Below are 226,503 nucleotides of genomic sequence, written 5' to 3' on the forward strand. Positions count from 1 at the left end.
AGTCCTCCCGCGCCCGTTCGGTCAGCCCCGCATGCCCCTCCGCCACGTACACGGGTTGCAGGCGTTCCGCCGCGGCGTCCACGTCCGCGGCCAGGCGGCGCCCCGCCGCGCCCTGTTCCGCGACGAACTGCCGGAGCGCGTCCCGCAGTTCGTCCACGCCCTCCCCGGTGGCCGCGGACAGCGCGAGTACCGTGGCGCCCGGCTCGTCGTGTTCGCTGAGCGCCAGCCCGTCCTCGTCGAGCAGCCGCCGCAGATCGTCGACCACCTGGTCGGCGGCGTCACCGGGCAGCCGGTCCACCTGATTGAGCACGACGAAGGTCACCTCGGCGTAGCCCGCCAAGGGGCGCAGGTACCGCTCGTGCAGTACCGCGTCCGCGTACTTCTCCGGGTCCACGACCCAGATGACGGCGTCGACGGCCTTCAGCACTCGGTCCACCTGGGCGCGGTGGCCGGCCGCCGCCGAATCGTGGTCCGGCAGGTCGAGCAGCACGAGACCGCTCAGATCCTCGTCGCCCGCAGGCCCCGGAGCGGGTACGAAGCGCTGCGCTACGGGGATGCGCAGTCGGTGCAGCAGCCCCTCGGCGCCCGCCCGGTCGCCCGGCCACACGCACGCCACGGGCTGTGAGGTGGTCGGGCGACGCGCCGCCACCTCCGAGCACGGCGCTCCGGCGAGCGCGTTGAAGAGCGACGACTTGCCGCTGCCGGTCGCTCCGGCGACCGCCACGACCGTGTGCTCGCCCGACAGCCGGTATCGCTCGTCCGCCGCGTTCAGTACCTGTCCGGCCTCTTCCAGCGTCGGCCCGTCCAGTCGCGTCCGGGACAGCCCGATCAGCTCGCGCAACGCGTCGATCCTGGGCTGCAGTTCGTCCTCCACGGTGCGCCGCCCCCGCGGTACGCCTCCGTAGTCGGCCGCGTCCTCGCACTCACCGCTCACCATGAAAGCCCTCTCCGCACGTACCACTCACATTCCGACGGCAACGCCGCTGCCACGGGCATCCCGACCAGCGCCGTCCCGGCCACCGGCAGTTCCGTCACTGGCATCTCGCCCACCGGCATCTCCGTCACCGCGCCATCGCCCCCTCCGGGGCGGGCCCCGACGCCGGCCCCGGTACCGGCACCCTCCGCAGCGCCGACAGGGCGGCGATCAGCCCGGCCTGCTGCTCAGGGGGCACGGTCAGCTCGTCCAGTGGGGCGAGTCTGCGTTCCCGCTCGCCCGCGAGCGCCCGGTCCAGGTAGGTGTCCAGCAGTGCGCCGCCCCGGTCCCGCAGCCGCAGCGCTCCGTGCGCGCCGAGCAGTTCGGCGAGGTTCTCACCCGCCGTACGTGCCCGGCGGCCGCCGAGCAACATGGTGGCGAGCAGCGCCGCGGCCTCCTCCGGTACGGCGGCCCCCGACCGCTCCGGTCCGCGCGCTTCCCCCGGGACGCCGCGCACCTCGCGCGTCAGCGCCCGTACGCCACCGAACACGCCCCGTACGTCCCCGGACGCCTCCCGCGTCGCGCGTACCTCGCGCACCTCGTCCTCCGCGAGCTCCTCCAGGCAGCGCCGCCAGCGCCGCACAAGAATGCCGAGCCGTCCGGCGGCGGTGCCGGCCTCCCCGTGTGCGGCGATACCGGCTTCCCCGTATGCAGCGCTTCCGGCCTCCCCTGGCGCAGCAATAGCGGCCTCCTCTGGCGCAGCGATACCGACTTCCTGGGAGACCGCGGTACCCGTACCCGTACCCGTACCGGCCGCGCCCGCATCCCCCAGTGGGCCGAGCCCGCCCGCCGCTGGCTCCCGCCGCCACGCCTCGGCCGTCCGCTCGTCCGCCTCCTCCACCGCGCAGCACAAGAGGGAGGTGAGCCCGCGGGTGAGGGCGTCCAGCAGTTCGTCGGGGCGGCCCCCGAGTGCGTGGTCGCGCCAGTGGGCGCGCGCGTCCCCCGAGAGGACCTCGCCGGCGGCCACGCCGCTCCGTACCCGTACGGCCGCCTTCTCGTACGCGTCGTCGACTCGGTCCGCCAGCCGGACCGCGGCGGCGTGCTGGGCGGCGGACGCCCCGGCCAGCGCCGGCAGCCGGCTGCGCAACGAGGCGATCGCCCCGCCCACGGAACGGGCCGCGGCCGCCTCGCGCGCCGCGGGCTCCTCGGCGTGCCGCTCCAGCCAGGCGCGGAGCGCGGCGACCGCGGTGGCGGGCAGCAGGCCGCTGCCACCGCCCGCCGATTCCGGCAGTTCGGGGATGGTGAAGCGCGGCACGTCCCCGAGGCCGGCGCGGTTCAGCAGGGCCGCGTACCGGCCCGCGATGTCGGGCGCGATCTGGTGCGGCACCCGGTCGAGCACGGTGACGAGCGTGACGTCGTACTCCTTGGCGGTGCGCAGCAGGTGCCAGGGCACGGCGTCGGCGTACCGCGCGGCCGTGGTGACCAGCACCCACACGTCCGCCGCGCAGATCAGCTCGGCAGCGAGCTCCCGGTTGCGCGCCACGAGGGAGTCGATGTCCGGAGCGTCCAGGAGGGCGAGCCCCCTGGTGACTCCCCGGTCCGTCTCGATTCGCAACGGCGCGGGCCCGTCGCCCTCGTCATCGCCCTCGTACGCATCCGCGCCCTCTTCGCCCCCGTCCTCGTCCCCGCCCCCGTAAAAGCCACTCCCATAGGCCCCCGCCCCCTCCCCATACGGGTGGCTCCCCCCGCTCCCCTGCTCGGGCATCCACACGCGCACGAGGTCGGGGAGGACGCGGGGCCCGGTGAACCAGTGCCGGTCGTCCGGGTGGCACACCAGCACGGGCGTACGGGTCGTGGGCCGCAGCACGCCCGCCTCGGTGACGTGCCGCCCCACGAGGGAATTGACCAGCGTGGACTTGCCGGCGCCGGTGGACCCGCCGACGACGGCGAGCAGCGGTGCCTGAGGAGCGCGCAAACGGGGCATCACATAGTCGTCGAGGTGAGCGAGCAACTCGGCCCGGTCGCGGCGGGCGCGCGCGACTCCTGGGAGCGGGAGCGGGAAGCGTGCGGCGGCGACGCGGTCACGCAGCACGGAGAGCGCGTCGATGATCCGGGGTCCTACGTCCAAGGTCGCCACATGTGAAGAATGCCCAATTTCGATGGCTTTTTGAAGCGTATACCCCTATGTGCGCGCCGTACGAACCCACGCAAACCGGCACGTGTGACGCGTGGGGCGCCCGCGACAGGAGAGGCTCAGGCATAACGAGTGCACAACACCCGTCCCGTGAGGCGCCAAAACCGATGCAGAATTCGTACCTGCCTGCGATTATCGGGACCGCTTCACCGAACCTCCACAACGTGCCACGGAGGTGAAGCAACCGGGACGAGGCACGCGGCCCCCTATCCTGGTCCGCGGTCCGTGATCCACGTCCACACCCGGCCCCCGTAGCTCAGTGGATAGAGCAGGTGCCTTCTAAGCACTTGGCCGCAGGTTCGAGTCCTGCCGGGGGCGCTCTCCAAGGCCCTCCCCAGGGAGGGCCTTTTTGCTGGTCAGAGTACCTGCGACTCCCTGTACGGAGGCGTCGGCCACTCCCCCGGCGGCCATTGGGAGGGGCCGACGCCATCCGACTGTCACCGCGTTTCTGCAGGTGGCGGCGCCATGACCCATGGCGATGAGGGGCTGCATCGAATCCCCAAGAGCCCCCAAGAGTCTCGGGCCAAGTGCCTTGGCGAACGCGGTGACAGGCCCGCATCAGTGCCTGGGGCTGGATCTCATACCCAGAGGCCGCATGTAACGCGTGGCTCCGTCCGGAAGCGTGAGAGCACTGGTGCCGCCGATCGCGGTCCGGTGGCCGCCCGCCGGGGAACGGAATCGCTGAGCGCCGGGAGCTGTCCGGTGTCGCCTGTAGCTCCTGCACGCCGGTCATCGCTGGTCCCTCCGTCTGCCGGGTCGGCGCCAGGTCCGCGGAGGCATGGGAGGGCCTTTTTGCTGGTCGGGGTGGGGCGATAGGCTGATCTTCCATGGAGCTCTGGGGTGCGGGTCTGTATGGGAATCCTTGTCGGGACTGTGGGTTCGACTGGTCCTTGAGCGCTGTCGCTGCGGTGGCGCAGGTCGGGGAGGTGCCGGGGCGGTACGCGGCGCTGGTGGAGGGGCGCAGTGGGGGTGAGCGGCATCCGGAGTTGGTGTGGACGTCGGGGGCCTACGTCAGTCATGTGGCGGACAACCTGCGGAACTGGGCCGAGCGGCTCGCGGGGGCGCGGCTTGCCGGGGCCCTGGAGGTGCCCGGGTACGACCAGGATCTTCTTGCCGAGGCCCGCTGTTACCAGGACATTCCGCTCGCGGCGGCGTTGTGGTCGTTGCGGGGGTCGGTGAGCCTCTGGGTGGAGTCCGTGTCGGCCGCGCTGGAGGCGGGCGTGGTGCTTCAGCACTCGGCCCGTGGTGCGCAGCGGGCCGAGGACGTCGCCCGGAACAATGCGCATGACGCCGCTCACCATGCTTGGGATATTCAGCGGATTCTGACTCATGAGGATGAGGAGCAGGCCGCAGCAGCAGCCAGGTGAGCGAACGGCAGGAAGGCCCTCCGCCTCGGAGGGCCTTTTTGTTGTTCTGTAGGTGCGTCGCGGCAGACGGGGGACGGGGTGCGTCCGTGGGTGGGGTCCGGTGGGGGGCAGCGGCGTGTGGGGGTGACGGCGGGCGCGGTGTGGGGGTGAATGGGGGGTCGGGCGGGCGCTTCGAGGGCCGTCGGTCTGGAGCGGGGGGTCGCGGGTACTCGCCGTGACCGGCCGGTGGTGGCGAGACGGCTACCAGCCCGACGGTGATAGACGGCTACCAGCCCGACGGTGGCGGGGCGGCTACCAGCCCGACGGTGGTAGACGACTACCAGCCCGGTGGTGGCGAGACGGCTACCAGCCCTGACGGTGGCGGGGCGGCCGCCGGCCCGGTGGTGACGGAGCGACGAGAGGCTTGTGAGAGTGAGCATGCGTGCGCTGACCATCCGGCCGTTGCAGCCGGGTTCGCTGGAGGTGCGGGAGGTGCCCCGTCCGGTGGCCGGGGAGGGCGAGTTGCTGGTGGACGGGCTCGCCGTCGGGGTGTGCGGTACGGACAAGGAGATCGTGTCCGGCGAGTACGGGGCGGCGCCCCCGGGCCGGGACCGGCTCGTGCTCGGGCACGAGTCGCTCGGGCGCGTGCGCGAGGCGCCGCCCGGGAGCGGGTTCAGCCGCGGCGACCTGGTGGTGGGCGTGGTCCGGCGGCCCGATCCGGAGCCGTGCGGGGCGTGTGCGCGGGGCGAGTTCGACATGTGCCGGAACGGCCGCTACACCGAGCGCGGCATCAAGGAGCGCGACGGTTACGCGAGCCAGGCGTGGACGGTGGAGCCCGAGTACGCGGTCCGGCTCGACGCGGGGCTGCGCCGGGTGGGAGTACTCATGGAGCCCACCACCGTGGTGGCCAAGGCGTGGGAACAGGTGGAACGGGTCGGGGGCCGGGCGTGGTTCGAGCCCCGGCGGGTGCTGGTGACCGGCGCGGGTCCGATCGGTCTGCTGGCCGCGCTCCTCGGAGTACAGCGAGGGCTCGACGTGCATGTACTGGACCGGGTCACCGGCGGCCCGAAGCCCGGGCTGGTGCGCGACCTGGGCGCGACGTACCACAGTGAGGACATCGACCGGGTCACGGAGGCGATCCGGCCGGATGTCGTCATCGAGGCGACCGGGGCCGGGCGGCTGGTCTTCGACGCGATGGCCGGGACCGCCGCGTACGGGATCGTGTGTCTGACGGGTGTCTCGCCGACCGGGCGGCAGCTCACCATCGACGCGGGCACCGTCAACCGGGACCTGGTGCTGGAGAACGACGCGGTGGTGGGCTCGGTCAACGCCAATCTGCGGCATTATCAGCAGGCCGCGGAGGCGCTGGCCCGCGCCGACCTCGGCTGGCTGGAGCGCCTGATCACCCGGCGGGTGCCGCTGTCGCGCGCGCAGGAGGCGTTCACCGCGCGGGACGACGACATCAAGGTCGTCATCACGATGGACGAGTGAGAGCCTCATCACGATGGACGACTGAGAGCCTGCGCTCGGGGCCCGGTCGGTGACATGGCGATCGAGCCCGGCGCCCCGAAGACCAGGACCTGTGGACGAGTGGATCGAGGGCTGTATGACGTCGGGAACGAGGTCTGTATGACGTCGGTTCCTCCGCCGTCGGAGCGGGGCGCCGCGCCCGTGCGGCGGCGCCGCCATCCGGTGCGCCGGCTGCGGAGCCGGCTGCGGGTGCGGCGGTTCCGGCAGCGCGGCGCCGAGCTGGAGCTGCTGCACCGCTCGATGGGGTTCGGGGCGCTGGGACTGGTCACGCTCGTACCGCTGCTGATCGTCGTGGCGGCGGCCGACCCGTTCAAGCACCGCGGCTTCGCCCTGTGGCTGGTCGACGGCATGGCGCTGTCGGGGCGTTCGGCGGACGCCGTGGAGAGCGTCTTCACCGCGCCCCGGACGGCGGTCGCGACGACCAGCGCGTTCAGCCTCGTCGCGCTCGCCGTCTTCGGCCTGACCTTCGCCGGCAGCGTGCAGACCGGGTACGAGAAGACCTGGAGCCTGTCGGTCGGCCCGTGGCACCGGGCCTGGCGGCAGACCGTGTGGCTGGCCGTCCTGATGGCCTACCTCTACGCCGAGGTGCAGTCCCGGGGCTCCATGCCGGAACCGCTGCGGATCGGGCTGAATCTGCTGGCCGGCGTGGTCTTCTTCTGGTGGGGACAGCGGTTCCTGCTCGGCGAGCAGGTCGCGTGGCGGGCGCTGCTGCCGGGTGCCGTCGCCACGATGGCCGGCCTGGTCGGGCTGCGCGCCTTCTCGTACCTGGTCTTCGCGCCCCTCATCGTCACCAACGCGGTCAGTTACGGGGCGGTGGGCACCGTACTGATCGTGGAGTGCTGGCTGGTCGGGGTCGGCTTCGTGGTCTTCGGCGGCGCCCTGCTGGGCAGGCACTTCCACGACCACCCGGAGCGCCACGTGATCCACTACGTCCACCACCGCGCGCCGCGGCACACACGGGGCGGGGACCCGCCCCCCGACGAGCCCCCGCACATTCCGTGAGTACACCTTCCGTCAGCGCACCTTCCACGAGTACACCTTCGGTCAGCACGCCTTCCGTTAGCGCACCTTCCGTGAGTACACCTTCGGTGAGCACGCCCTCCGTCAGCGCACCTTCCGTCAGCACGCCCTCCGTCAGCGGCTGCGCGCCGCGTCACCTGCTCGGCGCCGCCTTGATGTCCGTGATCTGGCGGGTCTCCAGGGAGCTGCGGACGGCCAGCCGGGACGTGCTCGGGTGGCTGCCCGAGTCCCAGGTGAGGGTGACGATCGTGTACGCGCTGCCGGTGCCGGAACCGTCGTAGCCGACGGACCACTTGACCGGCACGTTCTGGGCGCGCAGGACGCCGTCGGCGTGGTTCTTCGCCTCCCAGTCGGCGAGGCGCTTGCGCAGGTCGCTGCGGAGGTAGTGGTTCCGCAGCTCGCGGGCGAGCCGGCCGTCCTCGTCGTAGACGGCGTCGATGTACGCCCCGTAGAAGTCCGCGACCCGGTCCACGGTCGACTCGGGACTGCCGGCGCGGGCCGGCTGGGCCGCCGCCTGGACCGCGTGCGCGGGCGGCGGTGCGGTGGTGGTGGCGCCGAAGGCCGGGATGGCCGCGGAGGCGGCGAGGAGCGCGGCGGCGGCCGTACCGATGACGGTGGTGCGGCGACGCGCGGGACGGGTGCTTCGCATGGTGAGTCCTTCCCCCAGGATGAACGGTGGGCCCTGAGTCCGCGGGTCCACGAGATAAGACACTCATATGCCTGGGAAGGGTTGTATTCGACCCGGTGTGTCATGTCCCGGTTCCCCGGGACGGCGTCTCCACCGGGCCGGTTCGGGCGAGTTGCGGCCGGTGTGCCGCGGGTGGCAGCGGTGCGTTGCGGCGTACGTATCCCGCACGCATCCCGTACGCCATCAGTACGCATCCCTGGGGACCCTCACGCATCCCTGAGGACCCTCGGTACCGGGCCGGGCGCCGGACGACCGGCGTCAGGCGTCCGCCTCCGGAGCCGGAGCCGGAACCGGAGCCGTGGTCCCCCGCGGAATCAGCTGCGTCGGCAGTACGACATGCCGCGCCGGGTCCGTGGCCGGGTCGTCGATGAGGGTGTGGGCGAGGGTGCCGGCCGCGCGGCCGACCTCGGCGGCGGGCTGGGCGATGGTGGTGAGGTCCAGCCACTCGGCGTGGTCGTGGTCGTCGAAGCCGAGGACGGAGATCCGGCCGGGCACGTCGATGCCGGCGGAGCGCAGGACCCAGAGCACCTCCATGGCGATCTCGTCGGTCTCGGCGAAGACCGCGGTGGGCGGGTCGGCCAGGCAGAGCAGCCGTCCGACCGCCTCCGAGGTGTCGCGCCGACCGCGCGAGGTGGCGACCACCAAGTCCTCGTCGTACGGGATGTCCGCCTCGGCCAGCGCCTCGCGGTAGCCGAAGAGGCGGGTGCGCGAGCTGCAGGTGAAGCCGGTGTCGGGCGACGCGCGGACGAAGGCGATCCGGCGGTGGCCCAGGCCCCGCAGATAGCGGGTGCCGGCGCGCGCCGCGGCGACGTCCTCGACGTACACGCTCGCCCGGCCCGGCGCGTGCTGGCTGACGTACACCACCGGCACGCCCAGGCCGTCCAGCCGGGCGAACTCCTCCTCCGTCAGGTCGAAGGAGATGACCAGGAGCGCGTCGGCGTTCCGGCGGGCCGGGAGCCGGTCGAAGAAGGCGGCGCGCTCGGCGAGGTCGGCGACGCTGTACACCATCAGGTCCAGGCCCGCGTCGCGCAGTACCTCGCTGAGGCCGCGCAGCACCTGGCCGACGAACCACGAGCCGAGGGTGGGCGCGAGCACGGCGACCGTTCCCGTCTTGCCGGTGACCAGGCTGGACGCCTGCCGGGATATCACGAAGGACAGCTCGCGGGCCGCCGCCTCCACTCGCACCCTGGCCTCGTCCGAGACGGTGGACAGCCCGCGCAGGGTCCGCGAGACCGTGGAGACCGAGACCCCCGCCCGTTCGGCCACGTCGGCCATGGTGGGGTGGCGCTGCGCTGGAGGCATGGTCCGGAACGTAGCACAGGTGTAGGGGACATGGACCCGGTCGGTGACAGCGTTACCATCGGGAGATGTCCGGCAATGCGCGCCAACGCCGCCATCCCGCCCGGTTTTTCATGCAGGAGAGCGGCCATTTCGTTGCTGCGCGCTCCATTGACAGTCCCTGGGGCCACTCCTAGCGTGCAAGCGTTGTCAGGCAGCAGCGATCCCACCCCTCCATCAGGAGCGCATCGTCATGCCGTTGAGCCGCAGATCCCTCCTTCGGACCACCACCGGGGCCGCCGCCGCGCTGGCCGCCGCCACCGGCTGCGGCCGGGCCGTCGCACGCGGCCCCGACCTCTCGGGCGCCGCCGGGATACCGCGTGGCCCGGTCACCATCCGCTGGTGGGCCGGGCGGGTGGCGGCCCGCGACGGCAGCGACCTCAGGCCCGTGCTGGTCAGGGCGTTCCGCCGGAAGTACCGCAACATCACCGTGCAGTTGATCGCCGCGCCACCGACCACGGACGTGGCCCGCGCGACCCTCACCACGCAGGTGACGAGCGGCAGCCCGTCCCCCGACGTCTACATGGGCGACATCGCCTGGCCGGCCCAGTTCGCGTACAACTCGCTGGCGCTGCCGCTCGATCCGCTGCTGCCGAAGGGGTACTGGCAGCGCTATCCCGAGGAGCTGGTGCGGGCGCTGACGTACCAGGGCTCGGTGTACGCCTTCCCGCTCTACCTGGACGAGGCGTTCCTTTACTACCGGAAGGACCTGCTGCACAAACACGGGCTGCGGCCGCCCGGTTCGTGGGAGGAGCTGGCGTCCACCGCCGCGAAGATCCAGCGAACGGGCGACGCCGACCTCGGGTTCGTCTGGCAGGGCACGGTGTACGAGGGGCTCACCGCGAACGTCGCGGAGCTGGTCGCCGACGCGGGCGGCAGCATCCTCTCCCCCGACGCCCGCACGGTCACCTTCGACGGCCCGGCGGGCGTGCGGGCCGTGTCCTACCTCCGGGACCTGATCACGCGCGGCGTCTCCCCGTCCTCGGTGACCACGTTCGTGGAGCAGGACAGCCTGGACGCCTTCACCAGCGGCCGGTCGGTGTTCCTGCGCAACTGGCTGTACGCCTGGGGCGTCGCGGACAACCCGGCGTCCTCGCGGGTGGCGGGGAGGATCGGGGTGATGCGCCGGCCCGGCTTCGAGGGCGGCACGGGCGGCCGCAGCTGTCTGGGCGGCTGGTGCAACTACCTCAATCCGCACTCCCGGCACCTCGGCGCGGCGCTGGCGTTCGCCCGCTTCCTCGCCGAGGAGGAGGGGCAGTCGATCCTGGCCCGCGAGGCCGCCGTGCTGCCGCCGCTGCTGTCCCAGCTGCACGGCAAGGCCGTGGCGAGGTCGTCCAATCCGGCGTTCGCGCTGGCCCGTGAGGTGCGGCTGGTCGCCCGGCCGACCCGGACCCCGGAGTACCCGATGGTCAGCAAGGCGGTGTTCACCCCGGTCAACGAGGTGCTCAGCGGGGGCACGAGCGTACGGCGGGGGCTCGCCGGCTCCCGCCGTGATCTGCAGGCGGCGCTCCGAGGGGAGGCGCTGTGACGGTCTCCCCGACGGCCGCCCCGGAGGCCCGGCCCGCGCCCCTGCCCCCTTCCCCCGCCGCTCGCAAGCCCGCCGGCATCGCGCGCCGCCGGGCCCGCACCGGCTGGCTCTACACCGCCCCGGCGCTCACCGTGATCGCCCTGGTGACGCTCTTCCCGGTGGTCTACTCGATCGTCCTCAGCTTCAGTGACGTGCGCTTCACCTTCGACGGCGTCCGCGTCGAGGAGTGGACGCTCGGCAACTACACGACGATGCTGGCGAGTCCGGTGTGGCTGGAGGCGCTGGCCTTCACGGTCGGGTACACGCTGGTGACGGTGGCCGTGGAGATCGCGCTCGGTATCGCGGCCGCGGTGCTGCTGGACCGGCTGGAGGCCGGGCGGGGCTGGATCCTCGCGCTGCTGCTGATCCCCTGGTCGCTGATCACGGTGGTCTCGGCGCAGCTGTGGGACTTCCTGTACGACGCCACGTTCGGCGCGGTGACCTGGCTGTTCGGGCTGGTCCTGGACCAGCCGCCGGTGATCCTCGGTACGCCCGTGCCCGCGATCACCGGCATGGCGGTCGCGGACATCTGGAAGACCACCCCGTTCGTCGCGGTGATCATCCTGGCGGGGCTGGTCCGCATCCCGCAGGAGCGGTACGAGGCGGCCGAGATGGACGGCGCCGGGTCCTGGGCCACCTTCTGGAACGTCGTACTGCCCGCGCTGCGCCCCGTGGTCTCGGTCGCGGTCCTCTTCCGGGTGCTCCAGGCGTTCGGGATCTTCGACCTGCCGTTCGTACTGACGCAGGGCGGTCCCGGCACGGCCACCCAGTCGCTCGCCGTGCTCGGCTACAAGACGCTGTTCCAGAACCTCGACATCGGGATGGGCGCGGCGATCGCCACCAGTACGGGCGTGCTGGTCATCGCGGGCTGTCTGCTGTTCCTGCGGATGTTCCGCGGCCAGGTCGACGAAGGGGGCGCGGCATGAGGCGCGGCCGCGGGCGTACGGGAGTGCGCCGCTATGTGAACGTGGTGAACCTCGGCGCGCTGGTGCTGGTCGCCGTGACCGCGCTGCCGCTGCTGTGGATGGCGGTCACGTCCTTCAAGACGGCGCGCGAGAACGGCACACTGCCGCCGACGCCGATCCCCCTCCACCCCACCCTCGCCAACTACCGGCTGGCGCTGGGCTTCGCGGGCTTCGACCGCTATCTGCTCAACAGCGCGGTGGTGGCCGTCAGCGCCACCGCGATCGTCCTGGGGCTCGGGCTGTTCGCCGGATACGCGCTGGCCCGCACGCCGATGCGCGGCCGCGGCCCGGTGATGACGGGGCTGCTGATGATCTCCGTCTTCCCGACGATCGCCGTGGTCACCCCGCTGTACCTGGTCGAACGCGAGCTGGGCCTGCTCAACGGCTACTGGGGCCTGATCATCCCGTACACCGCCTTCCACCTGCCGTTCGCGATCTGGATCCTGCGCAACTCGCTGCAGTCCATCCCGTACGAGCTGGAGGAGGCGGCGACGGTGGACGGCGCGGGGCCGACCCGGACGCTGCTGTCGGTGATCCTGCCGCAGGCCCGGCCCGCGCTGTTCACCGCCGGGGTGTTCACCTTCACCGCGACCTGGACGGAGTTCCTGATGGCGCTCACGTTCAACAGCGAGGACGCCTACCGGACCGTGCCGGTGGGCATCGCACTCTTCAGCAGCCAGTACGAGATCCCGTACGGAACGATCTTCGCCGGGGCGATGGCGGCGACCGTGCCGATCGCCCTGCTCGTCCTGGTCTTCCGGCGCGCCGTGCTCTCCGGCCTGACCGACGGCGCGGTCAAGGGATGACGCCGGGTGAACCCACCTCTCACGAAGGAGCCGCTGTGACCGTCCCCGCCTCCCCCGACCTGTCCCCGCAGGACCCCGACTGGTGGCGGCAGGCCGTCGTCTACCAGGTCTATCCGCGCAGCTTCGCCGACAGCGACGGCGACGGCATCGGCGACCTGCCCGGCATCACGAGCCGGCTGACCCACCTGGCCTCGCTCGGCGTGGACGCGCTGTGGCTGAGCCCCTTCTACCCTTCGGAGCTGGCCGACGGCGGGTACGACGTGGCCGACTTCCGGGACGTCGACCCGCGCCTCGGCACGCTCGCCGACTTCGACGCGATGGTCGCCGAGGCGCACCGGCTGGGCCTGAAGATCCTGGTGGACCTGGTGCCCAACCACACCTCCGACCAGCACGCCTGGTTCCAGGAGGCGCTGGCGTCGCCGCCCGGCTCGGCGGCCCGCGCGCGCTACGTCTTCCGCGACGGGCGCGGCGAACACGGCGAGCTGCCGCCCTCGGACTGGGTCTCCCGGTTCGGCGGCAGCGCCTGGCAGCGGGTGCCGGACGGCCAGTGGTACCTCCATCTCTTCGCGCCCGAGCAGCCGGACCTGGACTGGAGCAACGAGGAGGTGCGCGAGGACTTCCGGCACACGCTGCGCTTCTGGTCCGACCGCGGGGTGGACGGCTTCCGCATCGACGTGGCGCACGGGCTGGCCAAGGACCTCACAGAGCCGCTGCGGGACATGGGTCCCGACCAGTTCAAGGGCGACCAGGACCTGATGCCGGACGGCACCCACCCGCACTGGGACCGGGACGAGGTGCACGAGATCTACCGGGACTGGCGGATCGTGATGGACTCCTACACGCCGCCGCGGATGGCGGTCGCCGAGGCGTGGGTGAAGAACTCCCGGCGGGTGCTGTACACCCGGCCCGACGAGCTGGGCCAGGCGTTCAACTTCGAGTATCTGCAGGCCGAGTGGTCGGCCGCCGGGCTGCGCAAGGTGATCACCGAGTCGCTGGCCACCGCGGCCGCCGCGGGTGCCTCGGCGACCTGGGTGCTCTCCAACCACGACGTGATCCGGCACGCCTCCCGGCTCGCGCTGCCGCCGGGCACCGACACCGACGCCTGGCTGCTGTCCGGCGGCACCCGGCCCGCCGAGGACCGGGCGCTGGGGCTGCGCCGGGCCCGCGCCGCGACACTGCTGATGCTGGCGCTGCCCGGGTCCTCGTACATCTACCAGGGCGAGGAGCTGGGCCTGCCGGAGGTCGCCGACCTGCCCGTGGAGGCGCTCCAGGACCCGGTGTGGGAGCAGACGGGCCACACCCGCAAGGGACGGGACGGCTGCCGGGTGCCGCTGCCGTGGACCCGGGAGGGCACCTCGTACGGCTTCGGCCCCGGCGCCGCCTGGCTCCCGCAGCCCGCCTCCTTCGGCGAACTCTCGGTGGCGGCACAGGACGGCGAGAAGGACTCGACACTGGAGCTGTACCGCTCGGCGCTACGTCTCCGCCGGGAGCTGCAGGGCGACGAGTCGCTGGAGTGGCTGTCGGCCCCGGACGAGGCCACGGAGGACGGCGCCGCGGGGATCGTGCATTTCGGACGATCGACGGGCTGGCGCTGCCTGGCGAACCTGTCGGACCGGCCGGTGCCGCTGCCCGCTGGCGAAGTACTGCTGTCCAGCGGGGCGTTGGCGGGCGGGCAGCTGCCGCCGGACACCACGGTGTGGCTGCGGCGGGGCGTCTGAGGGAGGGCGGACGAACGGGTCGGGCGGCGCATCGAAGGCCCCCGGCCCGTCCGTGCGCGCGGGCAAGTGTGGGAGGGCGGAGCGTCAAACTGGGCTGCGCCGCGCGGCTGTTAGCCTGACGCAGTGGATCACGCCTGGTACGCCGATGACGCAGGCTCCGGTCACCTGGATGTGAGCGAAGTCCGGCCAGGTCACGCGCACGCGCCACTCAGGGGACGCCGGTTTCCGGGGGACGACGGTCTGCCGTGCAAGATGCCGCTCCCCTCATCCCGTTCGCCCATCATCACGCCGGAGAGACCGTGACCATCCCGATCCCCGAACACGTCCGCGCCCGCTTCGAGCTGAAGGCACACGTGGGCCGGCCCCTGAGCGAGACGGACCCGGGCGGACTGCTCCGGCTGCACGGCCCGGAGGCCGCGGACCCGACGGCGCTGTATGCGCGGCTCCGCGCCACGTACGGTCAGGTGGCTCCGGTGCTGCTGCCGGGTGACCTGCCGGTCTGGCTGGTGCTGGGGTACCAGGCCAACCTCGATGTCGCCCGCACGCCGTACCCGTACACCCGTGACTCACGGCTGTGGAACCTCGACGACCAGGTACCCGACGCCTGGCCGCTGGGCCCCACGGTCGACTGGGAGCCGACGTGCGTGTTCACCGACGGTACGGCGCACGCACGGACACGGACAGCCGTCACCGACAGCCTGGAGGACCTCGACCGGCACGGGATACGCCGCTACGTGGTCCGGTACACCAAGATGCTCGTCAACGAGTTCATCCAGACCGGCGAGGCCGACCTGGTCGGCCAGTACGCCGAGCGGCTGCCGATGCTCGTGATGACCCGACTGCTGGGCATGGACGAGGCGGACGGCCCACGGCTGGCGGACGCCGCCCGCGACCTCATGACCGGCAGCGACACGGCCGCCGCCAGCAACGAGGTCATCAAGACCGCACTGGTCTCGCTGCAGAAGGCCAAGCAGGACCGGCCGGGCAACGACCTGGCCAGCTGGCTGAGCACGCACGAGTCCGGGCTCTCCCACGACGAGGTCCTCGGGCACCTGCGGCTGCTGGTGATCGCCGCGTACGAGACCACGGCGAATCTCATCGCGAACACCCTGCACATGAATCTGACCGACCGGCGGTTCCGCGCGAATCTGTCGGGCGGTCACATGACGCTGACCGACGCGCTGGACGGCATGCTCTGGGACGAGCCGCCGCTCTCCGTGCTCCCCGGCCGCTGGACGACCGCCGGCACCACGCTCGACGGCTGGCGGATCGAGGCCGGCGACATGCTGCTGCTCAGCCCCGGCGCCGCGAACGTCGACCCGGAGATCCGACCGGACCTGTCCGTCCCGGTGCACGGCAACCGCTCGCATCTCGCCTTCAGCGCGGGTCCTCACCGATGCCCCGGTGAGGACATCGGGCGGGCCATCGCCGACACCGGCATCGACACCTTGCTGACGCTGCTGCCCGACATGCAACTCGCCGTGTCCGAGGACGAGGTGCAGTGGCAGTACGTACTGCTCTCCAAGCGCCTGTCGGCACTGCCCGTACGCTTCCGGCCGCGCCCCGAGGTGGCGCTCAGCTCCGGTACGCTCTCCGGTCACAGCCGGCGCGCGGCCGGCGGCTGCCCGGTCACGAGCGCCGCGTCGGCCACTGTGTAGACCTCATGAGGCCCGCGGCGCACGGCAGTTCGCCGCCGCGGGCCATTCCGTTTGTCCCGGAAACCGTTGGTCGACCACTGGTTGGGGCATCTGGGCTGTCTCCCCCTTCCCTTCCGTTCGCACACGTGATGTTGGCCCTATTGATCATTTTTGGGCCATGCGTACCATGCGGGCTGTTGATCACGGTGGGTGCGCGCTATGTAGCGCATCCGACAGGAAGGCGGCCGGAGTGAGTACCGCGCTCATAGTTCCCCCGACCTACGCCCCTATACCACCGGCCATTCACCCGCTCCATGCGGACATCGACGCACGGACCGCCGCCTGGGCGCACGCGTTCGACATCGGCTCCGCGGGGCTGCGCAAGCGGCTGGTGACGCAGGAGATCGGCTCCTTCGCCTCACGCATCCTGCCCTCGGGCCGCACGGAAGTCGTCCAGGTCCTCGGTGACTTCGTCCTGTGGCTGTTCGGAGTGGACGACGGCCTGTGCGAGGAGGGCGACCTGGGCCTTGCGCCGGGCGCGCTCAACGCCGCCCTGCAGCGCCTTCTGTGGGTCGCCGAGCATCCCGAGGCGGCCATCCTCACCGACGATCCCCTCGCGCGCGGACTGCGGGACCTGCGGGCCAGAGTGGCGGAGTACGGCACCGCCGGGCAGACGAAGGCGTGGATCGACGCGCTGCGCGAGTACTTCCTGTCAGTGATCTGGGAGGCGTCCCACCGCACCGCCGGCAGCGTGCCCGAGCTCGACGACTACACGCTGATGCGCCTCTACGACGGCGCGACCACGGTCGTCCTGCCGATGCTGGAAATGGCCCACGGCTATGAACTCCGGCCGGAGGAGCGCGCACTGCCGGGCGTACGGGCCGCGGCCCAGGCGGCATCCTTCGTGATCTGCTGGGACAACGACCTGTTCTCGTACCACAAGGAGGTCAAGGAGCGGAGCCGGACGGGCGGCTACTACCTCAACGTCATCCGTGTGCTGGAGCACCACCGGGGTCTGCCCACCGGCCGGGCCGTGACCGAGGCCATCGGCCAGCGGGACCGTGTAATGGTCCTCTTCCAGCAGCTGTGCGCGGCGCTCGCGGAGCAGGGGAGCCCGCAGCTGCGGCAGTACCTCGCCGACCTGGGCCACTTCGTACGCGGCTCGATGGACTGGGGCATCACCTCCGTGCGCTACACCACGCCCGACGATCCGGCGGCGCTGCCCGCACGCTTCAGCGCGACGCCCACCGGCACGGGGCCGGTGGACATTCCGTCCATCGCTTGGTGGTGGGAGGTGCTGGACCAGCTCACCGGCACCGCACCGCACCGGGCGCCCCTGGGCGCCGGTCTCTCCTTGGCCGGCGCGCGCGCCGGCGTGGCGGAAGGATTCTCCTGGTGATCGTCGACGCGCACGGCATCCCCCGTGCTCCGGGTCGGATACCGCTCCTCGGGCACGCCGTGAAAATGGGGCGCCGGCCGCTGGACTTCCTTCAGTCGCTGCCGGAGACCGGTCCGCTGGTGCGAGTGGATCTGGGCACGATGCCCGTCTACGTACCGACCGACGCCGACCTGATCCGCCAGGTGCTGGTCACGCACGCCCCCAAGTTCGTCAAGGGACGCCTGTACACCCGCGTCGAGCCGCTGGTGGGCAAGGGGCTTGCGACCTCCAGCGGCCCGGTGCACCGCCGCAATCGGCGGCTGATGCAGCCGATGTTCCACAAGGAGCGCATCGCCGGTTACGCGGCCACGATGAGCGAACGCGCCCAGGATCTGGTCGACTCCTGGCAGCCGGGGCAGCAACTCGCCCTGGAACAGGAAATGGGCGAGTACACCATCCGCACGCTCGCGGAGGTGATGTTCTCCGCCGACCTCGGTCAGCCGGCCGTGGAGTCGGTCCGCAAGAACCTGCCGATCATCCTCAAGTACATGCTGCTCCGGGCCGCGTTCCCGACGTTCCTGGACGGGCTGCCGATCCCGGCGAACCGGAAGTTCGACGCGGCGGCGCGGGACATGCGCGCGGTGATCGACAAGGTGGTCGCAGACACCCGGCTGTCGGCGAGGAGCGACCGGGACGACCTGGTGGCCCTGCTGTTGTCCGCACGGGACGCGGACACCGACGAGGCGCTGACGGACGAGGAGGTCAGGGACGAGCTGGTGACCATCCTGTTCGCCGGCACCGAGACCACCGCCTCGACGCTGAGCTGGTTCTTCCACGAGATGGGGCGCCACCCGGAGGTCGAGCGGCAACTGCTGGAAGAGATCGACGAGGTGGTGGGCGACGGCCCGGTCACCATCGACCACGTTCCGCGGCTCGGCACGGTCAAGCGGGTACTGGACGAGGTGATCCGCCTCTACGGTGTCACGATGCTGATGCGGCGTACCACCGAGCCGGTGGAGCTGACGGACAGCAGGCCCGACGGCCGGGAGGTCACGTACCGGATCCCCGCGGACACCGAGGTCGCCTTCAGCCTCTATGCCGTGCACCGGCACCCGGAGCTGTACAAGAACCCCGACGACTTCGACCCCGACCGGTGGCTGCGCGACGACATCCCGCGCCAGTCCTTCTTCCCCTTCGGCGCTGGCAACCGGATGTGCATCGGCGACGCCTTCAGCTGGACGGAGGCGACCATCGCCGTGGCGACCATCCTCCAGCGGTACACCCTGCGTCCGGTCCCCGGGCACACACCCCGGAAGGCCACCTCCGCCATGGTCCACCCCGACCATGTCCCCATGACGGTGGTACCCAGAGCGAGCTGAACGCCGCCGGGGCGGTCAGGCAGCCGGATACGGCCGGGACGGCGCCGGAATGCGCCGTCCCGGCCGTATCACGACGCCTCAGCGCTGACAGCGAGCTGGTGCAGGTAGTGCATCAGCGTCATCAGGACGTCCCGACTCGACGTGCGCAGCCGTGCGTCGCAGTCCACGATCGGGACCTCCGGTGGCAGGTCGAGGGCCTCGCGGAGTTCCTCGACGTCGTGCTTCGGGGCTTCCGGGAAGGAGTTGATGGCGACGACGAAGGGCACGCCGCGCTCCTCCAGGCGGCCGATGACGTCGAAGCTGACCTCCAGGCGGCGGGTGTCGACCAGTACGACCGCGCCCAGCGCGCCGTCGAACAGGCCGTTCCACAGGAACCAGAAGCGCTGCTGGCCGGGCGTGCCGAAGAGGTAGAGCACCAGCTCCTCGTTGAGGCTGATGCGCCCGAAGTCCATCGCGACGGTCGTGGAGGTCTTGCGCTCGATGCCCAGGGTGTCGTCGACGCCGACGCCGGCCTGGGTCATCGTCTCCTCGGTGGTCAGCGGGCGGATCTCGCTGACCGCGCCCACCAGGGTCGTCTTGCCGACCCCGAAACCGCCCACGATCACCACCTTGACCGCGGCGGTGGCCGAGTCCGGCAGCGCGTCCTCGCTCCGCGGCCCGGCGACCGGTTCCGCGGCGAGCGCCTGCCCTGCCACGGGCTGCTCGGCGAGCGCCTGCCCGGCGGCCGGGTCAGAGCTGTTGAAGTCCATGGATCACCGCCTCGATAAGGGAACGGTCCGGAAGTTCTGCGGGCGGTACGGGCGCGCGCGCCACGACCCGCCCGTCGGCCAGCAGGTCGCCCAGGAGCACGGTGACCACGCTGACCGGTAGCTTCAGGTAGGCGGAGAGCTCCGCCACCGACAGCGGGGAGTGGCACAGCCGCATGATCGCGGCGTGCTCGGGCTGGATGCCCGGTCGCGGGGCCGCCTTGGCCACGATCAGCGTGACCAGGTCGAGGGAGAACGTCTGCGCGGCGGCGCCGGAGCGCCCGCCGGTGATCACGTAGAGCCGTTCGGGGCTCTCGTCCTCCCAATCCTGGCCCGCTCCGCTCACGCGGCCGATCCCTCGCCGCGCGGCGGGCTGCTGAGGTGCTCGCCGATCCGGGCCACCAGGTCGCGCATCTTCATGCCGATGAGCCCGGCGTCCACACCCTCGTCGGCCAGCACCGCGAGGTAGGCGCCCGCGCCCGCCGCCATCAAGTAGAAGAAGCCGCCGTCCAGTTCGATGACGACCATGCGCATCTTGCCGTCGCTGTGCGGGAATTCGGCGGACACCGCGCCGGCCAGGGACTGCAGCCCCGCGCAGGCGGCGGCCAGCCGGTCGGCGGTGTCGGTGTCCGTGCCGTACTGGGCCATCCGCAGGCCGTCCGAGGACAGCACGACGACGTTGCGGGTCTGCGGGACGCTCTCCGCCAGGTCCTTGAGCATCCAGTCCATGTTGGCCCGGTGCTGAATCATGGCAACTCACTCTTTTCCGACGACTCGTCACTCTTCGGCCCGGCGGCCCCGCCCGGATCTCCGGAGAGACCGCTCTGGAAGGCCGCCAGCCACATGCCGGGCTGCACCTCGGGGGCGGCCTCCGACGCGGAGGACCGGTGGTCTGCGGTGTCGGGGGCGGTGGACGCCTGGGGCGCGGGCTGGGCCGGCGCGGTGGCGCGGGACTTGCGGCGGCGCTGCGGCAGCCCGTTGGCGGTCCGTCCGGTCACCACCGGGACGTCCTCCTGGGTGTCCTCGGGCCGGGGCAGCGCCGCGGGGGCGGCGGGCGCGGGACCGGTGGCCGCGGGCGCGGAAGGCACGGGGCCGGTGGCCGCGCGCGGGACCGCCCTGGGCTCGGTGCGCGCGCTCAGCGGCCCGGAGGAGGCGCCGATGCCGTGCGCCCGGCCGGTGGCGGGAGCGGTGGTGATCAGATCCTGCGGCACGATGAGAACGGCACGCACACCGCCGTACGCCGAAGTACGCAGCGACACCTGGAAGTTGTACGCCTGGGCCAGCCGGCCGACGACCGCGAGGCCGAGCCGCGGGGTCTCCCCCAGGTCGTTGACGTCGATGCCCTCCTGGGCCTGCTGGAGCATCCGCTCGGCCCGCTTGCGGGCCTCCTCGCTCATGCTGACGCCGCCGTCCTCGATCTCGACGGCGATGCCGGACTGCACCTCGACCGCGGTGAGGTGGACGCGGGTCTGCGGCGGGGAGTAGCGGGTGGCGTTGTCCAGCAGCTCGGCGAGCGCGTGGATGAGCGGCTCGACGGCCGTGCCGACGACCGCGACCTCCGAGACGGAGTGCAGCTCGACGCGCTGGTAGTCGATGATCCGGGACATCGCGCCGCGCAGCACGCTGAACAGCGGGACGGCGCGGCTCCACTGGCGGCCGGGGCGGGCGCCGCCCAGTACGGCGATGGAGTCGGCGAGGCGGCCGATCAGCGCGGTGCCGTGGTCCAGCCGGAGCAGGTCGCCGAAGACCTCGTGGTTCTGGCCGTGCCGGTCCTCCATGCCGCGCAGTTCCTGCGCCTGCTGGTGGACGATGGCCTGGACGCGGCGGGCGATGTTCACGAACGCGCGCTGGGCGGACTCGCGCAGGTCCTCCTCGGCGACGACCGCCTCCAGGACGGAGCGCAGCACTGCCTGGTGGGCCGCGGCGAACTCGGGGGTCAGGCCGGACTCGCGGGCCTCCTGGGCCAGCCGCTCCGTCATCGAGGCGAGCACGTCCTCGGGGAACTCGTCCTGGCCGAGCCGGGTGACGACCTCGGGCAGCAGCCCTTCGGCGAGCCGTACGGTCGCGGCCTCCTGGCGGGCCAGCACCGCGGCCTGCGCGTCGGAGCTCCGGCGCAGGGCCGTCAGCGCGCGGCCGCGGCGGGCGACCTCGGCGGAGAGGAGCGCCACCGCGACGGTGGCGACGCCGCCCGTCCACAGGACCGGCGTCAGCGCGGCGGAGGGGACCAGTACGGCGGCGACGACGGCGGCGATCACGGTGAGCGCCGCCGGAAGTATCCACGCCAACGCCGAAGCGGGTCGCAGGCCCCCGGGCGACGATCCATCTCGAACCATCAGCACCCTCAACCAATCAAAAAGATACGGGGAAGTCCTCGGGCGCAGCTGCGAGGGCAGCGTCGACACGGAGGTCACCCGTGGTAACTGCCAGTACGCTGAGCCGTCTTCAGCATAACCGGACTTGATCACTCCTTGACGGCGGGTCATGTCGCCGCAGGTGAACGGCTGTCGGCCCGCTGAACGGACATCGCTGTCCGCCTGGCGCACATCTCGCGGGGGCCGCGATGTCACCTTCCGGACGGCGGCCGCGCACGCCAGATCACCGCATGGCCAAGGGAGTTGGCCATGCGGTGCCTCGGTGGAACGTCGGCTCACAGGCGTACGGTCCGCCGCGGCTGCGTCCTGGCGTCCGCCAACAGGCCGTGCATGGTGGCGAATTCCTCGACGCACTTGCCGGTGCCCGCCACGACGCAGTGCAGCGGGTCGTCGGCGACCACGACGGGCACGCCGGTCTCGTCGCGCAGCAGCCGGTCCAGGCCGCGCAGCAGCGCCCCGCCTCCGGTGAGCGCGATGCCGTGCTCAATGACGTCGCCGGACAGCTCGGGCGGGCACGCGTCCAGGGTGCGCCGGACGGCCTGGACGATCGCGTCGACGGGCTCGGCGAGCGCCTGCCGGATCTCCTCGGCGGTGATCTCCTGGGTCCGCGGCAGGCCGTTGACCTGGTCGCGGCCGCGGACGGTGTACGCGTCGATGCGCAGCGGCACGGTGTCCTCCGCGTCCGCGCCGTCGGCGGGCGGCTCCGGCAGATGGACCTCCTCCGGCGTCCACAGCGCCGAGCCGATCGCGATCTTGATGTCCTCGGCGGTGCGCTCCCCGATGGCCAGCGCGTGCTTCTTCTTGACGTACGCCGTGATCGCCGCGTCCATCGCGTCGCCCCCGACCCGCACGGACTGCGCGGTGACGAGGCCGCCCATCGAGACCACGGCGACCTCGGTCGTGCCGCCGCCGATGTCCACCACCATGCAGCCCACCGGCTCGGCGACCGGCAGCCCGGCCCCGATCGCGGCCGCCATCGGCTCCTCGATCAGCTGCACCTCGCGGGCGCCCGCGCGCTTGGCGGAGTCGATGACCGCGCGCCGCTCGACGCCGGTGATGCCCGACGGTACGCAGACCACCACCCGCGGCCGGGACAGCCGGCGGCCCGGCAGCGCCTTCTTCATCAGCCCCCGCAGCATCCGCTCGGCGGCGTCGAAGTCGGCGATCACGCCTTCCTGGAGCGGCCGCATCGCGGTGATGCCGGACGGGGTGCGGCCGATCGTGCGCTTGGCCTCCGTGCCGACCGCGATGACGTCGCCCGCCGCGTTCACCGCGACCACGGACGGCTCGTTGAGCACCACGCCCTTGCCGCGGGCGTAGACCAGGGTGTTGGCCGTCCCGAGGTCGATGCCTATGTCGTACGTACCGCCGGAGGAAGTGCTGGACGCCATGAGGAGTTCGCTCGCTCGCTTTCGGCTCGGACTGCGGACACACCCGCGGCGCGGCGCACGGACCCCCCGACATCGCGCCCCAGACGACAGCAATGACGTCAATAACGGGCAATTACCTACCCTACCGGCATCGCATAGTTGCACGCCGTCCGGCCCGGGCCCGAACGGACCGGCGCTCAGCGCCCGGTGCGGTTCAGCGCCTGCGCGAGGTCGTCCAGCGCGTCCACCAGCAGGCCCGCCGCGCGCAGCGCCACGCCCTGGCCCTCCGTCTCCGCGTCCCAGACGGCCAGCCACCTGTGCAGCCCCGACCAGTCCAGGTCCCCGCCCTCCCTGATGGCCCGGGCCGCGCGCTCGACCGAGGGCTTCAGCTCGGCGGCGAACGCGTCGGCGCCCGGGGACGGTTCCGCGTCCGGGCCCGGCAGGTGAGCCTCCATCAGCATCGTGACGCGGCCCATCGCGTTGAGGGCCGCCTCCGCCGCCTGCGTGGCGCCCTGCGAGAGCCCGCGGTGCCGCACCGGTTCCTGCCCGGCGCGCTCCCCGCTCTTCACCCACGCGACGCGCGCGGCGCGCAGGTCGAGCAGGGCCTCGCGGACCCGGCGCGGCCGGCGCTCGGCGGGTCGCGCGTAGATCTCCAGGACGGCGACGGCGTACCGGCCGCCCGCCTCCAGCCACTCCGCCAGCCGCTCGCGCAGCCGGGACGTCTCCCAGGCCGGGAAGAGCGCGTACGAGAGTGTCGCCAGCACGCCGCCGAGGAGGGTGAGCACCACCCGCTCCTGCACGGTCTGTTCCCAGCCGGCGCCCGCGATGCCGAGCAGGAAGACGACGTACGCGGCGACGCAGGCCGAGGTGACCGCGACGCCGGTGCGCAGCAGCAGGTACATCAGGAAGGCGCACACGATGGCCAGGCCCGCGTCGACGTACTGCCCGGGGTGGAACAGGGCGATCACCCCGCCGCCGACCGCGACGCCGAAGAGGGTGCCGGTGAAGCGGGCGATGCCGCGCTGGTACGTCTGCGCGAAGTCGGGACGCATGATCATCACGGAGGCGAGCGGCGCCCAGTAACCGTGCCCGAAGGGCAGCGCGGTGCCCATGAGGTAGCCGACCGCGGCCACCGCGGCGACCCGCAGCGCGTGCCGCAGGACGAACGAGGACCAGCGCAGCTCCCGACGGACGGCCCGCAGCACGACCGGGACCTGGCGGTGGACGGCGGGCCGCAGCAGGTGCGGCCGGTCGCCGTCGGAGACGGGGCCGGTGGGCTCGACGGGCTCGTCGGCGACCTCCACGGCGTCGGCGAGCAGGCTCAGCAGCCGGGCCGCCGAGCGGCGCGCCGGACCGGTCAGCATGTCGCCGGACTCCGGTACCTCCAGGGTGTCCATGGCGTCGGCGGGCAGCCGGACCGGCCGGGCGTGACGGATAGCGGAGGCCACCGCGTCCAGTACGGTCGCGGCGGCGCCGAGCAGTTCGCGGGCGCGGTCCCGCTCGGGGCCCTCCAGCGGGGCGCCGACGACGGGGTCGGCGAGCGAGGCGAGGGCGGGGCGCACCTGTTCGGCGAGGGTGCGGGGGCCGTGCAGCTGGGCGGGGCGGCGCCGGGCCTGGCGGGGCGTCACCCGGGAGGCGAGCCGCGCGTCCATCAGGGGCTGCGGGTCGAAGGGCGCCACCGGGTCGTGGCGCAGCCGGCGCGCGTAGTCGGCCTCGGCGGCGAGCGCGTCGGCCAGCGCGTCCCGCTGCCGCCCCCACCGGCGGATGGGGAAGAGCACGATGAGCGCGGCCTGTACGCAGCCGCCGACCGCGATCAGCGCGGCGTGCTCCAGCGCGCCCAGTACGGAGGTCGGCAGGGTGACCGTCACCAGCATCACCGCGACCGTCTGCGTGCCGATCAGCCCGGAGACCGGCCCGACGGCCCAGCACAGCCCCGCGAGCAGGGTCCAGGCGCCGAGCAGCAGCACGAACAGCACGGTGTGGGACGCGGCCAGATAGCCGAGGAAGGTGGAGACCGACAGGCCGCCCGCGACGGCCAGCGCCAGCAGCGGGCGCGGCCGCCAGCTGCGCTGGAAGGTGGCGATGGCGGCGGAGAAGGCACCGAAGGCGGCGGAGACGGCGAGCACCGGGGAGCCCAGCCACAGACAGCCCCCGACGACGAGCGCGACGCCCGCGGCGCCGCGTACCGCGATGAGCGGCGTCAGCTTGGCCCGTTCGACGCTCAGCCCGGAGCGGGCGGTCTGCTTCAGCGCGCTCGTCCAGGTCATACCGAGAGAATACGTGCCGGATGCCGTGAAATCGGGCGGCTGCGCACGCGCGGCACCCCCGTACCGGCCGCCCCTCGGATGGCGGCCGGTACGGGAACCGCGGGCGTCAGGGGCGCTCTGGGCTGCAGTCGATCTGGGTGAGCTTGATCGGCTTCTTCGCGTCGAGGTCGACGTACGCGGTGAAGTGCTGGTTCGGGCCGTGCGCCCACTTGGTGGTCACCGTCGCCCAGCCGACGCCCGCGGACTGCGCGGTGGTCACCCACCCGATGGCGATGTCCCGCGGGTTGTTCTGCGCGCACAGCAGGACGTCGTACTTCTTGTTCTTCTCGGCGCGCTTCTTCAGCGCGTCGCCGACCATGTTGTCCCGCTCCCACTGACGGGGGCCGTGATTGCCGTAGAAACCCTGCAGGAAGTGGTGGACCTGCTCGGCGTTGTAGCGGGCCGGGGCCTTCTCGGGGGACGCGGTCACGGCGGGCGCCGATGCGGCGAGGGTCAGTCCACCACCGAGCAGCGCGGCACAGAGGGCGGAGACGGTGACAGCGCGCGAAGCCTTACGGATCATCGGATGTCCTCTTCTTCCGGAATTCATCCGCATTATGCGGACCTCTTACGAGCAGACACGCCGCGCCGCGCGAGGGTTGCACGACCCGCGGCGCATGCACCCGCCCGGCCCAACAGCGAGCCGCCCCGACAGCCGTGGCGCGCGGGCTCCATTAATAGAGTGCGTGCTCTACTATTACGCCGATGCGTACCGTCGACCCCGAACAGCACGCCCGCAAGCGGGCCCGGATCCTCGTCGCCGCCGCCGAGGAGTTCGCCGCCCATGGCGTGGACGGCACCTCGACCGCGGCCATCTGCCGCCGCGCCGGCATCGGCTCGGGCACGCTCTTCCACTACTTCCCGGCCAAGCGCGACATCTTCCACGCGGTGTTCGCCGACGACCTGCCGCGCAACGCCGCGGCCTGCGACCGGGCGCTCGCCGCCGAGCGGCCCGACGACGGCCTCGACGGGCTCATGGACCACCTGCTCGCCGACCTCGCCGACCCGCTCGTCCCGGGCCTCGCCGCCGCGGCCGTCTTCCAGGCCAACCGGGACGAGGAGTTCGCCGGGATGGTCGCCGCCGACGAGGCCCGCATCCGCGCCACCCTCGTCGCCCTGCTGGAACGGCTGGCGGACGCGGGCCGGCCGCTCGCCTTCGCCGCCGAGCGCACCGCCGGATGGATCCAGCGGCTGATCGACTCCGGCTACCTGAGCGCCGGCGAGGACGACTTCGACCCGCGGGCACACGCCGCGGAGCTGCGCCGCATCATCGACTGGCTGGTAGGCCGCGACCCGGCCCCGGCCCGAGAGAAGGGCACGACCGATGCCTGCTGAGAACGCGCTCGCAAAGGACGAGACGAAGGACGAGACGCGGGTGGCGCCGACCACCGGCGCCCGCGCCCTCGTATGGGCCGGCTTCCCGCTCCTCGGCGCGGGCCTCGGATGGCTGCTCGACGCGGTGGCCGACTGGGTCGCGTCACTGCCCTGGGCGCCCCTGCAGGGCCCGTTCGAGCTGGTCGCCTCGCTCCCCGAGCCGCAGGCCACGATCGGCGCGGTCCTCCTCGGCGCCGTCGCCGGACTGGCGCTCGCGCTGCTCGCCGAACACGACTACGTGTACGCCACCGTCGGCCCCGACCGGGCCACCGTCACCCGCGGCGGCCGGCACCGCCCCCTGCGCCGCGCCGACCTCGACGCGCTCTTCGTGGACGGCAAGCAGCTCGTCGCCCTCGGCCACCGCACCGAAGAACTCCTGCGCCTCAAGGGCGACTTCGACGCCGAGCGCTTCGCCGCCGCCTTCCGGGACCACGGGTACCCCTGGCACGCGACCGGCGACCCGCACGCCAAGGCGTACCGCCGCTGGGTGGACGGCCTCCCCGACCTCGAAGCAGGCGCGCACGCCCTCCTCAAGGCCCGCGCACACGCCCTCCAGAAGAGCCGCGCGGCCGACGCGGCCCAACTCCGCGAGGAACTGGCAGCCCTCGGCATCGTCGTCCGGGAGGAGAAGAAACAGCAGTACTGGCGCCGCGCCCCGGACCTCCCGGCCCGCGAGACCTGATCCCGTCCCGCGCCTACGACACCACGTCCTTCGTCCGGAAACCGCGGAAGGCAAGGGCGAAGAGGATCAGCGCGTAGGAGACCGAGACCGCGGCGCCCTGGGCCATTCCGGTCCAGTCCAGCCGTGGCTGGAGGGCGTCGACCCAGGCGAACTGCCAGTGGGCCGGCAGCACGTCGCGCCAGTTGCCGAGCGCGGTGACCTGGTCCAGGACATTGCCGACGATGGTGAGGCCGACCGCGCCGCCGACCGCGCCCAGCGGCGCGTCCGTCACCGTCGACAGCCAGAACGCCAGCGCCGCGGTCACCAGCTGCGAGACGAAGAGGTACGCGACGACCAGCGCCAGCCGCGGCACCGCGTCCCCGGCCGGCAGCACCCCGCCACCGGGCAGCCGCAGCGCGTCCCAGCCGTACGCGTACGTGCCCACGGCCAGCGCCACCAGCGGCAGCAGCACCATCGCCGCCGCGCTGAACACCAGCGCCACGGTCAGCTTGCTCAGCAGCAGCCGGGTGCGCGGCACCGGCGCGGCCAGCAGATACCGCAGCGAGGACCAGCTCGCCTCCGAGGCGACCGTGTCGCCGCAGAACAGCGCGACCGGCACCACCAACAGGAAGCCGGCCGAGACGAACAGCGCGGTGGCCGCGAAGTTCGCGCCGGAGGCGGTCGCGGTGTCCATCAGGGTGATCCGGTTGTTCCGTCCGGCCGGGTCGCCGCCCAGGGCGAAGGCTGCGACCAGTACGAACGGCAGCGCGGCCAGCACCACGCCGACCACCAGCGTGCGGCGCCGCTTCAGCTGGCGCAGCGCCTCGACGCGCAGCGGCAGGGTGTGTCCCGCGCGGTAGCCGGCCGCGGGCCCGGCCGGGCGTGCTGCGGTACTCATCGGTCCCCTCCGATCAGGGTGAGGAAGGCGTCCTCCAGGCGGCGGTGCGGCCCGATGCGCTCCACCGGTACTTCGAGGCGGAGGAGTTCGGCGAGGAGCGTCGGCGTGCCGGTGCTGCCGTCGAGGCGGACCAGCAGCCCGTCGTCGGCGCGGACGGCGGAGACGACGAACGGCAGCGCGGCGACCTCCTCCACCACATCGTCCGGCACCGGCTTCGCCGTGCCGACCAGCAGCGTGTCCCCGGACCCGACGATCTCGGCGACCGGCCCCGCCTGCACCAGCAGGCCGTGGTCCATGACGACCAGATGCGTACAGGTCTGCTCGACCTCGGCCAGCAAGTGGCTGGAGACGATGACGGTCCGCCCCTCGGCCGCGTAACGGATCATCACGTCCCGCATCTCGCGGATCTGCGGCGGGTCCAGGCCGTTGGTCGGCTCGTCCAGAATGAGCAGGTCCGGCAGGCCGAGCATGGCCTGCGCGATGGCGAGGCGCTGCCGCATCCCCTGGGAGTACGTACGGACGGCGCGCTGCAGCGCCTCCCCCAGGCCCGCGATCTCCAGTGCCTCGTCGAGGTGCGCGTCCTCGGCCGGGCGGCCGGTCGCCCGCCAGTACAGGTCCAGGTTCTCCCGGCCCGTCAGGTGCGGCAGGAAGCCCGCGCCCTCGACGAACGCGCCGACCCGCGAGAGCACCGGCGCGCCCGGCCGCACCGCGTGCCCGAAGACCCGGATCTCGCCGTCGTCCGGCGTGATCAGGCCCATCAGCATCCGCAGCGAGGTGGTCTTGCCCGCGCCGTTGGGCCCGAGCAGACCGAGCACCTGTCCGCGGTCGACGCCGAAGGTCAGGTCCCGGACGGCGTACCGGTCCACGGCACCCTTGTACTTCTTCGTCAGGCCGGTGATCCGCAGCGGTACGTCGGCCAGGTCCGGGTCCGGCGCGGGCGGCGTGGTGCGGCGCCGCCCGGTGAGCAGCAGCGCGGCGGCGATCAGCAGGGCGGCGAGCGGCAGACCCCACACCCACCAGGGCAGCGGGGTGGCGGCGGTGTGCACGCCGGGCGCGGTCGGCACGCTCAGCGCGTGCTTCCCGGCGAGCGCGACCTTGTAGACGGCGGGCTGCGCGGGCGAGGCGTACGCCATGTCGGTGGCGGCCACCACCAGCCGCATCCGGTGCCCGGCGGCGAACTCGTGGTCGATGGCCGGCAGCCGGACGGAGAGCGTACGGCCGTCCTTCGCGTCCGCCACCCGCAGCGGCGTCACCAGCTGGTGCGGCAGCAACTGACTGCGCCCGTCCGGCCCGACGTCGTAGACCTTGGCGAACAGCACGGCGTCGGGGCGGTCGCTGCTCACCCGCAGCTTCGCCGTCGGCGAGCCGGTGACCTGTACGGGGCTCTTCAGCGCCGCGGACTCGAACCGGGCGTACTGGCCGGGGAAGTCCAGCGACGGGCCGTTGCCCAGCGCGCTCAGGCCGCCGAGCGCGCTGCCGATGCCGGGCACTGAGGAGATCGCGGGCGGGTCGCCGCCCGCGGGGTTGGCGAGCGTCTGCTCGCGGCCGGCGAGCGGCACGGACCGCGGGTCGCCGCGCAGGCCCGGGTAGCGGTCGCCGCTCGCGCCGCGCAGCCGCGAGGCGCCGTCGGCGGCGTCCACGCCCCCGGTCCGGCTGATCCGGAACGCCGGGCCGGTGTCGGTGCCGCGCTCGCCCTTCAGATAGCGGGCGAACCACGCCTCCGTACGGGCCAGGACGCGGGCCTCCTCGCGGTCGCCGCCGTCGTGGCCGCCCTCGATCCAGTCCACCTTGACCGGCGCGCCGTTCTTCTTCAGCGCCTTCGCCATCGCGTCGGCCTGGCCGAGCGGGAAAAGCGAGTCGGACTGGCCCTGGCTGATCAGGGTGGGGACCTTGATGCGGTCGGCGACGGCCTGGGGACTGCGGCTCTCCAGCATCTTCCGGGCTGCCTCGTCCGGCTTCCCGGAGACCGCCACCCGCTCGTACATCCGGCACAGCGCCGGCTCGAAGCGGTGGCAGGCGACGCCGCGCGCGGGGTTGGGCACGGAGGTGGTGACGGGAGCCGAGCCGGTGGTGAAGAAGTAACCGGCCCACAGTTTCTTGAACACGCCGTCGGGGAACAGCGCGTCGGCGAGGTTCCAGTACGTGATCTGCGGCGCGATGGCGTCCACCCGGCGGTCGTGGCCCGCCGTGAGCAGCGCGATGGCGCCGCCGTACGAGGCGCCCGTCATGCCGACGCGCGGGTCGCCGGGCTTGTCCAACTGCACGTCGGGACGTTTCGCCAGCCAGTCGATGAGGTGGCTGACGTCGGCGACCTCGCCCTTCGGGTCGTTCAGCCCGATCTTGCCGGTGGAGCGCCCGAAACCGCGTGCCGACCAGGTCAGTACGGCGTATCCGGCCCGCGCCAGCTGCTGGGCCTGGTCCTTGGCCGCCGCCTTGCTGGCGCCGAAGCCGTGGCCGAGCAGCACGGCGGGACGGCGGCCGTGCACCGCCGTGCTGGTGAAGTAGGAGGTGTCGATCCGGACGGTGGCCTTGCTGCCGGGCTTCTCGGGCAGCGCCAGGACCTGGTCCTGACGGTGCACGGCGGCGGACGAGCCGTCGGAAGCGGCCACCGCCGCCCACGACCCGCCGCCGAGCAGGACGGCCAGCACGGCCACGAGCGCGACCAGTAGCCGGCCACGCGGCCGGGGAACCTTTACAGCCATGCGATCACCCTACGGGGGTGCCCCGTGAACTCCCGGTCAAGCCCTGAGGCACGGACACCGTCAGGCTGCGGCTCAGCCCTGCGGCGGCGGCCCGAAGCCGCCACCGGGCGGGGTGGGCGGTACCGGGGGTGCGCCGTAGGGCATCGGCGGGGCCTGCGGGGGCATGGCGGGCGGGGCGTATCCGGGCTGGGGCTGCGGCTGTACCGGCGGCGCGTAGCCAGGCTGCGGCTGGTACCCCGGCTGCGGTCCGGCCACCGGGTGGCCCGGCGCTCCGTACGCCGGGGCACCCGGCATCCCGTACGGCTGCGTCCCGGGCATCGGCACCACGCCCAGCTGCGCCGGCGGGTACCACTCCGCCGCGACCGGCGTGCCCCGGCGGCCCATCAGGACCAGCACGGCGATCGAGCCGACGAGCTGGATCAGGAGCTGGCTGTGCGCCAGGTACACCGGGAAGGCGGGCCCCTGCTGCGCGGTGAAGAAGACCCCGTACCTGATCAGGGCGGCGAGCGTCATCAGCGAGAGCGGCAGCAGGACGAGCGCCAGCCCCAGCGCGAAGCCCCGCGCGGACACCGCACGCGCGAGGCAGAGCACCGCGCCGATCGCGGCCAGCAGGAGGCAGACGACGGATTCCCAGCCGGACGCCACGCTCATCAGCGCGGGCAGGTTGCCGTGGCCGAGGTAGATGACCTCCAGCAGGGCGGGCCGGTACTGCGTGAGCGTATAGACGTTCGAGAACGCCTGGCACAGCGCGACAACGCCCAGCACCACGGCGCCGGCCACGGCCGCCGCCTTCGCCGGACGCATCGGCGGATCGCTCGGCCGCCGGGTGGGCCAGCTCCGCATCCCCGCGAGGAGCACCAGGCCGCAGGCGAAGGCGAGCAAGATGATCAATCCGCTCGTCACGAAGACGCCCTCGAAGATGCTGCTCGAGCTGTCGACCTCTCCCAGGAACCAGCGGTTGTCGCTGGTGTGCTGGCCGGTGCTGACGAAGTTCTGCAGCCCGGTGGTGAACGTCAGCGTCGTCGCCACGGCGAGCAGGCCGCCGGCCGCCCGCGCCCCGGTGAACGCCGCCCAGACCGCGGCGATCTGCACGAGTGCGAGCGCGACCGTGAACAGGTCGGTCACCATGCCCCGGCCCCCGACGCCCGACCAGGAGTCCCACAGCGCCCCGAACCCGTGCTCCCCCACGTCGATCGCCATCCACGTGGCGCTGTTCAGCAGGAAGAGCGTGCAGAACACCCCAGCGGTGATCCGCGCCCCTTTGCTGAGGACCGTACTGTTCGGCATGTCGCCCCCGTCTTTCTCTTGTGTGCTGCTGTGCGTACCGCGTTGAACTGCGGCCTCGTGTGCGCGCGACAGCGCCCGCACCGTAACGGATCTGTACACCGCGCGCGCCCCGCAAGTACAACTGAAGGAGGGCCCGGCGCCGCACCCGGGCCGCAGGGGGGGAGGCGGCATGCGTGCCATCGCGATCGTCGGGGCAGGGCAGGCCGGACTGCAGCTGGCCCACGGGCTGCTCGCCGAGGGGTACGACGTCACCGTGGTCTCGGACCGTACGCCGGAGCAGATCCGCGCCGGGCGGGTGATGTCCACCCAGATCATGTTCGGCCCGGCGCTCGGCCTCGAACGCGCGGCGGGCCTGAACGCCTGGGACGGCAAGGCCCCCGGCATCACCGCGCTGCAGGCCACGGTCTGGGACCCGCCGGGCACGCCCACGCTGCGGTTCACCGGCCGCTTCGACGAGGAGGCGCAATCCGTCGACCAGCGGGTGAAGATGGCCGACTGGCTCGACCTGTACGAGGCGCGGGGCGGCCGGGTGGAGTACGGCGCCGCCGACGCCAGACGGCTGGCCGCGCTGGCCGCCTCGCACGACCTGACCCTGGTGGCCGCGGGCCGCGGCGACCTCGCCCGGCTCTTCCCCCGGGACCGCGCGCGCTCCCCGTACGACCGGCCGCAGCGCGCCCTGGCCTGCATCTACCTGCACGGCGTCGGGCACCGCCCGGAGTACCCGGCGCCGCACGCCCGCTCCAACCTCTCGCCCGAGGCCGGGGAGATGTTCGTGATCCCCGCGCTCACCACGGGCGGCCTGTGCGACATCGTGTTCTTCGAAGGGGTGCCGGGCGGCCCGTACGACTGCTGGCAGGACCGGCCGGGACCGGCCGCCTGCCTCGCGCGCACGCTGGAACTGCTGCGGCGGTACGCGCCGGCGGAGTACGAGCTGTGCCGGAGCGCGGAGCCGACGGACGCGCGCTGCACGCTCTACGGCGCGGTCACGCCGACCGTACGGCGCCCGGTGGCCAAGGTATCGACCGGCCGGTACGTCCTGGGCATGGCGGACACCGTCGTCGTCAACGACCCGGTCACCGGCCAGGGTTCGAACAACGCGGCCCGCTGCGCCGCGCGCTATCTCCGCGCCATCAAGGAGCGCGGCACGGCCCCCTTCGACCGGGCCTGGATGGAGCGCACCTTCGACACGTTCTGGGACCACGCGCAGTACGCGACGGAGTTCACCAACGCGATGCTGCAGCCGCCCCCGGAGCACATGCAACGACTGCTGGCAACCGCCGCCCGATGCCCGGCGGTCGCCCACCGCTTCGTCAACGGCTACGCAGACCCGGCCGACTTCCGCCACTGGCTCACCGACCCGGAGGCAGCGGCCGCGTACTTGGCGGAGATCCGCGAGGGGTGACGCCCAGCCACAGCTGAGGGGCTGGGCGTCAGCCCTCCCGGGGCCCTCAGCTGTTGCTCGGGAAGCCCAGGTTGATACCGCCGTCGGAGGGGTCCGGCCAACGGGTGGTGACGACCTTGCCGCGGGTGTAGAAGTGCACGCCGTCGTTGCCGTAGATGTGGTGGTCGCCGAAGAGCGAGTCCTTCCAGCCGCCGAAGGAGTGGTAGCCCACCGGGACCGGGATCGGGACGTTGACGCCGACCATGCCGGCCTCGACCTCCAGCTGGAAGCGGCGGGCCGCGCCGCCGTCGCGGGTGAAGATGGCCGTGCCGTTGCCCCACGGGGAGTTGTTCATCAGGGCGATGGCCTCGTCGTACGTCTCGACGCGGACGACGGAGAGCACCGGGCCGAAGATCTCGTCGCGGTAGCAGTCCATCTCGGGCGTGACGTTGTCCAGCAGCGAGACGCCGATCCAGTGGCCGTCCTCGTGGCCCTCGACCGTGAAGCCGGTGCCGTCGATCGCGACGGTCGCGCCCTGGGCGGCGGCGCCGGTCACGTACGAGGCGACCTTGTCGCGGTGCACCTTGGTGATCAGCGGGCCCATCTCGGAGGCCGGGTCGTCGCCGGGGCCGATGGTGAGCGCGGCGGCCCGCTGCTTGATCTTCTCGATCAGCGGGTCGGCGGTGTCGCCGACGGCGACCACGACGGAGATCGCCATGCAGCGCTCGCCGGCCGAGCCGTACGCCGCGTTGATCGCGGAGTCCGCGGCCAGCTCCAGGTCGGCGTCCGGCAGGACCAGCATGTGGTTCTTCGCGCCGCCGAGCGCCTGCACGCGCTTGCCGTTGGCGGTGCCGGTGGTGTGGATGTACTTGGCGATCGGGGTCGAGCCGACGAAGGAGACCGCGGCGATGTCCGGGTGGGAGAGGATCCGGTCGACGGCGGTCTTGTCGCCGTTGACGACGTTGAGGACGCCGTCGGGGAGGCCCGCCTCGGCGGCCAGCTCGGCCAGCTTGAAGGCGGCCGAGGGCACCTTCTCGCTGGGCTTGAGCACGAAGGTGTTGCCGCAGGCGATGGCGAGGGGGAACATCCACATCGGCACCATGGCCGGGAAGTTGAACGGCGTGATGCCCGCGACCACGCCGAGCGACTGGCGGATGGAGGAGACGTCCACGCGGGTGGAGACCTGGGTGGACAGCTCGCCCTTGAGCTTCTCGGAGATGCCGCAGGCCAGCTCCACGATCTCCAGGCCGCGGGCCACCTCGCCGAGCGCGTCGGAGTGCACCTTGCCGTGCTCGGCGGTGATCAGCCGCGCGATCTCCTCGCGGTGCGCGTCGACCAGCTCGCGGTACTTGAAGAGGACCGCCGTGCGCTTGGCGAGCGAGCTGGTGCCCCAGGTGCGGAACGCCTCCTTGGCGGCGGCGACCGCGGTGTCGACCTCGTCGACGGAGGCGAACGGGACCTGCTTCTCCTGGGCGCCGGTGGCGGGGTTGTAGACCGGACCGAAGTTGCCGGAGGTGCCCTCGACGGGCTTGCCGCCGATCCAGTGGCTGAGGGTCTTCATGTGCGGGGCCTTTCTGGGGACGAAAGCAGGGAGGGTCAGAGGTGGCGGCGGCGTCCGGCCGCCTGGCGGTCGTACTCCTCGCGGGCGAGCAGCGCCGCCTCACGCGTCGCGGTCTCGGCAACGGGAACATCCCACCAGGCTTGGGCCGCGGGCGCGCCCGGCACAGTGTCGGCCGTTTCGGTCTCGACATAGACACATGTGGGGCGGTCCGAGGCGCGGGCCGCGGCGAGCGCGGAGCGCAGCTCGGCGACGGTCGCGGCGCGGATCACGTCCATGCCCAGCGAGGCCGCGTTCGCCGCCAGGTCCACCGGCAGCGGCTCGCCGGTGTACGTGCCGTCCTTGGCGCGGAAGCGGTAGGCCGTGCCGAAGCGCTCGGCGCCGGTCTCCTCGGAGAGGCCGCCGATGGAGGCGTAGCCGTGGTTCTGGATGAGGACCACGTTGATGTTGATGCCTTCCTGGACCGCCGTGACGATCTCGGTGGGCATCATCAGATACGTGCCGTCGCCGACCAACGCCCACACCGGGCGGTCGGGGGCGGCCATCCGGACGCCGATCGCGGCCGGGATCTCGTACCCCATGCAGGAGTAGCCGTACTCCAGGTGGTACTGGCGGCGGGACCGGGCGCGCCACAGTTTGTGCAGGTCACCGGGGAGCGAGCCGGCCGCGTTGATGATCACGTCGTCGTCGCCGACAGTCGCGTCCAGCAGTCCGAGCAGCTGCGTCTGGCTGGGCCGCGCGTCCTCGCCGCCGGTCTCGTACGCGGCGTCGACCAGCCGCTCCCACTCGGCCTTCGCCGCGCCGTACGCCTCTTCGTACGCCGTCGTCACCCGGTGCCCGCCGAGCTCGCGGGTCAGCGCCTCCAGGCCCGCGCGGGCGTCGGCGATCAGGGAGAGCGCGCCGAGCTTGTGGGAGTCGAACGAGGCGATGTTGAGGTTGACGAAGCGCACGCCGGGGCGGGCGAAGAGGGTCGCGGAGGCGGTGGTGAAGTCGGTGTAGCGGGTGCCGACGCCGATGATCAGGTCCGCCTCGCGGGCCAGCGCGTCCGCGGTCGCGGTGCCGGTGTGGCCGATGCCGCCCACGTCGGCGGGGTGGTCGTACCGCAGCGAGCCCTTGCCGGCCTGGGTGGAGGCGACCGGGATGCCGGTGGCCTCGGCGAAGGCGCGCAGCGCCGCCTCGGCCTCGGAGTGGTGGACGCCGCCGCCCGCGACGAGCAGCGGGGTCTCGGCGGAGCGGATGGCGCGCACGGCCTCGGCGAGCGCGCCGGCGTCCGGCTGCGGCCGGGTGACGTGCCAGACCCGGTCGGCGAAGAACTCCTCGGGCCAGTCGAACGCCTCGGCCTGCACGTCCTGCGGCAGCGCGAGGGTGACGGCGCCGGTCTCGACCGGGTCGGCCAGCACCCGCATGGCCTGCAGGGCCGCCGGGATCAGCGCCTCGGGACGGGTGACCCGGTCGAAGTAGCGGGAGACCGGACGCAGCGCGTCGTTGACCGAGACATCGCCCGCGTACGGGACTTCGAGCTGCTGGAGCACCGGCTCGGCCGGGCGGGTGGCGAAGGTGTCGCCGGGCAGCAGCAGGACCGGGAGGCGGTTGACCGTGGCCAGGGCGGCGCCGGTGACGAGGTTGGTGGCGCCGGGGCCGATGGAGGTTGTGACGGCCTGCGCGGAGAGCCGGTCGGACTGGCGGGCGTATCCGACGGCGGCGTGCACCATGGCCTGCTCGTTACGGCCCTGGAGGTAGGGCATCCCCGGCGACTCGGGGGCGGCCCCCCGCTCGTATGCCGCGGGCTGCGACTCCAGCAGCGCCTGGCCGAGCCCCGCGACGTTGCCGTGGCCGAAGATGCCCCAGGTCGCGGCGATGAGACGGTGCCGTACGCCGTCCCGCTCGGTGTACTGGTGCGCGAGGAATTCGACCAGGGCCTGCGCGACCGTCAGGCGGCGCGTCGTGGGGGCGGTCATCGGGCTTCTCCTGCCGGTGCGCTGTAGAGGGGGAGGCGGGGGTCGACGGGCTGCTCCGGCCACGTACCGCGGATCCAGCCGTGGTCCGGGTGGTCGCAGATCAGCCATTCACGGGCCTCGCCGGGGCCCGCCATGACGTTGAGGTAGTACATGTCGTGGCCGGGCGCGGCGATGGACGGGCCGTGCCAGCCGTCGGGGATGAGGACGACGTCGCCGCTGCGGACCTCGGCCAGCACGTCGGTGTTCTGACCGTGGCCGGAGGGGCTCACGCGCTGGTACCCCAGGCCGGGCTTGCCGTTCGCGTCGGCGATCTCGAAGTAGTAGATCTCCTCCAGCTCGGACTCCTCGCCGGGGCGGCACTCGTCGTGCTTGTGCGGCGGATACGAGGACCAGTTGCCGCCCGGGGTGAGCACCTCGACGGCGATGAGCTTGTCGCAGTCGAAGACGCCCGCCGCGCCGAAGTTGTTGACCTGGCGCGAGCAGTTGCCCGTGCCGCGCAGCTCGACGGGGACGGACGAGGCCGGGCCGTAACGGGCGGGGAGGCGCTGCGAACAGCGGGCGCCGGTGAGCGCGAAGCGGCCGCCGGACTCGCTGGCGATGCTCACGTGCGCGTCGCGCGGGACGTACGCGAAGTCCGTGACGCCGCTGAACACGCTGTCCCGGCCGGTCAGTATGAACTCCTCGCCGGAGTCGGCCGCCACCGTGCAACCGCCGTTCAGCGGCAGCACGATCCACTCGCTCTCGCCGGTGGCGAAGGACTGGTGACCGCCGGGCGGCAGCTCCAGGACGCGGAGGGAGGAGTGGCCCCAGCCGGCGTTCTTGGGGTGGATGTCGAGGGCGTACGGGCCGTCGGCGGCGGTGCCGGCCGGGCGGTGGAAGGTGGATTCGGCGTTCATGACGTCAAGTCTCCTACTGATCACTGACAGCGACGGCTGCCTGTGGACAACTTCGGCTACAGAAGGCTGACGGCGGTATCCACAGCCCCCGCCACATCCCCGTCCACGGGGTAGAGCAGCGAGCGCCCGGCGACCAGCCCCTGCACGGTCGGCAGGTGCAGGGCCTTGCGCCACTTCTCGTACGTCGCGTCCTGGTCGGTGGCCGAGATGTCGCCGCCGAGCAGCACCGTCGGCAGCGTGGAGGTCTCGCAGACCTGCGCCATGTCGTCGGGGTCCTCGGTGACCGGCAGCTTGAGCCAGGTGTACGCGGAAGTGCCGCCGAGCCCGGAGGCGATGGCGACGGACTTGGTCACCGCCTCGGCGCTCAGGTCGTTCCGCACCTTGCCGTCGACCCGGCGGGAGATGAACGGCTCGACGAAGAGGGGAAGTTCCCGCTCGGCCATGGCGTCGATGGCGCGCGCCGTGGACTCCATGGTGTCCAGCGACCCGGCGTCGTCGTAGTCGATGCGCAGCAGCAGCTTGCCGCAGTCGAAGCGGAGCCGGGCGATGTCCTGCGGGCGGTGGCCGGTGAAGCGGTCGTCCATCTCGAAGGACGCGCCGGCGATGCCGCCGCGGTTCATCGAACCCATCACGACCTTGTTCTCCAGCGCCCCCATGAGGAGCAGGTCCTCCAGGATGTCGGCGGTGGCGAGCACGCCGTCGACGCCGGGCCGTGACAGCGCGAGCGAGAGCCGTTGCAGCAGGTCGAAGCGGTCCGCCATGGCCAGCTTGTGGTCGCCGACGGCCAGCGCGCCGCGCGCGGGGTGGTCGGCGGCGACGATCATCAGCCGGCCGCTGTCGCCGATGAGGGGGCGGCGGGTGCGGCGGGCCGCGGCTTCCGCGACGGCTTCGGGGTGCCGGGCTCGCAGCCGCACGAGGTCGGAGAGCGGTGTGGTCAAGGCGTAACTCACCTTCTTGAGCGCCCGCGATGTCCACGCGGGCGGTGTGCGGCGGTGGTCTCAGCGCTCCGCGAGGAACGCTCTCAGCGCTCCGTAAGGAACGCTCTCAGCGCTCCGCGAGGAACGCTTCGACCTCGGTGGCGGTCGGCATGGCCGAGGAGCAGGCCAGGCGGCCGGCGACGATGGCGCCGGCCGCGTTGGCGTACCGCATCATCGGCTCCAGCTCCCAGCCGGAGAGCAGGCCGTGCACGAGGGCGCCGCCGAACGAGTCACCCGCACCGAGGCCGTTGACGACCTCGACCGGGGTGGGCGGGACCTCGGCCGTGCGGCCGTCGCGGTGCACGGCGAGCACGCCCTTGGGGCCCTGCTTGATGACGGCCAGCTCGACGCCCCTGTCCAGCAGCGCCTGGGCGCACGCCTTCGGGTCGCGCAGGCCGGTGGCGACCTCGGCCTCGTCGACGTTGCCGACCGCGACGGTGGCGTGCGCCAGCGCCGCTTCGTAGTACGGACGTGCGTTGGCCATCGCCTGCGGGCCGGTCGCGCCGCCGTCCCCGGAGGCGCCGCCCTGGCCGCCCCAGAACATCGGCCGCCAGTCCAGGTCGAAGACGGTGGTGCCGGACTTGCCGCGCGCCTCCAGGGCCGCCAGCGTCGCGGAGCGGCTGGGCTCCTCGCACAGGCCGGTGCCGGTGATCCAGAAGACCTTGGCGGCCCGGATCGCGTCCTGGTCCAGCTCCTCGGGGCGGATGACCAGGTCAGGGGCCTTGGGACGGCGGTAGAAGTACAGCGGGAAGTCGTCCGGCGGGAAGATCTCGCAGAAGGTGACCGGGGTCGGGTACTGCGCGACGGGGGTCACCCAGCGGTCGTCCACGCCGAAGTCGCGGAGCGCGTTGTGGATGTACGTGCCGAAGGGGTCGGCACCGGTGCGGCTGATCACCGCGGTGCGGCGGCCCTGCCGGGCGGCGGCGACCGCCACGTTGGTGGCCGAGCCGCCCAGGAACTTGCCGAACGTCTCCACGTCGGCCAGCGAAACGCCGGTCTGCAGCGGGTAGATGTCCACCCCGATGCGGCCCATGGTGATCAGGTCAAAGCGGCCGGTGTCGATCGGCTCGGTCATGTGCGCCCCTTCGGTTCGGCCGGTGCCGGCGGTGTGGCCCCGGCCAGGTCGGCTACGACCACAGGTCTAACGGGGCGGCTCACACCCTGTCAACAGTTTGTCCTTACATTCTGACGTCGACGATGCGATGATGGCCGAGTCATGGCCGAGTCGCCGCGGGTTACAAAGTCCTTAAGTCCTTATGTCAGGACGAAGTCTTGACAGGCCCGGCAGGCCGATGAAGGCTGAGCGCACCACCACCCCACCCCGTCCCTTCCCGGTCACCGCCGACCGGTGAGAGGAGAGCCGCACCATGCCCGTACCCAGCGCAGACGTGCCCCGTCTGGACCGGCTCCGCGTCGGATCGGCACCCGATTCCTGGGGCGTCTGGTTCCCCGAGGACGACCAGCAGGTCCCTTGGGAACGCTTCCTGGACGAGGTCAGCGAGGCCGGTTACGAGTGGATCGAACTGGGACCTTACGGATACCTCCCCACCGACCCTGCCGTACTGCACGGCGAGATCGCCAAGCGTGACCTGAAGGTGTCGGCCGGCACGATCTTCACCTCGATGCACCGCGGCCCCGAGAACTGGGACGCGACCTGGCAACACGTCAGCGAGGTCGCCACGCTGACCAAGGCGATGGACGCCGGACACCTTGTCGTCATCCCGTCCTTCTGGCGCGACGACAAGACCGCCGAGCTCATCGAGCCGAGCGAGCTGACCACCGAGCAGTGGAAGCACCTCACCGGCGGCATGGAGCGGCTGGCGAAGCAGGTACGCGACGAGTTCGGCCTGGACATCGTCGTGCACCCGCACGCCGACACCCACATCGACACCGAGGAGCACGTCGAGCGCTTCCTCGACGGCACCGACTCCTCGCTGGTCAACCTCTGCCTGGACACCGGCCACTACGCCTACTGCGGCGGCGACAGCGTCAAGCTGATCAAGACCTACGGCGAGCGGATCGGCTACCTCCACCTCAAGCAGGTCGACCCCGACATCCTCGCCGACGTGCAGAGCAACGGCACCCCCTTCGGGCCCGCCGTCAAGCAGGGCGTGATGTGCGAGCCGCCGCTCGGCGTGCCGGCCCTGCCGCCGGTCCTGGAGGCCGCGCAGGCCCTGGACGTGGACCTCTTCGCCATCGTCGAGCAGGACATGTACCCCTGCCCGCCCACCCGGCCGTACCCGATCGCCGAGCGCACCCGCCGCTTCCTGCGCTCCTGCGGCGCGTAACCCCCCACTCCCCCACCCCGTACCGAAACGAGGAGCACGAACCATGACGCAGCACGGAACGCTCGGGGTCGCGGTCATCGGCACCGGCCGGATGGGCTCGGACCACGTACGCCGCCTCGAGCACATCATCAGCGGCGCGCGGGTCGCCGCCGTGGTGGACATCGACGCCGACCGCGTGAAGACCATCGCCGACGGCATCGAAGGCTGTACCCCCTACACCGACCCGGCCGCCGCGATGGACGACCCGGCGGTCGACGCCGTACTGATCGCCTCCCCCGGCCCGGCCCACGAGGCCACGCTGCTCGCCGCCTTCGAGCGGGACCTGCCGGTGCTGTGCGAGAAGCCGCTCACCCCGGACGCGGCCTCCGCGCTGCGCGTCCTGGAAGCCGAGCAGAAGCTGGGCCACCGCCGCGTACAGGTCGGCTTCATGCGCCGCTACGACGCCGACTACATGAAGCTCAAGGCCCAGCTGGACCAGGGCGCCTTCGGCCGTCCCCTGATGCTGCACAACAAGCACCGCAACCCCGCCTGCCCGCCCGGCTTCACCAACGCGATGATGATCAACGACTCGGCCGTGCACGAGATCGACGTCACCCGCTGGCTGCTGGACGAGGAGATCACCTCCGTACGCGTGCTGTTCCCGAACGCCACCGGGAAGGCCCCCGAAGGCCTGAACGACCCGCAGCTGATCCTCTTCGAGACCGCTTCCGGCCAGATCGTGGACACCGAACTGTTCGTCAACTGCGGCTTCGGCTACCAGGTCCAGTGCGAGGCGGTCTGCACCGACGGCACCGCCCGCATCGGGGACGACCGCGGCGTGTTCACCAACACCACGAACGGCTGGGGCGGCGCCATCGACCCCGGCTTCGAGGACCGCTTCGCCGACGCCTACGACCGCCAGGTGCAGCGCTGGGTGGACGCCACCCGCCGCGGCGAGGTCGAGGGCCCGAGCGTCTGGGACGGCTATGCCGCGGCCGCGGTCTGCGAGGCCGGCGTGCGCGCCCAGGAGACCGGCGAGCGGGTCGCGGTCGAGCTGGCCGAGCGCCCCGCCCTGTACCGCTGAGCGCTCCGGGCCCGGACTCTCCCCGGACTCCTCCCTGTACTTCGAAAGGCTCACCCTCCCGTGAAGATCGCCCTTGACCCGTACATGTTCCGGAACGTCCCGCTGCTCGAACTGCCCGCGCTCGTCGCCGAGCTGGGCTTCGAGTGGATCGAGCTGTCGCCGCGCGCGGACTTCAACCCGTTCTTCCTGCACCCGCGCGTGGACGACGGCACCGTGCAGAAGTTCCGCAAGGAGCTGACCGCGGCGGGCGTCGGCATCTCCTCCGTCCTCCCGCTGTACAAGTGGTCCTCGCCGGACGAGGACGAGCGGCAGGCCGCCGTACGGTACTGGAAGCGGGCCATCCAGATCACCGCCGACCTCGGGGTCTCCGCGATGAACTCGGAGTTCAACGGCCGTCCGGAGAAGGCCGACCGCAGCGAGGGACAGTTCTGGCGCTCCCTGGAGGAGCTGCTGCCGGTCTTCGAGCGGGAGGGCATCACGCTCGCGCTGGAGCCGCACCCGGACGACTTCATCGAGGACGGCCACGCCGCCGTCGACATGATCCGCGGCATCAACAACCCGCTGGTGTCCTTCTTGTACTGCGCGCCGCACACCTTCCACCAGGGCAACGACGCGCCGGGCATCCTGAAGCACGCGGGCGACCTGACCACCGCCGTCCATCTGGCCGACTCCTTCGACCACACCGGCTCCTCCGGGCTGCGCTACATCGTCAACCCGCCCGGCTCGGCCGTACGCATCCACCAGCACCTGGACATCGGCCAGGGCGAGGTCGACTTCGACGAGCTCTTCCGGGAGCTGGCCGCGAACGGCTTCGACGGCACGCTGGTCTCCTCGGTCTTCGCCTGGGAGGAGCGGGCGAAGGAGTCCTCCCGCTTCATGCGGGAGACGATCGGCGAGTACGTCACCCGGTACTGGAGCTGACCTCATGGCCACACCGACCAGACCGGGCACCGCCGTGCGCGAGGAGACCCCGCCCGCGGCCGGCAAGAAGGCCCAGCGCTTCATCGTCGGCATCGCTGCCATCGCCGCCATCGGCGGCGCCCTGTTCGGCTACGACACCGGAGTCGTCTCCGGCGCCCTCCCCTTCATGGAGGAGCACTTCGGCCTCACCTCCCTCGGGGAAGGCGTCATCACCAGCGCCCTGCTGATCGGCGCGGCGTTCGGCTCGCTGGCCGGCGGCCGCATGTCGGACCGGCTCGGCCGCCGCAACTCCCTGCTGTGGGCGGGCGCGGTGTTCATCGGGGGCGCGGTCGCCGTCGCGCTCGCGCCCTCGGTCGCCTTCATGGTGGTGGCGCGGTTCGTCCTCGGCCTCGCCGTGGGCAGCGCGTCCGTCATCACCCCGCTGTACCTCTCGGAGATCGCCCCGCCGCACATCCGCGGCCGGCTGGTGTCCTTCAACTCCCTGATGATCGTCAGCGGACAGCTGCTGGCGTACCTCATCAACGCGGTGCTCGCGCACTGGGAGGCGTGGCGCTGGATGCTCGGCCTGGCCGCGCTGCCCGCCGTCGCCCTCTTCATCGGCCTGTTCTTCCTGCCGGACACCCCCCGCTGGTACATGAGCAAGGGGCGTACGGAAGAAGCGGGCGCCGTCCTGCGGCGCACCCTGCCGGCCGGTGAAGTGGACGACGAGCTGGCCCGCATCGAGCAGGCCCGCGCCCTGGAGGCGGACGCCCGGCGCGGCGCCTGGGAGGAGCTGCGTACCCCTTGGGTGCGCCGCCTCCTCCTGATCGGCATCGGCCTGTCGATCGTCCAGCAGATCACCGGCGTCAACGCGGTCATCTACTTCGCGCCGAAGATCCTGCTGACCACGGGGCTGGGCACGAATGCCGCGATCACCGCGACCATCGCGGTCGGCGCGATCTCCGTGCTCGCCACGGCGATCGGCATGTCACTGATCGACAAGGTCGGCCGCCGCCCGATGCTGATCTGGGGCCTCACGGGGATGACCGTCTCCCTGGCCCTGCTCGGCGCGTCCTTCCACCTCCCGCGGTCCGCGGGCGTCAGCTACCTGGTGCTGGGCCTGATGGTGCTCTACATGGCCTTCATGCAGGCGACGCTGAACACCGGCGTGTGGCTGCTGCTCGCCGAGATGTTCCCCCTGAAGGTGCGGGGGCTGGCCATGGGCGCGGCGGTGTTCGTGATGTGGCTGGTCAACTTCGCGGTGGCGCTGCTCTTCCCGGTCCTGCTGGACGCGGCCGGCGCCGCCCTCACGTTCTGGCTCTTCGGCGTCATGTGCGTCCTGTCGCTGCTCTTCTGCAAGCGGTACGCGCCGGAGACCAAGGGCATGGCCCTGGAGGACCTCGAACACGAGCTGCGCAAAGCCGCGGTGCAGGCGTGACCAGGCGTACCGCGGGGTGAGCGGGGCCGGGCGAGGCGATCGCCCGGCCCCGCTGCGTACAAGGTGCGCTCCTTCTCCGTACAAGGTGCACTCCTTCTCCGTACGGAAACGGCCGTCCGGGGCACGTCACCGTCGTCACCGTTACGCGGGTCTTCGGTCACAGGCCCTCAACATCCTGACCCCGCCGCTCAAGGACGTCGTTGCACCGGGCACAGGGTGAGTGATCGCCACGCCGTACGCAGTTCCCCCGCGGGCTCTCTTCGGGCCGCCCTGCGTGCGGCCGAGGGAGGTGCGCAGAACATGACCGACCGGAGGCTCTGGTCGTACAAGGAGATCGCCGCACACATCCGGGTCCAGCCGGACACCGTGCGCTCCTATCGCAAGCACGGACTGCTGCCACCACCCGACCTCGTGGAGGGCGGCAAGCCGTACTGGTTCGCCGACACCGTGCGGGAATGGGTCACCCGCCGCCCGGGCCACCGCGGCCGTCGCGAGCGCGAGGACTGAGCCCCGCCGCCCACGGTCCACCGTCCGCCGTCCGCCCACGGCCCCGCACCGCCCCGGTGCGGGGCCGATCGGTCTTACCAGGGGGCCGCTGCCGTCCCCCGTACCTCCAATGACGGCTCCACGAGTTGGCGTTCGGCCGGGCGGTCCGGGTGGTCCATCCGGTCCAGCAGGCACCGCGCGGCCCGCCGCCCCACTTCGTGACTGGCGTTGTTCACGGTCGTCAGCCACAGGTGCCGGATCCGTGCGAGATAGGTGTTGTCGCAGCCGATGAGGGAGAGGTCGCGGGGCACGTCGAGGCCCAGCTCCTGCGCCGCCGAGAGCACGCCGACGGCCGCGATGTCGTTGAACGCGAAGACGGCGGTGGGGCGTTGCGCACCACCCGCGCGGCGTCCCGTACCGCCGAGCAGCCGCACGGCCGCCCGGTAACCGCCCTCCTCGGTCGCGTCGCTGGGCGCCATCAGCACCCTGTCGTCCAGCCCGTGCGCGCGCATCGCCGCTTCGTAACCGCGCCGGCGCAGCTCGCCGACGCTGCCCTGGCCCATGATGTGGGCGATTCGGCGGTGGCCGAGGCCGATGAGGTGCTCGGTGGCGAGCCGGGCGCCGCGCTCGTCGTCGTTGGCGACGGTGTCCACCCGGGGCAGCCGCGGGTCGTGGGTCCCGGCGACGACGGTGGGCAGCCGCCCGGCGGCCTCCGCGAGGGCGCCGGTGTCCGGCAGCGTGCCCACCGCGACCAGGCCGTCCACCCTCAGCTCGGCGAACGTACGGGTGAAGTCCTCCCCCGTGTGCCGGTTGAGCCGGCCGTCGGCCATCAGCATCCGCAGGCCGTGCGCGTGCAGCACGGAGTTCAGGCCGTCCAGCAGCTCGACGAACCAGGGGTTGCGCATGTCGTTGAGGAGCACGCCGACGGTGTGCGTGCGCCGCGCCACGAGGCTGCGCGCCGCGGCGTTGGGCCGGTAGTCCAGCTCCCGTACCGCTTCCAGCACGGCGGCCCGCTTGGCGTCGCTGACCTGCGGCGAACCCCGTAGCACGAGCGAGACCAGCGACTTGGAGACACCCGCGCGCTCGGCGACGCTGCGGATCGTCGGGGGCCTGGCGTCCGCGCCCTCCGCCCGTGCCGCCGACTCGTTGGACCGTTCCATAACGCGGAATCCTTCCATTCGCCGCACGAACCCGTCAACGCGCGACCACGCTCCTTCTCTCCCAAGGGTTGACACCACTATGTAAGGACATGCAGGGTTCCTGGACAGCGATTGGAGCGTTCCAAACGGCGGCCGCGTCCTCCCGACCGACGGCCGTGCCCACCACAAGGGAGTGGCAGCAATGAAGCTCGGCCTCATCGGCACCGGCCGCATCGGCGCGTTCCACGCCGAGACCCTGAAGAACGTCCCCGGCGTGCACGAGATCGTCGTCGCCGACGCGGACGCCGCCCGCGCCGCCGAACTGGCGGACAAGCTCGGCCTCCAGGCCGCCGCCACCCTCCAGGACATGTACGCGGGCGGCCTGGACGGCGTGGTGATCACCGCCGCCACCAGCGCCCACGCCACCCTCCTCCACCAGGCCCTGGACCACGGGGTCCCGGTCTTCTGCGAGAAGCCGGTGGCACTCGACGTCCCCGGCACCCTCGCCGTCGTCGAGCGCGCCGCGCACAGCCCCGTCCCCGTACAGATCGGCTTCCAGCGCCGCTTCGACGCGGGCTACAACGCCACCCGCGAGGCGCTGCGCTCCGGCGAGTTGGGCTGGCTGCACACCCTCCGCGCCTGCACCTCCGACCAGACGCCGCCGCCCGCCGCGTACATCCCCACCTCCGGCGGCCTCTTCCGCGACTGCTCGATCCACGACTTCGACATCCTGCGCTGGCTGACCGGCCGCGAGGTCGTCTCCGTCTACGCCCAGGGCGCCAACAAGGGCGACTCCTTCTTCGCCGACGGCGACGACGTGGACACCTGCGCCGCGCTGCTCCGCTTCGACGACGACACCCTCGCGACCGTCACCGCCACCCGCTACAACGGCGCGGGCCACGACGTCCGCCTGGAGGTCTGCGGCTCCAAGGGCGCCCGCTTCGTCGGCCTGGACGACCGCGCCCCGATGCCCACCGCCGAGGCCCGGCTCTCCTGGCAGCAGGCCACCCCGTACGCGACCTTCATGGAGCCCTTCCACCACGCGTACGTCACCGAGCTGACCGCCTTCACCGAGGTCGCGGCGGGCCGCGCGGAGAACCCCTGCCCGGCCGCCGACGCCCTCGAAGCGCTCTACGTCGCCGAGGCGTGCGAACGTTCCCGCCGCACCGGCGAGCCGGTCGCGATCGCCGACGTACGCGCCTGAGCCGCATCCCACCGTGCTCGGCCTGGGTCTCCTCCCCCTGCTCACCCTGGCGGTGGCCGCGCTGCTGGCGGGCTTCTCCAAGACCGCCCTCAGCGGCGTGGCCGCCGTCAGCGTGGCCCTGTTCGCCGCCGTACTCCCCGCCAAGGAGTCCACCGGCGCCCTGCTGCCCCTCCTCCTGATCGGCGACGTCATCGCCGTACGGACCTACCGCCGCCACGCCGACCGCCCGACCCTCCGCCGCCTCTTCCCCTCCGTCGCCGCGGGCGTCCTCGTGGGCGTCGCGTTCACCGCCCTCGCCGACGACGCCCTCATACGCCGCACCATCGGCGCCCTGCTGCTGACCATCACGGCCCACCACCTGTGGCAACGCCGCCCCCGAAAGCCCGCGCAGGCCCCCACCCGCCCCCGTACGGACGCGGCCGCCCTTCCCCCGTCCACCGGAACCGCCCGCCCCCGCGCCACCCTCCGTACCCCCTTCTACGGCCTCGTCGCCGGCTTCGCCACGATGGTCGCCAACGCGGGCGGCCCGGCGATGTCCCTCTACCTGCTCGCCTCAGGTCTCGGCATGCTCGGCTTCCTCGGCACGGCGGCGTGGTTCTTCTTCCTGGTGAACGCCTTCAAGCTGCCCTTCAGCGCGGGCCTCGGTCTGCTCACCTCGCACACCCTCCTGCTGGACGCGGCCCTCGTCCCCGCCCTCCTCCTCGGCGCCCACCTCGGCCGCCGCTGCGTCCACCGCCTCGACCAACCGCTCTTCACCCGCCTCACCCTCGCCCTCACCACAGCCGCGGCCCTCAACCTGCTCCGCTGAACGGGCGGCCAGGCGCCGCACCACCAGGTGCTGGACCAGGGCCGTCACGCCGCAGACCACCGCGGAGAGGCCGAGGCTCAGGGCGAGGGCGGGGATCAGGGAGCTGGTGGCCGTGACGCCGAGGTAGCCGATGCCGACCGAGTACGCGGCCCAGAGGGTCTCGGCGATCGCGCACCCGAGGAGGTAACGCCGCACGGGGTACCGGACCACTCCGGTGGCGAGCGCCGCGGCGACCCGCCCCGCCGGGAGGAAGCGGACGCCCGCCACGAAGGGCACGCCGTACCGGTCGATCAACAGGCTCGTACGCTCAAGGAACACCCGGCGCCGCGCGCGGCGGCCCATCCAGCGCCGCGCCGGTCCTCCGAATCTTCGTGCCGCCAAGTGCAGCGCCAGGTCACCCATGACCGCGCTCCCGGCGACGGTCAGGAGGACGAGGGCCAGGTGGAGGGTGCCGTGGGCGGCGAGGACGCCGGCCCAGGCGAGCAGGGCGGCGTTGGGCACCAGGGGTGGCGCGGTGGTCAGTGCCAGCAGTCCGTACATGGCGAGCGCGTTCACGGCGGCCCCGATCCCTCGGCACGGCGTTCCCCGTGCTCTTCCAGGCTGACCCCATACCGGCGACATGGCCAATTCCGTAGGGTTCGGGGGGATTTTTCGGCGCGGCGCGGGATACCCGCGGGATGCCCGTGCATTCATACCCCCTAGGGGTATACAGTGGAACACAGAAACACAGCACACCAACCGTCACCCCGGCACGAGGAGAATCCCATGTCCGCACCGGCCGACCAGCCCGTCACCACCACCTACAAGGTCACCGGCATGACCTGCGGTCACTGTGAGGGCGCCGTGCAGCAGGAGATCACGGAGATCGCCGGCGTCAGCTCGGTCGAGGCGACCGCCGCGACCGGGCTCGTCACCGTCGTCTCGCAGGCCCCGCTCGACGAGGAGGCCGTGCGCGCCGCCGTCGACGAGGCCGGCTACGAGCTCGCGGGTCAGGCCTGACCCCCATGCCGGACACTGACGTGCAGGCGCGGGTCGAGCTCGCCATCGGCGGCATGACCTGCGCCTCGTGCGCCGCGCGCGTGGAGAAGAAGCTCAACCGCATGGAGGGCGTCACCGCCACCGTCAATTACGCGACGGAGAAGGCGCGGGTCGCCTACGCGCCGGGGGTCGAGGTCGCCGACCTCATCGCCACGGTGGAGCGGACCGGGTACACGGCGCACGAGCCGCAGCCCGAGCCGGAGCCGGCCGCCCCCGCGCCGGGCGCGCACGAGGAGAAGGAAGCCGGGACCCAGGAGGGGCCGGACAGCGCCCTGGCGGGTCTGCGGCAGCGGCTGATCGTCTCGGCCGTGCTCGCCGCGCCCGTGATCGCGCTGTCGATGATCCCCGTACTGCAGTTCGACAACTGGCAGTGGCTGTGCCTGACGCTGGCCGCGCCGGTCGTCGTCTGGGGCGCGTACCCCTTCCACCGGGCGGCCTGGACGAACCTGCGGCACGGCGCCGCCACGATGGACACGCTGGTCTCCCTCGGCACGCTGGCCGCGTTCGGCTGGTCGCTGTGGGCGCTGTTCTTCGGGCACGCCGGGATGCCGGGGATGCGGCACGGCTTCGACCTGACGGCCCGGCACGGGGACGGCTCGTCCGCGATCTACCTGGAGGCGGCGGCCGGCGTCACCGCGTTCCTGCTGCTCGGGCGCTATCTGGAGGCCCGTTCCAAGCGGAAGGCGGGCGCGGCGCTGCGGGCGCTGATGGACCTGGGCGCCAAGGATGTGACCGTCCTGCGGGACGGCCGGGAGGTACGGGAGCCGGTGGACCGGCTGACCGTCGGCGACCGGTTCGTCGTACGGCCCGGCGAGAAGATCGCCACCGACGGGACGGTGGTGGACGGCACCTCGGCCGTGGACGCCTCGATGCTCACCGGCGAGTCCGTACCGGTCGACGTGGCACCCGGCGACGCGGTGACCGGCGCGACCGTGAACACCGCGGGGCGGCTCGTCGTGGAGGCCACCCGTATCGGGGCGGACACCCGGCTCGCGCGGATGGCGCAGCTCGTGGAGGACGCGCAGAGCGGCAAGGCCGAGGCACAGCGGCTCGCGGACCGGATCTCGGCCGTCTTCGTGCCGGTGGTGCTGGTGATCGCCCTCGCCACGCTCGTCGTCCGGCTGCTGGTGACCGGCGACGCCACCGCCGCGTTCACCGCCGCGGTCGCCGTCCTGATCATCGCCTGCCCGTGCGCGCTGGGGCTGGCCACGCCGACCGCGCTGATGGTCGGTACGGGCCGGGGCGCCCAGCTCGGCATCCTGATCAAGGGCCCCGAGGTACTGGAGTCCACGCGCCGGGTCGACACGGTCGTCCTGGACAAGACCGGCACGGTCACCACCGGGCGGATGAGCCTGTACGAGGCGGTCCCGGCGGCCGACACGGACGAGAAGACCCTGCTGCGCCTCGCCGGCGCCCTGGAGCACGCCTCGGAGCACCCGGTGGCCCGGGCGATCGCGGAGGGCGCGCAGGAGCGCGTGGGAGAGCTTCCCGCGGTCGCACGCTTCGAGAGCGTGGCGGGCCTGGGCGTACGCGGCACGGTGGACGGCCACGAGGTCGTCGTGGGCCGCGAACGCCTGCTGTCCGCCGCGGCCACTCCGGCCAGCTCAGTCGCCGAGGACGGCGCCGCGCTCCCCGCCGAGCTCGCCGCCGCCCGGGAGCACGCCGAGGCCGCGGGCCGTACGGCCGTCCTGGTCGCCTGGGACGGGCGGGTGCGCGGCGTGCTGTCCGTCGCCGACACCGTGAAGGACGGCAGTACGGAGGCGGTCGCGCGGCTGCGGTCGCTCGGGCTGACCCCCGTACTGCTCACCGGCGACAACAAGGCCGTCGCGGCGAGCGTCGCCCGCGAGGTCGGCATCGACCCCGACCAGGTCTTCGCCGAGGTCATGCCGGAGGACAAGGTCGCGGTGGTACAGCGGCTGCAGGAGCGGGGCCGGACGGTCGCGATGGTAGGGGACGGCGTGAACGACGCCGCCGCGCTCGCCAGGGCCGACCTGGGCCTGGCCATCGGTACCGGTACGGATGCGGCCATCGAGGCCGCCGACCTCACCCTCGTACGGGGGGACCTCCGGGTCGCGGCGGACGCCATCCGGCTCTCCCGGCGCACCCTCGGAACGATCAAGGGCAATCTGTTCTGGGCGTTCGGCTACAACGTCGCGGCGATCCCGCTCGCGGTGGCCGGGCTGCTCGACCCGATGATCGCGGGGGCGGCGATGGCGTTCTCGTCGGTCTTCGTGGTGACGAACAGCCTGCGGCTGCGGTCCTTCACGTAGGAGACTTCGTGGGGTAGCACGCAGGAGACTTCGTGGGGCAGGCGGCCGTGTCGCGGAAGGGAGCTCCCGGAAAGCGCGCAGGGTCCCGGGAGTTCCCGTTCTTCGCACAGTAACTGGGTGGGGTTCTTCACCTGATTGGGGACCTTCACACAGTTCTCACAACCCGCACCGTACCCATACACTGGGGCCCCGATCTCCTGATCGGGGCTCTTGACCGTATTCGCCCGATATGGCAAGAGACCCAGATCACAGAGGTTCGGACGTAACCATTCGAGGGGGTCGTGAGTCTAACCGTGCAGTACAAGCACCCCGGCGGGGCTTGTACCGACAACCGGACCGGTCTTGGGGGACTTCGTCCGGTTATGCGTGGCCGGGGCGACGTGCCCGGGGAGCTTTGAGCGGCCCTCCCGTACGTGCGCGTCCCGGCAGCTCGCGCAGCAGTAGAGCAGGGTGCCCTCAATGGACGCCCGGACGGATCCCGTGGGGGGAATCCGACCCGGGAAAGGGAAGCGCCCCCCGCTCCGGACCCGTGGGGGGATCTGGAGCGAGGGGCGCTTTTCGCTTTCCGCCGGCCCGCATCGCGGGCCGGCGGACGGCAAGCCTGGTGTCAGCGCTGCTCGACCGGCACGAAGTCGCGCTCGACCACGCCGGTGTAGATCTGGCGCGGACGGCCGATGCGGGAGCCGGGCTCCTTGATCATCTCGTGCCACTGGGCGATCCAGCCGGGCAGCCGGCCGAGCGCGAAGAGCACGGTGAACATCTCGGACGGGAAGCCCATGGCCCGGTAGATCAGGCCGGTGTAGAAGTCGACGTTCGGGTAGAGCTTGCGCTCGACGAAGTAGTCGTCGGAGAGCGCGTGCTCCTCCAGCTTCAGGGCGATGTCCAGCAGCTCGTCGGACTTGCCGAGCGCGGAGAGGACGTCGTGCGCCGCCGCCTTGATGATCTTCGCCCGGGGGTCGAAGTTCTTGTAGACGCGGTGCCCGAAGCCCATGAGCTTCACGCCGTCTTCCTTGTTCTTCACCTTGCGGATGAAGGTGTCGACGTCGCCGCCGTCGCGCTGGATGCCTTCCAGCATCTCCAGCACGGACTGGTTCGCACCGCCGTGCAGGGGGCCCCACAGCGCGTTGATGCCGGCCGAGATCGAGGCGAAGAGGTTCGCCTGCGAGGAGCCGACCAGGCGCACGGTCGAGGTCGAGCAGTTCTGCTCGTGGTCGGCGTGCAGGATCAGCAGCTTGTCCAGGGCGCTGGTGACGACCGGGTCCAGGTCGTACTCGGCGGCGGGCACCGAGAAGGTCATGCGCAGGAAGTTCTCGACGTAGCCGAGGTCGTTGCGCGGGTAGACGACCGGGTGGCCGACCGACTTCTTGTACGCGTACGCCGCGATCGTCGGCAGCTTGGCCAGCAGCCGGATGCTGGAGAGGTAGCGCTGCTGCTCGTCGAACGGGTTGTGGCTGTCCTGGTAGAACGTGGACAGCGCGCTGACGACCGAGGACAGCATCGCCATCGGGTGGGCGTCCCGCGGGAAGCCGTCGTAGAAGCGCTTGACGTCCTCGTGGAGCAGCGTGTGGTAGGTGATGTCCTCCTTGAAGGAGGACAGCTCGTCGACGGTCGGGAGCTCGCCGTTGATGAGCAGGTACGCGGTCTCAAGGAACGTGCTGCGCTCTGCGAGCTGCTCGATCGGGTAGCCGCGGTACCGGAGAATGCCCGCTTCACCGTCGAGATAGGTGACCGCGGATTTATACGCAGCGGTGTTGCCGTAACCGGAATCCAGGGTCACCAGACCGGTCTGTGCGCGCAGCTTCGAGATGTCGAAGCCCTTGTCGCCGACGCTGCTGTCGACGACCGGGTAGCTGTATTCGCCGTCCCCGTAACGCAGTACTACAGAGTTGTCGCTCACGTCATCCCTCACCGACGTTGTGCCTCTTCTTCGAGGTGCCCTGACTGCCTATACCTTCCCCCATTTGGACCTTGCCTGTGCACTCGGGGTCGGCCATAGGGCCCTAAGACGGCACTCAGTGCCGCCCAGCTGCCCATCTTGCGCCCCTTCGCCCCAATGGGGAAAGGGGTGACACCTCACATCGTGCCGCCAAGCCGGTGATCCAGCGCGGTATGCCTGCGACCCGCCGATATCGTCCGCACCGCCTGGCCCAGCGCCTTGCGCGACCCCACCAGCACCACCAATCGCTTCGCCCGGGTAACCGCCGTATAGAGAAGATTGCGCTGCAGCATCATCCACGCTCCTGTCGTGACGGGAATCACCACTGCCGGATACTCACTTCCCTGCGAACGGTGGATCGTCACGGCATACGCGTGCGCCAGCTCGTCCAGCTCGTCGAAGTCGTACGGCACCTCCTCGTCCTCGTCGGTCAGCACGGTCAGCCGCTGCTCCTCGATGTTCAGATTCGTGACCACCCCCACCGTGCCGTTGAAGACGCCGTTGCGGCCCTTCTCGTAGTTGTTCCGGATCTGGGTGACCTTGTCGCCGACGCGGAAAACCCGGCCGCCGAAGCGGCGCTCGGGGAGGTCGGGGCGGGCCGGGGTGACCGCCTGCTGGAGCAGGCCGTTCAGCGCGCCGGCGCCGGCCGGGCCGCGGTGCATCGGCGCCAGCACCTGCACGTCCCGCCGCGGGTCGAGGCCGAACTTCGCCGGGATCCGACGGGCCGCCACATCGACCGTCAGCCGCCCCGCCTCCTCGGTGTCCTCCTGCGGGAAGAGGAAGAAGTCGGGCATCCCGGTCGTGATCGGCAGCGTGCCGGCGTTGATCCGATGTGCGTTGGTCACCACTCCCGAATGCTGCGCCTGCCGGAAGATCCGGGTCAGCCGTACGGCCGGCACCGGGCTGCCGTCCGCGAGCAGGTCGCGCAGCACCTCCCCCGCCCCCACGGAGGGCAGCTGGTCCACATCGCCCACGAGGAGCAGGTGCGCGCCCGGCGGCACGGCCTTGATGAGCTTGTTGGCGAGCAGCAGGTCCAGCATCGACGCCTCGTCGACCACCACCAGGTCGGCGTCCAGCGGACGGTCCTGGTCGTACGCGGCGTCCCCGCCGGGCTTCAGCTCCAGCAGCCGGTGCACCGTGGCGGCCTCCGCGCCGGTCAGCTCGGCCAGCCGCTTGGCGGCCCGCCCGGTCGGCGCCGCCAGCAGCACCTGCGCCTTCTTGGCGCGCGCCAGCTCCACCACCGAGCGGACCGTGAAGGACTTGCCGCAGCCGGGGCCGCCGGTGAGCACCGCGACCTTCTCGGTCAGCGCCAGCTTCACCGCCGCCTCCTGCTCGGGCGCCAGCTTCGCTCCCGTACGGTCGGCGAGCCACGCCAGCGCCTTGTCCCAGGGCACGTCGTGGAAGGCCGGCATCCGGTCCTCCCCGGCCCGCAGCAGCCGCCGCAGCCGCCCGGCCAGGGACAGCTCGGCGCGGTGGAACGGGACCAGGTACACGGCCCTTATGGGCTCACCGCCCTCAGGGGCGGGGACGGTCTCCCGTACGACGCCCTCCGGGTCCTCGGCCAGCTCCGCCAGGCAGTCGATGACCAGCCCCGTGTCCACCTGGAGCAGCTTCACCGAGTCGGTGATCAGCTGCTCCTCGGGCAGAAAGCAGTGTCCCTGGTCGGTGGACTGGGACAGCGCGTACTGCAAACCGGCCTTCACCCGGTCCGGGCTGTCGTGCGGGATGCCCACCGACTGGGCGATGCGGTCCGCGGTCAGGAAGCCGATGCCCCAGACGTCGGCGGCGAGGCGGTAGGGCTGGTTCCGTACGACGGAGATGGACGCGTCGCCGTACTTCTTGTAGATCCGCACCGCGATGGAGGTGGACACTCCGACGCCCTGCAGGAAGACCATGACCTCCTTGATGGCCTTCTGCTCCTCCCAGGCCGCGCCGATCATCTTCGTCCGCTTCGGCCCGAGCCCCGGCACCTCGATGAGGCGCTTGGGGTCCTGCTCGATGACGTCGAGGGTGTCCGTGCCGAAGTGCTCGGTGATCCGGTCGGCGATCCGCGGGCCGATGCCCTTGATCAGGCCGGAGCCGAGATAGCGGCGGATGCCCTGCACCGTGGCGGGCAGCACCGTCCGGTAGTTCTCGACGGTGAACTGGCGGCCGTACTGGGGGTGAGAGCCCCAGCGGCCCTCCATGCGCAGCGACTCGCCCGGCTGGGCGCCGAGCAGCGCCCCGACGACCGTGAGCAGGTCATTGCCGCCGCGGCCGGTGTCGACGCGCGCGACGGTGTAGCCGTTGTCCTCGTTGGCGTAGGTGATCCGCTCCAGGACGCCTTCGACGACGGCCTGGCCGGGTGGGTTGTTCGGGCCTCCCCCGCGCGTTCGCTGCATGGAACCGAAGGTACCGCCGGGATCGGACATCGCCGGGGGCCTGTGGACAACCCGGCGGCGGGGCCTGTGGATTGTCCGTTGCGGGCCTGTGGGATGCCCGGCTGCGGGCCTGTGGGCTCTCCGGCGGCCGGACGTTTCGAGGGGCCCGGCGTGCTGCCGGGCCCCTCGGTTCCCCCGTGGTCCCCCCTCTTCATCGCCGCCTGACCATCCCCCCGGATTCCCCCCTCAGGCACCGACTGTCCAGTACGACCTCCAAGTGGCCGGAACGGTTGCGCGGTTCCGCCCCTCTTTCGGCGCAGTTCGTCTCGCGGCCCGCGCCCGTACGCACGGCGCGCACGGCGCGTTCAGCCGGGCCCCCGAGCTCTCTTGCGCGCGCCCGCCTCACTCTGCGCGCAGCACGTGCTCCCGGTAACGGGCGATCACCTCGGCCAGTACCTCGGCCCCGTCCCGCTCCCACAGGCCCGGGTTGAAGATCTCGACCTCGATGGGCCCGTCGTGCCCCGCCGCCTCGGTCCGTTCGCGGAACCACCGCAGGTCCACCGCCCCGTCCCCGAGCTGTCCGCGACCGAGCAGCACCCCTTCGGGCAGCGGGGTCACCCAGTCGGCGAGCTGGAACGCCGCGAGGCGCCCGCCGCGCCCCGCCCGCTCGATCCCCTCCCCGACCGTGTCGTCCCACCACAGGTGGTACGTGTCCACGACCACCCCCACCTGCTCCACGGGGAACCGCTCGGCGAGGTCCAGCGCCTGGGCGAGCGTGGAGACGACGCAGCGGTCCGACGCGTACATCGGATGCAGCGGCTCGATCGCCAGCCGTACGCCCCGCTCGGCGGCGTAGGACCCCAGCTCGGCCAGCGCCTCGGCCACCCGCTCCCGCGCGCCGTGCAGGTCCCGGCTACCGGGCGGCAGGCCGCCGGACACCAGGACGAGCGTGTCCGTACCGAGGGTCGCGGCCTCGTCGAGCGCCGCCCGGTTGTCGTCCAGCGCGGCGGCGCGCGCCTGAGGATCGGTGGCGGTGAAGAAGCCGCCCCGGCACAGGCTGGTGACGGTCAGCCCCGCCTCCCGCATGAGCTTGGCGGCCGCGTCGACGCCGTACTTCTGTACCGGCTCGCGCCACAGGCCCACGTGGCGCAGCCCGGCCGCCGCGCAGCCGTCCGCCAACTCGGGCAGCGACCACTGCTTGACCGTCTCCTGGTTGAGGCTGAGGCGCGCGAGGTCGCCGTTCGTGCCGCGGCCGGTCATGCGTCTCCTCCGAGTACGGCGGTCAGCTTCGCCATCCGGTGCCGGGCCAGCTCAGGATCCGGGAACAGGCCGAGCCCGCCCGCCAGTTCGTACGCGCGGCGCAGATGCCGCAGCGAGCGGGCCGACTGCAGGCCGCCGGCCATCGTGAAGTGCGCCTGGTGGCCCGAGAGCCAGGCCAGGAAGACGACGCCGGTCTTGTAATAGCGGGTCGGCGCTTCGAAGAGGTGCTGGGCCAGCTCCACGGTGGGGTCCAGGACCTTGTGGAACGCGGCGGTGTCCCCGGTGTCCAGCAGGCGCACGGCCTCGGCGGCCAGCGGCGCGAGCGGATCGAAGACGCCCAGCAGGGCGTGGCTGAAACCGCGTTGGTCACCGGCGATCAGTTCGGGGTAGTGGAAGTCGTCGCCCGTGTAGCAGCGCACGCCGTTCGGCAGCCGGCGGCGCAGCGCCACCTCCCGGTCCGCGTCGAGCAGTGAGACCTTCACGCCGTCGACCTTGTCCGGGTGCTCGGCGATGATCTGCAGGAACGTCTCGGTGGCCGCGTCGAGACCGTCGCTGCCCCAGTAGCCCTCCAGCGCCGGGTCGAACATCGGGCCGAGCCAGTGCAGGATGACCGGCTCGCTGCTCTGCCGAAGCAGGTGCCCGTACAGCTCCGCGTACGCATCGGGACCGGCCGCGACCGCCGCCAGCTGCCGCGACGCCATCAGGATCGGCTGCCCGCCGGACTCCTCCACGAGGGCGAGCTGCTCCTCGTAGGCGGCGCGCACGTCCGAGAGCCCCGCCTTCCCGGGCGGGAGCTGGTCGGTGCCCACTCCGCAGGCGATCCGGCCGCCCACCGCCCTGGCCTCGGCGGCCGACCGCCGGATCAGCTCGGCGGCGGTCGCCCAGTCCAGTCCCATGCCGCGCTGCGCGGTGTCCATGGCCTCGGCGACGCCCAGGCCGTGCGCCCACAGGTGGCGCCGGAAGGCGAGCGTGGCGTCCCAGTCCAGCACGGCGGGACCGTCGGGGGTGGTGTCGGCGTCCGGATCGGCGACAACGTGCGCGGCGGCGAAGACGGTACGGGAGGTGAAGGGGACCGCTGTGCCTACGGGCGCGGCGCTCGCAGGCGTGGCTTCGGATGCAGCGCTCAGGGGCGTGGTTTCAGACGCGGCGCTCACAGGCTCAGCTCCGGTACGTCCAGGCGGCGTCCTTCTTGTGCCGAGCGGATGCCCAGTTCGGCGAGGTGCACGCCGCGCGCGCCCGCCATGAGGTCCCACCGCCACGGCTCGTCGAGCACCACGTGGCGCAGGAAGAGTGACCACTGCTCCTTGAAGCCGTTGTCGAACGTCTCGTTGTCGGGCACCTCTTGCCACTGCGCCCTGAAGTCCTCCGTGGCCGGCAGGTCCGGGTTCCAGACCGGCTTGGGGGTGGCGGAACGGTGCTGGACCCGGCAGCGGCGCAGGCCCGCGACGGCCGACCCCTCCGTGCCGTCCACCTGGAACTCCACCAGCTCGTCCCGGTTGACGCGCACCGCCCAGGAGGAGTTGATCTGCGCGACAGCGCCGCTCGCCAGCTCGAAGATCCCGTACGCGGCGTCGTCGGCGGTCGCCTCGTACGGCTTCCCGGCCTCGTCCCAGCGGCGCGGGATGTGGGTCGCCAGCTGGGCCTGGACGGTGCGTACCGGCCCGAACAGCTCGTGCAGCACGTACTCCCAGTGCGGGAACATGTCCGTCGCGATGCCGCCGCCGTCCTCGGCCCGGTAGTTCCACGACGGGCGCTGCGCCTCCTGCCAGTCACCCTCGAAGACCCAGTAGCCGAACTCGCCCCGTATGGACAGAATGCGCCCGAAGAAGCCGCCGTCGATGAGCCGCTTCAGCTTCAGCAGGCCCGGCAGGAAGATCTTGTCCTGGACGACGCCGTGCTTGATGCCGGCATCGCGGGCCAGCCGCGCCAGTTCGAGCGCACCGGTGAGTCCGGTGGCGGTGGGCTTCTCCACGTAGAGATGCTTGCCCGCGGCGATCGCCTTCTTGACGGCCTCCTCGCGGGCGGCGGTGACCTGCGCGTCGAAGTAGATGTCGATGCTGTCGTCGGCCAGCACCGCGTCCAGATCGGTGGACCACTCCGTGAGGCCGTGCCGGTCGGCCATGGCCGCGAGCTTGTGCTCCGCGCGGCCGACCAGGACCGGTTCGGGCCAGATCACCGTGCCCCCGCCCACGTCCAGGCCGCCCTGCTCGCGCAGGGCGAGGATCGAGCGGAGCAGGTGCTGGCGGTAGCCCATGCGCCCGGTCACGCCGTTCATGGCGATCCGTACGGTCTTGCGTGTCACAACCCGACCCCTCACATCAACCGGTGGTACCGGTCGCGGCCCACGTGGTCCGCGAACGGACAAGCACACGGAAAGCGCCGGCGAAGGGCGCGCGGCGCCCAGTGCCCGGAGTTGCTCACTCGGTCACGCATAGAAAGCGCTTTCCATCGCGAGAGAAGCTAGCCTGCGACGCGAGGCGCCACAAGAGGGGCGACGCCGTGCGTGGCGCCGCAGGAAGGGGGACGGGGAGCGATATGACCGTGACACTGGCGGACGTCGCCGCGCGGGCGGGAGTCTCGGCGGCGACCGTCTCACGCGTGCTGAACAGCAACTATCCGGTGGCCGAGGCCACCCGCGACCGAGTACTGCGAGCGGTCGCGGAACTGGAGTACGTCGCGAACGGACCGGCCAGCGCGCTCGCCGCCGCCACCTCCGATCTGGTCGGCATCCTCGTCAACGACGTCGCCGACCCGTTCTTCGGAGTACTCGCGAGCGCGGTGCAGTCGGAGATGAGCGGCGACGGCACCTCCGGCGGCGAGAAGCTCGCCGTGGTGTGCAACACCGGCGGCTCACCGGAGCGCGAACTGACCTACCTCACGCTGCTGCACCGCCAGCGGGCCGGCGCCGTGGTGCTGACCGGCGGCGCGACCGAGGACCCCGCGCATACGGCGGCGTTGGCGGCCCGGGTGGCGCGGCTGTCCGCGGCGGGGACCCAGGTCGTACTGTGCGGCCGTCCTCCGCTGCCGTCGTGGACACCGGCGGGCGACGGGCGCGCGGCGGAGGGGACGGCGGCGGCTTCCTCAGCTGCGGGTTCCTCGGCTTCCGCTGCCGGCGCGGGGCCTGCTCCGCTGACCGTCGCGTTCGACAACCGGGGCGGCGCGCGGTCGCTGACCGAGCACCTGGTCGCCCTCGGCCACCGCCGCATCGGATGCGTGGCGGGTCCTGAGGGGCTCACCACCACCCGGCACCGACTGGAGGGGCACCGCGCCGCCCTCGCGGCGCACGACATCGCGGACGCGCCCGGCCGCACGGTCCACGGCGCCTACGACCGGGCCTCCGGCTATGCGGCGGCCCACGAGCTCCTCCGGCGGGACGAGGATCTGACCGCCGTCGTCGCGGCCAACGACACGGTCGCGCTCGGCGTCTGCGCCGCGCTGCGCGAGCACGGGCTGCGGGTCCCTGAGGACGTCTCGGTCGCCGGCTTCGACGACCTGCCCTTCAGCATGGACGCGGTGCCCGCGCTGACGACCGTCCGGCTGCCGCTGACCGAGGCCGGAGCGCGGGCCGGGCGGCTGGCGATGGGCCGGGAGCCGGCGCCGGCGGACGGCGTGGCGCTGCTTTCATCCGAATTGGTGATACGCAAGTCGACGGCTGCGCCCTATTCTTGACTCAGTCAAGGTTTTTGGGGGATGCCATGACCGTCCAGGAATTCCGCCGCTTCAACCGCTTCTACACCAATCTCATCGGCGCGCTCGACTACGGCCGCCACCTCTACAGTCCGTACACGCTCACCGAGGCCCGCCTGCTGTACGAGCTCGCCAACAGCACTGGTCAGGTGGACGCCGCGGACCTGCGCGTCACGCTCTCGCTCGACGCGGGGTACCTCAGCCGTCTGCTCGGGAAGTTCGAGGAGCGCGAGCTGATCACCACGGGCCGTTCGGAGCAGGACTCGCGGCGCCGGCGCATCACGCTCACCCCGCACGGCCGGGAGGCGGCGTCGACCCTGGAGGAGCGGTCGCAGGACAGCGCCGGCCGACTCCTGGAGCAGCTGCCCGGACCGGACCGCGCCCGGCTGGCGGAGTCGATGGCGACGATCCGCGAACTGCTCGGCGACCCCGGCCCACCGGGCGCCGACGCGCCGGGCGCTGGTCCGGCGCCTCCTTCCGACACCCCTCCCGGGTCGGCGTCGGACCTGGTGACACTGCGGACCACGCGCCCCGGCGACCTCGGCTGGATGGTGCAGCGCAACGCCGAGCTCTACGCCCGCGAGTACGGCTTCGACCTCTCCTACGAAGCGCTGGTGGCCCGCATCGTCGCCGAGTTCGCCGAGCACTTCGACCCGCACTGGGACCGCGCCTGGATCGCCGAGCTGAACGGCAAACCTGCGGGCCAGGTGATATGCGTGCGGGGCCGGACGGAGGGGGATGCGCAGGCCGATGGCGCGGAGGAGGGCGCGGGCAGGGGCGGGGACGCGGGCAAGGTCAGGGGCGCGGACAGGGGCGGGGACGGAGCCGAGGCGGAAGACGGAGGCGGGGTCGAGAGTGGAGACGGGGACAGGAGTGGACGCGGCGGTCATCGCGAGCGGATACGCACGGCTCGGCTGCGGTTGCTGCTCGTGGAGCCGGAGGCGCGCGGTCATGGCATCGGCGGGCGGCTGGTGGCGGCCTGCACGGACTTCGCCCGGGACGCCGGGTACGAGGAGCTGGTGCTGTGGACCAACAGCGTCCTGACGTCCGCCCGGCGGATCTACGAGCGGGCCGGGTTCGAGCTGGTCGCCGAGCGGCCGCACCACAGTTTCGGACAGGACCTGGTCGGGCAGGACTGGCGACTGCGGCTATGAGCCGTCGGCCGAGGCGGTGAACCGCCGGCTGGGGCTGTGAGCCGTTGGCTGCCGGTGTGGTGGGGACGGTACGAGGATCTTTGTGAAGGGCTGCGAAAGGTAGGGCTGTAGGGCTATGCGATTCGCCTTCTCGACGCTGGGCGTGCCCGGTATGCCGGTACGAGACGTGGCCAGGCTCGCCGCCGGTGCCGGGTATCACGGGGTGGAGCTGCGCGCCCATCCGGAGGAACCGGTGCACACGGGCCTCGGTCCCGGCGAACGTGCCGATGTCGCCCGGGAGTTCGCGGACGCCGGGGTGGAGATCCTCACCGTCGCCGGGTACGCGAAGGTCGCCGAGGCTCAGGACGCGGCGGGCGAGGCGGCACTCGCGGACGAGCTGGCGGGGCTGGTCGGCCTCGCGGCGGACGTGGGCGCCTCGTACGTACGGGTGTTCCCCGGTGCGGGCGACCGGCCGGCCGCGGAGGCCGACGCCGACGCCGCCCGCCGGCTCGGCGCCATCGCGCCGCTCGCCGCGGACCGCGGCGTGTCCGTCCTGCTGGAGACGCACGACTCGCACCGTACGGGGGCCGCGGCGGCGCGCGTGGTCGGTCCGGTGGGGCACGGGTCGGTCGGGGCGCTGTGGGACGTGCTGCACACCTGGCTCGGCGGTGAGGACCCGGCCGCCACCCAGGCCGTGCTCGCCCCCCACCTGGGCTACGTCCAGGTCAAGGACGTCGCCTCGGCCGGGGACAAGACACCGCTGCCGCTCGGTGCCGGGGTGCTCCCCCTGGCCGGCTGCCTCGGCGCGCTCGTCGGGGACGGTTGGGACGGCTGGCTGTGCTGGGAGTACGAGAAGCGGTGGTACCGCGAAGCCCCCGCACTCCCCGACCTCCTCCGCCCCGGCCGCGAGCACTTGGAGCAGCTCCTGACCACCTTGGAGAAGTGAGGTCGAGCCGAGCCCCGGGAATGAGGACGAACCCGGGGAAGTGACGACGAGCCCCGGGAAGCCGGGCCGGCCCCGGGAAGCCGGGACAGGGACGGGAAGTCGGGCCGGGCCCCGGGGGGGGAGCGGGTGGTCCACCGTGTGTCAGTAGTACCAATCTGTACCAACCTTGCGTGGTGGGGCGGTTCCGGGGAACCCAGGGCGTTGCCGGTCCGTCACAACGACGTACTGCCGGTGAGTCTCCGCAAAGCGGTGTCGGCCTCGCTGCTGGCTGCGTCGCTGACCACCCTCTCCACCGCCTGCGGCCGGCAGCACACCGCCACCGGCGCACCCCCCTCCTCACGCGCCGGTGGCGGGTCTCCTTCCGGGCCGGCCGCCGTTCGGAGCGGCCTCCGTTTCACGGCCCCGACGCGTACCGCTCCGCCCCGTGCCTCCGGTCGTGTGATCACCCGGTTGGTGCTCGGGCATTGACCGGCAATTGTTTTCCGGATATCCGTGTCTCCTTGGCAGTTTCCTTCAATACGCCTATATGCCCGGGGCTGGACGGGTGGGAGCGGTCTGTGCCGCGCCCCGGCCGTGTGGTGCCACCGGCGCCGAGGAAGTCGCCGAGGAGTCACCGAGGAGTACCAGGAAAGTCGTTGAGCAAGTCACCGAGGAAGTCGCCGAGGAAGCCTCCCAGGAGCCCTCCGGAAGGAGCGCACATGCACTCCAGACGTACCACTCACCCCAGCCCTGCCGATCGCCCAAGATCTACTGATGGTTCCGGATCCACCGATCGCCCCGTCCCCGGATCCGCAGATCACCCCAGACCCGCCGATCGCCCCGGACCCGCCGATCGCCCCGGCCCCAGGCCCGCCGATCACTCCGTCCCCAGACCCGCCGATCAGCCCAGACCCACCGACCGCTCCAGGCGGGCCGTTCTGACCGCTGCCGCGGCCGCTGCGGCCGCCGCGGCTGCTACCCGGGCCACCGCCGGTATCGCGTACGCCGCGCCCGCCGGTACCGCGTACGCCGCGCCCGCCGGTCCCCCGCGCGCCACCCTCGACCGGCTGCGGGCGCTCATCGCGAGGATGAGCCTGGAGGAGAAGGTCGGGCAGCTCTTCGTGATGCGGGTGTACGGGCACTCCGCCACCGCCCCCGACCCCGCCGACGCCGAGGCCAACCGCAAGGAGATCGGCGTCTCGAACGCCGCCGAGCTGATCGCGAAGTACCACGTCGGCGGCATCATCTACTTCTCCTGGGCGCACAACACCCGCGACCCCCACCAGATCGCCGAGCTCTCGAACGGCATCCAGCGGGCGGGCGCCGCCCAGCGCGTCCCCGTACCGCTGATCATCGCCACCGACCAGGAACACGGGATAGTGGCCCGGATCGGCGCGCCCGCCACGCTCTTCCCCGGGGCGATGGCCCTGGCCGCGGGCGGCTCGCGGGAGGACGTGGAGACGGTCGGCCGGATCTCCGGTGCCGAGCTGTACGCCATGGGCATCCGGCAGGACTACTCCCCCGACGCCGACGTCAACGTCAATCCGGCGAACCCGGTCATCGGCGTACGGTCCTTCGGCGCCGACCCCAAGGCGGTGGCCCGGTTCGTCGCCGCCGAGGTGAAGGGGTATCAGGCCGCAGGCGTGGCCGCGACCGCCAAGCACTTCCCCGGCCACGGCGACACCGACACCGACAGCCACATCGGGATCCCGTACATCCACCACTCCGCCGAGGAGTGGGAGCGCCTGGACGCGCCGCCCTTCAAGGCGGCCATCGCGGCGGGGATAGATTCGATCATGACGGCGCATATCGTCGTGCCCGCGTTCGACAAGAGCGAAGACCCCGCCACGCTCTCCAAGCCCATCCTCACCGGCATCCTGCGCGAGCGCCTGGGCTACGACGGCGTGGTGGTCACCGACTCGCTCGGCATGGAGGGCGTGCGCAAGAAGTACGGGGACGACCGCGTCCCGGTACTCGCCCTGCGGGCCGGCGTCGACCAGCTGCTGAACCCGCCGGACCTGGAGGCCGCGTACAAGGGCGTGCTCACCGCCGTGGGCAACGGGGAGCTGAGCGAGCAGGAGATCGACGAAAAGCTGCTGCGCATCCTCGCGCTGAAGGAGCGCCGCGGCCTGTTCGCCGGTCCGTACACCTCGCGGCGTGCGGTGGACCGTACGGTCGGCACGCGGCGGCACCTCAGGACCGCCGACAAGATCGCCGACCGCACCACGACGCTGCTGGTCAACGAGGGCAAGGTGCTGCCCCTCTCCCGGCGCAGCGCCCGCCGCGTCCTGGTGGTCGGCGCCGATCCGGCCGCGCCGTCCGGCACCGGCGGCCCGCCCACCGGCGTGCTCGCGCGCACCCTGGGCGAGCTGGGCTTCACCGCCACCGCGCTGTCCACGGGCACGGCGCCCACCCAGGCGCAGACCGACGCGGCGGTGGCGGCGCTGGCGAACCACGACGCGGTGGTCGTCGCCACGTACAACGTCACCGCCGGGTCCTCGCAACGGGGGCTGGTGCGGGCGCTGCTGGACTCCGGGAAGCCGGTGGTGCAGCTGGCGATCCGGAATCCGTACGACATCGCGCAGCTCGACGGCGTCAAGGCGGCGCTGGCCAGCTACTCGTGGACCGATGTCGAACTGCGCGCCGCCGCCCGGGTGATCGCGGGCCGCCGGGAGCCGAAGGGCAGGCTGCCGGTCCCGGTCATGCGCGCCGACGCGCCCGGCACGGAGCTCTTCCCCATCGGCCACGGGCTGTCCTATTGATACCCCCCACTACCTACTGAGACCCACTACCTACTGAGACCCACTACCCGCTGAGGCCCGCTACCTCCTACCACCCACTGCGACGCACTGAGACGTACTGGCCGCCCCCGGGCTGACGTACTGATCTCTCGTACCGCCGGCATCGTCCCCTTCGTACCGCATTGCTCGTACCTCATGCGCAATACGCCGTTCGCGTCTGGCGTGTGCCCGTCACGGCGGGTCACGCTGGGCCGGCATGGCCCGGCACGCCGGCCGGGGCAGCCGGGGCAGGGGGCGGAGCGCGCGGGCGCGGCGCAGGGGGGACGGTCGGTGGGGGTGTGCGGTGCACGGGCCGTGGGGCCGCTGCTGGGCGCCGTGCTGGCGGTCGGGCTGTTGCTGACCGGTTGCCGGCCGTCGTCGAGTACCGAGGCCCGCGACTCCGGTACCGCGCGGCCGACGGGCCACGGCGCGGTCTTCCTGGACCGCGGCGAGTGCAGCAGCCGCGGGCGGGCGTCGGCCTTCCGTGAGGTGGCCTGTACGAGCGGGGCGGCCGCGGCCCGGGTGCTGGCGCGGCACGCCGGGCGGCAGTCCCGGGGGCCGCTGTGCCCGGCCCGTACGGACTTCGTCCTGCACATCAGCGAGCACCGGCCGGACGCCGACGAGGACGGCGACGGCGCGATTCCGCAGGGGTACGCCTGCATGCGCAACCTGCGTGCGCCGCACCCCGGTGACCCGGGGCAGGGCGGCGGCCCGCGCACCGTGCCCGGGGACTGCGTCTACCTCGCCGCCGGGCTCCAGGCCCGCGAGACGCCCTGTGCCGCGTCCCGTTCCGGCGCGGCGCACCGCCCCGAGTACGAGGTGACGGCGACGGTCGGCGACCGGCCGTCCTGCCCGTCCGGCACGGCCCTGTACCTCCGCCTCCCCGATCACGCCACGGGCTGCGCCCGCCGCCTCGGCAAGAGCTGAACCGGCAAGGGCTGACCCGGCAAGGGCTGAACCGGCAAGGGCTGAACCGGCGAGGGGCCCGGGGCGACAGTCCGCCGCCCCGGGCCCCTCACTCGGTACCGACCGCCCGTTACGGGCGCAGCATCGGCAGCCGCTGCGTCTGCTGCTTGTCCAGCTTCTTGTCGTACGGGGCCGCCGGGGCCGGGCTCCCCGCGGCCGGGGTCACGCCGGCCCACTTCAGAAGGCGGGCCGTGGCCTTGGTGCGGTCGGCGTCCTTCAGCTTGGTGATGTTGGAGCCGTGGTTGCCGCCCGGGACGGTGAAGACGTAGGAGTCCCGCGCGCCCTTGCCGACCTGGAAGTGCTCCGAACTCCACGGGTCGTACTGGCCGTTGACGAACATCATCCGCTCGGCGTGGTGACGCACCCAGCGGTCCACGTCCGGCATGGCCTTCTTGTCGAAGGACATGGGGATGTCACGCGGCACGAAGGTGCGGGAGTTGTTGATGCCCGGGTAGCGGAGCAGGTCCGCGACGTTCGGGTAGGCGTAGCCGGGCTCACCGAGCTGGGTGCCCGCCTGGTAGTAGTACGGCAGGTAGGGCTCCATGCCCTGGTCGGTGTAGCTGTCGAAGCCGCCGACCTTGTCCATCCAGGCCCACAGCGCGTCCGTGGTGGCGGTGGGCTCGGGGACCTGGGCGCAGGCGGTGTCGGCGGGCTGGTACTGCCAGAAGCCGAAGACCAGGTCGGTGACCATGATTTCGTACGCGCGGTCCGCGTTCCCGGCGAGCTTGAAGGTCCAGCCCTCGGTGGCCGCCTTCTTCTGGAAGCGGTCGACCATCTCGCCGCGGCGCTTCAGCGCCTCGCGCTCGATCGCGGCGAGGTCCTTGCGGCACTCGGCGGTGCCGACGGTGGCGAAGAAGCGGTCGTAGGCCGAGTCCTCGTCGTTGACGACATCGTTGGGCGCGACGTAGGCGACCGTGCCGTCCATGTCGTGCGGGTAGAAGCGGCGGTAGTACGTCGCCGTCATGCCGCCCTTGCTGCCGCCGGTGGCGATCCAGTGCTTGGCGTAGACGCCCTTCAGCGCCGTGAAGATGCGGTGCTGGTCGGCGGCGGCCTGCTGGATGTCCAGCTTCTTCCAGTCGGCGGGCTGCGGCCGGGACGGGGTGAAGTAGCGGTACTCCATCGAGACCTGGTTGCCGTCGATGAGCTTGGTGGGCTCGCTGCGCGTCGGCTCGGTGGAGACGTTGTAGCCGGAGGTGAAGAAGACGGTGGGGCGGTCGGTGGACTTGTGCAGCACGGTGATGCGCTGCTCGAACGTCCCCTTGCCCGGGTGCCGGTGGTCGACCGGCTGCTTGTAGTTCAGGACGAAGAAGCGGTAGCCGTCGACCGGCTTCTCCTGGACGAGACTCATCCCCGGTATCGCGAGCAGGCGGTCCTTGATGTCCGCTTCCGCGCGGCTGCTCGCGGTCGTTCCGGCCGGCCCGGCGGCGGTGGCCGCCCCTGCCGTGGCGGCGGTGCCGGCACCGGCCGTGCCTATCAGCACGGTGAGCGACAACAGCCATCTCAGCGTTTTGCGCATGCGCCCTCCCCTGGGGTTCGCAAAGGTCGCGCTGAACCTATCGGCGCTGCCCCCCGCCGACCACCCCCCGACCGGCGGTAGCGGGCGGGGCTGCGGGCGGCGGGGCGCGCACGTCGGGGGCGCACGGCGCTACACCCTTGCCTCCGCGGCCTCGGTCTCCGCCGCCTCGCCGGTGAAGGAGCGCCACAGTTCCGCGTAGCGGCCGCCCTGGGCGAGGAGTTCGGCGTGCGGGCCGTCCTCGGCGACGCGGCCGTGGTCCAGTACCACGACCCGGTCGGCGCGGGCGGCGGTCGTCAGGCGGTGGGCGACGACCAGGGTCGTGCGGCGTCCGACGAGCCGGTCCGTGGCGTGGTTGACGACGGACTCGGTGGCCAGGTCGAGGGCCGCGGTCGCCTCGTCGAGCAACAGCACGTCGGGGTCGACCAGTTCGGCGCGGGCGAGCGCGAGGAGCTGGCGCTGGCCCGCGGAGAGGTTGCGGCCGCGCTCGGCGACCTCGTGGAGGTAGCCGCCGTCGAGCGTGGCGATCATGTCGTGCGCGCCCACCGCCCGGGCCGCCGCCTCCACTTCGGCGTCGGTGGCGTCCGGGCGGCCGTACGCGATCGCGTCGCGGACGGTGCCGGCGAAGAGGTACGACTCCTGGGGGACGACGCCCAGCCGGTGGCGGTAGCCGGTCAGGTCCAGGTCGCGCAGGTCGGTGCCGTCGACGCGGACGGCGCCGGTCGTCGGGTCGTAGAACCGGGCGACCAGCTTGACCAGCGTGGACTTGCCGGCGCCGGTCTCGCCGACGAACGCGACGGTCTGCCCTGCGGGGATGGTCAGAGCGATGCCGGAGAGCGCCTCGGCCTGCTCGCCGTCGGCGGTCGCGTAGCGGAAGTGGACGTCGTCGAAGGTGATCTCGCCCTGGAGCTCGCGGACCGGGCGCGGGTTCTCCGCCGCCGGAGTGGTGGTCGGCTCGCGCAGCAGCTCCTGGATGCGGCCGAGGGAGACGGACGCCTGCTGGTAGCCGTCGAAGACCTGGGAGAGCTGCTGGACGGGGGAGAAGAAGAGGTCGATGTAGAGGAGGTACGCGACCAGCGCGCCTGCCGTGAGGGTGTGTCCGGCGACCCGGTCGGCGCCCACGATCAGGACGAGGGCGGCGGCGACCGAGGACAGCAGCTGTACGAACGGGAAGTAGATCGAGATCAGGAACTGGCCGCGGGTGCGGGCCTGTCGGTACGCCGCGCTGCGCTCGGTGAAGCGCGCGACGCCGCTGCCCTCGCGGCGGAACGCCTGCACGATGCGCAGCCCTGCGACGCTCTCCTGGAGGTCGCCGTTGACGACGCTGATCCGCTCGCGCGCCAGCTCGTACGCCTTCACGCTCTGCTTGCGGAAGAAGTACGTGCCGATGATCAGCGGCGGCAGGGTCGCGAAGACGACCAGGGCCAGCTGCACGTCGATGGCCAGCAGGGCGACCAGGATGCCGAAGAAGGTGAGGACGGAGACGACGGCGGTGACCAGGCCGGTCTGCAGGAAGGACGAGAGGGCGTCGACGTCCGTCGTCATCCGGGTCATGATCCGGCCGGTCAGCTCGCGCTCGTAGTAGTCCAGGCCGAGGCGCTGCAGCTGGGCGAAGATCTTGACGCGCAGCGAGTACAGGACGCGTTCGCCGGTACGCCCGGTCATCCGGTTCGAGCCGATCTGGGCGGCCCACTGGGCGAGCACGACGAGCAGGGCGGCGGCGGACGCGGCCCACACGCCGTTGAGCGCGGCGCGCTGTACGCCGTCGTCGATGCCGTGCCGGATCAGTACGGGCAGCAGCAGCCCGGCGACCGCGTCCACGGCGACCAGGAGGAGGGCGATCAGCAGCGGGCGGCCGAAGCCGCGCAGCAGGCGGCGCAGCCCGTAGGCGCTCTCCGGGCGTGCGGCCCGGTCCTCGTCGATGTCGGGGGTGTCGGTGGCCGGCGGCAGCGCCGCGACCTTTTCGAGCAGTTCGGGCGTCGCCGGCATCCCGGCCAGCGCGCCGGCCATGCCGCCGGGGCGGCCGGCGAGCGCGGCGGCGGGCGCGCCTCCGTGGTCCCGCTGATCGGCGCCGCCGGCCTCCTGGCCGGTACGGACCCACAGCTCGGGGGTGACGCCGTCGATGACGCGGCGGGACCGGGGGCGTGCGCCGTCAGCGGCAGCCGCGGTCACCGGCTCCCCGTCCGCGGTCGGCCGCTCCAGCAGCCCCGTGGCCGCCGCCTCGCCCGAGAAGGCCCCGGCCGTCGCCACCTGCCCCGCCGGGTCCCGCTCCACGCCGCCCAGCTCGTCCGGGTCGGTGAGCAGCCTGCGGTACAGCTCGCAGCGCTCCTCCAGCTCCTCGCGGGTACCGATGTCCAGCAGCCGGCCGCCGTCGAGGACGGCGACCCGGTCGGCCAGCGCCAGGGTGGAGGCGCGGTGCGCGATCAGCAGGGTCGTGCGGCCCGCCATCACGCCGCGCAGCGCCTCGTGGATCTCGTGCTCGACCCGGGCGTCGACCGCGGAGGTCGCGTCGTCCAGGACCAGCACGCGCGGGTCGGTGAGGATCGCGCGGGCCAGCGCCACGCGCTGCCGCTGCCCGCCCGACAGGCTCAGGCCCTGCTCGCCGACCGCGGTGTCGTACCCGTCGGGGAGCGCGGAGATGAAGCCGTCGGCCTGGGCGGCGCGGGCCGCGGCCCGGATCTGTTCGTCGGTGGCGTCCGGGGCGCCGTAGGCGATGTTGTCCCGGAGGGAGTCGGAGAAGAGGAAGCTGGTCTCGGGTACCAGGCCGATGGCGCCGCGCAGCGAGTCGGCGGTCAGGTCGCGCACGTCCCGGCCGCCGACCAGCACCCGCCCCGCGCTCGGATCGTAGAAGCGCGGCAGCAGCAGGGAGACGGTGGACTTGCCGCTGCCGGAGGTGCCGACGACGGCGACGGTCTCGCCCGGCTCGATGCGCAGCGAGAAGTCGTCCAGTACCGGGTGGGCCGCCGGGTCGTCGCCGTACCGGAAGGTGACGTGCTCGAACTCCACGGTGGCGGGCGCGTCGGCGGGCAGCGGGGCGGCGTCCGGGCGCTCCTCGATGACCGGCTCGGTGTCGATCAGCTCGAAGACCCGCTCCACGCCGGCGCGGGCCTGCTGGCCCACGGTCAGCATCATGGCGAGCATCCGGACCGGGCCGACGAGCTGCGCGAGGTAGGTGGAGAAGGCGACGAAGGTGCCCAGCGTGACCTGGCCGCGGGTGGCCATCCAGCCGCCGAGCGCGAGCATCGCGACCTGCCCGAGGGCGGGGACGGCCTGCAGGGCCGGGGTGTAGCGGGCGTTGAGGCGTACGGTGCGCAGCCGCCCGGCGAAGAGCCGCCGGCTGACCTCGCGGAGCTTGCCGGTCTCCTGCTCCTCCTGGCCGAAGCCCTTCACGACGCGGACGCCGGAGACCGCGCCGTCCACCACGCCCGCCACGGCCGCCGCCTGCCCCTGGGCGTACCAGGTCGCGGGGAAGAGCCGGACGCGGCTGAGCTTGGCGATCCACCACAGGGCGGGCGCCACGGCGAGGGCGACGACGGTCAGCAACGGCGACAGCACCACCATGACCACCAGGGAGATGGCGAACAGCAGGACGTTGCCCAGCATCATCGGCACCATGAACAGCAGCGACTGCACGAGCTGGAGGTCGCTGGTGCCGCGGCCGACGACCTGTCCCGTACTGAGTTCGTCCTGCCGCCGGCCGTCCAGCCGCGTGATGGCCCGGTACATCCGGGTCCGCAGGTCGTGCTGGACGTCCAGGGCGAGCCGGCCGCCGTAGAAGCGGCGGATGTACGTCAGCACGTACACGGCGAGCGCGGCGACGATCAGCAGGGTCGCCCACGGTGCGAGGGATCGTTCGTGCTTGACGATCACGTCGTCGATGATCAGCTTCGGTACGAGCGGGACGAGTGCCATGACGGCCATCCCGGCGAGCGAGGAGCCGAGCGCGAGCAGTACGTCCTGTTTGTACTGCCAGCACGTGCGCGTCAGGCGCCGCGCCCAGCCCTCTTCCGCCGTATCCGTGTCCGCCCCTGCCACGCGACGCCTCCCGCCGGTCGATTTCTTACCGCAAGGCACCAACAGCGACGGCCGGTGATTTCATCCCACGGCAACAAATCCGGCGGTCATCGGTCATGGACCTCAAAGGCGGACGGTCATGTCGTAGAGCCGGGTGATCTGCTGCGCCCGCTGGTTGTCGTCGCTGACCAGGAGCAGGTGCAGCCGCCCGTGCGCGCGCCCCAGGACGGTCATGCCCTCGATGTTGTCCAGGAGGGGGTTGATCTGCGGCTGCCGGGCGGGCGCGCCGAGGGACGGGCAGCGCGTGAGGTCGGCGAGCAGGGTCTTGGTGGCGGGGCGGGTGGCACCGGTCAGCCGCTCGGTGCCCCGGGTGTCGTCCGCCTGGCGCGGGTCGGCGAGGTAGAGGCGGATGGTGTTGCCCTGCGGTTCGAATTTACGTTCGAGTACGAGGAGGCGGCCGTCGCCGATCGAGGTGATCTCGGGGATCGTCATGCCCTCCTCTGCCGGGTAGGCGTATTGCCTGCCCAGGGCGTAGCCGCCGTGCGGCTGCCGCTGCCAGGTCTGGAAGCGGTGCAGCGGGCGGCCCTGCGCGTCGGTGCCGTCGCCGGCGAGCGGGCCCTCCATGGACGCGGTGAGGGTACGGCCGCCGGGGCCCGCGGTCAGGCCCTCGAAGGTCTGGTTGGCGGTGGCCCGGCCCGCCGGGGCGACCCGCAGCGCGTCCGGTACGGGCAGCCGTCCGGCCGGGTGCCCGGCCGGGTCGTAACGACGGACCGACGGCTCGGTCTCGGAGGTGATCAGCCGGTCGCCGTCCTTCTCGACGACGAGGCCCTCGGAGTCCAGCGGCCTGCCGTCCTCGTCGGCGAGCGGGACGCCGCGCAGCGGCTCACGCGTCCGGCCGTCCAGCGTGACCAGCGCGGACCGGTCGGAGAGCGCGAGCAGGTCGCCGTCGGTGTCGCGGGCGAGCGCGGAGAGGTTCCCGACGTAGAGGCCGTCGACGGACCGCTTGTCCAGGGCGTCGGAGTACCGGTCGACGGAGACGCGCGGGGAACAGGCGTGGCCGGCGGCGGGCGTGCCCGGCGGGGCGGCGGACGTGGCCGCCGCGGCGGTCGCCGGGAGGGTTCCGGCGACGAGCAATGTGGCGGCGAGCACGGCCGGTATCGCGGTGGTGATGCGCACGGCGGGTCCTTTCGGTCGGCAGCGGGCGGGGCGCCCGGGGAGATCCTTTCCCTCGGGCGCCCCGCCCGCACCGTGCGTACCGTCTGGCGGAACGGCGACCGTCAGTCCTTGGCGTCGGCCACCGTCAGCTCTTCGATGCCCGGGTGGGTCTTGGCGTCCGCCTTGCCGCGCACGGTGACCCGGACGTACCGCGCCGGCGACGTCCCGGCGTATCCGGTGCCGGTCCAGTGCCGTCCGTCGCGCGAGACCTGGACCTGGTACGACGCGGGCTTGGTGGCCGTCCAGTGCGGAGTGACCGTGCCGATGCGGCGGACGGTGCCCAGGTCGGCGGTGAGCGTGCCGGTGGCGGCGTCGGGCACCCACGCGGTGGTGGTGTTGCCGTCCAGCGCGGCGCCCGCGTACATCCCGGGCTCCTCCGACGTGGCCTTCGCCGACGCGCAGCGGGCCACGTTGGTGGTCGGCTCCTGGTCGGGGCGGCGGGTCTTCAGCGTCAGCGGCGACCCCTGGCCGACGATCCGCTCGCCCTCCGGCGTCGCGACCGTCATCGGCTCACCGCCGGTCAGCCGCACCTCGGTGTGGTGCGCGCCGAGCGCCACGTCGTACGTGCGGCCCTGCCAGCGCAGGCCGCGCAGGGTGACGCCGTCGGCGAGCTGCGGCGGCAGCGTCGGGTCCAGGGTGATCCGGTCCTCGCCCAGCCGCAGGCCGGTCAGGCCGTGGGTGAAGACCTGCAGGAAGCCGCCCTTGCCGGTGAGGAAGTCCTGCGCGGGCGAGCCGGCGAGCGGATCCCCGGCGCCGGCCTTCTCGCCGCGCGCCTCGGAGAAGAGGTGGAACGGGCCGCGCATGAACGGCCGCACGGACCGCTGGAGATACGTGTACGTCGCGCAGCCGGGCTCGCCGATCTCGGCGGCGTCGATGGCGTGCACCGAGTCGGTCATGGCCGGGCCGTCCGGGTCGGTGTGCGCGGCGTAGTAGTCCAGCGTCTTCGCCTTGGCCGCGTCGGACATCGGCCACTGCAAGGGGTACTGCAGCAGCACGGTGTCGGCCTGCTTGATGGTGGTGCCCTTGTAGCCGTCGTACTGCTGGAAGACCTGCTTCTTCTTGTCGTACGGGATGCGCAGCTTGTCCGCGATGGTGTTCCACGAGGCGGGCGCGTGCTTGCCGAGGACGGCGGCGGCGCGGGTAGCGTGCCGGAGTGCGGTGGCGGCGCCCGCGTTGGTGAACACGCCGTCGTTCACGCCGTTGCTGTACTCGTCCGGGCCCGCGACGTTCTTGACCGAGTAGCTGCCGTCACCGTTGTGCGTGACGCGGGAGGCCCAGAACTGCGCGATGCCCTGCATGAGGGGCCAGCCGCGGTCCCGCAGCCAGCCGGTGTCCTTGGTGGCGAGGTAGTACTGCCAGGCGGCCAGCGAGACGTCGCCCATCAGGTGGTTCTGGGTCTTGCAGTGCGGCGGGTCCCAGCTGTGGCACTCCTTCCACAGATCGCCCTTGCCGCCGCTGGTCCACGGGAAGAACAGCCCGTCGTAGCCGAGCTTCTTGGCGTTGGCGCGGGCACCGGCCCGGGTCTTGTAGCGGTACTCGACGATGGACCGGGCGAGCTCCGGATGGGCGGCCAGCAGGCCCGGGTACATCCAGGTCTCGGCGTCCCAGAAGATCTCGCCCGCGTAGTTGTCGCTGGTCAGACCGGCCGGGGCGATGCTGTCCGAGCCTCCCTCGCGGGAGTTGGCGAGCAGTCCGTACTGCGCGGAGCGCACCCAGTCCTGGAGGTCGCGCTGCTCGCGGCCGCGCACCTCGATGTCGGAGTGCCACAGGTGCTGCCAGGCGGTGGCGTGGGAGTGGTAGAGGCGGTCCCAGCCCTGCGCCGCGGCCTGCTGGGAGGCGCGGGTGGCGGCGGCTCTGGGGTCGTGCGAGGTGAGCGCGGTGTCCACGCCGACGTACTTGGAGACCTCGTACGTCCGGCCCTTGTGCACGGGGAAGCCGACGCCCTGATGCGCCGTCAACTTCTCGGGCGCCTCGGCCTTCTGTTCACTTTCCGAACGAATGCCCGGGCCCGTACGGAGCGTGGAGGCCACCGCGCCCGCCGTCCTCGTCCCGTCGGTGCGGAAGGTGACGTCCTGCGTGCGGTCGCCGGCGCGGGCGCCGCCGCCGGTCTGCGAGATCCGGCGGGCGCCGCGCCCGTCGAGGGTGTCGGTGACGGTCGCCGGGCCGCTCCAGTGCGGCGTCATCCGCAGCCGTACGGCACCGGTGTGCGCGTGCGTGCGGTCCGCGAGCACGTCGAAGACCAGGTCGGTGGCGCGGCCGTCGGCGGCGGTCCAGGTCAGCGACGTACGGACCAGGCCGCAGCGCATCAGGAGGGACTGCCGGTAGTGCGAGATGCGGCCGGGCTTCGTGGCGGAGCTGAAGGTCTCGGCACCGGGGCCGCCGGTGGCCACGTCCAGCGTGGACCAGGTGGGCAGCGCGGCGATGGCCTGCCGCTTCTTCACCGACTTGGGGCCCTCGGCGTACAGGCCCGCGGCGAAGGAGCCGTCGTAGCGCGGCGTGAACAGCGGCCAGCCGGTCTTCTCGCCCGGGGCGGCGTACCCGGTGCCGTTGGGCGGCACGCGCTGCCCGAGGTAGCCGTTGCCGACGTACGGGTGAGCACTGTCGTCGGGGTCGATGCGTGTGGCGGTGGACGTCCAGCCGGGGCCGTCGGAGGCGCAGGAGCCGTCGGCGGCCGGGGTGCTCCCGGTCGCCGCGGCAGGCCCTGCGGGGTGGCCGCCGTCCTCCGCCGCGACGGAGGAGACGGAGGGCACGGCCGCGATGAGCGCGCCCGCGAGCAGGGGGACCAGCAGCCGCCGGCCGGCACGCGGCAGCGGACGTGGGGAGTACGTCATTGTTCTCCGTCGACGGGTCGTCGGGCACGGGAGGCAGCGAGCCAGACCTGGCGCTGCCCGCAGCGAACCTAAAGTTATGAACAGTTCGCGTCAACGGTCCACGCGCTTTGTTCACTTTCCGAAGCCGGAGAATCCGCAGGATCACCCCTGTGCGTCGGCCAGGTGCGTCGGCGCGAACATCCGCAGCCGGGCCGGGAGGACGACCACGGAGGGGCCGGGCGCGGCCAGCGCCGCCGCCAGGTCCTCCCGCAGCCGCTCCGGGGCACTCGTCACCGCCGGCACGCCGAAGGACTCGGCCAGCGCGGCGAAGTCGGGCCGCGCCAGCTCGGTGCCGGTCGCCCGCCCGAACGCGTCCGTCATGTACTCGCGCAGGATGCCGTAGCCGCCGTCGTCCACGATCAGCCAGGCCACCGGCAGGTCGTACTGGCGCGCCGTGGCCAGCTCGGCGAGCGAGTACATGGCACCGCCGTCGCCGCTCACGGCGAGCACGGGGCGCGCTGCCCCATCGGCGCCCGCCGCGGCCCGGCCCGCCACGGCGGCGCCCAGCGCGGCCGGGAATCCGTACCCCAGTCCCCCGGCGCCCTGCGCGGAGTGCATCGCGCCCGGTGTCCGCGGGTCGAAGGCGGACCAGGCCCAGTAGCCGAGGATCGTCATGTCCCAGCAGCTGACCGCGTCGTCCGGCAGCGCGTCGCGGACGGCGGCCAGCACGTTCCGCTCCAGGTCCAGGCCCTGCCCGTCGATCCGCTCCCGTACGCGGGCGAGCAGCGCGGCGGTCGCGTCGGGTGCGGCGGTCGCGTCGCCGTCGGTAGGGCGCTCGGTCACCCGCGCGGCCAGCTCCCCGAGCGCGAGCCGGGCGTCGGCGTGCAGTCCGAGCGCCGGGTGGTTGGACTCCAGCTTTCCGGCGTCCGCCTCGATCTGGATCACCCGGCCGCGGGGCCGGAGGGTGTGGTAGTTCGACGACAGCTCGCCGAGGCCAGAGCCGACGACGAGCAGCACATCGGCGTCCTCCAGGAAGTCCGTGGTGTGCCGGTCCTCCAGCCAGGACTGGAGCGAGAGCGGGTGCGTCCAGGGGAACGCGCCCTTGCCGCCGAACGTCGTCGCGACCGGCGCCCGCAGCCGCTCGGCCAGCGCGCGCAGCTCGGGCTCGGCGCCGGCCCGTACGACGCCGCCGCCCGCGAGGATCACCGGGCGCGCGGCTTCCGAGAGCAACTGAGCTGCACTGTCGAGGAGTTCGGAGCGCGGGGCCGGGACGCGCGGATGGACGGTGAGGGTACGGACCGGTGGCACGTCCGGGCCGACCGGCGCGAGCAGTACGTCCTGCGGGATCTCCAGCCACACCGGTCCGTGCGGCACGCTCAGCGCGGACTCCCAGGCCTCGGCGACGGCGGACGGGATCTGCGCGGCGGTGCGGGCGCTGTGCACGGACTTCACCACGCCGCGGAACGCCGCGCTCTGGTCGCGGAGTTCGTGCAGGTATCCGTGGCGGCCGCCGCCCAGCCCGGCGACCGGCACTTGGCTGCCGATCGCGAGGACGGCGGCCGAGGCGGCGGCGGACTCCTGCAGGGCGGCGAGCGTCATGAGGGCGCCGGGGCCGGTGGAGACCATGAGCGGTGCGACGCCGCGGGTGGTACGGGCGTACGCGTCGGCGGCGAACCCGGCGTTGTTCTCCACGCGCAGGCCGACGTACCGCAGTGTGCTGCGGCTGAGCGCGTCGAAGAGGCCGAGGGCGTGCTGGCCGGGGAGGCCGAAGACGGTCTGCGCGCCCAGCGCTTGCAGCGATTCGGTGACCAGGTCGCCTCCGGTGCGGGTGCGCTGCTGCGGCGGGGCCGGATGGGTGCTCATGGGTTGCTCTCCGTGGGACCGTGCGGGTGGTCTTTGGGGTATCCGCGGCCTGGCGGCCGCGTCGTCCTCAAACGCCGGACGGGCTGGGTTTGGTGGGGGTGGCCAAGCGCGCCCGCCACTCCGCCAGTACCGCCGGGTCCGTCGGTCGGGAGGCCAGGCTCACCGCCACGTACGCCGCCAACGACACCGCCAGGCCGTAGTAGATCGGTTCGTTCGCGAGGACGCCGCGCCAGGTCATCAGGCCGATGACCGTCGCGCCGCCCGCTGCGACAGCGGCCAGCGCGCCCGCGCCCGTGCCGCGCTTCCACAGCAGGCCGCCGAGGATCGGTACGAGGAGGCCGCCGACCAGGAGGTTGTAGGCGACCGTCAGCGCCTGGACGACGTCGTGGATCGCGATGGCGATGCAGATGACGGCGACGCCCATGACCAGGATGAACACGCGGTTGCCGCGCACCTCGTCGCGTTCCCCGGCGGCCGTACCGCGGCCCACCGCGCCCCGGATCCGCGACCAGATGTCGTTGTTGGCCACCGTCGCGCAGGCGATCAGCGCGCCCGAGGACGTGGACATCACGGCGGAGAGCGCCGCCGCCAGCACCAGTCCGCGCACCCCCACCGGCAGGGCGTCCTTCACGATCGTGGCGAACGCGTCGTCCGGGCTGCCGAGATGCGGGTAGAGCACCTTGGCCGCCGTACCGATCACGGCTCCGGCGAGCGCGTACACCAGGCAGTACGTACCGGCGGCCGTGCCGCCCAGCCGCGCGACGCGGTCGCTGCGCGCCGTGAACACCCGCTGCCAGATGTCCTGGCCGATCAGCATCCCGAAGGAGTAGATGAGGACGTAGGTGAAGACGGTCTGGCCGCCGATGCCGAGCGGGGCAAAGTAGTCGTCCGGGAGTTCGGCGCGGAGCTGCCCGAGGCCGCCCGCCTTGATGACGGCGACCGGCAGCAGGAGGAGCAGTACGCCGATCGTCTTGACCACGAACTGCACCATGTCGGTCAGCGTGATCGACCACATGCCGCCGAGCGTGGAGTACGCGACGACGATGGCCCCGCCGAGGACGATCGACACCGTGCGGTCCAGGCCGAAGAGGACGTCGAAGATGGTGGCGTACGCGATCGTGGACGTGACGGCGAGCATCAGGGTGTACGCCCACATCACGACGCCGGAGATGACGCCGGCCGCGCCGCCGTAGCGCAGGTCGAGCATCTCGGAGACCGTGTAGACCTTCAGCCGGGCGATCCGGGCGGAGAAGAAGAGGCTCAGCGCGAGCAGGCCGAGGCCGATGGTGAAGACCATCCAGGCGCCGGAGAGGCCGTACTGGTAGCCGAGTCCGACGCCGCCGATCGTGGAGGCGCCGCCGAGGACGATCGCGGCCATGGTCCCGGAGTACATGAACGGGCCCAGGCGCCGCCCGGCGACCAGGAATTCGCTCTTGGAGCGGGCGCGGCGCATACCCCACCAGCCCACGGCGAGCATGCCGGCCAGATAGAGGACGATCACCGCGTAGTCGACAGCCATGGGCCATCCCTTCGGCAGGGCGGGGGGGGAGGGGGCGGGGCGGGTTTTCGTGGGTTGACCTTAGGAAACGGCGTGGCGGCGCAGAAGTGTACGTTTCCTCCACCGTGCTGCTGAGGAATGGATGATCCGCACATGGCTGACGCGTCGCACCCCTCGCCGCCGCCCACCCCGGGCGTCCCGCTGTCCGCGCTGCTCGCCCGCGCCGACCTCGGGCTGCGGCAACTCGCCGGGCCGCGCGCCGACGCCGACATCCACTGGGTGCACACCTCGGAGATGGCCGACCCGGAGCCGTATCTGCTGGGCGGCGAGCTGCTGCTGACGGCCGGGGTGCACCTGGACGAGGCGGCGGGCGCGGGTGCCCCTCTCGACGGCCCTCTCGACGACTCCCTCGATGGCTCTCTCGACGACTCTCTCGATGGCTATCTCAACGGCTATGTGGAGCGCACGGTCGCGGCGGGCGCCGTGGCGCTCGGGTTCGGGATCGCGCCGGTGCACGACGCGGTGCCGCGTGCGCTGGTCGCGGCCTGCGACCGGTACGGGCTGCGGCTGCTGGAGGTACCGGCCGGGACCCCGTTCACGGCCGTGGAGAGCGCCGTGTGGCAGGCCATGACCGAGACCCGGCACCGCGAGCTGACCCGCATCGGCGACGGTCAGCGCGCGCTGGCGGCGGCCGCCGCCGGGCCCGATCCGGTACCGGCCGTGCTGCGCACGCTCGCCCGCCAAGTGGGCGGCTGGGCCGCGGTGTCGGGGCCGGGCGGAGACGGCGAACTGGCCGCCGCCGGGCCTCGGCCGCCCGCTCCCGCACGGACGGCGGCGGCCCGGCTCGCACGCCGCGTGGCAACCCCCGGCGGCCCGGCGGCGGCGAGCGACACGCTGATGGCCGCAATCCCGGGCGGCCCGGTGGCCGCAATCCCGAGCGGCCCGGCAGCCGCGAGCGATACGCCGGTGGCGGCGGCCGTGAGCGACGCCCCGGCCGAGGCGGCCGGTACGCATCTCGCCGCGTACGCGCTCGGCGGCCGGGCCCCGGACCGGACGCTCGCGCTGATCGTCGCGGCGCCGCCGCCCGACCCGGCGGCCCGCGCCGTCGTCGGCGTCGCCGCGGTACTGCTGTCGCTGCTCACCGGCCCGTACGCGGAGGCGGCCGACGGCGGCCACTTCGCCGCGCTGGTCCGGCTGCTGCTGGGGGACGGCCCCGCCGACGTGGCGCCGCTGCTGAAGCACCCGCACTGGACCGTCGTGCACGCCCGCGCCCGGCGCGGCAACGACGCCCCGGCCACCGCCCTCGCCGCGGGGCTGGGCACCCCCCTGGTCGCGCCGGGCGACGACGCCGTCCGGGCCCTGGTACCGGCCGGTCGGGACATCACCGCACAGCCGGGCTGGACGCTCGGCGTGAGCGAGCCGGTACCGGTGTCCGCGCTGCCCGCCGGGGACGCGCACGCCGCGGCCGCGCTGCGCCGCGCGGTGGCCGCCCGTACCCCACTCGTCCGCCACCGCTCCCCCGGCGTCGGCGGCACCGGCGGCGTCGCCGCGCTGGTCCCGCCCGCCGAGGCCCGCGCGCACGCGGCGGCCGTACTGGCGCCGCTCGACGGCGCCCCGGCGCTCCGCGAGACGCTGCGCGCCTGGCTCTCGCTGCACGGCAGCTGGGACCGTACGGCGACGGCGCTCGGCATCCACCGCAACACGGTCCGGCAGCGCATCGCCCGCGTCGCCGCCCTGCTCGACACCGATCCGGACGACCCGGACGTCCGGATGGAGCTGTGGTTCGCGCTCGGCGTCCGTTCCTGAAGGCGTCGTGCGTTCCTGAAGGCCTCCGTTCCTGAAGGCGTCCGTTCCTGAATTACCGGAAACGTTTACCGACATATCCTTTTCGCCATGACCTCGCCGCCCTTTGCCGACCCTTCATGAATTCCACCGGCTCACTTCCGACATCGACGGCATCGGCGGCCAAAAACGCACTTCACGGCCCATGCGGTAGGCCATTTCCGACGTAATGCACGGGCCGTCGGAGGCGACTTGCCTTACGGGCTCCACCCCGGCACTATTCCCGGCGTCACCCCCCGTTCTTCCGCGTCCCCGTGCTTTGAAAGGAAGAAAGTCATGCGTGACTTCATCGAGACCGCCGAGATCGCCGACAGCGAGCTGGACGGCATCGCCGCCGGCGCCGCGACCCTCGGCGGCAGCGTCGCCGGCTACAGCGCCGGTGTGACCGTCGACGGCACCGCCGTGCAGGCCGTCGAGGGCCTCGCCCAGGGCACCATCGCCAAGGCCAACGGCCTGGCCGGCCAGCTGCCCACCGGCATCTGAGCAACGCCCGAACACACACCAGGGCCCCGGAACGTTTCCGTTCCGGGGCCCTGGTGCGTTCGGTACGACCGGCGTCAGCCGCGCGCGGCCGCGATCTGCCGGGACATGATCGTGGTCAGCTCGTACGCCGTGTGGGAGGCGGCGACCGAGGTCATCTCCGCGTGGTCGTACGCCGGGGACACCTCGACCAGGTCTGCGGAGACCAGGTTGCAGGAGGCCAGCCCGCGCAGGATCTCCAGGAGTTCGCGCGAGGTCAGGCCGCCGGCCTCGGGGGTGCCGGTGCCGGGGGCGTGCGCCGGGTCCAGGACGTCGATGTCGATGGAGATGTACAGCGGGCGGTCACCGATGCGCTGGCGCAGCTGGTCGGCGACCTCGTCCACGCCGCGGCGCATGACGTCCGCCGAGGTGACGATGCCGAAGCCCATCTTCTCGTCGTCGGTGAGGTCCTTCTTGCCGTACAGCGGGCCGCGCGTGCCGACGTGGGAGAGCGCCGAGGTGTCGAGGATGCCCTCCTCGACCGCGCGGCGGAACGGCGTGCCGTGGGTGTACTCCGCGCCGAAGTACGTGTCCCAGGTGTCCAGGTGCGCGTCGAAGTGCAGCAGCGCCACCGGGCCATGCTTCTTGGCGACCGAGCGGAGCAGCGGCAGCGCGATGGTGTGGTCGCCGCCGAGGGTCATCATCCGGGCGCCGGTGCCGAGGAGGTCGTCCGCCGCGGCCTCGACCGTCTCGACCGCCTCGTTGATGTTGAACGGGTTGGCCGCGATGTCGCCGGCGTCGGCGACCTGGGCCAGCGCGAAGGGCGAGGCGTCCTGCGCCGGGTTGTACGGGCGCAGCAGGCGGGACGCCTCGCGGATGGCGTTGCCGCCGAAGCGGGCGCCGGGGCGGTAGGAGACGCCGGTGTCGAACGGGACGCCCACGACGGCCACATCGGCGCGGCCGCCGACCTCGTCGATGCGCGGCAGCCGGGCGAAAGTCGCCGGGCCCGCGTAGCGCGGGACGCGGGAGGAGTCGACGGGACCGACGGGCTCGGGGGATGCGGCAGATGCGGTGGTCATGGCGCTGAGCGTAAAGACGGAGCGGCGTCCGCCCCATGGACATATCTGTGAGGTACGGGGGGCATCATTCGACACGGTGTCCAGCGACCGGGCCGCGCCGGGGGCGTCGGGGCCGGTCGGGGCCGCGTCGGCGCCGCGTCGAGGGCGCTCAGGCGGTCTCCGGGGCCTGAGGCCGCTGCCCGGACCAGGTGACCGTCACCTGGAGGTGGCCCTCCACTCCCGTCTTCGTGATCACCGCCCCCGCCTGCGCGGTCAGCTTCACGCCGAACTGGATCTGCACCTCGTCCGGGCGCTGCGCCAGCGACCCGAAGCAGCGCAGGGCCGCGTCGGCCGCGCCGCGCACCCCGTCCAGGGCACGGTCGAAGGTCGTGGTGCCGTCGGCCACCGCACCGTCGGCCCGCCCCGCGCCCACCGTCCCCGCGCCCTCGTCGGCCGTCTCGACGATCACCTCGCCACCGCCGTCCAGCGGGAACCGCACCAGCCCGGTCGCATCCGTCACCCCGTCACCTCCCTTCTTTGCTACGGGAGTTGAGTGGCACTCCCGCTTCCCCGAGGGCGTCGAGCGAGTCCGGAGGTCCGCCCGGTACGTACGGCTCGGTGCCGTGCGTCACGTCCGCCGCGCAGCGGAAGCCGATCGCCGCGTCGACGTGGTCCGTGCGGGCCTGGGACTGGTACGACACCAGGCCGTACACCTCCAGCACCTCACCCGTCGCGCCGCCGCGCACGCCCCGATACTCCGGGACCGTGCCCTCGGCGACCCACTCGTTGACATTGCCGCTCATGTCCAGGACGCCCCAGGGGGACTGCCCGCCGGGGAGCGAGCCGACCGGCAGCGTCCGCACCGTGCGCGGCCCCGCGCCGCCCGGCAGGCCCTGGCAGCGCTCCCGCTCGAAGGCGCTGCCCCAGGGGTACATCCGGTCGTCGTCCGGGCCGCGGGCGGCCTTCTCCCACTCCAGCGGGGTGGGCAGCCGCTTGCCGCGCCACAGGGCGTAGCACAGCGCGTCGCGCCAGCTCACGGACGTCACGGGGTGATCGGGGGCCTCGGCCAGTACGGCGCCGAAGCCGGGCGGCTCCGGGTAGTTGACCGCCCGGACGAAGGCGGCGTACTGGGCGTTGGTCACCGGCGTGCGGTCGATGTCGAAGGCCCGGCAGAACACCCGGCGCGGGCCGCTGCCGCCGGTCAGCCGCCGCACCTGCTCGTCGTCGGGCGTCATCCGGGCGGCGATCAGCGCGTGCCGGGCCTGGGAGTCGCTGAGGCCGTGCACGAACGTACCGGCCGCGATGCGCACCATGCCCTCCGCCTGCGCGTCCGGCACCCGGCGCAGCAGCCCGCCGCCGCACACCGGGCAGCGGGCCGTCGCCGGGGCCGAGCCGACGACGTGGCCGCAGTCCGGGCAGTACGGCCGGTCCAGATCGCGGTCGGCCAGGGCGCGCGCCATGTCCTCGTGCAGCAGCATGTCGGCGAGGGAGCGGGCCGTGGGCCGGTCCTCGGCGCGCGGCGCGAGCATCGAGACGACGATGTGCGCCAGCTCCTCGGGAACGTCGGCGCCGGGCGCTGCCAGCTCGGCCCGCAGCGCTTCCGAGGCCCCGCCGGGCCAGTGGTTCACCAGCCGCCCGGTCAGGCACAGGTGGAAGAGCATCCCCAGCGCGTACACATCGTCCGGCGGCTCGGCGAGATCCAGCTGCGCGAGGCGCTCCGGGGAGATGAATTCGATGCGGGTGGTGACGTCGGAGAACTGGCCGGCGCCGCTCAACCCCCAGTCGATGAGGCGTACTTCGTTGCCCCGGGTCAGGAGCACGTTCGTCGGCTTGATGTCGCGGTGGCAGACCTTGGCTTCGTGCGCGTGGGCGAGCGCCGCGGCCACCCCGCCGCAGATCCGCGCCGCCTGGCCGGGGGCGAGCCGCCCGGCAGCCAGCAGGTCCTCCAGCGAGGGCCCGTCGACGTACTCCATGAAGAGCGCGGGTCCCAGCGCCACCCGCCCGGCCGCCGCGTCACCCTCCGCCGCGCCCTCCCCGGTCAGTTCGAGCGCGGGCAGGGCCAGCACCGGCCGTGCCGTGTACGGGGCGTTGCCCAGCCGGGCGACCGCGAGCTGGCACTCGTGCAGGAACGCCTGGTCGGCCGCCTCGCCCAGCCGTTCCCTGATCTCGCCGCGGATGCGCTTCACCGCGAGCCGTTCCCCGAGCCGGCCCTCGACCACGCCGACCTCGGAGAACCCGCCCCTGCGCACCTCGCGCACCTCGTGCCCGGTGCTGAGCCGGGCTCCCGCCACCAGTCCCATCTACCGTGCACCCCCTTTCGTCGTACGGAATCTCACCGGCCCAGCCCCCGGAGGCCGCGGACCGGTGGTTGGATGCCGCCCCGCGAACCGAAGACGATCACTTTGAGGATCTGCAGGACCACGAGCGCGCCGATCGCCGCCAGCGCGTACACGTACCAGGGCGCCCACCGGTCGTTGTCCGACCGCTCCTCCCGCGGCTCGCCGACCGTCATCCGGACGCCCTGCTCGGTGCGCGCGCCCGTGCTGTCGGTGACCCGTACGGCGAAGAGGAAGCTGCCGCTCTTCTCCGGCGTCCCGCTCAGCGCCCCTGCCCCGGACAGCCGTATCCCGGGCGGCAGTTCGCCGACCGCCCGCCAGGCGTACGGGCCCTCGCCCGCCGCCGCCTGGAAGTGGTGCGTGGCGTACTCGGCGCCCTTCTTCCCCTCGGGCACCGCCAGGGTCTTCGCGACCACCCGCAGGCTCGGCCGCTGGGAGCCCGCCTCCGGCGCGGCACGCACCACCGCCAGCCGCAGCGTGCGCTGCGCGCGCATCCCCGCCGCGTCCTGCACCCGCACGGTGGCGGTCGCCGCGGCCTCGTCGGCGCCGGCCGGCCCCGAGGCGCTCCGGGCCCGGCCGGTGACCACGCCCTCCTCGGTCAGCTTCAGCCCCTCGGGCAGCTCACCGGCCGCGCGGGCCCAGTGGTACGGCGGGCGGCCGCCGACCGCGGCGAGCGTGAGCGCGTACGGCTTGCCGGCCACCGCGTCCGGGGCCGCCGCGGTGGCGACCCGGATCTGCGGCGGGCGGCTCGTGTCCGAACGGTCCGGGGAAGCGTTCGCGCTGACCAGGGCGAGCAGCACGGCCATGAACATCAGCGTGGCGATGATGATGAGCAGCAGGTCGATGAAGCGCAGCTCCACGGGGGCGCCGTCGCCGTCGCCGCGCCGTCCCCCGAAGCTCCGCGGGCCCCCGAGTCCGCGCATCACAGCCCGCCGTTCGCACGGCCGCCGCCGAGGCCGTCCGGGCCGCCCCGGAAGTTCTGCGGACCGCGGGGCCGGGGCGGACCGTCCGGGCCGCCCGGCGTGCCTGGCCCGGGTCCGGGAGCGCCGGGTCCGGGAGCGCCGGGTCCGCCGCCGAAGTCGTCGCCGTCACCGTCCGGCAGGATGTACCGGCCGTTGTGGTGCCCGGGTCCCCCGCCGCGCGGGGCGCGGACCGGGGTGAGGACCATGTCCCGGTCCAGCCCGGCGCCGATGCCGGAGAGCTGGGCATCGATGGAGGTCAGCCGGCTGACGATCTCCTCGGAGCGGTCCGGGCGGTTATCGCCCAGCCGGGTCCCGGCCGCCTCCGTGCGCAGCCGCTCCAGCTCGGTGTTGAGCCCGCGCACCGCCGCCACCGCCGTCCGCATGGACTCGCCCAGTTCCTGCACCGCCCGGGCCTCCGCCGCCCAGTCGGGGCGGGCGGCCGTCCGCCCGGCCCGGCCGAGCTCCGCCAGCGCCCGCTCGTCCGTCGCCAGCAGCAGCCGCTCCTCGTGGGTGTGCACCACCGAGACCAGCAGATGGCACACCACGCTGCTGCCGAGCGCGAAGAGCGTGATGCTGAACGCGCCTGCGAGCGGCGGGATCACGTCCCGCACGAGGGTGTGGCTCAGCTCCGCGTACGACGAGGTCCTGGCCACCGCGCCGCCGAGCCCGCCGATGGACCGCGCCATCTCGGCGGCGGTGCCGATGAACCCGAGCGCGGGCAGCGCCCAGACCAGGGCGCGGATGAGCGCGTACGGCGTCTCGGCGCGCGCGGCGTGCACCGCCGAGCGGCCGGCGACCAGGGCCTCGGCGCGCTCCGGCTCCCGCCTGCGGGCGTCCTCGGCGGCCTGCCGCAGCATGGCGTGCACCTCGCCCACCCGGCCGCCCGGGGCGCGGGAGGGGTAGGCGGCCAGCCCGGCGGCCTCCCGGCTGTTGTGCAGCAGCCGTACGCCCAGCATCAGCAGCACCCACAGGGTGACCGCCAGCACCGCGGTGGCCAGGGCGCGCGACGCCCCGCCGCCGTCGATCAGCCGCTGCAGCGGCGGCACCGCGCCCGTCACACCCGTGGACACCAGGAGCACCGCCAGGGCGCCACCCGTCAGCCCGCACCAGAAGAACGTCCCCCGTAGCTTCTTCACGCCTACTCCCCTGCCCTCAGGCGGCGTTGAGGCCGCAGTCGGCTCTGCGTGCCTCTTCACCAGACGTGACGTATATCTCACGCACCAAAGTTCCCGCCCGTCACTCCTTCGAGTGGTGTATAGCGAAAACGACCCGTGAGTAAGGGAGTTGGGGGGTGAAAACGGGTCAGCCGAGCGAGCTGGTCTGGCCGTCGTCGACGAACTCCAGCTCCCAGTGCGCCCGCGCCCCGTCGGAAGTGGCGTCGCCGGAGCGGCGCGCGGCCTCGATCAGGACCGTGTCGCCGTTGCGCAGCCGCGTCCGGCCGTCCTGCGGCACCGGCTGCGGCAGTTCGTTCCCCACGTGCCGCACGAAGACCCGCGGCCCGGCCACCGGCAGCTCCACGAACCACTGCCCCCACTCGTACGCGAGCCGGCAGTGCCAGCGGCTGACCACGTGCGGCGCCCGCGACGCCAGCAGGATGTCCGCCTCGGTGCCCGTACCGCTGCTCCGCCCCACCCAGTACGTGTGCCGGTCCCGGCCCGTGGTGCGCAGCGGCACCAGCCGGGCGGGCGCGCCGTACGGGTCGTGCACCCACAGCCGTACCGGGTACGGCTCGGTCAGCTCCGGCCAGTGCGCGCGCAGCCCGTCCACGGGCACCGCGTACGCGGTCCGCAGCCGCGCGTCCCGGTCGACGGCAGTCACCATGCCGACGACGACGCGGGCGTCCCGGTCCCACACGGGCGAGCCGCTGAAGCCGCGCGCGGGCGAGTAGCCCTGTGCGCTCGGCACGGTGAACTGGATCAGCCCGCCCGCCGTGCGGCCGTCCAGCCGGCCGGTGGCCCACACCCCGTCGGGGTGCCCGGCGGGGAATCCGTACGCGTCGAAGCCGTGCCCTGCCGGGTCGTCGACCTCGTCCAGCGGCGCGGCGCAGGCGCCGGCCGGTACGCGTGCGGGCCGCAGCACGGCGACGTCGTCCGGGCTGCCGACCGGGGTCTCGGCGCGGCTGAGCACGATGCCGGCCGGGATGCCGTGGCCGCGTTCCAGAAAGGGGAAGTCGACCAGGACCCCGGCCGGCCCGCCGCCCCCGCCGTCCCCTCCGCCCCCGGGTCCGACGACATGTGCGCAGGTCAGCACCGTTCCGTTGGCGCACAGCACGCCACCGCCGAGTACTCCGTCGCCGCCCGCCGGCCTGATCCGTACCTGCCACGGCGGCCTGGCCGCCCGCCCGTTCACCCGTGCTCCCCCTCGCCGTACCGAGCCGCCGGAACACCGCGATCGTAGACACGGCGGGCCGCGCGAGGTGTCCACGCGGCGGAACTCCCCCGCCCCGGACTGATCCGCACCGGCACAATGGGCCTCATGCCGATAACCTCCGCCCCCGCCCCCAGCCGCGCCGAACTGGTCGAGCACCTCGTACGCACCCGGATCGCCGGTGACGTCGCCACGCCCCGCGAGAACAACCTCGACCACTACCGCAAGCTCGCCAACGGCGACCGCCACTACTGGTTCGGCCTGGAGCTGGGCGACCGCTGGAGAGACGAGCAGGACGTGCTCGCCGTGATGGCCGAGCGCTGCGGCGTCGTGGACGACCCGGACCACCGCCACGGCCAGGACACCATCGACCCCGAGCTGACGGTGGACGCGCTGGACCGGATGGCGGCGGTGCTGCGCAAGGCGGCCGCCGGCCGGCGGCGGGTGCTCCTCGCGACCGGTCACCCGGGCGGGCTGCTGGACGTGCACATCGCCACGGCCGCCGCGCTGCGGGCGCAGGGCTGCGACATCGTGGTGATCCCGGACGGGCTGACCGCCGACGACGGCGTGGTCTTCCAGTTCGGCCAGGTCGCGATGGTCGAGCGGGGCGCGACCCTGTGGCACACGCACTCGCCGGCCCCGATGGCGGCGATCCTGGACGGTCTGGAGGCCGCGGGCGAGGCGCTGCCGGACCTGGTGGTGGCGGACCACGGCTGGGCGGGCTGCGCGGGGCAGCGCGGCATCGACGCCGTCGGCTACGCGGACTCGAACGACCCGGCGCTCTTCCTGGCCGAGGCGGAGGGCACCGTCCAGGTCACGGTCCCCCTGGACGACCACGTCCGCAGCCCGCGCTACTACGACCCGCTGACGGCCTACCTGCTGCACGCGGCGGGGCTGGACGGCTGAGCGGCGGCTCAGTCCCTTCCCGGCCGCCGCTGCCCCGCCCCGGGCGTCGGGTCCAGGAAGACCCGGCGGACGGCGGGGAAGCGGGCGCGGAGGGCGCGCTCGGCGTCCTCGCAGGCCCACTCGATCTCCGCGGCGGTGGCCATGTCACGGAAGTCGACCTTCGCCGCGATCAGCACCTCGCGCGGCCCCTGCACGATCGTGACCAGCTCCAGCACGTCCACCACGTGCGGTACCTCGCGCAGCTGCTCCCGTACCGCGTTCCGCAGGAAGGGCGGCAGCGAGCGCCCGATGAGCAGCCGGGCGTTGCTGCGGCCCAGTACCCACGCGACGTACACCAGCAGCAGCCCGATCAGGATCGCCGCCACGCCGTCCCAGACGCCCGAGCCGGTGAGCTGCCCGCCCAGCAGCCCGCCGGCAGCCAGCAGGAGGCCGGCCAGCGCCGCGGAGTCCTCCATCACGACGGCCTTCACCGCGGTGTCCGGGGTGTGGTGGAGGTACTGGCCCAGGGGCACGCCGAAGCGGGCCGCCTCCACGCGCGCCTGCTTCAGTCCGGTGCGCAGCGAGTAGCCCTCCAGGAGGAAGGCGACGGCGAGGATCACGTAGGAGGCCAGCGGGTCGCCCAGCTCCTCGCCGTGGGTAAGGGTGTGGACGCCGTCGTAGATGGAGAAGACCGCGCCGCCCACGAAGGTGGCGACGGAGGCGAGCAGCGCCCAGATGTAACGCTCCTGGCCGTGGCCGAGCGGATGGTCCTCGTCGGCCGGCTTCTCGCTGCGCTTCAGGGCGGTGAGCAGCAGCAGCTCGGTGACGGTGTCGGCGAGGGAGTGCGCGGCTTCGGAGAGCATCGCGCTGGAGCCGCTGAGGACGCCGCCGACGGCCTTGGCGGCGGCGATGCCGAGGTTGGCCCCGGCGGCGACGAGGACGGTCGCCGTGCTCTCGCCCTCGCCCCCTCCGGACATGTCACGCGCTTCCTCTGTCCGGCCCATGAAGCGGGAGTATGCCCGATGAGGGCCGTCCCTCCTGGGAGGACTCAGGCTCTCAGGCGCGCGGCGTGCGGATCACGCCCTCCTGGATCACCGAGACCGCGAGCTGTCCCTCGGCCGTGAAGATCCGGCCCTTGCCCAGGCCCCGGCCGCCCTGTGCGGTCGGCGACTCCTGGTCGTACAGCAGCCACTCGTCGGCGCGCACCGGCCGGTGGAACCACATCGCGTGGTCCAGGCTCGCGCCGACCACGTCGCCGACCGCCCAGCCGCCGCGCCCGTGGGCGAGCAGCACGGAGTCCAGCAGCGTCATATCGGAGACGTAGGTGACCAGGCAGATGTCGAGCAGCGGCCGGGGGATGCCGGTGTCGCCGTCGAGCTTGCCCTGGGTACGGAACCAGACCTGGGAGCGGGGCTCGCGCACCTCACCGGCGGTGGCGAACGGCGGCGCGTCCACGTACCGCAGGTCGACCGCGGCCCGGGCCTCCAGCAGCCGCTCGGCCACGCCCTCGGCCACGAACCGGTCGGCGTACCGGGGCAGCATCTCGGCGGCGGTCGGCAGGGTCAGCGGGTCCGGCACCTTCGGCATCGGCTCCTGGTGCTCCAGGCCCTCCTCGTGCGCGTGGAAGGACGCGGTGAGGTGGAAGATCTGCTGGCCGTGCTGGACGGCGACGACCCGGCGGGTGGTGAAGGACCGGCCGTCGCGGATGCGGTCGACGGTGTAGACGATCGGCGCGCCGGGGTCCCCGGGGCGCAGGAAGTACGCGTGCAGGGAGTGCGGCGGGCGGTCGGCGGGGACCGTACGGCCCGCCGCGACCAGCGCCTGGGCCGCCACCTGGCCGCCGAAGACCCGGGGGACCACGGCGGCGCGTGACTGCCCGCGGTAGATGTCCTCCTCGATCTGCTCCAGGGTGAGCAGGTCGAGGAGGGACTGGAGTGCGTCGTTCACGCGGGCAGCCTAGAGGCCCATCGACTTCGCGATGATCGACTTCATGACCTCGTTGGTGCCGCCGTAGATGCGGTTGACGCGGTTGTCCGCGTACAGACGCGCGATCGGGTACTCGTTCATGTAGCCGTAGCCGCCGTGCAGCTGGAGGCACTTGTCGATGACGCGGTGCGCGACCTCGGTGCAGAAGAGCTTGGCGGAGGCGGCCTCGGCCGCGGTCAGCTCGCCCGCGTCCAGGGCCTCCAGGGCGCGGTCGGCGACGGCCTCGGCGGCGTCCACCTCGGCCTGGCAGGCGGCCAGCTCGAACTTGGTGTTCTGGAAGGACGCGACGGTCTTACCGAAGACGGTGCGGTCCTGGACGTACTGCTGCGCGAACCGGACGGCGGCCTTGGCCTGCGCGTACGCGCCGTAGGCGATGCCCCAGCGCTCGGACGGCAGGTTCTTGCCGAGGTAGTGGAAGCCCTTGTTCTCCTCGCCGAGCAGGTCCTCGGCCGGCACCTTCACGTCGACGAACGCCAGCTCGGCGGTGTCGGAGGTGCGCAGGCCCAGCTTGTCCAGCTTGCGGCCGACGGAGTAGCCCTCGGACTTGGTGTCGACGGCGAAGAGGGAGATGCCGAAGCGGCGGTCGTCCTCCTTCGGGGCGGACGTGCGGGCGCACACGATGACGCGGTCGGCGTGCACGCCGCCGGTGATGAAGGTCTTGGCGCCGTTGAGGACGTAGTGGGTGCCGTCCTCGGAGAGCTTGGCGGTGGTCTTCATGCCCGCGAGGTCGGAGCCGGTGCCCGGCTCGGTCATCGCCAGCGCCCACATCTCCTCGGCGGAGACGAACTTCGGCAGGTAGCGCTTCTTCTGCTCGTCGGTGGCGAGCATCTTGATGTACGGCAGGGCGAGCAGCACGTGCACGCCGGAGCCGCCGAAGTTGACGCCCGCGCGGGCGGTCTCCTCGTACTGGATCGCCTCGAACTTGTGCGAGTCGAGGCCGGCGCCGCCGAACTCCTCGGGGACGTTGATGCCGAAGAGGCCCAGCTCGGCGAGCTTGGAGTAGAACTCGCGGGGCACCTGCCCGGCGGCGAACCACTCGTCGTAGACGGGCACGACCTCGCCCTCGATGAAGGCGCGGATGGTGTCCCGGAACGCCTCGTGGTCCTCGTTGAATACCGTCCGCTGCACAACCGCCTCCTGGCCAATCCCGACTCACTACGCTGTCTAAGCGCTTGCTCAGCGAAAGCTACCGGGCAGTCACGTCGGCTGTCCAGGGTTCAATCAGCGTGCGACCACGTGAAGGGGATCACCCCATCGGCTGCCGGTCCGGGTCCGCCGCCGCCGCGAGCGCGCCCAGCGCCAGCCGCTTGAGCAGCGCCTCGGTGGCCGTGCGGGGCGGCAGGCTGGCCCGCGGGCTCAGGTGCGGCGTGGAGTTCAGCAGGCCGAAGACGGCGTGCACGGCGGCGCGCGCCTCGGACTCCGTGCAGGCCGGGTAGACCTCGCGGACGACCTCGACCCACAGCTCGACGTACTGGCGCTGCAGCTGGCGCACCCGCTTGCGGTCCGCCTCGCGCAGCCGGTCCAGCTCCCGGTCGTGCACGGTGATCAGCGGGCGGTCGTCCAGGGCGAAGTCGATGTGCCCCTCGATCAGCGCGTGCAGCACCTCCTCGGCGCTCTCGCCGCCGTCGGCGACCCGCAGCCGGCCGCCGTCCAGCAGCCGCTCGCTGATGCCGACCAGCAGCTCGGCGAGCATCGCGTCCTTGCCGGCGAAGTGGCGGTACAGGCCGGGACCGGAGATCCCGACCGCGGCTCCTATCTCGTCCACGCCGACGCCGTGGAAGCCGCGCTCGGCGAAGAGCCGGGCGGCCTCTTTGAGGATCTGCTCGCGGCGGCTGACGGTGGCGGGGGCCTTGGTGCTGCTCATGGCTCCAATTGTAGACAGGCGGGTTAGTGCTCGTTAACCTGAAGGCGAACGCCGTTAACGACCATTAACAGTGACCACCAAAGCGACCACGAAGCGACCAGTAACAGCGACCACTGAACAAGGGGCGGGTGGACGATGGAGCAGGCACCGGTGCTGGGGAGCGCCGCCGATCCGGCGGCGGATTCCTGGCGGGCCAACGAGGCCGCGCACCGCGAGCTCGTTGGCCGGCTGCGCGCAAAGCTCGCGGCGGCCCGGCTGGGCGGCGGCGAGAAGGCCAGGGCGCGGCACACCGCGCGCGGCAAGCTGCTGCCCCGGGACCGGGTGGACGCCCTGCTGGACCCCGGCTCCCCCTTCCTGGAGCTGGCCCCGCTGGCGGCGGACGGGATGTACGGGGACGCGGCCCCGGCGGCGGGCGTCATTGCGGGGATCGGCCGGGTGAGCGGCCGCGAGGTGGTGATCGTCGCCAATGACGCCACGGTCAAGGGCGGCACGTACTACCCGATGACGGTCAAGAAGCACCTCCGCGCCCAGGAAGTGGCCCTGGAGAACCGTCTCCCCTGCGTCTACCTCGTCGACTCCGGCGGCGCCTTCCTGCCGATGCAGGACGAGGTCTTCCCGGACCGCGAGCACTTCGGGCGGATCTTCTACAACCAGGCCCGGATGTCCGGCGCCGGGATTCCGCAGATCGCGGCGGTCCTCGGCTCGTGCACGGCCGGCGGCGCGTACGTCCCCGCGATGAGCGACGAGGCGGTGATCGTGCGGAACCAGGGCACGATCTTCCTCGGCGGCCCGCCGCTGGTGAAGGCCGCGACCGGCGAGGTCGTCACGGCCGAGGAGCTGGGCGGCGGCGAGGTGCACTCCCGTACCTCCGGCGTCACCGACCACCTCGCCGAGGACGACGCGCACGCGCTGCGGATCGTCCGCACGATCGTCGGGACGCTCGGCGAGCGCGCGCCGCTCCCCTGGACCGTACGGACGGTGGAGGAGCCCAAGGCGGACCCGGCGGGGCTGTACGGCATGGTCCCCACCGACTCCCGCACCCCCTACGACGTCCGTGAAGTCATCGCCCGGCTCGTCGACGGCTCGCGCTTCGCGGAGTTCAAGGCCGAGTACGGCCAGACGCTGGTCACCGGCTTCGCGCACCTGCACGGCCACCCGGTCGGCATCGTCGCCAACAACGGCATCCTCTTCTCCGAGTCGGCGCAGAAGGGCGCGCACTTCATCGAGCTGTGCGACCAGCGCGGCATCCCACTCGTCTTCCTGCAGAACATCTCCGGCTTCATGGTCGGCAGGGACTACGAAGCGGGCGGCATCGCCAAACACGGCGCCAAGATGGTCACGGCGGTGGCCTGCACACGGGTGCCGAAGCTGACCGTCGTGATCGGCGGTTCGTACGGCGCGGGCAACTACTCCATGTGCGGCCGCGCGTACTCCCCCCGCTTCCTGTGGATGTGGCCGAACGCCAAGATCTCCGTCATGGGCGGCGAGCAGGCGGCGTCCGTCCTCGCCACGGTCAAGCGCGACCAGCTCGAAGCGCGCGGCGAGGAGTGGCCCGCCGAGGAGGAGGACGCCTTCAAGGCCCCCATCCGCGAGCAGTACGAGACGCAGGGCAACGCCTACTACGCGACGGCGCGGCTCTGGGACGACGGCGTGATCGACCCGATGGAGACCCGGCAGGTGCTGGGTCTGGCCCTCACCGCCTGCGCCAACGCCCCGCTGACCGACCCCGCCTTCGGCGTCTTCCGGATGTGAGGACCTCCACCATGTTCAGCACTGTTCTGGTCGCCAACCGCGGCGAGATCGCCGTCCGCGTGATCCGTACCCTGCGCTCCCTGGGCATCCGCTCGGTCGCCGTCTTCAGCGACGCGGACGCGGACGCCCGGCACGTACGGGAGGCGGACACGGCCGTGCGGATCGGCCCGCCGGCCGCCGCAGAAAGCTATCTGCGCATCGACGCGCTGCTGGACGCCGCCCGGCGCAGCGGCGCCGAGGCGATCCACCCCGGCTACGGCTTCCTCGCCGAGAACGCCGCCTTCGCGCGCGCTGTCACGGACGCCGGGCTGGTCTTCATCGGCCCGTCGGCCGACGCCATCGACCTGATGGGCGACAAGATCCGGGCGAAGGAGACGGTGCGCGCCGCGGGCGTTCCCGTCGTACCGGGCTCGTCCGGCAGCGGCCTGACCGACGCCGAACTGGCCGCGGCGGCACGGGAGATCGGCATGCCGGTGCTGCTGAAGCCCTCGGCGGGCGGCGGCGGCAAGGGCATGCGGCTCGTACGGGACGAGGCGCTGCTGGCCGACGAGATCGCCGCGGCGCGGCGCGAGGCCCGCGGCTCGTTCGGCGACGACACCCTCCTCGTCGAGCGCTGGGTCGACCGCCCCCGGCACATCGAGATACAGGTGCTCGCCGACGGCCACGGCAATGTCGTCCACCTCGGGGAGCGCGAGTGCTCCCTCCAGCGCCGCCACCAGAAGATCATCGAGGAGGCGCCGAGCGTCCTGCTGGACGAGGCGACGCGCGCGGCGATGGGCGAGGCGGCCGTCCAGGCGGCCCGCTCCTGCGCCTACCGGGGCGCGGGCACCATCGAGTTCATCGTCCCCGGCGACGCCCCCTCCTCGTACTTCTTCATGGAGATGAACACCCGACTCCAGGTCGAGCACCCGGTCACCGAGCTGGTCACAGGCATCGACCTGGTCGAGTGGCAGCTGCGGGTCGCCGCGGGCGAGGAACTCCCGTACGTACAGCAGGACATCACCCTCACCGGGCACGCGGTGGAGGCCCGGATCTGCGCGGAAGACCCGTCCCGCGGCTTCCTGCCGTCCGGCGGCACGGTCCTCGCGCTGCGCGAGCCGTCGGGTGACGGCGTCCGGACCGACTCCGGGCTGTCGGAGGGCACAGAGGTCGGCTCGCTGTACGACCCCATGCTCTCCAAGGTCATCGCGTACGGCCCGGACCGCGCCACCGCGCTGCGCAAGCTGCGGGCCGCGCTCGCCGAAACGGTCATCCTCGGCGTGCCCACGAACACCGGCTTCCTGCGCCGACTGCTCGGGCACCCGGCGGTCGTGGCCGGGGAGCTGGACACCGGGCTGGTCGAGCGGGAGGCGGACGGCCTGGTGGACCAGGACGTGCCCGAGGAGGTGTACGCGGCCGGGGCGGCGGTGCGCCGGGCCGCGCTGGAACCGGCCCCGTCCGGCGGCGGCTGGACCGATCCGTTCTCCGTGCCGAGCGGCTGGCGGCTGGGCGGTGAGCCGTCTCCCCTCGCCTTCTGGCTGCGGGTGCCCGGCCACGAGCCCGTACAGGTGACGGGCAGCGGCCAGGTCACCGCCGACCGCGTCGCGGTCACCGTCGACGGCGTGCGGCACACCTTCGTACGGGCCGGGGACTGGCTCGGCCGGGACGGCGACGCCTGGCACGTGCAGGACTACGACCCGGTGGCGGCCACGCTCAGCGGCGCGGCCGGGGTGCACGGCGCCGACTCCCTCACCGCCCCGATGCCCGGCACGGTCACGGTCGTCAAGGCCGCCGTCGGTGACCACGTCACCGCAGGTCAGGGGCTGCTGGTGGTCGAGGCGATGAAGATGGAGCACGTCATCTCGGCACCGCACGCGGGCACCGTCGCCGAACTGGACGTGACGCCGGGCAGCACGGTCGCCATGGACCAGGTACTGGCCGTGATCACCCCCGACGAGGAGCCCGCTCCGGACAAGGAGACGTCATGACCGAGGGACCCGCGGGACTGCCGATGGCCGTCCCCGCGCCCGGCCTGCCCGCCCGGGTCCGCATCCACGAGGTCGGCGCGCGGGACGGGCTGCAGAACGAACAGACCGTGGTACCGACCGAGGTCAAGGCGGAGTTCATCCGCCGCTTGGCGGCCGCGGGCCTGGACACGGTCGAGGCGACCAGCTTCGTACACCCCAAGTGGGTGCCCCAACTGGCCGACGCCGAGCGGCTGTTCCCAATGGTGCGCGACCTCGGGAAGGACGTACGGCTGCCCGTGCTCGTACCGAACGAGCGCGGCCTGGACCGGGCGCTGACCCTCGGCGCGGACCGGATCGCCGTCTTCGGCAGCGCGACCGAGTCCTTCGCCAAGGCCAACCTCAACCGCACGGTCGACGAGGCGCTGGCGATGTTCGCGCCGGTCGTCGCCCGCGCCAAGGAGGCGGGCGCGCACGTCCGCGGCTACCTCTCCATGTGCTTCGGCGACCCCTGGGAGGGCCCGGTGCCCCTCGCCCAGGTCGTACGGGTCTGCCGCGCGCTGCTGGACCAGGGCTGTGACGAACTGAGCCTGGGCGACACCATCGGCGTCGCCACGCCCGGCCACGTCACCGCCCTGCTGAACGCCCTGAACGAAGCGGGCGTCGGCACGGACGTGCTCGGCGTCCACTTCCACGACACCTACGGACAGGCGCTGGCCAACACCCTGGCCGCGCTGCAGCACGGCGTCACCACCGTCGACGCCTCGGCGGGCGGCCTGGGCGGCTGCCCGTACGCCAAGAGCGCCACCGGCAACCTCGCCACGGAAGACCTGGTGTGGATGCTCCAGGGCCTCGGCATCGAGACCGGGGTCGACCTGGACCGGCTGACCGCCACGAGCGTGTGGATGGCCGGCCGGCTGGGCCGGCCGAGCCCGTCCCGCACCGTCCGCGCCCTTACTCCCCTCGACTCCCACAAGGAGTGACCCCCATGTCCCTGGACCACCGACTCCCCGCCGAGCTGGAAGAACTGCGCACCACGGTCGAGGCGTTCGCGCACGACGTCGTCGCCCCGAAGATCGGCGAGTACTACGAGAACCACCAGTTCCCGTACGAGATAGTCCGCGACATGGGCCGGATGGGCCTGTTCGGGCTGCCGTTCCCCGAGCAGTACGGCGGGATGGGGGGCGACTACCTGGCCCTGGGCATCGCGCTGGAGGAGCTGGCGCGGGTCGACTCCTCGGTGGCGATCACGCTGGAGGCCGGCGTCTCGCTCGGCGCCATGCCGATCTACCACTTCGGCACGGAGGAGCAGAAGCAGACCTGGCTGCCGAAGCTGTGCTCGGGCGAGATGCTCGGCGCGTTCGGGCTGACCGAGCCGGAGGCCGGCTCCGACGCGGGCGGGACGCGCACCACGGCCCGTCTCGACGCGGCCACCGACGAGTGGGTGATCAACGGCAGCAAGTGCTTCATCACCAACTCGGGGACGGACATCACGGGGCTGGTGACGGTCACGGCGGTGACCGGTCACAAGGAGGACGGCCGCCCGCTGATCTCCGCGATCATCGTGCCGTCCGGAACCCCCGGCTTCACGGTCGCGGCGCCGTACTCCAAGGTCGGCTGGAACGCCTCCGACACCCGCGAGCTGTCCTTCACCGACGTCCGCGTCCCCGCGGCCAACCTGCTGGGCGAGGAGGGCCGCGGCTACGCCCAGTTCCTGCGCATCCTGGACGAGGGCCGGATCGCCATCGCGGCGCTGGCCACGGGCCTCGCGCAGGGCTGCGTGGACGAGTCGCTGCGGTACGCCAAGGAGCGGAAGTCCTTCGGGAAGCCGATCGGGGAGAACCAGGCCATCCAGTTCAAGCTCGCCGACATGGAGATGCGCGCCCACACCTCCCGGCTGGCGTGGCGCGACGCGGCCTCCCGCCTGGTGCACGGCGAGCGCTTCAAGAAGGAGGCCGCGCTGGCGAAGCTGTACTCCTCGGAGATCGCGGTCACCAACGCCCGCGAGGCCACCCAGATCCACGGCGGCTACGGCTTCATGAACGAGTACCCGGTCGCCCGCATGTGGCGCGACTCCAAGATCCTGGAGATCGGCGAGGGCACGAGCGAGGTCCAGCGGATGCTGATCGCGCGGGAGATGGGGCTGTGACCATCAATCGGTAGGCCACGGCACCTGCGGCGACCTGTAGTAGTCGATGCCCATCGCGTCCCAGCGCGGACCCTGGGACGCGAGGCGCACCTTGTAGGTGTCCCAGTCGTGCGTGCTCGCCGGCGACCAGCCCAGCTCCGCGATGCCGGGGAGCCGCGGGAAGGCCATGTACTCCACCTGGTCGCTCTCCGAGAGCGTCTCGGACCACATCGGCGCCTCGACGCCGAGGACGGAGCCGGCCGGGGCGCCCGGGAGGTAGCTGCCCGGGTCCCAGTCGTACGAGCGCTGCGCCTCGACGTATCCGGCCCAGCTCAGGCCGAGCTTGGTGTCCTTGGTGTACTTCATGTCCAGGTAGGCCCGGTCGGCGGGCGAGAGGATCAGCCGCGTCCCCTTCTTCGCCGCGTCGGCCACCTGCGCCTTCTCGGCCGCGGCTGTCGCGTCGTAGCCCCAGTACTGCGCCACCGCGCCCTTCACGGGCGTCGCGCCGGTCAGCTGGTGCCAGCCGATCACCGTCTTGCCGTACTTCGCGACCACCGGCTGCACCTTGTTCATGAAGGTGACGTAGTCCTCGTGGCTCGTGGAGTGCGCCTCGTCGCCGCCGATGTGGAGGTACGGGCCCGGGGTCATCGCCGCGAGCTCGCGGAGGACGTCGTCCACGAAGTCGTACGTCACCTGATTCGGCACGCAGAAGGAGCTGAAGCCGACGTTCGTACCGGTGTAGAGCGGCGGGGCCGTACCGTCGCAGTTCAGCTGGGCGTACGAGGCGAGGGCCGCGTTGGTGTGGCCCGGCATGTCGATCTCGGGGACGACGGTCAGATAGCGGCTCTGCGCGTACCGGACGATCTCCTTGTAGTCGGCCTTGGTGTAGTAACCGCCGGGGCCGCCGCCGACCTGGGTGGAGCCGCCGTACGTGGTCAGCCGGGGCCAGGAGTCGATCGCGATGCGCCAGCCCTGGTCGTCGGAGAGGTGCAGGTGCAGCTTGTTGATCTTGTAGAGGGCGAGCTGGTCGATGTAGCGCTTGACCTTCTCGACGGAGAAGAAGTGCCGGGAGACGTCCAGCATCGCGCCGCGGTAGGCGTAGCGCGGGGTGTCGGTGACCGTTCCGGCGGCGATCGCCCAGGGCCCTGGCTGCTTCGTACGGCGCTCCGCAGCGGCAGGCAGCAGCTGGCGCAGCGTCTGGACGCCGTGGAAGAGGCCGGCCGGGCGGCTCGCGCTGAGGGTCACCGCGCGGCCGGTGACGGTCAGCCGGTAGCCCTCCTCCCCCAGCCCCTTGGCACCCAGCCGGAGCACGATGCCGTCGCCGCCGCCGCGGGTCGTGACGGGCAGCGCGTACCCGGTGGACGGCCGCAGCACGTCCGCGAGGTAGCCGGCGACCTTCTTCGACTCGGCGGTGGCGCCGGGGACGCGGATGGCGGTACGGGCGGTGAGCGCGTAGGAGCCGTGCGCGGGCCGGACGGAAACGGGTGCGGGCACGAGCCGGTCGAGGGGCACGGGGTCCGCGGCGGGGCGCCCGGCCGCGGGGGCGGCGCCCGCCGTACCCAGGCCGGCCGCGGCCACCAAAAAGAGGGAACAGAACAGTCTGTACGGTCTGACGAGTGACACGGGTGATCCCTTCGGCAGGCTTCGTGCAGGGCATGGAGCAACCGAACGCTCACCTTGCGTACCGTGCGCCACACGAAGGGTCAAGGTGTAGACCAATATCCACCCCTGGCGGACGGCCGTTTGCCCGAAAGCGGGCAGATTTCTTGCGAAAGCGCGTCCGGCACCGCACTATCGACGAGTGCTCGATCGCCGTCCGTCCCACGAGGACCTCGTAGAACACCTGGTACGCAGTACGCCGCTGCAGCGCGGCGAGGCCGTCCGGGTGATCCAGGACGTGCTCGCGTACTTCGACGAGACGGCCGAGACGTTCGTGCGCCGCAGACACCGCGAACTGCAGGCACAGGGCCTGCGCAACGACGCCATCTTCGAGCGGATCGCCCACGAGCTGCCGCACCGCGCCGTGGCCCCGCCCGAGCTCTCGATACGCCAGCTGCGCCGCCTCGTCTACGGCTGAGACGCCGGGCACCTACGCACCGTCAATCCGGGAGGGTCAACCCACATGTGTGGAATCGTCGGTTATATCGGCAAACGCGATGTCGCGCCGCTGCTCCTTGAGGGCCTGCAGCGCCTGGAGTACCGCGGTTACGACTCCGCCGGCATCGCCATCCACGCCTCCGGCAAGGCCGGCGGGCTGAAGACCGCCAAGGCCAAGGGCCGGGTCCGCGAGCTGGAGTCGCGGCTGCCGAAGCGCTTCGCCGGCACCACCGGCATCGCCCACACCCGCTGGGCCACCCACGGCGCGCCGAACGACGAGAACGCCCACCCGCACCTGGACGCCGAGGGCAAGGTCGCCCTCGTCCACAACGGCATCATCGACAACGCCGCCGAGCTGCGCGCGAAGCTGACCGCCGACGGCGTGGAGTTCGCCTCCGAGACCGACACCGAGGTCCTCGCGCACCTCATCGGCCGCTCGCAGGCCGCCACGCTGGAGGAGAAGGTCCGCGAGGCGCTGCGGCACATCGAGGGCACGTACGGCATCGCCGTGCTGCACGCCGACTTCGCCGACCGCATCGTGGTCGCGCGCAACGGCTCCCCGGTCGTGCTGGGCATCGGCGAGAAGGAGATGTTCGTCTCCTCCGACGTCGCCGCGCTGGTCTCGCACACCCGCCAGGTCGTCACCCTGGACGACGGCGAGATGGCCACCCTGAAGGCCGACGACTACCGCACGTACACCACCGAGGGCTCGCGCACGACGTCCTCCCCGGAGACCGTCGAGTACGCCGCCGAGTCCTACGACATGGGCGCGCACGACACGTACATGCACAAGGAGATCTCCGAGCAGGCGGACGCGGTGGACCGCGCGCTGCGCGGCCGGATCGACGACCGCTTCTCCACCGTGCACCTGGGCGGCCTCAACCTGGACCCGCGCGAGGCGCGCGGCGTCCGCCGGGTCAAGATCCTGGGCTGCGGCACCTCGTACCACGCGGGCCAGATCGGCGCGCAGATGATCGAGGAGCTGGCCCGCATCCCCTCGGACGCCGAGCCCGCCTCCGAATTCCGGTACCGCAACCCGGTCGTGGACCCCGACACGCTGTACGTGGCGGTCTCGCAGTCCGGTGAGACCTACGACGTGCTCGCCGCCGTCCAGGAGCTCAAGCGCAAGGGCGCACGCGTGCTGGGCCTGGTGAACGTCGTCGGCTCGGCGATCGCCCGGGAGACCGACGGCGGCATCTACGTGCACGCCGGGCCCGAGGTCTGCGTGGTCTCCACCAAGTGCTTCACCAACATGGTGGTCTCCTTCGCGCTGCTCGCGCTGCACCTGGGCCGCATCCGCGACCTGTCGGTCGCCGACGGCAAGCGGATCATCGACGGCCTGCGCCGGCTGCCCGCGCAGATCACCGAGATCCTGGCCGGCGAAGCCGAGATCAAGAAGCTCGCCGAACTGTATGCGGATGCGAAGTCGATGATGTTCATCGGGCGGGTCCGCGGCTACCCGGTGGCGCGCGAGGCGTCCTTGAAGCTCAAGGAGGTCTCCTACATCCACGCCGAGGCGTACCCGGCCTCCGAGCTGAAGCACGGTCCGCTGGCGCTCATCGAGCCGGCGATGCCGACCGTGGCGATCGTCCCGGACGACGACCTGCTGGAGAAGAACCGCGCGGCGCTGGAGGAGATCAAGGCCCGCAGCGGCCGCATCCTCGCCGTCGCGCACGCCGAGCAGGAGAAGGCCGACCACACGATCGTGGTACCGAAGAACGAGCCCGAGCTGGACCCCATCCTCATGGGCATTCCGCTCCAACTCCTCGCCTACCACACGGCCCTGGCCCTCGGCCGCGACATCGACAAGCCCCGCAACCTGGCGAAGTCGGTGACGGTGGAGTAACCCCGCACCCCCGCTGAGCTGCAAAAAGAGGCGGGGCCTCGCTCGCGCCACCATACGGGCGAGGCTCCGCCTCTTCGATGCCGGCGTCGCCCTAACGCCGGCAGTGATGCCGCCCTCCCGGGAACCGTCACACCCGGGCGGCAGCACGTCGTGTGAAGGTTTGTACCCCTCGCCGACGCACAACCCACCTCTACGAGTCAGTAGATTTGTCGACTACTACCGGGGTATGACGCCTCGTCACGCCGAGGTGACGTCACCAGGTGGACGAGGGGTGAGGCCGAATACGTACGGAAGAGGAGGGCCGCCGGCCCTCACGGGACGACGATCACCGGACGCTGCGCGCGCCGCGCCAGCCGCCCGGCGACCGAGCCGAAGATCCGCCCGACGATGCCGTGCGTGGAGCCGACCACGATCGCGTCGGCCGCGTACTCCCGGCCGACCTCCTCCAGTTCGTGGCAGATGTCGCCGCCCCGCTCGACCAGGATCCAGGAGAGCTCGGAGAGATGGTCGGCGCAGGCCAGCTCCAGCCCCAGGACCTCGGTGCGGTGGTCGGGGACGTCGACGAAGACCGGCGGCTCACAGCCCGCCCACACCGTCGTCGGGAGCCGGTTGGCGACATGAACGATGATCAGGCCCGAGCCGGAGCGCCGCGCCATGCCGATGGCGTAGGCCAGGGCCCGTTCGCTGGACATCGAGCCGTCGAAGCCCACCACCACACCGTGCTGGAAGGCGGGGTCGCAGGAGTGGCGTGACTGTTCCGCCGCTTCGAGGTCCGCCATCGGATCGGCGACCTGCTTGCGGTCCGCGGGATCAGAGAATTCGTGACCGGCCATGAGTGTCTCGGCGAAGGGGAGCCCTCGTACCCAGAGGCGGAGGGGAACGGCGATTGACTTGTTCGGGGAGTTGACTGAGCTGGGCGGAGAGCGGGGCGACGGCGATGGTTCAATGCCGAACAATACGGCCGGGAATCATCTTCCCAACCCCTTACCCCAAGAGTACGGCGCCACTCCTCCCCTGCCCAGGGCCTCCGTAAACGGCGACTGTCCCTTTTGACCGGACAGCGCCCCCGAACGTTCCCCGGAGCATGCCGGAGCGTCGCGCCGTTGGCAATGGCCCGCCGCCCCTTCATACGGACGCCCCGACTCCTTCATGCGGACGCCCCGACTCCGATACGGACGCCTCTGCTCCGGTACCGCCGCCTCTGCTCCGTCCGTACCCAACGCGGTGACTCCCCGTGGCCGGCGGCGTTGTCCTAGTGGTCCGCGCGGTCGGCGTGGAGCACTCGGAAGGAGCCCCCCTTGCCCGGTACGCCGCACCCGCCGACGGACCCCGTGAGCGACGTGGTCCGCTGGGGCGCGTTCAGCTGCGCGCTGGTTCCGCTTGTCCTTCTCGTGTGCGGTTCGTCGCCCGTCGGCGCCGCCGGTACCGCCATCGGTCTCACCGCGGTCACGTGCGCCTGCCGGGCGCTGCTGCGGCAGTCGGAGCGGACCGCCGCCCGGCTGGCCGTCGAACGGGCCTCCGTGCACCGCGGACGGCACGGCAGAACGGGCCTGGGGGCGCACCGGGGCGGGCGTCATGGCGGGGGGCGCACGCCGGGGGATTGAGGCGCTTCCGCACGACTCCGGCGGTGCTCGCACGAGTGCCCGCGACCCTTTTCAGCCAAGTTCGACCCCCGGCACATCCCTTGGCAAAAGCGACCCGCAACCGGCCTTTGAACAGGCCGGAAAGGACCGCACGGCGTGGTTGTGCCCTACGACGGGCGGGCAGGGGCGAGACGCGTACTTCCCAGCGAGGCCCACGAGTGGAACGCTTCGTGATCGAATGCTTCGCGCCAAGTTGCCATATCGACTTACCAGCAGGTGGTGAACTTGGCACTCCATCCTCACGGGACACAGTAGATTCGATCTTGGCAATCACGGCGGGGGAACAGTGCAGGACCGAGAGGGCGAGACGACCGAGGGGGGCTTAGTGCCATGAGCCAGGACTCCGCTGCCGTACCAGATGCCGCACGCAAGCTCGCCGCCCGACGACGCCGCGAAGTAGTCGCGGTGCTCCTCTTCAGTGGCGGCCCGATTTTCGAGAGCTCCATTCCGCTCTCCGTATTCGGCATCGACCGCCAGGACGCGGGCGTGCCGAGGTACCGATTGCTCGTGTGCGCGGGCGAAGATGCGCCTTTGCGCACGACCGGCGGACTGGAGCTTTCCGCTCCATACGGCCTGGAGGCGATCTCCCGGGCAGGTACCGTCGTGGTGCCCGCCTGACGTTCGATCACCCAGGCACCACCACCTGCCGCGCTGGACGCACTCCGGCGCGCGCACGAAGAAGGGGCCCGCATCGTCGGGCTGTGCACGGGCGCGTTCGTACTGGCGGCCGCAGGGCTGCTGGACGGCCGCCCGGCGACCACACACTGGATGTACGCACCGACGCTCGCGAAGCGTTACCCGTCCGTCCATGTCGATCCGCGCGAACTGTTCGTCGACGACGGCGATGTGCTGACGTCCGCGGGCACGGCCGCCGGTATCGACCTGTGCCTCCACATCGTGCGGACCGACCACGGCGCCGACGCGGCCAACGCGCTCGCCCGCCGGCTGGTCGTGCCGCCCCGGCGCACCGCGTCGGAGTTGGGGCACCAGCGCTATCTCGACAGGTCATTACCAGAGGAGATCGGCGCCGACCCGCTGGCCGAGGTCGTCGCCTGGGCGCTGGAGCACCTCCACGAGCAGTTCGACGTGGAGACGCTCGCCGCGCGCGCTTACATGAGCCGCCGGACGTTCGACCGCCGGTTCCGCTCACTTACTGGGAGCGCTCCCCTGCAGTGGCTGATCACTCAGCGCGTACTGCAGGCACAGCGTCTGCTGGAGACGTCGGACTACTCGGTGGACGAGGTGGCGGGCCGCTGCGGCTTCCGCTCCCCCGTCGCGCTGCGTGGTCATTTCCGGCGGCAGCTGGGGTCCTCCCCGGCGGCCTACCGGGCGGCCTACCGCGCCCGGCGGCCACAGAACGGCACCGGGGAACCACCAGGGTCCTCGGTCCGCTCGGCCGAGCGGCCGGAGCGCCTGGACCGCACGGGAACCCCGGCGGCCGAGCGCTTCGGGGCACACGCCTCAGTACCGGGTCACGGCGCTCCGTTCGGTGCGCACGAACCGGGCAAACCGGAGTCGGACGCCTACGCGTCCCGGCTCGGCGAACCCGCCGTCGGCCGCTCCACCGGACGCCCGGTGCTGCCCAGCCAGCGGGAGCGCCCCGTAGGGTGAGACGCATGAACGATCGCATGGTGTGGATCGACTGCGAGATGACGGGGCTCTCGCTGGCGAACGACGCGCTCATCGAGGTGGCCGCACTGGTCACCGACTCGGAGCTGAACATCCTGGGCGAGGGGGTGGACATCGTGATCCGTCCCCCCGCCGAGGCCCTGGAGACCATGCCCGAGGTGGTGCGTGAGATGCACACCACCTCGGGACTGCTGGCGGAGCTGGACGGCGGGACGACCCTCGCCGACGCCGAGCGGCAGGTCATGGACTACATCAAGAGTCATGTACCGGAGCCGGGCAAGGCCCCGCTGTGCGGCAACTCCGTCGGCACCGACCGCGGCTTCCTGCTGCGCGACATGCCGGAGCTGGAGGACTACCTCCACTACCGGATCGTCGATGTCTCGTCGGTCAAGGAGCTGGCCCGGCGCTGGTATCCGAGGGCGTACTTCAACAGCCCGGAGAAGAACGGCAACCACCGGGCGCTCGCCGACATCCGCGAGTCGATCGCGGAGCTTCGGTACTACCGGGAGGCGGTCTTCGTGCCGCAGCCGGGGCCCGACTCCGACACCGCGAAGGCGATCGCGGCCAAGCACGTCCTGCCCGCTGAGACCCACGAGGCGCAGCGCGCGGGCGGACAGTGACGCAGCTCGCTCCCGGCAGGGGGGAAAGCCGGGAGCGAGCACCCCTTCGGACCCTGTACACTTTTCTTCAGCCGGTGGGGAACAAGACACCACACAGCACCGGTCATGGTGGGTATAGCTCAGCTGGTAGAGCACCTGGTTGTGGTCCAGGATGTCGCGGGTTCAAGTCCCGTTACTCACCCCAACGGTGAAGGCCCGGTCTGCGGAAGCAGGCCGGGCCTTCGTCATGTCCGGCCCCGTATCAGCAGCGTGCCGAGCGGGGTGCGCCGATGCAGTACCGCCCGGCCGGCGCGGACCGTGGTGAGCAGTCCCGCGCCGCGCAGCGCGGCGGCGTGCGCGGAGGCGCTGGCGTTGCTGACGCCGAGCCGCCGGGCGAGCCCGCTGGTGGTGTGCTCCTCCGCGAGCAGCAGCAGCGCCTCGGCCCGGGGCCGGCCGAGTACCGCGGCCAGCGCGTCGTCGGCGCCGCCCGCGCCGTCCCGCGGCAGCGGCACGCCCGGCCCCGCCGGGTACGTCACGACCAGCGGGCGGCCGGGCAGGCGGGAGAGGAGCGGGTGGCCGCTCCAGTGGAAGGTGGGCAGGAGCAGCACGCCGCGGCCGCGCAGCTCGATGTCCCGCCCGGTGGACCCGTCGAGCTCCCAGACGGCGCCGCACAGCCGGGTGCCGGGGACGAGCGCGGTGAGCGCGGCGCCGACACCGTGCTCGGCGACGGCCAGCGCGTGCCGGGTGAACTCCGCCCGGTGCAGGTCCTGCACCAGCGGCCACACCGGGCGCAGCACCGTGTCGAAGGCCGCGTACTGGGCGCGGCGCAGCACCTCCCAGGCGTCGTCGTCGCCCCCGTGCAGGCCACGCACCCACGGCGGCGGTGCCGTCCGCCCGGCGTGCACCCGCGCGATCTCGGCGCGGACGAACGCGGGGCGGGACGCGCGGAGCGCGTCCCAGCCCTCGGCGAGGCTGTCGCTGGAGCTGTCGATGAAGGCGGGGGCCTGCGTACCGGGGATCAGCTCGCGCAGCGCCCCGGTGGCGGCCGGCAGGGACCGCAGCAGCCGCTGCCGCCAGCGCCCGAAGAGCAGCCGCTGATCGGGGCGGCACATCATGCCGAGCGCCACGTTCAGCTCCTGCAGCGGGGCCGGCCGGGCCGCGAACCGGACCCGCGCGAAGTCGGCGGCCGTGAAGTGGATCCGGATCACTACTCCCCCTGGTCGCCCCGCGCCATCGTTTCGGGCAGGACCTGAACCCTCGCCCGGCCTCCCCCTCGGACGCCAGCATGCGGAGCACGCCCCGCCATTCACGCAGGGGCCGACCCACGACACAAGGGGGAACCGTGCTGCGCAGAACCTTCGTACTGACCGCCGCGCTGCTGGCCGCGGGCGGCGCCGTCGCCGTACCGGCCGGGGCAGCCGGGGGCATGACCCTGCGGCTGCCGGCGCCGACCGGCCCGCACCGGACCGGGGTCACCACGCTGTACCTGGTCGACCGCGCCCGGCGCGACCCGTGGGACCCGGCGATCCCCGTACGGGAGGTGATGGCCACGGTGTACTACCCGGCCGCCGCCGTGCACGGCCACCCGGTCGCCCGGCAGCTGACGGACGGCGCGGCGGAGCTGTTCGGGACGCTGGCTCCCCTCATGCACCCGGAACTGCCGAAGGCCGGGGTGGACTGGGCGGCCACCCGGACCCACTCCCACCGGGGCGCGCCCGCGCAGCCCGTACCGCGACCGGTGCTGCTGTACAGCCCGGGCGGCGGCGACCCGCGCACCTTGGGCACCACCCTCGCCGAGGACCTGGCGAGCCACGGGTACGTCGTGGTGACCGTCGACCACCCCGGCGACGCCTGCGCGGTGGAGTTCCCGTACCGGACGGCGTACCGGGACGCGGTACGGGCGACCGTCTTCCGGGGCGATCCGCGGACGGACCCGGGGCTCTTCCGCACCGCCCTCGACACGCGCCTCGCCGACCTCCGCTTCGTACAGGGCCGGCTGGCCGTCGTGGCGGCCGGGCGGAACCCGGACGCGGCGGGGCGGCCGCTGCCCGCGGGCCTCGGGCGGGCGCTGGACCTGCGGCGGGTGGGCGCGTACGGGCACTCGGCGGGCGGCACGGCGGTCGCCGAGGCGCTGTACGAGGACCGCCGCATCGCCGCGGCGGTCGATCTGGAGGGTTATCTGGACCACCCCGGGGGCGCGCCCGGCCAGGACGGCGAGCTGTTCCCGGTGGCGGCGCACGGGGTGGACCGGCCGCTGCTCCTGCTGGGCACCGACGGCTTCGCGGACCGCGCGGGCCTGGAGCGCGGCTGGTCGGCGCTGCTCGGCCGCTCGCCGCGGCACGTGCTCCGCCGGCGGCTGGACGGCGCCGCGCACTGGTCCTTCACCGACTTCGCGGCGACGGCGCCCCAATTGGAGGCCGCCGGGCTGATGACGGCCGCGGGCCGGGCCGCGCTGGTGGGCACGGCCGGTCCCGCGCGGACGGTGCCCGCGGTGCGGCACCACGTCCGCTCCTTCTTCACCCGGCACCTGCCGGCGCCGGGCCGGGGTGCGGCTCCGGCGGCTCAGTAGCCGACGGTGAAGCGCTCGCCGATGTGGCGGGGCTGCTCGACCTCGTCGAGGAGGGCGACCGCGTAGTCCTCGGTGGAGATCCGGCTGCTGCCGTCCGCCGCGGTGACCAGGTCGTCGGTGGCGGTGCGGTAGCCGCCGGTACGCGTGCCGGGGGCGATCTGCGCCGCCGGGCTGAGGTTGGTCCAGCGCACGTCGGTGACGGTGCGGTAGAAGTCCAGCGCGTCGCCGTGCGCGTGCATGATCTGCAGCAGGAACTCCGGCAGTCCGTCCGCGTCCCAGACCTGCTTGCCGTCGGGCGTGCGCAGCGACCCCGCGCCGCCGACGGCGATCAGCCGCGGCGCTTCGGCGCCCAGCTTCCGCAGGCCGGCCACCAGGGACTCGGCCGAGGGCTTGATGGTGGCGAGGTGGCCGGGCCCGTCGCCCCCGCCGACCGCGCTGATCAGTACGTCCTGGCCCGCGGCGGCCGCGGTCACGGCGGCCGGGTCGAGGACGTCACCGGCGGTCACGGTGAGCTTCGGGTGGGTTCTGGTGAGCTTCGCGGGGTCCCGGACCACCGCGGTGACCTCGTGGCCGCGCTCCAGGGCCTCGTCGAGGACGCGGCTGCCGATGGCGCCGTTGGCGCCGAACAGGGCGATCTTGGACATGGGGGTGCTCCTTCTACTCCTTGCGGTTTTCTGCCATCAGCCGCGCTGACGTCTTCTACGCTAGAGGGAAAAGCTAGGCATTTCGGGGTAGGTGCGGGACGAGTCATGGTGGAAAAGCGACAAGAGCAGATCCCCGAGGTCACCTTCTCGGCGCCGGCCGGGCGGCCCGCGGGCGTGGAGGTCATGACGCTCGCCGAGCTGCGCGCGCGGGCCGACGCCTGCGCGCTGGCCGTCCCGCACCGCCCCGGCTTCCACCACCTCCTCGCGCTGGACGCGGGCCGGCTCTCCCACACCGTCGACTTCCGCGCGCACGAGCTGGCGCCGGGCGACTGGCTGTGGGTACGGCCGGGCCAGGTGCAGCACTTCGGGGACCTGACGGAGGCGGCGGGCGTCCTCGTGCTCTTCGAGTCCGGCTTCCTCGATCCGGCGACAGCCACGGCGGCCCGTCTGGAGGACTGGTACGGCCCGGCCGTGCGGCATCCGGAGGAGGCGGCCGGGGCGGCGACGCGGGCGGCGCTGGACCATCTGCACCGCGAGTTCGGCGCGCTGTGCGGGCTGCCGCTGGAGGCGCATCTGGAGGTGCTGCGGCATCTGCTGTCCGTACTGGTGCTGCGCGCCGCGCACTTGGTGCGGGACGTCGCGGACGACGCCGGTGACTGCGCGGCGACGGCGACGTTCCTGCGCTTCCGGGACGCCGTCGAGCGGGACTTCGCGGCCAGTCGGCGGGTCGCGGACTACGCCCGGGCGCTGGGCTATTCGCCGCGTACGCTCTCCCGCGCCGCGGAGGCCGCCGCCGGGATCGGCGCGAAGGAGTTCATCGACCGCAGGGTCGTACTGGAGGCCAAGCGGCTGCTCGCGCACGGCGACCTGCCGGCGGCCGGGATCGCCCGCCGCCTCGGCTTCGAGGACGCGACGAACTTCAGCAAGTACTTCCTGCACCGGGCGGGCGTCACGCCGATCGCCTTCCGGGAGAGCGTGCGCGGCAGCGCTTCCTGACCGTACGGGCGGCGGTCACGAGGACTCGCGGACGACCAGCTCCGTCGGCAGGACCAGCTGCGGGCGCTCGCGGGAGCGTTCGGCGATCTCCTCGATCAGGACCCGGGCCATCGCCCGGCCCATCTCCTCGATCGGCTGCCGCACACTGCTCAGCGGCGGGACCAGGTGGCGCGCGACGGCCGAGTCGTCGAACCCGACCAGCGCCACGTCCTCCGGCACCCGCCGGCCGCGTTCCCGCAGCACCGCCAGCGCCCCCGCCGCCATCACGTCCGAGGCCGCGAAGACCGCGTCCACGTCCGGGCGGCGGTCCAGCAGCGCGGCCATCGCCCGCCGCCCGCCGTCCTCCGTGAAGTCCGCCGGGACGATCAGCGCCTCGTCCGGGTCGTGCCCGGTGTCCTCCAGCGCCTGCCGGTAGCCGGCCAGCCGGCACTGTGCCGCGTACATGTCCGGCGGCCCGGCGATCGTGGCGATCGTCCGCCGGCCGCGCTCCAGAAGGTGCCGCGCCGCGGCCCGGGCCCCGCCGGTGTTGTCGGAGTCGACGTACGGCACGGTCTCGCGGGCGGAGCGGCGGCCGCTGAGCACCGCGGGCAGCTCCAGCCGGGACAGCAGGTCGGGCAGCGGGTCGTCCGCGTGCACGGAGACCAGCAGCACGCCGTCCACGCGGTGCGCGGCGAGGTACTGGCCCAGCCGCTGCCGCTCCTTGGGCGTACGGACCAGGATCAGCAGCAGCTGGAGGTCGGTGTCGGCGAGCCCGGCGCCGACCCCGCGGATGATCCCGGAGAAGTACGGCTCGGCGAACAGCCGGGTCTCGGGCTCCGGGATGACCAGCGCGACGGCGTCGGTACGGTCCGCGGCCAGCGCGCGGGCCGCGCCGTGCGGTACGTACTCCAGCTCGGCGATGGCGCGCTCGACGGCGGCGCGCGTACGGGGGCTCACCCGGGGCGAGCCGTTGACGACCCGGGAGACGGTGCCCCGGCCGACGCCGGCCCGCGCCGCCACCTCCTCGAGCGTGGGGCGTCCGCCGCGCCGACCACCGCGCCCTGCCGCTGCCATGGCTGCCTCCGGACTCCCGGCCGCGAATGTATGCGGCCATTACACAGCGGAACGCGGCGGAACGGCGGAAAGCGGCACCAGATCGGTGCGGTGCGGAACAAGCGGAAGCGGGGGGGGCAGGGGCCGTGGGGGGGGGGGGGGGGGGGGGGGGGGTGGGGGGGTCCGCTGCGCCCCGCTGGTGTGGGGGGTGGTCCGGGTCAGCCCTGGTAGGCGCCGAGGGCCTTGGTGAAGTCCAGCGGCTGCTGGTCGACGGAGCTGCAGGTCGGCTGGGCGGTGCCGGAGGAGCCGCCGTCGCACGCCTTGTCACGGGTGGCGGACCACATCGACAGCCAGCCCAGGTGCTGGGACGCGGCGAAGTCCGCCAGTTCCTTGGCGTCGTCCTGCGTGAAGACCTCGGTCGCCACGTCGTTGACGCCTATCATCGGGGTCACGGCGACCGCCTTCCAGGCGTCCGCGTCGCTCAGCCCGAGGGCGTCCTTGACCTGCTTCTGGGTGGCGGTGGCGGCCTGGATCGCGTACTTCCCCATGTCGCCGTCGTACGAGGCCCCGTAGTCCATCGCCATGATGTTGACGGCGGAGATCTTCACCCCGTTCTTCCCGGCGTCGGCGAGCAGCTTCACGCCGTCCGGGGTCAGCCCCTCGGGCATGACGGGGAGGGTGAAGGAGACGTCCAGGTCCGGGTGGTCCTTCTGGAGCCGCGCGATGGCCTGCGCGCGGCGGGTGTTGGCCTCGGCGTTCGGCAGCGCGCCGCCCTCGATGTCGAAGTCGGCCTTCTTCAGGTCGTACGCGTCGACGACCTTGCCGTACGCGGCGGCCAGTTCGTCCGCCGAGCCGCAGGCGAGTCCCAGCTCGGAGCCGGCCGCGCCGCCGAACGAGACGCGCACGTCGCCGCCTTCGGCGCGCAACTTCGGTATCTGCTGCGCGACCGGGTCGCCGTCCAGCGCGCCGCTGCCGCCCCACTTGGGGTCGCAGCCACCGCCGGAGGTGACGAAGGCGAGGTTGAAGGTCTTCACTCCGGTCTTCTTCGCCGTGTCCACCAGGTCGTACGCGGGGCTGAGCGAGGTGTCGACGTACGGGGCGAACGCGCCGCCCGCCGCGGCCCGTTCGGCCGGGGCCTTGCTCGCCTGGGCCGCGCCGGCGACGGCGAAAGCGCCGCCCGCGGCGAGCGCGACGGCGGCGCCGGCGCCGATCAGCTTGACCGTGCGGCTCGTACGGCGGCGGTGTGCCGGAGAACTCATCTGGTGCCTGCCTGTCGTCTCGTGGGGGGTGTGTGGTCCCTGGTGCGTCCGGCACGCTAGCGACCGGGAAACGGACAAACGGCAGGTACGGCGCACGGACCGCAGGACTTATGGCCCGCTTAAGGCGCCGGAAGGGAGCGGTTAAGCGGCGGCGTTCAGCGCGGCCGGGGAACGCGCTGCCGGAGGGCCCGCCGGCGGAGCCGGCCCAGGCGGCGGGCCCGGTGGCGGCGGCCGGCCGGGCCGCGGCCGCGCCTGTCGTGCAGCGCGAGCCAGATGCGTACCTCGGTACCGCCCAGGACCGAGCGGCCGATCCGGACGTCGCCGCCGGTGGACTCCGCGAGACGGCGGGCGATGTCCAGGCCCAGCCCGGTCGAGCCGTCGCCGCCGTGGCCGTGGCCGCGCCGCAGCGCGGCGGCCGGGTCGGCGATGCCGGGCCCCGCGTCCGAGACCAGCACGATCACCGCGTCCTCGGCGTTGTGCACGTCCACGGCGAACGCGGTGCCCTCGGGCGTGTGCCGGAAGACGTTGCCGAGCAGCGCGTCCAGCGCGGCGGCCAGCTCGGGGCGCGCGACGGGGACGCGTACGGGACGGTCCGTGCCCGCCACCCGTACCGTGCGCCCCTCGTCCTCCGCGAGCGCCGACCAGAAGCCCATCCGCTCCCGGATCACCTCGGCCGCGTCGCACCCGGCCGCCGCTGCCGCCTGCTGGGTCAGCGCCTGCTGCTCGCGCGCGGTACGGATGATCTGGTCCACCTCGCGCTCCAGCTGGGCGACGGCGGCGCGGGTGTGCTCGGCGGCCGGGCCCTCGCCGAGCGAGGCCGCGTTCAGGCGCAGCACGGTGAGCGGGGTGCGCAGGCGGTGGCTGAGGTCGGCGGCCAGCTCGCGTTCGTTGGCGAGCAGCTGGACGACCTGGTCGGCCATGGAGTTGAAGGCCACGGCCGCCGAGCGCAGCTCCTTGGGGCCGTCCTCCAGGACCCGTACGCCCAGCTTGCCGTCGCCGAGGTCGTGCGCCGCGCCCGCGAGCCGCTCGGCGGGCCGCACCATCCGGGTACCGAGCCGGTCGGCGACCGCCACCGAGCCGACGATCAGCGCGAGGCCGACCCCGGCGAGCAGTGCCCAGGACGTCGTGACGCCGTTGGTGACCGCCGCTTCGGGGACGAAGACCTCCACTACGGCGGTGCCGGAGGCGACCGCGGTGGGCTGGAGCAGCGAGGAGCCGCCGCGGACGGTGGCGACGGACGCGCGGCCGTACCGCGCGGCCCGCGCGACCTCCGCGGCCCGCGCCCGGCCCGCGCCGATCACCGCGGGCGCGCCGCCCCGGCCCGTCGGCGGTACGTGGACGCCGAGCTGGCCGCCGGGACCGGTCTCGGCGCTGGCGACCGCGCGGGTCAGCGCGGTGCGGTCGGTGGTGATGGCGAGTACCGGGCCGATCGCGGCGGCCTGCCGCTCGGCGTTGGCGAACGCGCGGTCCCGGGCCAGCTCCTTGACGACCATGCCGAGCGGGACGGCGAACGCGATCACCACCATGGCCGTGACCGCGAGCGCGACCTTGACCAGCGCCCATCTCACGGCCGGGGCCCGGCCTGCCGGGGTACTTCCTGCGGGGGCTCCAGCTTCACGCCGACGCCGCGCAGCGTGTGCAGGTAGTGGGGGCTGGCGGCGGTCTCACCCAGTTTGCGGCGCAGCCAGGACAGGTGGACGTCGATGGTCTGGTCGTCGCCGTAGGACTGCTGCCACACCTCGGCCAGCAGCTCCTTGCGGGCCACGACCACGCCGGGGCGCCCGGCCAGGAACGCCAGCAGGTCGAACTCGCGGCGGGTCAGGTCCAGCACGGTCCCGTCCAGCTCGGCCTGGCGGCGCAGCGGGTCGATGGACAGGCCGCCGACCTGGAGTACCCGGGAGGGCGGCGGCCCGCCGCCCGGCCCCTGGTTGCGGGCGCGGCGCAGTACGGCGGCCATCCGGGCGGACAGGTGCTCCACGGAGAACGGCTTGGTGAGGTAGTCGTCGGCGCCGTCGTTGAGCAGCCGGACGATCTCGGCCTCGTCGTCGCGGGCTGTGGCGACGATCACGGGGACGTCGGTGATCCCGCGCAGCATCTTCAGCGCCTCGCGGCCGTCCAGGTCGGGCAGCCCGAGGTCCAGTACGACCACGTCGAAGCCGACCTGGGCCACCTCGCGCAGCGCCTCCAGGGCGGTGCCGACGCTGCGCACGGTGTGTGCGGCGTCGGACAGATGCCGGATGAGAGCCGAGCGGACGAACTGGTCGTCCTCGACCACGAGCACACGAGCCATGGGCGGCACCGTACGCCATTCGGGTGCGGTTCTTGACCGGCCATTGACGATCGTCGTCCGTTTCGTACGGCCCTGCGGCGGAGCGTCGTGCGCGGCGCCCGGGGTGGTGCAGTATGAACCGGGTGCGACGAGGACTGGTTCACGCTGCTGCCTGGACGCTGGCGACGGGCGCCGCGGTCACGCTGTCGTGGTTCGGCGTGCACACGGTCGTCTCCGGTACGGCGTACGACCCGCCGCGCGCGCTCCCGATCTCCGACAACGCGCCCGGCGCGCAGCCCGGTTCCGCGAGCAGCGCCACACCCCGCGCGTCCTCCACCCACCGCCCCAAGCCCTCCGGCACGCCGTCCCCCGCCCCCTCCCCGAGCCGGACCACCGGCCGGCCCCAGGAGGCGCCGTCCTCGCCGCCGCACAGCCCGGCACCGGACCGCTCCTCCGCCGCCCCCGGATCCACCGCGCCGGGCACGGACGCGGGCACGGTCAGGGGCTACCGCACCGACGGCGGCCGGGTCGTCCTGGACCTGCGGGAGACGTACGCCGAGCTGGTCTCGGCCACGCCGGGGCCCGGCTGGCAGATGCAGGTGTGGAAGCAGGACGGCTGGCTCCGCGTCGACTTCACCCGCGGCAACGACCGCACGTCGGTGATCTGTACGTGGAACGGCCACCCGCCGACGGTCACGACGGACAACCACGCGCGGTAGCCCGAAGCAGGGGTGGGGCACACGGGTGCGGCCTCGGTCGAAGGTCCCTGGAGGGGCCTCAGTCGAAGGTGCCCGGCGGCGGCGCGGGCGAGGCGACGGCGGTGGCGTCCGTGACCGGCACGGCTCCCCCGGCGAAGTCCCGCAGTGCGCGCCCGTGTTCGACGCGCCCGGTCTCCGGGTCGGTCGCGGCCCGCCGGGTCAGCTCGGCGACCGGCAGCGGGCCGTCGGCGGCGAGCAGTACGGCGTTCCCGAAGCGCTTGCCGCGCAGCACCGGGGGCGCGGCGGTCAGGCACAGCTCGCCGAAGACCGCGCCCACGGTGGCGATCTGGGCGCGTACGAAGGCCAGCGGCGGGCCGTCCGCGAGGTTGGCCGCGTACCAGCCGCCGGGCGCCAGCGCCCGCGCCGCCTCGCTGACGAATTCCGTACTGGTCAGGTGCGCGGGCGTACGGGCGCCGCCGAACACGTCGGCGATGATCAGGTCGGCCCAGCCGTCCGGGACCTTGGCGAGCCCGGCGCGGGCGTCGCCGCCGCGTACCTTGACGCGCGCCCCGGTCTCCAGTGGCAGCTGCTCGCGGACGAACTGCACGAGCGGCGCGTCGATCTCCACGACCTGCTGGGTGGAGCGCGGGCGGGTCGCCGCGACGTAACGCGCCAGGGTGAGCGCGCCGCCCCCGAGGTGCAGCACGCGCAGCGGCTTGCCGGGCGGGCCCGCGAGGTCGGCGATGTGGCCGAGCCGCCGCTGGTAGGAGAAGTCGAGGTACGCCGGGTCGTCCAGGTCCACATGGGACTGCGGGGCGCCGTCGATCAGCAGCGTCCAGCCGCGCGGCCGGTCCCGGTCGGGCCGCAGCTCGGCGCGGCCACCGGTCACCTCCGCCGTCACCGGCTCCCGCGCCGCACGCGCCCGCCTGTTCTTCGCCATCCGGCCAGTATCCCCGACGGGACCGGGCGGGCCGCGGGCCGCGGGGGCCGCTCAGCGGCTCCGGCCCGGGCGCGGGGCGGCCGTTCGGACACCGGCCCTCAGCGGCAGCGGTCGACGGCCTCGATCGTGCGGGCCGCCTCGCCGAGCGCGGCGCGCAGCACCGCGGGGTCGGTCGCCGCGGCGAAGGCGCCCTCCGGGGGGACCAGCCACCCCGTGCCGGCGACCGGCGGCTCGTCCGCGCCGCGCACGCCGCTCCCCCGCCCGCCGCCGTACGTCTGCGTACAGGCGCTGCCGGGCAGGTCCCAGCCGTCGGCCGTGCCCGGGGGCACCAGAAAGCCGAGGGTGTCGCAGGCGTCGTCGTGCAGGACCGGGCCGACGCCGTCGCGCAGCCGGAGAATGTCCACCGCCTCCAGGCCTTGCCGGGCCGGCACCGTGACAAGGTCGAGGTCGCCGGGCGGCTCGGCGGTCCCGGTGATGCCCGGCACACCCGAAGCGGATTCGACGACACCCTTGCCCACGCCGGCCTCCAGCACGGAAACCCCTCCTCCTGACGCGCCGCTCCTACACCTGATGCAACGCGAAAGCGCGTCAACAGCAACGGCGTCAGGACGCTGTAAAGGATGGCACTTCATGGCGGATGCCGGGTGAGATATCCCTTTTGTAAACAAACTCTCCGTATCGAGGGTGTCACGGACGGTACCGTCGTCCCGCCGCGCCGCCCAGGGTGCGGCATCGCCGCACGGATGGCATGGAGAGGGTCCGCCATGACGTCGCCCACAGGTCCAGCAGCGTCGGCCCGCGACCTGCCGGCCCGCCCGAACACCGCCTTCCGGCAGTTGCGCGGCCGGTTGTCACCCGGCGAGTTCGCGGCTGCCGTGCGCCGGGCCGCCCGTGAGATCGGCGAGCAGGTCTCGTGCGACGCGCGCTACGTGGGGCGCGTCGAGGCCGGGGAGATCCGGTGCCCCAACTACGCCTACGAGCGGGTGTTCCGGCACATGTTCCCCGGCCTCACACCGGCCGACATGGGGTTCGCGCCGCGCGAGACGGTACGCGGACGGGGGGCGCGGGCGCACGCGGGCGCCGCGCTCCCGGCACCGCACGACCACCGCGACACATCCATTCAGAGCTACGAGGAGAGCGACGTGCTGCGTCGCGCGTTCATGACCGGCGGCCCGGCCGCCGCCCTGGGGATCGCCGGCCTGGCGCCCTTCGGGTCCGCAGAGTCCGTACCGCCCCTCACGGGCGGCGGGAGACGTGCGGGAGGAGCCGAGGCGGCGGCCGTGGAGGACGCGGTGCGCCGCATCCGGCTGCTGGACGACCGGCACGGCGCCGAGGGCATCTACCAGCGCGCGGCCCAGCCGCTGCGCGCCGCCTACGAGCTCCTGGACGCCGGGACACACCGCCAGTCGGTCGCCGACCGGCTGCACGCGGGCGCCGGTGAACTGGCCATCTCCGTGGGCTGGCTGGCCCACGACTCGGGCCGCTTCGGGGACGCCCGCTCGCACTACGCGGAGGCGCTGGCCACCGCACGGGTCGCGGGCGACCCGGCCCTGGAGGCGCACGCGTTCTGCAACACCGCGTTCCTCGCCCGGGACGCGGGCCGGCCGCGCGAGGCGGTACGCGCGGCGCAGGCCGCCCAGCACGCCGCGAAGCACCTCTCCTCGCGTCGCCTGCTCTCCTTGCTGGCGCTGCGCGAGGCGGGCGGCTGGGCGGGCCTCGGCGACCGGGCGGGCTGCGAGGAGGCGCTGCTGCGGGCGCACCGGCTCTTCGCCCACGGGCCGTCGGACGCCGACCCGGAGTGGATGTCCTTCTACGGGGACGCCGAACTCGCGGGTCTGGAGGCGCAGTGCTGGTCGGCACTGGGGGAACGGGGGCGCGCGGCGGAGCACGCGCGCCGCGCCGTGGCGCTCCAGGACCCGCACTTCACGCGCAACATCGCGCTGTTCACGGCGGAGCTGGCGGGCGATCTGGCGGGCAGCGGCGCGCCCGACGAGGCGGCCGCCGCCGGGCTCCGCGCCCTGGACCTGCTGGACGAGGTCGGCTCGGCCCGCATCCGTACGATGCTGGCCGGCACGGCCAGGACGCTCCGCCGGCAGCGCAGTGCCGCGGGCGTCGCCGCCTTCCTGGACCGGCACGCGGCGGTGGCACGGCCGGCCTGAGCGCTCGACGGCCCCTGAGGTGCGGCCGCCCGCCTCCGGTCCGGCCGTCGTCAGCCGAGGTGGCCCGTGTCGTTCCAGCGTTCGATGGCCGGGGCGCCGTAGGCCCAGCCGAGCACCGACAGGGAGGTCGGGTCGAGGCGGATACGGGCGCCGAAGGAGATGTCCTCGCCGAGCCAGCGGGCGCACAGCGACCGCAGGATGTGGCCGTGCGCGAAGACGAGCACGTCGCGGCCGCCCGAGCGCACCTCCTCGATGACGCCGTCCACCCGCCGCGTCACCTCGGCGAGCGTCTCGCCCTCGGGGACGCCGTCCCGCCAGATGAGCCAGTCGGGCCGGTCCGCCTTGATCTCGGCGGGCGTCAGGCCCTCGTACGCGCCGTAGTCGACCTCCATGAGCGCGTCCCAGTCCGCCGCGCGGTCCCCGAAGCCGGCCAGCTCGCAGGTCTCCTTGGCGCGGATCAGGGGGCTGGTGCGCACGTCCACGTCCGGGAGCCCGTTCCAGGGCGCGCGGTGCAGCCGCTCGCCGAGCAGCTTGGCGCCGCGCCGGCCCTCGTCGAGGAGCGGGATGTCCGTGCGCCCGGTGTGCTTGCCGGACAGGGACCACTCCGTCTGCCCGTGCCGGGCCAGCAGGATGCGCGGTGCCATGGGATTACCTCTCACCGGCGCGAACCCGCTCGCCGCCGGCCTTGCTCGTTCGTGCCGCCGTACGGGGCCGGCGGCAGTACGTCTCGTTCCGTCCGGTCCATCATCGCGCACCTGTCCCGTACGCCCCACAGGCCCCGTAGCCATACGACGTACAGTCGACAGAACCATACGGCGTACAGTTGATCGCTGCTGACAGCGAGACGGACACGAAGGCTGGACACGGTGAGTACGTTCCGGGTGCACGCCGCACCGCACATCCCCGCAGCACGCGGCACCCGGCCGCCGCACTGGTGGGCCGAGCTGCCGCTGCTCGCGCTCGTCTACGCGGCCTACTCCGCCGGCCGGCTGCTGGCCAGGGGCGACGTGGGCGCCGCCACCGGGCACGGCGAGAAGCTGCTGGACGCCGAGCGGTTCCTGCACCTCGCTGTCGAGCGCCCGCTGAACCGCCTCTTCTCCGGCACGCCCGCACTCGGCATACCCGCCGCCTTCGTGTACGCGGCGCTGCACTATCTGGTCACGCCCGCGATCCTCGTATGGCTGTGGCGCCGGCACCCGGGCCGGTACCGCCTCCTGCGCACCTGGCTGCTGCTCTCCACCTTGATCGGGCTGGTCGGCTTCACGCTGCTGCCCACCGCCCCGCCCCGGTTGCTGACGGCGGTGCACGGCTTCACCGACACGATGGCGGAGTACGCCTCGTACGGCTGGTGGGGCGGCGAGGCGAGTGCGCCCCGGGGGCTGGGCGGGCTGACCAACCAGTACGCGGCGATGCCCAGCCTGCACGTCGGCTGGGCACTGTGGTGCGGCGTCGCGCTGTGGCTGTACGGCGGCTCGCGGCTCACCAGGGCGGTGGGCCTGGCCTATCCGCTGCTCATCACCGTCGTCGTGATGGGCACCGCCAACCACTACTTCCTCGACACGCTCGCCGGCTGCGTCGTCATGGTCCTGGGCCTCCTCCTGGCCCGCCCGGCGCTCCGGCTCGCGGCGGCCGCGCGTGGCGTGATCGCCTCCCGTGCGAGCGGTGGTGCGCCTGGTCTTCACGCGAATGTCGGTGGTGGATGCGAGACTTCCGCAGGTGAACGTTTTCCGCGACAGTCGGCCCGAGCCGGCGGCGGCGCGCGAGGCGCGGCCGCGGCCGGCGACGGGGCTGCGCGCGCGCCTGGCTGAGCTGCGCGGCCCCGGCGTACCGCCCCGCCCGCTGGACGCCAGGGCGCTCGCCGCGCTGGCCGCCAACCCCGGCTGCCGGCGCCGCGCGCTGCTGGACGGCGCGGGCGTGGACAAGGCCGCGCTCGCCCGGGCCCTCGGCTCGCCGGCGCCCTTCGGTCAGTCCCAGTTCGCGATCGCGCGCGGCCATTCCTTCGAGGCGCGGGTCAAGGCCGACGGCGGCGCCGAGCTGATCCGGCTGGCCGCCGAGCATCTCGGGGGCGGTACGGAGCCCCCGGAGCCCGGCGCCGCGGCCACGCCCGACCTGTCGGCGGCCGGCCCGCAGGGGCGCGCCGCGCGGACGGCGCTGGCGCTGCGCGAGGCCGCGGCGCGCGGCGGCTGGACGTTCCTGGACCATCCGATGCTCGCGCTGGACGTGGCCGGTTCGCCCGCGTACTTGGAGCCGGACGCCGTGGTCGTCCACCCCGACGGGCTGTGGAGCGTCATCGAGATCAAGTCGTTCCCGATGATCGACGGGACGGCCGACACGGCCAAGGTGGGCGCGGCGGCCCGCCAGTCGGCGGTGTACGCCCTCGCGCTGGAGCAGGTCGCCGAGCAGGTGGCGCGGCACATCTCCGAGGGCGCGGAGGACGCCCCCGAGGGCGCGGACACCCCCGAGGGCACTGGGCACGCGCCGCGGGTCGGCGACCGCGCTCTGCTGGTCTGCCCCAAGGACTTCTCGAACCTCCCGGCGGCCGCCCCGGTGGACCTGCGCAAGCAGCTGGCCACGACCCGCCGCCAGCTGGGCCGGCTCACCCGGGTCGACGAGCTGGCCGCCGCGCTCCCCGAGGACACCACCTTCGACCTGCGGCTCGCGGACGACGGCAAGACCGCCACCCGGCCGGCCGGGGAGCTGGCGGAGGCGGTGGAGTCGGTCGGCGCGGCGTACGCACCCGAGTGCCTGGCCGCGTGCGAGCTGGCCTTCCACTGCCGCGGCCGGGCCCGCGAGGCGGGCCTGGTGGAGTCGCTGGGCCGCGGCGTGCGCGGCGAACTGGGCGGGCTGCACACGGTCGGCGAGGTACTGGCTGCGGCCTCGGGAGAGGCGCCCGCCTGCACAGAGGGCTCCGCCCGCACGGAGGACCCCGCCGCCGAGGCGCTGCGCCGCGCCGCGGCCCTGCGCGCGGAGGCGCTGGCCTCGGCCTCCGCTGCGGTACCGGCTTCGGTACCGGAGCAGGCCCCGGCCCCCCGTGAGGAGGCGGAATGTCGCTGATCGACGTGCTGGCCAGGATGGAGGCCGTGGCGGCGGGCCGGGCCACGCCGCTCGCGACCGTACGGCACCGCCATCTCTCCCCCCGCCCCCTGGTGTTCGTCCCGCTGACGACCGCAGGCGAGACCGGTGCGCCGCTCGGCGCGCTGGTCGGCACGGACCGCGCGGCGCCGCTGCTGCTGACCGTGCCGCAGCCGCGCGACCGTGACCTGCGGTTCGCGTTCTTCGCCGAGCTGGCCGCCGCCGTCCTGCCGTACGTGGACTCCTTCGCCGACGACGTCGAGCCCGCCGAGCGCAAGGAGACCGACCCGCAGACCGGCAAGCGGGTCACGGTCGAGACCGAGCTGTGCGCGGACGCGCCGCAGGTGATCGTGGCCAGTGCGGCGGGCGTGGAGTTCGTCCGGCTGCTGGGCCGCTCCATGCGCTTCCGGCGGACGGCCGAGCAGGACCCGGACACCCCGCATCCCGCGCCGCCGCACGTCCCGCTGCTGGGCCGCTGGCTCACCCACCTCGGCGAGCGGTCCCGGGTGCCCGGAGCCAGCCTGCTGCTGCCGATGACCGGGCTGCTCTCCCGGCACTGGGCGACCGGCCAGAGCCTCGCCGAGGACCAGCACCTGGGCGCGCTGCTCGCCTGGATCGACCCGCCGGAGGGCGAGTCGGGGCAGGACGCCGCGCTGCGTGCCGAGACCGCCCGGGACGCGCGCGGGCAGCTGCTGTGCCCGCCGGCCGGCCCGGCCACGGACCCGGCGTTCGACAACGGCCTGCTCGCGCCGGCCATCGCGCGGTACGACGCCGGACTGCCCGGCGCGCGCGAGGAGTTCGACGCGCTGGTGGCGAGCGTGCTGCGGCCGACCTGGGACGCGGTGTGGCGCGGCATCGACCTGCTGCGCGCGCTGCCCGAGGGCGCGCGGGTGGCCGACCGCTGGCGGCGGGACCGCCGGTCCTACACCGCGCACCGGGACCGGGTGCGGTCCGGGGAGCCGCCGCAGCCCCGGCTGGACGACGCGGTCACGGCCGCGCAGAAGCTCGCCTCCCGGGAGACCGCGCAGGCCCAGCTGGACGCGCAGGAGGCGCTGGACGATCCCCTGGTGATGGCCGGGCGGCGGCTGACCGGCGAGGCGATGGAGGGCGAGGTGACCGAGGTGGAGATGGCGATGTCCGAGGGCAAGCGGCCGATGCCCCGGCCGCTGGTCACGCTGCGCACGGGCGACCGGCCGCAGCTGGAGGAGCGGGCCAGGCTGTACCGCCCGCTGGAGGGCGGGAAGACGCAGACCGCGGAGTTCGTGACGTACGTACCGGAGCAGCCGGGCACGCTGATCGTGCGGCTGACCGGCGGCATGGGGCGCGGCAAGACGCCGGAGCCGGGCTCGGTGCCGGAGAAGGGCGACCGGGTGTGCTGGACGCTCTTCGAGCACGCGCCGCGCGGCGGCCCCGAGCTGCCCGACCCGGAGGACACGCCGTGGACGCACGGCGGACCGCCGCCGGGCAGCGGCGACGGCGGTACGGCCGTCCCGGCGCGGGCCGCGGCGCCCGCGCCCGCGCAGACCCCCATCTCCACGCCCGCGCAGGCCCCCGCGCCCGCATCAGTGCAGGCCACCGCCCCGCTCCCCGATCCCGACCCCGTGACCGCGGAGGACTTCCTGTGAGCCGCGGAATTCCCGCCCCGGCCCGTACGGCCTTCGACCCGGGCGCCGCGGCCACCGCCGCGACCGAGGCGATCCTGCGCGACACGCTGCACGGCGACCGGCGCGGCGTCGTCGTGGACTCGCCGCCGGGCGCGGGCAAGTCCACGCTCGTGGTGCGCGCCGCGCGTGAACTGGCCGCGGCGGGCCGCCCGTTGATGATCGTCGCGCAGACCAACGCGCAGGTCGACGACCTGGTGCTGCGGCTGGCCGAGAAGGACCCCGAGCTGCCTGTCGGCCGGCTGCACAGCAGCGAGCCCGGCGCGTACGACCCGGCGCTGGAGGACGTCCCCTCCGTCCGTACGGCCGCGAAGGTCGCCGACCTCAAGGGTCTCCCGATCGTCGTCGCCACCGCGGCGAAGTGGGCCTACACGAAGGTGGACGAGCCCTGGCCGCACGCGATCGTGGACGAGGCGTACCAAATGCGGTCGGACGCGCTGCTGACCGTGGCGGGGCTCTTCGAGCGGGCGCTGTTCGTCGGCGATCCGGGCCAGCTGGACCCGTTCAGCGTGGTGGGTGCCGACCAGTGGGCGGGTCTGTCGTACGACCCGTCGGCGAGCGCGGTCTCGACCCTCCTCGCGCACAATCCGGATCTCCCGCAGCACCGCCTGCCGGTCTCCTGGCGGCTGCCGGCCTCGGCGGCGCCCCTGGTGTCGCACGCGTTCTATCCGTACACCCCGTTCCGCAGCGGTACGGGCTACGGCGACCGGCGGCTGACGCTGGGCGTGCCGTCGGACGGCTCGGCGGTGGACCGGGTGGTGGACGAGGCGGCGGAGACCGGCTGGGGCCTGCTCGAACTGCCCGCGCGCCATACGCCGCGCACGGACCCCGAGGCGGTGCAGGCGGTGGCGCAGGTGGTGCGGCGGCTGCTGGACCGCGGCGGCGCGACGGTCAGCGAGCGCGGGCCGGACCCGGCGCCGCTGACCGCCGACCGGATCGCGGTCGGCACGGCGCACCGGGACCAGGCGGCGGCGGTGCGCGCCGCGCTGTCCGGGCTGGGCGTCACGGGCGTCGCGGTGGACACGGCGAACCGCCTCCAGGGCCGGGAGTTCGACGTCACGGTCGTCCTGCACCCGCTGTCCGGGCGCCCGGACGCGACGGCCTTCCACCTGGAGACGGGCCGCCTGTGCGTACTGGCCTCGCGGCACCGGCACGCGTGCATCGTGGTGTGCCGCGAGGGCGTGACACAACTGCTGGACGAGCACCCGTCCACGGAGCCGGTCCAGCTCGGCGTCACGGTCAAGTTCCCGGACGGCTGGGAGGCGAACCACGCGGTACTGGCACACCTGGCGGAACACCGGGTGCCGTGGCGGCCGTAGCGACCGTGGGCCCGGGTGCCGGGGCGGCCGTAGCGGCGGGGGTCCCGGCTGCAAGGGGCGTACTTGCGCGGCGCGGGACAATGGGACGCGGCACACGATTCTGGAGGTAGGTACATGTCCGAGCCGCAGTCGGCTCCCGATCCGCGCGGTGCGGCCCCCGCGCCCCGGCGCCTGAAACCGGCGCCGCTGCTGTTCGAGCCGCCCGAGGCCACGGCGGACCCCGAGCACTTCTTCGACCTGGAGTCGATCGAGGACCCCCGCGAGCTGCTGTCCCGCTCCACGGAGCTGGCGCTCGCCTTCCGCGCGGCGGCCGACCGGGCGACGGAGTTCCAGGCGATGGCGGCGGCGCAGCTCGCCGATCCGCGGCGGTTCGACCGGCTGCCGATGGCGGTGCTCGCGGAGCGGTCCGGCTGGACCGAGGACTACGCCCGCAAGATGGTGGAGTTCGGCCGCTCGCTCATGCGCGACGGCGGCACCCACCCGGACGAGGTCGGATAGACCGGCCCGACGAGGTCGGCCGGACCGACCCGAGGCGGCGGTGATCATGGGCCGTTGGCATATGCGGGTAGGAAGATACTCCGTCTCACTCTCCCGTGTCCCGTTTTCCGGCAATCCGCAGAAACGGAACCTCTGCTACCGGTAGACCTGACGTCATGAGTGACTGGCCCCAGCCCCCGGCCCCCGACCTCCACCTCGCGTCGTACGTCACGCTCGCCGGTGCCGACTGGCTCGCCTCGGCGAGTCCGCACCCCCGTCGGGTACACCACCTGTGGGCCACCCATCCCACGGTGCCGAGCGTGCTGCCCTGCGGCACGGTGTTCGACGTGATCAACGCCCCCGCCCTCTTCGGCCGCCGGATGGCCGACTGCTTATGGGCGGGCCCCGGCTCCGGACCGGTCGCCGTGCATCGCGGCCGGGTGCTGCTGTTCGCGGCCCGCGGCACCGCCCAGCGGCTGCCGGCGCTGCTCTCCTGGGAGGAGTGGGCGCGGTCGGTGCCGCCGCTGCTGTGCCACGGCACGGGGGACGCGGTGAGCATTCCGCCGCTGCACCCCTTCGCGCCCGCGCCGGACGCCCCGCCGCCGTCCTCGCGCTGGCTGGTCGCCCCGGATGTCCGCGATCCCTGGCTGCCCGGCCCGGACGTCCTGCTGTGGGCGTGCGTACGAGCGGCCCGCTCGGCCCCCTCGGAGAGCCCCGCCGCGCCCGACGCCGCACGCCCCGCCGCGCCGGACCCCGTACACCCGACCACGCCCGACCCCGAACGCCCCGCCACGTCCGGCGCCGGCGCCCGCCCCTGAGCGCCGCGCCCGAAGCACCCGCGCCAACCAAGTCGATCACCTGCTCGATCACCTGCGGCGAATCGATTTTTGCCCTCCCCGATCAGGGTGCTAAGGTTTTCCACGTCAGCAGGCGCCGCTAGCTCAGTTGGTTAGAGCAGCTGACTCTTAATCAGCGGGTCCGGGGTTCGAGTCCCTGGCGGCGCACAGACAGCGAAGGCCCTCACTCCGGTGAGGGCCTTCGTCGTGTGCCGGGACGGCCGGCGGCCGCGGGCTCACTCGCGCGTGATCCGGACCGTCCAGTCGCCCGCCACCGTCCGGCCCGTCACCGCCACCCGTACGCCATCCCCCGCGTCCAGGCTCTCGCCGACGTCCAGCGGCGCGTCCGCGAGCGGCGGGTGGACCGAGGCGCCCCAGCAGGCCGAGGAGTGCGGGTGGCCGTCGAGCACCTGCACCGGGCCCTCGCCCGAGGGCGTGGCGCTGCGGACGCGGTAGACGAGTACGCCCTCGCGGCAGATGCCCCGGTCGTTGCCGGTCGCGTCCCGCGCCTCCACCGCGATCGCGCTGCTCTCCCCGGTACGGGCGACGAGCAACCGCGACCGCTGCCGGTCACCGGGGCGTACGGGTGCGGAGAGGGGGTGCAGCGTGCGCACCGTGCTCCCGCTCCCGGGGATGCAGTCGACCTGGCGGTCGGCGAGCCAGCCGAGCTTCCACTTGTGCCAGGCGAAGGGCTCGGGGGCCATCCCGAACTGGCTGCCCATGAGGTCCCAGTCCCCCACATGGGTGTCCCAGTCGCCCATGCCGTCGGCCGGCCGGTGGTAGAGGTCCGGCAGGTCGAAGACGTGGCCGGTCTCGTGGGCGAGGACGTTGTGGTCCGGCGGGTTGTTCTCGAAGACGGTGACGAAGCGGTGCAGCGGGGCGCCGTCCGCCGTCAGCGGCTGGTCGAGGTTGACGACCTTGGTCGCGTCGGAGTCGACACCGGGCGCGTCCGGGTCGGCGACCAGGTAGACCATGTCGTACCGGCTGAAGTCCACCTCCGCGTCGGCCGCCGCCACCGCGTCGTCGAGGTAGGCGCTGCGCCCGGCGGCGTCCCAGTCGCGCTGTATCCCGTACGCGACGGACGTGCGCGGCATCTTCACCCAGTGCCGCTGGACGTGGGGGCGCAGCCGGAACCTGCCGTACGAGGCCGTCTCGAAGAAGCGGGTGGTGGCGGGGAAGTACTCGGTGGCCAGCCGGCGGGGCGCGACGCGCGGCCGCGCGTCGGGGAAGGACAGGAAGACCATGACGGCGTCGAGGCTGTGCAGCGGGCGCGCGTAGGTGCCGTTCCAGGAGTCCAGGCCCTCGGAGTGGTGGACGTCCGCGCGGGGCAGGGCGCAGGAGAGCGTGGCTTCGGAGGCGGTGGCGGGGGCGGCGACGATGGAGGTGGCGATCAGGGCGACCAGCGAGGTGGCGATCGCGGCGAACCGCCGCAGTCGTCCGCGGTCCACCCCCTGGAGTGTCTGGGAGTGCGGCACATCGACCTCCCGGAACGGATTCGGAACACCCCATCCACCCTGTGGTGGTTCGTCGGGGTTCGTCCTGTTCCATGGGGCCAGTTGAGTGACAGCTACACCCCGCTCCGTGATCACGGAACGTCACAATCGCTCGATCAGCAACGGTCGCCGAACAGACGCGCGCAGAAACCATCAAACATCCGTCATCGATGGCGATCGCCACGGTTGTGTTGCTGGCTAGGCCGTCCGGGAAACCTCTATGATCGCCACACTTACACCGCGGATTCCCCTTCCCCGAGACCGACCGACCGGACCAGCGCCAGCGGGAGCGAGCAGTGAGCGGACACTCCGACGGCACGAGCCGCGCCCCCGGAGCGACACTGCCCTCGGTCACGGAGGGTGAGGAAACGGCCAACGAATGCGACGGCGCCGCGCATACGGGCGCCGAGCACACCGCCGCACCGGACGACGCTCCCGGCACCACCCCCGGCACCGCCCTCGCCCCCCTCCACGTCTCCCCCGGCGGCTACCGCGCCGCCTTCGAGGCCGCCCGGCTGCCGATGGCCGTCCTCGGCCGCGACGGGCTGGTGACCGCCGCCAACCCCGCCTTCGGCGAGCTGCTGGGCAGGGACCCGCGCGCGCTGGTCACCGCCGCCGCCGCCGACCTCACCGACCTCGGCGGCGACCCGCACATCTGGACCGCGTACCGCGACGTGCTGGCCGGCCGCAGCGACCGGCTGCGCTGCACCCGCCGCCTGAAGCACCCCGAGGGCCACTCCCTCTGGGCCGAGGTGAGCGTCGAGCCGCTGCCCGGCGGGGACCGCGTCCTGCTCTCGGTCACGGACGTCAGCGACCGGCACGACCTGCAGGCCCGGCTGCGCCACCTCCAGATGCACGACCCGGTGACCCGGCTGCCCAACCGCGCCCTGTTCTTCGAGCGGCTGGCCGCCGCCCTGGAGTCGGCGACGTACGACCGGGGCGGCACGGGCCGGATCGGCCTGTGCTACCTCGACCTGGACGGCTTCAAGGCGGTCAACGACACGCTCGGGCACCGCGTCGGCGACCGGCTGCTGGGCGCCGTGGCGCAGCGGCTGGCCCACTGCGGCGAGCGCCCCTCCGGCCGGGCCGGGCGCGGCGGGCAGCTGGTGGCCCGGCTGGGCGGCGACGAGTTCGCGCTGCTGGTCGAGGACTCCACCGGTACCGAGCAGCTGGCCGACCTGGCGCAGTCCGTACTGGACGCGCTGCAGCGCCCCTTCGACCTGGCGGGCCAGCGGCTGTCGGTCTCGGCGAGCATCGGAGTGGTCGAGCGGGCCGCGGCCGGCACGACGGCGACGGGCCTGATGCAGGCCGCCGACACGACGCTGTACTGGGCCAAGGCGGACGGCAAGGCCCGCTGGACGCTCTTCGACCCGGAGCGCAACGCGCACCGCATGACCCGCCAGGCGCTCTCCAGCACGCTGCGCCCGGCCGTCGACCGCGGCGAGTTCACGCTGGAGTACCAGCCGCTGGTCGGGCTCGGCGACGGCCGGGCGCAGGGCGTGGAGGCGCTCGTACGGTGGCGGCACCCGCAGTTCGGGACACTTCCGCCGAATCGGTTCATCGGATTGGCGGAGGAGAACGGCGCGATCGTCGAGCTGGGCCGCTGGGTCCTGGAGCGCGCCTGCCACCAGGCGCGTGCCTGGCAGCTGGCCCGCCCCGAGGAGCCGCCGCTCTTCGTGAGCGTGAACGTGGCCGTCCGCCAGGTCTGGGACTCCGACCTGGTCGCGGACGTGGCCGGGATCCTTGCCGAGACCCGGCTGGCGCCCGAGCTGCTGCAGCTGGAGCTGACCGAGTCGGCCGTGATGGGCTCGGCGGGCCGCCCGCTGCAGGCCCTTCAGGCGCTCAGCGACATGGGCGTCCGGATCGCCATCGACGACTTCGGCACGGGCTACTCCAACCTGGCCTACCTCAGCCGGCTGCCCGTCTCCGTACTGAAGCTGGACGGCTCCTTCGTCCGCGGCTTCCGCTCCGAGGAGCATCCGAACCCGGCGGACGAGACGATCGTCGAGGCGCTGGTGGCGCTGGCGCACCGGCTGGGCCTGACGGTCACGGCGGAGTGCGTGGAGAACGCCGAGCAGGCCGAACGGCTGCGCCGCATCGGCTGCGACACCGGTCAGGGCTGGCTGTACGCCCGCCCGCTGCCGGCCGACCGGATCCCGGCGCTGCTCGCGGGGACCGGGGGCCCAGCAGAAAACACATAAGAAAGAGGGGAAGCGGGGCCGACAGGAGCTACCGCGCCCCCGCCGGCCCCGTCCCCCGTCAGGCGCCCCCGCCCGGCAGCCCGTACGCGTCCGCGATCAGCTCGTAGGAGCGGAGGCGGGCCGCGCCGCCGTGGGCGTTGGCGGTGATCATCAGCTCGTTGGCGCCGGTGCGCTTGGCGAGGTCGTCCAGGCCCTGGCGGACCGCGTCGGGCGTGCCGTACACGACGTTGCCGAGCCAGCTCTCGACGAAGTCCTCCTCGACCATGCTGTACGGGTGGTTCTCCGCCTCCTCCGGCGTGGGCACCAGGCCGGGGCGGCCGGTGCGCAGCCGGACCATGGACAGCGCCCCGGCCAGCACCTGCCGGCGGGCCTCCGCCTCGGTCTCGCTCGCCAGCGCGCCGACGCCGATCAGCGCGTACGGCTCGTCCAGCACGGCCGAGGGGCGGAAGGTCTCGCGGTACAGGTCCAGCGCGGGGATCGTGTTCTGCGCGGAGAAGTGGTGCGCGAAGGCGAACGGCAGGCCGAGCTGGGCGGCGAGGCGGGCGCTGAAGCCGGAGGAGCCGAGCAGCCAGACCGGCGGGCGGTGCGCGGACTGGACGCCGCCGGGCGAGGTGGCCTGGACGGGGCCCGGGACCGCGTGGATGCGGGCGTACGGGTGCCCGTCGGGGAAGTCGTCGTCCAGGAAGCGGATCAGCTCGGCGAGCTGCTGCGGGAAGTCGTCGGCGCCTTCGTTGAGCCGCTCGCTGCGGCGCAGCGCGGCGGCGGTGGCGCCGTCCGTGCCGGGCGCGCGGCCGAGGCCGAGGTCGACACGCCCTGGGGCCATCGCTTCGAGGGTGCCGAACTGCTCGGCGATCACCAGGGGCGCGTGGTTGGGCAGCATCACGCCGCCCGAGCCGAGCCGGATGGACTCGGTCTGCGCGGCCAGGTGGGCCAGGATGACGGCCGGCGAGGAGGAGGCGACGCCGGGCATGGAGTGGTGCTCGGCGACCCAGTAGCGGTGGTAGCCGCGGCGCTCGGCCGTCTGCGCGATGGCGGCGGCGGTGCGCAGCGCATCGGTGGCGGTGTTGCCTGCGCCGACGGTCAGCAGGTCCAGCACGGACAGCGGTACGGGCGCGGTGCCGTGCGCCGTGCCCCGGATCTCGTCGGTGCCGGGTGCGCCGGAGGCCCGGCCGGATTCGGGGGCCGGGCCCCGGCGCTCGTCGTGGTGGCCGCTCACGGTGCGGGTCCTCCTAGGTAGCGGGTCGTCCCCGCCACCAACCGGAGTACATCTCCGTTTATTCCCGCGCGTGGCCGGCCCCCGGTCAGCCCTCCCGCCGCGGCCCCGCGAAGAGGGTCCCCAGCTCCGGCCGGACGATCTCCCGGTCCAGCAGCCGCAGGCCCTCCCACACGGTGACCTGGTTGGCGGTGAGCACCGGCTTGCGCAGCGCCTCCTCCACGGCGGGGAGGTACGCGGCAGTGTGCAGCGCGGTGTCGGGCAGCAGGACCACCTCGGCGTCCGGATGGTCGCCCGTACGGGCGAGGTGCAGTACTTCCTCCAGGCCCCACGTGCCCACCTCGGCCGCGGTGATGATGCCGCTGCCGCGGGTCGAGACGACCTCCGTACCGGACGACTTCAGGAAGGCGTGGAAGTGCTCGGCCACGTCCTCCGGATAGGTCGCCGCGATGGCCACCCGCTCGGCACCCAGCGCCTGCACGGCCCGCGCGAACGCGAAGGAGGTACTGGAGGCGGGCAGCCCGGCGGTCGCCGACAGCTCCCGGACCTGCTCCTGCGCGCCCTCCCAGCCGAAGACGAAGCTGGCGCTCGTGCAGGCCCACACGACGGCCTCCGCACCCCGGTCCTTCAGGTCGGCGACCCCTGCGGCCAGCCGCGCCGCCGACCCCATTTCGAGCAGGGCGTCCACCCGGTGCGCGTCCTCACCGATGTCGGTGTGGACCAGCGGCAGCCGGACGCCGCCGCCCAGGAGGGACTCGATACGGGGGTAGTCGTCCTCGGCGGAGTAGCCGGGGTAGAGGAAGCCGACCGTGGCCATGCAGATCTCCCATACGTGGTGCGGATGCGGGTGTACGGAGCGACGTGCTGTTCAGCTGGCGTACGCGCCGGCGGCCAAAAGGCCGTCAGGCGTCGTACGTATCGTCCGGAAAGGGCGGGACGTCGAGCCCCTCGGCCGCTTCGGCCTCCGGAACCGCGGGCGGCCCTGCGAAGGCCGCCTCCGGCTCCGGCCGGTGCCGCGGCACGGCGTCCGGCGATCCGGACAGCGCCGCGGGGCCGCGTCTCGCGACGGGGTCGAGCAGCGCCTGATAAGGACCTACCGCGTGGCTGCCGATGGCGCGCAGCGCGCCCCACATGGTGACCTGGTTGGCCGACAGGACGGGCATCCGCAGCTCGGCCTCCAGCTGCGGGATCACGTCGTACGTCGGGAGGTTGGTGCAGCTGATGAAGAGCGCGTCGGTCGCGCCCACCACCGCCTGCCGCGCCATGTCGACGACGTCGCGGTACGGCACCTTCCAGATGTGCCGGGTCAGGCCCAGGTAGGCGCGGCCCGTGACCGTGATGCCCGCTTCGGCCAGATACTCCTCCAGAGAGTCGGTGACGGATTTGGTGTACGGCGTGACCAGGGCGACCCGCCGCGCGCCGATCTCGCACAGCGCGTCCAGCAGCGCCCCCGACGTGGTCATCGAGGGCACCTCACCGGCCTGCTGCATGGCGGCGCACATGGCGCGCTCGCCCGCCACGCCGCCGACGAAACTGCCCGAGGTGCAGGCATAGGACACCACCCGCGGGGCGACGGCGGACAGCGCCTGCACCGCCTCGCGGAGCGTTTCGTGTTCGCTGACGAGCCGGGCGAGGTCGAGCGAGACCTCGACGGGCACGAAAGGGGTGCGGGTGAGGTGGAGGGACACGTCGTCGGGTACCCAGCGCCACAGCTCGCGGTCGAGTGCGAAGTCGAAGGGCGCAACGACGCCCACACCGCATTGAGGCTGTGGGCCCCCGAGAAAAGAGACGTCCATGAATGGCCCCTAGAAGAACGAAGGGCTAGGCCATTGGCCAGGGATTGTGAAACTGCCGGCACAAGCCGGGACGTCGGGACAGAGCCGTTGTTGACACGGTAGATACGACTTCTTAGCGTGGTCAATCCTCGCATCTCAGGCATCTGTCGGCGCCTCTTTCATTTAACGGGGCACACGTTTCAGAACGGTTTCTGATCCATGACCGAAAACACCGTCCTTGTCCTCGGAACCGACCCGCCGCCGAAGCTCGACAGACTGTCCGGACGCGCCAAGGTGATCTTCGCGGACGAGATGACGCTGGCCGGCCAACTTCCTACCGCCGATGTGCTCTTGGCCTGGGATTTCACCTCCGACGCGATCCGCGACGCCTGGGCCGCCGGCGGCCCGCGGCCCGCCTGGGTGCACACCGCGAGCGCCGGCGTGGACCGGCTGCTGTGCCCCGGGCTGATCGAGGACGAGACCGTTGTGACCAATGCGCGGGGCGTTTTCGAGCAACCCATCGCGGAGTACGTCGCCGGTTTGGTGATCGCGATGGCCAAGGATTTTTATGGCAGTTGGGAACTCCAGCGGCAGCGGCGGTGGCAGCACAGGGAAACGCTCCGGGTGGCCGGATCGCGGGCCGTCGTGGTCGGTTCCGGGCCGATCGGGCGGGCCATCGGGCAGACCCTGAAAGCACTCGGGATCACGGTCGACCTGGTCGGACGCCGGGAGCGGACGGGTGATCCGCAGTTCGGACTGGTACATGCGAGCGACGCACTGGACGGGCTGCTGCCGACCGCCGACTGGGTGGTGTGCGCCGCTCCGCTCACCGAGGAGACCCGCGGCCTTTTCGACCGGCGGGCGTTCGGCCGGATGAAGGAATCGGCCCGCTTCGTGAACGTCGGGCGCGGCCCGATGGTGATCGAACAGGATCTGATCGAGGCGCTGCGCGGATGGAAGATCGCGGCCGCCGCGCTGGACGTCTTCCAGCAGGAGCCGCTGGACACGGACAGCCCGCTGTGGGACGTCCCGCACCTGATCGTCTCGCCGCACATGTGCGGGGACACCCTCGGCTGGCGGGACGCGCTCGCCGAGCAGTTCATGGACAACTACGACCGCTGGGCGGCCGGCGAGCCGCTGCTGAACGTCGTCGACAAGCGGCTGGGGTACGTGCCGGTGCAGTAAGCCCGCGCGTACGGCCTCCGCCGCGCCCGCCCGCGCCCCGGCCCGCCGGGGCGCATTCCGCGCACGCTCCACTCCCCCGATGGAGGGCTTGATGAACCGACTGGCGGATCTCACAGCACTGCGCCTCACGGCCGGCTACGCGGCCGGCGAGTTCACTCCCGTCGAGGCGGTGCGGTCCGCACTGGACCGGGCGGAGCGGGTGCAGCCGTACGTCAACGCCTTCACCCGGCTGGAGCCCGACGAGGCGCTGGCCGCCGCGAAGGAGTCCGGGGAGCGCTGGCGGGCCGGTACGCCGGCCGGGCCTCTGGACGGCGTACCGGTCACCGTGAAGGACATCATCCTGATGCGCGGCGGCCCGACCCTGCGCGGCTCGCGGACCGTGCGCGCGAACCAGGCGTGGGACGAGGACGCGCCCTCGGTCGCCCGGCTGCGGGAGCAGGGCGCGGTCTTCATCGGGAAGACCACGACGCCCGAGTTCGCCTGGAAGGGCGTCACCGACAGCCCCCTGCAGGGCGTCACGGGCAATCCGTACGACCCGCAGCGCACCGCGGGCGGCTCCAGCGGCGGGGGCGCGGCGGCCGTGGCGCTGGGCGCCGGGCCGCTGAGCCTGGGGACGGACGGCGGCGGCTCGGTCCGCATCCCCGCCTCCTTCTGCGGCGTCTTCGCGCTGAAGCCGACGTACGGACGGGTGCCGATGTATCCATCGAGCCCCTTCGGGACGCTGGCGCACGTCGGGCCGATGACGAAGGACGCGGCGGACGCGGCGCTGCTGATGGACGCGATCTCCGGCCCGGACTGGCGGGACTGGTCGCAGCTCGGCCCGGTGTCCGGCTCGTTCGTGGAGCAGCTGTCGGGGCCGGTGGCCGGGCTGCGGGTGGCGTACAGCCCGACGCTCGGCTGGGACGTCCCCGTACGGCCGGAGATCGCGACGGCGGTCCGGCGGGCCGTGGAGAAGCTGGCGGAGCTGGGCGCGCACGTGGAGGAGGTCGACCCGGGGATCGAGGACCCGGTGGAGGCGTTCCACACCCTGTGGTTCAGCGGGGCGGCGCGGGTCGTGCAGCCGCTCGGGGAGGAGGCGCGCGAGCTGCTGGAACCGGCGCTGCGCACGGTGTGCGAGCAGGGCGCGCGCTACAGCGCGCTGGACTACCTGGCGGCGGTGGACGTACGGATGGCGCTCGGCCGGCAGATGGGGCGGTTCCACGAGACGTACGACCTGCTGGTCACGCCGACCGAGCCGATCACGGCCTTCGAGGCGGGCGTGGAGGTGCCGAAGGGGTCGGGGCACGAGCGCTGGACGGGCTGGACGCCGTTCACGTACCCCTTCAACATGACGCAGCAGCCCGCCGCGACGCTGCCGTGCGGCGTGGACGGCGACGGGCTGCCGATCGGGGTGCAGCTGGTCGGCGCGCGGCACGCGGACGCGCTGGTACTGCGCGCCGCGCACGCCCTGTACGGGGCCGGGGTGGCGGACATCCCGGCCCCGGCGCTCATCGCCGCGCCCGGCGGGAGCTGAGCGTTAGAGCCTGGGTCTAAACCCCGGCCGGGCGCCCGCCGCCTGGCACGCACTCTCGCGGCGTTGCCGAACCGCCCACGTAGCTCCGCTACGAGGACGCTCCGGCGCCTTGCGATAGCACGCACCAGACGACGTTCGCTGATCCGACCAGGGTTTAGACCCAGGCTCTTACGCCCGGCGGAAGCTGAGCGTCTCGCCGAGCGCGCCGGCCCGCCAGAGGTCCTGGCAGGCGTCGGCCATCCGGTCCAGGCCGTCCACGACGGAGCCCCAGACGATGCCCGGGACCCAGCCCGCGTCGCCGTTGATCAGCAGGTTGTTGCGCTCGTAGAAGAGCGCGAGGTCGACGACGGTGGTGCGCTCGGCGTGCGCCGCCTTGGCGCCCTGCCGCTCGGCCGCCGCCTCGTATCCGTACGAGGAGGTAGCCAGCTGGGTGTCGGTGAAGGTGAAGTAGCACAGGTCGCCGGGGATCGGGGTGATCGTGGGGTTCTCCAGCGGCGGCTCCTCGGGGGCGAAGGGCGGCACCAGGGCGTAGATCTCGTTGCGGGCGTACTTGGCGTGGTAGACGTCGCCGCCGAGCGGGAGCGCGTCCCAGACGGCGGCGCAGGTGACGGGCGCGCGGTCGTCGAGCAGCTTCGCCGTACAGCGGACGCCGCGCTTGTCCAGGGAGACCTCGATGAATCGATCGGCCATGATGACCCCTCTTGGTTGATTACCATGCTTACCGGTCACTGCCGGTCATCGGTGACGTATCACCCGGCACCCCGAGCGTAGGGCGTCCCCGGACACTTCCCCGGGCAGCACGGGAGAAGTCATTTCCCTCCTGTCCCAACCACCCCACACATAGCCGCTGTTACGCCCATGTTTCCCCCGCAACTGCATGTAGGTCCCCTTCGGTACCGGAAACATCAAGGGCCGGAAACGATCGGCATAGCTCCGGCGGCTTCGGGTAGTCGCGCGCCCATGGCTCCACCAATGGGGAACACCAAAGAATCCGGGCGAAGTTCGGGAAGCGGCCTCCGCCGCCGCACGCTGCTCGCGGGGGTGGCGGCGCTCGGCGCGGCGGGCGCGATGGGCGCCACGAGCGGGTGCAGCCGGGTGTCGACGGCCGACACCGGTGACGGCGGGCACCTGCTGGAACAGCTGCGCGCCAAGGGCACCGTACGGCTGGGCCTAGCCGGCGAGCAGCCGTACGGCTACATCGGCAAGGACGGGAAGATGACCGGCTCGGCGCCGGCCATCGCCGAGCGGATCTTCAAGCGGCTGGGCGTGGCGAACGTACAGCCGTTCGCCACCGAATTCGGCTCGCTCATCACCGGGCTGAATTCCCTCCAGTTCGACGTCGTGGCCGCCGGGATGTACATCAATCCGGAACGATGTCAGCAGGTGATCTTCGCCGATCCCGAATACCAGATGCTCGATGCCTTCATCGTGCCGAAGGGGAATCCGAAGAACCTGCACTCCTACAAGGACATCGCCAAGGCCGGTGCCCATATGGCGACCGGCGTCGGCTATGCGGAGATCGGCTACGCCAAGGAGGCCGGGGTCAAGAACATCACGACCCTGCCCGACCAGCTGGCCGGCCTGCTCGCGGTCGAGCAGGGGCGCATCGACGTGTTCGTCGGCACCGCGGTGACCGTGCGGAACGTCGTGCGCGAGACCGAGACGACAAAGGCGGAGGCCACCCAGGAAGTCACGCCGTACGTGGACGGAAAGCCGGTCATCGACGTCGGCGGATTCGCCTTCCGCTCCCCGGAGACCCATCTCCGGGACGCCTTCAACCGCGAGCTGCACAAGATGAAGAAGAGCGGCGAACTCCTGGACGTCATGCGGCCCTTCGGGTTCACGAAGGACCAGATGACGACCATCACCGCTAAGGAGAAGTGCAAGCCATGAGCGAAATCAGCTGGGGTTTGTGGGAACTCCTCCTCCAGGGCGTCTGGATCACCGTCCAGCTGACGGTCTTCAGCGCCGCACTCGCCGCCGTGGTGGCCTTCGTCATCGGCCTGGCCCGGGCCCACCGGCTGTGGATCGTGCGCTTCCTGTCCGGCGCGTACTTCGAGATCTTCCGCGGCACGTCCGCGCTGATCCTGATGTTCTGGGTCTTCTTCGTACTCCCGATCGGCTTCGGGTGGCAGCTGGTCCCCATGTGGGCAGCCGTACTGGCCCTGGGCCTGAGCTACGGCGCGTACGGCTCGGAAGTCGTACGCGGCGCGGTCAATGCCGTGGCCCCTGCCCAGCGCGAGGCGGGCATCGCGCTCAGTTTCAGCCCCGCCCAGCAGCTGCGGAAGATCATCCTGCCGCAGGCGTGGCCGGAGATGGTCCCGCCGTTCAACAACCTGCTGATCGAGCTGCTCAAGGGCACGGCCCTGGTCTCGATCATGGGCGTGGCCGACATCGCCTTCGGCGCCTCGCTGGTACGCAACGCCACCGGCCAGAGCGCCCCCGTCTACACGATCATCCTGGTCATGTACTTCATCCTGGCGTTCCTGCTGACGCGCGGGATGCGGGTCGTGGAGCGGCACGCCAAGGCCGGGATCGGGAAGGCCCCCGAGAAGCGTGAGGGCCTGCGCAGCAAGCTGAGCGCCGCCCAGGTCGGCGACGTCACGCGCTCCGGCGCGGCCCCGGCGGGAGGTACGGGCCAGTGAACTGGAACTGGAACGCGGTCGGCGACTTCCTGCCGATGTTCTGGCACGGCCTGCTGGTCACCCTGGAGGCCCTGGCGCTCGGCTCGCTGATCGCCTTCGTCCTCGGGCTGTTCTGGGCCATGGCGCAGCGCTCCGAGCACGCCGTGGTGCGCTGGCCGGTGGTGGGGGTCACCGAGTTCATCCGTAACACCCCCCTACTCGTCCAGCTGTTCTTCCTCTACTACGTGCTGCCCGAGTGGGGGATCACGCTCTCGGCGCTGACCACCGGCGTGATCGGCCTCGGCCTGCACTACTCGACGTACACCGCCGAGGTCTACCGCGCCGGCATCGACGGCGTGCCGGTGGGCCAGTGGGAGGCGGCGACCGCGCTCAGCCTGCCGCGCTCGCGGACCTGGGGCGCGGTGATCCTGCCGCAGGCGATCCGCCGGGTCGTGCCGGCGCTGGGCAACTACGTCGTCGCGATGCTCAAGGACACGCCGATGATCTTCGTGATCGGGGTGCTGGAGATGCTGGGCGAGGCCCGCCAGTTCTCGTCCCAGACCTTCCAGACCATCGAGCCCTACACGGTCGTCGGCCTCGCCTTCATCGTCATCGCCTACCCGGCTTCCCTTCTTCTGCGAGCCCTGGAGCGTCGCCTTGTCCGCTGACATCACCCCCTCGAAAGAATCGGCCAACCCGGCGGTGGACGGCAGCGAGCTGATCCGCTTCGACCACGTCACCAAGCGCTTCGGTACCAATACGGTCCTGGACTCGCTGGACTTCACGGTCTCCTCGGGCAAGCACGTCACCCTCATCGGTCCTTCCGGGTCGGGCAAGACCACGATCCTGCGGCTGCTGATGACGCTGCTGAAGCCGGACGAGGGCACGATCAGGGTGGGCGGGGAGTACCTCACCCACGAACAGAAGAACGGGAAGCTCGTACCGGCCGGCGAGAAGCACACCCGCGAGGTGCGCAAGAACATCGGCATGGTCTTCCAGCAGTTCAACCTCTTCCCCAACATGAAGGTGCTGCGCAACGTCACCGAGGCGCCGGTGCACGTGCTGGGGATGTCCAAGGAGGCGGCCGAGGAGCGCGCCCACGAGCTGCTGGACCTGGTGGGCCTGACCGAGCACGTGGACAAGTACCCCACCCAGCTCTCCGGCGGTCAGCAGCAGCGGGTCGCCATCGCGCGCGCCCTGGCCATGCGGCCGCAGGTGCTGCTCCTGGACGAGGTCACCTCCGCGCTCGACCCGGAGCTGGTGGCCGGCGTGCTGGACGTGCTGCGGGACATCGCGCACACGACGGACATCACGATGCTGTGCGTGACGCACGAGATGAACTTCGCGCGGGACATCTCCGATGACGTCCTGATGTTCGACTCGGGCCGGGTCATCGAGTCCGGGCCGCCCGAGAAGATCTTCACGGAGCCGGAGCACGAGCGGACGCGGGAGTTCCTGAGCGCGGTGCTCTGATCCCCCCCGGCGCGCCGGACAGGAGGAGCGGCCCGCCGCCCCACGACGGGGCGGCGGGCCGTTTCTCTGCCCCGGGTCGTGCCGTGGGCATATGCCATGGTGGTGAATCGCTGAACAGAAGCACCCCGAACGACGATTTTCACTCAAGGCCCCCTCCTGTAAGCCCGGTTGGCGGCTATCGTGGTACGAGCCCCGCCACCCGGTAAGGCCGCGCGACGCACGATGTCCGTGACGGGCGGCGACGGTGACGATGCAAACGGTCACAACCTGCTAGGGGGACACCGTGGCGCCGACGTACGAGCCCACCGCGCCTTACCACTCGGTGCGCTATGCACTCCGTGTGCTCGAAACGGTTTCCCGGCACCCCACCGGCACGACCGACGCGCAGATAGCGCGGGAGACCGGTCTGGCCGCCGGCCATCTCACACACATGCTGGCGATGCTGCGCCGCGAGGGCTATCTCGACCAGCTGTCCGACGGCGCGTATGTGGTCGGGGAGTCCCTGTCGCTGCTCGGCGGCGGCGTCGACCGCGCCCAGGCGCTCAACGACAAGCTGCAGACCTCGCTGGACGAGCTGCGCGACTCCGTCGGCGCCGCGGTCTACATCAGCCGCTACATCGACGGCGAGGTGCGCATCCTGCACTACGCCGACGGCCCGCAGGCCCCCAAGGTCAACGAATGGGCGGAGTTCCACCGCACGGCGCACGCGAGCGCGATGGGCAAGTGCCTGCTCGCCCAGCTCGACCACGACGGCCGGCGGGACCACCTCTCGCGGCACAAGACCGCCCGGCTCACCTCCCGGACGATCACCAACGAGAAGGTGCTCTTCCACAAGCTCGACAGCCAGCCGGCCTCCGTCCCCGTCCTGGACCTCCAGGAGTACGCCGTCGGCACGGTCTGCGCGGCCGTCCCGATCACGGCCGGCGCGACGGTGGGCTGCCTCGCGCTGTCGATGCCGCTGGAGCACGCCCACCGGCTGCGCAAGGCCGCCGACACGCTGAACCGCAGGGCGGCTCCGGTCCTGCTGTCGCTGGCGCTCTGACCTGCTGCCGGGCGCGTGAGCTCCCGACAGCAGGGGCCCGCGGTGTGGCTGGGGCCACACGGTCAGGAGCACCCCCGAGGAGCGGGTAGTATTTACGTCGTCAGCAGGCGCCGTTAGCTCAGTTGGTTAGAGCAGCTGACTCTTAATCAGCGGGTCCGGGGTTCGAGTCCCTGACGGCGCACAGACAGCGAAGGCCCTCACTCCGGTGAGGGCCTTCGTCGTGTGCCGGGACGGCCGGCGGTCTGCCGTTACGACAGGTTCACGTCGGCGCAGGAGTAGAAGGCGTTGCCGGTGTCGGCGATGTTCCAGACGCCGAGGATGATGTGCCGGCCGTGGTGGCCGGTGGGGACGGTGCCCTGCTGGCTCCAGGTCTCCGGCGGCTGCTTGCCGCCCATCGGCACCGTCATGAAGGGCTGCGACTCCAGCGCGGCACGGGTGAGCGGCTTGCTCGGGTCGTAGCCCTCCTTGGTGATGTAGTACCGGAAGTCCGTCGTGGCGTGCCGGGCGGTCATCTTCCAGCTGAAGGTGAAGCCCTGCCCCGCCTTGAGGGCGGTCGCGGGCCACTGGCCGCCGCGCGGGTCGTCCAGCTCGGCGAACGAGGAGTTGCCGCCGGCACAGATCTTGCCGTCGGCGGGGCCCGCGGCCGGGAAGCCCTTCGGGCCCTCGACGCTCTGCGGCTCCCACTGGATGGCGCCGCAGTTCTTGACGGTGCCGGCGGCGCACAGCGACTGCCGGCTCGGGGGCTGGGTGCCGTACCCGTGGCTGGAGGCGCTGCCCGTGGCGAGCAGGGAGGCGCCGGCTATGCCGAGGGTGATCACGGCGACGCTGATCTTCTTGCGCATGCTTCGCTCCTGAACGTGGGGGAGGTTCGGTGAGAGCCGTGCACTGCGGTCTAGACCAAGTCGCAGCGTAATGACGCCTGTTGCACTTGTCCAGACCAATTGCCCACCTGCTCGTCACCCGTGCCCCGCCGCCCGTTCAGGCGGCCGCAAGGTGCGGACCCGGACCCTCAGTTCCGCTCCGCGAAGAGCCGGGCGAGGTGCGCGTCCAGATCGAGGAAGCGGCCCTCCTCCCCCGGCGGCACCACCTCCGCCGTCGCCCGCACCCAGGCCGCCAGGTCCGTCGCCTCGGCCGTCAGCGCGCACGCGCTCCCGGCGGCCCACAGCTCGATGTGCACCCGGCGGAGCCCGACCGCGTCCCGGAACGGCCGCATCCGCACATCTCCCTCACCCGCCGGGCCGCGCAGCCCGGCGAGCAGCAGCTCCCGTGAGAACACCCAGGTCGTGACCGTACGGCCCTGGCTGACGAAGGCGACGCGCACCTCGTACGGGCGGTCGCTGCGGTAGCTGAACCGGCCCGCCACCGGGACGACGGTGTCCGGGCCGAGCAGCAGCTGCAGTTCGAGGGTGCGGGTCGTGGCGGCCACCACGGCGCCTCACTCCTGCGCCGCCGCGCTGCCGCGGGCGGTGTAGAACGCCACGGTCAGGTCCTTGACCAGCGCCTTGCGTTCGTAGTCGTCCAGCTCCACCAGCCCCCGGGTGGTGAGCCGCCGTACCGTGTCGTCCACCGCGTCCACCACCGAGGTCAGCACGGTGTCGCGGTGCCGGGCGTCGATCGCGGCGATCTGCCGGCGGTGCATGGCGGCCGCCACCTCCGGCGCGTACTCGATGCGGGTGGGCTGCGCGGAGAACACCTCGATGCCCACCGGGCGGCAGTCGGCGGCGAGCTGCGCCGTCAGCGCGTCGCCCACCGCGTCGGCGTCCCGCAGGCTCGGCGACTCCTCGTGAAAGGCGTCGGCGGGCAGCCGGCCGAGTACCCGCGCGGTGCCCGCCTCCACCTGTTCGCGCAGGTAGCTGAGGTGATCGTCGACCGCGTACCGGGCCCGCGCGGCGTCCACGACCCGCCAGACCACCAGCACCACGGCCCGCAGCTGCACCCCGGCCGCGTCCACCGCCGGCATCGGCTCGCTGCGCCAGTGCCGCAGCCGCACGTCCACCCGGCGGCGGCGCAGCACGGGGCTGATCCACACCAGGCCGGTGCGCCGGACGGTGCCGCGGTAGCGCCCGAAGAGGCTGAGCACCCAGGCGCCGCCGACCCGGCCGCGGGCCAGCCCGCCGAGCGCGAAGAGCGTGGCCGCGCAGCCCAGTACGAGCAGTGCCAGGTCGCGGGGCGGCAGCGGCGTACGGGCGCGGGCGGGCAGTCGCAGCAGGCGTACGGCCTGGTCGGGCAGCATCCCGTGCCACCACAGCAGCGCCCCGCAGCACGCGGCGGCGAGCAGCCCGGCGCACAGCGCGTACCCGCCGGGGAGGGAGGGGCCGCGCCGCTCGGTGAGGTCCGGGTCCGCCGCGGGGGCGCGCCGGCTGCCGGGCCGTACGGACGCGGGGCGGCCCGGGCCGGTCTCCCCGTCGGGCGCGGCGGCCGGCGAGGTCACCCGGCTGCCGGCGTCGACCACGCCGAGGGCGTCGGTCAGCACCGCGCGCTCGGCGGTGTCGAGCAGCTCCTCGGCGGCCTCGATGCCGGCCGTCGGCGGCAGGCCCTGCGGCCCCGGGTCCGGTTCGGGCTCCGGCGCGGGCTCGGGTTCGGGCCTCGGTACGGGCGCCGGGTCGGGGATCGGCTCCGAGGCGGCCGCCCAGTACGGGGCGGGGGGTGGGCCGGTGGGTACCGGGCCGGCGGAGTCCGTGGGGACCTGCCCCGAGCCCGTCGGCGCGGGTCCGGCCGCGACGCCGAATTCGTCCACGAAGGGCAGTCCCGTGTCCGGGTCCATCAGGGGGACCATCCGCGGCGCCGGTCCGTAGCCCTCGGCCCCCGCTGTGTATCCCGGCTCCGCCGGGAACGCGGTCTCCGGCTGTCCGCTGTCCGTTCTGCCTGCCATGAAGTGCTCCGTCTGCTCCGTCATAGGAAGAGTCGCCGCCAGGTCTCGGGGCCCGGGTAGCCGTCCGCTTCGGCGCCGCGCCAGCCCTGCGCGCGCTGGAACGCCTCGACGTTCCGGCGGTCCGCCTCCGACCAGCGCGGTCCGGGGCCCGAGGTGTAGTGCTTGCCGTAGCCCTTCTGTACGAGCTGCCGGCCGAGCCGGGTCACGTGGCTGCCGGACTGACCGGGCCGGAAGTGCCGGACGCCGGGGAAGCCGCCCGCCTTGCCGCCGGCCGCGTGGCCGCCGATGTTCCGGCCCTTGCCGCCGGAGAGGTACGCCCAGGTGTCCGGCCCGGGAAGGCCGTCGGCCTCCGCGCCGCGCCACCCCTGGGCGCGCTGGAAGGCCCGGGTGGCCTCGCGGTCCGCCGAACTCCAGCGCGGTCCGGGCCCCGCGCGGTAGAACGCGCCGCCGCCGCGGGCCACCAGCAGCCGCCCGAGCTCGGTCACCCACGCGTTGTGGGCGCCGGGCCCGAAGTGCCCCAGGCCGGGAAAGGCGGACGAGAAACCGTCCGGGAGCCCGCCCTCGGGAAGCCCGCCGTCGGGCAGACCGCCGTCCGGAAGACCGCCGTCGGGGACTCCGCTGTCGATCAGGTTCCGGTAGCGATAGGGCACATATTTGTCGGCGTTGCTCCAGTAGGCGTACGGGGTGACCTTCTTGCGGGCGTGCTGCGGAGCCAGTTCGTACGCGACGTACTTCTTCCGGGAGGCGTCCGCCCAGCCGCCGAAGACGGTCACGTGCGACCCTGCCGAGGGGTTCCCCGTGTTGTGGTACAGCAGGATGTCGCCGGGCCGCAGCGCGTCCTTCGTTATCCGCACGGCGTACCGGCTGAGCGATCCGGTCCACTGGTTGCTGCCCAGCCCCCAGGCCATCGAGACGAAGCCCGAGCAGTCCTCGCGGTAGCCGTCGGACCAGTAGCCGTTCATGTTGTACGGCACCCGGGCCGCGATCCACGCCTTCGCCCGCGCGATGATCGCCGCGCGCGTGGTGCCGCGCGGCTCCTCGGCGGGCCGCGCGCGTCCGCTGCCCGCACCGCCGTACAAGCCGCTGACCCGGCCCTGCGCGCCCGGCGTCGCCTGCGGGGCCGGGGCCGGTCCCGTGTCGGCCGCCGCGCTGCCGGCCGGGCCGGCCGCGGGACGGCCGTCCTCCGTCGCCGGGAGGACACCGGCGGCCGGGGTGGCCAGGACCGTACCGGCCGCGGCCGCCAGTACGAGTGCGCGGCGGGCGCCGTGCGCGGCGGGGTGGCCGCCGTCCCTGAGTCGCGCCGTGTGCGCGAGGGTCCGCCGCTGCTGGGCACAGCCCGCGCAGGGGCAGTCGTCCGCGGGCTCGAATTCGACGAACACCGGCACCGTCATTCCCGTTCCCCTTCCGGCCACTGCTGTCTCATTGGCCTCACACCGGCACAGCTTCTCAACTACCGGCACATACCGCATGCTGACGGGGCAACTGATGACCTTGTGCACGGAAACCCTCTTCCCCGGAGCAAAACCGGCGAACCGTCGGGCGAAATCGCGTCAATGAGTCCCGGCGGGGGAATGCGACACGCGGGAGAAAAGCCGGTCGGCACCCATACCGGCAGGAGTGTCACACCTCACACATTCGGCGGGTCGCCGGACGGCCTTCCGCGGTCCGGAGCACCCCTGGTGTTCGTGTAGAGTTTTCCAGGTCAGCGCGCGCCGCTAGCTCAGTTGGTTAGAGCAGCTGACTCTTAATCAGCGGGTCCGGGGTTCGAGTCCCTGGCGGCGCACGTAGGACCGAGGCCCCCTCGTCACGACGAGGGGGCCTCGGCCATTTTTTACGGCTCCCTTGCGCGGGACCGCGGGGAAGTGCTGGTCAAAACGGTGGGCCGGGGTGCAGAGTCACGGGATGGCGAGGGACATCCAGGAGCGCATCAAGAGGCTGATCATCGACGGGCGGCTGCCGTCCGGGGCGTCCCTGCCGACCGAGCCGGAGCTGATGGAGCTGCTCGGGGTCAGCCGGAACTCCGTGCGCGAGGCGCTGAAGGCGCTGCAGGCGATGGGCATCGTGGAGATCCGGCACGGCTTCGGCACCTACGTCGGGCCGATGTCGATGGCCCCGATGATCGAGGGCCTGACCTTCCGCACGGTGGCCGGGCACTACCGGGGCGAGGACAGCCTGCTGCAGCTGCTGGAGCTGCGCGAGGCGGTGGAGACCGGGCTGATCGCGCGGCTGGCGGGGCGGGTGCCCGCCGCCGACCTGGCCGAGCTGGACGCGATCGTGGCGCGGATGCGGGCGGAGGCGGCGGCCGGCGGCGTCCGGGCCGAGACCGACCGGGCTTTCCACGCCACGCTCCATCGCGGCCTGGAGAACCTCCTGCTCAGCGAGGTGCTGGAGGCGTTCTGGGACGCCTTCCACCGAGTGCGCACCGATCTCGTCGCGGCGCACGCCGACCCGGAGACCACGGTGCGCCAGCACGAGGAGATCCTGGCGGCGGTACGCGACGGTGACGGGCCCCGCGCCGAGCGGGCGGTCCGCGACCACTTCGACAACATCCGCCACAGGCTGCGGAGTTCCGGCGAACGGTGACGCGCTCCGCCTGAAGAAGAGGGCGCACGGACCGCCGCGCACTACCCCGAGTCCACCGATACGCCCACACCTCCCGTAAGCACGCATTCCGCCCTTGCGATCATGAAGGCCGGTTAGGGACCCTGACGTGACGGATGGGTCGAACATGGCCTTGACGAGCACATGGGGACGAACCACCGGCTGCGCCGAACGAGGGGTTGGGGAACTCTGCGCGCTGCCCTGCCGGTGGAGCACGACCGGGCAACCGGAAGGCGGACGGCACACGTCTGAGTACGTGGGCGGCCGAGACCACAGGGCCGAGCCGGTCGAGGGGGACCGAAGGCTCGGGACGAGAGCACACGGACACGCAGCCAGTACTGCGTGCGGGGGGATGGAGTCATGACGTCGACGCCTACCGGCGCCCGGCAGGAACACCAGTACGACCCGTCCGCGACGACGCGATTACGCCTGCCGCGCCAGTACCGCCGGCGCCCGCAGCAGCCCGCGCCGCTGCCGCGGTACGACTACGAGCACTACAGCCGGCTCGCCGGTCCGCTGACGCAGCCCGAGCCCGGCAAGCCGTACAAGGTCCGGTACCGCAGCCTGCTCGCCGACGAGCCGCACCGGGTGCGCGCGGCCCTGCTGCTCGGCGCGGCCCCGCTGGTCTCCCTCGGGCTCCTCGCCTGGCTGCTGCAGCCCGACCACTGGACCCACCGCGACTACCCGCAGTTCGCCTTCCTCCCCGTCCTCGACGTCGTCATGCTCGTCTCGATCGGCCTGATCGAGTTCTTCCGCTGTCTGAACGTCCTCTCCAACGCCCACGCCACCCTCGTCGCGCGCGACCCCGTACCGGTCGTCCCCGAGAACGGCACCCGCGTCGCCTTCCTCACCTCCTTCGTGCCCGGCAAGGAGCCGCTGGACATGGTGACGAAGACGCTGGAGGCCGCGGTCCGGGTGCGGCACCGCGGCGTGGTGCACGTCTGGCTGCTGGACGAGGGCGACGACCCGGCCGTCAGAGAGGTCTGCGCGAGACTCGGGGTGCGGCACTTCACCCGGCACGGCATACCGGAGTGGAACCGCGCCAAGGGCCCGCACCGCGCGAGAACGAAGCACGGCAACTACAACGCCTGGCTGCAGGCCCACGGCGACGACTACGACTTCTTCGCCTCGGTCGACACCGACCACGTGCCGCTGCCCAACTACCTGGAGCGGATGCTCGGTTACTTCCGCGACGAGAACGTCGGCTTCGTCATCGGCCCCCAGGTCTACGGCAACTACGACACGTTCGTCACCAAGGCCGCCGAGTCGCAGCAGTTCCTCTTCCACGCGCTGATCCAGCGGGCCGGCAACCGCTACGGCGCCCCCATGTTCGTCGGCACCTCCAACGCCGTGCGCATCACGGCCCTCAAGCAGATCGGCGGGCTGTACGACTCGATCACCGAGGACATGGCCACGGGCTTCGAGATGCACCGCCACCGGAATCCGGCCACGGGCAAGAAGTGGCGCTCGGTCTACACCCCCGACGTGCTCGCCGTCGGCGAGGGCCCGACCGCCTGGACGGACTTCTTCACCCAGCAGCTGCGCTGGTCGCGCGGTACGTACGAAACGCTGCTCAAGCAGTTCTGGAAGGCGCCCTTCACGCTGTCCCCCGGCCGCCTCTTCAACTACACCATGATGGTCATCTTCTACCCGATGTCCGCGCTGAACTGGATACTCGCCGCCCTCAGCTGCGCGCTCTTCCTCGGGCTCGGCGCCTCCGGCGTCCAGATCGACCCGGCCGTGTGGATGATGCTCTACGGCAACGCCTCGGCGCTCCAGATCGGCCTGTACGTGTGGAACCGCCGGCACAACGTCTCCCCCCACGAGCCGGAGGGCTCCGGCGGCGTGGCCGGCATGGCGATGTCCGCGCTCTCCGCGCCGATCTACGCCCGCGCGCTGTTCGACGCGGCGCTGCGCCGCAAGAGCAGGTTCGTGGTGACCCCCAAGGGCGATTCGTCCAGCCCCGACACCCTCCTCGGGACCTTCCGGATCCACCTGTTCTTCCTCCTGGTCTTCGGCGCCTCGCTGACCGCCTCCTTCTTCTTCGGCCACGCCCATCCGGCAATGATCGTCTGGGCCGTGCTGGCCCTGCTGGTCTGCTGCGCGCCGATCGTCCTCTGGCGCTGGTCGCTGCGCCGGGAGGCGCGGCACAAGCGGCAGGAGCGGCGGCAGCCCGTACCGCGCCCGTCGTCGGCCGGTGGGGCCGCGACGGCCGGCGGGGCCGAGGCCGGAGCCACTGAAGAGCAGACCGCGCAGACCGCGCAGATTCCCGTGGGGGGAACCAACCGATGAAATACCGACCGAGCCGCCGCACCCGCCGATTGGGAATGGCGTCGGTGGTGGTGATCGCCCTGGCCGCCATGAACGGCCCGGCGGTGTACGGCTTCGCCTCGGAGCAGTACCACTCGTACAAGATCAACCGGCCGGAGTACAAGCAGCGCAACGGCCACTGGGACGTGCTGGACGTCCCGGCCGAGTACAGGATCAATACGATCCACGCGGCCCTGCTGCACACCGGCAAGGTCCTGCTGGTCGCCGGCTCCGGCAACAACGCGGCGAACTTCAAGGCCAAGTCCTTCCGCACGGTCCTGTGGGACCCGGCGAAGAACACCTTCAAGAACATCGCCACGCCCACCGACCTGTTCTGCTCCGGCCACACCCAGCTGCCGGACGGCAAGCTGCTGGTGGCGGGCGGTACGCAGCGCTACGAGACCCTCAAGGGCGATGTGAAGAAGGCCGGCGGCCTGATGATCATCTACAACGAGGACCCGGACGGCCCGAAGACCTTCCCCGCCGGCACGCTCTTCACGGGCAAGGAGAACGGCAAAACGTTCGTCTCCAAGGACCCGATCGTGGTGCCGCGGGCGAAGAAGATCAAGGACAAGGCCACCGGGAAGGTGCGGGTCGAGCACAGCGAGGCCCGGGTCTACGTCGAGGCGCGCAAGCAGGGCCGCCAGTACGCCACGGGCGCCCAGGACAACTACCGCATCCACGGCCTGACCGGCGCGGACGCCCGGAACTTCTACGGCATCGCGCAGAAGCTGTCCTTCGACAAGAAGGACTTCCAGGGGATCAAGGACTCCTTCGAGTTCGACCCGGTCGCCGAGCGGTACATCCGCGTCGACCCGATGAACGAGGCGCGCTGGTATCCGACGCTGACCTCGCTGGACGACGGCAAGGTCCTCTCCGTCTCCGGCCTGGACGACATCGGCCAGGTCGTCCCCGGGAAGAACGAGCTGTACGACCCGAAGAGCAAGAAGTGGACCTACCTGCCGAAGCAGCGGTTCTTCCCGACCTACCCGACGCTCTTCCTCTCCGGCAGGGGCCAGGTCTTCTACACCGGCTCCAACGCCGGGTACGGCCCGGACAACAAGGGCCGCACACCCGGGATCTGGGACCTGAAGAGCAACAAGTTCCGGGCGGTCCCCGGGATGAGCGATCCGGACATCCTGGAGACCTCCATGTCCGTGCTGCTGCCGCCCGCGCAGGACCAGCGGTACATGGTCCTCGGCGGCGGCGGGGTCGGCGAGGACCCGCGCGCCACGGACAAGACCCGCATCGTGGACCTGACCGAGCCGAAGCCGCGCTTCCAGGACGGCCCCGACCTGTACGCGAAGACCCGCTATCCGAGCAGCGTGATCATGCCGGACGACACCGTGCTGACCACCAACGGCTCCGGCGACTACCGCGGCCGCAGCGACTCCAACATCCTGGCGGCCGAGCTGTACGACCCGGCGAAGAACACGGCACGCCGCGTCGCCGACCCCCTGGTGGGCCGCAACTACCACTCCGGCGCGCTGCTGCTCCCCGACGGCCGGGTGATGACCTTCGGCTCGGACTCGCTCTTCGGCGACAAGGACAACACCCGGCCGGCCGTCTTCCAGCAGCAGATCGACCTCTACACCCCGCCCTACCTCTTCCAGGGCTCTCGCCCCGGCCTCGAGGCCAAGGGCCCCACGACCGTGCAGCTCGGCGGCACGGCGACGTTCGGCACGTCCCACAGCTCCGCCCTGAAGAAGCTGCGGCTGATCAGGCCCGGCTCGTTCACCCACGTCACCAACGTCGAACAGCGCTCCATCGCGCTGGACTTCACGACGAAGGGCGACTCGGTGACCGTGACCCTGCCCAAGGACCCGGCCCTGGTCCCGCCCGGCTGGTACATGCTCACCGCCGTCGACGACGAGGGCACGCCGTCGAAGGCGGTGTGGGTGAAGGTGCCCGCCGCCGGCAAGCCCTAGCGACGCGTACGGACGGAGGGGGCGCCCCGTTCCCGGGCGCCCCCTCAGCTTCACTGCTTCGCGTTGCGGGCAAGCGCCAGCGCGTACGACGGCCACCACGCGCCCGCCTTCGGGCCGCCCTTGCACGGGCCGTCCGACTCCCCCGGCCGCTTGATCCACAGGTAGGCGTCCACCAGCCCGTCGTCGGTCCGGACGGTCGGCGGCTCGCCCAGTGCCCGGCCCCGCGGGTTGCACCAGTTCTCCGGGTCATCGCCGCCCGGCGCCGGGCCGTTGCCGTTCCGGCTGGTGTCGATGACGAAGTGCTTGCCGCCCACCATCGCGGAGAGCCGCTTGCCGTACTTCTCGTTCTCCTCGGTGGTCTGGTAGTTGGAGATGTTCAGCGCGAAGCCGTCGGCGCGGTCGATGCCGGCCCGCTTCAGGGGCTCCACCATCCGCCCCGGGTCCTTGATCCAATGCGGGTTGCCCGCGTCGAGGTAGACCTTGGTGTGCGGCAGCGCCTTGAGCTTGCCGACGGCCTCGGTCAGCAGCGCGTACCGCTCCTCGTGGAATTTCTCCGGCGTGCACTCGTCCTCGATGTGCGGCAGCGCGTCCGGCTCCAGGATCACCGTCGTCGCGCGGTCGCCGATGCCGTTGACCACGCCCTCCAGCCAGGCGCGATACGCGTCGCCGTCGGCGGCGCCGCCCTTGGAGTAGCTGCCGCAGTCGCGGTGCGGGATGTTGTAGAGCACCAGCAGCGCGTCCCGGTCGGCCTTCGCGGCCGCCTCGGTGAAGCCGCGGGCCTCGCCCTGCGGGTCGTCGACGCCGATCCACTCCGCGACGGGCTGCCCCGCGATGCGGTCGATCAGCCCGGCGTCGTCCTGCTTGCCGTCCTTGCGGTACGCGGCCGCCTGCCGGGCCGCCTTGCCGTCCGGGTTGACCCAGTACGGCACCGTGGCCCTGGGCCGCTGCTTCGGCGGGCCGCCGCCCGAGCCGGAGCCGTCGGACGAGGAACATCCGGCCAGCGCCCCGGCCGCCAGCAGCAGCGCCGCGAGCGCCGGTGGCGCAACCCTTGTGACGCGGTGGTCACCGCGCCGTCCACTCGAAGTCCCCCCGGACCCCGGTACTTCGCCGTACATCCACTCCCCCCTCGGAGCACGGAACTTGGCCGGTCGCAGCAATCCTGGCACACCCGTGTGCACCGGCGACGGCCCGTGGGCAACCTGTTACAGCCCGCTGCCAACGCCCTCTATGCGGAGGGCGCGCAGGCGTTCTAAAGTGTGGGTCTGGCCCTGGCCCCCGGCCTGGAACGCGCACTTCATGGCGCCTCCCGCCGACGGCAGGGCAACTCCCGCAGTCCTGAATCGCGGCGGTCGAGGACCGGTCGGCCGGCGGTTCAGGGGGGAGCGAGCCGTCGGCCCGGCCGGGCGATCCCATGCCGTGTGCGTGCCGCACTCCGCTCACCTCCTCAGGGACCGCTGACCGCGGTCAGATAGGCCGAGACGACGATCCGGTCGTCGCTGACGAGGCGCAGTTCGGCACGGCCGCGTTCGTGCGCGCCGGTGATCCGCCCGGCGTCGAACCGCGTGGGCGCGTACTCCTGTACGTCCTCCACGGTGAACTCCGCGATGCCGCCGTCCGACCGGGCCACCCGCACGGTCTCCCCGGCGCGGACCTCGCCCAGCCCGGCGAAGACGCCGCGCCCCGGACCCGCCGCACCGTGCCCGGCCAGCACCGCCACACCCGGCCGGCCCGGCTGCGGCCCGGCCGCGTCCCAGGCCACGGCGCCCGGCGTCCGGGCCGGTGGCGCCAGTACACCGTCCCGTACGCCGTCCCGCGTCTGCGCGGCGACCGGCACCACGTCCGCGTGGGCCGTGCCCAGCGCGCCGATGCCGATCGCGGTGGGCCGGGCGGCGGGCAGCGGGGCGTGTGCCCGCGGGAGTTCCTGGAGGAGGGGGCGGCCCACGGCGGCGACGTCGCCGGTGGTGGCGGCGCCCGGCAGCGCTCCGTCGGCAGGGCCGCGCCCCCATACCCACAGCCCGAGGAGCAGCAGCGCCCAGGCCACGCCGGTCAGCAGCCGGCCGTATCCGCCCAGCGCGGACAGGCCCTCATTCGGCATCACCGCCACCCCGCTTCCGCAGCACGTGCACGATGCGGCCGATCACGACGAGGGCCACGCCGCCGGCCACCACCAGGCCCGCGGACCGGCCCGAGTTCATGCCGCCCTCCGACTTCCGGCCCGCCGTCGGGGGCGCGTACGCGGCGGGTACCGGCGCGGCGGGCGCGGCGGCCCGCGCCGTCACCCCCGCGGTGGCGGCGACCGGCCCGGACTGCCCGTCGAGCCGGCCCGCGGGGTGCGCGGTGCCGGCGAGGACCACGCAGGCGGTGAAGGCCGTGCAGGTACAGGCGGTGAAACGCGGTGGGCGCATGGTGAACCTCCGGATACTTCGAAGGTCCGCCAGGCGGCCGCGGTCCGCATCCCGAGCGGCGCGTCGCTTGCGCCGCCGGGGTGACGGGACGCTCGGCTGTCACCCCTGATGCGCGCGTGCAGGAGTGCATAGCATGGCGCCCATGACAGAGCGCAAGCCGATCGAATCCTGGCTCACCGACATGGATGGCGTGCTGATGCACGAGGGCATCCCCGTCCCCGGAGCCGACGCCTTCATCAAGAAGCTGCGCGACGCCGGTCGCCCCTTCCTGGTGCTCACCAACAATTCGATCTACACGGCCCGGGACCTGCACGTCCGGCTGAGCCGGATCGGGCTGGAGGTGCCGGTGGAGAACATCTGGACCTCGGCGCTCGCCACCGCCAAGTTCCTGGACACCCAGCACCCCGGCGGCACCGCCTATGTGATCGGCGAGGCCGGGCTGACCACCGCTCTGCACGATGCGGGTTACGTCCTGTCCGACCACGACCCGGATTTCGTCATCCTGGGCGAGACGCGTACGTATTCGTTCGAGGCGCTGACCAAGGCGATCCGGCTGATCAACGACGGCGCGCGGTTCATCGCGACCAACCCCGACAACACCGGGCCCTCCCCCGAGGGCGCCCTGCCGGCCACCGGTTCGGTCGCCGCGCTGATCACCAAGGCGACCGGCAAGGACCCGTACTTCATCGGCAAGCCGAACCCCTTGATGATGCGTACCGCGCTGAACACCATCGGGGCGCACTCCGAGACCTCCGCCATGATCGGCGACCGGATGGACACCGATGTACTGGCAGGCCTGGAGGCCGGCATGGAGACGTTCCTGGTGCTCACCGGCCTGACGGGCAAGGCCGACCTGGACCGCTACCCGTTCCGGCCGACCAGCGTCGTCGACTCGATCGCGGACCTGGTCGACCGCGTCTGACGGTGCGCCACGCCGGCCGGCGGTGACGCGCATCCCGTCGATCGCCCCCTCAGAGCGCCGCACGCGTCCCCGCGAACGGGCCGCGCGGCGGGGCGAAGAGGGAGGCGAGGACCAGGTGGGCCGCGCCGAGCGCCACCGCGTGCGCGCCGCCGGGTGCGGGCACGACCGGGACCGTACGGGCCACGGCGGCGCCGTGCGCGCGCAGCTGGCCGTCGAGCGAGGCGGCGACCCCCCGTACGTACACCTCGGGGTCGGCCAGTACCGTACGGCCGCCCAGCAGGACCCGGTCGACGTCCAGCAGCTCGACGAGGTTGGCGGCGCCGACGCCGAGCACCCGCGCCGCCTCCGCCGGGTCGCCCGCCGCGACCGCGGCCAGGCACAGCGACTCGATGCAGCCGCGCTTGCCGCAGCCGCACCGCGGCCCGTCCAGCTGTACGACCTGGTGCCCGAACTCCCCCGCGCCGGTGCGCGCTCCCCGGTGCACCGCCCCGCCGAGCACCAGCCCGGCGCCCAGCCCCGTGCCCAGGTGCAGATAGCCGAACGACTCGGCGCCGCCCGCCCGTTGGGCCAGGCCGTGCGCCGCCGCGTTGGTGTCCTTGTCCAGGACCACCGGCAGGCCGAGCCGTTCCGCGAGCGCGGCGCGCAGCGGGTAGCCGTCCCACTGCGGGAGGCCGGTGACCCTGTGCAGTACGCCCGTACGGTGGTCCAGCGGGCCCGGACAGGCCACGCCGGCGCCGATCACCTGCGCCCCGGGGGCCGCGGCGCGCACCTCGGCGACCTGCGCGGCGGCCGCCGCCAGCACCTCGTCCGCGCCCGCGCCCAGGTCCAGGGGCGCGCGGCGGACCGCGACCGGCTCGCCCGCCAGGTCGGCGAGGACTGCGACGCTCTCGTCCCGGTCCAGGTGCAGCCCGATGGCGTACCGGGCGCCGGGGACCAGCCGCAGGACCGTACGGGGCTTGCCGCCCGTCGAGGCGCGCCGCCCGGCTTCCGTGGCGAGCCCCGCCTCGCGCAGCCGTGCCGTGATCTTGCTGACCGCCTGCGGGGTGAGCCCGCTGCCCTCGGCCAGCTCCAGCCGGCTGACGCCGCCCTCCCCCGCCGCGCGCAGCAGCCCGAGCAGCACGGCCGCGTTGTGTCCGCGCAGCAGGGGGAGGTTGGCGCCGCCGAGCGCGCGCTCGGCCGGGTCGGAGTGCCCGGCAGGGTCGGAGCGCTCGGCCGGGTCGGGCCGCTCGCCTGGGTCGGAGGGGGAAGGGTTTTCGCTGGTCACCCCTCCATTGTGCGGACCGCTTGCACTTTGGCAACAGCGTTGCTTAAGTGGGAGTCATGAGCAGCCCGAGCGACTCCCCCGGTACCGCACTCCCCGGCAGCCCCCTGCGCGTCGGCCTCATCGGTTACGGCCTGGCCGGCTCCGTCTTCCACGCCCCGATGATCGCCGCGACCGACGGCCTGGTCCTCGACACGGTCTCCACCTCCAGCCCTGACCGCCAGGCGCAGGCCTGCGCCGAGCACCCCCAGGTGCGCACGGTCGCCACCCCCGACGAGGTGCTGGCCCGCGCGGACGAGCTTGACCTGATCGTGCTCGCCTCGCCGAACAAGACGCACGTACCGCTGGCCACCGCGGCCCTGGAGGCCGGCCTGCCGGTGGTCGTGGACAAGCCGCTGGCCGCGACCGCCGCCGAGGCCGAGCGGCTGGCCGCCCTGGCGAAGGACCGCGGACTGCTCCTCTCCGTCTTCCAGAACCGCCGCTGGGACAACGACTTCCTGACCCTGCGCAAGCTGCTCGACGAGGGCGCGCTCGGCGAGGTGTGGCGGTTCGAGTCGCGGTTCGAGCGGTGGCGGCCCAAGCCCAAGGGCGGCTGGCGCGAGTCCGGCGACCCGGCCGAGATCGGCGGACTGCTGTACGACCTGGGCAGCCACGTCGCCGACCAGGCGCTCACCCTCTTCGGCCCGGCCGTCTCGGTGTACGCGGAGTCCGACGTGCGCCGCCCCGGCGCCGAGGCCGACGACGACACCTTCATCGCGATCACGCACGCGAGCGGCGTCCGCTCCCACCTGTGGGTCAGCGCCACCACCGCCCAGCTCGGCCCGCGCTTCCGGGTGCTCGGCAGCGAGGCCGGTTACGTGAAGTACGGCCTGGACCCGCAGGAGGCGGCGCTGCGCGAGGGCCGTCGGCCCGGCGACGCCGGCGACACCTGGGGCGTGGAGCCGGAATCCGCCTGGGGTCGGCTCGGCGCCGGGGAGTCCCCGCAGACCGGCGGCGGCGAGCCCGTCCCGACCGTGCCCGGTGACTACCCCGCGTACTACGCCGCGGTCGCCGAGGCGCTGCGTACGGGCGGCGAGCCGCCGGTCACCGCCCTGCAGGCGGCCGCCGCGCTGCGCGTCCTGGAGGCCGCCAAGCGCTCGGCCGCCGAGGGCCGCTCGGTACAGATCGAGGAGCCCACCCGATGACCGCGGCCGACGACATCGCCACCCTCGAAGAGCACGAACGCCGCCTGGTCCTCGACCGCTTCGGCAACGAGGACGCCTGGGAGCTGGGCACCCTCCTCGTCGAGCTGGCCCGCGAGCGGAACGCCGCGGTGACGATCAGCATCCGCCGCGGCGCCCAGCGCCTCTTCCATTGCGCGCTGCCCGGCACCAGCGCCGACAACGACGCCTGGCTGGACCGCAAGTGCCGGGTCGTGCAGCGGTACGGCGAGGCGTCCTTCCTGGTCGGCGCCCGCTTCCGGGCCAAGGGCCGGACGTTCGAGGAGTCTTCCCGCCTCGACTCCGACCGGTATGCCGCACACGGCGGCGCCTTCCCGATCCGCCTGCGCGGCACGGGGGTCGTCGGCGCGGTGGCCGTCTCCGGCCTCGCGCAGGCCGACGACCACGCGCTCGTCGTCGAGGCGTTGGAACGGTTTCTGCGCCTCGCCTGACGGAATCCGTGCGCCCGCCCGGTCCATTGGGAAAGCTGTGGGGTGACCGGCGAGAGAGAGGCGGTACCCCATGGCGTGGACGGGCGCACGGGCAGGCGGCACGGGCTGGACCGGATCGCGGCGGACCGTGCTGGCGGCGGGGCTGGCCGCGGGCCTGTCGCCACTGGTGGCGGGCTGCCAGTCGGGCGACGGCGACGGGAAGTCGCCGTTCACCGGGAAGGACGGCGCGGGCGACAAGGTACTGGCCGTCAAGATCGACAACATCGCCGCGGCCCGTCCGCAGACCGGCCTGGAGGACGCCGACATCCTCTACACCGAGGAGGTGGAGGCCGGTCTCAGCCGGATACTGGCCGTCTTCGCCGCCCACCTGCCCGACCGCGTCGGCCCGGTCCGCAGCGCCCGCGAGTCCGACCTCGAACTGCTCCGCCAGTTCGGCCACCCGGCGCTGGCCTACTCCGGCGCCCAGGCCAAGCTCCGCCCCATGCTGGAATCGGCCCCGATCGCCGCCCTGCCGCCGCGCGAGGCACCCGACGCGTACGTCCGCAGCACGGACCGCGCCGCCCCGCACAACCTGTACCTGCTGCCCGCCCGCGCCCTGAAAGCGGCCTCCGACGCCTCGGCCCCCGCCGACATCGGCTTCCGCTTCGGCGCGGCCCCCCGCGGCGGCACGGCAACGGACCGCCAGGAGGTCCGCTACTCCGCGGCCCGCTTCGCCTTCACCTGGTCCGCCGACCGGCACCGCTGGCTGGTCTCCATGGACGGCACGCCCTTCCGCACCACCGGCGCCGGCCAACTGGGCGTCGCCACGGTGGTGATCCAGTACGTGACCGTCCGCTCCTCCCGCCTCCACGACAAGTGGGGCAGCGTCACCCCGTACACCCAGACCGTCGGCTCGGGCGACGCCCTGGTCCTCCGCGACGGCAAGAAATACCAGGCCGAGTGGTCCCGCCCCGCAGCCGACAACGGCACCACCTTCACCACCCCCGAAGGCCACTCCCTCCCCTTCGCAGAGGGCCCAATCTGGGTAGCCCTCACCCCAAAGAGCTGAGGGCCACCCGTACCGTCACGCGTCCTTCAGCTCCTGGCGTTGGCGGCCCAGGCCGTCGATCTCCAGCTCGACCACGTCGCCGGCGCGGAGGTACGGCTTGGGGTCGGGGTGGCCCATGGCTACGCCGGCCGGGGTGCCGGTGTTGATGATGTCGCCCGGGTAGAGGGTCATGAACCGGCTGAGGTAGCGGACGACTTCGGCGACCGGGAAGATCTGCTCGGCGGTGGTGCCGTTCTGCTTCGGCTCGCCGTTCACCCACAGGCGCAGGCCGAGCGCCTGCGGGTCGGGGACCTCGTCGGCGGTGACCAGCCAGGGGCCCAGCGGGTTGAACGTCTCGCAGTTCTTGCCCTTGTCCCACTGGCCGCCGCGCTCGATCTGGAACTCCCGCTCGGAGACGTCGTGCGCGATGGTGTACCCGGCGACGGCGGCGAGCGCCTGCTCGTCGGTCTCCAGGTAGCGGGCCGTGCGGCCGATGACGACGGCCAGCTCGACCTCCCAGTCGGTCTTCACGCTGCCGCGCGGGACGAGCACGGTGTCGTCCGGGCCGACCACGGTGTCCGCGGCCTTCATGAAGACGATCGGCTCGGCCGGTATCGCCGCGCCGGTCTCCCGGGCGTGGTCGTGGTAGTTCAGCCCGATGCACACGACCTTGCCGATGCGGGCGAGCGGCGCGCCCGTGCGCAGGCCGGCGGCGTCCAGTGCCGGCAGGTCGCCGGCCGCGGCGGCCGTACGGACGCGGTCCAGCGCCGTCTCGTCCGCGAGCAGTTCTCCGTCGATGTCCGGCACGATGCCCGACAGGTCACGCAGGGTTCCCGACTCGTCCAGCAGCGCCGGGCGTTCCGCCCCCACCGGTCCGACACGCAGCAGCTTCATCAGTACAACTCCCGTGGTCGTGTGCGAAGGGTCGGTCCGGAAGGGCCTTCCGGACCGGCCGATGGGTGCGGCCATCGAGCGATTTGGCTGATCCTCCAAGAACGGGGTCCCGCCCGCAAGACCCCGTTCACGTACTGGACCTTTACTCGGCGGTAGCGGTACGGGACTTGGCGGCCGCCGCCGCGGGAGCCACGGCCGGCTTCGCCTCGTCGGCCGCCCGCCCCAGGGCGCGGTCGCGGTCGCGCAGCAGCAGCGTCCGCTCGCACGCCGTCCAGGTCGTACTCGTCACCACGTACAGGCTCGCGGCCAGCGGCACGACGGCCACGGTGAGCAGAGTGGCGAAGGACAGCAGCGGCGCCAGCTTGGTCACGGCGCCCATGCCCGGAATTTCGGCGCCGGCGCCCGCGGTCCCCGCCGCCGCGGCCTTCGCCGTGGCCTGCGCAGTGGCCTTGCGCGCGCGTCGGTAGTTCCACGTCGCGACTGCCGCGACCAGTACGAAAAGCGCGCAGTAGACCATGCCGTGCGGGCCGAAGGGGCCGCCGTCGGCGAGCGCGTCCGCCCAGCGGCCGCCGAGCGGCGCGTCCAGCAGCCGCTCGCCCAGCAGCCCGGAGCTGCTGGAGGTGAAGAGGTGGTACATCAGGAAGAAGACCGGCAGCTGCAGCAGCATCGGCAGGCAGCCGGCCAGCGGCGAGGCGCCCGCCTTCCGGTAGAGGTCGGTCACCTCGCGCTGCATGCGCTCGGGGTCCTTCGCGTACTTCCGGCGTATCTCGGCCATCTGCGGGGCGAGCGCGGTACGGGACTTCTCGCCGCGGACGGCGGCCCGCGCGAGCGGGTGCAGCGCGGCGCGTACGGCCAGGGTGCAGACGACGATGGCGGCGGCGGTCGCCGAGGCGCCGAATACCGGGGAGAGGACGTCGGCGAGGTGGCCGAGCGCGGCGCCGAGTGTGGCGAAGACGGACATGGATGAGCCCTCCGGGAGTCTCGTCAGTACCGGGAAGAGAAACGAACTCGGATCTCGAATTTCGGAGTTCGGAGTTCGGAATTCGGTGTGACGAGCCGCGTGGGGATGTCCGTACGTGCGCAGGAGCGCGTACGGATTCCGTGCGGGCGAAGGTAGTGCAGCGCCTACGCGGCCGTCGGCAGGCGGCGGCCGGGTGCCCTGGGCCGCGGGCGGCCCGCGGCGTCGGGATCGCGCTGGGGCAGGAAGGCCGTACGGCGTTCCCGGTCCCGGATGGCGGTGCGGACCCGGCCCGGCGGGGCGGGTCCGGCCAGCGTGGCGACGAGCACCGCGCGGCTGAGGAGGAGGACGGCCGCGGTGGTCGCGGCGGCGGTCAGGGCCGAGGTCAGGCCGCTCTGCGTGAGCAGCACGCCGGCCAGCAGGAACAAGAGCGCGCCGACGTACAGCCGCCAGGCATGGGCGATGCGCTGCATGCGTGCTCTCCTCTCCTCGCTCGGATCCGGCCTCGCTCGGTTTTGTCCTGGCTCGGTTTTGGCCGCGCTCGGTTTTGTCCTCTTCCGCTCAAGACTAACCAGAGATCTGTGCAGTATGGCCACCAGCGGGTAACTTGCGTCCACTCAGGCCGCACGGCCGGGGCGAACGAGGGAGGTGTGGTGCGCGAACTCAGCACGCCCGCCCTGGTGACCGCGGCCCGTACCGGCGGCCTCGCCGACTCCGTCCACGACCTGGCCGACCGGGTGCCGGCGCTCGCCCAGCTCGCCCGCCGGGACCCCGCGGACCCCGGCCGCTGGCACCACGTGTCCGCCGCCGCCTTCCGCGCCGAGGTGCTCGCGCTGGCCAAGGGGCTGCTCGCGGACGGCCTGCGGCCCGGCGACCGGGTCGCGGTGATGTCCAGGACCCGGTACGAATGGACGCTCTTCAGCTACGCGGTCTGGTCCCTCGGCGCGCACCTCGTCCCCGTCTACCCCACCGCCTCCACCGAGCAGCTGCGCGCGCTGCTGGCCGCCACCGGGGCCGACACCTTCGTCATCGAGCACGAGCAGCACGCCATGACCGTGGCGGCGGCCTGCGACGCCGACCGCCGGCTGCGCCGCGTCTGGCAGCTGGACCAGGACTGCGTCGGCCTGCTCAGCGGGCTCGGCGGGCACCTGCCCGACGCCGAGGTGCACCGGCTGCGCCGGGCCGTCACGCCGCGGGACACCGCCGCCATCATCCAGACCTCCGGCACCACCGGACGGCCACGCGGCTGCGTGATCACCCACGGGAACCTCGCCGCCGAGTGCGACACGCTGCTGGCGGGCTGGGGCCGGCTCACCGGGCCGCCCGGCACGCAGCCGTCGGTCCTGGCGTTCCTGCCGCTCGCGCACAGTTACGGGCTGATGGTGCAGGTCGCCTGCCTGCGCGGCGGCATCCTGCTCGGCCACGAGCCGGAGCTCACCCCGCAGGCGCTGCTGCCCGCGCTCGCGTCCTTCCGGCCCACCTTCCTCTTCGGCGTCCCGTACGTCTTCGAGAAGATCTACGACTCCGCGCGCCGGGCCGCCGAAGAGGCCGGCCGGCTGCGGATCTTCGATGTCGCGACGGCCACCGCGCTGCGTTACGCACGCGCCGTCGAGCGCCGCGAGCAGGGCCGCGGCCACGGCCCGGGACCGGCCCTGCGCGCCCGGCACGCGCTGTACGAACGGCTGGTGTACGGACACATCCGCGGGGTGCTGGGCGGGCGGGTGCGCACCGCCGTCTCGGGCGGCTCGCCGCTCCGCGCCGACCTCGGGCGGATCTTCGCCGGGGCCGGGCTGACCGTCTACGACGGGTACGGGCTCAGCGAGACGAGCGGAGCGGTGACGACGCAGCCGCCGGGGCGGGTGCGGTTCGGCACGGTCGGGCGGCCGCTGCCCGGCTGTGCGGTACGGATCGCCCGGGACGGCGAGGTGTGGGTGCGCGGCGACGTGGTCTTCGCCGGGTACGTCGACGAGCAGGGGGTCGCGCCGCACGACGGCTGGCTGGCCACCGGCGACCTGGGGCACCTGGACGACGACGGTTACCTCGTGATCACCGGCCGCAAGAAGGACATCATCATCACCAGCGGCGGCAAGAGCGTCGCCCCGCTGGGCCTGGAGGAGCGGGTACGCGCGCACCCGCTGGTCTCGCAGTGCCTGGTCGTCGGCGACAACCGGCCCTACGTCGCGGCGCTGATCACCCTGGACCCCGAGGCGCTGGCGCACTGGCGGCGCTACCGCGGCGGGCTGCAGGACGCCCGGCCCGGCGACCCGCCGGAGGAAGGCGTACGGGCGGCGGTGCAGCGGGCGGTCGCGGTCGCCAACGCCTCGGTCTCGCGCGCCGAGTCCATCCGCGCCTTCCGCATCCTGCCCGGCGAGTTCAGCATCGCCGACGGCCTGGTGACGCCCTCGCTGAAGCTGCGCCGGGCGGCGATCGAGCGGGCGTACGCGACGGAGATCGACGCGCTGTACGCGGGCTGAGCGGCGCGGCCCGCCCCGCCGCACCGTAGCAGCGCACGCGCCGCCCCGGCGTTTTCTTGTCCGGGCGCGCGAACCCCGCGTTCCGCCGCCCCGCACCGGCCTAGCGTCCGAGTCGTCCCCACCGGACCGACCGGGAGGTTTCGTGTGCGCTCCATCGCCGGCCAGCCGTCCGCCGTCCCCGCGCGGGCGCTCGCCACCGGGCTGATCGTCGCCGCCCTCGCGGCCACGCTCGTCGCGCTGCTGCTGCCCGTCCAGCTCTTCGGCCAGAACACCTCGACGGCCGCCGCGGCCGCCGGCTGGGAGGACGACGGCGGCGGCACCGTCCGCACCCCGTACGGCCTGCTCACGCCCCTGGACCGGGACTTCGTACGCAAGGTACGGCTCGCCGGGCTGTGGGAGCTGCCCGCGGGGCGTCAGGCGCGGGAACGCGGCACGCGGAAGGCCGTGCGGACCGCGGGGGACCACCTCGTGGCAGGCCACACCGAGCTGGACCGGCTGTCCGTACAGACGGCCCGTGACCTGGGCGTATCGCTGCCGGACCGGCCCACCCCGCAGCAGCAGGGCTGGCTCGGGCAGCTGGACGCCGCCCGCGGCCAGGACTTCGACCGGCTCTTCGCGCAGCTGCTGCGCCGCGCGCACGGCAAGGTCTTCGGCCTCGTCGCGCTCGTCCGGGCGCAGAGCCGCAACGCGATGGTCCGCCGGCTGGCCACTCGTACGAATGCGGTCGTCCTGGACCACATCACGGTCCTGGAAAGTACCGGTCTGGTCGACTTCGGCAACCTGGCGGCGGCCCGGCCCCGGCAGCCGTACGTTTCCCCGAACACGCGGCCGCACCCACGCCCCCACTCTCCCCACCACTTCCCGTACCACTCCCCACGAATCGAAGTGATCGCATGACTCCACAGGCCCACAAACGCTCGCGCCTGACCATCCGGCTGGTGGCCGCGGCCGCCGCGCTGCTGCTGGGCGGCGGCGGTACCGCGCTGATCGCCGCCGGCGCCTCGGCCGACGGCGCGGGCGAGGACGGCCCGGCGCAGCGCGGCGGCCCGGCGGCCATGGCCTCGACCGTGTCCTGCCCGGACGTCGGCGACCGGCTGCGACAGGTGCCGCGCGGCGCGCAACTCCCGGTCTCCCGCGGGCTCGCCGCGCTGGACCGCCAGGTGGCGACGGCGTACGAGAAGATGATGGCGGGCGGGCGCGGCGGCGGTACGGACGCGGTGCTCCCGCAGTTGCGGCAGCAGCGCGAGAAGACGATCGGGGCGATGGCCGACGCCATCGGCCGGTCGGCACCCCGCCCCGACGCCCTGCTGAACATGAGCGCCTGCAAGACGAAGCCGACGGGTCAGCCCATATCGGTCGGCGAGCAGCAGGGTGGAGGAGACGCCCAGCAGCAAGGCCAGGGAGACGCACAGCAGGGCCAGGACGGCGGTCGGCAAGGGCAAGAGGGCGGTCAGCAAGGCCAGGACGACGCGCAGCAAGGGCAGGGAGACGCAGCCCAGCAAGGGCAGGACGGCGGTGCGCAGCAGCCGCCCGGCGGGCCCTCCCCCGACGACTTCGCCGACATCCGGTCCGTCCAGCCCAACGCCCAGCAGCCGCCGCAGGGCGACGGCGCCTCGACCGGCACGTTCGTCTCCCAGTGCGGCCGCAACAAAGAGGGCCACTTCAACTCCGACAACGTCATCGTGACGCCGGGTGTCAGCAACGGCGCGCACCACACCCACGACTACGTCGGCAACGAGTCCACCGACGCCTTCTCCACCGACCAGAGCCTGGCCGCTTCCGGCACCACCTGCGGCAACGGCGACCTGTCCACGTACTACTGGCCCGTGCTGCGCACCCTGGACGGCACCTCGGAGCACAAGCCGGGCGCGGGCCACGACGGCAACGTGGGCTCGGTCCTCACCCCGTCCGCCGTCAAGCTCACCTTCAGCGGCAGCCAGGCCGGTGACGTGACCGCGATGCCCCGCTTCCTGCGCATCATCACCGGGGACGCCAAGGCGTTCACCAACGGCCCCGCCAACGCCAACGCCTCCTGGAGCTGTGTCGGCTTCGAGGACCGGCAGCTGAAGGACAAGTACCCGATCTGCCCGAACGGCGCCGACGTGGTGCGCACCTTCAACTTCCAGAGCTGCTGGGACGGGCAGAACACGGACAGCGCCAACCACCGTACGCACGTGGCGTTCGCACAGCAGGACGGCTCCTGCCCGGCCGGCTTCCGCGCCATCCCGCAGCTCCAGGAGAAGATCACTTACGACGTGCCCAAGGGCGGGCAGTTCGCGGTGGACAGCTTCCCCGAGCAGCTGCACAAGCCGGTCACCGACCACGGCGACTTCATCAACGTCATGCCGGAGCGGCTGATGGACAAGGCGGTCCGGTGCATCAACAGCGGCCGCGACTGCCGCTGAGCCGACGCGGCGGCCCCGGACCTGGCCGGTCCGGGGCCGCCTCCGCTTCCGCGCTCAGAGGCCGTTCACCCGCGCCTCCCTGGCGACGCCCAGCGGGCGGATGCCGGAGGTCACCGGCCGGGCCCGGCGCCCGGGCCGTGCGCGGTAGCGCCGTACGTGGGCCAGCAGCCGCCGGCTGCGCAGCGCCATCTCCAGCTCGAAGCGGGTGCGCGGGTCCCGCAGCGCGGAGCCGAAGAGCTTCTCGATCTGCCGCAGCCGGTACCGCACGGTCTGCGGGTGCACATGGAGCACCTTCGCCGCCTCCGGCGCGCCGCCGCCCTCCAGCCAGGCCAGCAGGGTGACCTCGAGGCGCTCGCTCTGCCGGGGCGTCAGCTCCTCCAGTGGACCGAGCCAGCGCGTGGCCAGCGCCCTGGCCAGCGACTCGTCCTGGAGGAGCAGCAGCGCGGAGAGGTGGTCGTCGACGAACGCGGGGCGCACGTCGGGCCCGCCGCGCGCGGGCCCGAAGGCGAGCAGCGCGCGGGCCCAGCGCAGCGAGGACGCCGCGTCGCCCGTCGGCACGGTGTGGCCGACCGCCGCCGGGCGGCCCTTGAGCGCGGCCTCCAGCCGGGGCCGGGTCTGCGTTCCCGGGTCGGGCACGAAGAGGCAGGTGTCGCCGTCGACGGTGCCGAGCAGCGCGTCGCCCAGCGCCGCGGCCAGTTGTGGCGCCTCGACGGCGGAGCCGAGGACGACGGCCTGGAGCCGGTCCGGTACGGGCCAGCCGGCGCACCGGGCGGGCTCGGCGAGCGCGGCGGGCGACAGCGGGCGCTGCCCGGCGAGCGCGGTGAAGAGGACCTGCCGGGCGCGGGACACCGGCATCGGCGTGACGACCAGTCCGGCGGGGCGGCGTTCGCACTCCGTCCGCTCCTGGTAACCGAGCGACGTCAACAGGGCCTGTTCCACGGCCCATTGTGCGGCCTCTTCTTTGGCTGATTCCGCGAGAAGGGCCGAAAAGGCGGGAAAAGCGATGCGCAGCTCTTCCACCATCTTTTCGGCGAGCGACGGGAGTTCCTTTCGCAGAACCCGGGTCCACTCACCTCGGGGGCGTGACCAGATGCGGTTCAGGAGATCACACATCGCTACCTCGTTCCTGCCGTCGGGGAGCGGCTGGGATACGGCCGTTGTGCCTGAGTCGGCATCATCCGCACCGGGCACGGCGGCGGCGATGCCCGGTGCAGGAATTTGTCACAGCGCGATAAAGGTCCGGAAGGCCCCGGACGCGTCGGCGATGCTGCCGCACACATCGCCGATGGAACGTACCGAACGTACGGCAATTCCCCGCCCTTTCCGGGGCGTTGTGCATCCTTCCGCTCGATTTCCGTGGAGGACCGATGTCCGCGCCGTCTTCGCGCGCCCGCAACCGCCCGCATTTCCCGCTGCGTCCCGCGCTGCCCGCCGCGCTGCTGCTCTTCCTCGCCGTCCTCGCGCGGTCCGGCGCGGCGGCCCGGACCGCCGACTTCCTGGACTTCGGGGCCGGCGTCCTCGCGCTGGTCGCGCTGACCGGCACCGTGCTCTGGGGCCTGGCCGCCACCGACCGCCGGGTGCTGCGCTCCGGGCACCGGCTGCTGGCGCAGGCCGTGCACCGCGGCACGGGCGTCGCCGGGCTCGGCTTCCTCGCGCTGCACGTCGGGGTGAAGGTGGCCCGCGGTCAGACCACCGGCCGGGGCGCGGCGCTGCCGTTCGCCGACGGCGCCCGCCCGCTGCTGATCGGCCTGGGCACGCTGGCCGGATACGCGTTCCTCGCGGTCGCGGTGACGGGTGCTGCGCGCACGGCATTCACCGGCGGATCCGCTGCCCGCTGGTGGCGCGCCCTGCACATGGCCGCGTACCTGGCCTGGGGCGCGGCCCTGGTCCACGGCCTGCGCGCGGGCCGCCCGGCGGATGGCTGGGTCACCGCCGGATACGCCGCGTGCGTGGCGGCCACGGCCGCGACGCTGGCGTACCGGCTGTACACCCCTGAGCGGCGCCCGTGAGGGCGCCCATGAGGGGCGCGGGGAACTGCGCGCCCGGCCACGACGGTGGCGCACCCGGCATCGGCGTCACGACCCCACCCCCGTGGCCGCCCCGGCTGCTGGCAGGCGTAGCCGCACCGCACGGCGGCGCCACCCGACTGGACCGCGTGGCACACCTGACCACACACGGCACCGCGCCCGTACTCTCCGCCGCCGAACTCGTCGCGCTCGCCGACAACGTCGGCCTCCGCGGCCGCGGCGGCGCCGGCTTCCCCTTCGCGCGGAAGCTGACAGCCGTACGGGAGGCGCTGCACCGGTCCGACGGCCGTGCCGCGGTCGTCGTCAACGGCACGGAGGGCGAGCCGAGCTGCCTCAAGGACACCGCACTGCTGCTGTACGCCCCGCACCTCGTGCTGGACGGCGCGCTGCTGGCCGCGCGGGCGCTCGGCGCGCAGGAGGTCGCCGTCGGGGTGGCCCGGCCCGACGTGGCGGACTCGGTGCGCCGCGCGGTCGCCGAACTCGGGCCGCTGTCCGTGGCGTTACGGGTGACGCGGCTGCCGGAGCGGTTCGTCGGCGGCGAGGGCTCGGCCCTCGTCTCCGGCCTCGACGGCGGCCCCGGCCTGCCCTCGGGCCGCCGGGTCCGCACCAGCGAGCGCGGCCTCGGCGGCCTGCCCACCCTGCTGTCCAACACCGAGACGTACGCCCAGCTCGCCGTCGCCGCCCGGCTGGGCGCGCTCGGGTACCGCGCGGCCGGCGTGCCCGACGAGCCGGGCACCCTCCTGCTGACCGTCGCCGGCACCCGCGTCCTGGAGGTCCCCACCGGCGTGCCGCTCGCCCGCGTACTGGAGCACTGCGGCACCGGCCCGGGCCAGGGCGTCCTGATCGGCGGCTACCACGGCACGTTCATCTCCCCGGCCGCCGCCCGTACCGTCACGCTCGACCGCGCCGCGCTCGCCGCGCACGGCGCGGTGCTGGGCGCGGGCGCCGTGCTCCCGCTGCCCGAGGGCACCTGTCCTGCCGGGGAGGCCGCCGCGGTGGCGCGCTGGCTGGCCGGGGAGTCGGCGGGCCAGTGCGGCCCGTGCGCGCTGGGCCTGCCCGCGCTCGCCGACGCGCTGGAGGCGGTGGTGCGCGGCGGCGGCGAGCGCGCCCTGGCCGCCGTACGGGACCGGTCCCGGGCCATGGAACGGCGCGGCGCGTGCGGCCATCCCGACGGCACGGCCCGGTTCGTCGCCTCGGCGCTGGCCGCGTTCCCCGAGGAGTTCACGGCGCACGCGTACGGCGGCGGCTGCGGGCGGCCGCTCCTGGGCGCGCTGCCGCTGACCAGGAGCACCGCGCCGCCCGCCGCCGTGGCCGGCCGGTCCGGCAGCCGCCCCGCCGCGCCCGCGGCACAGCTGGTCGTGGACTGGACGCTGTGCCGGGGCCACGGCCTCTGTGCCGACCTCGCGCCCGGCGTCGTACGGCTCGGCCCGGACGGCTATCCGCAGCAGGCGGCCATGCCACTGCCCGCCCGGATGCGCCGCCGCGCCCGGCTCGCCGCCCGCCGCTGCCCGGCGCTGGCCCTCCGGGTCCGGCCCGCCGCCGACTGATCCCGTACGGACGTACGCCGATCCGCCTCCGCCCCCGTACTGCCCGCCGTGCACCGCTTTTTGACGTGAAGTGACAACTTCCGCAGGCGTTGAACGGCGGCAGCGCCACCCCCCGTATCCCGGTCCGTATCCCCGTCCCGACGGCACCTCCGCCGCCCCCACCGAAGGAGATCCCATGAACACCCGAGCCGCCTCGGTCAACCGCCGCCAAGCGGGCCTCGCGCTCACCGCGCTCGCCGTGCTCGCCCTGACCACCGCCTGCGGCGGCAAGGACTACGCGTCCTCCGCCGCCGGCGACCGGGTCCAGCCCGCCGGTCAGAGCGCCTCCGACAAGGGCTCCGGCTCCGGCTACGACTACGGGTCGGGGTCGGACAAGGGCGGCGGGTACGGCCAGGACTCGGCCGGCGGGCTGGGCGCGGCCGCCAAGACGCTCGCCCTCAAGGAGGCGGCGGGTATCGGCAAGGTCGTCACCGACGGCCAGGGCCTGACCCTGTATCGCTTCGACAAGGACACCGCCAAGCCGCCCAAGTCCGCCTGCGCCGGCGACTGCGCCTCGACCTGGCCGCCGGTCCCCGCGGCCGACGCCAAGGCCGCCACCGGCATCAACGCGGCCGATCTCGGCTCGGTCACCCGCGCCGACGGCGGCAAGCAGCTCACGCTCGGCGGCTGGCCGGTGTACCGGTACGCCAAGGACGCGGCGCCCGGCGACACCAAGGGCCAAGACGTCGGCGGGGTCTGGCACGCGCTGGCCGCCGACGGCGGCAAGGCCGGCGAGGCGGCTCCGCAGAAGCCGCCCGCCGCGCCCAAGGCAGACGTCTCGGTCGCCGACAACGCGATGCTCGGAAAGATCATCGTCGACGGCAAGGGCCGCACGCTCTACCGCTTCACCAAGGACAACCCCTGGCCGATGAAATTCGCCTGCACCGGCGCCTGCCTGGACACCTGGAAACCCGCGAAACCGGCCGACAAGAGCAAGATCGAGGGGCTCGCGGCCAAGCTGATCACCACCGTGAAGCGCCCGGACGGCACGAAGCAGCTCGCCGTGGACTGCTGGCCCATGTACTGGTTCACCGGCGACAAGGCCCCCGGCGACGTCAACGGCCAGGGCGTGAAGGGCACCTGGTTCGCGGTCGGCCAGGACGGCAAGAAGATCACCAAGTCGGCTGCGGCACCCGGCAGCTCGTACTAGCGCGGCTCCGCCGCCGCCAGCCGCCCCCACACCACCAGCCGGTACGTCGAGGTGTACTCCGGCGTGCAGGTCGTCAGGGTGAGGTAGTACCCGGGCTCGGTGTAGCGGTGGCCGGGGTGGACGGAGCTGTACGGGATCCGTGCCAGCACCGTCCCGTCGGCGGGCGTGGTCTGCGGCAGCGTCCGCTCGACGACGTAGGTGTAGCGGGCTTCGGCGGTGTCGATACGCACGGTGTCGCCGGGCCGCAGCCGGTCGAGGCGGCGGAACGGCTCACCGTGGGTGTTGCGGTGCCCGGCCAGCGCGACGTTCCCCGCCCGGCCGGGCTGCGCCGTCCGCGGGTAGTGGCCCACGTACCCCTTGTCGAGCACGCCCGCCTTGCCGATGCCCTCCGCGATGGGCGCTGTGACGCCGAGTCGGGGGATGCGGAGGACGGCGTACGCCGGGTCCGGCGCGTGACTCGCGGCTCTCTCCGTCGGCCCCGGGTCCGGCGTGGCGCTCGGGGCCTCGGAGGGAGCGGGCCGCGGCGCGGGCTGCCGCCACTGCCGCTCCAGCCGGGACACCCGCTGCCGCGCGTCCGCCTGCGCCTCCCGGTTGGTCCACCACAGCTGGTGGACGACGAGCAGGACCAGGACGGCGCCGACGGTCACCGCCAGCTCCGCCGCCGTCCACACCAGTCGCACCACCACCGGTATCCGCTCCCGCACGCGGGCACGGTAGGGCCTGCGGGCGGCGATCACCAGAGTGCTGACGCGGCATCAGCTGCCCGGCGCCGGCCGTCAGCCGCCCACCGCCCGCGACACCGCGTAGATGCACAGGCCCGCCAGGGCGCCCACGACCGTGCCGTTGATCCGGATGAACTGCAGGTCGCGGCCGATGTGCGCCTCGATCTTCTTCGAGGTGTGCTCGGCGTCCCAGCCCGCGACCGTGTCCGTGATCAGCAGCGTGATCTCGTCGCGGTACGTCGTGACGACGTACACCGCCGCGCCCTCCAGCCAGCCGTCGACCTTGCTCTGCAGCCGACCGTCGGCGGCCAGCCGCTTGCCCAGCGACAGCAGCGCGCCGCGCACCCGCAGCCGCAGTTCACTGCGCTCGTCCTCGGCCGCCGCGACCATCATCGCGCGCACCGAGCCCCACGCCGACGCGATCAGGTCCTGCACCTCGCCGCGGCCCAGCACCTCCGACTTCAGCCGCTCCACCCGCGCCCGGGTGTCCGTGTCGGACTGCAGGTCGCCCGCGAAGTCGGTCAGGAAGCGGTCCAGCGCGCCGCGCGCCGGGTGGTCCGGCATGTCCCGCATCTCCGTCACGAAGCGCAGCAGCTCCTTGTAGACCCGGTCGCCGACCTTGCGGTCCACGAAGCGCGGGGTCCAGCCGGGCGCGCCGCCGGCCACCGCCGCCATGACGGAGCCGGCGTGCGTGACGAGCCAGTCGTGCGCCCGTGCGCACACCAGGTCCACCGCGCGGTGGTGGCCGCCGTCCGCGACGATCTTCTCCAGCATCGTGCCGAGCCCGGGGGCGATCTCCTGCGCGTCGGCGCGGCGGGTGATCGCCTCGCCGACCACCGCCTGCACGTCGGAGTCGCGCAGCACGGTCAGCGCGCCGCGCAGCGCCGTCGACAGCTCGGCGGTGACCCGGTCGGCGTGCTCCGGCTCGGCGAGCCAGCGGCCGAGCCGGCTGCCGATGCCGACCTTGCGCAGCCGCTGCCGCACCACCTCGCCGGAGAGGAAGTTCTCCCCCACGAAGTCGCCGAGGCTCTGCCCGAGCTGGTCCTTCTTCGTCGGGATGATCGCGGTGTGCGGGATGGGCAGCCCGAGCGGCCGCCGGAACAGCGCGGTCACCGCGAACCAGTCCGCGAGCGCGCCGACCATGCCCGCCTCGGCGGCCGCGGCCACATAGCCCGTCCAGCCGCCGGCCCCGGCCGCGCCCGCCCACTTCGCCAGCGCGTACACCACGGCGACGGCCAGCAGCAGGCACGTGGCGAGGGTCTTCATGCGGCGCACCCCGCGCCGCTTCTCCTCGTCGGCCTCGTTGAATGTGAATCCGGCCACAGGGCCGGCGGCGGGGCCGGCCGCGGAGTCTCCCTCCGCACCGGCTGCCACGTCCGTCTTCGTCCGTTCCATCCGCTCCATCCGTTCGCCCCGTCCCCCGTGTATGTCCAACTGTGACCTAGTCCTGTTCCCACTCCTGGAACGAACCACGGGTTCCCGTCGTCCCACAGGTCGAGCGCAACGCCTCTCCGCCGTCCTGGCGGGAGGGAGCCGCCGGGCATCCGCACCGGCCGACATGGGATCATGACGGATCGATCGGACTGCGACGGCGCCGCTGATCAGACGCTGCCCTTGCCCATCCGGAGCCGGAGGCTCCGCCTGCCCCAGGAGAACGCCCCCGCATGACCAAAAGTGTGGGTTACGCCCTGCTCGCCGGCCTGGCGGCAGTGGTGGTCCTCGTCTCGACCGCGATCTTCGTCGGGGTCGGCGGCAGCGGCGGCGGCCCCGGCGGCGAGCCGCACAACCCGAACTCCGCGGCGCCCGCCGTCTCCGGCCAGTGGGTCGGCACCTGGTCCGCCTCCGCCGCGGCCGCCGAGCCGGGCACCCTGGACGGGTACGCGGGCATGTCGATACGGAACGTGATCCACACCAGCGTCGGCGGCTCCAGCGCCCGCATCCAGCTCTCCAACCTCTACGGCACCCGCCCGCTGGCCCTCACCCACGCCACCATCGCGCTCGCCGCGACCCCGAACAACCCCTCGGCGGCGGCCGGCACGATGCGCCGCCTCACCTTCGGCGACCGCACCTCCGTCGTCATCCCGGCGGGCGGCGCGATAACCAGCGACCCGGTGCGGCTGGACGTGCCGCACGACGCGGACCTGCTGGTCACGACGTACTCCCCGGCCCCCTCCGGGCCCGTCACCTACCACCCGTACGCCCGCCAGACCTCCTACCTGGCGCGCGGCGACCGGGCGGCGGACGACGCGGGCACGGCGTACACCGAGCAGAGCCCGTACTGGCGCTACCTCACCGGCGTGGACGTGTGGAGCAACGAGGCGCACGGCTCCGTCGTCGTCATCGGCGACTCCATCACCGACGGCATCACCTCCACCGCGGGCGCCAACCACCGCTGGACCGACTTCCTGGCCGAGCGGCTGCGCAAGGAGCCCGGCGCGCCCCGCCTGGGCGTGCTCAACCAGGGCATCAGCGGCAACCGCCTGCTGATCGACGGCAGCCGCTACTCCCCCAACAACGGCCCCAGCGTGCTCACCCGCCTGGACCGCGACGCGCTCGCCCGCTCCGGCGTGCAGGCCGTCATCGTCGAGATCGGGCTGAACGACCTGTTCAAGACGCCGCGCCAGTGGAATCCCGAGAAGCTGGTCGCGGGCATGCGCAAGGTCGTCAAGCAGGCACACGCGCGCGGCCTGCGGGTCACCGGCGGCACGCTCACGCCGTTCTACGGCCACCGCGGCTACTCGGTCCGGATGGACCAGGTCCGGCAGGCGGTCAACGCCCAGATCCGGGCCGGGAACGTGTACGACAACGTGGTCGACTTCGACAAGGCGCTGCGCGACCCGGCCCAGCCGAACCGGCTGCGCCCCGAGTACGACTCCGGCGACCATCTGCACCCCAGCGACGAGGGCTACAAGGCGATGGCCCGTTCGGTGGACCTCAAGCACCTCAAGGGGTCGGCCCCCGCAGCGCTGTAAGGGCGGCGGCGCGGGCTCCGCGCGCCGCCGCTGCCGCGGTGCGGCGCCGTCCTCATGCGCCGCGTCCCGTGTACATTCGTGCGATCACGTCCTCGATGTCCGGCTCCCGTACCGACAGATCCACCAGCGGCCAGCGCTCCGCGACCGCCGCCACCACCGGCGCCGCGCTCTGCGACGCCGGGAACGCCAGCCACTGCCGCGGCCCCTCCACCTTCACCGTCCGCGCGCCCGGCACGCCCTCGATCGGCGGCAGCTCCCGCGCCAGGTCCACCACCAGCGTCCGCTCGCTCTCCCCCACCTCGTGCAGCCCCGCGAGGCCGCCGTCGTACACCAGCCGCCCGTGGTCGATCACCATCACCCGCCGGCAGAGCTGCTCGATGTCGGTGAGGTCGTGGGTGGTGAGCAGGACGGTCGTGCCCAGCGAGGCGTTCACCTCGCGCAGGAAGTCCCGCACCCGCGCCTTGCTGACCACGTCGAGGCCGATCGTCGGCTCGTCCAGGTACAGCACCTCCGGGTCGTGCAGCAGCGCCGCCGCGATGTCCCCGCGCATCCGCTGCCCCAGCGAGAGCTGCCGCACCGGCGCCGCCAACAGGGGGCCGAGGTCCAGCAGTTCCACGCACCGGTCGAGGTTCTTGCGGTACGTGTCGTACGGCACCCGGTACATCCGCCGCACCAGCTCGTAGGAGTCCTTGAGCGGCAGGTCCCACCACAGGGTCGTGCGCTGCCCGAAGACCACGCCCATCCGGCGGGCCAGCCGGGTGCGCTCCCGGGAGGGATCGATGCCCGCCACCCGGATGCGGCCCGCGCTGGGCACGAGGATGCCGGTCAGCATCTTGATCGTGGTCGACTTGCCGGCGCCGTTCGGGCCGATGTACCCCACCATCTCGCCGCGCCCGACGGTGAAGCCGATGCCGTCCACGGCCCGCACCTCGTGCTTGGTGCGGCGCAGCCGGCCGGCCTTGCGCCGCACCTGGAAGACCTTCCGCACCCCGTCCAGTTCGATGAAGGGCGTCTTCGCGCCATCCGTCATGCCGTCTCCCCCATGGTCAGCTCCCCGTACTCCGGTAAGCGCGCAGCCCCGCCCGCCACGCCAGCGCCGCGCCCCCGCACATCACCGCGGCCACCACGGGCCCCAGAAAGTCCACCCAGCCCGGCAGCCCCAGCGGGTCGTCGTGGCCGAGGAGGCGCAGCGCGGGCAGCCAGTTCACGAAGGCCAGCGGGATCACGAAGGTGACGCCGCGGACCAGCTCCCTGGCGAAGACGGTGGGTGGGTACTGCAGCATCGCGTTTCCGCCATATGTGAAGGAGTTCTGCACCTCGGCGGCGTCCTGGGCGAAGAACTGGAAAGCCGCGCCGAGCGTGAAGATCGCGCCGTAGATGGCCGCGCCGCTCACCAGCATCGCCGCGACCATGACCACCCGGCCCGGCGTCCAGTCCACCTGAACACGGGTCAGCGCCCAGCCCAGTACCGCCATGGCCTGCAGGGTCCGCCCGATGCGGCGCAGCGCGAAGCGGTCTGCGGCCACCTGGGCGTACACGGGCGCCGGGCGCACCAGCAGGACGTCCAGCGTGCCGTCGCGCACCCGGCTGCCCAGCCGCTCCACATTGCCCAGCAGCAGGTCCGCGAGGGCCAGCGAGGTGGCCGACGCACCGTAGAGGAGTGCCACTTCGGGCAGCCCGAACCCGCCGAGTTCGTCGATGTGCGAGAACATCAGAAGGATCGTCACGAACTCCAGGCCACTGCCCGCGGCATTGCCGACGGCCATGATCACAAACGACGCCCGGTAGGTGAGTGTGGACCGGACCCACATCGCTACGATCAGCAGGTACGCCCGTACGCCGTGCCGCACCAGCGCGGCCCGCCCGAAGGACTCAGCCACCCTGCACCACCACCTTCCGGGTGGCCGCGGCCTGCAGCAGCCGGCCCGCCGCCAGCAGCGCCGCCGCCCATCCCGCCTGGAACGCCAGCGCCCCCAGCAGCCCGGGGCCCGCGTACTGCCCCAGCAGGACATCGGCCGGCACCTGATGGGCGGAGGACCACGGCAGCATCCGCACGACCTCGCCGAACGTGCCGGGGAAGACCCGCAGCGGCAGCAGCGTGCCGGAGAAGAACATCGCCGCCAGCCCGCTGAGGACGGCCACGCCCGAGCTGTCCAGCAGCCAGAACGCGGACAGCGCGACGAGGTAGCGCAGCGCGAAGCTGACGGTCACCGCGAGCGCCACCGACGCCAGGAACGCGGCCCACAGCAGCGGGGAGGCGGGCAGCGCGAGGTCGAAGACCAGCGCGCCGGCCACCATCGGCAGCACCCCGCGGCCCAGCAGCTGGCAGCCGGCCCGGCCCAGGTCGGCGGCGAGCCACCACATCTGCAGGTCGGCCGGGCGGTACAGGTCCACCGCGATGTCGCCGCTGCGGACGCGCTCCTGCATCTCCTCGTGGAAGCCGCCGCCCATGGTCAGGGCCACGGTCGCCAGCAGCGCCTGGCCGACCCACACGAAGGTCAGCGCCTGCGCCTGGTCGTACCCGCCCAGGTGCGGCCGCTCGTGCCAGAGCGCCTGGTAGGTGTAGGCGATGATGCAGCCGAAGACGGTGTTGGTGAAGACGCCGGCGGCGGTGGCGGTGCGGTACGTGGCGTACCGCCGGAAGCCGCCCCGCGCGACGGCCGCGTACAGCGCCAAAGCTCCGCCCACTCCGCCGCCCCCCGCCGCCCGGTGCCAAAACACCCGAGGCTAGCCCTGTCGGCGGCGCCGCACCACACGTTTACCACCCGGGCGGGTGAGGCAGAGAACCCATTCGGCCGGTCACAGACCAGTCACATGTGCGTGCCATCCTCTGGGCCTGGAACGCATGATGCGACAGTTTCTTATCGGGCGACACAAGCTTTTCGGAAGATCCAGCTTTTTCAGACGAAAGCGCCTTTTCCGGCGTAGGGCGCGCATCGCCCGCTACGACACCGATCCCGCCGCGGCACAACCATCGGCGGCGGCCGAGGAGTCACTACTGACATGAACGACGATCCGCAGCAGGACGGCCAGGGAAGTAACGGTTCCTCGGAAGAGGAACCGGGCACCGCGCCACCCCCTGGCAAGAAGGGCCGCCCCCGCCGCACCGGCTGGCGCCGCGCCGTGCCCACCTGGCGCATGACCCTCGGCGGCATCCTGGTGCTTCTGCTGATCATCGTCGTCGGCTTCCTCGCCGGCTACCTCCTCGTCGGCATCCCGCCCGCCAACCAGGCCGCCAAGGCCCAGAGCAACGTCTTCCTCTTCACCGACGGCTCCCAGCTCGCCCGCGACGGCGACGTGAACCGCGAGAACGTCAAGCTCAGCCAGATCCCCAAGGACGTCCAGCACACCGTGCTTGCCGCCGAGGACCGCAACTTCTACAGCGAGTCCGCGGTCAACCCCGTCGCCATGGTCCGCGCCGCCTGGAACACCGTCATCGGCAAGGGCACGCAGTCCGGCTCCACCATCACCCAGCAGTACGTCAAGAACTACTACCTCGGCCAGGAACAGACCGTCACCCGCAAGGCCAAGGAGTTCTTCATCGCCATCAAGCTGGACCGCGAGGTGAGCAAGGACGAGATCCTGGAGGGCTACCTCAACACCAGCTACTACGGCCGCAACGCCTACGGCATCCAGGCCGCGGCCCAGGCGTACTACAGCAAGGACGTCGAGGACCTGACGGTCGCCCAGGGCGCCTACCTGGCCACCCTCCTGAACGCCCCCAGCCAGTACGACATCGTCGTCCACCCCGAGAACCGGCAGCGCGCCGAGGCCCGCTGGAACTACGTCATGGACGGCATGGTCAAGAAGGGCTGGCTCAGCGGCTCCGACCGCGCCGCCATGAAGTTCGACCCGCCCGGCGCGGCCAAGACCCCCTCCGGCCTCTCCGGCCGCCGCGGCTACTTCGTCAACGCCATCAAGGACTACCTCACCGACAACGACATCCTCGACAAGGACGACCTGGCCGGCGGCGGCTACCGCATCACCACCACCATCGACAAGAAGAAGCAGCTCGCCCTCGAAAAGGCCGTCGACGACCGCCTGATGGAGCAGCTCGACAAGAAGAACCGCGACGCCGACAAGAACGTCCGGGCCGGCGGCGCCTCCATCGACCCCGCCACCGGCAAGGTCGTCGCCATGTACGGCGGCATCGACTACGCCCAGCAGTTCGTCAACGGCGCCACCCGCGCCGACTACCAGGTCGGCTCCACCTTCAAGCCCTTCGTCTTCGCCTCCGCCGTCGCCAACCACGCGACGACCCAGGACGGCCGGACCATCACCCCGAACACGGTCTACGACGGCACCAACAAGCGGATGACCGTCAGCGACGGCAACCCCACCGGCTTCGCCCCCGCCAACGAGGACGACCGCTCCTACGGGCAGATCACCGTCAGCGAGGCCACCGACAAGTCCGTCAACGCCGTCTACGCGCAGATGGGCATCGACGTCGGCCCCGACAAGGTCAAGGACACCGCCGTCGACCTCGGCATCCCCGCGAAGACCCCCGGCCTCAGCGAGTCCCAGGGCGCGATCTCGCTCGGCACCGCCACGCCCAGCGTGCTGCAGATGACCGGCGCGTACGCCACCCTCGCCAACCACGGCAAGCACGTGCCGTACACCTTCATCCAGAAGATCACCAAGAACGGCGAGAACCTCACCCTGCCCGACCGGCCCGAGCAGACCGCGATGGCCCGCGAGGCCGCCGACACCACCACCTCCATCCTGCGCAGCGTCGTCGAGAGCCCCGGCGGCACCGGCGCGGCGGCGCGCGCGGCGGGCCGCCCCGCCGCCGGCAAGACCGGCACCGCCGAGGAGGACAAGGCCGCCTGGTTCGCCGGGTACACCCCCGACCTGGCCACGGTCGTCGCCGTACTCGGCCAGAACCCCAAGACCGCGGCGCAGGAACCGCTGTACGGCGCGGGCGGCCTGGCCCGCGTCAACGGCGGCGGCTTCCCCGCCGAGATCTGGGCCGACTACACCGCGGCCGCGCTGAACGGCAAGCCCGCCAAGGACTTCGACCTCGAGCTGGAGAGCGGCGCCACCGACCCGGCGCCCACGGCCACCGGGTCGCCCACCGCCCCGGGCGGCGACACGGGGGCGCCCAGCACCCCGCCGCCGAACTCGTCCCCGGCCACCCTCCCGCCGACCACCGCGCCGCCCACCACCGTCGAACCGCCGCAGCCCACCTTCCCGACCGAGCCGCCGCCCACCACGGCACCCACCGAGGACTTCCCGACGGTGGAACCGGGCGGCGGCGGCCCGGGCGGAGCGCCCGAAACGCCGCCGGGCCGGCAGTAACACGCGCGAGACCCCGGCGGCCGGACGGCCACCGGGGTCTCTCTCTGCGTGCTTCGCGCGCTTTGTTTGCGTGCCCTGCGTGCTCTCTCAGTGCCCGGAGGTCGCCTTCAGACCCACGACGGCCACCAGCAGCAGGCAGATGAAGAAGATCCGGGCCGCGGTCGCCGGCTCGCCCAGCACCAGCATGCCCACCACGGCCGCGCCGGCGGCACCGATGCCGACCCACACGCCGTACGCCGTACCGATCGGCAGCGTCTTCGCCGCGTACGACAGCAGGGCCATGCTCGCGATGATGCCCGCGCCCGTGAACAGGCTGGGCCACAGCCGGGTGAATCCCTCGGTGAACTTCATCCCGATCGACCAGCCGACCTCCAGCAGACCGGCGACGAGCAGCAGTATCCATGCCATGACGGCACCTCCATGACCAGCGCACACGCGTGCGCGCATCTACAGGGGGTGCGTCGTCTTGTCATGACCCGGTACGGCGCGTCTCGTCGGGATGTCTTCGACCTTAGCAAGCCACGACGAAACGGGCGGTGACACCGGTCACCGCCCGCGGGGATATTCGTACAGGTCAGGCCTATCGGCCCGGGTCGGAGGTCCCGGGTCAGAGGTACAGCCCGGTGGAGTCCTCGGCGCCCTCCAGGCGCTCCGCCGCCACCGCGTGCAGGTCGCGCTCCCGCATCAGTACGTACGCGACGCCGCGCACCTCCACCTCGGCGCGGTCCTCCGGGTCGTACAGCACCCGGTCCCCCGGCTCGACGGTACGGACGTTCTGCCCCACCGCGACGACCTCCGCCCACGCCAGCCGGCGGCCTACCGCGGCCGTCGCCGGGATGACGATGCCGCCGGTCGAGCGTCGCTCGCCCTCGGCGATATCGGTACGGACGAGCACCCGGTCGTGCAGCATCCGGATCGGCAGCTTGTCGTGGCTGTCCTGAGTGTTGTTCGGGCTCACGCCAAGACCGTACCTGCCCCGGGGCACGAGCCGGGCCCCGGCCCGGCAGCCAGGGCCCTCATGGCTACGACTGGTGCGTACGACCGATGCGTACGGCTGGTGCCTACGACCGGCGCTTGCGTGCGCCCATCGCCAGCAGCCCCACCAGACCCACCGCGACCAGCGCCACCGGCACGATCCGCTCCATCCGCGGCGCGCCGTCCTCCGACACCAGCTGCGCGCGGACGTCGGAGACGGCTCGGTTCGCGACCACGTACGCCCGTCCGGCCGTACGGTCAACTGCCGCCGCGGCCTTCGCCTTCGCGTCGCCGACGATCGTCTTGGGGTGCAGCCGCACGCCGATCTCGTCGAGCGTCACGGCGAGCTCCTGCCGCCGGCGGAGAATGTCCGCCTCGATCTGCGCAGGGGTCCTGGCATCCGACACCGCGCTGCCTCCGTCGTCTCGGCCGGTGAGTACAGATCCTCGATGGTTCCTGATGGACAGTCTGTCAGCTCAGCACCCGTCCCGCTCCACGGCACCCCCGATCAACGCGCCCACGCGGCGTACAAAGAGGGGAACCGGCCGATGGCGGGAGGGGCCGCCGGTGGACCTCAGTAACCTCGGAACAGAACAAGTGACCACCGCGGTCGGCACGCCCACCGACCCACCCATGAGGAGAGCCATGAGCGAGCGACTGCAGCCCGGCGACACCGCCCCCGCCTTCACCCTCCCCGACGCGGACGGCAAGCAGGTCTCGCTCGCCGACCACAAGGGCCGCAAGGTCATCGTCTACTTCTACCCCGCGGCCCTGACCCCCGGCTGCACGAAGCAGGCGTGCGACTTCACCGACAACCTCGACTTCCTGGCCGGCCACGGCTTCGACGTCATCGGCATCTCCCCCGACAAGCCCGAGAAGCTCGCGAAGTTCCGCGAGAAGGAGGAGCTGAAGGTCACCCTCCTCGGTGACCCCGACAAGAGCGTCCTGGAGGCGTACGGCGCCTTCGGCGAGAAGAAGCTCTACGGCAAGACGGTGACCGGCGTCATCCGCTCCACCGTCATCGTCGACGAGGAGGGCAAGGTCGAGCGCGCGCTGTACAACGTCAAGGCCACCGGCCACGTCGCCAAGATCATCAAGGACCTGGGCCTGTAACGGCCGGGGCGTTCCTCGGTCCGCGGGCCGCTCTCGGCCCGCGGCCGGGACCCTCCCGCCCCCTTCCGGAACCCCCTCACACCGACCCTAAACGGCCTACACCGAGTGACGAATATCGCGTTCTGCCGCCAAAGTGGTTTGACCGACTCCGTAACCGCGCAGACGCCCCTTTCGAAACGAGCCCACCGCGCAGTGCGCGGACCGACCGAGCGAGAGGACCGCACTCGTGCCGACCGGCAGTACCGATGCCGCCTCCGGGACCGAGCTGGATCGGGAGGCAGTCAGGCGCCACCGCGCGCTCTTCCGGGCCGTCGCCCGCCGCAGGAATCCCAAACTCCGCCGCACCGACATCACCATCACCGACGAAAAGATCGTGAAGCGCGCCGTCAAGGCCGCCGCCGTCGGTAATGCGATGGAGTGGTTCGACTTCGGCATCTACAGCTACCTCGCGGTCACGATCGGCCACGTCTTCTTCCCCAGCGGCAGCGACACCGCGAGCCTGCTGTCCTCGTTCGCGACGTTCGCCGTGGCCTTCCTCGTACGGCCCATCGGCGGCGCGTACTTCGGCCCGCTCGGCGACCGCATCGGCCGCAAGAAGGTCCTCGCCTTCACCATGATCATGATGGCCGTCGGCACCTTCGCCATCGGCCTCATCCCGTCGTACGCCTCGATCGGCGTCTGGTCGCCGGTCCTGCTGATCCTCTTCCGGCTGGTCCAGGGCTTCTCGACGGGCGGTGAGTACGGCGGCGCCTCGACCTTCATCGCCGAGTACGCCCCCGACAAGAAGCGCGGTTACTTCGGCAGCTTCCTGGAGTTCGGCACCCTCGCCGGGTACACCGGCGCGGCCGGCCTGGTCCTGCTCCTGAACACCTCGCTGGGCTCCGAGGCCATGGGCGACTGGGGCTGGCGGCTGCCCTTCCTGGTCGCGGGCCCGCTCGGCATCGTCGGTCTCTACCTGCGGATGAAGCTCGACGAGACGCCGGCCTTCCAGAAGCTGGAGGCCAGCGAGACGCACAGCGCCACGGGCTCACTCACCGAGGAGGAGGCCGAGTTCTCGCACCTCTCCGAGAACGCCCCCAAGAAGAAGCTCGGCGAGATCTTCTCCCAGCAGTGGCCCGCGCTCATCCTGTGCATCTGTCTGGTCGGCGCGTACAACATCACCGACTACATGCTGCTGTCGTACATGCCGACGTACCTGACCGACACGCTCCACTACAAGGAGTCGCACGGCCTGCTGGTGCTGCTCGGCACCATGGTCGTCCTGATGCTGGTCATCAACTTCGTCGGCCGGCTCAACGACCGCTTCGGCCGCAAGCCGCTGCTCATGACCGGCATGCTCGGCTTCTTCGTCCTCTCCATCCCCTCCTTCCTGCTGGTCAAGGACGGCAGCCTGCTGTTCGTCTGCATCGGCATGCTGCTGATGGGCTTCTCCCTGGTCTGCCTGCTGGGCACGATGTCGGCGGCCCTCCCGGCCCTCTTCCCGACCAACGTCCGCTACGGCTCGCTCTCCATCGGCTACAACCTCTCCACGTCCCTCTTCGGCGGCACGACCCCCCTGGTCATCACCGCCCTGATGGGCGCCTTCCACGGCAACGAGATGGTCCCGGCGTACTACGCCATGGGCGCGGCCCTCATCGGCGTCATCGCCGTCCTCTTCATGAAGGAAACCGCCCAACAGCCCCTGGAGGGCTCCCCGCCCTCAGTAGCCACCCACGAAGAAGCGGTGGAAATGGTCTCGGCCCAGTCCCCGGACCCCCGCTTCTGACCACGCGCTGAACCCCTCCCCGAATCCCCCGATCACTCGATCGGGGGATTCTTCATTCCTGCCCGTCACTCCGCGTAACCCCCGCCCAGCGAGGCCCGTTGTTCCGTTCGACACCAGAACAATCGGCCGCCGAAGCGACCGGTCACCGAACGGGGGAACGTCCATGCCCGCCAGCCCGTACACCCACGCCCGCCTCTCCGAGGCCGTGGCCGCCTCCCACACCCTCTCGGAAGCCTTACGCCGACTCGGCGTGGACCCGAAGGGCCCGTCCCGCAGCTACCTCCGCGCCCGCATAAAGGCCCTGGGCATAGACACCTCCCACTTCCAACGGGAGGGCACGCGCTGGACGAAGGACGTCCTCGAAGCAGCCGTAACCTCTTCGACCAGCATGTGCGAGGTCCTCCGCCACCTGGGCCTCGACGTCGTCGGCGGCCACCACACCCACATCAGCCGGCGGATACGGGCGTTGGGGATCGACACGTCACACTTCGGCGAAAGCGAGCGTACGAAGCGCAGCCCGCATCGACGGCGCACTCTCGAAGAGCTCCTCGTGGAGCAGGACCCGGCCAACGCCCGCCGCACCCACCCCGACCGGCTGAAGGGCGCCATGCTGGCCCACGGCGTGTCCGAACGCTGCGCCCTCTGCGGAACGGGCACGCTCTGGCGCGGCCGCCCACTGCCGCTGGAGGTGGACCATGTCGACGGCAACTGGCGGGACAACCGCCTGGAGAACCTGCGCCTCCTCTGCCCGAACTGCCACTCGTGCACCGACACCTACCGAGGCAGGAACAAACGCCGCAGGGCCGTAGGCCCGGCCGGAGAGGCGACGACGTGAGCAGCGGGCTGAAGTACACCCGAGAGCGGATGGCCGAAGCTGCCCAGTCCTGCACGGACATCGACGAAGTCATCACCTTCTTCGGCACTCGCCCTTATCAACGGCTGCGCCGCTATCTGCTGCAGCGCTTCGAGCACTTCGGCATCGACGTTTCGCATTTCCACCGCCGGAAGTACGCGCGGTACGGCGCCACCGCCCCTCGCGCACTGCCCAAGGTCGTTTCCACTTCGTTTTCGCTGGCGGATGCCCTGCGCAAACTCGACCTGCCCGACAACAGCCGCACCCGGCAATTGCTCAGGCACTGGATCTCCGAGCGGGATCTCGACACATCACACTTCCTCGGCCAGGGGCACCGGCGGGGCAAGCCGGGCACGACGCCCATGAGGCCACCGGAGAGCATCCTGGTGAAGCACGACGGCACGCGCCGGACGAAGACAGTGCTGCTCCGCCGCGCGCTACGACAAGTGGGCGTAGCCGAGCGTTGTTTCGAGTGCGGCACCGGGCCGGTCTGGACCGGTAAGCCGATGACGCTGGAGATCGACCACATCGACGGCGACTGGAGCGACGATCGGCTCGAGAACCTGCGGCTTCTCTGCCCCAACTGCCATGCGACCACCCGTACCTGGTGCCGAGGAGGCGGCAAGCGCTCGAGTAGCCCCTGATCCCCTGCCGCAGACGCACGTCAGCCGCCAGCCGGTACCATGGCTGGCGGCTAGCGGCCGTGGCGGAATTGGCCTACGCGCAGCACTTAGGATGCTGTGGGAGAAATCCCTTGAGGGTTCGAGTCCCTCCGGCCGCACGACTTATTGACCATGGTTTCGAAGGCCCGGCCCCGCACCTAGGAGGCCGGGCCTTCGGCATCTCGTGGAGGCCGGTCAGCCCAGCAGCTCACGTACGACCGGGGCCAAAGCGCGGAACGCCTTGCCTCGGTGGCTGATGGCGTTTTTTTCGTCTGCCGTCAGTTCCGCGCAGGTGCGGGTGTCGCCTTCGGGCTGGAGGATCGGGTCGTAGCCGAAGCCGCCGGTGCCGGTGGGGGTGTGGCGGAGGGTGCCCTCCAGCTTGCCTTCGACGACGCGCTCGGTGCCGTCGGGGAGGGCGAGTGCCGCGGCGCAGGCGAAGTGGGCCGCGCGGTGTTCGTCGTCGATGTCGCCGAGCTGGGCGAGGAGCAGGTCGAGGTTGGCCTGGTCGTCGCCGTGGCGGCCGGCCCAGCGGGCGGAGAAGATGCCGGGGGCGCCGCCGAGTACGTCCACGCAGAGGCCGGAGTCGTCGGCGACGGCGGGGTGGCCGGTGGCCTGGGCGAGGGCGTGGGCCTTCAGGAGGGCGTTCTCGGCGAAGGTGACGCCGGTTTCCTTCACGTCGGGGACGTCCGGGTAGGCGTCGGCGCCGACCAGCTCGATGTCGAGGTCGGCCGCCGTGAGGATGGCGCGGAGTTCGGTGACTTTGCCGGCGTTGCGGGTGGCGAGGATCAGGCGCTGGTGCTTCATGGTGAGGGATTATCCCGGTCCGGGACGGACCACGTCCGGGGCGGGCTACGAGCACGGCCCGAGCGGGCCCCGGCCCGCCGCCCCGTCCCCCAGACGCGAGCCCCGGCCCCGCCCCCCGACCCCGGCCTCAGCCCGGTGTGCAGATCTTGGTGAGTTCCGAGGCGGCGGATTCGATGGGGGTGGTGTCGGGGGTCTTGCCCTGGTCGAGGGACTTCTGGGCGTCCTTGACGCCGCGGGAGAGGTCGTCGACGGCCTTGCCCATGTCGGCGTTGTCGGTCTTGTCGCCGAGCTCGCCGAGGTTCTTGTCGATCTTGTCGAGGGCCTGCTGGGCCTCTGCGGGGTTGTCCGCGCCGCCGGAGACGGCCTGCTGGAGGGCGTCGACGTTCTGGCCGACCGCGGCGGCGGTCTGCGCGCAGTCCAGTGCGGTCTGCACGGCACCGCAGCCGGAGAGCGCGGGGACGGCCAGGGCGATGGCCGCCACGGCGGAGGCGGCGGTCATGACCGTTCGGCGACGGACGGAGCGGTGTGCGGACATGGACGGGCCCTCTCTTTGCAATGAACAGGTAAAGGGAGGAACGCGTGGCGCCCGGTTTTGGTTGCCGACCGGCCGCGATTGTGGCCGCGATTACCGCTGCCTTCGCGGCGTAACGTCAGAAAAGTCCGGTGATGAGACCTGTCTGCGTCAGGAACATCGCGAGGACGACCACGAGGGTCCAGCCGAGGACGTGTTCCATCCACGGCGAGTGGTCGTCGGGGCCGCCCGTGCGGGCGGCAGGCGCGTCGAGGGCGGCGGCAGCGGCTTCAGCAGGCATGACGGTGGAGTCCTCGTCGTGGGGTGCTGGGGGGAGAGATGCGCCCCGTGCCCGTACGGGAGATACGGGGTGCATGTCCCACCTTGCGCCCGTGCCGCGAGCATTCCTAGAGATGCAGGTCCCACGAGGGGAACATCACAGATCGCCGGAAGGCGGGGCGGCGGGGCGCACGGCCGGGTGCGCCGCCGCGCCCCCGCGGCGGTCAGAGCGTCTGCGCCAGGGCCTCGCGCTGGGCCTTGTCCAGGTCCGTGCAGCCGGTGACGGCCAGGTCGAGGAGGGCGTTGAGCTCGTCGCGGGCGAAGGGCTCGGCCTCGGCGGTGCCCTGGACCTCGACGAAGCGGCCGTCGCCGGTGCAGACGACGTTCATGTCGGTCTCGGCGCGGACGTCCTCCTCGTAGCAGAGGTCGAGGAGGGGGGTGCCGTCGACGATGCCGACGGAGACGGCGGAGACCGTGCCGGTGAGCGGCTTGCGGCCGGCCTTGATGAGCTTCTTGCCCTGGGCCCAGGCGACGGCGTCCGCGAGCGCGACGTACGCGCCGGTGATCGCGGCGGTACGGGTACCGCCGTCGGCCTGGAGGACATCGCAGTCCAGCACGATGGTGTTCTCGCCGAGGGCCTTGTAGTCGATGACGGCGCGCAGGGACCGGCCGATGAGGCGGCTGATCTCGTGGGTGCGGCCGCCGATCTTGCCGCGGACGGATTCGCGGTCGCCGCGGGTGTTGGTGGAGCGCGGCAGCATGGAGTACTCGGCGGTCACCCAGCCCTCGCCGCTGCCCTTGCGCCAGCGCGGTACGCCTTCGGTGACGGAGGCGGTGCAGAAGACCTTGGTGTCGCCGAAGGAGATGAGGACGGAGCCCTCGGCGTGCTTGCTCCATCCGCGCTGGATGGTGACGGGGCGGAGCTGTTCGGGGGTGCGGCCGTCGATACGAGACATGGTGCCGACCCTATCGGGAATACCGAAGGCCCCGTTCCGGTGCGTACGCACGTACGGAAGGGGCCTCGGGGCGAGCGCGGCGGGGGCCGTCGGCTCAGCTCACATCGCGGTTTCGTTGCGCGATGTTCCGATGCGCGATGCTCACATCATGTCTTCGATGTCGGCGGCGATCGGGTCGGCGTCGGTGCCGATGACGACCTGGATGGCGGTGCCCATCTTCACGACGCCGTGCGCGCCGGCGGCCTTGAGGGCGGCCTCGTCGACGAGGGAGGGGTCGACAACCTCGGTGCGGAGACGGGTGATGCAGCCTTCGACCTCTTCGATGTTGTCGAGGCCACCGAGCCCGGCGACGATCTTCTCAGCCTTGCTGGCCATGTCCACTCCTGCTTGTCTCGGCCGTCGGCGGTTGTGCCGAAGGATTCCACACGGTAACGCACGTTCAGCCCTGTTGGACGGGCGTATGTCCGTTGCCTGGCGAATGATGGCGACCACCTGGAGTTGCCTCCGGGAGGCCCCGTAGCGCCACTACGAATGGTCTACACCACCAGTATGCGGCAAGCACGAGTCGGCCGTCGTGGGGCCGGCGGCCGGGAGGATGCGGATGAGTTCGGACGCGGCGGCGGCGCCGAGGAAGAAGTGGGGCGGCGGGCTGTTCCAGGGCCTGCAGAAGATGGGGCGCAGCCTGCAGCTGCCGATCGCGGTGCTGCCGGCGGCGGGCATCCTGAACCGGCTCGGGCAGCCCGATGTCTTCGGCGCGGACGGGCTGGGCTGGGACGACGTGGCGAAGGTGTTCGCCGGGGCCGGGCAGGCCCTGCTGGATTCCTCGCTGGGGCTGCCGCTGCTGTTCTGTGTCGGCGTCGCGATCGGCATGGCGAAGAAGGCGGACGGGTCGACGGCGCTGGCGGCCGTCACGGGCTTCCTCGTGTACTACTACGTGCTGCACCAGTTCCCGGTGGACTGCGCGAGCGGCGCGACCTTCGTGAGCGGCGGGCCGCTGGGGGGCGCGTGCGTGGCGAAGGACGGGACGGGGACGCCGGCCGGGTACCAGAATCCGGGGGTGTTCGGCGGCATCGTGATCGGGCTGCTGTCGGCGTGGTTCTGGCAGCGGTACCACCGTACGAAGCTGGTGGACTGGCTCGGCTTCTTCAACGGCCGCCGGCTGGTCCCGATCATCATGTCGTTCGTGGCGCTGCTCTTCGCGGTGGTCTGTCTGTTCGTGTGGCCGCCGATCGGTGACGCGCTGACGAGTTTCAGCAAGTGGATGGTGGATCTGGGTTCGACGGGCTCCGGGATCTTCGGTGTCGCGAACCGTGCGCTGCTGGTGATCGGCATGCACCAGTTCCTGAATACGTTCATGTGGTTCCAGTTCGGCGACTTCACGAAGCCGGACGGGACGGTGGTGCACGGTGACATCAACCGGTTCCTGGCGGGCGATCCGAGTGCGGGCCAGTTCACGTCCGGGTTCTTCCCGATCATGATGTTCGCGCTGCCGGCGGCGGCGCTGGCGATCACGCACTGCGCGAAGCGGCACCGCCGCAAGGAGATCGCGGGCATGATGCTGTCGGTCGGTCTGACGTCGTTCGTCACGGGGATCACCGAGCCGATCGAGTACTCGTTCCTCTTCGTGGCGCCGCTGCTGTACGCGCTGCACGCGGTGCTGACGGGCGTGTCGATGGCGGTGACCTGGGCGCTGGGGGTGCACGACGGATTCAGTTTCTCGGCGGGTCTGATCGACTACGTCATCAACTGGAGCCTGGCGACCAAGCCGTGGCTGATCATTGTGATCGGGCTGTGTTTCGCGGTGGTCTATTACGCGGTCTTCCGCTTCGTGATCACCAAGTTCGACCTGGCGACTCCGGGGCGCGAGCCGGAGGAAGTGGGCGAGGCGATGGAGCAGCAGAACGTGAAGTAGCTGCGGGCGGCGGACTCCCCTGCGGGGTCGGGAACGCCTCTGTGTGGTCGGGGAATGCCCCTGTGTGGTCGGAAAACGGCTCCGGAATAATGGATTCCGGAGCCGTTCCGCGTGCCGTCGTAACGATCGGGAGGAACGGATTCCTTTATGCGGTGACGACATGCTAAGTATGGTCTAAACCACTGAGTGGTGTAGACCAAACTAGCGGGCTGCCCCTTTCCCCTGAGCCCGCCTCACCAGGAGGAATCCGATGAGTACGGCCACCGCCGGCAAGGCGGCACCCGCGAAGAAGCGGGGATCCGGCCTGTTCCAGGGCCTGCAGAAGATCGGTCGCAGCCTCCAGCTGCCGATCGCCGTCCTGCCCGCCGCGGGCATCCTCAACCGGCTCGGCCAGCCCGACGTCTTCGGCAAGGACGGCCTGGGCTGGATCGATGTGTCGAAGGTCTTCGCCGCGGCGGGCGGTGCTGTCTTCGACAACCTGCCGCTGCTGTTCTGCATAGGCGTGGCCATCGGCTTCGCGAAGAAGGCCGACGGCTCCACCGCGCTGGCCGCCCTGGTCGGCTTCCTGGTCTACAGCAATGTCCTCAAGGCGTTCCCCGTCGAGGAAGGCCACATCGACCACGGCAAGTGGGTCGAGCCGGTGGTCAACAACCCCGGCGTGCTCGGCGGCATCATCATGGGCCTGCTGGCCGCGATCCTGTGGCAGCGCTTCCACCGCACCAAGCTGGTGGACTGGCTCGGCTTCTTCAACGGCCGCCGGCTGGTCCCGATCATCATGGCCTTCGTCGGCACCGCGGTCGGCGTGCTCTTCACCCTGGTCTGGGAGCCGATCGGCGAGGCGATCTCCGGCTTCGGCGAGTGGATGACCGGTCTCGGCGCGGTCGGCGCGGGCCTCTTCGGGCTGATCAACCGCGCGCTGATCCCGATCGGCATGCACCAGTTCGTGAACACCGTCTCGTGGTTCCAGCTCGGTGACTTCACCGACGCGGCCGGCAAGGTCGTGCACGGCGACATCGGCCGCTTCTTCGCGGGTGACCCGAGCGCCGGCCAGTTCATGTCGGGCTTCTTCCCGATCATGATGTTCGGCCTGCCGGCCGCCGCGCTGGCCATCGCGCACACCGCGCGCCCGGAGCGCCGCAAGGCCGTCCTGGGCATGATGGTCTCGCTCGGCCTGACCTCGTTCGTCTGCGGTATCACCGAGCCGATCGAGTTCACGTTCATGTTCATCGCGCCGGTGCTGTACGTGATCCACGCGGTGCTGACCGCCGTGTCGATGGCGCTCACCTGGGCGCTCGGGGTGCACGACGGCTTCACGTTCTCCGCGGGCTTCATCGACTACGCGCTGAACTGGAACCTCGCCACCAAGCCGTGGCTGATCATCCCGATCGGGCTGGTCTTCGCGGTGGTCTACTACGTGCTCTTCCGCTTCGCGATCACGAAGTTCAACCTCACCACCCCGGGCCGCGAGCCCGAGGAGGAGGTCGAGGACCTCACCAAGGCGTGAGTCCCCGCTCGTGACGCACGAGGCCCCCGGAGCCGTACGGTTCCGGGGGCCTCGTGCTGTACGAGACGTCTACGGGACGTCAGGGCACGGGGCGTCAGATCTCGTACACCGCCCCGGCCTTCGCGACCTCCACCGGGCCCTCGAAGACCTCCTGGGCGTCGCGGAGGTTGATGCCGGGGTCGGTCCACGGGGGGATGTGGGTGAGCACCAGCCGGCCGGCGCGGGCGCGGGCCGCGTGCTCGCCCGCCTCGCGGCCGTTGAGGTGCAGGTCGGGGATGTCTTCCTTGCCGTGCGTGAAGGACGCCTCGCACAGGAAGAAGTCGGTGTCCTCGGCGAGGGTGTGCAGCGACTCGCAGATCCCGGTGTCGCCGGAGTACGTCAGCGACCGGCCGCCGTGCTCGATGCGGAAGCCGTACGCCTCCACGGGGTGGCTGACCTTTTCCGTACGGATCGTGAAGGGGCCCACGGTGAAGGTGCCGGGGGCCAGCGTGCGGAAGTCGAAGACCTCGCTCATGGCGTGCTCGGTGGGCAGGTCGGCGTGGGCGGCGGTGAGGCGGCGCTCCGTGCCGGCCGGGCCGTAGACCGGCATCGGGGCGCAGCGGCCGCCGTCGGGGCGGTAGTAGCGCACGACGAAGTATCCGCAGAGGTCGATGCAGTGGTCGGCGTGCAGGTGGGAGAGGAGAACCGCGTCGAGGTCGTAGAGACCGCAGTGGCGCTGCAGCTCGCCGAGGGCACCGTTGCCCATGTCGATGAGCAGCCTGAAGCCGTCGGCCTCCAAGAGGTAGCTCGAACAGGCCGATTCCGTCGAAGGGAACGACCCCGAGCATCCGACGACAGTGAGCTTCATAGGGGCGTGAACCTCCGGGGGCGGGGGCGGTGCGGCGGGTCCATGCGGGGCTTGGGCCGTGCTCGGCCGGTCCGTACCACTCGTTGCAGTGCCCACGAGGGTAAGGCGCGAAAGGGCCGGTGGCTCCTCCAGCGGGGCGAGCTGTGGGCGGAATCACCAGTCCGGGTGGGCCTTTGGGGGGCGCGGGTGATACCGGGGGTACGGTGAGCGGCGGCGAGCGAGGAGGCAGGCGTGGACACCTCATGGTGGCCGGCGGTGCTGGCCGTGGTCGTACTGGCGCTGGTGGCGGCGGTCGTCGACGGGCGGGCCCGCTCGGACCGGGGCCCGCGGCGCGGCGGGCGGCGGCCGGGGCGCGGGCCGCGGGACGGCAGGCGCCGCCCGCGGGACCGTACGCGTGAGCCGGGGCGGAGCACGCGGCGCCCCGGTGACCTGCCGGTCCGTGGACGTACGGGCGCGGGCCGGGGCGCGGGGCCGGAGCCGGGCGAGATCTGGTGGGCGAGCGTGCCGTTCGAGGACGTGTCCGCCGCGAAGGACCGGCCGTGTCTGGTACTGGCCGTACGGGGCGGGTCCGCGCTGGTCGCGAAGATCACCAGCCGGTACCACGACGAGCGGCCCGGGGTGATCCCGCTGCGGCCGGGCACGGTGGGCGACGCGCAGGGCAGGCCGAGCTTCCTGGAGACGGACGAGCTGCGGGAGGTCGCGGTGGCCGACTTCCGGCGCCGCGCGGGCACGGTGGACCCGCTGCTGTGGGACCGCGTCCGGCACCTGGCCGGATAGCACCCCGGCAGGCACGAAGGCGCCCGGCCGTACGGGGCCGGGCGCCTTCGGGAAGCCGCTGTGCGCAGCGGGCGCGTGTCACGCCCAGAGCTGGCCGTGCAGCGTCTCGATGGCCGCTTCGGTGCTCTCGGCGGTGTAGACGCCGGTGGAGAGGTACTTCCAGCCGCCGTCGGCGACGACGAACACCACGTCCGCGCTCTCGCCGGCCTTGAGGGCCTTCTTCGCGACGCCGATCGCGGCGTGCAGCGCGGCGCCGGTGGAGACGCCCGCGAAGATGCCTTCCTCGGCGAGGAGTTCGCGGGTGCGGCGCACCGCGTCCGCCGAACCGACGGAGAAGCGGGTGGTCAGCACGGTCTCGTCGTAGAGCTCGGGGATGAAGCCCTCGTCGAGGTTGCGCAGGCCGTAGACGACGTCGTCGTAGCGCGGCTCGGCGGCCACGATCTGCACGCCGGGGACCTGCTCGCGCAGGTAGCGGCCGACGCCCATGAGGGTGCCGGTGGTGCCCAGGCCCGCGACGAAGTGGGTGACGGAGGGCAGGTCGGCGAGGATCTCCGGGCCGGTGGTGGCGTAGTGCGCGCCCGCGTTGTCGGGGTTGCCGTACTGGTAGAGCATCACCCAGTCGGGGTGCTCGGCGGAGAGCTCCTTGGCGACCCGTACGGCGGTGTTGGAGCCGCCGGCGGCCGGGCTGGAGATGATCTGCGCGCCCCACATGGCGAGCAGCTCGCGGCGCTCCTGGGAGGTGTTCTCCGGCATGACGCACACGATGCGGTAGCCCTTGAGCTTGGCCGCCATGGCGAGCGAGATGCCGGTGTTGCCGCTGGTGGGCTCCAGGATGGTGCAGCCGGGGGTGAGCCGGCCGTCCTTCTCCGCCTGCTCGATCATGTGCAGCGCGGGACGGTCCTTGACGGAGCCGGTGGGGTTGCGGTCCTCCAGCTTGGCCCAGATCCGTACGTCGTCGGAGGGCGACAGCCGCGGCAGGCGCACCAGGGGGGTGTTGCCGACCGCGGCGAGCGGGCTGTCGTACCGCATCAGCTCATGCCGCCGGCAACGGCGGGAAGGATCGTCACGCTGTCGCCGTCGGCGACCTTCGTGGTGATGCCCTCCAGGAAGCGCACGTCCTCGTCGTTCAGGTAGACGTTGACGAAGCGGCGCAGCTGCCCGCCGTCGACCAGGCGCTCCTTGATGCCGGCGTGCCGGGCCTCCAGGTCGTCGAAGAGCTCGCCGAGCGTGTCGCCGCTGCCCTCCACGGCCTTCTGGCCGTCGGTGTAGGTGCGCAGGATGGTCGGGATTCGGACCTCGATGGCCATGAGGATGCTCCTGTTTCGGCTGGCTGGGACGCTTCCCGGAAAGGGGCCGGAGAGCGAGTCTGGAGTGCGCCGCTGCGGGGCGCGTCGGGCGAGGCGTCCTGGGACGCGGGCGGGGCGTACGGTCAGCCCGCCGGCCGTCTCGGCCGGGCGCCTGTCGTGCGGGCAGGCGGAACCGGTCAGCCGGCTGCGCGGCGCGGACACATGGCGCTGGCGAGGCGGCACAGGTCGACGTGCAGCCGCGCAACGAGCAGCAGGCTCGGCGTCTTCTCGCTCACGTCGTGGTCAACCATGCGGTCATCGTATCGATTCCCGGTCCGGGTACTGGAACCCGGTCTCGGGATGCGGACGGACGGTGCACACCATGTGGGATGCGGCCGATCGGGCCGCCCCGGCGGGCCGTGCGCCGCCGGGGCCGTACGGGGCAAGGGGTGACGGGTGTCACGCGTACGCGTCGACGACCTCGACCTCTTCTTCGGTGATCACACCGTCCACGATCCGGTAGGAGCGGAACTGGAACGGGCCCGCGTCGTCGGCATCCGCGGTGGAGACCAGGACGTAGTGCGCGTTCGGCTCGTTCGCGTACGAGACGTCCGTACGGGACGGGTACGCCTCGGTCGCGGTGTGCGAGTGGTAGATGACGACGGGCTCCTCGTCCCGGTCGTCCAGCTCGCGGTAGAGCTTGAGCAGGTCGGTGGAGTCGAATTCGTAGAAGGTGGGCGAGCGCGCCGCGTTCAGCATCGGGATGAACCGCTCGGGGCGGCCGTCGGCGGGCGCCGGCGTCGGGCCCGCCAGGACCCCGCACGCCTCGTCGGGGTGGTCCTTGCGGGCGTGCTCGACGATCTGGTCGTGAAGGGCCCGGGTGATGGTCAGCATGGGCTCAAGAATAAGCATCGGGCCCGCGCGTACCACTAAGTGATACGTACGGGCCCGGATGCTGGACAGTGGGCGGAATCCGCCGCGGTGGGTCAGTCCTTCTTCGCGGTGTCGACGGGGCCCTTGGCCGCGAAGACGTTGGGGTCCCGGCGCTTGAGGACGAGGTAGCCGACCCCCATGATCGCGGCCCAGACCGGCGCCGCGTACAGCGAGATCCGGGTGTCGGGGTCGATGCCCATCATCACGATGACCATGGCGATGAAGGCCAGCGCGAAGATCGAGGTGTACGGCGCGCCGATCGCCTTGAACTCCGACTGCGGCAGCTCGCCGCGGTTGGCCTTGGCCCGGTAGCGCAGCTGCGAGAGCAGGATGACGATCCAGGCCCACATGCCGGAGATGGTGGCGAAGGAGACGACGTAGTTGAACGCCTCGCCCGGCCACTGGTAGTTGATCCAGACGCCGACCAGCATCATCGCGACCGAGACGGCGGTGCCGCGGGTGGGCAGGCCGTTCTTGCTGAGGTAGGTGAAGACCTTCGGGCCCTGGCCGTTCATCGACAGGTCGCGCAGCATGCGGCCGGTGGAGTACATGCCCGAGTTGGCCGAGGACAGCGCCGCGGTGAGCACGACGAAGTTCACGATGCCGGCGCCGGCCGGCAGGCCGATCTTGGCGAAGGCGGCGACGAAGGGGCTGACGCCGGGCTCGAAGACCGTCCAGCTGACGACGGACAGGATGATGATCAGCGAGCCGATGTAGAAGAGGCCGATGCGCCACGGCACGGTGTTGATCGCCTTGGGCAGGACCTTCTTCGGGTCGGTGGCCTCGCCGGCGGTGACGCCGACCAGCTCGACGGCGAGGAAGGCGAACATCACGATCTGCAGGGTCATCAGCGTGCCGCCGATGCCCTTGGGGAAGAACCCGCCGTGCGACCACAGGAGGCTGAAGGAGGCGGTGTCGCCGGCGTCGGAGAAGCCGAGCGTGATCACGCCGATGCCGATCAGGATCATGCCGATGATGGCGGTGACCTTGACCATGGAGAACCAGAACTCCAGCTCACCGAAGATCTTCACGGAGATCAGATTGATCCCGAAGAGGGCGACGGTGAAGACCAGCGCTGACACCCATTGCGGGATGTCGTGATTCCAGTACTGGACGTATGTCGCGGCCGCCGTGACTTCCGTGATGCCGGTGACGACCCAGAAGAGCCAGTACGTCCAGCCGGTCACGAAGCCCATGAAGGGGCCGAGGAACTCGCGGGCGTACTCCGAGAAGGAGCCCGACACCGGGCGGTACATGAGCAGCTCGCCCAGGGCGCGCATGATGAAGAAGATGACGAGCCCGACGATGGCGTAGGCCAGGATGATGCTCGGCCCGGCCTTCGAGATCGCTTTGCCCGCCCCGAGGAACAGGCCCGTTCCGATGGCGCCACCAATGGCGATCATCTGGATCTGCCGGTTTCCCAGACCGCGCTGATAGCCCTCTTCCGGGGCAGATCCCGCGGCGTCGGTGACGCCGTGCTGATTGTCGACCTGCGCTGAGGTCATGTGTGGTGCGCCTTTCTCCATTCCGACCCGGTCTGTTCCGGATCGGGTCCCGATCCCCCCGGATGGAGTCCTGCACGCCAACGGTCGGCCGGCGCAGCGCTCCCGCGGCGACAGGGGTGGCGTCACCGACGGCAGGTCGAGAGTTTCTACCACGACCACTTGGGATGTACTACCGGGACACCGTAGGGCACGACAGGGAAAAGAGGACAAAATTCAAAAGCCGCAGGAAGACCGGGCGCAGCAGTAATGCGATCGTTATCCGGATTTGATCGTCCGTTGAGCGAACGCATCTCCGTACGTAGTCGGACGTACCGTCCGGGTCACAGAGCCGCCGGTCCGGACCATGATCCGGGGGTGGCCGCCGGCCCGGAGACCGGCGCGGCCCTCACTCGGGCATCAGCGTCTCGATCAGGGTCTCCTGGAGCCCGCCCAGCCAGAGGTACGCCATCGCCATCGGCTTGCGCGGGTCCTCGTCCGGCAGGCCGAGCAGCTCGCTGCCGTCGTCCTCGTCGCTGACGTCCAGCCGGGTGCCGATCGCCAGCCGCAGGTCGTTCAGCGCGCCCAGCCACTGCTGGGACTCCTCCGGCTTGAGCCGCAGCACCGCGCCCTCGGAGCCCTTGCCGCCCTCGGTGGACAACGCGTCCAGCGCCCGGACCACCGCGAGGGCGTCCTCGCGCTTGCGGGCCCGCAGGTCGTTCTCCGTGTAGCGGCGGAATTCCGCCGAGGCGGCGCGCGCGTCGTCGTCCGGCACGTGGTCCGGGCCGCCGTAGGCGTCGGGGAAGAGCCGGGCCAGCGCCGGGTCGGACGGCGGCTCGCTGGGCCCCTCGGCGAAGAGCGCGTCCAGCGGGTCCTCGCCCTCGGCGGGCTCGTCGCCGGGGCCCACCAGCTCCATCAGCTGGACGGCCAGGCTGCGCAGGATGGAGATCTCGACCTCGTCGAGGGCGGCCGCCGCGCCGCCGCCGGGCAGGGCTTCGAAGTGGCCGGCCATCAGCGGTCCTGCGTGAGGGTCGCCCACAGGCCGTAGCCGTGCATCGCCTGCACGTCGCGCTCCATTTCTTCGCGGGTGCCGCTGGACACGATCGCGCGGCCCTTCCGATGGACATCGAGCATGAGCTTGCGGGCCTTTTCCTTGGAGTACCCGAAGTACGCCTGGAACACGTAGGTCACGTAACTCATGAGATTGACGGGGTCATTGTGAACGACGGTCACCCAGGGAACATCGGGCTCCGGCGCCTCGAAGGGCGCTTCCGTCGTTTCAGGACGTTCGATCTCCGTCGGTGCGACACTCACGGGTCCCATGCTGCCACCCAGGAGGGGCGCGCGCACAAACGACCCGGGGAAATCGTCAATGTGACGAGTACGCGAGGTAGCATCTCCTGTTATGAACACAGCAGACCTGGGGCTGCCGGTGGCCGTGCCGTCGACTGCGCTCTTCACCGATCAGTACGAACTCACCATGGTGCAGGCCGCGCTGCGGTCCGGCACCGCCGACCGGCGCTCGGTCTTCGAGGTCTTCACCCGGCGGCTGCCCGAGGGCCGCCGGTACGGCGTGGTCGCGGGCACCGGGCGGCTGCTGGACGCGGTGGAGAACTTCCGCTTCGACGCCACGATCCTGGACTTCCTCACCGAGCGCGGCATCCTCGACGAGACCACCCGCGCGTGGCTCGCCGACTACCGCTTCCGCGGCGACATCTGGGGCTACCCGGAGGGCGAGGTCTACTTCCCCGGCTCCCCCATCCTGCGGGTCGAGGGCACCTTCGCCGAGGCGGTGCTGCTGGAGACGGTGATCCTCTCGATCCTGAACCACGACTCGGCGGTGGCCGCCGCGGCCTCCCGGATGGCGGTCGCGGCCGGCGAGCGCCCGCTGATCGAGATGGGCGCCCGGCGCACCCACGAGCTGGCCGCCGTGGCCGCCTCCCGGGCCGCGTACGTGGGCGGCTTCCACACCACCTCCGACCTCGCGGCCGGCTTCCGGTACAACATCCCGACCGCCGGCACGAGCGCGCACTCCTTCACGCTGCTGCACGACAACGAGCGGGACGCGTTCACCGCGCAGGTCGACAGCCTCGGTGCGGGAACGACTCTGCTGGTGGACACCTACGACGTCGCCGAGGCGGTCCGTACCGCCGTGGAGGTGGCCGGGCCCGGCCTCGGCGCCGTCCGCATCGACTCCGGCGACCTGCTGCTGCTCGCCCACCGGGTGCGCCAGCAGCTGGACGAGCTGGGCGCGACGGACACGAAGATCGTGGTCACCAGCGACCTGGACGAGTACGCCATCGCCTCGCTGGCCGCCGCGCCCGTGGACGCGTACGGCGTCGGTACGCAGCTGGTCACCGGCAGCGGGCACCCCACCTGCTCGATGGTCTACAAGCTGGTCGCGCGCGCCGACGGCGACGGCGACGGCGCGCCGCTGCGGCCGGTCGCGAAGAAGTCCATGGGCGGCAAGGCGTCCCACGGCGGCCGCAAGTGGGCCGCGCGACGCCCGGACGCGGACGGCGTGGCGGAGGCCGAGGTCATCGGCACGGGGCCGGTGCCGGCCGAGCTGGCCGACCGGCAGCTGATGGTGCCGCTGGTGCGCGGCGGCGAGGTGATCGCGCGCGAGCCGCTGGACGCGGCGCGCGACCGGCACATCGCGGCCCGCGCCGGGCTCCCGATGTCCGCGATGCAGCTCTCGCGCGGCGAGGCCGTGCTGCCGACGGAGTACGTCTGAGCGCTCCGCGGTGACGGTTCCCCCGGGGATGTGGTTCGTCGGCTGCGGGCCGTGTGTGGCTGGTCGCGCAGTTCCCCGCGCCCCTTACGGGGCGCGGGGCGTACGCGGCCCCCACACGGCTCCTACTCCCGCAAAGCTGTGCGAGTGGCTACCCTCGGTCACATCGGCACTTGCCGTAGCCCCCACAGGTCCCACAGCCGCCACACTCTCCCCCCTTTTCCCATCCGGAAGGCACGCACCATGCACCGGGCATTGATCGTCGTGGACGTCCAGAACGACTTCTGTGAGGGCGGCAGCCTCGCGGTAGCGGGCGGCTCGGACATCGCCGCCGCCATCACCGATCTGGTGGGCGAGGCGGCAGGCAGCGGATACCAGTACGTGGTCGCCACGCGTGATCACCACATCGACCCCGGCGACCACTTCTCCGTCCGGCCGGACTACGAGCACAGCTGGCCCGCGCACTGCGTCGCGGGCACCGAGGGCAGCGGCTTCCACCCCAATTTCGCGCCCGCGATCGTCTCCGGCGCGATCGACGCGGTCTTCTCCAAGGGCGAGCACTCCGCGGCGTACAGCGGCTTCGAGGGCGTGGACGAGCACGGCGCCTCGACGGCGGAGTGGCTGCGCGCGCACGAGGTGACCGAGGTCGACATCGTCGGCATCGCCACGGACCACTGCGTGCGGGCCACGGCCCTGGACGCGGTGCGCGAGGGGTTCCGCACCCGGGTCCTGCTGGACCTGACGGCGGGCGTGGCCGCGCACACGACGGAGGCGGCGGTCGCGGAGCTGCGCGAGGCGGGGGCCGAGCTGACCGGCAAACCGGTGGTCAGCGCGGGCTGAGCCACCGGTGGCCGGCCCGCGGGCCGGCCACCGGCCGGCGGCCCCTCAGAGCGCCTCCGGGACGGCCGGGCGCAGCAGGGCCCGTATCGGGTGCCAGGACTCCGTGTCGTCCTCCGGGGCGCCGCGCCAGACCAGCCCGTCGGGGTGGTGCAGGACCGCCGTGATCTCGTCCGGCGTGGGCGGTTCGGTGTTGCCGCGCAGGTAGACGGCGCGCAGCCCGAGGTTGCGCAGCCTGGTCAGGGCGCGTGCGCGGTTCCCGGCGTGGACGAGGACGCGTACGCGGTGGCCGCTGCGGCCCGGTCTGGGCAGCGAGAGGGCCACCACCACGCTTCCGCCCGGAAGCCTGATGAAGCCGGAGCCGGTCAAGGTCATGTCTCCCCCGTGCATGGTCGGTGCATCGGTCGGTGCATGGTCGTGCGGCCGGCGCACGCCGGGTCGGGGCATGCGTCGGGAACCCCTCGTGAGACTACGTGTCAGCAAGAAGGCCGCAGGAGGCATCTAAACGCGATCGGCCGCCGCCCGCTAGGGGGCGACGGCCGATACGTTTCTGACCTGCGGCTTTACTTACTTCTTCGCCGCGGGCCCGACCTGGAGGACCACCGTGGAGCCGTCATGGGCCTCCTTGGTGATCTTGATCCGGGTGTTGGTGTCAGGAACGATCACGCCACCGGTCGGGTTCGCCTTGTCGTAGTAGACCCCGTACCGGTCGTCGAAGACGGTCACGCCCTTCTGCGACGCGATCTTCGCGGCCTTGCCGTCCTTGTGCAGCGTGAGCGCGTCGGTACGGGCACGGGTGAAGGTCGAGTCGTAGGTCTGGAAGCGATTGCGCATGAGCTTGCCGTCCGCCCACTTCGTGGCCTTCGGGTGCGCGTCGACCGGGAGGATCTGGCCGGCGCCCGGGTGCTCGCCCACGTTGTTGTCCGCCTGCGAGGTGTCCCACAGCCAGATCAGCGTGCCGTTCTGGAAGGGGAAGTGCTCGACCCAGTTCGGCCGGGTGGAGGTGAAGCCGAAGTTGTACGGGCCGCTCTTGAGGGTCTTGTCGTACGAGACGTACTGGCGGTTCTCGGCGAGGTAGTACTGCGGGTAGTCCTTGGTGAAGGACTCGCCGATGCGCGAGAAGCCCTTGGCGGTCCAGCCGGCGTCGTCGCCCTCCGCGCCGTCGGTGAAGAGCGGCTTACCGTCGGCCACGACGCTCAGCGCGTCGGCCGCGAAGCCCTTCTGGGCCACGCCGCCGTCGGTCTGGTAGCGGAACCGCAGGTCGATCTTCTTGCCCGCGTAGGCGTCCAGCGGGTAGACGAGGTCCTGGTACGCGTCGACGGTGCCGGTCAGCGCGGGCTTGTCACCGGCGTCGCGCGGGATGGCCTTGCCGTTCGCGGTGCCGTCCACCGGCGTCCAGTTGGCGCCGCCGTCCGTGGAGACCTCGGCGTACAGGTAGTCGTACTCCTGCTCGATGTCCCACCAGCCCTTGAGGTTCAGGGACGCCTTGGCCTTGCCGGTGAGGTCGACGGACCGGGTGAGGGTGTTCTTCAGGTCGTCACCCATGCCGCTCCACCACTGCTTGGTGCCTTCGGCGGGCTTCACGACGGAGGTGCTGACGGCCTTCTGCGGCAGCTCGACGACGAGTGCCTGCTTGTTCTTGGTGTTGTACTCCGCGACGCCCAGCTTGTGCGTGGAGGCCGTGGCCGCCTTCGCGGTGCCGTAGTTGAGCCAGCCCAGCTGCAGCTTGTCCCAGGCGCTCATGTCGCCGGGCAGGTCGCCGATGGAGTCCTTGCCCTCGCCGAGCCAGGAGCCGGAGGACATCAGCGACCAGAAGTCGACGGAGGACTCGCCGGTGCCGCCGGTGTCGTACTCGTCCGGCAGGCCCAGGTCGTGGCCGTACTCGTGGGCGAAGACGCCGAGGCCGCCGTTCTCCGGCTGCATCGTGTAGTCGCCGACCCAGATGCCGGTGTCACCGATCTGGGTGCCGCCGGCCCTGTTCTCACCGGGGCCGGTCTTGCCGGCGTCCGTGCCGTACGCGTACCAGCGGTGCGCCCAGATGGCGCTGGTGCCCTGGACGCCGCCGCCCGCGGACTCGTCCTCGCCCGCGTGCACGATCTGGAAGTGGTCGATGTAGCCGTCCGGCTCGTTGAAGTTGCCGTCGCCGTCGTAGTCGTAACGGTCCCACTGGTCGTACTTGGCGAGGTCCGTCTTGATCTGCGCGTCGGTGCGGCCCTTGGCCTTCTGATCCTTCGCCCACTGGTTCACGCCGTCGCGGATCAGGTCCCAGGCGCTGGAGCAGTTGGTCTGGCCGCAGTAGTTGGAGCCGTAGCGGGCCTCGTTCCAGTCGACCTTGACCCAGTCGGAGACCTCGCCCTCGACCGAGTAACGGCCCGAGGACTGCTTCTCGTAGTACTTCGCCAGGGACTCCTTCTTCTTGTCGTGCGAGAAGTAGAGGTCCTGGTAGTGCTGCTGGTTGAAGTCCTTCTGCCAGTCCGTGCTGTTGTCCGTCGCACGGTCCGGCTCGGCTATCTCGTTGTGCGCGGGGCCGGGGTCGCCGCCGTACTTCTTCACCGGCGGCTTGGGGCCGGCGCCGTCCGGGTCGTACATCGTCGTGTCGTCGACCTTGGTGCCGAAGTCGACCAGGATCGTGAAGATCTTGTCGGTCTTCTCCCGGCCCAGCTCGACGTACTTGCCCTTGTCCAGCTTCACGACCTGCGAGCCGCCGCGCTTCGTGGTCTCGGCGTCGCCGGATATGACCTGCCGGAGCGCTTCCTCGCGCTGCGCTTCCTGGCGGTCGCTGAACGGGCCCTTGAGGTCGTGGTCCACCGACCGCTCGGCGGGCGCCGGGTCGTTGGACGGGCTCGCGGCCGGATTGCGGCCGTCGGCCTGTGCGGCCCCCGACGCGAAAACGGCCGCCCCGATCGCGGCGGTTGCCGTGGCCAGGGCGGCCGATCTGAACAGCAATCTCTGGGATCTCACGTTGCGCTGTCCTCCCCTGTGACGAACGGTCGTTGGAGGCATTGGACCGGAACGCCGGGGGAAAAGACAGACCTTGATTTGAACACATCAGCGAAGTACGTTACTCGGCTCGCAATGTACGGGTATCGGACGCCACCCGGTCCGCACGGAGGAATCAACGGGCGTGCCGCAAGGGGCGGTTCGCCGGACGCATGAATCGGTGCGCCCCCCGTGCACCGGGCCAGTGGGTCAACTCACGCTTACCGGACGTTCCGCTCGGGCAGTAAGGACCGTAGAGTCTTTTGGCGGCGCGCCAAGTCGACTGACACCCCTGATGCTTCCGAGGACGGACCCGCCATGCCTCGACCGACTGCCGCACAGCTCGTCTACGGTTCGGCCACCGTCGTGCTCTCCACCCTCGCCATGCTGCTGCTCTCGCAGACGAGGACGGGCATCGGGGTCGCGGTCATCGCCCTCGCCGGGCTCGGGCTCGGCCTCCTCGTCGCGGTCACGGCGCCGCTGCCGCGCTTCGCGCGCGCCCGCCGGACGCGCGTCGCCGCCCCACAGGTACGGCCCGAGGGCTTCGTGGGACGGCGTACGTCGCCGACCCGGCCTGCCGAGGCCCGGGTCGGCGAACACTCCCGGTAGAGCGGCGTCGGTTCAGCCGGTCGACACCACCACCGTGCGGGCCGCCTTGTCGTGCAGGCACTGCTGGTACGGCTTGTCCCAGGTGCACCACAGGACGTTGACCAGCCAGAAGATGGTGCCGCAGCAGGGGATGACCTCCGGCAGGGTGTAGACGGCGGCGCGCACCCAGCCCGCCTGGGCGGTGGGGATCGCCCCGTTCTCCAGCATCGCCACCCTGATCTTCATGGCCATCTTGCCGACGGTCTGGCCCCGGGTGGTGAGCATCAGGCCCTCGTAGATCAGATACGCCAGCATCGTGACGCCGGAGACCACGGTCTGCTTGCCGCCGTCGTCGGTGGTGGTACCGGGGTAGTCCACGCCGCCCACGATGAACCACATGATCAGGCCGACCGGCACGCCGATGAGGATGCCGTCGATGATCCGCGCGAGCAGCCGCCGGCCACGGCCGGCGAGCGGCGGCATCCCGGCGAGCGGGTCGGGGGCGCCGTACGGATCACCGCCGTATGGGCCTTGAGGGCCGCCGCCGTAGGGGCCTTGGGGCGCGCCGCCGTACGGGTCGCCGCTGCCCGGCGGCGGCTCCTGCGGGTGCTGCGGCTTCTTGAGGAACGGGTCGTTCTCCGGCGGCTCACCGGATCCGGGCCTCGGCTGGTCGTTACTCATGGCCCGAGTCGACCGCGTACCACCGGTCGCCGCATCCGGCGTGCGCCGATCGGGGGAAGTGCGGCGTCCCGGAGCGGGGCACGCGCCGTGCGCGGGCGCGCCCCGGCAGTCCGGGGCGCACGCCTGCGCGCGGGCTCTCAGCCTTCAGCGGTCGGCGGTCGGCCGTCGGCGGTCAGCCCTCGGCGACGAACGTGCGGGCCACCTTGTCGTGCCAGCACTGCCGCCAGGGCCGGTCGATCAGGCACCACAGGGCGTTCACCACGCCGATGGCCAGTACGCCGAGCACGCCGTACACCAGCCAGCGCTTGACCGCCGCGCCCATCCCCGGGGTGTCGTGCCCCTCGATGTCCAGCACCTGCACGCCGCAGACCTTCTTGCCCAGCGTGTGTCCCCACTTGGCGGTGGGCAGCGCTTCGAGGAGCAGCCCGACGATCAGCAGGACCGCGATCACGATGGCCAGATAGCCGCCGGTCGTGCCGTCCAGGAGGTAGACCGTGGTCTGCACGCCGGACTGCTTCGCGGCCTCGACCTTGGCGTCGATGTGGTCGGCCGCCGCGCTCCACAGCGGCACGGCGACGATCGCGAGCAGTGCGCACAGCACGATCGTGTCGATCAGCCGGGCGGCGAGCCGGCGGGCGAGCGGCGCGGGCCGCCCCTGGGCCTGCGAGGCCGCGAAGGGGTTGTCGACCGGCGGCTTCCAGGGGATGACGCCCTCGGGCGCGCCGCCCTGCTGCGCGGCCGCGGGGGCGGCCGGGGCCGACGGGCCGGACTGCTGGGGGTAGCCGTACGAGGGACCGCCCTGTTGGGGGGCCGCGGGGCCCGGCTGCGGGTAGCCGTAGCCGCCCTGCCGGTCGGCCTGCTGCGGGTAGCCGTAGCCGCCCTGGGCGCCGGCCTGCTGCGGGTAGCCGTACCCGCCCTGGCCGGGGACGGACGGGCCGCTCTGCTGCGGATAGCCGTAACCGGGGACGGCGGGGGCGGGCTGCGCCGGGGCGGCCGGCGGCTGCGGGGCCGCGGGGCCGGCCGCCGGCGCGGACCGGTCGCGGCCGGGCTGCGCGCCGCCGCGGTCGACCCGGATCGCCATCGTGCCGCCGTCGGCGCCGGGCGTGCCGGGGCCGACCGCGCGGATGGCCATGGTGCCCTCGGCGCGGGCGTCGGTCTCCGCGGAAACACCCTGCTGGGAAGCCTCCGCACGGTCCTGACCGGAACCTTCCTGCGCGGCTGCGGCGCCGTCTCCCTGCGATGCGTCGCCCCACGGCTCGGCCTCGGCCGGCGCGCCCGGGGCCGCGCCCTCGCGCTGCGGCGGGACCGAGCCCCAGGACACCCGCCGGTCCTGCTCGCCGCCGAAACCGGCCTGCCGGGAGGCGTCGGCCTGCCAGGAGGCGCCCGAGTCGGGGCTCGTGCCGTGCAGCCGCTGCGGGTCGTCCCACGTGGTGGCGGCGGACGCCACGTCCACCTCGCCGCGGTCGCGGACCGCGAGCGCGTCGCCCTGCGCGGGCGGGCCGTCGACCTGCCCGGAGTCCTCCTCCTCGTCGAAGAAGACCGGGCCGGTCTCCTCGGCGGCGGACGGCTGCCCGGCGTCGGACGGCGCTGCCGGGGCCGGCTCGGCCGCGGCACCCGCCGGCGGGGCCGGCATCGCCTCGCCCTCGGCGGGCGCCGGTCGGCTGGTGCCGGGCACCCAGGCGGCGCCGTTCCAGTACCGGATGTAGCCGGGGATGGACGGATCCGGGTAGTACCCAGGCGTGGGGCTGCCGCCGGCGGATCCTGACGAAGGCGCGCTCATGTCCAAAATCCCGTATCTGTGTTCAGGCCGGTGGAGGGGCTGACGATGGTGGGGCTAGTGCAGTCTGCCGCAACGCAGCGACCACATCTATCAGACGGGGGGTGATCGCCGGGTATGTCCGGGCGCCGGACCCCTCGGAAGAGGGGTGCGAAAAAAGTTGTACGAAGTCGCGTAATGGTCCGGGAGCTACGGCCTCTATCCCTGTGCGGGCGATGGTTCACGGGGTGCCCGCACCGGAACGTAGAGAGGCGTGACTCATGCACACCGTGGTGGAACGAGAGCTGGAACTGGGTCTGGTGCTGTCGCCGGAGCGCAGCGTCGCGGTGCCGGCCCGGCTGACCTACCGTACCGACGACCCCTTTGCCGTCCACGTCGCCTTCCACATCGGCTCCGACTCCCCCGTCAACTGGACGTTCGCCCGCGAGTTGCTCGTGGAGGGCGTCTTCCGGCCGTGCGGCCACGGGGACGTGCGGGTGTGGCCGACCAAGCTCGACGGGCGCAGCCTGGTCTGCATGGCGCTGAGTTCGCCGGACGGCGACGCGCTGCTGGAGGCGCCGGCCACCGCGGTCTCGGCGTGGCTGGAGCGCACGCTGCGGCTGGTGCCGCCGGGCACCGAGGAGGACCACCTCGGGATCGACAAAGGGCTGAGGGAGCTGCTGGCGCCGGCCGCGCGCGACGACCTGTGGCTGAGCGACCCGTGGCCGTCGGACGAGTCGCCGGAGAGCGGCGCGTAGCACGTGCCTGTCCGCCCCCGGCGGCGTAGTGGAATGTTCAACGACTTCGCCGCGTTGCCGACACCATGACCGAGACGTACTACACGCACGGCACCCCGGCCGAGCGCTGGGACCGTGCGGGACTCTTCTTCGACGCCAAGGACTACACCACCGCGGCGCACATCCTCGCGGGCCTCGTCGACGAGGTGCCCGAGCTGGTCGCGCCGCGGCTGCTCCTCGCCCGTGCCTACTACCACTCCGCGCAGCTCTGGCGCGCCGAGGCGGAGCTGCGCGCGGTCCTGGAGCGGGACCCGGTCGAGAGCTACGCCCAGCTGATGCTCGGGCGTACTCTCCAGCGCCAGGGCCGCCCTGCCGAGGCCGCCCCGTACCTGCGGCTGGCCTCCGCCATGGACGGCGACCTCGACGTGTCCTGAGGGCGCTCAGCCGCGGTAGGTCTCCAGCAGCCGCAGCCACACCTCGCTGATCGTCGGATAGGCGGGGACGGCGTGCCAGAGCCGGGAGATCGGGACCTCGCCGGCCACGGCGACCGTCGCGGAGTGCAGCAGTTCGCCGATGCCCGGGCCGACGAAGGTGACGCCGAGCAGCACCTCGCGGTCCAGGTCGACGACCATGCGGGCGCGGCCGCGGTACCCGTCCGCGTACAGGCTCGCGCCCGCCACGCCGCCCAGGTCGAAGTCGACGCTGCGGACGCGGTGGCCCGCGCGCTCGGCCTCCTGCGCGGTCAGCCCGACCGAGGCCGCCTCGGGGTCGGTGAAGACCACCTGCGGGACGGCGGCGGTGTCGGCGGTCGCCGCGTGCGCGCCCCAGGAGGCAGTGTCCAGCGACGTCCCTTGGACGCGGGCCGCGATGGCCGCGCCCGCGATACGGGCCTGGTACTTGCCCTGGTGAGTGAGGAGGGCGCGGTGGTTGACGTCGCCGACCGCGTACAGCCAGCCCTCGTCGACTGCCGTCACGCGGCAGCTGTCGTCCACCTCCAGCCAGCCGCCGGGCTCCAGGCCCACCGTCTCCAGGCCGAGGTCGTCGGTGCGCGGCGCGCGTCCGGTGGCGAAGAGCACCTCGTCCGCCTCGACGCGGTCGCCGCCGTCGAGGGTGAGGGTGACCGGGCCGTCGGCGCCGGGGCGGTGGACCTCTTCGACGGAGGTGTTCAGGCGGAGGTCGGCGCCGCCCTCCTTCAGCGCCTCGGCGACCAGCTCACCGGCGAACGGCTCCATGCGCTCCAGCAGCGCCGGTCCCCGTACGAGCATCGTGATCCGGGAGCCCAGCGCCTGGAAGGCGGTCGCCATCTCCACGGCGACCACACCGCCGCCCACCACCGCGAGCCGCTCCGGCACCGACTGCGCGCTGGTGGCCTCGCGGCTGGTCCAGGGCTTGGCGGTGTCCAGGCCCGGCAGGCCGGGGAGCGCCGCGCGGCTGCCCGTGCAGACCACGACGGCGTGCCGGGCGGTGAGCTCCGGGCCGCCCTCGACGGTCACCCGTCGGGGCCCGGCCAGCCGGCCCCGGCCGCGTACGAGGTCGATGCCGGCCGAGTCCAGCCACTCGACCTGGCCGTCGTCCTTCCAGTGCGAGGTGAAGGCGTCGCGGTGGGCGAACACGGCGCGGGCGTCGAGCGGCCCGGCCACCGCGTCCTGCAGGCCGGGCACCCGGCGGGCGTCGGCGCGCGCCGTGACCGGCCGCAGCAGCGCCTTGGACGGCATGCACGCCCAGTACGAGCATTCGCCGCCGACCAGCTCGTTCTCCACGATGACGGCGCTCAGGCCGAGTGCGTGCGCGCGGTCGGCGACGTTCTCGCCGACCGGGCCCGCGCCCAGCACCACGACGTCGTACTCCCTGCTGTTCGCTGCGGGTTCTGCGGTCTGTGCCATCGGCGCTCTCGCTCCCTGCGTCGGGCTGTTCCGGCGGTGGCCGGTCCTCGCGCCCATCCTCCGCCCGCGGGGCCCGCCGGGCCACACGGCAACACGCCGGAGCGGCGCGGCCGGACAGCGGCCTCAGGGATGGCGCCGCTCGACCGCTTCCTTGGCCTCGACCAGGCCCGCGCCGGTCAGTTGCCGGTAGACCTTGATGGCCTTGACCTTCTCGCCGCGCCGGACGAGTTCATCCACTTCGGTCATGCCGGGCCGCTCGTCGCTGATGCCCTGGTGGGCGAGGAGCAGGTCGAGCTTGCGGTCGAGCTCCCGCAGCCGCCGTTCCAGCCGCCGGTTCCGGCCGTCCGGAAGGGATATGGCGAGAACGAAAACGAGGATGACGAGAGCCGTCCACATCAGAGCCGAGTCCATGCAAGGACAATAAGCCCTTGGTCAGGGCGATTTGATCAGAAGGTCTCGATCAGAAGACCTTTCCCGGGTTCAACAGGCCGTGCGGGTCGAAGACCTGCTTGATGCCGCGGTGCAATTCCAGGGAGACCGGGCCCAGTTCGCGGGCCAGCCAGTCCTTCTTCAGTATGCCGACGCCGTGTTCGCCGGTGATCGTGCCGCCCAGCTCCAGGCCGAGTCCCATGATCTCGTCGAAGGATTCGCGGGCCCGCCGGGACTCGTCGGGGTCGGCCGCGTCGAAGCAGACGGTGGGGTGGGTGTTGCCGTCGCCCGCGTGCGCGCAGACGCCGATGGTCAGGTCGTACTTCTCGGCGATGGCGGCGCAGCCGTTGAGCAGGTCGGCGAGCCGGGAGCGGGGTACGCAGACGTCGTCGATCATGGTGGCCGTCTTCACCGCTTCGAGCGCGGTGAGGGTGAGCCGGCGGGCCTGCAGCAGCAGGTCGGACTCGGCGGCGGTCTCGGCGGGCACGACCTCGGTGGCGCCCGCCGCCTCGCACAGCGCGCCGACGGCGGCCAGGTCGGCCGACGGGTCCGGGCTGTCGAAGGCCGCGAGGAGCAGCGCCTCGGTGGAGTCCGGCAGGCCCATGTTGGCCATGGCGTTGACCGCGCGGATGCTCGTACGGTCCATCAGCTCCAGCAGCGAGGGGGCGTGGCCGCGGGCCATGATCTCGCAGACGGCCGCGCACGCGGCGTCCGTGGAGGGGAACTCCGCCGCCAGCGCGAGCTGCTGCGGCGGCTCGGGCCGGAGCGAGAGGACGGCGCGCACGACGACGCCGAGACTGCCCTCGGAGCCGACGAAGAGCCGGGTGAGGTCGTAGCCGGCCACGCCCTTGGCGGTGCGGCGGCCGGTCTGCAGCAGCCGGCCGTCGGCGAGCACGACGTCCAGGCCGAGCACGTACTCGGCGGTGACGCCGTACTTCACGCAGCACAGGCCGCCGGACGCGGTGCCGATGTTGCCGCCGATGGAGCACATCTCCCAGCTGGAGGGGTCCGGCGGGTAGTACAGGCCGTGCTCGTTCACGGCGCGGGAGAGGGTGGCGTTGATGACGCCGGGCTCGACGACCGCGATCCGGTCGACGGGGTTGATCTCCAGGATCCGGTCCATCTTGGTCAGCGAGAGCACGATGCAGCCGTCGGAGGCGTTGGCGGCGCCCGAGAGGCCGGTGCGGGAGCCCTGCGGGACGACCGGGACGCGCAGCGCGGTGGCGGTGCGCATGACGTGCTGGACCTGCTCGACGGTGCGCGGCAGTACGACGACGGCGGGCGTGCCGGCTTCACAGAAGCTGGCCATGTCGTTGGCGTAGGAGCCGGTGACGTCGGGGTCGGTGAGGACCGCCTCTTCGGGAAGTCCGGCGCGCAGCTGTGCGATGAGGTCCATGGCGCCACCTTGGCATTCGTGCGCCGTACACGGAAGATCACGGCCCCGGTTTCCGCCGAGAATCCGGGGCCGTTCCGGGCCCGGGCGGGATGCCCGGGCCCGGCTGTGCGCTTACAGATTCCCGCGCCGCTCTTGCTCGCGCTCGATCGCCTCGAAGAGGGCCTTGAAGTTGCCCTTGCCGAAGCCCATCGAGCCGTGCCGCTCGATCATCTCGAAGAAGACGGTCGGGCGGTCCTGGACCGGCTTGGTGAAGATCTGCAGGAGGTACCCGTCCTCGTCGCGGTCGACGAGGATCTTCAGCTCGCGCAGCGTCTCCACGGGGACCCGGGTCTCGCCCGCCCACTCGCCGAGGGTGTCGTAGTACGAGTCGGGGGTGTCCAGGAATTCGACGCCGGCCGCGCGCATCGCCCGCACGGTGGCGACGATGTCGTTGGTGGCGAGCGCGATGTGCTGGACGCCGGCGCCGCCGTAGAACTCCAGATACTCGTCGATCTGCGACTTCTTCTTCGCGATCGCGGGCTCGTTGATCGGGAACTTGACCTTCAGGGTGCCGTCCGCGACGACCTTGGACATCAGCGCGGAGTACTCGGTGGCGATGTCGTCGCCGACGAACTCCTTCATGTTCGTGAAGCCCATGACCTTGTTGTAGAAGGCCACCCACTCGTTCATCCTGCCGAGCTCGACGTTGCCCACGCAGTGGTCGATGGCCTGGAAGAACCGTTTCGCCGGAGGCTCGACGACCGGGGCGACGGCGACGAAGCCCGGCAGGTACGGGCCCTCGTAGCCGGACCGCTCGACCAGGGTGTGCCGGGTCTTCCCGTACGTCGCGATGACCGCGCGCACGACCGTGCCGTGCTCGTCCTTGGCCTCGTACGGCTCTTCCAGGCCCGTGGCGCCGTGCTCGACCGCGTAGGCGTACGCGGCGCGGGCGTCGGGGACCTCGATGGCCAGGTCGATCACGCCGTCGCCGTGGGCCGCGACATGGTCGGCGAGGAAGCGGCCCCACTCCGTCGACGGCTTGATGACGGAGGTGAAGACGAAGCGGGCGCCGCCGGACTCCAGGACGTAGGAGGCGGTCTCGCGGCTGCCGTTCTCCGGGCCCGAGTACGCGACGCGCTTCATGCCGAAGGCCGTGGAGTAGTAGTGCGCGGCCTGCTTGGCGTTGCCGACGGCGAAGACGACGGCGTCCATCCCCTTCACCGGGAAGGGGTCCGCCTGCGCTGCCGTACCGGGTGAATGATCGATGGTCTCAGTCATGGCCGCAGATTCCCTCTGATCCACAAGGTGCGCAACAGTTTGCGTTTCGTCTGCACATATTGATCAGCGACCGACCAGTACTCTCGGGCGATCTGTACAGCATGACCACCGGAAGGGGCCCTATGGCGATCGATCATCTGGACGGCCGGCTCATCGAACTGCTCGCGGAGGAGCCGCGGATCGGCGTACTGGAGGCGTCCCGCCGGCTCGGCGTCGCGCGCGGCACGGTGCAGGCGCGGCTGGATCGGCTGCAGTCCAATGGAGTGATCCGCGGCTTCGGACCCGACGTGGACCCGGCGGCGCTGGGCTATCCGGTGACCGCTTTCGCCACTTTGGAGATCAAACAGGGCCAAGGCGCGGACGTCCGTAACCATTTGGCAACCGTCCCTGAGGTGCTTGAGCTGCATACAACGACTGGACATGGGGACATGCTCTGCAGATTGGTTGCACGTTCCAACGCCGATCTGCAACGTGTCATCGACCGGGTTGTCGGTTTTGATGGCATCATGCGTGCCTCGACTGCGATTGTCATGGAAAATCCGGTCCGGCTGCGCATCATCCCCCTGGTGCAACAGGCGTCGGGGGACTGACCGAGGAGACCCCGAGTGAGCTTCTGGGAGTACGTCGCCGGCCGGCACACCCAGCTGCTGATCGACACGTATCAGCACGCCAGCGCGGTGTTCCAGTGCATGGTCCTCGCCACCCTCATCGGGGTGCTCATCGGCGTCCTCACCTACCGCAGCGAGTGGGTCGGCAACCTCGCCACCACGGCGACGGCGACGATCCTGACCATCCCCTCGCTGGCCATGATCGGCCTGCTCATCCCCATCGTCGGCCTGGGCGTCGCGCCCACGGTCGTCGCCCTCACCCTGTACGGGCTGCTGCCGATCGTCCGGAACGCCGTCGTCGGCCTGCGCGGGGTGGACCCCACGCTGGTCGACGCGGCGAAGGGCATCGGCATGTCCCGGGTCGCCCGGCTGTTCAAGGTCGAACTGCCGCTCGCCTGGCCGCCCATCCTGACCGGCATCCGGGTCGCCACTCAGATGCTGATGGGCATCGCCGCCATCGCCGCGTTCGCCTCGGGTCCCGGCCTCGGCAACGAGATCTTCCGCGGCATCGCCTCCCTGGGCAGTGCCAACGCGCTGAACCAGGTTCTCGCGGGGACCCTGGGCATCGTGGTCCTCGCGCTCCTCTTCGACGCCGCCTACGTCCTCATCGGACGCCTGACCATCCCGAGGGGGATCCGTGCCTGAGCAGACCACAACGGGCGCCGCCATCCAGCTGGAAGACCTCACCAAGCGCTATCCGGGCAGCGCGGTCCCGGCGGTGGACGACGTCACCATGGACATCAAGGCCGGCGAGATCGTGATCCTCGTCGGGCCCTCCGGGTGCGGCAAGTCCACCACGCTGAAGATGATCAACCGGCTGATCGAGCCCACCTCGGGCCGCATCAGGATCGGCGACGAGGACGTCACCGACATGGACCCGGTACGGCTGCGCCGCAAGGTCGGGTACGCGATCCAGTCCTCCGGGCTCTTCCCGCACATGACGGTCGCCCAGAACATCGCGCTGGTGCCGAAGATGGTCGGCTGGTCCCGGTCGAAGATCAAGAACCGGGTCGAGGAGATGCTGGACCTGGTCGGCCTGGACCCCCGCGAGTTCCACGGCCGCTATCCCCGCCAGCTCTCCGGCGGCCAGCAGCAGCGCGTCGGCGTGGCCCGCGCGCTCGCCGCCGACCCGCCCGTCCTCCTGATGGACGAGCCGTTCGGCGCCGTCGACCCGATCACCCGCGACCACCTCCAGGACGAGCTGATCCGGCTCCAGCACGAGCTGCACAAGACGATCGTCTTCGTCACCCACGACTTCGACGAGGCCATCAAGCTCGGCGACCGGATCGCCGTACTGCGCGAGCGCTCGCACATCGCCCAGTTCGACACCCCCGAGGCCATCCTCACCAACCCCACCGACGACTTCGTGTCCGGCTTCGTGGGCGCGGGCGCCGCGCTCAAACGCCTGAACCTCACCCGGGTCCGCGACGTGGAGATCGTCGACTTCCCCACCGCCACCATCGAGGACCCGCTGCAGTCCATCTTCGACAAGCTGCGCGACGGCGCCAGCAACGAACTGCTGCTGCTGGACCGGCACAACCGGCCGTACAAGTGGCTGCGCCGCGGCGACCTCACGCTGGCCAAGGGCTCGCTCGCACGGGCCGGCACGCTGGTGCACGACACGGTCACCCGGGACGCCACGCTGCGGGACGCGCTGGAGGCGGTACTCACCGACAACGCGGGCCGGGTCGCGGTCACCGGGCGGCGCGGCGAGTACACCGGCGTCGTCGACATGGCGACGCTGATGAACAACGTCCACGAGCTGCTGGACGCGGACCGGCTGGACGCCATCGAGCACCGGCACGAGCTGGAGGAACAGCGTTCCCAGCAGACCCGCCGGGAGCAGGAGGGCACCGACAGCGCCCACGGGGCCTCGGCATGAGCCCGCGCGAGGAGCGGGGCCCGCGGGACACCCGGCCGCCGGGCGAGCACGAGGTCATGGGGCTGGCGTTCCGGGACGAGGTGCGCGGCGGCGAGCGCGAGGAGGAGCCGCCTCCGCCGCCCCCGCGGCAGCCGAACCGCATCACCTGGCAGAAGGCCACCTTCCTGCCGGCCGTCCTGCTCGCCGCGCTGCTCGCCACCTGGCTGTGGTTCCGCGGCGCGCACCTGGACTCCATCGCCCACCAGGCGGTCGACGACGGCAAGGTGTGGATGGCGCTGCGCCAGCACATCTGGCTGACCGCGGTCTCCACCTTCTTCGTACTGATCATCGCGATCCCGCTGGGCATCGCGCTGACCCGCGCGAAGCTGCGCAGGGCGACCCCGGCGGCGATGGCGCTGGCCAACCTCGGCCAGGCCATCCCGGCCCTCGGCCTGCTGGTGCTGCTGGTCATCTGGCTCGGCGTCGGCCCCAAGGCCGCGATCATCGGCATGATCGTCTACGCCGTGCTGCCCGTACTGGCCAACACCATCGCCGGGCTGCAGGCCATCGACCCCACCCTCACCGAGGCCGCCCGGGGCGTCGGCATGTCACCGCTGGGCGTGCTCACCAAGGTCGAACTGCCGCTGGCCGTACCGCTGATCCTGGCCGGCGTGCGCAACGCGCTGGTACTGAACGTGGGCACCGCCACGCTCGCCACGTTCGGCGGCGGCGGGGGCCTGGGCGACCTGATCTCGGCGGGCATCGTAACCCAGCGCATGCCGGTGCTGGTCCTGGGTTCCGTACTGACCATCGTGCTCGCTCTGCTGGTCGACTGGCTGGCATCGCTCGCCGAACTGCTGATGCGGCCGCGCGGCCTGGAGGGGACGACCTGATGGGGAACCGGCGTACGTACCGGAGCACCGCCCTCGCGGCGGCCGGAGCGCTCCTCGCGACACTCGCGCTGGGCGGCTGCGGCCTGGTCAGCGGCAGCCCGATGACGGACGAGGTCAAGCCCGGCAAGGACGCGGGCTATGAGGGGCAGCCGCTGAAGGGCGCGGAGCTGACCGTGACGTCCAAGGAGTTCACCGAGCAGATCGTGCTCGGCCAGATCATGGGCCTGGCGCTGAAGGCGGCCGGCGCCACGGTCGTGGACAAGACCAACATCCAGGGCTCGATCGGCGCCCGTGAGGCGGTGACGTCCGGCACGGCCGACGGCTCGTACGAGTACACGGGCACGAGCTGGATCACCTACCTCGGCAACACCGAGCCCATCCCCGACGAGCGCAAGCAGTGGGAGGCGGTGCGGGCCGCCGACAAGAAGAAGAACCTGGTCTGGCTGCCGTACTCGGAGCTGAACAACACCTATGCGCTGGCGCTGCAGCCCGCCGACCAGAAGAAGTACGGCGTCTCCACCCTCTCGGACCTGGCCGGGCTGCTGAAGCGGAATCCGGACGCGGTCACGCTGTGCGTGGAGAACGAGTTCGCGACCCGTAACGACGGGCTGCCCGGCATGGTCAAGAAGTACGGCCTGAAGATCCCGTCGGGGAACGTCAAGCGGATGTCGGCCGGGGTCATCTACACCCAGGTCAAGAAGGGCGGCACCTGCACCTTCGGCGAGGTCTACACGACCGACGGACGCATCCAGGCGATGGGCCTGAAGACGCTCGCGGACGACCGGCACTTCTTCCCGAACTACAACGCGGCGCCGCAGATGTACGCGCCGACGATGAAGAAGTACCCGGCCATCGCCGACGTGCTCGCGCCGATCACCAAGGCGCTGAACAACAAGACGGCACAGCGGCTCAACGGCATGGTGGACGTGACCGGCGAGGACCCGCACGAGGTCGCCAAGGACTGGCTGGTGCAGGAGGGCTTCATCAAGGAGGGGACGGGCTGAGCGGCCGCCGGCCGAGTCCGGGTGCCCGGCGCGTCAGCAGCTGGGCACCCTGCCGCCGGAGTTCAGCGCCTTCAGGGCATCCACCGCGCCGGTCAGCGTGGTGACCGGGATCAGCCGCATGTCCTTCGACAGCTCGGCGCGGGCGTCGGAGCACTCGGCGCGCGGCACGAGGAAGTACTTCGCGCCCTCGCGGTGCGCGGCCTGCGTCTTCAGCGCCACGCCGCCGACCGGGCCGACCTTGCCGTCGGCGGTGATCGTGCCGGTACCGGCGATGGACCGGCCGCCGGTCAGGTCGTGGCCCGCGCCGTCCCCGTCGATCGTGTCGATGATCCCCAGCGTGAACATCAGGCCGGCGCTCGGCCCGCCCACGTCCGCCAGCTTCAGGTCGACCCGCACGTCCTTCGGGGAGCGGTGCAGAGAGCGCAGCGCCGCCTCGACCGCGGCGTCCTGCGACTGCTTCATCTGCGCGGCGTTGTGCTTCGCGACCTCTTCGGTGTTGTCGCCGACCGGGTAGACCGCGTCGCGCGGCATCACGGCCTCGTCGCGGCGGAACCAGCCCTTGAGCACGTCCGTCAGGTGCGCCGAGACCTGGGGCCCGGTGGCGACGATGGCCGTCATCCGCAGCTCGCCGCTGGTCTTCCTGGCCTTGGCGCCGTGCACGGTGATGACCGGCTCGCCCTTGTGCTTGCCGAGCACGTTCGCGGCCGGCCCCGGATAGGCGACCGAGAACGGCAGCGGTACGAAGGCGGCGACGGCGAGGAGCGCGATGACGAGGGCGGAGCAGACCGCCAGGGCGCGGGCGCGAGAAGACACCCCGCCACCCTAGATGACCCCCGTACCGAAGATCTCACCGCGGCACGCGCGGGGGCCGCCGGCCCCCGCGCACGGTCACTGCAGCGCCTCCGCGACCTCCTTGGCCGCCTCGACGACGCGGGTGCCGACCCGCTCCGGTACGACATCCGCGAGCAGCACCACGCCGACGCTGCCCTCGATGCCGCTCACCCCGTGCAGCGGCGCCGCGGCGCCGCTCGCGCCGGCCTCCAGCTCGCCGTGGGTCAGCGCGAGCCCGTCGCCCTCCGTGCAGCCCTGCCGGGCGGCCAGGATGGCGCGGCCCGCGGCCCCGCGGTCCAGCGGGTGCCGGAACCCGGCCCGGTACGCCACGTGGTAGTCCGTCCAGGTCGGCTCGACGACGGCGACGGCCAGCGCCTCGGTGCCGTCGACGAGCGTGAGGTGGGCGGTGGCACCGAGATCCTCGGCCAGCGAGCGCAGCGCGGGCAGCGCGGCCTCGCGGACCAGGGGGTGCACCTGGCGGCCCAGGCGCAGTACGCCCAGGCCCACCCTGGCCCGGCCGCCGATGTCGCGGCGGACCAGCGCGTGCTGTTCCAGGGTGGCCAGCAGCCGGTAGACGACGGTCCTGTTGACGCCGAGCTTGTTGGAGAGCTCGGTGACGGTCAGGCCGTGGTCGGTATCGGCGAGCAGCTTGAGGACACGCAGTCCTCGGTCGAGCGTCTGGGAGGTCTCCGCGGTCACGACGCCCCCTCCTCGGGTGAGTGGCGGCTCTAGGGGGAGGTCGCGCTGCCGGTCCCACGGCAGCGCTGACGAGGCCGCCGGTTGGCGGAACCGGCTGCGCTCCGCGGCGGCGCTGCCACGGGGCGTGTTCGTGACGGGGACAGTAGCGATCCAGTCCGGTCAGCGGAAGAGTCCGTCCAGAATCCGGTCGCAGCTGACCGCTCTATCCCTATTGATCCTGTGGTGACGGCACTCAATGCCACCTGCAGAGAGGGCGGCCCCCGCTCGGGGACCGCCCTCTCCGCACACTCCGCGGACGCTCAGCTCGCAGACTCAGCGCATCCGCGTGGCCCACTCCTGGACCTTCTTGATCCGCTCGCGGAGCTGCCCGGCGGTGGCCTCCGCGCTCGGCGGTCCGCCGCACACCCGGCGCAGCTCGTTGTGGATCACCCCGTGCGGCTTTCCGCTCTGGTGCACGTACGCGCCGACCAGCGTGTTCAGCTGCTTCCGCAGCTCCAGCAGCTCCTTGTGCGTGACCACGGGGCGCCGCTCGGCCGGCAGTTCCAGCAGATCCGCCTCGTCGGCGGGCTTCTTCTTGCTGTGCGCGATCTGCCGGGCCTGCCGCTTCTGCAGCAGCATCTGCACCTGGTCCGGCTCCAGCAGCCCGGGGATGCCGAGGTAGTCCTGCTCCTCTTCACTCCCCGCGTGCGCCTGCATGCCGAACTCGGCGCTGTTGTAGAGCACCCGGTCGAAGACCGCGTCGGACTCCAGCGCCTCGAAGGAGAACTGCTCCTGCTCGCCGGTGTCCTCGTCCTGCTCCTTGTTCGCCTCGTCCATCTCCTTCTCGGACTCGGCGTACGGGTCGTCCTCGCTGTCCTTCTTCGGCTTGTCGAGCACGTGGTCGCGCTCGACCTCCATCTCGTTCGCGAAGCCGAGCAGCATCGGCACGGTCGGCAGGAAGACCGAGGCCGTCTCGCCGCGCCGCCTCGACCGCACGAAACGGCCCACGGCCTGCGCGAAGAACAGCGGCGTCGAGATCGTCGTGGCGTACACGCCGACCGCGAGGCGCGGCACGTCGACGCCCTCGGACACCATCCGGACCGCGACCATCCAGCGGTCGTCGGAGTGCGCGAAGTCGTCGATGCGCTGCGAGGCGCCGGTGTCGTCGGAGAGGACGAGCGTCGCCTTGTTCCCCGTTATCTCCCGGATCAGCTTCGCGTACGCGCGCGCCTGCTCCTGGTCCGAGGCGATCACGAGCGCGCCCGCGTCCGGGATGGACTTCCGTACTTCCGTGAGGCGCTGGTCCGCGGCGCGCAGCACGTTCGGCATCCACTCGCCGCGCGGGTCCAGCGCGGTGCGCCACGCCTGGGAGACGGCGTCCTTGGTCATCGGCTCGCCGAGCCGCGCGGCGATCTCGTCACCGGCCTTGGTCCGCCAGCGCATGTTGCCGCTGTAGGACATGAAGATGACGGGCCGGACAACGCCGTCGGCCAGCGCGTTCCCGTAGCCGTACGTGTAGTCCGCCGAGCTGCGCCGGATGCCGTCGTTCCCCTCCTCGTACGTCACGAAGGGGATCGGGTTGGTGTCCGACCGGAAGGGCGTACCGGTCAGCGCGAGCCGCCGGGTCGCCGGCTCGAACGCCTCCTGGCACGCCTCGCCCCACGACCTGGAGTCGCCGGCGTGGTGGATCTCGTCGAGGATGACGAGCGTCTTGCGCTGCTCGACGCGGTTGCGGTGCAGCATCGGCCGGACGCCCACGCCCGCGTACGTCACGGCGACGCCGTGGTACTCGCGGCCCAGCGGCCCGGCGCTGTACTCGGGGTCCAGCTTGATGCCCACCCGGGCGGCCGCCTCCGCCCACTGCTTCTTCAGGTGCTCGGTGGGCGCCACCACGGTCACCTGCTGCACGACGTGGTGGTGCAGCAGCCACGAGGCGAGGGTGAGCGCGAAGGTGGTCTTGCCCGCGCCCGGCGTCGCGACCGCGAGGAAGTCCCGCGGCTGGGTCTCGATGTACCTGTCCATCGCGCCCTGCTGCCAGGCGCGCAGCTTGTTCGCGGTACCCCAGGGGGCCCGTCCCGGGAAGGCCGGGGACAGGTGCTGGTTGTTCATGGCGCTGGTGGTAGTACTCACGGTCTCCGTCGGCTGGCTCGGCGATCGTCAACCGCGTCAGCGTACCCGTGAGATCCGGGCCGTCGCGGATTTCCGGCCGGGGGCCGGTGCGGGTGCGACCCAGCTCACACCGCTCGTCCGTCCGCCGGGGCGGGCCGCAGCCGGGTCGCCACGTACGCGCCCACCAGCGCGACCAGGGACATCGCGGCGAAGACGGCGGCGAAGGCGGCCGGATGCGCGGCGCCGGACGCTCCGGCGTGCGCGCCGGGGTGGGCCGCGGTGACCGCGCCGCCGCCGAAGCCGATGAAGAGGATGCCGCTGACGCCGACGAAGGTGATGTTGCCCAGCGCGTCGGAGACCTGGAGGGAGGCGGAGTTGCGGCCCGCGTCCTCGGGCGGCGAGAGCTCGAGCAGCAGCACGCTGCCGCTGGAGATCGTGAGCCCCATGCCGAACCCGGCGATGATCCAGGCGAGCGCGACGACGGCCGCCGGGACCGCCTCGATGAGCGCCAGCGGCACGAGGGCGACGGCCAGGGCCATCAGGAGCATGCCGACGCCCATCAGGCGCTCGCGGTACGGCTCCCAGCGCGGGCGGCTCTGCGTGTACGAGCCGAGCGCCCAGGTCAGCCCGCCGCCGGTGAGCGAGAGCCCGGCCAGCGTCGGGCTCAGCCCCCGCTGGGTCACCAGCATCAGCGGCACGAAGCTCTCCGCGGCGAGCAGCGCGCCCGCCGCGAGCCCGCGGATGAGGACGACGGAGGGCAGCCCGCGCGCCGCCCGGAACGTGCCCTTCGGGAGCAGCCGCAGCACCGTGGGGACGAGCAGCGCCAGCCCGGCGGCGGCGGGCAGCAGCGCGAGCGGCCGCAGGTCCTGTCCGGCGTACTGGAGCAGCCCGGCACCGGCGGCGACGGCGAGCGCGAGCAGGATGCGGCGGCGGTCGAGCGGCGCCGCGCCACCCCCCGTGCGGGGCAGCTTGCGCAGGGCCGGGAGCATGACGGCGAGCGGCAGCAGCACGAGTACCGGTATGGAGAGGAAGACCCAGCGCCACCCCAGGTGCTCGGTGACCGTGCCCGAGACCACCGGCCCGACGATCACCGGCAGCACCCAGGCCGCCGAGAACGACGCGAGCACGGCCGGCCGCAGCCGCTCCGGGTACGCCCGGCTCACGACCACGTACAGCGCGACGATCACCAGCCCGCCGCCCAGCCCCTGCACCGCGCGCCCCGCCACGAACAACCACATCGTCGGCGCCGCGCCCGCCAGCACCAGCCCGCCCCCGAAGGTGAAGATGCCGCTGAACAGCGGCACGAGCGGCCCGTTCCGGTCGCACCACGCACCCGACAACGCCATCGAGAACAGGCTCGCCGTGAAGTACGCGGAGAAGGCGAACGCGTACAGCTCGATCCCGTCCAGCGCCCGCGCGGCCACCGGCATCGCCGTGTTCACCGCACTCGCCTCGAACGCGATCAGCGACACGACGGAGATGATGCCGAGGGTGAGTGCCCGGTACGCACGCCCGAGCACGCCACCTTCGGGGCGGCCTGCGGGGCCATCGGTGGGGCCGTCTGCGGGTACAGGCGCGGCTGACGGGGCATCAGCAGCGGCGAGGTCACTGTCGCGACTATCCCGACTGTCGCGCGATTCGGCGGTGGTCATCCCGCCACGGTAAGACCCACGCCCCTATTACGCCCCTGTCATTCGCCCGAATTCCCCTCCGCCGCTGGACCTAGACACGCCGGTACCGGCCACCCAATCCGGCACACTTCCCCCATGTCCACGTCCATGCCCCGCTCACGCTCGCACCGCTACCGCTCGTACGACGGCACCGAACTGCACTACCGCGTGCTCGGCCCGGAGGAGGCCGAGTCCGGGCTCCCGCCGCTGGTCTGCCTGGCCGGCGGCCCCGCGCGCGACGCCGGCTACCTCGGCGACCTGGGCGGCCTCGACACCGACCGGCAGCTGATCGTCCCGGACAGCCGCGGCACCGGTGACTCCCCGGCCGCCGAGGACCCCGCCGCGTACGCCTTCCCCCGGCTCGCCGAGGACTTGGAGGCGCTCCGCGCCCACCTCGGCCTGGAGCGCTTCGCCCTGCTCGCGCACAGCGCCGCGGCGGCCACCGCGCAGGCGTACGCGGCCGCCCACCCCGACCGCCTGACCCGCCTGGTCCTCGTCTGCCCCGGCTCCCGGCTGCAGGGCGAACTCCCCGACGACGCCCGGCAGATCTTCGAGTCCCGCGACCACGAGGAGTGGTGGCCCGACGCCTCCGTCGCCGTCCAGCGCCTCGCGGAGACCGGCGACATGGACGAGGTACGCGAACTCCTCCAGCGCGCCGCGCCCTTGGCGTACGCCCACTGGGACGACCCCCAGCGCGCCCACGCCGCCACCGAGGGCGCCCAGCTCAACCCCGTCCCCCGCGCCGGCTTCTGGCAGGCCGTCGACGACCGCACGCGCGAGACCCTGCTGACCGCCCTCCGAGAGGTCCCCTGCCCGGTCCTGGTCATCACCGGCGACCGCGACGCCCTCTCCGGCATGCGCGCCGGCGAACTGGTCGCCGCCTCCTTCCCCGACGCCCACCTCCGCCCTCTCCACCTGGTCGGCCACTACCCCTGGGTCGACGACCCGGACCGCTTCCACTCCCTGGTCGAGGCCTTCCTCCGCACCGGCGAACCCCCCACCACATGAACACCGTGTTGCCCCACGTTGCGCCGTGTTGCCCCGCATGACGACCACATGGCACCCCGCCCCGAACCCTTGCCCCCTCCCCCACCCCCCGGCCTACAGTCAAGACATCGCTTCACCTTGGCCGTGTGCCCGAGTGGCTCAGGGGCTCGCCTGCAAAGCGAGTTACGCGGGTTCAATTCCCGCCACGGCCTCTATTGCCTGACCAGGCAAAGAGAGAGGGCGGCACCGCGCAAGGGTGCCGCCCTCCTTCTCGGGGCCCGATGGGCACCAGAAGAACGCAGGGTTTTCAGTCGTTGCCCACTTCGAGCAGCCAGCCATCACTCTGGGGGCTGCACATGTAGCCGGCCGTGTGACCGTTGTCCGTCAGCGCCGCACCCTTGTCCATGCACGCCTGCTGGGTGGGAAAGCCACGGTATTCATCCGCTGCCTGCGCCGCACCCATGCTGATCGTGGTGGCCGCCGCCACACCGGCCAGGATGACAGCTGCCTTGCTGAGCTTCTTGCGCATATCCTCGCTCCTCCGAAGCACTTCCGTGGACGATCACCACACTGCCCGGCCCTACTAATGGATCATTAATTGATCACTAACGCGGGTCTCGGACATGTTTCTGGGCGCGGCGCGGTACCCACTGGCTGAGGGGTCATGTGTCGGCCGGAAGGAAATGTGTGATGGGTGAGACGTATGGGCCCGGTGGGTCCAGTACCGATGCCGTCGAGGGAGTCGACGAGGAGGATCTGGAGAGGCCGGAGAAGGATCGGCGTGAGGTGGAGGTGGCGCGGGAGGCCATCGGGGAGGATCCGCGTCATCCGGCGGTCGAGGAGACGCCCCCCGAGGGCAAGGCCGCCGCGGAGGACGACGCGGAGGCCGGCTAGGCGCTCCGCGTCGGGCCTCGGCGCTCAGGTCAGGGGGGTGAGGGCCGCTGCCTGGGGGCGGATGGGGAGGCGGCCTATGGGGCGGCCCGTGGCGGCGCGGACGGCGGAGGCCACGGCGGCCGGGGCGGCGACCACGGGGGCCGCGGAGACCGGCTTGGCGCCGAAGGGGGCGACCACGTCGCGTTCCTCGACGAGCTTGACGATGCGGATGTCGGGGGCGTCGAGGGCGGTCGGGAGGGGGTAGCCGGTCAGGTCGGGGTGGCGGACGAGGCCACGGGTGGTGCGGAGGTTCTCCATGAGGGCCGCGCCCAGCCCCTGCGTGACGCCCGCCTCGATGCGCGCGCGGAGCTGCGCCGGGTTCAGGACCTGGCCGACGTCCTGGGCGACGGACATCTCGACGACGCGGATGGTGCCGAGCTCGATGTCGACATCGGCGACACAGCGGATCGCGCAGAAGGCGAGGCCGACGAACGCGTCGCCCTGGCCGGTCTCGTCCAGCGGCTCGGTGGGGTGCGGCCGGCACTGGGCCGTGGCCCACAGCTCCTTGCCGTCCAGCGCCTCGGCGACGGTGGTGCTCAGTACGCCGTCGTACGAGGTGATCTTGCCGTCGGTGATCTGGAGGAGCTCGGTGGACATGCCGAACTTGTGGGCGAGGGGTTGGAGGAGTTGGGTGCGGACCATTTTCGCGGCGCGTTCCACCGCTCCGCCCGAGACCCAGGTGTGGCGGCTGTGGCAGGCGGGGCCGGCCGGGGGCTGGTCGGTGTCGACCGCCGCGACGTGTACCTCTTCGACGCCCAGGGTCTCCTGGACGATCTGGCGGGCGAGGGTGGAGAAGCCGGAGCCGGTCTCGACCGCGGCGCAGATGACCGTCGCGACCGAACCGTTGACCTTGACCGTCGCCGTGGAGACCTCGTCCGAGCCCTCCGCGCCGAGCATGTGGACCATGCCGACGCCGTACCCGACGCCGCGCCGCACCGCGGACGGGTCGCCCGCGCCCTCCGGCCCGCCCGGCAGCAGCCACTCCTCCTGCGGCGCGTCCTTCGGCAGGTCGGGGAGGGGGGCCTCCTGTACGGCACGGAGGAGTTCGGCGACCGGGGCCGGGCAGGTGACGGTCTGTGAGGTGGGCAGGATGTCGCCGGTGGCCATGACGTTGCGCAGCCGGAGCTCGGCCGGGTCCAGGCCCAGCTTCGCCGCCAGCTTGTCCATCTGGCCCTCGTACGCGGCACACACCTGCATCGCGCCCTCGCCGCGCAGGTGACCGGCGGGCGGGTTGTTCGTCCGCACCGCCCAGCCCTCCACGAAGGCGTGCGGCACGACGTACGGGCCGCAGGCGAAGGAGACGGCGGCGGCCAGCGCGTCGGCCGAGGTGTCGGCGTACGCGCCCGCGTCCATCAGGATCTGCGCCTCGACCTTCACCAACTTGCCCCCGGCGTCGGCGTGGTGCCGGTAACGGAGGATGGTCGGGTGCCGGTGGGCGTGCGAGAGGAAGGACTCCTCGCGGGTGGCGGCGAGCTTGACCGGGCAGCCGGTGCGCAACGCCAGCAGACCCAGCGGGAGTTGGATGCCCGGGTCCTCACGGTCCGCGGTCGCGCCGGGCACGCCCGTCACCACGACCTTGACCTTGTCCTGCGGCAGTCCGAAGCAGGCGGCGGCGAGGTCGCGGTCGGTGTGCGGGTCGGTCGCCGCGGTGTAGATCTCCACGCCGCCGTCGGGGCGGGGCACGGCGAGCCCGGCCTCGGCGCCGATCGGCGCCGGGTCCTGGCGCCCGATCCGGTACAGCCCCTCGACGACGACCTCACCGGCCGCCTCCGGGTCGCCGAAGCGCAGCGGGATGTGCCGTACGAGGTTGCCGTCCGGGTGCAACGGCTCGGCCTCGAAGGCGAGTTGAGGATCGGTGACCGGCTCCAGCACCTCGTACTCGACGGCGATGGCGGCGGCCGCGAGCCGGGCCGTGTCGGGGTGGTCGGCGGCGATCGCGGCGATCGGCTCGCCGTGGTGACGCACCTCGTCCTTGGCGAAGACCGGCCGGTCGGGCGTGCCGCGCCCGTGCCCGGCGTCCCCGGGGACGTCCGCGTGCGTGACGACGGCCCGTACACCCGGCATCTCGGCGGCCTGCTTGGTGTCGATCGACAGGATGCGGGCACGGGGGTGCGGGGACCGCAGGATCGCGGCCCACAGCAGGCCCTCGGCCCACAGGTCGGCCGCGTACGGGAAGGTGCCCTGGGTCTTGGCGGGGGCGTCGGCGGACGCCAGCGAGACGCCCAGGCCGTGCGGCAGCGGCTCGGCCTCGGCGGCCGGGGCGCTGCCGGGCGCGGGGCTGACGGTGACGGAGCCGGCGCCCTCGTGCGTGCCGGTCATGCGCGGCCTCCCGATTGCGGGTCGGCCCCCGGGCCCTGGGTGTTCGGGTGGTGGGGGTGGTGTGGCTGGTGGTGCGAGTGGGGGTCGGGGTGCGGGTCGGGCTGCGCACCGAGGTCCAGGTCCCCCAGGTCCTCGATCAGCGCGTCCCGCCCGTACGAGTCGTGCTCGCCAAGGGCGTCGCGGCCGTACGAGTCGTGGTGCCCGGCGAGGGCGTCCTGGCCGTAGGAGCCGTGCTCGGCGAGGGCGTCGCGGCCGTACGAGTCGTGGCCGGCGTACGGGTCACCGTTGTAGGCGGGCTCGGCGTACGGGCCCGGGGCCGCGCCGTACGGGTCCGGCGTGACGCCGTACGGGTCCGGCGCGGCACCCTGCGGCTCGCCGCCGTAGGGGTCACCGCCGTACGGATCGGCGGGGTATTCGGGGGCTGCGTACTGGTCGGGCGTGGCGTACTGGTCGGGAGCCGCGTACTGGTCGGGGGCGGGGGCGCCGCCCTCGGGGTGGGTGCCGTCGGCGTGCGGATCGTCGGAGTAGGCACCCTCGGGGTACTGGCCGTCGGGGTACTGGCCTTCGGAGTACTGGCCTTCGGAGTACTGGCCTTCGGGATCGGCGTGGCCTGCGGGGTCCGTGTGACCTGCGGGGTCCGTGTGGCCGTAGGACGGCTCGTCGGCGTGCGGCTCCGTGGCGTACGCGGCCGGGTCGGCCGGGCCTGCCTGATGCGGGATGCGGGCGACCGGATCGTGCTGGTCGTGTCCCTGGTCCGGAGCCCGGCCCTGGTCCAGGCCCTGGCCCTGTGCCTGGCCGTGCGGCCGGCCGTGCTCCTGGTCGCGGTCCTCGGCGGCGGCCTGGGCGGCCTCGGCACGGGAACGGGCGACCTCCTGCACGGCGTCCAGGACGCCGCGGTACCCCGAGCAGCGGCAGAGGTTGCCGCACAGCGCCTGGCGGGCCTGCAGCTCGGTGGGGGCGTGGTTGCCCTCCAGGAGGTCGTGCACGGTCATGGCCATGCCCGGTACGCAGAAGCCGCACTGCACCGCGCCGGAGGCGGCGAGCGCGCGCTGCACGTCGGACGGCGTGCCGTCCTTGGCCAGGCCCTCGACCGTACGGACCTCGCTGCCGGCCGTGGTCGCGGCGGGCACCAGGCAGGACGCCACGAGGCGGCCGTCGACCTGTACCGAGCAGGCCCCGCACTCGCCCTGGGAGCAGCCGTCCTTGGCCCCCGCGAGGCCGAGCCGCTCGCGCAGCACGTAGAGCAGCGACTCGCCGATCCAGGCGTCCGTGACCGGGCGGTCGACGCCGTTCACCGCGAGGACGTACGAGGCGCGGGGATGCTCGAGGTCGGCGTGCGGGGCGGGGTCGACGGGGGCAGCGGCGGGCGCCTCTGCGGATCCCTCGGCCTCGTCGGCTTCGTCGGCCTCGTCGGACTCCTCAGGCTCCTCGGGAGCTTCGGAAGCGGTGGGCGCGGTGGACGCTGTGGGCGCGGTGGACGCCTCTTCAGGCTCCTCGGGCTCCTCGGGGGCGGGGGCCTCCGGCGCCGTTGCTTCGTGGACCGCGGGCGCGTCGGCGTTGTCGTCGGCGTCCGTACCGGCTTCCGCTTCCGCGTCGGCGACGGCGTCCGTGCTGACGTCCGTGTCGGTACCGGTGTCGGCAGCCGTGTCGGTGTCCGCGCTCTCGGCGGTGGACTCGGCTTGCTCCGCCGGGGAGTTGGGCTCGGCGGGCTCCGCCGGCGCCTCGGCCTCGGCCTCGACCTTGGCCTCAACCTCGGGCTCGGCAACGGGTGCTGCCTCCTCGGCGGCCTCCGGCACCTCGCGGTCGACCG

The 226,503-nt window shown here is 72.4% G+C and carries 195 protein-coding genes, 7 tRNA genes, 3 pseudogenes and 1 riboswitch (2 of these 206 cut by a window edge); of the genes and pseudogenes, 98 read left to right on the forward strand and 107 right to left on the reverse strand.

The window, feature by feature from the left end:
• Together ACZ4MH_RS06520 and ACZ4MH_RS06525 are read right to left on the reverse strand one after the other, a co-directional pair.
• Positions 1-937 carry the 5' portion of a GTPase family protein gene (locus ACZ4MH_RS06520; RefSeq protein ID WP_351597746.1) on the reverse strand. 785 nt of this gene lie to the left of the window's left edge, so 937 of the gene's 1,722 nt are visible here — the first part of the coding sequence; it begins with the start codon at positions 935-937; its stop codon lies off the left edge, out of view.
• A gap of 124 nt (positions 938-1,061) precedes the next feature.
• The gene (locus tag ACZ4MH_RS06525; RefSeq protein ID WP_351597743.1) at positions 1,062-3,041 is read right to left on the reverse strand and encodes a GTPase domain-containing protein; all 1,980 of its coding nucleotides are present in this window, start codon (positions 3,039-3,041) and stop codon (positions 1,062-1,064) included.
• A gap of 311 nt (positions 3,042-3,352) precedes the next feature.
• Between ACZ4MH_RS06525 and ACZ4MH_RS06530 the strand changes: the two genes are divergently transcribed.
• From ACZ4MH_RS06530 to ACZ4MH_RS06545, 4 genes are all read left to right on the forward strand, one after another.
• Positions 3,353-3,425, forward strand: a tRNA-Arg gene (locus tag ACZ4MH_RS06530).
• Between the two features lie 572 nt (positions 3,426-3,997).
• On the forward strand, positions 3,998-4,474 hold the full coding sequence (locus tag ACZ4MH_RS06535; RefSeq protein ID WP_351597740.1) for a hypothetical protein: 477 nt from the start codon (positions 3,998-4,000) through the stop codon (positions 4,472-4,474).
• Positions 4,475-4,891: 417 nt separating this feature from the next.
• Positions 4,892-5,944, forward strand: a complete 1,053-nt coding sequence (locus ACZ4MH_RS06540; RefSeq protein WP_351597771.1) for a glucose 1-dehydrogenase — start codon at positions 4,892-4,894, stop codon at positions 5,942-5,944.
• A gap of 138 nt (positions 5,945-6,082) precedes the next feature.
• Positions 6,083-6,985, forward strand: coding sequence for a ribonuclease BN (locus ACZ4MH_RS06545; protein WP_467754283.1), 903 nt, complete (start codon positions 6,083-6,085; stop codon positions 6,983-6,985).
• Positions 6,986-7,136: 151 nt separating this feature from the next.
• On the opposite strand, the gene ACZ4MH_RS06550 is transcribed toward ACZ4MH_RS06545, so the two are convergent.
• Positions 7,137-7,652, reverse strand: coding sequence for a hypothetical protein (locus tag ACZ4MH_RS06550; RefSeq protein ID WP_351597737.1), 516 nt, complete (start codon positions 7,650-7,652; stop codon positions 7,137-7,139).
• A 297-nt stretch (positions 7,653-7,949) separates the two neighbouring features.
• Positions 7,950-8,993, reverse strand: coding sequence for a LacI family DNA-binding transcriptional regulator (locus ACZ4MH_RS06555; RefSeq protein ID WP_351597734.1), 1,044 nt, complete (start codon positions 8,991-8,993; stop codon positions 7,950-7,952).
• Between the two features lie 235 nt (positions 8,994-9,228).
• Between ACZ4MH_RS06555 and ACZ4MH_RS06560 the strand changes: the two genes are divergently transcribed.
• The 7 genes from ACZ4MH_RS06560 (at position 9,229) to ACZ4MH_RS06590 (ending at position 18,479) form a co-directional block, all read left to right on the forward strand.
• Positions 9,229-10,557, forward strand: a complete 1,329-nt coding sequence (locus ACZ4MH_RS06560) for an extracellular solute-binding protein (protein WP_351597731.1) — start codon at positions 9,229-9,231, stop codon at positions 10,555-10,557.
• Entirely contained in the window at positions 10,554-11,522 is a 969-nt protein-coding gene (locus ACZ4MH_RS06565) for a carbohydrate ABC transporter permease (protein WP_351597728.1), read from the forward strand. Before ACZ4MH_RS06560 ends, ACZ4MH_RS06565 begins: the two co-directional genes overlap by 4 nt.
• Entirely contained in the window at positions 11,519-12,367 is an 849-nt protein-coding gene (locus tag ACZ4MH_RS06570; RefSeq protein ID WP_351597725.1) for a carbohydrate ABC transporter permease, read from the forward strand. The genes ACZ4MH_RS06565 and ACZ4MH_RS06570 overlap by 4 nt, the downstream gene beginning before the upstream one ends.
• A complete protein-coding gene (locus ACZ4MH_RS06575; RefSeq protein WP_467754291.1) occupies positions 12,364-14,085 on the forward strand; it encodes a glycoside hydrolase family 13 protein in 1,722 nt (573 codons plus the stop codon). The genes ACZ4MH_RS06570 and ACZ4MH_RS06575 overlap by 4 nt, the downstream gene beginning before the upstream one ends.
• Before the next feature lie 299 nt (positions 14,086-14,384).
• Complete coding sequence (locus ACZ4MH_RS06580) at positions 14,385-15,743, forward strand: cytochrome P450 family protein (protein ID WP_351597719.1); 1,359 nt, start codon at positions 14,385-14,387, stop codon at positions 15,741-15,743.
• A gap of 229 nt (positions 15,744-15,972) precedes the next feature.
• Positions 15,973-17,121, forward strand: a complete 1,149-nt coding sequence (locus tag ACZ4MH_RS06585; RefSeq protein WP_351597716.1) for a selina-4(15),7(11)-diene synthase — start codon at positions 15,973-15,975, stop codon at positions 17,119-17,121.
• Positions 17,118-18,479 carry a cytochrome P450 gene (locus ACZ4MH_RS06590; RefSeq protein ID WP_351597713.1) on the forward strand — a complete coding sequence of 454 codons (1,362 nt, stop codon included), beginning with the start codon at positions 17,118-17,120 and terminating at the stop codon, positions 18,477-18,479. The genes ACZ4MH_RS06585 and ACZ4MH_RS06590 overlap by 4 nt, the downstream gene beginning before the upstream one ends.
• Before the next feature lie 68 nt (positions 18,480-18,547).
• Here the strand turns inward: ACZ4MH_RS06590 and ACZ4MH_RS06595 are convergent, their stop codons facing one another.
• From ACZ4MH_RS06595 to ACZ4MH_RS06625, 7 genes are all read right to left on the reverse strand, one after another.
• Entirely contained in the window at positions 18,548-19,228 is a 681-nt protein-coding gene (locus ACZ4MH_RS06595; RefSeq protein ID WP_351597710.1) for a GTP-binding protein, read from the reverse strand.
• On the reverse strand, positions 19,209-19,571 hold the full coding sequence (locus tag ACZ4MH_RS06600; RefSeq protein ID WP_030249882.1) for a DUF742 domain-containing protein: 363 nt from the start codon (positions 19,569-19,571) through the stop codon (positions 19,209-19,211). Before ACZ4MH_RS06600 ends, ACZ4MH_RS06595 begins: the two co-directional genes overlap by 20 nt.
• Positions 19,568-19,975 carry a roadblock/LC7 domain-containing protein gene (locus ACZ4MH_RS06605; protein WP_030249885.1) on the reverse strand — a complete coding sequence of 136 codons (408 nt, stop codon included), beginning with the start codon at positions 19,973-19,975 and terminating at the stop codon, positions 19,568-19,570. Before ACZ4MH_RS06605 ends, ACZ4MH_RS06600 begins: the two co-directional genes overlap by 4 nt.
• Positions 19,972-21,558 (reverse strand): sensor histidine kinase, encoded by a 1,587-nt coding sequence (locus tag ACZ4MH_RS06610; protein ID WP_467754296.1) that lies wholly within the window; start codon positions 21,556-21,558, stop codon positions 19,972-19,974. The genes ACZ4MH_RS06605 and ACZ4MH_RS06610 overlap by 4 nt, the downstream gene beginning before the upstream one ends.
• A 314-nt stretch (positions 21,559-21,872) precedes the next feature.
• The gene (gene mreB, locus ACZ4MH_RS06615) at positions 21,873-22,988 is read right to left on the reverse strand and encodes a rod shape-determining protein (RefSeq protein ID WP_351594385.1); all 1,116 of its coding nucleotides are present in this window, start codon (positions 22,986-22,988) and stop codon (positions 21,873-21,875) included.
• A 176-nt stretch (positions 22,989-23,164) separates the two neighbouring features.
• The gene (locus ACZ4MH_RS06620) at positions 23,165-25,234 is read right to left on the reverse strand and encodes an FUSC family protein (protein ID WP_351594388.1); all 2,070 of its coding nucleotides are present in this window, start codon (positions 25,232-25,234) and stop codon (positions 23,165-23,167) included.
• 106 nt (positions 25,235-25,340) lie between these two features.
• Positions 25,341-25,796, reverse strand: a complete 456-nt coding sequence (locus ACZ4MH_RS06625) for a hypothetical protein (protein ID WP_351594391.1) — start codon at positions 25,794-25,796, stop codon at positions 25,341-25,343.
• Positions 25,797-25,978: 182 nt separating this feature from the next.
• Between ACZ4MH_RS06625 and ACZ4MH_RS06630 the strand changes: the two genes are divergently transcribed.
• Positions 25,979-26,608 (forward strand): TetR/AcrR family transcriptional regulator, encoded by a 630-nt coding sequence (locus tag ACZ4MH_RS06630; RefSeq protein ID WP_351594394.1) that lies wholly within the window; start codon positions 25,979-25,981, stop codon positions 26,606-26,608.
• A complete protein-coding gene (locus ACZ4MH_RS06635) occupies positions 26,598-27,329 on the forward strand; it encodes a YqeB family protein (protein ID WP_351594397.1) in 732 nt (243 codons plus the stop codon). The genes ACZ4MH_RS06630 and ACZ4MH_RS06635 overlap by 11 nt, the downstream gene beginning before the upstream one ends.
• Before the next feature lie 13 nt (positions 27,330-27,342).
• Here the strand turns inward: ACZ4MH_RS06635 and ACZ4MH_RS06640 are convergent, their stop codons facing one another.
• The 3 genes from ACZ4MH_RS06640 to ACZ4MH_RS06650 all read right to left on the reverse strand — a co-directional run bounded on the left by ACZ4MH_RS06640 (position 27,343) and on the right by ACZ4MH_RS06650 (position 32,195).
• Positions 27,343-28,206, reverse strand: coding sequence for an ABC transporter permease (locus tag ACZ4MH_RS06640; RefSeq protein WP_351594400.1), 864 nt, complete (start codon positions 28,204-28,206; stop codon positions 27,343-27,345).
• Positions 28,203-30,908, reverse strand: coding sequence for an alpha/beta fold hydrolase (locus ACZ4MH_RS06645; protein WP_351594403.1), 2,706 nt, complete (start codon positions 30,906-30,908; stop codon positions 28,203-28,205). The genes ACZ4MH_RS06640 and ACZ4MH_RS06645 overlap by 4 nt, the downstream gene beginning before the upstream one ends.
• Positions 30,909-30,980: 72 nt before the next feature.
• On the reverse strand, positions 30,981-32,195 hold the full coding sequence (locus ACZ4MH_RS06650; RefSeq protein ID WP_351594406.1) for a hypothetical protein: 1,215 nt from the start codon (positions 32,193-32,195) through the stop codon (positions 30,981-30,983).
• Positions 32,196-32,364: 169 nt separating this feature from the next.
• On the opposite strand from ACZ4MH_RS06650, the gene ACZ4MH_RS06655 reads away from it, so the two are divergent.
• Positions 32,365-33,597 (forward strand): styrene monooxygenase/indole monooxygenase family protein, encoded by a 1,233-nt coding sequence (locus ACZ4MH_RS06655; protein ID WP_351594409.1) that lies wholly within the window; start codon positions 32,365-32,367, stop codon positions 33,595-33,597.
• 46 nt (positions 33,598-33,643) lie between these two features.
• Here ACZ4MH_RS06655 and ACZ4MH_RS06660 read toward each other — a convergent pair whose 3' ends face one another.
• From ACZ4MH_RS06660 to iolC, 5 genes are all read right to left on the reverse strand, one after another.
• On the reverse strand, positions 33,644-35,137 hold the full coding sequence (locus tag ACZ4MH_RS06660; protein WP_351594412.1) for a CoA-acylating methylmalonate-semialdehyde dehydrogenase: 1,494 nt from the start codon (positions 35,135-35,137) through the stop codon (positions 33,644-33,646).
• Positions 35,138-35,172: 35 nt separating this feature from the next.
• Entirely contained in the window at positions 35,173-37,092 is a 1,920-nt protein-coding gene (iolD, locus tag ACZ4MH_RS06665; protein WP_351594415.1) for a 3D-(3,5/4)-trihydroxycyclohexane-1,2-dione acylhydrolase (decyclizing), read from the reverse strand.
• Entirely contained in the window at positions 37,089-37,988 is a 900-nt protein-coding gene (iolB, locus tag ACZ4MH_RS06670) for a 5-deoxy-glucuronate isomerase (protein WP_351594418.1), read from the reverse strand. Before iolB ends, iolD begins: the two co-directional genes overlap by 4 nt.
• 56 nt (positions 37,989-38,044) lie before the next feature.
• The gene (locus ACZ4MH_RS06675; protein WP_351594421.1) at positions 38,045-38,926 is read right to left on the reverse strand and encodes a Cgl0159 family (beta/alpha)8-fold protein; all 882 of its coding nucleotides are present in this window, start codon (positions 38,924-38,926) and stop codon (positions 38,045-38,047) included.
• A 106-nt stretch (positions 38,927-39,032) separates the two neighbouring features.
• Positions 39,033-40,040, reverse strand: a complete 1,008-nt coding sequence (gene iolC, locus ACZ4MH_RS06680) for a 5-dehydro-2-deoxygluconokinase (protein WP_351594424.1) — start codon at positions 40,038-40,040, stop codon at positions 39,033-39,035.
• A gap of 292 nt (positions 40,041-40,332) precedes the next feature.
• Here iolC and ACZ4MH_RS06685 point away from each other — a divergent pair, with 292 nt between their 5' ends.
• The 5 genes from ACZ4MH_RS06685 to ACZ4MH_RS06705 all read left to right on the forward strand — a co-directional run bounded on the left by ACZ4MH_RS06685 (position 40,333) and on the right by ACZ4MH_RS06705 (position 45,161).
• Positions 40,333-41,253: a sugar phosphate isomerase/epimerase family protein gene (locus ACZ4MH_RS06685; RefSeq protein WP_351594427.1), complete on the forward strand. Its 921-nt coding sequence runs from the start codon at positions 40,333-40,335 to the stop codon at positions 41,251-41,253.
• Between the two features lie 43 nt (positions 41,254-41,296).
• Entirely contained in the window at positions 41,297-42,316 is a 1,020-nt protein-coding gene (locus ACZ4MH_RS06690) for a Gfo/Idh/MocA family protein (RefSeq protein WP_351594430.1), read from the forward strand.
• Between the two features lie 60 nt (positions 42,317-42,376).
• Positions 42,377-43,237, forward strand: coding sequence for a sugar phosphate isomerase/epimerase family protein (locus ACZ4MH_RS06695; RefSeq protein WP_351594433.1), 861 nt, complete (start codon positions 42,377-42,379; stop codon positions 43,235-43,237).
• A 4-nt stretch (positions 43,238-43,241) separates the two neighbouring features.
• Positions 43,242-44,654 carry a sugar porter family MFS transporter gene (locus tag ACZ4MH_RS06700; protein ID WP_351594436.1) on the forward strand — a complete coding sequence of 471 codons (1,413 nt, stop codon included), beginning with the start codon at positions 43,242-43,244 and terminating at the stop codon, positions 44,652-44,654.
• Between the two features lie 300 nt (positions 44,655-44,954).
• Complete coding sequence (locus tag ACZ4MH_RS06705) at positions 44,955-45,161, forward strand: helix-turn-helix transcriptional regulator (protein ID WP_351594439.1); 207 nt, start codon at positions 44,955-44,957, stop codon at positions 45,159-45,161.
• A gap of 74 nt (positions 45,162-45,235) precedes the next feature.
• Here the strand turns inward: ACZ4MH_RS06705 and ACZ4MH_RS06710 are convergent, their stop codons facing one another.
• A complete protein-coding gene (locus ACZ4MH_RS06710) occupies positions 45,236-46,300 on the reverse strand; it encodes a LacI family DNA-binding transcriptional regulator (protein WP_351594442.1) in 1,065 nt (354 codons plus the stop codon).
• A 181-nt stretch (positions 46,301-46,481) separates the two neighbouring features.
• Between ACZ4MH_RS06710 and ACZ4MH_RS06715 the strand changes: the two genes are divergently transcribed.
• Positions 46,482-47,483 (forward strand): Gfo/Idh/MocA family protein, encoded by a 1,002-nt coding sequence (locus ACZ4MH_RS06715; protein WP_351594445.1) that lies wholly within the window; start codon positions 46,482-46,484, stop codon positions 47,481-47,483.
• Positions 47,484-47,496: 13 nt separating this feature from the next.
• The gene (locus ACZ4MH_RS06720) at positions 47,497-48,291 is read left to right on the forward strand and encodes a sulfite exporter TauE/SafE family protein (protein ID WP_351594448.1); all 795 of its coding nucleotides are present in this window, start codon (positions 47,497-47,499) and stop codon (positions 48,289-48,291) included.
• 135 nt (positions 48,292-48,426) lie between these two features.
• Here ACZ4MH_RS06720 and ACZ4MH_RS06725 read toward each other — a convergent pair.
• Positions 48,427-48,984, reverse strand: a pseudogene (locus ACZ4MH_RS06725) (DedA family protein); the annotation flags it as partial.
• A 72-nt stretch (positions 48,985-49,056) separates the two neighbouring features.
• On the opposite strand from ACZ4MH_RS06725, the gene ACZ4MH_RS06730 reads away from it, so the two are divergent.
• On the forward strand, positions 49,057-49,290 hold the full coding sequence (locus tag ACZ4MH_RS06730) for a heavy-metal-associated domain-containing protein (protein WP_351594451.1): 234 nt from the start codon (positions 49,057-49,059) through the stop codon (positions 49,288-49,290).
• A gap of 5 nt (positions 49,291-49,295) precedes the next feature.
• Positions 49,296-51,599 carry a heavy metal translocating P-type ATPase gene (locus tag ACZ4MH_RS06735; protein WP_351594454.1) on the forward strand — a complete coding sequence of 768 codons (2,304 nt, stop codon included), beginning with the start codon at positions 49,296-49,298 and terminating at the stop codon, positions 51,597-51,599.
• Between the two features lie 607 nt (positions 51,600-52,206).
• Here the strand turns inward: ACZ4MH_RS06735 and ACZ4MH_RS06740 are convergent.
• The 5 genes from ACZ4MH_RS06740 to ACZ4MH_RS06760 form a co-directional block, all read right to left on the reverse strand.
• Positions 52,207-53,496, reverse strand: a complete 1,290-nt coding sequence (locus tag ACZ4MH_RS06740) for a citrate synthase (protein WP_351594457.1) — start codon at positions 53,494-53,496, stop codon at positions 52,207-52,209.
• A gap of 176 nt (positions 53,497-53,672) precedes the next feature.
• Positions 53,673-55,916: an SF1B family DNA helicase RecD2 gene (gene recD2 / locus ACZ4MH_RS06745; protein WP_351594460.1), complete on the reverse strand. Its 2,244-nt coding sequence runs from the start codon at positions 55,914-55,916 to the stop codon at positions 53,673-53,675.
• Between the two features lie 381 nt (positions 55,917-56,297).
• Complete coding sequence (locus ACZ4MH_RS06750) at positions 56,298-57,155, reverse strand: sugar phosphate isomerase/epimerase family protein (RefSeq protein ID WP_351594462.1); 858 nt, start codon at positions 57,153-57,155, stop codon at positions 56,298-56,300.
• The gene (locus ACZ4MH_RS06755) at positions 57,152-58,282 is read right to left on the reverse strand and encodes a dihydrodipicolinate synthase family protein (RefSeq protein WP_351594476.1); all 1,131 of its coding nucleotides are present in this window, start codon (positions 58,280-58,282) and stop codon (positions 57,152-57,154) included. The genes ACZ4MH_RS06750 and ACZ4MH_RS06755 overlap by 4 nt, the downstream gene beginning before the upstream one ends.
• A gap of 23 nt (positions 58,283-58,305) precedes the next feature.
• On the reverse strand, positions 58,306-59,457 hold the full coding sequence (locus ACZ4MH_RS06760; protein ID WP_351594464.1) for a Gfo/Idh/MocA family protein: 1,152 nt from the start codon (positions 59,455-59,457) through the stop codon (positions 58,306-58,308).
• Between the two features lie 233 nt (positions 59,458-59,690).
• Between ACZ4MH_RS06760 and ACZ4MH_RS06765 the strand changes: the two genes are divergently transcribed.
• The 3 genes from ACZ4MH_RS06765 (at position 59,691) to ACZ4MH_RS06775 (ending at position 62,921) form a co-directional block, all read left to right on the forward strand.
• The gene (locus ACZ4MH_RS06765) at positions 59,691-60,824 is read left to right on the forward strand and encodes a LacI family DNA-binding transcriptional regulator (protein ID WP_351594467.1); all 1,134 of its coding nucleotides are present in this window, start codon (positions 59,691-59,693) and stop codon (positions 60,822-60,824) included.
• A gap of 26 nt (positions 60,825-60,850) precedes the next feature.
• Positions 60,851-61,996: a helix-turn-helix domain-containing GNAT family N-acetyltransferase gene (locus ACZ4MH_RS06770; RefSeq protein WP_351594470.1), complete on the forward strand. Its 1,146-nt coding sequence runs from the start codon at positions 60,851-60,853 to the stop codon at positions 61,994-61,996.
• A gap of 115 nt (positions 61,997-62,111) precedes the next feature.
• Positions 62,112-62,921, forward strand: a complete 810-nt coding sequence (locus ACZ4MH_RS06775) for a sugar phosphate isomerase/epimerase family protein (RefSeq protein WP_467754312.1) — start codon at positions 62,112-62,114, stop codon at positions 62,919-62,921.
• A gap of 880 nt (positions 62,922-63,801) precedes the next feature.
• On the opposite strand, the gene ACZ4MH_RS06780 is transcribed toward ACZ4MH_RS06775, so the two are convergent.
• Positions 63,802-63,981 carry a hypothetical protein gene (locus ACZ4MH_RS06780; RefSeq protein ID WP_351599606.1) on the reverse strand — a complete coding sequence of 60 codons (180 nt, stop codon included), beginning with the start codon at positions 63,979-63,981 and terminating at the stop codon, positions 63,802-63,804.
• A 7-nt stretch (positions 63,982-63,988) separates the two neighbouring features.
• Here ACZ4MH_RS06780 and ACZ4MH_RS06785 point away from each other — a divergent pair, with 7 nt between their 5' ends.
• Complete coding sequence (locus tag ACZ4MH_RS06785; RefSeq protein WP_351599607.1) at positions 63,989-65,662, forward strand: glycoside hydrolase family 3 protein; 1,674 nt, start codon at positions 63,989-63,991, stop codon at positions 65,660-65,662.
• Positions 65,663-66,004: 342 nt separating this feature from the next.
• Positions 66,005-66,607, forward strand: a complete 603-nt coding sequence (locus ACZ4MH_RS06790) for a hypothetical protein (protein WP_467754405.1) — start codon at positions 66,005-66,007, stop codon at positions 66,605-66,607.
• A gap of 109 nt (positions 66,608-66,716) precedes the next feature.
• On the opposite strand, the gene ACZ4MH_RS06795 is transcribed toward ACZ4MH_RS06790, so the two are convergent.
• The 6 genes from ACZ4MH_RS06795 to ACZ4MH_RS06820 all read right to left on the reverse strand — a co-directional run bounded on the left by ACZ4MH_RS06795 (position 66,717) and on the right by ACZ4MH_RS06820 (position 79,580).
• Positions 66,717-68,162 (reverse strand): S28 family serine protease, encoded by a 1,446-nt coding sequence (locus ACZ4MH_RS06795; RefSeq protein WP_351599609.1) that lies wholly within the window; start codon positions 68,160-68,162, stop codon positions 66,717-66,719.
• A 129-nt stretch (positions 68,163-68,291) separates the two neighbouring features.
• Positions 68,292-72,194, reverse strand: a complete 3,903-nt coding sequence (locus tag ACZ4MH_RS06800; RefSeq protein ID WP_351599610.1) for an ABC transporter ATP-binding protein — start codon at positions 72,192-72,194, stop codon at positions 68,292-68,294.
• Positions 72,195-72,296: 102 nt separating this feature from the next.
• On the reverse strand, positions 72,297-73,349 hold the full coding sequence (locus ACZ4MH_RS06805; RefSeq protein WP_351599611.1) for an esterase-like activity of phytase family protein: 1,053 nt from the start codon (positions 73,347-73,349) through the stop codon (positions 72,297-72,299).
• 101 nt (positions 73,350-73,450) lie between these two features.
• Complete coding sequence (locus ACZ4MH_RS06810; protein ID WP_351599612.1) at positions 73,451-76,219, reverse strand: discoidin domain-containing protein; 2,769 nt, start codon at positions 76,217-76,219, stop codon at positions 73,451-73,453.
• Positions 76,220-76,360: 141 nt separating this feature from the next.
• Positions 76,361-78,061, reverse strand: coding sequence for a thiamine pyrophosphate-binding protein (locus tag ACZ4MH_RS06815; RefSeq protein WP_351599613.1), 1,701 nt, complete (start codon positions 78,059-78,061; stop codon positions 76,361-76,363).
• A 67-nt stretch (positions 78,062-78,128) separates the two neighbouring features.
• Positions 78,129-79,580, reverse strand: coding sequence for a sodium:solute symporter family protein (locus ACZ4MH_RS06820; RefSeq protein WP_351599614.1), 1,452 nt, complete (start codon positions 79,578-79,580; stop codon positions 78,129-78,131).
• Positions 79,581-79,712: 132 nt separating this feature from the next.
• On the opposite strand from ACZ4MH_RS06820, the gene ACZ4MH_RS06825 reads away from it, so the two are divergent.
• Both ACZ4MH_RS06825 and ACZ4MH_RS06830 read left to right on the forward strand, forming a co-directional pair.
• Positions 79,713-81,365, forward strand: a complete 1,653-nt coding sequence (locus ACZ4MH_RS06825) for a PucR family transcriptional regulator (protein WP_467754317.1) — start codon at positions 79,713-79,715, stop codon at positions 81,363-81,365.
• A 312-nt stretch (positions 81,366-81,677) separates the two neighbouring features.
• The gene (locus ACZ4MH_RS06830; protein WP_351598505.1) at positions 81,678-81,884 is read left to right on the forward strand and encodes a hypothetical protein; all 207 of its coding nucleotides are present in this window, start codon (positions 81,678-81,680) and stop codon (positions 81,882-81,884) included.
• 74 nt (positions 81,885-81,958) lie between these two features.
• Here the strand turns inward: ACZ4MH_RS06830 and speB are convergent, their stop codons facing one another.
• From speB to ACZ4MH_RS06860, 6 genes are all read right to left on the reverse strand, one after another.
• Positions 81,959-82,939, reverse strand: a complete 981-nt coding sequence (speB, locus tag ACZ4MH_RS06835) for an agmatinase (RefSeq protein ID WP_030250019.1) — start codon at positions 82,937-82,939, stop codon at positions 81,959-81,961.
• Positions 82,940-83,087: 148 nt separating this feature from the next.
• Positions 83,088-83,438: a CU044_2847 family protein gene (locus tag ACZ4MH_RS06840; RefSeq protein WP_351598502.1), complete on the reverse strand. Its 351-nt coding sequence runs from the start codon at positions 83,436-83,438 to the stop codon at positions 83,088-83,090.
• Positions 83,439-83,442: 4 nt separating this feature from the next.
• Positions 83,443-85,218 (reverse strand): SUMF1/EgtB/PvdO family nonheme iron enzyme, encoded by a 1,776-nt coding sequence (locus ACZ4MH_RS06845; RefSeq protein ID WP_351598500.1) that lies wholly within the window; start codon positions 85,216-85,218, stop codon positions 83,443-83,445.
• Between the two features lie 32 nt (positions 85,219-85,250).
• Positions 85,251-86,177 carry a putative Ig domain-containing protein gene (locus ACZ4MH_RS06850; RefSeq protein WP_351598498.1) on the reverse strand — a complete coding sequence of 309 codons (927 nt, stop codon included), beginning with the start codon at positions 86,175-86,177 and terminating at the stop codon, positions 85,251-85,253.
• Entirely contained in the window at positions 86,177-87,352 is a 1,176-nt protein-coding gene (locus tag ACZ4MH_RS06855; protein WP_351598496.1) for a coiled-coil domain-containing protein, read from the reverse strand. The genes ACZ4MH_RS06850 and ACZ4MH_RS06855 overlap by 1 nt, the downstream gene beginning before the upstream one ends.
• A gap of 166 nt (positions 87,353-87,518) precedes the next feature.
• Entirely contained in the window at positions 87,519-88,565 is a 1,047-nt protein-coding gene (locus tag ACZ4MH_RS06860) for a trypsin-like peptidase domain-containing protein (protein WP_351598494.1), read from the reverse strand.
• Between the two features lie 126 nt (positions 88,566-88,691).
• Between ACZ4MH_RS06860 and ACZ4MH_RS06865 the strand changes: the two genes are divergently transcribed.
• On the forward strand, positions 88,692-89,489 hold the full coding sequence (locus ACZ4MH_RS06865) for a phosphatase (protein WP_351598492.1): 798 nt from the start codon (positions 88,692-88,694) through the stop codon (positions 89,487-89,489).
• An 8-nt stretch (positions 89,490-89,497) separates the two neighbouring features.
• Here the strand turns inward: ACZ4MH_RS06865 and ACZ4MH_RS06870 are convergent, their stop codons facing one another.
• The 4 genes from ACZ4MH_RS06870 to ACZ4MH_RS06885 form a co-directional block, all read right to left on the reverse strand.
• Positions 89,498-90,445 carry a cation diffusion facilitator family transporter gene (locus ACZ4MH_RS06870; RefSeq protein WP_351598490.1) on the reverse strand — a complete coding sequence of 316 codons (948 nt, stop codon included), beginning with the start codon at positions 90,443-90,445 and terminating at the stop codon, positions 89,498-89,500.
• Between the two features lie 79 nt (positions 90,446-90,524).
• Positions 90,525-91,415, reverse strand: coding sequence for an acyl-CoA thioesterase (locus ACZ4MH_RS06875; RefSeq protein ID WP_351598488.1), 891 nt, complete (start codon positions 91,413-91,415; stop codon positions 90,525-90,527).
• Between the two features lie 9 nt (positions 91,416-91,424).
• Entirely contained in the window at positions 91,425-92,582 is a 1,158-nt protein-coding gene (locus ACZ4MH_RS06880; RefSeq protein ID WP_351598485.1) for an acyl-CoA dehydrogenase family protein, read from the reverse strand.
• A 118-nt stretch (positions 92,583-92,700) separates the two neighbouring features.
• Positions 92,701-93,318, reverse strand: a complete 618-nt coding sequence (locus tag ACZ4MH_RS06885; RefSeq protein ID WP_351598482.1) for an SACE_7040 family transcriptional regulator — start codon at positions 93,316-93,318, stop codon at positions 92,701-92,703.
• A gap of 135 nt (positions 93,319-93,453) precedes the next feature.
• On the opposite strand from ACZ4MH_RS06885, the gene ACZ4MH_RS06890 reads away from it, so the two are divergent.
• Genes ACZ4MH_RS06890 through ACZ4MH_RS06905 form a run of 4 tightly spaced genes read left to right on the forward strand, consistent with a single transcriptional unit; the run spans position 93,454 to position 99,162 of the window.
• The gene (locus tag ACZ4MH_RS06890) at positions 93,454-95,070 is read left to right on the forward strand and encodes a carboxyl transferase domain-containing protein (RefSeq protein ID WP_351598480.1); all 1,617 of its coding nucleotides are present in this window, start codon (positions 93,454-93,456) and stop codon (positions 95,068-95,070) included.
• 11 nt (positions 95,071-95,081) lie between these two features.
• On the forward strand, positions 95,082-97,037 hold the full coding sequence (locus ACZ4MH_RS06895) for an acetyl/propionyl/methylcrotonyl-CoA carboxylase subunit alpha (protein WP_351598478.1): 1,956 nt from the start codon (positions 95,082-95,084) through the stop codon (positions 97,035-97,037).
• On the forward strand, positions 97,034-97,996 hold the full coding sequence (locus ACZ4MH_RS06900; RefSeq protein ID WP_351598476.1) for a hydroxymethylglutaryl-CoA lyase: 963 nt from the start codon (positions 97,034-97,036) through the stop codon (positions 97,994-97,996). The genes ACZ4MH_RS06895 and ACZ4MH_RS06900 overlap by 4 nt, the downstream gene beginning before the upstream one ends.
• A gap of 5 nt (positions 97,997-98,001) precedes the next feature.
• Positions 98,002-99,162: an acyl-CoA dehydrogenase family protein gene (locus tag ACZ4MH_RS06905; protein ID WP_351598473.1), complete on the forward strand. Its 1,161-nt coding sequence runs from the start codon at positions 98,002-98,004 to the stop codon at positions 99,160-99,162.
• A 3-nt stretch (positions 99,163-99,165) separates the two neighbouring features.
• Here ACZ4MH_RS06905 and ACZ4MH_RS06910 read toward each other — a convergent pair whose 3' ends face one another.
• Positions 99,166-100,764: a beta-N-acetylhexosaminidase gene (locus ACZ4MH_RS06910; RefSeq protein WP_467754324.1), complete on the reverse strand. Its 1,599-nt coding sequence runs from the start codon at positions 100,762-100,764 to the stop codon at positions 99,166-99,168.
• A 178-nt stretch (positions 100,765-100,942) separates the two neighbouring features.
• On the opposite strand from ACZ4MH_RS06910, the gene ACZ4MH_RS06915 reads away from it, so the two are divergent.
• Together ACZ4MH_RS06915 and glmS are read left to right on the forward strand one after the other, a co-directional pair.
• Positions 100,943-101,218, forward strand: a complete 276-nt coding sequence (locus tag ACZ4MH_RS06915; RefSeq protein WP_030250040.1) for a hypothetical protein — start codon at positions 100,943-100,945, stop codon at positions 101,216-101,218.
• A gap of 45 nt (positions 101,219-101,263) precedes the next feature.
• Complete coding sequence (glmS, locus tag ACZ4MH_RS06920) at positions 101,264-103,084, forward strand: glutamine--fructose-6-phosphate transaminase (isomerizing) (RefSeq protein WP_351598465.1); 1,821 nt, start codon at positions 101,264-101,266, stop codon at positions 103,082-103,084.
• 311 nt (positions 103,085-103,395) lie between these two features.
• On the opposite strand, the gene ACZ4MH_RS06925 is transcribed toward glmS, so the two are convergent.
• Positions 103,396-103,917 (reverse strand): universal stress protein, encoded by a 522-nt coding sequence (locus ACZ4MH_RS06925; RefSeq protein ID WP_351598462.1) that lies wholly within the window; start codon positions 103,915-103,917, stop codon positions 103,396-103,398.
• Positions 103,918-104,382: 465 nt separating this feature from the next.
• Between ACZ4MH_RS06925 and ACZ4MH_RS06930 the strand changes: the two genes are divergently transcribed.
• The 4 genes and pseudogenes from ACZ4MH_RS06930 to ACZ4MH_RS06945 all read left to right on the forward strand — a co-directional run bounded on the left by ACZ4MH_RS06930 (position 104,383) and on the right by ACZ4MH_RS06945 (position 107,160).
• The gene (locus ACZ4MH_RS06930) at positions 104,383-104,688 is read left to right on the forward strand and encodes a hypothetical protein (protein WP_351598459.1); all 306 of its coding nucleotides are present in this window, start codon (positions 104,383-104,385) and stop codon (positions 104,686-104,688) included.
• Between the two features lie 369 nt (positions 104,689-105,057).
• Positions 105,058-106,093 (forward strand): annotated as a pseudogene (locus ACZ4MH_RS06935) (GlxA family transcriptional regulator); the annotation flags it as partial.
• Between the two features lie 250 nt (positions 106,094-106,343).
• On the forward strand, positions 106,344-106,976 hold the full coding sequence (orn, locus tag ACZ4MH_RS06940; protein ID WP_351598456.1) for an oligoribonuclease: 633 nt from the start codon (positions 106,344-106,346) through the stop codon (positions 106,974-106,976).
• A 108-nt stretch (positions 106,977-107,084) separates the two neighbouring features.
• Positions 107,085-107,160: transfer RNA gene (locus ACZ4MH_RS06945), tRNA-His, on the forward strand.
• 40 nt (positions 107,161-107,200) lie between these two features.
• Here ACZ4MH_RS06945 and ACZ4MH_RS06950 read toward each other — a convergent pair.
• Positions 107,201-108,163 carry an ArsR family transcriptional regulator gene (locus ACZ4MH_RS06950; protein ID WP_467754328.1) on the reverse strand — a complete coding sequence of 321 codons (963 nt, stop codon included), beginning with the start codon at positions 108,161-108,163 and terminating at the stop codon, positions 107,201-107,203.
• Positions 108,164-108,297: 134 nt separating this feature from the next.
• On the opposite strand from ACZ4MH_RS06950, the gene ACZ4MH_RS06955 reads away from it, so the two are divergent.
• The gene (locus ACZ4MH_RS06955; protein ID WP_351601932.1) at positions 108,298-109,524 is read left to right on the forward strand and encodes an alpha/beta hydrolase; all 1,227 of its coding nucleotides are present in this window, start codon (positions 108,298-108,300) and stop codon (positions 109,522-109,524) included.
• On the opposite strand, the gene ACZ4MH_RS06960 is transcribed toward ACZ4MH_RS06955, so the two are convergent.
• A complete protein-coding gene (locus ACZ4MH_RS06960) occupies positions 109,518-110,168 on the reverse strand; it encodes an NAD(P)-dependent oxidoreductase (RefSeq protein ID WP_351601935.1) in 651 nt (216 codons plus the stop codon). The genes ACZ4MH_RS06955 and ACZ4MH_RS06960 overlap by 7 nt on opposite strands.
• Before the next feature lie 105 nt (positions 110,169-110,273).
• Between ACZ4MH_RS06960 and ACZ4MH_RS06965 the strand changes: the two genes are divergently transcribed.
• On the forward strand, positions 110,274-111,164 hold the full coding sequence (locus tag ACZ4MH_RS06965; RefSeq protein ID WP_351601938.1) for a helix-turn-helix domain-containing protein: 891 nt from the start codon (positions 110,274-110,276) through the stop codon (positions 111,162-111,164).
• Positions 111,165-111,179: 15 nt separating this feature from the next.
• Here the strand turns inward: ACZ4MH_RS06965 and ACZ4MH_RS06970 are convergent, their stop codons facing one another.
• From ACZ4MH_RS06970 to ACZ4MH_RS06985, 4 genes and pseudogenes are all read right to left on the reverse strand, one after another.
• A complete protein-coding gene (locus tag ACZ4MH_RS06970) occupies positions 111,180-112,217 on the reverse strand; it encodes a LacI family DNA-binding transcriptional regulator (RefSeq protein WP_351601941.1) in 1,038 nt (345 codons plus the stop codon).
• A 197-nt stretch (positions 112,218-112,414) separates the two neighbouring features.
• Positions 112,415-113,314, reverse strand: a pseudogene (locus ACZ4MH_RS06975) (chitinase); the annotation flags it as partial.
• 296 nt (positions 113,315-113,610) lie between these two features.
• A complete protein-coding gene (locus ACZ4MH_RS06980; protein ID WP_467754332.1) occupies positions 113,611-115,023 on the reverse strand; it encodes a HAMP domain-containing sensor histidine kinase in 1,413 nt (470 codons plus the stop codon).
• Positions 115,020-115,745 carry a response regulator transcription factor gene (locus tag ACZ4MH_RS06985; protein ID WP_351601532.1) on the reverse strand — a complete coding sequence of 242 codons (726 nt, stop codon included), beginning with the start codon at positions 115,743-115,745 and terminating at the stop codon, positions 115,020-115,022. The genes ACZ4MH_RS06980 and ACZ4MH_RS06985 overlap by 4 nt, the downstream gene beginning before the upstream one ends.
• Positions 115,746-115,867: 122 nt before the next feature.
• Between ACZ4MH_RS06985 and ACZ4MH_RS06990 the strand changes: the two genes are divergently transcribed.
• A complete protein-coding gene (locus tag ACZ4MH_RS06990; protein ID WP_351601535.1) occupies positions 115,868-116,443 on the forward strand; it encodes a hypothetical protein in 576 nt (191 codons plus the stop codon).
• A 58-nt stretch (positions 116,444-116,501) separates the two neighbouring features.
• Here ACZ4MH_RS06990 and ACZ4MH_RS06995 read toward each other — a convergent pair whose 3' ends face one another.
• Complete coding sequence (locus ACZ4MH_RS06995; protein ID WP_351601538.1) at positions 116,502-117,362, reverse strand: spermidine synthase; 861 nt, start codon at positions 117,360-117,362, stop codon at positions 116,502-116,504.
• 98 nt (positions 117,363-117,460) lie between these two features.
• Positions 117,461-117,895 (reverse strand): hypothetical protein, encoded by a 435-nt coding sequence (locus tag ACZ4MH_RS07000; RefSeq protein WP_351601541.1) that lies wholly within the window; start codon positions 117,893-117,895, stop codon positions 117,461-117,463.
• Between the two features lie 231 nt (positions 117,896-118,126).
• Between ACZ4MH_RS07000 and ACZ4MH_RS07005 the strand changes: the two genes are divergently transcribed.
• The gene (locus ACZ4MH_RS07005) at positions 118,127-119,521 is read left to right on the forward strand and encodes a tetratricopeptide repeat protein (protein ID WP_351601544.1); all 1,395 of its coding nucleotides are present in this window, start codon (positions 118,127-118,129) and stop codon (positions 119,519-119,521) included.
• A gap of 50 nt (positions 119,522-119,571) precedes the next feature.
• Here the strand turns inward: ACZ4MH_RS07005 and ACZ4MH_RS07010 are convergent, their stop codons facing one another.
• Positions 119,572-120,165, reverse strand: coding sequence for a histidine phosphatase family protein (locus ACZ4MH_RS07010; RefSeq protein WP_351601546.1), 594 nt, complete (start codon positions 120,163-120,165; stop codon positions 119,572-119,574).
• A 222-nt stretch (positions 120,166-120,387) separates the two neighbouring features.
• Here ACZ4MH_RS07010 and ACZ4MH_RS07015 point away from each other — a divergent pair, with 222 nt between their 5' ends.
• The 7 genes from ACZ4MH_RS07015 (at position 120,388) to ACZ4MH_RS07045 (ending at position 127,054) form a co-directional block, all read left to right on the forward strand.
• Positions 120,388-121,329, forward strand: a complete 942-nt coding sequence (locus tag ACZ4MH_RS07015; RefSeq protein ID WP_467754337.1) for a phosphatase PAP2 family protein — start codon at positions 120,388-120,390, stop codon at positions 121,327-121,329.
• Positions 121,238-122,575, forward strand: a complete 1,338-nt coding sequence (locus tag ACZ4MH_RS07020) for a hypothetical protein (protein WP_467754339.1) — start codon at positions 121,238-121,240, stop codon at positions 122,573-122,575. Before ACZ4MH_RS07015 ends, ACZ4MH_RS07020 begins: the two co-directional genes overlap by 92 nt.
• Positions 122,566-124,218, forward strand: a complete 1,653-nt coding sequence (locus ACZ4MH_RS07025; RefSeq protein ID WP_351602112.1) for a hypothetical protein — start codon at positions 122,566-122,568, stop codon at positions 124,216-124,218. The genes ACZ4MH_RS07020 and ACZ4MH_RS07025 overlap by 10 nt, the downstream gene beginning before the upstream one ends.
• Positions 124,215-125,573: an AAA domain-containing protein gene (locus ACZ4MH_RS07030; protein ID WP_467754341.1), complete on the forward strand. Its 1,359-nt coding sequence runs from the start codon at positions 124,215-124,217 to the stop codon at positions 125,571-125,573. Before ACZ4MH_RS07025 ends, ACZ4MH_RS07030 begins: the two co-directional genes overlap by 4 nt.
• Positions 125,574-125,687: 114 nt before the next feature.
• The gene (locus ACZ4MH_RS07035) at positions 125,688-126,071 is read left to right on the forward strand and encodes a hypothetical protein (protein ID WP_351599558.1); all 384 of its coding nucleotides are present in this window, start codon (positions 125,688-125,690) and stop codon (positions 126,069-126,071) included.
• Positions 126,072-126,226: 155 nt separating this feature from the next.
• Complete coding sequence (locus ACZ4MH_RS07040; protein ID WP_351599557.1) at positions 126,227-126,868, forward strand: hypothetical protein; 642 nt, start codon at positions 126,227-126,229, stop codon at positions 126,866-126,868.
• A 112-nt stretch (positions 126,869-126,980) separates the two neighbouring features.
• Positions 126,981-127,054, forward strand: a tRNA-Lys gene (locus ACZ4MH_RS07045).
• A gap of 68 nt (positions 127,055-127,122) precedes the next feature.
• Here ACZ4MH_RS07045 and ACZ4MH_RS07050 read toward each other — a convergent pair.
• Complete coding sequence (locus ACZ4MH_RS07050; protein WP_351599556.1) at positions 127,123-128,334, reverse strand: M6 family metalloprotease domain-containing protein; 1,212 nt, start codon at positions 128,332-128,334, stop codon at positions 127,123-127,125.
• A 341-nt stretch (positions 128,335-128,675) separates the two neighbouring features.
• Between ACZ4MH_RS07050 and ACZ4MH_RS07055 the strand changes: the two genes are divergently transcribed.
• A complete protein-coding gene (locus ACZ4MH_RS07055) occupies positions 128,676-130,580 on the forward strand; it encodes a putative bifunctional diguanylate cyclase/phosphodiesterase (protein WP_351599555.1) in 1,905 nt (634 codons plus the stop codon).
• Positions 130,581-130,638: 58 nt separating this feature from the next.
• On the opposite strand, the gene ACZ4MH_RS07060 is transcribed toward ACZ4MH_RS07055, so the two are convergent.
• The 3 genes from ACZ4MH_RS07060 to ACZ4MH_RS07070 form a co-directional block, all read right to left on the reverse strand.
• Positions 130,639-131,796 (reverse strand): LLM class flavin-dependent oxidoreductase, encoded by a 1,158-nt coding sequence (locus ACZ4MH_RS07060; RefSeq protein ID WP_467754344.1) that lies wholly within the window; start codon positions 131,794-131,796, stop codon positions 130,639-130,641.
• Positions 131,797-131,881: 85 nt separating this feature from the next.
• Positions 131,882-132,610: a maleate cis-trans isomerase family protein gene (locus ACZ4MH_RS07065; protein WP_351599554.1), complete on the reverse strand. Its 729-nt coding sequence runs from the start codon at positions 132,608-132,610 to the stop codon at positions 131,882-131,884.
• An 85-nt stretch (positions 132,611-132,695) separates the two neighbouring features.
• Complete coding sequence (locus tag ACZ4MH_RS07070) at positions 132,696-133,589, reverse strand: maleate cis-trans isomerase family protein (protein WP_351599553.1); 894 nt, start codon at positions 133,587-133,589, stop codon at positions 132,696-132,698.
• Positions 133,590-133,787: 198 nt separating this feature from the next.
• Between ACZ4MH_RS07070 and ACZ4MH_RS07075 the strand changes: the two genes are divergently transcribed.
• The gene (locus tag ACZ4MH_RS07075; protein WP_351599552.1) at positions 133,788-134,753 is read left to right on the forward strand and encodes a D-2-hydroxyacid dehydrogenase; all 966 of its coding nucleotides are present in this window, start codon (positions 133,788-133,790) and stop codon (positions 134,751-134,753) included.
• Between the two features lie 91 nt (positions 134,754-134,844).
• Positions 134,845-136,266, forward strand: coding sequence for an amidase (locus ACZ4MH_RS07080; RefSeq protein ID WP_351599551.1), 1,422 nt, complete (start codon positions 134,845-134,847; stop codon positions 136,264-136,266).
• Between the two features lie 168 nt (positions 136,267-136,434).
• Here the strand turns inward: ACZ4MH_RS07080 and ACZ4MH_RS07085 are convergent, their stop codons facing one another.
• Positions 136,435-136,956 (reverse strand): DUF3830 family protein, encoded by a 522-nt coding sequence (locus ACZ4MH_RS07085; protein ID WP_351599550.1) that lies wholly within the window; start codon positions 136,954-136,956, stop codon positions 136,435-136,437.
• 282 nt (positions 136,957-137,238) lie between these two features.
• On the opposite strand from ACZ4MH_RS07085, the gene ehuB reads away from it, so the two are divergent.
• The 6 genes from ehuB (at position 137,239) to ACZ4MH_RS07115 (ending at position 141,586) form a co-directional block, all read left to right on the forward strand.
• Positions 137,239-138,159: an ectoine/hydroxyectoine ABC transporter substrate-binding protein EhuB gene (ehuB, locus tag ACZ4MH_RS07090; RefSeq protein ID WP_351599549.1), complete on the forward strand. Its 921-nt coding sequence runs from the start codon at positions 137,239-137,241 to the stop codon at positions 138,157-138,159.
• Complete coding sequence (ehuC, locus tag ACZ4MH_RS07095; protein WP_351599548.1) at positions 138,156-138,911, forward strand: ectoine/hydroxyectoine ABC transporter permease subunit EhuC; 756 nt, start codon at positions 138,156-138,158, stop codon at positions 138,909-138,911. Before ehuB ends, ehuC begins: the two co-directional genes overlap by 4 nt.
• Positions 138,908-139,558: an ectoine/hydroxyectoine ABC transporter permease subunit EhuD gene (gene ehuD / locus ACZ4MH_RS07100; protein WP_351599547.1), complete on the forward strand. Its 651-nt coding sequence runs from the start codon at positions 138,908-138,910 to the stop codon at positions 139,556-139,558. The genes ehuC and ehuD overlap by 4 nt, the downstream gene beginning before the upstream one ends.
• Positions 139,548-140,363: an ectoine/hydroxyectoine ABC transporter ATP-binding protein EhuA gene (ehuA, locus tag ACZ4MH_RS07105; RefSeq protein WP_351599546.1), complete on the forward strand. Its 816-nt coding sequence runs from the start codon at positions 139,548-139,550 to the stop codon at positions 140,361-140,363. The genes ehuD and ehuA overlap by 11 nt, the downstream gene beginning before the upstream one ends.
• 283 nt (positions 140,364-140,646) lie before the next feature.
• On the forward strand, positions 140,647-141,405 hold the full coding sequence (locus tag ACZ4MH_RS07110) for an IclR family transcriptional regulator (protein ID WP_351599545.1): 759 nt from the start codon (positions 140,647-140,649) through the stop codon (positions 141,403-141,405).
• Positions 141,406-141,512: 107 nt separating this feature from the next.
• Positions 141,513-141,586, forward strand: a tRNA-Lys gene (locus tag ACZ4MH_RS07115).
• A gap of 67 nt (positions 141,587-141,653) precedes the next feature.
• On the opposite strand, the gene ACZ4MH_RS07120 is transcribed toward ACZ4MH_RS07115, so the two are convergent.
• The 4 genes from ACZ4MH_RS07120 to ACZ4MH_RS07135 all read right to left on the reverse strand — a co-directional run bounded on the left by ACZ4MH_RS07120 (position 141,654) and on the right by ACZ4MH_RS07135 (position 145,668).
• Entirely contained in the window at positions 141,654-142,247 is a 594-nt protein-coding gene (locus ACZ4MH_RS07120) for a lytic polysaccharide monooxygenase auxiliary activity family 9 protein (protein ID WP_351599544.1), read from the reverse strand.
• A gap of 167 nt (positions 142,248-142,414) precedes the next feature.
• Positions 142,415-142,831, reverse strand: coding sequence for an SsgA family sporulation/cell division regulator (locus ACZ4MH_RS07125; protein ID WP_351599543.1), 417 nt, complete (start codon positions 142,829-142,831; stop codon positions 142,415-142,417).
• Between the two features lie 9 nt (positions 142,832-142,840).
• Positions 142,841-144,277, reverse strand: a complete 1,437-nt coding sequence (locus ACZ4MH_RS07130) for an SPFH domain-containing protein (RefSeq protein WP_467754348.1) — start codon at positions 144,275-144,277, stop codon at positions 142,841-142,843.
• A 20-nt stretch (positions 144,278-144,297) separates the two neighbouring features.
• On the reverse strand, positions 144,298-145,668 hold the full coding sequence (locus tag ACZ4MH_RS07135; protein ID WP_467754350.1) for a peptidoglycan-binding protein: 1,371 nt from the start codon (positions 145,666-145,668) through the stop codon (positions 144,298-144,300).
• A 318-nt stretch (positions 145,669-145,986) separates the two neighbouring features.
• Between ACZ4MH_RS07135 and ACZ4MH_RS07140 the strand changes: the two genes are divergently transcribed.
• The 4 genes from ACZ4MH_RS07140 to glxA all read left to right on the forward strand — a co-directional run bounded on the left by ACZ4MH_RS07140 (position 145,987) and on the right by glxA (position 151,116).
• Positions 145,987-146,060: transfer RNA gene (locus ACZ4MH_RS07140), tRNA-Lys, on the forward strand.
• 119 nt (positions 146,061-146,179) lie between these two features.
• Complete coding sequence (locus tag ACZ4MH_RS07145; RefSeq protein WP_351601417.1) at positions 146,180-146,860, forward strand: FadR/GntR family transcriptional regulator; 681 nt, start codon at positions 146,180-146,182, stop codon at positions 146,858-146,860.
• A 378-nt stretch (positions 146,861-147,238) separates the two neighbouring features.
• Positions 147,239-149,170, forward strand: a complete 1,932-nt coding sequence (locus tag ACZ4MH_RS07150; protein ID WP_351601420.1) for a glycosyltransferase family 2 protein — start codon at positions 147,239-147,241, stop codon at positions 149,168-149,170.
• On the forward strand, positions 149,167-151,116 hold the full coding sequence (gene glxA, locus ACZ4MH_RS07155; RefSeq protein ID WP_351601423.1) for a radical copper oxidase GlxA: 1,950 nt from the start codon (positions 149,167-149,169) through the stop codon (positions 151,114-151,116). The genes ACZ4MH_RS07150 and glxA overlap by 4 nt, the downstream gene beginning before the upstream one ends.
• A gap of 50 nt (positions 151,117-151,166) precedes the next feature.
• Here glxA and ACZ4MH_RS07160 read toward each other — a convergent pair whose 3' ends face one another.
• The 3 genes from ACZ4MH_RS07160 to ACZ4MH_RS07170 all read right to left on the reverse strand — a co-directional run bounded on the left by ACZ4MH_RS07160 (position 151,167) and on the right by ACZ4MH_RS07170 (position 153,521).
• The gene (locus tag ACZ4MH_RS07160; protein WP_351601426.1) at positions 151,167-152,231 is read right to left on the reverse strand and encodes a glycoside hydrolase family 6 protein; all 1,065 of its coding nucleotides are present in this window, start codon (positions 152,229-152,231) and stop codon (positions 151,167-151,169) included.
• Positions 152,232-152,560: 329 nt separating this feature from the next.
• A complete protein-coding gene (locus ACZ4MH_RS07165; protein ID WP_351601429.1) occupies positions 152,561-153,211 on the reverse strand; it encodes a sortase domain-containing protein in 651 nt (216 codons plus the stop codon).
• Positions 153,201-153,521, reverse strand: coding sequence for a hypothetical protein (locus ACZ4MH_RS07170; protein WP_467754354.1), 321 nt, complete (start codon positions 153,519-153,521; stop codon positions 153,201-153,203). The genes ACZ4MH_RS07165 and ACZ4MH_RS07170 overlap by 11 nt, the downstream gene beginning before the upstream one ends.
• A 142-nt stretch (positions 153,522-153,663) precedes the next feature.
• Between ACZ4MH_RS07170 and ACZ4MH_RS07175 the strand changes: the two genes are divergently transcribed.
• On the forward strand, positions 153,664-154,443 hold the full coding sequence (locus tag ACZ4MH_RS07175; RefSeq protein WP_351600246.1) for an HAD-IIA family hydrolase: 780 nt from the start codon (positions 153,664-153,666) through the stop codon (positions 154,441-154,443).
• 49 nt (positions 154,444-154,492) lie between these two features.
• On the opposite strand, the gene ACZ4MH_RS07180 is transcribed toward ACZ4MH_RS07175, so the two are convergent.
• A complete protein-coding gene (locus ACZ4MH_RS07180; RefSeq protein ID WP_351600248.1) occupies positions 154,493-155,587 on the reverse strand; it encodes an ROK family transcriptional regulator in 1,095 nt (364 codons plus the stop codon).
• Between the two features lie 176 nt (positions 155,588-155,763).
• Here ACZ4MH_RS07180 and ACZ4MH_RS07185 point away from each other — a divergent pair, with 176 nt between their 5' ends.
• From ACZ4MH_RS07185 to ACZ4MH_RS07195, 3 genes are all read left to right on the forward strand, one after another.
• Positions 155,764-156,888 carry a Gfo/Idh/MocA family oxidoreductase gene (locus ACZ4MH_RS07185; protein ID WP_351600244.1) on the forward strand — a complete coding sequence of 375 codons (1,125 nt, stop codon included), beginning with the start codon at positions 155,764-155,766 and terminating at the stop codon, positions 156,886-156,888.
• Positions 156,885-157,355: a heme-degrading domain-containing protein gene (locus ACZ4MH_RS07190; RefSeq protein ID WP_351600242.1), complete on the forward strand. Its 471-nt coding sequence runs from the start codon at positions 156,885-156,887 to the stop codon at positions 157,353-157,355. Before ACZ4MH_RS07185 ends, ACZ4MH_RS07190 begins: the two co-directional genes overlap by 4 nt.
• Positions 157,356-157,425: 70 nt before the next feature.
• On the forward strand, positions 157,426-158,403 hold the full coding sequence (locus ACZ4MH_RS07195) for a DUF3048 domain-containing protein (RefSeq protein ID WP_351600240.1): 978 nt from the start codon (positions 157,426-157,428) through the stop codon (positions 158,401-158,403).
• A gap of 15 nt (positions 158,404-158,418) precedes the next feature.
• Here ACZ4MH_RS07195 and ACZ4MH_RS07200 read toward each other — a convergent pair whose 3' ends face one another.
• From ACZ4MH_RS07200 to ACZ4MH_RS07210, 3 genes are all read right to left on the reverse strand, one after another.
• Positions 158,419-159,276, reverse strand: coding sequence for a fumarylacetoacetate hydrolase family protein (locus tag ACZ4MH_RS07200; protein WP_351600238.1), 858 nt, complete (start codon positions 159,274-159,276; stop codon positions 158,419-158,421).
• A gap of 142 nt (positions 159,277-159,418) precedes the next feature.
• A complete protein-coding gene (locus ACZ4MH_RS07205; RefSeq protein WP_351600236.1) occupies positions 159,419-160,237 on the reverse strand; it encodes a YidC/Oxa1 family membrane protein insertase in 819 nt (272 codons plus the stop codon).
• Between the two features lie 164 nt (positions 160,238-160,401).
• Positions 160,402-160,707 carry a DUF6412 domain-containing protein gene (locus ACZ4MH_RS07210; RefSeq protein WP_351600234.1) on the reverse strand — a complete coding sequence of 102 codons (306 nt, stop codon included), beginning with the start codon at positions 160,705-160,707 and terminating at the stop codon, positions 160,402-160,404.
• A gap of 180 nt (positions 160,708-160,887) precedes the next feature.
• Between ACZ4MH_RS07210 and ACZ4MH_RS07215 the strand changes: the two genes are divergently transcribed.
• The 3 genes from ACZ4MH_RS07215 (at position 160,888) to ACZ4MH_RS07225 (ending at position 165,113) form a co-directional block, all read left to right on the forward strand.
• Positions 160,888-162,708, forward strand: a complete 1,821-nt coding sequence (locus ACZ4MH_RS07215; RefSeq protein WP_351600232.1) for an AMP-dependent synthetase/ligase — start codon at positions 160,888-160,890, stop codon at positions 162,706-162,708.
• A gap of 144 nt (positions 162,709-162,852) precedes the next feature.
• Complete coding sequence (locus ACZ4MH_RS07220) at positions 162,853-163,605, forward strand: DUF4142 domain-containing protein (RefSeq protein WP_351600230.1); 753 nt, start codon at positions 162,853-162,855, stop codon at positions 163,603-163,605.
• Positions 163,602-165,113, forward strand: a complete 1,512-nt coding sequence (locus ACZ4MH_RS07225; protein ID WP_351600228.1) for a DUF1996 domain-containing protein — start codon at positions 163,602-163,604, stop codon at positions 165,111-165,113. Before ACZ4MH_RS07220 ends, ACZ4MH_RS07225 begins: the two co-directional genes overlap by 4 nt.
• A gap of 54 nt (positions 165,114-165,167) precedes the next feature.
• Here ACZ4MH_RS07225 and ACZ4MH_RS07230 read toward each other — a convergent pair whose 3' ends face one another.
• Positions 165,168-166,052, reverse strand: coding sequence for a PucR family transcriptional regulator (locus ACZ4MH_RS07230; protein WP_351600226.1), 885 nt, complete (start codon positions 166,050-166,052; stop codon positions 165,168-165,170).
• A gap of 428 nt (positions 166,053-166,480) precedes the next feature.
• Between ACZ4MH_RS07230 and ACZ4MH_RS07235 the strand changes: the two genes are divergently transcribed.
• The 3 genes from ACZ4MH_RS07235 (at position 166,481) to ACZ4MH_RS07245 (ending at position 169,876) form a co-directional block, all read left to right on the forward strand.
• Positions 166,481-167,122, forward strand: a complete 642-nt coding sequence (locus ACZ4MH_RS07235; protein ID WP_351600224.1) for a hypothetical protein — start codon at positions 166,481-166,483, stop codon at positions 167,120-167,122.
• 8 nt (positions 167,123-167,130) lie between these two features.
• Entirely contained in the window at positions 167,131-168,687 is a 1,557-nt protein-coding gene (locus tag ACZ4MH_RS07240) for an NADH-ubiquinone oxidoreductase-F iron-sulfur binding region domain-containing protein (RefSeq protein ID WP_467754361.1), read from the forward strand.
• Positions 168,688-168,862: 175 nt separating this feature from the next.
• Positions 168,863-169,876, forward strand: a complete 1,014-nt coding sequence (locus ACZ4MH_RS07245; RefSeq protein WP_351600985.1) for an SCO0930 family lipoprotein — start codon at positions 168,863-168,865, stop codon at positions 169,874-169,876.
• Here ACZ4MH_RS07245 and ACZ4MH_RS07250 read toward each other — a convergent pair.
• Both ACZ4MH_RS07250 and ACZ4MH_RS07255 read right to left on the reverse strand, forming a co-directional pair.
• Positions 169,873-170,580, reverse strand: a complete 708-nt coding sequence (locus tag ACZ4MH_RS07250) for a class E sortase (protein WP_351600987.1) — start codon at positions 170,578-170,580, stop codon at positions 169,873-169,875. The genes ACZ4MH_RS07245 and ACZ4MH_RS07250 overlap by 4 nt on opposite strands.
• Before the next feature lie 72 nt (positions 170,581-170,652).
• Positions 170,653-172,002, reverse strand: a complete 1,350-nt coding sequence (locus tag ACZ4MH_RS07255; RefSeq protein WP_351600990.1) for a DUF445 domain-containing protein — start codon at positions 172,000-172,002, stop codon at positions 170,653-170,655.
• A 260-nt stretch (positions 172,003-172,262) separates the two neighbouring features.
• Between ACZ4MH_RS07255 and ACZ4MH_RS07260 the strand changes: the two genes are divergently transcribed.
• A complete protein-coding gene (locus tag ACZ4MH_RS07260; protein ID WP_351600993.1) occupies positions 172,263-173,570 on the forward strand; it encodes an SGNH/GDSL hydrolase family protein in 1,308 nt (435 codons plus the stop codon).
• Between the two features lie 52 nt (positions 173,571-173,622).
• Here the strand turns inward: ACZ4MH_RS07260 and ACZ4MH_RS07265 are convergent, their stop codons facing one another.
• From ACZ4MH_RS07265 to ACZ4MH_RS07275, 3 genes are read right to left on the reverse strand one after another with little or no spacing between them, the layout of a single operon-like run.
• A complete protein-coding gene (locus ACZ4MH_RS07265) occupies positions 173,623-174,600 on the reverse strand; it encodes an ABC transporter ATP-binding protein (protein WP_351600996.1) in 978 nt (325 codons plus the stop codon).
• 16 nt (positions 174,601-174,616) lie between these two features.
• Positions 174,617-175,450 carry an ABC transporter permease gene (locus ACZ4MH_RS07270; protein ID WP_467754365.1) on the reverse strand — a complete coding sequence of 278 codons (834 nt, stop codon included), beginning with the start codon at positions 175,448-175,450 and terminating at the stop codon, positions 174,617-174,619.
• Positions 175,443-176,246 carry an ABC transporter permease gene (locus ACZ4MH_RS07275; RefSeq protein WP_351601005.1) on the reverse strand — a complete coding sequence of 268 codons (804 nt, stop codon included), beginning with the start codon at positions 176,244-176,246 and terminating at the stop codon, positions 175,443-175,445. Before ACZ4MH_RS07275 ends, ACZ4MH_RS07270 begins: the two co-directional genes overlap by 8 nt.
• Positions 176,247-176,573: 327 nt before the next feature.
• Between ACZ4MH_RS07275 and ACZ4MH_RS07280 the strand changes: the two genes are divergently transcribed.
• Positions 176,574-178,868, forward strand: a complete 2,295-nt coding sequence (locus ACZ4MH_RS07280) for a transglycosylase domain-containing protein (protein ID WP_467754367.1) — start codon at positions 176,574-176,576, stop codon at positions 178,866-178,868.
• Between the two features lie 87 nt (positions 178,869-178,955).
• On the opposite strand, the gene ACZ4MH_RS07285 is transcribed toward ACZ4MH_RS07280, so the two are convergent.
• From ACZ4MH_RS07285 to ACZ4MH_RS07295, 3 genes are all read right to left on the reverse strand, one after another.
• Positions 178,956-179,276, reverse strand: coding sequence for a DMT family transporter (locus ACZ4MH_RS07285; RefSeq protein ID WP_351600441.1), 321 nt, complete (start codon positions 179,274-179,276; stop codon positions 178,956-178,958).
• A 47-nt stretch (positions 179,277-179,323) separates the two neighbouring features.
• A riboswitch (guanidine-III (ykkC-III) riboswitch) is annotated at positions 179,324-179,383 on the reverse strand.
• 92 nt (positions 179,384-179,475) lie between these two features.
• Positions 179,476-179,778 carry a GroES family chaperonin gene (locus ACZ4MH_RS07290; RefSeq protein WP_019711573.1) on the reverse strand — a complete coding sequence of 101 codons (303 nt, stop codon included), beginning with the start codon at positions 179,776-179,778 and terminating at the stop codon, positions 179,476-179,478.
• A 151-nt stretch (positions 179,779-179,929) separates the two neighbouring features.
• Positions 179,930-180,250, reverse strand: coding sequence for a DUF3618 domain-containing protein (locus ACZ4MH_RS07295; RefSeq protein WP_031063178.1), 321 nt, complete (start codon positions 180,248-180,250; stop codon positions 179,930-179,932).
• Positions 180,251-180,488: 238 nt separating this feature from the next.
• On the opposite strand from ACZ4MH_RS07295, the gene bcp reads away from it, so the two are divergent.
• The 5 genes from bcp to ACZ4MH_RS07320 all read left to right on the forward strand — a co-directional run bounded on the left by bcp (position 180,489) and on the right by ACZ4MH_RS07320 (position 184,355).
• Positions 180,489-180,956, forward strand: coding sequence for a thioredoxin-dependent thiol peroxidase (gene bcp / locus ACZ4MH_RS07300; RefSeq protein ID WP_030250220.1), 468 nt, complete (start codon positions 180,489-180,491; stop codon positions 180,954-180,956).
• 226 nt (positions 180,957-181,182) lie between these two features.
• Positions 181,183-182,721, forward strand: coding sequence for an MFS transporter (locus tag ACZ4MH_RS07305; protein ID WP_351600438.1), 1,539 nt, complete (start codon positions 181,183-181,185; stop codon positions 182,719-182,721).
• A gap of 163 nt (positions 182,722-182,884) precedes the next feature.
• Positions 182,885-183,556, forward strand: a complete 672-nt coding sequence (locus ACZ4MH_RS07310) for an HNH endonuclease (RefSeq protein WP_351600436.1) — start codon at positions 182,885-182,887, stop codon at positions 183,554-183,556.
• Positions 183,553-184,218, forward strand: coding sequence for an HNH endonuclease (locus tag ACZ4MH_RS07315; RefSeq protein WP_351600434.1), 666 nt, complete (start codon positions 183,553-183,555; stop codon positions 184,216-184,218). Before ACZ4MH_RS07310 ends, ACZ4MH_RS07315 begins: the two co-directional genes overlap by 4 nt.
• Positions 184,219-184,271: 53 nt before the next feature.
• Positions 184,272-184,355 (forward strand) — tRNA-Leu (locus tag ACZ4MH_RS07320).
• Positions 184,356-184,431: 76 nt separating this feature from the next.
• Here the strand turns inward: ACZ4MH_RS07320 and rdgB are convergent.
• The 5 genes from rdgB to ACZ4MH_RS07345 form a co-directional block, all read right to left on the reverse strand.
• Positions 184,432-185,040 carry an RdgB/HAM1 family non-canonical purine NTP pyrophosphatase gene (rdgB, locus tag ACZ4MH_RS07325; RefSeq protein ID WP_351600432.1) on the reverse strand — a complete coding sequence of 203 codons (609 nt, stop codon included), beginning with the start codon at positions 185,038-185,040 and terminating at the stop codon, positions 184,432-184,434.
• A 127-nt stretch (positions 185,041-185,167) separates the two neighbouring features.
• Positions 185,168-185,575: a hypothetical protein gene (locus ACZ4MH_RS07330; protein ID WP_351600430.1), complete on the reverse strand. Its 408-nt coding sequence runs from the start codon at positions 185,573-185,575 to the stop codon at positions 185,168-185,170.
• A gap of 115 nt (positions 185,576-185,690) precedes the next feature.
• Positions 185,691-185,852, reverse strand: coding sequence for an SCO1431 family membrane protein (locus tag ACZ4MH_RS07335; protein ID WP_351600428.1), 162 nt, complete (start codon positions 185,850-185,852; stop codon positions 185,691-185,693).
• A 202-nt stretch (positions 185,853-186,054) separates the two neighbouring features.
• Positions 186,055-186,786, reverse strand: a complete 732-nt coding sequence (gene rph / locus ACZ4MH_RS07340) for a ribonuclease PH (protein ID WP_351600426.1) — start codon at positions 186,784-186,786, stop codon at positions 186,055-186,057.
• 141 nt (positions 186,787-186,927) lie between these two features.
• On the reverse strand, positions 186,928-187,161 hold the full coding sequence (locus ACZ4MH_RS07345; protein ID WP_030250235.1) for a PTS sugar transporter subunit IIB: 234 nt from the start codon (positions 187,159-187,161) through the stop codon (positions 186,928-186,930).
• A 226-nt stretch (positions 187,162-187,387) separates the two neighbouring features.
• On the opposite strand from ACZ4MH_RS07345, the gene ACZ4MH_RS07350 reads away from it, so the two are divergent.
• Both ACZ4MH_RS07350 and ACZ4MH_RS07355 read left to right on the forward strand, forming a co-directional pair.
• Positions 187,388-188,698, forward strand: a complete 1,311-nt coding sequence (locus ACZ4MH_RS07350; protein WP_351600424.1) for a PTS transporter subunit EIIC — start codon at positions 187,388-187,390, stop codon at positions 188,696-188,698.
• A gap of 250 nt (positions 188,699-188,948) precedes the next feature.
• The gene (locus ACZ4MH_RS07355; protein ID WP_351600422.1) at positions 188,949-190,202 is read left to right on the forward strand and encodes a PTS transporter subunit EIIC; all 1,254 of its coding nucleotides are present in this window, start codon (positions 188,949-188,951) and stop codon (positions 190,200-190,202) included.
• Between the two features lie 94 nt (positions 190,203-190,296).
• Here ACZ4MH_RS07355 and ACZ4MH_RS07360 read toward each other — a convergent pair whose 3' ends face one another.
• Positions 190,297-191,049: an MBL fold metallo-hydrolase gene (locus tag ACZ4MH_RS07360; RefSeq protein ID WP_351600420.1), complete on the reverse strand. Its 753-nt coding sequence runs from the start codon at positions 191,047-191,049 to the stop codon at positions 190,297-190,299.
• Positions 191,050-191,280: 231 nt separating this feature from the next.
• Here ACZ4MH_RS07360 and ACZ4MH_RS07365 point away from each other — a divergent pair, with 231 nt between their 5' ends.
• On the forward strand, positions 191,281-191,826 hold the full coding sequence (locus ACZ4MH_RS07365) for a type II toxin-antitoxin system PemK/MazF family toxin (RefSeq protein ID WP_467754375.1): 546 nt from the start codon (positions 191,281-191,283) through the stop codon (positions 191,824-191,826).
• 78 nt (positions 191,827-191,904) lie between these two features.
• On the opposite strand, the gene ACZ4MH_RS07370 is transcribed toward ACZ4MH_RS07365, so the two are convergent.
• The 7 genes from ACZ4MH_RS07370 to clpS form a co-directional block, all read right to left on the reverse strand.
• Complete coding sequence (locus tag ACZ4MH_RS07370) at positions 191,905-192,855, reverse strand: PLP-dependent cysteine synthase family protein (RefSeq protein WP_351600556.1); 951 nt, start codon at positions 192,853-192,855, stop codon at positions 191,905-191,907.
• Positions 192,855-193,133: a MoaD/ThiS family protein gene (locus ACZ4MH_RS07375; protein ID WP_351600558.1), complete on the reverse strand. Its 279-nt coding sequence runs from the start codon at positions 193,131-193,133 to the stop codon at positions 192,855-192,857. Before ACZ4MH_RS07375 ends, ACZ4MH_RS07370 begins: the two co-directional genes overlap by 1 nt.
• Before the next feature lie 176 nt (positions 193,134-193,309).
• Positions 193,310-193,423 (reverse strand): putative leader peptide, encoded by a 114-nt coding sequence (locus ACZ4MH_RS07380; protein WP_342668106.1) that lies wholly within the window; start codon positions 193,421-193,423, stop codon positions 193,310-193,312.
• Positions 193,424-193,571: 148 nt separating this feature from the next.
• A complete protein-coding gene (locus tag ACZ4MH_RS07385; RefSeq protein WP_351600561.1) occupies positions 193,572-194,006 on the reverse strand; it encodes a M67 family metallopeptidase in 435 nt (144 codons plus the stop codon).
• Positions 194,007-194,098: 92 nt separating this feature from the next.
• The gene (locus ACZ4MH_RS07390; RefSeq protein ID WP_351600563.1) at positions 194,099-195,550 is read right to left on the reverse strand and encodes an amino acid permease; all 1,452 of its coding nucleotides are present in this window, start codon (positions 195,548-195,550) and stop codon (positions 194,099-194,101) included.
• Positions 195,551-195,935: 385 nt separating this feature from the next.
• Positions 195,936-196,538 (reverse strand): DUF2017 domain-containing protein, encoded by a 603-nt coding sequence (locus ACZ4MH_RS07395; RefSeq protein WP_351600565.1) that lies wholly within the window; start codon positions 196,536-196,538, stop codon positions 195,936-195,938.
• A complete protein-coding gene (gene clpS, locus ACZ4MH_RS07400; RefSeq protein ID WP_030614367.1) occupies positions 196,538-196,849 on the reverse strand; it encodes an ATP-dependent Clp protease adapter ClpS in 312 nt (103 codons plus the stop codon). Before clpS ends, ACZ4MH_RS07395 begins: the two co-directional genes overlap by 1 nt.
• Before the next feature lie 82 nt (positions 196,850-196,931).
• Here clpS and ACZ4MH_RS07405 point away from each other — a divergent pair, with 82 nt between their 5' ends.
• Complete coding sequence (locus tag ACZ4MH_RS07405; RefSeq protein ID WP_351600568.1) at positions 196,932-198,260, forward strand: nicotinate phosphoribosyltransferase; 1,329 nt, start codon at positions 196,932-196,934, stop codon at positions 198,258-198,260.
• A 240-nt stretch (positions 198,261-198,500) separates the two neighbouring features.
• On the forward strand, positions 198,501-199,097 hold the full coding sequence (locus tag ACZ4MH_RS07410) for an isochorismatase family protein (protein ID WP_351600570.1): 597 nt from the start codon (positions 198,501-198,503) through the stop codon (positions 199,095-199,097).
• A 45-nt stretch (positions 199,098-199,142) separates the two neighbouring features.
• Here ACZ4MH_RS07410 and ACZ4MH_RS07415 read toward each other — a convergent pair whose 3' ends face one another.
• Together ACZ4MH_RS07415 and ACZ4MH_RS07420 are read right to left on the reverse strand one after the other, a co-directional pair.
• Positions 199,143-199,469 (reverse strand): hypothetical protein, encoded by a 327-nt coding sequence (locus ACZ4MH_RS07415; RefSeq protein ID WP_351600572.1) that lies wholly within the window; start codon positions 199,467-199,469, stop codon positions 199,143-199,145.
• A gap of 192 nt (positions 199,470-199,661) precedes the next feature.
• A complete protein-coding gene (locus ACZ4MH_RS07420; protein ID WP_351600574.1) occupies positions 199,662-202,055 on the reverse strand; it encodes an immune inhibitor A domain-containing protein in 2,394 nt (797 codons plus the stop codon).
• A gap of 336 nt (positions 202,056-202,391) precedes the next feature.
• Here ACZ4MH_RS07420 and ACZ4MH_RS07425 point away from each other — a divergent pair, with 336 nt between their 5' ends.
• Positions 202,392-202,682, forward strand: coding sequence for a hypothetical protein (locus ACZ4MH_RS07425; RefSeq protein ID WP_351600576.1), 291 nt, complete (start codon positions 202,392-202,394; stop codon positions 202,680-202,682).
• A 12-nt stretch (positions 202,683-202,694) separates the two neighbouring features.
• Here the strand turns inward: ACZ4MH_RS07425 and ACZ4MH_RS07430 are convergent, their stop codons facing one another.
• Together ACZ4MH_RS07430 and ACZ4MH_RS07435 are read right to left on the reverse strand one after the other, a co-directional pair.
• Positions 202,695-203,342: an RDD family protein gene (locus tag ACZ4MH_RS07430; RefSeq protein WP_351600578.1), complete on the reverse strand. Its 648-nt coding sequence runs from the start codon at positions 203,340-203,342 to the stop codon at positions 202,695-202,697.
• A 172-nt stretch (positions 203,343-203,514) separates the two neighbouring features.
• Positions 203,515-205,122 (reverse strand): RDD family protein, encoded by a 1,608-nt coding sequence (locus ACZ4MH_RS07435; RefSeq protein ID WP_467754383.1) that lies wholly within the window; start codon positions 205,120-205,122, stop codon positions 203,515-203,517.
• A 257-nt stretch (positions 205,123-205,379) separates the two neighbouring features.
• Between ACZ4MH_RS07435 and ACZ4MH_RS07440 the strand changes: the two genes are divergently transcribed.
• Positions 205,380-205,856: an SsgA family sporulation/cell division regulator gene (locus ACZ4MH_RS07440; RefSeq protein WP_351599191.1), complete on the forward strand. Its 477-nt coding sequence runs from the start codon at positions 205,380-205,382 to the stop codon at positions 205,854-205,856.
• A 65-nt stretch (positions 205,857-205,921) separates the two neighbouring features.
• Positions 205,922-206,269: a tetratricopeptide repeat protein gene (locus tag ACZ4MH_RS07445; RefSeq protein ID WP_351599190.1), complete on the forward strand. Its 348-nt coding sequence runs from the start codon at positions 205,922-205,924 to the stop codon at positions 206,267-206,269.
• A 6-nt stretch (positions 206,270-206,275) separates the two neighbouring features.
• Here ACZ4MH_RS07445 and ACZ4MH_RS07450 read toward each other — a convergent pair whose 3' ends face one another.
• The 4 genes from ACZ4MH_RS07450 to hppD form a co-directional block, all read right to left on the reverse strand.
• A complete protein-coding gene (locus ACZ4MH_RS07450) occupies positions 206,276-207,718 on the reverse strand; it encodes a dihydrolipoyl dehydrogenase family protein (RefSeq protein WP_351599189.1) in 1,443 nt (480 codons plus the stop codon).
• A 123-nt stretch (positions 207,719-207,841) separates the two neighbouring features.
• Positions 207,842-208,129, reverse strand: a complete 288-nt coding sequence (locus ACZ4MH_RS07455) for a ribosomal protein L7/L12 (protein ID WP_351599188.1) — start codon at positions 208,127-208,129, stop codon at positions 207,842-207,844.
• A gap of 49 nt (positions 208,130-208,178) precedes the next feature.
• Entirely contained in the window at positions 208,179-209,543 is a 1,365-nt protein-coding gene (locus ACZ4MH_RS07460; RefSeq protein ID WP_351599187.1) for an FAD-binding oxidoreductase, read from the reverse strand.
• Positions 209,544-209,654: 111 nt separating this feature from the next.
• Positions 209,655-210,800: a 4-hydroxyphenylpyruvate dioxygenase gene (gene hppD / locus ACZ4MH_RS07465; RefSeq protein WP_351599186.1), complete on the reverse strand. Its 1,146-nt coding sequence runs from the start codon at positions 210,798-210,800 to the stop codon at positions 209,655-209,657.
• A gap of 122 nt (positions 210,801-210,922) precedes the next feature.
• Between hppD and ACZ4MH_RS07470 the strand changes: the two genes are divergently transcribed.
• The 5 genes from ACZ4MH_RS07470 to ACZ4MH_RS07490 are packed head-to-tail and all read left to right on the forward strand — an operon-like array spanning position 210,923 to position 215,166.
• Entirely contained in the window at positions 210,923-211,390 is a 468-nt protein-coding gene (locus tag ACZ4MH_RS07470; RefSeq protein ID WP_351599185.1) for an Lrp/AsnC family transcriptional regulator, read from the forward strand.
• Positions 211,391-211,405: 15 nt separating this feature from the next.
• Positions 211,406-212,053, forward strand: a complete 648-nt coding sequence (locus ACZ4MH_RS07475) for an ABC transporter permease (protein WP_351599184.1) — start codon at positions 211,406-211,408, stop codon at positions 212,051-212,053.
• Positions 212,046-213,290 (forward strand): ABC transporter ATP-binding protein, encoded by a 1,245-nt coding sequence (locus ACZ4MH_RS07480; RefSeq protein WP_351599183.1) that lies wholly within the window; start codon positions 212,046-212,048, stop codon positions 213,288-213,290. The genes ACZ4MH_RS07475 and ACZ4MH_RS07480 overlap by 8 nt, the downstream gene beginning before the upstream one ends.
• Positions 213,287-214,162, forward strand: coding sequence for an ABC transporter permease (locus ACZ4MH_RS07485; RefSeq protein WP_351599182.1), 876 nt, complete (start codon positions 213,287-213,289; stop codon positions 214,160-214,162). Before ACZ4MH_RS07480 ends, ACZ4MH_RS07485 begins: the two co-directional genes overlap by 4 nt.
• Complete coding sequence (locus ACZ4MH_RS07490) at positions 214,162-215,166, forward strand: glycine betaine ABC transporter substrate-binding protein (protein ID WP_351599181.1); 1,005 nt, start codon at positions 214,162-214,164, stop codon at positions 215,164-215,166. Before ACZ4MH_RS07485 ends, ACZ4MH_RS07490 begins: the two co-directional genes overlap by 1 nt.
• A gap of 33 nt (positions 215,167-215,199) precedes the next feature.
• Here the strand turns inward: ACZ4MH_RS07490 and ACZ4MH_RS07495 are convergent, their stop codons facing one another.
• The 4 genes from ACZ4MH_RS07495 to ACZ4MH_RS07510 form a co-directional block, all read right to left on the reverse strand.
• Positions 215,200-215,979, reverse strand: coding sequence for a YlbL family protein (locus ACZ4MH_RS07495; RefSeq protein WP_351599180.1), 780 nt, complete (start codon positions 215,977-215,979; stop codon positions 215,200-215,202).
• A gap of 75 nt (positions 215,980-216,054) precedes the next feature.
• A complete protein-coding gene (locus tag ACZ4MH_RS07500; RefSeq protein WP_351599179.1) occupies positions 216,055-216,696 on the reverse strand; it encodes an IclR family transcriptional regulator in 642 nt (213 codons plus the stop codon).
• A gap of 312 nt (positions 216,697-217,008) precedes the next feature.
• The gene (locus tag ACZ4MH_RS07505) at positions 217,009-218,784 is read right to left on the reverse strand and encodes a DEAD/DEAH box helicase (RefSeq protein WP_351599194.1); all 1,776 of its coding nucleotides are present in this window, start codon (positions 218,782-218,784) and stop codon (positions 217,009-217,011) included.
• A 125-nt stretch (positions 218,785-218,909) separates the two neighbouring features.
• Positions 218,910-220,436, reverse strand: coding sequence for an MFS transporter (locus ACZ4MH_RS07510; RefSeq protein WP_351599178.1), 1,527 nt, complete (start codon positions 220,434-220,436; stop codon positions 218,910-218,912).
• 114 nt (positions 220,437-220,550) lie between these two features.
• Here ACZ4MH_RS07510 and ACZ4MH_RS07515 point away from each other — a divergent pair, with 114 nt between their 5' ends.
• Positions 220,551-221,462 (forward strand): alpha/beta fold hydrolase, encoded by a 912-nt coding sequence (locus ACZ4MH_RS07515; RefSeq protein WP_351599177.1) that lies wholly within the window; start codon positions 220,551-220,553, stop codon positions 221,460-221,462.
• A gap of 119 nt (positions 221,463-221,581) precedes the next feature.
• Positions 221,582-221,653, forward strand: a tRNA-Cys gene (locus tag ACZ4MH_RS07520).
• Positions 221,654-221,748: 95 nt separating this feature from the next.
• Here the strand turns inward: ACZ4MH_RS07520 and ACZ4MH_RS07525 are convergent.
• On the reverse strand, positions 221,749-221,970 hold the full coding sequence (locus tag ACZ4MH_RS07525; protein WP_351599176.1) for a hypothetical protein: 222 nt from the start codon (positions 221,968-221,970) through the stop codon (positions 221,749-221,751).
• Positions 221,971-222,131: 161 nt separating this feature from the next.
• Here ACZ4MH_RS07525 and ACZ4MH_RS07530 point away from each other — a divergent pair, with 161 nt between their 5' ends.
• On the forward strand, positions 222,132-222,335 hold the full coding sequence (locus tag ACZ4MH_RS07530) for a hypothetical protein (RefSeq protein ID WP_351599175.1): 204 nt from the start codon (positions 222,132-222,134) through the stop codon (positions 222,333-222,335).
• A 24-nt stretch (positions 222,336-222,359) separates the two neighbouring features.
• Here ACZ4MH_RS07530 and ACZ4MH_RS07535 read toward each other — a convergent pair whose 3' ends face one another.
• Complete coding sequence (locus ACZ4MH_RS07535; protein WP_351599174.1) at positions 222,360-224,693, reverse strand: xanthine dehydrogenase family protein molybdopterin-binding subunit; 2,334 nt, start codon at positions 224,691-224,693, stop codon at positions 222,360-222,362.
• Positions 224,690-226,503, reverse strand: partial view of a (2Fe-2S)-binding protein gene (locus ACZ4MH_RS07540; protein WP_467754389.1) — the 3' portion only. Its footprint extends 1,576 nt past the window's final position; only the last 1,814 of its 3,390 coding nucleotides appear in the window; its start codon lies off the right edge, out of view — the gene reads right to left on this strand; its stop codon occupies positions 224,690-224,692. Before ACZ4MH_RS07540 ends, ACZ4MH_RS07535 begins: the two co-directional genes overlap by 4 nt.

It is taken from the genome of Streptomyces sp. NPDC026301 (assembly GCF_055567935.1).

Excerpts from the sequence above, each read along its gene's own strand:
- ACZ4MH_RS06540 (WP_351597771.1), top strand. The coding sequence starts at position 4,892 with ATGCGTGCGCTGACCATCCGGCCGTTGCAGCCGGGTTCGCTGGAGGTG.
- ACZ4MH_RS06545 (WP_467754283.1), top strand. The coding sequence starts at position 6,083 with ATGACGTCGGTTCCTCCGCCGTCGGAGCGGGGCGCCGCGCCCGTGCGG.
- ACZ4MH_RS06550 (WP_351597737.1), bottom strand. The coding sequence starts at position 7,652 with ATGCGAAGCACCCGTCCCGCGCGTCGCCGCACCACCGTCATCGGTACG.
- ACZ4MH_RS06555 (WP_351597734.1), bottom strand. The coding sequence starts at position 8,993 with ATGCCTCCAGCGCAGCGCCACCCCACCATGGCCGACGTGGCCGAACGG.
- ACZ4MH_RS06570 (WP_351597725.1), top strand. The coding sequence starts at position 11,519 with ATGAGGCGCGGCCGCGGGCGTACGGGAGTGCGCCGCTATGTGAACGTG.
- ACZ4MH_RS06575 (WP_467754291.1), top strand. The coding sequence starts at position 12,364 with ATGACGCCGGGTGAACCCACCTCTCACGAAGGAGCCGCTGTGACCGTC.
- ACZ4MH_RS06595 (WP_351597710.1), bottom strand. The coding sequence starts at position 19,228 with ATGGACTTCAACAGCTCTGACCCGGCCGCCGGGCAGGCGCTCGCCGAG.
- ACZ4MH_RS06605 (WP_030249885.1), bottom strand. The coding sequence starts at position 19,975 with ATGATTCAGCACCGGGCCAACATGGACTGGATGCTCAAGGACCTGGCG.
- ACZ4MH_RS06610 (WP_467754296.1), bottom strand. The coding sequence starts at position 21,558 with ATGGTTCGAGATGGATCGTCGCCCGGGGGCCTGCGACCCGCTTCGGCG.
- mreB (WP_351594385.1), bottom strand. The coding sequence starts at position 22,988 with ATGGCGTCCAGCACTTCCTCCGGCGGTACGTACGACATAGGCATCGAC.
- ACZ4MH_RS06620 (WP_351594388.1), bottom strand. The coding sequence starts at position 25,234 with ATGACCTGGACGAGCGCGCTGAAGCAGACCGCCCGCTCCGGGCTGAGC.
- ACZ4MH_RS06625 (WP_351594391.1), bottom strand. The coding sequence starts at position 25,796 with ATGATCCGTAAGGCTTCGCGCGCTGTCACCGTCTCCGCCCTCTGTGCC.
- ACZ4MH_RS06630 (WP_351594394.1), top strand. The coding sequence starts at position 25,979 with ATGCGTACCGTCGACCCCGAACAGCACGCCCGCAAGCGGGCCCGGATC.
- ACZ4MH_RS06635 (WP_351594397.1), top strand. The coding sequence starts at position 26,598 with ATGCCTGCTGAGAACGCGCTCGCAAAGGACGAGACGAAGGACGAGACG.
- ACZ4MH_RS06640 (WP_351594400.1), bottom strand. The coding sequence starts at position 28,206 with ATGAGTACCGCAGCACGCCCGGCCGGGCCCGCGGCCGGCTACCGCGCG.
- ACZ4MH_RS06645 (WP_351594403.1), bottom strand. The coding sequence starts at position 30,908 with ATGGCTGTAAAGGTTCCCCGGCCGCGTGGCCGGCTACTGGTCGCGCTC.
- ACZ4MH_RS06650 (WP_351594406.1), bottom strand. The coding sequence starts at position 32,195 with ATGCCGAACAGTACGGTCCTCAGCAAAGGGGCGCGGATCACCGCTGGG.
- ACZ4MH_RS06655 (WP_351594409.1), top strand. The coding sequence starts at position 32,365 with ATGCGTGCCATCGCGATCGTCGGGGCAGGGCAGGCCGGACTGCAGCTG.
- ACZ4MH_RS06660 (WP_351594412.1), bottom strand. The coding sequence starts at position 35,137 with ATGAAGACCCTCAGCCACTGGATCGGCGGCAAGCCCGTCGAGGGCACC.
- iolD (WP_351594415.1), bottom strand. The coding sequence starts at position 37,092 with ATGACCGCCCCCACGACGCGCCGCCTGACGGTCGCGCAGGCCCTGGTC.
- iolB (WP_351594418.1), bottom strand. The coding sequence starts at position 37,988 with ATGAACGCCGAATCCACCTTCCACCGCCCGGCCGGCACCGCCGCCGAC.
- iolC (WP_351594424.1), bottom strand. The coding sequence starts at position 40,040 with ATGACCGAGCCGATCGACACCGGCCGCTTTGACCTGATCACCATGGGC.
- ACZ4MH_RS06685 (WP_351594427.1), top strand. The coding sequence starts at position 40,333 with ATGCCCGTACCCAGCGCAGACGTGCCCCGTCTGGACCGGCTCCGCGTC.
- ACZ4MH_RS06690 (WP_351594430.1), top strand. The coding sequence starts at position 41,297 with ATGACGCAGCACGGAACGCTCGGGGTCGCGGTCATCGGCACCGGCCGG.
- ACZ4MH_RS06700 (WP_351594436.1), top strand. The coding sequence starts at position 43,242 with ATGGCCACACCGACCAGACCGGGCACCGCCGTGCGCGAGGAGACCCCG.
- ACZ4MH_RS06705 (WP_351594439.1), top strand. The coding sequence starts at position 44,955 with ATGACCGACCGGAGGCTCTGGTCGTACAAGGAGATCGCCGCACACATC.
- ACZ4MH_RS06710 (WP_351594442.1), bottom strand. The coding sequence starts at position 46,300 with ATGGAACGGTCCAACGAGTCGGCGGCACGGGCGGAGGGCGCGGACGCC.
- ACZ4MH_RS06715 (WP_351594445.1), top strand. The coding sequence starts at position 46,482 with ATGAAGCTCGGCCTCATCGGCACCGGCCGCATCGGCGCGTTCCACGCC.
- ACZ4MH_RS06730 (WP_351594451.1), top strand. The coding sequence starts at position 49,057 with ATGTCCGCACCGGCCGACCAGCCCGTCACCACCACCTACAAGGTCACC.
- ACZ4MH_RS06735 (WP_351594454.1), top strand. The coding sequence starts at position 49,296 with ATGCCGGACACTGACGTGCAGGCGCGGGTCGAGCTCGCCATCGGCGGC.
- recD2 (WP_351594460.1), bottom strand. The coding sequence starts at position 55,916 with ATGCAGCGAACGCGCGGGGGAGGCCCGAACAACCCACCCGGCCAGGCC.
- ACZ4MH_RS06750 (WP_351594462.1), bottom strand. The coding sequence starts at position 57,155 with ATGACCGGCCGCGGCACGAACGGCGACCTCGCGCGCCTCAGCCTCAAC.
- ACZ4MH_RS06765 (WP_351594467.1), top strand. The coding sequence starts at position 59,691 with ATGACCGTGACACTGGCGGACGTCGCCGCGCGGGCGGGAGTCTCGGCG.
- ACZ4MH_RS06770 (WP_351594470.1), top strand. The coding sequence starts at position 60,851 with ATGACCGTCCAGGAATTCCGCCGCTTCAACCGCTTCTACACCAATCTC.
- ACZ4MH_RS06775 (WP_467754312.1), top strand. The coding sequence starts at position 62,112 with ATGCGATTCGCCTTCTCGACGCTGGGCGTGCCCGGTATGCCGGTACGA.
- ACZ4MH_RS06780 (WP_351599606.1), bottom strand. The coding sequence starts at position 63,981 with ATGAGCGCCCGCAGCCGGTCGAGGGTGGCGCGCGGGGGACCGGCGGGC.
- ACZ4MH_RS06785 (WP_351599607.1), top strand. The coding sequence starts at position 63,989 with ATGAGCCTGGAGGAGAAGGTCGGGCAGCTCTTCGTGATGCGGGTGTAC.
- ACZ4MH_RS06795 (WP_351599609.1), bottom strand. The coding sequence starts at position 68,162 with ATGCGCAAAACGCTGAGATGGCTGTTGTCGCTCACCGTGCTGATAGGC.
- ACZ4MH_RS06810 (WP_351599612.1), bottom strand. The coding sequence starts at position 76,219 with ATGACGTACTCCCCACGTCCGCTGCCGCGTGCCGGCCGGCGGCTGCTG.
- ACZ4MH_RS06815 (WP_351599613.1), bottom strand. The coding sequence starts at position 78,061 with ATGAGCACCCATCCGGCCCCGCCGCAGCAGCGCACCCGCACCGGAGGC.
- ACZ4MH_RS06820 (WP_351599614.1), bottom strand. The coding sequence starts at position 79,580 with ATGGCTGTCGACTACGCGGTGATCGTCCTCTATCTGGCCGGCATGCTC.
- ACZ4MH_RS06825 (WP_467754317.1), top strand. The coding sequence starts at position 79,713 with ATGGCTGACGCGTCGCACCCCTCGCCGCCGCCCACCCCGGGCGTCCCG.
- ACZ4MH_RS06830 (WP_351598505.1), top strand. The coding sequence starts at position 81,678 with ATGCGTGACTTCATCGAGACCGCCGAGATCGCCGACAGCGAGCTGGAC.
- speB (WP_030250019.1), bottom strand. The coding sequence starts at position 82,939 with ATGACCACCGCATCTGCCGCATCCCCCGAGCCCGTCGGTCCCGTCGAC.
- ACZ4MH_RS06845 (WP_351598500.1), bottom strand. The coding sequence starts at position 85,218 with ATGGGACTGGTGGCGGGAGCCCGGCTCAGCACCGGGCACGAGGTGCGC.
- ACZ4MH_RS06850 (WP_351598498.1), bottom strand. The coding sequence starts at position 86,177 with ATGCGCGGACTCGGGGGCCCGCGGAGCTTCGGGGGACGGCGCGGCGAC.
- ACZ4MH_RS06865 (WP_351598492.1), top strand. The coding sequence starts at position 88,692 with ATGCCGATAACCTCCGCCCCCGCCCCCAGCCGCGCCGAACTGGTCGAG.
- ACZ4MH_RS06870 (WP_351598490.1), bottom strand. The coding sequence starts at position 90,445 with ATGTCCGGAGGGGGCGAGGGCGAGAGCACGGCGACCGTCCTCGTCGCC.
- ACZ4MH_RS06885 (WP_351598482.1), bottom strand. The coding sequence starts at position 93,318 with ATGAGCAGCACCAAGGCCCCCGCCACCGTCAGCCGCCGCGAGCAGATC.
- ACZ4MH_RS06890 (WP_351598480.1), top strand. The coding sequence starts at position 93,454 with ATGGAGCAGGCACCGGTGCTGGGGAGCGCCGCCGATCCGGCGGCGGAT.
- ACZ4MH_RS06895 (WP_351598478.1), top strand. The coding sequence starts at position 95,082 with ATGTTCAGCACTGTTCTGGTCGCCAACCGCGGCGAGATCGCCGTCCGC.
- ACZ4MH_RS06900 (WP_351598476.1), top strand. The coding sequence starts at position 97,034 with ATGACCGAGGGACCCGCGGGACTGCCGATGGCCGTCCCCGCGCCCGGC.
- ACZ4MH_RS06905 (WP_351598473.1), top strand. The coding sequence starts at position 98,002 with ATGTCCCTGGACCACCGACTCCCCGCCGAGCTGGAAGAACTGCGCACC.
- glmS (WP_351598465.1), top strand. The coding sequence starts at position 101,264 with ATGTGTGGAATCGTCGGTTATATCGGCAAACGCGATGTCGCGCCGCTG.
- ACZ4MH_RS06925 (WP_351598462.1), bottom strand. The coding sequence starts at position 103,917 with ATGGCCGGTCACGAATTCTCTGATCCCGCGGACCGCAAGCAGGTCGCC.
- orn (WP_351598456.1), top strand. The coding sequence starts at position 106,344 with ATGAACGATCGCATGGTGTGGATCGACTGCGAGATGACGGGGCTCTCG.
- ACZ4MH_RS06960 (WP_351601935.1), bottom strand. The coding sequence starts at position 110,168 with ATGTCCAAGATCGCCCTGTTCGGCGCCAACGGCGCCATCGGCAGCCGC.
- ACZ4MH_RS06965 (WP_351601938.1), top strand. The coding sequence starts at position 110,274 with ATGGTGGAAAAGCGACAAGAGCAGATCCCCGAGGTCACCTTCTCGGCG.
- ACZ4MH_RS06970 (WP_351601941.1), bottom strand. The coding sequence starts at position 112,217 with ATGGCAGCGGCAGGGCGCGGTGGTCGGCGCGGCGGACGCCCCACGCTC.
- ACZ4MH_RS06985 (WP_351601532.1), bottom strand. The coding sequence starts at position 115,745 with ATGGCTCGTGTGCTCGTGGTCGAGGACGACCAGTTCGTCCGCTCGGCT.
- ACZ4MH_RS06995 (WP_351601538.1), bottom strand. The coding sequence starts at position 117,362 with ATGGCGAAGAACAGGCGGGCGCGTGCGGCGCGGGAGCCGGTGACGGCG.
- ACZ4MH_RS07005 (WP_351601544.1), top strand. The coding sequence starts at position 118,127 with ATGACGTCGCCCACAGGTCCAGCAGCGTCGGCCCGCGACCTGCCGGCC.
- ACZ4MH_RS07010 (WP_351601546.1), bottom strand. The coding sequence starts at position 120,165 with ATGGCACCGCGCATCCTGCTGGCCCGGCACGGGCAGACGGAGTGGTCC.
- ACZ4MH_RS07025 (WP_351602112.1), top strand. The coding sequence starts at position 122,566 with ATGTCGCTGATCGACGTGCTGGCCAGGATGGAGGCCGTGGCGGCGGGC.
- ACZ4MH_RS07035 (WP_351599558.1), top strand. The coding sequence starts at position 125,688 with ATGTCCGAGCCGCAGTCGGCTCCCGATCCGCGCGGTGCGGCCCCCGCG.
- ACZ4MH_RS07040 (WP_351599557.1), top strand. The coding sequence starts at position 126,227 with ATGAGTGACTGGCCCCAGCCCCCGGCCCCCGACCTCCACCTCGCGTCG.
- ACZ4MH_RS07065 (WP_351599554.1), bottom strand. The coding sequence starts at position 132,610 with ATGGCCACGGTCGGCTTCCTCTACCCCGGCTACTCCGCCGAGGACGAC.
- ACZ4MH_RS07070 (WP_351599553.1), bottom strand. The coding sequence starts at position 133,589 with ATGGACGTCTCTTTTCTCGGGGGCCCACAGCCTCAATGCGGTGTGGGC.
- ACZ4MH_RS07075 (WP_351599552.1), top strand. The coding sequence starts at position 133,788 with ATGACCGAAAACACCGTCCTTGTCCTCGGAACCGACCCGCCGCCGAAG.
- ACZ4MH_RS07080 (WP_351599551.1), top strand. The coding sequence starts at position 134,845 with ATGAACCGACTGGCGGATCTCACAGCACTGCGCCTCACGGCCGGCTAC.
- ACZ4MH_RS07085 (WP_351599550.1), bottom strand. The coding sequence starts at position 136,956 with ATGGCCGATCGATTCATCGAGGTCTCCCTGGACAAGCGCGGCGTCCGC.
- ehuB (WP_351599549.1), top strand. The coding sequence starts at position 137,239 with ATGGGGAACACCAAAGAATCCGGGCGAAGTTCGGGAAGCGGCCTCCGC.
- ehuC (WP_351599548.1), top strand. The coding sequence starts at position 138,156 with ATGAGCGAAATCAGCTGGGGTTTGTGGGAACTCCTCCTCCAGGGCGTC.
- ACZ4MH_RS07120 (WP_351599544.1), bottom strand. The coding sequence starts at position 142,247 with ATGCGCAAGAAGATCAGCGTCGCCGTGATCACCCTCGGCATAGCCGGC.
- ACZ4MH_RS07130 (WP_467754348.1), bottom strand. The coding sequence starts at position 144,277 with ATGGCAGGCAGAACGGACAGCGGACAGCCGGAGACCGCGTTCCCGGCG.
- ACZ4MH_RS07135 (WP_467754350.1), bottom strand. The coding sequence starts at position 145,668 with ATGACGGTGCCGGTGTTCGTCGAATTCGAGCCCGCGGACGACTGCCCC.
- ACZ4MH_RS07145 (WP_351601417.1), top strand. The coding sequence starts at position 146,180 with ATGGCGAGGGACATCCAGGAGCGCATCAAGAGGCTGATCATCGACGGG.
- ACZ4MH_RS07150 (WP_351601420.1), top strand. The coding sequence starts at position 147,239 with ATGACGTCGACGCCTACCGGCGCCCGGCAGGAACACCAGTACGACCCG.
- glxA (WP_351601423.1), top strand. The coding sequence starts at position 149,167 with ATGAAATACCGACCGAGCCGCCGCACCCGCCGATTGGGAATGGCGTCG.
- ACZ4MH_RS07160 (WP_351601426.1), bottom strand. The coding sequence starts at position 152,231 with ATGTACGGCGAAGTACCGGGGTCCGGGGGGACTTCGAGTGGACGGCGC.
- ACZ4MH_RS07165 (WP_351601429.1), bottom strand. The coding sequence starts at position 153,211 with ATGCCGAATGAGGGCCTGTCCGCGCTGGGCGGATACGGCCGGCTGCTG.
- ACZ4MH_RS07170 (WP_467754354.1), bottom strand. The coding sequence starts at position 153,521 with ATGCGCCCACCGCGTTTCACCGCCTGTACCTGCACGGCCTTCACCGCC.
- ACZ4MH_RS07175 (WP_351600246.1), top strand. The coding sequence starts at position 153,664 with ATGACAGAGCGCAAGCCGATCGAATCCTGGCTCACCGACATGGATGGC.
- ACZ4MH_RS07185 (WP_351600244.1), top strand. The coding sequence starts at position 155,764 with ATGAGCAGCCCGAGCGACTCCCCCGGTACCGCACTCCCCGGCAGCCCC.
- ACZ4MH_RS07190 (WP_351600242.1), top strand. The coding sequence starts at position 156,885 with ATGACCGCGGCCGACGACATCGCCACCCTCGAAGAGCACGAACGCCGC.
- ACZ4MH_RS07195 (WP_351600240.1), top strand. The coding sequence starts at position 157,426 with ATGGCGTGGACGGGCGCACGGGCAGGCGGCACGGGCTGGACCGGATCG.
- ACZ4MH_RS07200 (WP_351600238.1), bottom strand. The coding sequence starts at position 159,276 with ATGAAGCTGCTGCGTGTCGGACCGGTGGGGGCGGAACGCCCGGCGCTG.
- ACZ4MH_RS07205 (WP_351600236.1), bottom strand. The coding sequence starts at position 160,237 with ATGTCCGTCTTCGCCACACTCGGCGCCGCGCTCGGCCACCTCGCCGAC.
- ACZ4MH_RS07210 (WP_351600234.1), bottom strand. The coding sequence starts at position 160,707 with ATGCAGCGCATCGCCCATGCCTGGCGGCTGTACGTCGGCGCGCTCTTG.
- ACZ4MH_RS07225 (WP_351600228.1), top strand. The coding sequence starts at position 163,602 with ATGACTCCACAGGCCCACAAACGCTCGCGCCTGACCATCCGGCTGGTG.
- ACZ4MH_RS07235 (WP_351600224.1), top strand. The coding sequence starts at position 166,481 with ATGTCCGCGCCGTCTTCGCGCGCCCGCAACCGCCCGCATTTCCCGCTG.
- ACZ4MH_RS07240 (WP_467754361.1), top strand. The coding sequence starts at position 167,131 with ATGAGGGGCGCGGGGAACTGCGCGCCCGGCCACGACGGTGGCGCACCC.
- ACZ4MH_RS07245 (WP_351600985.1), top strand. The coding sequence starts at position 168,863 with ATGAACACCCGAGCCGCCTCGGTCAACCGCCGCCAAGCGGGCCTCGCG.
- ACZ4MH_RS07255 (WP_351600990.1), bottom strand. The coding sequence starts at position 172,002 with ATGGAGCGGATGGAACGGACGAAGACGGACGTGGCAGCCGGTGCGGAG.
- ACZ4MH_RS07260 (WP_351600993.1), top strand. The coding sequence starts at position 172,263 with ATGACCAAAAGTGTGGGTTACGCCCTGCTCGCCGGCCTGGCGGCAGTG.
- ACZ4MH_RS07265 (WP_351600996.1), bottom strand. The coding sequence starts at position 174,600 with ATGACGGATGGCGCGAAGACGCCCTTCATCGAACTGGACGGGGTGCGG.
- ACZ4MH_RS07280 (WP_467754367.1), top strand. The coding sequence starts at position 176,574 with ATGAACGACGATCCGCAGCAGGACGGCCAGGGAAGTAACGGTTCCTCG.
- ACZ4MH_RS07285 (WP_351600441.1), bottom strand. The coding sequence starts at position 179,276 with ATGGCATGGATACTGCTGCTCGTCGCCGGTCTGCTGGAGGTCGGCTGG.
- ACZ4MH_RS07290 (WP_019711573.1), bottom strand. The coding sequence starts at position 179,778 with ATGCTGCACGACCGGGTGCTCGTCCGTACCGATATCGCCGAGGGCGAG.
- bcp (WP_030250220.1), top strand. The coding sequence starts at position 180,489 with ATGAGCGAGCGACTGCAGCCCGGCGACACCGCCCCCGCCTTCACCCTC.
- ACZ4MH_RS07310 (WP_351600436.1), top strand. The coding sequence starts at position 182,885 with ATGCCCGCCAGCCCGTACACCCACGCCCGCCTCTCCGAGGCCGTGGCC.
- rdgB (WP_351600432.1), bottom strand. The coding sequence starts at position 185,040 with ATGAAGCACCAGCGCCTGATCCTCGCCACCCGCAACGCCGGCAAAGTC.
- ACZ4MH_RS07330 (WP_351600430.1), bottom strand. The coding sequence starts at position 185,575 with ATGTCCGCACACCGCTCCGTCCGTCGCCGAACGGTCATGACCGCCGCC.
- ACZ4MH_RS07335 (WP_351600428.1), bottom strand. The coding sequence starts at position 185,852 with ATGCCTGCTGAAGCCGCTGCCGCCGCCCTCGACGCGCCTGCCGCCCGC.
- rph (WP_351600426.1), bottom strand. The coding sequence starts at position 186,786 with ATGTCTCGTATCGACGGCCGCACCCCCGAACAGCTCCGCCCCGTCACC.
- ACZ4MH_RS07345 (WP_030250235.1), bottom strand. The coding sequence starts at position 187,161 with ATGGCCAGCAAGGCTGAGAAGATCGTCGCCGGGCTCGGTGGCCTCGAC.
- ACZ4MH_RS07350 (WP_351600424.1), top strand. The coding sequence starts at position 187,388 with ATGAGTTCGGACGCGGCGGCGGCGCCGAGGAAGAAGTGGGGCGGCGGG.
- ACZ4MH_RS07355 (WP_351600422.1), top strand. The coding sequence starts at position 188,949 with ATGAGTACGGCCACCGCCGGCAAGGCGGCACCCGCGAAGAAGCGGGGA.
- ACZ4MH_RS07360 (WP_351600420.1), bottom strand. The coding sequence starts at position 191,049 with ATGAAGCTCACTGTCGTCGGATGCTCGGGGTCGTTCCCTTCGACGGAA.
- ACZ4MH_RS07370 (WP_351600556.1), bottom strand. The coding sequence starts at position 192,855 with ATGCGGTACGACAGCCCGCTCGCCGCGGTCGGCAACACCCCCCTGGTG.
- ACZ4MH_RS07375 (WP_351600558.1), bottom strand. The coding sequence starts at position 193,133 with ATGGCCATCGAGGTCCGAATCCCGACCATCCTGCGCACCTACACCGAC.
- ACZ4MH_RS07380 (WP_342668106.1), bottom strand. The coding sequence starts at position 193,423 with ATGGTTGACCACGACGTGAGCGAGAAGACGCCGAGCCTGCTGCTCGTT.
- ACZ4MH_RS07385 (WP_351600561.1), bottom strand. The coding sequence starts at position 194,006 with ATGCTGACCATCACCCGGGCCCTTCACGACCAGATCGTCGAGCACGCC.
- ACZ4MH_RS07390 (WP_351600563.1), bottom strand. The coding sequence starts at position 195,550 with ATGACCTCAGCGCAGGTCGACAATCAGCACGGCGTCACCGACGCCGCG.
- ACZ4MH_RS07395 (WP_351600565.1), bottom strand. The coding sequence starts at position 196,538 with ATGGCCGGCCACTTCGAAGCCCTGCCCGGCGGCGGCGCGGCGGCCGCC.
- clpS (WP_030614367.1), bottom strand. The coding sequence starts at position 196,849 with ATGGGACCCGTGAGTGTCGCACCGACGGAGATCGAACGTCCTGAAACG.
- ACZ4MH_RS07405 (WP_351600568.1), top strand. The coding sequence starts at position 196,932 with ATGAACACAGCAGACCTGGGGCTGCCGGTGGCCGTGCCGTCGACTGCG.
- ACZ4MH_RS07410 (WP_351600570.1), top strand. The coding sequence starts at position 198,501 with ATGCACCGGGCATTGATCGTCGTGGACGTCCAGAACGACTTCTGTGAG.
- ACZ4MH_RS07415 (WP_351600572.1), bottom strand. The coding sequence starts at position 199,469 with ATGACCTTGACCGGCTCCGGCTTCATCAGGCTTCCGGGCGGAAGCGTG.
- ACZ4MH_RS07425 (WP_351600576.1), top strand. The coding sequence starts at position 202,392 with ATGCCTCGACCGACTGCCGCACAGCTCGTCTACGGTTCGGCCACCGTC.
- ACZ4MH_RS07430 (WP_351600578.1), bottom strand. The coding sequence starts at position 203,342 with ATGAGTAACGACCAGCCGAGGCCCGGATCCGGTGAGCCGCCGGAGAAC.
- ACZ4MH_RS07435 (WP_467754383.1), bottom strand. The coding sequence starts at position 205,122 with ATGAGCGCGCCTTCGTCAGGATCCGCCGGCGGCAGCCCCACGCCTGGG.
- ACZ4MH_RS07440 (WP_351599191.1), top strand. The coding sequence starts at position 205,380 with ATGCACACCGTGGTGGAACGAGAGCTGGAACTGGGTCTGGTGCTGTCG.
- ACZ4MH_RS07445 (WP_351599190.1), top strand. The coding sequence starts at position 205,922 with ATGACCGAGACGTACTACACGCACGGCACCCCGGCCGAGCGCTGGGAC.
- ACZ4MH_RS07450 (WP_351599189.1), bottom strand. The coding sequence starts at position 207,718 with ATGGCACAGACCGCAGAACCCGCAGCGAACAGCAGGGAGTACGACGTC.
- ACZ4MH_RS07455 (WP_351599188.1), bottom strand. The coding sequence starts at position 208,129 with ATGGACTCGGCTCTGATGTGGACGGCTCTCGTCATCCTCGTTTTCGTT.
- ACZ4MH_RS07460 (WP_351599187.1), bottom strand. The coding sequence starts at position 209,543 with ATGGACCTCATCGCACAGCTGCGCGCCGGACTTCCCGAAGAGGCGGTC.
- hppD (WP_351599186.1), bottom strand. The coding sequence starts at position 210,800 with ATGACTGAGACCATCGATCATTCACCCGGTACGGCAGCGCAGGCGGAC.
- ACZ4MH_RS07470 (WP_351599185.1), top strand. The coding sequence starts at position 210,923 with ATGGCGATCGATCATCTGGACGGCCGGCTCATCGAACTGCTCGCGGAG.
- ACZ4MH_RS07485 (WP_351599182.1), top strand. The coding sequence starts at position 213,287 with ATGAGCCCGCGCGAGGAGCGGGGCCCGCGGGACACCCGGCCGCCGGGC.
- ACZ4MH_RS07490 (WP_351599181.1), top strand. The coding sequence starts at position 214,162 with ATGGGGAACCGGCGTACGTACCGGAGCACCGCCCTCGCGGCGGCCGGA.
- ACZ4MH_RS07505 (WP_351599194.1), bottom strand. The coding sequence starts at position 218,784 with ATGAACAACCAGCACCTGTCCCCGGCCTTCCCGGGACGGGCCCCCTGG.
- ACZ4MH_RS07510 (WP_351599178.1), bottom strand. The coding sequence starts at position 220,436 with ATGACCACCGCCGAATCGCGCGACAGTCGGGATAGTCGCGACAGTGAC.
- ACZ4MH_RS07515 (WP_351599177.1), top strand. The coding sequence starts at position 220,551 with ATGTCCACGTCCATGCCCCGCTCACGCTCGCACCGCTACCGCTCGTAC.
- ACZ4MH_RS07525 (WP_351599176.1), bottom strand. The coding sequence starts at position 221,970 with ATGCGCAAGAAGCTCAGCAAGGCAGCTGTCATCCTGGCCGGTGTGGCG.
- ACZ4MH_RS07530 (WP_351599175.1), top strand. The coding sequence starts at position 222,132 with ATGGGTGAGACGTATGGGCCCGGTGGGTCCAGTACCGATGCCGTCGAG.
- ACZ4MH_RS07535 (WP_351599174.1), bottom strand. The coding sequence starts at position 224,693 with ATGACCGGCACGCACGAGGGCGCCGGCTCCGTCACCGTCAGCCCCGCG.